We start from the raw sequence: 169,748 nt of genomic DNA on the forward strand, positions 1-169,748 counted from the left end.
GGGACACGAACTGCCCCAGGCGGCCACGCGCCGCCGCCGCCGCGTGGCCGCAACGGGACGGTCGGTCAGCCGGGCAGCAGCACGGCGTCGATTACATGGATCACGCCATTCGACTGGATGACGTCGGCGGGGCCAATCTTTGCCTTGCCGCCCTTGGCGTCGGTGACATACCAGGCGCCGTTCTTTTCCCAGACGGTGATCGTCGTGCCCTGAACGGTGGTCAACACCGCCTTGCCGCCGTTCGCCCTGGCTTGCGCGGCGATGTCGGCGGCGGTCAGCCGACCCGGCACGACATGATAGGTCAGAACGCCGGTCAGCGCCGCCTTGCTTTCGGGTTTCAGCAGCGTCTCGACCGTGCCGGCGGGCAGCTTGGCAAAGGCGTCGTTGGTTGGCGCGAACACGGTGAACGGGCCGGGCGAGGCGAGGGTATCGACCAGCCCCGCGGCCTTCACCGCTGCGACCAGCGTGGTGTGATCCTTTGAATTGGCGGCATTTTCGACGATATTTCTGGTTTCATACATCGCCGCGCCACCGACCATCGGGTTGGTGGCAAGGGCTGCGCCGCCACCGGCCATCATGGTGGCCGCGGCGAGCGCGAGCGCGATACGGGAAATAGCCATTGTACATCCTTCCAAATGTCGCACCCCGGGGGATGGGGCAGGATGGAAGCTAGGCCGTGCGCGCGGATGCCGCGACCTGTCCTTTGGGCGGTATGTCAGCTTCGTGCCGCTTCCCACGCGGCGAGCGCCCGCGCGCGCGCCGTTTCATGGCCGATCAGCGGTTCGGGATAGCCCGGCGCGCCGCTGTCCCGGCCATGGCTCGCCGCGATCTCGGCGTCGGATAAATGCCCAATTTCCGGGACATGGGCGCGGACATAATCGGCCATCGCAAACCGTTCGCATTGCAGCGCCGGCGACATGATCCGCGAAAAGACCGGCGCGTCGACGCCGGTGCCCGCGACATATTGCCAGTTCATCGCATTGGAACCCAGATCGGCATCGAGCAGCGTATCCCAGAACCAGCGTTCGCCGCGCCGCCAGTCGATCAGCAGATGTTTGACGAGGAAGGAGGCGGTGACCATCCGCACCCGATTGTGCATCCACCCCGTCTGCCACAGTTCGCGCATTCCGGCGTCGACCACGGGATAGCCGGTGCGACCACGCGTCCAGGCGGCAAAGTCGCGATCGGCTTCGGCGCCCGTCCGCCAGGCGAACCGGTCGAACAGGTTGCGCCCGTTGCGGTCGGCATAATCGGGCATCTGGTCGATCAGGTTGATTCCATGCTCGCGCCAGCCCAGTTCGGAACGAAAGGATTCCGCCCCGGCATCGTCACGCTCGCCGATCGCATGCCACAGCGCGCGGGGCGAGATTTCGCCGAAATGCAGGTGCGGCGACAGGCGCGAGGTCGCGGGCTGCGCGGGAAAGTCGCGCCGCGCCTTATAGTCGCCGATCGCGGCCAGCCAGTCGCGTGCGGCGCGCCATCCGCCCTTTTCGCCGGGGCACCAAGCGCGGAATCCCGTCGCCCAATCGGGGTGCGTTGGCAGCAAGCCCCAATCAGCGAGATCGTCCGAGCGCGGCCAGCGGTCCGGTGCCGGAACAGCACCCGGCGCGGCCAGAGGGAGCGCGGGCGGCATATGTTCGAGCAGACGGCGATACCATGGGGTGAAGACGCGATAGCGCGCGCCCTGGCCGTTGACGATCTGGTCCGGCGCGGCAAGATAGTTGCCGTTGTGCAGGACCAGTTCGATGCCGACGGGCAGGCGCTCCTCGCTTTCCTTCCACCACGGTTCATAGGCATAGGTGGCGTGAATGCGCCAACTGCCGGTTTCGCGGGCCAGTCGCGCCAGTTCCTCATGCGCTGCGCCGCGCCGCAGGATCAGCCGGCTGCCGCGCTTGGCAAGGCTTGCATCGAGCGCGCGCAGGCTGTGGTGCAGCCACCAGCGCTGCGCCGCGCCCATCTTCCACGATCCCGGCGTGTCATCGTCGAGGATGAAGACCGGAATCACCGCGCCGTTGGCGATCGCCGCGAGCAGGGCGGGGTGATCGTGGACGCGCAGGTCCTGGCGCAGCCAGAGCAACGACGCCGTCACCGCTCGACACCCGCCAGCGCGCGCGCAGTGACAATCGCCGCGCCGAGGTCGTGACCGCTGCGCCACGCATGTTCGACAAAGCCGTGCGTCAACCAGTCGCCGCACGCGCCGAGACCGATCGCATCGTTCCACAGATGGCCAAGCTCGCTCCCGGACGGCTGGCCGAACATCCAGCGCTGCGCCGCAGCGAAACAGGGTTCGGGTGGCGGTTCGCCGATGAGCGCACCGAGTTCGGATAGCAACAGGTCGCAGACGACCGCCGGATCGTCCGCGCGATGCGCTTCGCTCCAGTTCCAGTCGGCCTGCACCACCCAATGTTCGGCGGCCGCGCGCTGCGGGCGTGCGTTGCCTTGCACTGCGCAGACGATCGGCGCGGCGCCGCGGATAAAGGCCGATGTTGTGCCGAGCGGCTGGCCAAAGGCGAACATCGCGCTCCATATCGGGCGCGAATGCGCGGTCATGGCGGCGCGCGCCATGCCGAAATCGTGGAGCGAGAGCAGTGGCGCCGCCTGCTCGCCCGGAATCGCCACCACGGCGATGTCGAACGGGCCGCTGCGCTTGCTTTCGCGGTGCAGGAACCATCCGGCATCGGTTCGCGACAGGGCGGTGACTGCGGCTCCCAGCCTGACATCATGCCCTTGGGCCATATGTTTCAACGGCGCGTTCATTGTCGGGACGCCGATCCACGCATCCTGCCCGGCGTCGAGCCAGGGGCGCGCGCATCCGTCGGCTTGCCACTGCGCGACGCGCGCGCGAAAGCCGGACGAGCGCACCGTGAAATGGGTCGCGCCATGGTCAAAGGCGATCTCGCCGTGCGGCGTTGTCGCGCGCCGCGTCGACATCCGACCGCCGATACCCCGTGCCTTGTCGAACAAGGTCACCTTCGCTCCGGCCGCGCGCAGCGCGTCGGCGCACGCCAGCCCGGCGATTCCGGCGCCCACAATCGCGGCGCGCATTATCGCACGCTCCGGGCGGGCGTCCGCGCGGCGCGAGGCCGTAACCGGGATGGGGGACGCGTGGAACGCTCTGGCGCGCGCGACGTCTTCATCGGGAACATCGGCGCATCTTGCCCGGCGCACGCGCCTTGCAACAAGATGCACCATCGGGCAGGTCGGTTACAGTGGCAGGAGCGAGGTCAGGGCGACATGACGTTAAAGGCGATGATCGCGACCAGCCCCATCGCGGCGGTAATCAGCAATCCCCATCTTCCCGACAATCCCATCGTCGAATGCAACGACGCCTTTGCCGCGCTCACCGGATACCGGCGCGACGAAATCATCGGCCGCAATTGCCGCTTTCTGACCGGCCCCGACACCGAGGCCGAACTCAGTGCCGAACTGCGCCGCGCGATCCGCGACCGCCGCGCGGCGCTGGTTGAGATATTGAACTATAAGAAGGACGGCACGCCCTTTCGCAACGCGGTGCTGGTCGCGCCACTGTTCGGCCCCGATGGCGAGCTTGAATATTTCCTCGGCTCGCAGATGGAGGTCGATGGCGGCGAAGACCGCGGCGACGACCGGCGCAACGCGGCGCGCGCGCGCATTGCCGCGCTGTCGCAGCGCCAGCGCGAAGTGCTGCTGCTGATGGCCGAAGGCTTGCTCAACAAGCAGATCGCGTGGAAACTCGGCCTGTCCGAACGCACGATCAAGATGCATCGCTCGGCGCTGCTCCGCTCGCTCGGACTGGATACGACCGCCGATGCGATCCGGCTCGCGGTCGAGGCGGGTTATTGATGGCGCATTCCACGCGAGCTTGATTACGCGCCAGGTAGTTGAGCCACCGCCCCGGCGCCCGATAAGCAGCCAATGGATGTCCGGCCGGTTCCTCACTCCCTCGTCTCCCCGGTCTGTCCTGGGTCGCACGAACCGGACGGGCATCCATATATCCATCGGACGGGATCGGATGCGACGATGAAGGTGCGCGACCTTTACCCCTTGATCACGACGGCCAGGCTGGCGGCGGTGCGCGATTTCTATGTCTCCCATTTTGGCTTTGCGGTCGCGTTCGAGGCCGACTGGTTTCTCTATCTGGTCGGCGAGGGCGAAGACGGCGCGCGCGGCGCGACGCTGGCCTTCATGACGCCCGACCATCCGTCGAATCCGCCAGGACCGGAGCTTTTCGAGGGCCGCGGCATGATCCTGACGATCGAGGTTGGCGATGTCGCGGCCGTGCACGACCGGCTGACTGCGTCGGGCGCGCCGATCGACTATCCGCTGACGCGCGAGCCGTGGGGACAGCATCGTTTCATGACCCGCGATCCGGCGGGCGTCATGGTCGACGTCGTCGAACAGGTCGATCCAGACCCCGGCTTCTGGCCGCAATATATGCCAGGGTGATGCGCGGCCCGGTGTCCGGCGCGATCAGGATCAGCCGCTCGGACGCACGCGACCGATCGTGGTGATGGCGGGCCAGGCGCCGCCCTTTTCGATGCGCGCGTCGATGCCATAAACTGCGCGCAGCCGCTCCGCCGTCAGCACGTCGCCCGGCGTGCCGTCGGCAATGACCCGCCCGCCGTCGATCAGCAGCAGCCGGTCGCAGTAGCGCGCGGCCATGGTGAGGTCGTGCAGCACCGCGATCACCGTGCCGCCGGCCGCCGCCTCGGCGCGCAGCAGGTCCATGACGTCGATCTGGTGTCCGGGGTCGAGGCTGGCGAGAGGTTCGTCGGCGATCAGCGCCGCCGCTTCGACCGCCAGCGCGCGCGCGAACATCGCCCGCGCGCGCTCGCCCCCCGACAATTCCGTCGCGATCCGGTCGCGCAGGTGCAGCACGTCGGCGCGTGCCATCGCGCGTTCGATCGCCGCAAGGTCGGTCGCGCCGATCCGCGACATCGGGGCAAGGTGCGGCAGGCGGCCGAGTCCGACAAGCCGCTCGACGGTCAGCGGCCAGTGCAGAAGTTGTCCTTGCGGCACATAGGCGATGCGGCGGGCCCGTTCGGCGCGCGGTATCGCGGCGGCTTCGACGCCATCGACCCGCACCGATCCGCTTACGGAAACAAGGCCCAGCAGCGCCCGCACCAGCGTCGACTTGCCCGCGCCGTTCGGGCCGACGATGGCGGTCAGCGTGCCGGGCGCAAAGGCGGCGCTGATGTCGTGCAGCACCGCACGGCGGCCAAGCGCGACGCTGACCCGATCGAGCGCGAGGGTCACCACAGCCGCCGTTCCCGCAACAGGTGGACGAGGAAGACCGGCACGCCGAGAAAAGCGGTGACGACGCCGAGCTTGAGTTCGTTGGTCGCCGGAATGACGCGCACGCCGATGTCGGCGAGCGTCAGCAACGCCGCGCCGCCGATCGCCGAAGGGAGCAGGATCGCCGACGGGCTGCGGTCGGTGAACGGGCGAACGAGGTGCGGGACGATCAGCCCGATAAAGCCGATCGCGCCCGACACCGCGACCGCCCCGCCGACGCCGATCGCGGTGCCGAGCAGCAGCCGCGCGCGCGTGCGCCGAAGGTCGGTCCCCAGCGCCTCTGCCGCATCCTCGCCCAGCGACAGCGCATCGAGCGCGCGGCCGTTCCACAGCAGCATCGCCATGCCGACCGCGATACAGGGAAGCGCGATCCACAGATGGCCGAAGGAGCGGTTCTCAAGGCTGCCGAGCAGCCAGGTCATGATCTCCATCGCGGCAAAGGGATTGGGTGACAGGTTGAGCGCGAGGCTGGTTCCAGCGACCGCGAGCGCGCTCACCGCGATCCCCGCAAGAATGAGCGTCAGCGGACTTTCGGCCTTGCCCGCCAGCAGGACGAGCAGCGCAAGCGACAGGAGCGCGCCGCCCGTCGCGAGCAGCGGCAGCATCGCCGGGTGCAGATCGGCCAGCCCGAAATAGAGCGCGGCGACACCGCCGAGCGCGGCGGCGTTCGACGTGCCCAGCACCGAGGGTTCGGCGAGCGGATTGCGCAAATAACCCTGCAACGCCGCGCCCGCGAGCCCGAGTATCGCGCCGATCGCAAGCGCAAGCAGCGTGCGCGGCAGGCGCAGTTCGAACAGGATGATCGCCGCGATGCGGTCGCCGCCGCCCGTCGCCGCGGCAAACAGGCGGCCGAGCGGCAGCTCGACCGGGCCGAAGAGCAGCGATGCGATGGCCGCTGCGACGGTGAGCGTCGCAAGGCCGGTCATCAGCGACCAGCGGGGAAGGACGAGGCGGCTCATACGCCGTCGGCGCCGTCGTGCCGCGCGATCTGCGCCGCGATGCTGCGTGCGGCGCGCACATAGGCGGGGCCGCCGCACACGGTCCACGCCTGTGGAATGCTGATCCGCGGAATATGGTCGAGCGCGGGATGGTGGAGCATTTCGCTGCCCTGATCGGTCACCGTGTCGGTCGCGCTTTCAACGATCAGGAAATCAGGGTCGGCGGCCACCATCTCCTCCAGACTCACCTGCGCGAGCGGCGGCTTGCCGAGCGTCGCCGCCAGATTGACGAGGCCCGCGCGCGTCATCAGATCATCGACCAGCGTGCCGGTGCCGGTCATATAGCCGCGGCGTTGATAATAGGCCGCGACGCGCCCGCGGCCACGACGCGGCAGCGCGGCGATTTCGCGTTGCATGTCGGCAATCAGCGCGGCGCCGCGTTCGCCATGGCCGACCGCGGCGGCGGTCTGGCGGATCGCGCGGTAAATGTCATCAAGGCTGTTGACGAACGCCACATCGAGCGCCGGATAGCGCGCGTCGGGCAGCGCGGCGAGGGCGGCGCTGCCGCTGGCCGGCATTCCCACGACGAGATCGGGGTTGGCCGCCAGTAGCTGTTCGGCCGAACCCCGGTGCAGCGGCAGGCCGCGCGCGAGCGCGGACGCCGCCGACATGCCGGGGTCGGTCGCATTGTGCGTCAGGCCCGCGATCTGGTCACGGTCGGCGAGCGCGAGCAGCAGCTGGTCGGTGCAAAGATTCAGCGACAGGATGCGTTGCGGCGCGCCGTCCTGGCGCGGGAAGCGCCCATCGGCCGGCGCCGCTGACAGCGCCCCCGCGGCGCCAAGCAGCGCCGCGCCGATCAGCAGCGGCTTCACCGCCTTCATGGCTTTGTCCCGTCCATGCTCGTCTCCCGCCGCAGCGGCGCTGCCGACCGCAACCGGCAGCGCCGCGCCGTCAGAACCGCGCCCGCACCCCGCCATAGGCGGCACGGCCATAGCTGCCATAGTTGAACGCGGTCGCATAATCGGCGTCGAACAGATTATCGACGCGGCCATAGACTTCGATCCGATCGGTTATGGCGAAGGACGCGCGCACCCCGGCGATGGCATAGCCGTCGAGCCGCACCGTGTTCGCCGCATTGTCGAAACTGTCGCCGACCATCGTGATCGTCGCCCCGGCCGACAGGCCGAACGACCAGTCGTAATCGGCCGACAGGCTGACCGCATGGGCGGCGCGGCGCGGCAGCCGCTTGCCGTCGAAGGCGGGCCGCCCCGAACGGTCGCGCGCGTCGATATAGCTGTAGGAGGCGGCGACGTTCAGCGCATCGACGGGGCGCAACGCAAGCGTCGCTTCGATCCCCTTGGCGCGCGTGCGGTCGATATTGCCATAGGTGAAGGTCGAATTGTCAAAGTTGATCTGGTCGGTCGTGTTGCGCAGGAAGGCGGTGAGCGAGACCAGCGCGCGGCCGTCGGCGAGACTCTGGTCGATCCCCACGTCATAGCTTTTCGACCGTTCGGGACGCAGCGCGGCATTGCCGCTGAAGCTGTCGTAGAGCTGAAAGAGCGACGGCGCCTTGAACCCTTCGCCATAGCTCAGGCGGACATTGGTGGCGCCGCCGTTGGGCGAATAGTTGGCGTTGGCGCCAAAGGTCGTCGCGCCGCCGAACTGGCTGTGGTCGTCGTGGCGCACGCCGCCTGACAGCGACAGGCCGGTGATCGGCTGAACGATGCCCAGCGCATAGACGCTGTCGATATTGGCGCGCTGGCTGTCGGTCGAACCAAAGCCGAAAAAGTCATAGTCGGGGCGTTCATGCTCGTAACCGAACACCAGCCTGGCGGTTTCCACCGGCGTCACGACCCCCTGATATTCGAAGCGCAGGTTGGTGCCCTGGTAACCAAAGTCGGGGTCGGTGCCGCGGACGAAGAAATAATCGCGCTCGTTGCGCATCCACGTCACTGCGGCGCGGCTGGTAAAGCGGCCGTCGAAGAGGCCGAGGTTGAGCCCGGCATAGCCGACATATTGGTCGAGCCTGGCGACGTCGGCACTGTCGGCGGGGGTGCCGAAAAAGCTGTCATAATCGAGGTCGGCGTTGATGTAATAGCCGCGCAGATCAAGGCTTAGCGCATCGCTGAACGCAATTTTCAGCCGCGCATTGGCCGCGATATTTTCATATCCGTCGCGTTCGGTGCCGACCGCTGCCGACGAAATGCCGTCGGTGCGGAAGTAAGCCGCGCCGACACCGCCCGACACCCCGCCCGAGGTGCCCGATACATCGGCCTTTGCATTCACCGTGTCGCTATAGCCATATTCGGCCGACGCCCTGGCGGCAAAGCCCCCGGCCGGTGTCGCCGTCATCAGGTTGACCACGCCGCCAATCGCCTGGCTGCCATGCACGACCGAGTTGGAACCCCGCAGCACTTCGATGCGGCGGATATTGCCGGTCAGCAGATGGCCGAAATCATAACCGTCGCCGATGCCGCTGGGATCGTTGACCTTTACCCCGTCGATGAGCACCAGCGTCTGCGTTGTTTCGGCGCCGCGGATCGACACGCCGGTCACCGCGCCGGTGGTGCCGGTGCGGTTGAAGCGAATGCCGGGCGTCGTCGCGAGCAGGTCGACGATGTCGATCGTCTGGCGCGTTTCGATCGTGTCGGCGTCGATCACGGTGATCGCCTGGCCGACCTCGTCGCCTGGCTGTTCGATGCCCGATGCGGTGACGACAATGTTGTCGGCATCGGGGGCGTTGTCCTGTGCCGCAACGGGCGTCGCGACGGCAAGGGCGATCAAGGAAATGGTCGAATATCTGAACATGGGAGACTCCCGCACGCCGGCAACGAAGGCGGAGCCTGTCGAAACGCGGCTGCGATCGACCGATGCCTTTGTCGCAAGCGGCGTAAAATCCCGCGACGCCGGTATCGAAGCGGCTCCAGCCGCTTGGTCGTCGCTCGACGGATGTCTCCGTGCCGCGGCCTTTCCCTGGACCATGGCAGTGAGCGACCCACGCCGGCAGGTCTCCTGGCTCGCGGGTCAGGGCTTGATGCACGCCTTCCCGGGTTGCCCCAGTGGCTGTTCGGACCTTGGGCCCGAACGGTGCATCGCGCTCGCCGCTTACAGTTGCAGGGACAGCCTCGGTTGCGGTGCGCCTTCCGGCGCGCCCACCGCGTTCCCTATTAAGCCCTTTCGGGCACCGGCGCGATCATGCGCGGGGCACGCCCCGCACGCGCCGCCCCATAGCGCAATGCGGCGCAGGCGCAATGGGGATTTGTCGGGAGCGGATCGACCCGCCCCCTTGATGGGCAAAGGACAGGCAGGCTCATCGCGAAGCGATCAGGCGAAGCGGGATGGGGGTGATGGCGCGTCCTTGCACCCTGGCCGCGGGCCGCGGTGGACCAACAGGATCGGAATCTCGACAAATGTTACACCCCGACCCGCTCCACCACCATCGCCGCGCCGACACCCATCGCGCCGGTGAGCACGACCAGCCCGTATGTCCCGCCGCATGCATCGAGCGCATCGAGCAAGGTCGAAGCCAGAATCGCGCCGCTGGCGCCCATCGGGTGCCCCTTGGCCAGATGTCCGCCCGATACATTGACGCGCGCCGGATCGGCGTCGCGGTCGCGCAGGAACTTGGCGATCGTCACCGCGAACGCTTCCATAAACTCGATCCGATCCATGTCGCCGAGTGTCAGCCCGGCGCGCGCCAGCACCTTGTCCATCGCGGCAAAACCCGCGGTGAGCGACGCGGCGGGATCGCCGCCGCTTTCGGCAAAGGCGACGATGCGCGCGCGGGGCGGACAGGCAAGCCCGGCGGCGCCGACGAGCGCCAGCCCCGCGCCGTCGCAGATCGGCGGCGCGTGGGCGATGCTGTGCAGCGGAGCGAAGCTGTTGCCTTCAAGCGCCGCTGTATATTGCTGCTGCAATTCTCCAAACGCTGGCGGCGCGTTGGCCAGCGATTCCGCGGTGGTTTGCGGGCGGATGCACTCTTCGGCGGAAAGCGGACCGGTGGCGATGCGCGACTTCTGGAGCGCGGCATCGATGTCGGTGGCCGCGGCCTTTTGCTGCGAGGCGAGGGCCGCTTCATCGAGATCGGCGCGCGTGATGCCCTCGGCGTTGGCAAGCCGGTCGGCGGCTAGCACGGGGGGGACGAAGCGTGCGCGCGGCGGCAGGCTGTCGTCGGTATAGAAGGCGGCGCGGTCGCTCAGGAACGGCGTCGCGCTCATCGATTCGACCCCGCCCGCCAGCGCCACGTCGAGCTCGCCGCTCGCGACCTTTGCGGCCGCCTGGCCGATCGCCGAGAGCCCCGAAGCGCAATAATTGTTGATGCTGTGCGCCGCGGTGGTGTCGGGCAGGCCGGCGTGGAGCTTTGCGACGAGCGCGATATGCCCGCCCTGCGCCTCCGCCTGTGTGACGCAGCCGAGGATCAGCGCGTCCGGGTTTGCGGCGGCCTCGCCGCATCGCGCCGCGAGCGCCGCCGCCTGCTGGCGCACCAATTCTTGCGGGGTCAGTCCGGCGAGGCCGCCGTCGGGCCGCGCCTTGCCGCGCGGCGTGCGCACGGCGTCATAGAGGAATACGTCGGCCACATCAGATGCCGACAACGAAGCTGACCGCCGTGGTCGCACTGCCGCCCACGTTGAAGGTGGCGAAGTTGCGCGCCCCTTCGACCTGATAATCGCCTGCATTGCCGGTGACTTGCCGCCAGCTGTCGAGCAGCATCCGCACCCCCGTGGCGCCGACCGGATGCCCCAGCCCGATCAGCCCCCCCGACGGGTTGACCGGCAGCTTCCCGCCGAGCGCAATCGTGCCGTCCTCGATGGCGCGCCAGCTTTCACCCGGTTTGGTGATCCCGAAATGGTCGATCGCCATATATTCGGTAATCGAAAAACAATCATGCACCTCGACCCCGTCGCACGCATGGATGTCGGGCATCTTTGCCCGCCGCAACGCATCCATCATCGCCTTGCGCACGCTGGGGAAAACAAAGTCCTGGCCGCGACTATTCTGAACCTTTGTCGAGTAGAGCAAAGGCGCTGTGGCATGGCCCCATCCCTTGATCCGCGGAATGTGGTCGAGCCGTATGCCGCGGCGCCTGGCATAGGCTTCGGCGACCTCGCGCGAGGCGAGGAAGATGGCGGCGGCGCCGTCGGTCACCTGCCCGCAGTCGGATTTGCGAAGCGACCCTTCGATCAACGGATTGAGTTCATCATTTTCGCCAAGATGCTCGTCGGTGATCGCCCAGCCGCGCGTTTGCGAATAGGGGTTCTTCTTGGCATTGGCGAAATTGTTGGCGGAGATGCCGCGCAGGTGCGCGCGGTCGAGTCCGAAACGCTCCTCATATTCCTCGGCAACGCGCGCGAACATATACGGCCAAAGGTAACGCGCCTCCTGCGCTTCGCGACCTGCCCAGGCGGCGGCGCCAAGATATTCGGCGGCGCGCTGGCCGGGGACATTGCGCATCAGCTCGATGCCAAGCACCAGCGCGAGGCCGTAGCGTTCGGCCTCGATCTCGGCCGCGGCGGCGAGGATCGCGATGCTGCCCGATGCGCAGGCGGCTTCGTGGCGCGATGCCGGAATGCCCGCGAGGTCAGGGTGGACGTGGCCGAAGAAACCGCCGAGCTGGCCTTGCCCCGCGAACAGTTCGCCGACGAAATTGCCGACATGGGCGGTGTCGACTTCCCTGGGTTCGATGCCCGTCGCGGCGAACGCCGCCTCGGCAACGTCGCGGAACAATTCGAACAGCCCGCCGCCCTCGCGTTCCATATTGCGCGCAAAGTCGGTCTGCGCCCCGCCAAGGATGAACACGTCCTTCGCCATGTCAGGCTTCCTTTTCAAGAGTGGCGAGCGCCGCTTCGCGCACCTCGCTGCGCATCACCTTGCCCGTGACGTTGCGCGGCAGCGCGTCGAAGCGAAACAGGCGTTCGGGCAGTTTGAACACCGCGAGATCCTTTTCGCGCAGATATTCGGTCACATCCGACAGGCGGACATTTTCGGTGCCGCGCGGGACGTAAGCAAGCCCGATCCGCTCGCCCATGGTCGGATCGGGAAGCGAAAAGACGCAGGCTTCGGCAAGCAACGGATGCCCGCCGAGCAGCTGATCAATCTCTTCTGGCGAGATATTCACCCCGCCGCGGATGATCAGATCCTTGCAGCGTCCGACGAAGCGGTAGAAATCGCCATTTTCGACGATCTCGAACAGGTCGCCGGTGCGGAACCAGCCGTCGTCGGTGAAGGCGGCGGCGGTCTGTTCGGGGGCGTTATGATAGCCTTCGAACAGGCTGGGGCCGCGAATCTGCAATTCGCCCGGCACGCCGTCCGCCTCGATCGGATCAACACCGCCGGGGACGACGAGGCGGCTTTCGATGTTTGCGGCGCGGCCCGTGCCATAGGGCGGCGGATATTGGCCGCGGCGCGGGAACAGGCTGGCGCGCTTGTCGGGATCGGGCATGTCGCCTTCGCCGGTGATGAAGCTCATCCCCTCGTTCGACCCGAAGACGTTGACGATGATGATGCCCAGCTTTTCCTGAAAGCCGCGCACCATTGCGGGCGCCAGCGGCGCCGAGCCCGATGCGATGACGCGCAGGCTGGAGAGGTCGACCGACGCGAGCAGCGCTTCATTCTGGAGCAGCATGTTGAGCACCGCGGGCGGCGCGATCGTCAGGCTGGGCCGCTCGGTCGCGATCTGCTTCAGATACACGCCGGGGTCGAAGGGGTGGTGCAGCACCATCGTCCCCGCGCTGGTCAGCCAGCACATTGTGATGCCGCCGATGCTTGCCATGTTGATGAGCGGAAAGGGGTTGAGCAGCACGTCGCCCGACCCGACCTTCATTGCCTCATATCCGGCGGCGGCGACCGCGACCCAGTGGTTGTGGCTGCGCGGCACGCCCTTGGGCACGCCGGTGGTGCCCGAGGTCCAGCAGATGGTGAAGATGTCGTCGGCATCGACGGGGTGCGCGGCGATATGCGCGGCGAGGGCTTGCGGGTCGCCCCTGGCCGCCGAAAGATCGAGCGCATTTACCGGAGCATCGGGGCCAAAGGTCATCAACCGGACGTCGCCCAGCAACGTCCGTGCAACGCCGACATGGTCGCAGCCCTTGACCTGCGTGGCGCAGACGAAGGCCTTCGGTTCGACGACACCGATCATGCCTTTCAGTTCATGGCTGCGATATTGCACCGCTGCCGGACTGACGATCGCACCAATCTTTGCTGCGGCGAAATAGAGCGCGACAAACTCGCTGATATTCGGGAGCTGGACCAGCAGCACATCGTCCTTGCCGATCCCGGCCGCGACGAGCGCGCCGGCCAGTCGGTCGACCTCTGCGGCCAGTTCGGCGTAGTTCAGCCGCTGCGGCGCGCCAAAGGCGAAATCCGCGCGGTTCGGCGCATCGACCAGCGCGAGCCGCTGTGGATGCGCTGCCGCATTGGCCGCGAACAGGTCGGCAAAGCTCTGATCGCCCCACCAGCCGCTTTGCCGATAGCGTCGTCTTTTGTCCTCGCCCGCGACGATCATCTCAGGCGGCCAGCACGCTGTTTTCGCCCATGCCGATATCGTCGCCGCTTGCCCAGATGCTGTGCGTCCCCGAACAGATGCGTTCGGGCAGGATGATCCGGCACACCGGCCCCGCCGCAATGTTTTTGGCGTCGATCAGCACGCATTCGGACGTGTCGGTTTCAAGATCGGCAATGAAGGAGACGAGATAGCCGTCGTCCTCGTCTTTCGCGTTGACCCGCGGAGCAAAGGGCGCCTCGCTGCCAAAACGGCCGGGACCGAATTGATAGTCCTCGCTCGTGCGGTTCACCAGGTCGTGCTTGACAAGACCGCGGAACAGGAACCAGCCGGGCTCCGGGATCGCGCTATAGGCATAGCGATAGGGCTTGCCCGCATAGCGATGGTTGAACATCCCGAACTCAAGATCGCGATCGTCGAGCCGCTCTTCCTTCGTTGCGCCGGTCCTGAGGTTGAACCGCCAGCGGTGAAGGCGCGGCTTGAGCAGCCCCTGATCGAGATAGGCCATCATCCGTTCCAGCCCTTCGGGCGCATTCGGATAGGACTTTGGCATCGGCTCTTCCTGAAAATAGCCGTCGAGGACGATTTCGTCGCCTTCTTCCCAGGCGTTGAGCCAGTGGAGCGTGTAGGTCGGTTCGGCTTCGAACCAGCGAATATCCTGGGGCTGCCCATGCCGGGGGATGATCGCAAAGCGCGTCTTCTGGTCAGGATGAAACTGCACGACATGCAGATTCTTTTTCAGCAGCTCCTCGTTCCAATAAAGCGGCATGTCGTTGAGGATCGTGTAATGTTCGGTGAAGGCCATGTCGTGTGGCAGGCGCGGCCCGGCGAGCGGCACGGGGATATAATGTTTCAGCCTGTTGTCTGCGCCGACGACGCCATAATGCATATAGGGCGCGTGCTTCGAGTAATTGAAAAACATCAGTTCGCCGGTGGCCAAGTCGACCTTGCAATGCGCCGAAATGCCGTCGAGCGGCACCCAGCTTTCGGTGCCGAACTGTTCGAGCGTGAAGGGGTCGAGCCGATAGGCCTCGCCGCACTGATAGAAGGTCGAGATGATCTTGCCCGCATGGATCGCCACGTCGGTCGACGATGAATCCTTGAGCCACTCCTGCGCCCCCCAGCCGGGTCGCGTCGACTTGTGCGGCGGCTCCATGAGGCCGGCCCACAGCGAGCGGCCGGCTTCTTTCTCGGCCTCGAACCCCTTGGTGCGCACGAAGCGGCTGCGATAGCTGGCGCGCCCATTCTTGAAGCTGATGGCGTGGATAAAGCCATCGCCATCGAAGGGGTGATAACGACCGATCGGTTCGTGGATCTGATTTTCGCCGGTGCGGACATAGACGCCGTCGATATCGGTCGGGATATTGCCGATCACCTCGGCATCGCCATTGGCGAAGATCGCGTTCCATTCATTGTAAGTGGGTCGCCACGCGCCCTGCATATAGGGATGGTCGTTCGGCTGGATCGTCGATGCGATCGTCTCGACAAGCTCGGCGGTCATGCGATGGCTCCTTCAGCGGCGGCAAAGCGTGGCCTTGCGGCGGCGGCATCATATTCGGAAACGAGGCGGTCGACGATTGCGGCGACGGGTTCGACCGCGCGCACCGCGCCGACGCCCTGGCCGGCGGACCAGACATTCTTCCATGCCTTGGCATCGTCCTGCGCGTCGGAAAAGTTCGGGCGTTTGTCCTCGGGCATATTCGCAGGGTCGTATCCGGCAGCGATCAGGCTGGGTTTCAGCCAGTTGGCGGTTACCCCTGTAATGCCCCTCGACGGCACGATGTCTTCGGCGCCCGCCGCAACGACCATATCCTTGTATCCCGGCACCGCCATGCTTTCGGCGGAGGCGATCAGCGCGGTGCCGAGATAGGCCAGGTCGGCGCCGAGAATCTCTGCGGCGCGCACCGCGTGGCCGGTCGAGATCGCTCCGCCCAGCACCAGCGGTCCGTCCCAGAATTGGCGCACCTCGTCGACGAAAGCGAAACCCGCGGTGGCGCCGGTGTGGCCGCCCGCGCCCGCGGCGACGAGGACGAGGCCGTCGACCCCGGCAGCGGCGGCCTTGCGCGCAAAGCCGACCGAATTGACGTCGGCGAAGACCAGTCCGCCGTAGGCGTGGATTTCCTCGACGACCCGCGCGGGGCTGCCCAGCGCCGTGATGACCAGCGGCACCTTGTGACGCACGACGCAGGCCAGGTCTTCGGGCAGGCGGCTGTTCGACGGATGGACGACCAGGTTGATCGCCCATGGCGCGGCGTCGGGATCGTCCGACAGCGCCGCGTCGATCCGGGCCACCCAATCTTCCAGATCGGCCGAGGTGCGCGCATTGGGGGCGGGGAAGCTGCCGATCACCCCGGCGCGCGACGCGGCGATCACCATTTCCGGTCCCGACACCAGAAACATCGGCGCCGCGATCGCGGGCAGCCGCAAATTGCGCGTCAAGGCGGGTGGAAGGCCGTGGTTCGGCACTATCATGCTCTCCCCAATTATCTTACTTGCATAACGATACTTAAATCCAGTATGAGTCGCAAGGTCAGAATATGTCGCGGAGCCAACCCGACGGTCTTGGGAGGGAGAGTGTCTATGAAAACGCATCTGGTGGCGCTGTGTGCCGCATCCGCGCTTGTCAGCCCTGCCGCTGTTTTTGCCCAGCAGGCGCCCGCTGCCGACGATCAGGGCGGGCTAGAGGAAATCATCGTCACCGCGCAAAAGCGGGCGGAAGGTCTGTCGGATGTGCCGATCTCGATCTCGGCGGTCAGCGGCAAGCAGGTCGAAAATTACGGACAGACCAACCTTGAACAAATCTCCTCGTCGGTCCCGAACCTGAAAATCACCCAGACCGCGATCGCCAACCGCATCGCGATCCGCGGTATCGCGTCGGGCGACAACAAGGGGTTTGAACAGTCGGTCGCGATGTTCGTCGACGGCGTCTATTACGGGCGCGACCAGCTGTCGCGCCTGCCGCTCGTCGACATGGAGCGCGTCGAGGTGCTGCGCGGGCCGCAACCGACCTTGTTTGGCAAGAATGCGATCGCGGGGGCGGTCAACATCACGACACGCAGCCCGACCGACGCGCTCGAAGGCTGGGTGAGCGGTCTGTATGAGTTCAACCACAAGGAATTGCAGCTGACCGGCGTGCTTTCGGGGCCGTTGAGTGACGGGGTCGAGGCGCGCGTCGTCGGCTATCACCGTTCGATGGACGGTTATTTCCATAACCAAAAGCTCGACCGCGACGAGCCCAACGTCGATGAATATTATGTCCGCGGCAAGTTAGAGTTTGACAAGGGCGGGCCGTTCGCCGCCGAACTGAAACTCGAATATGCCGATTTCGAGATGAAGGGCCAGCCACGCGATGTGTTCGGCGCGGTCGGCAATTACAACGCCGTGTTCCAGGGTCCCTTCTTTGTCAGCACCGATCCCGATTTTGTCCGCGAGGACAATGGGTATGAAAGCAGGAACAAGGTGTTCGGCGCGACATTGAACGCCGATCTCGAACTGGGCGATCACACGCTGACATCGGTTTCGTCGCTGCTCGATTACAAGACGCGCGAGATTGTCGACGTCGATTTTTCGGGCATCAGCTTCCTCGACGGCACCAATTTGCGCGAGGATTATCGCCAGTTCAGCCAGGAACTGCGGCTGACCTCGCCGGGCGCCGAAGCGTTCAACTATATCGCCGGTGTCTATTACCAGCACGCGAAACTCGACGTGCAGGATTTCACCCTGTTCAATCCGACCTTCCTTGCGCTCGGGGCACCGTTCAACGCGCTGGGCGACACCAGCAACGATCGCGACTACACACAGAAATCGGACCTGATCTCGGCCTTTGCGCAAGGCGAACTGTCGGTAACCGACCAGTTGCGCATCACCGCAGGCGCGCGGTTCAACCATGAAAAGAAGAGCGGCAGCCGCAGGCTGGCGATCGTGCAGGGACCGCTCAGCACCGCGCCCGGGCCGGTTGTTGCGGCGGTGTTCCGCGCGCTCAATATCGAGGCGCACAGCATTTCGGGCAAGATCAGCGAAGACAGCTTCAACCCCATGGTCAACGTCCAATATGACGCGACCGACGATCTGATGCTCTATGCCTCCTATGCCAGGGGCACGAAGGCGGGCGGCTTTGATATCAGGTCGAACTCGCTCCCGACCTCAACGACCGTCGCGCGGCCGGGAGCCTTCATCTTCGAAGACGAAAGCGCCGACAATTTCGAGGCGGGACTGAAATACAAGGGGCGCAGTGTCGCGTTCAACGTCTCTTTCTATCGCACCGATTACAAGGATCTTCAGGTCAATATCTTCGACGGCACGCTGAACTTCAACGTCCGCAACGCCGCCGAAGCGCGCACGCAAGGCGTCGAAGCCGATTTCCGCGCCGCGCTCGCGCCCGGACTGACGATCAGCGGCGCGGTCGCCTATCTCGACTTCAAATTCACCAACTTCACCGACGGCCAATGCTATTATCTCCAGACGCCGGGACCGAACGGTTTTTGCGACTATTCGGGGCAGCGCAACGCATTGAGCCCTGAATGGTCGGGCAATCTGAACGTCGATTATACGACGCCAGTGACGAGCGACATCAAGATTGCACTCAATGTCAACGCCGACTTTTCGTCATCCTATATTGCCGCGGTAAACCTTGACCCGCGCACGCATCAGGACGGTTATGTAAAGCTCGGCGCGCGGCTGGCGCTGGCCGAGGTCGACGATCGCTGGGAGGTCGCGCTGATCGGTCGCAACTTGACCAATCAGCGGATATTGCAGACCGCAAGCTCGATGCCGCTGGCGACGACGATTACCAGGGGCGCGGGCAATGCCTATAATGGCATTGTCGACCGTCCGCGCACGATCGCGGTGCAGCTGACCGGGCGGTTTTGAGCTTATCGTTTCAATTCGGGGCCTCCCTGTCCTAATGAGTCATCCCGGCCTTCGCCGGGGTGACCGATTCAGCGAGGGCAGCCATTGAAACATGACCGCACCATCAGGGCCTGCTCGATCTGGCGTGCGCTCGATGTCGTCGGCGACGTGCCGGTGCTGCTGCTGATGGAACAGGCCTTCCTCGGCACCCATGGCTTTGACGAATTCACCCGTCGCACGGGCCTTGCGCGCTCGGTGGTCAATGGACGATTGAAGAAGCTTGTCGAAGAGGATTGCCTTGCGAAAGTGCCCAAAAAGGGTGGGCGCGGCTTCCACTATGTCCTGACCCAAAAGGGCCGCGACCAGTTTCCCAACGCTTTGATGATGCTGCGCTGGCAGCATAAATGGGAAGCCGACAGCCGGGACTTCCAGGTCCAGCTTCACCATGCCAGCTGCGGCCACGCCACCGAGCCGGTTCCGGTATGCGCGCACTGCCGCGCGGAGATCGATCCGCGTGATGTCGACTGGCGCGAAGGGCCAGGGCTGGCGCAGGTCGTCCCCCATTACGAGCGCCGCCGCTTCAACGGCGCGGTCGTTGCGCGGCGTCCCGGCGGGCGGCCGCTGGTCGATACGATGATCGAGCTGTTCGGCGACCGCTGGGCAACGCTTGTCGTCCGCGCGATGTTCACACGCATCAACCGCTTCGACGATATTCAGCGCGATACGCTGATGGCGACGAACATCCTGACGGGTCGCCTCGATCGCCTGGTGCGACAGGGGATATTGAAAACCGTTCGCTATTCGAGCCACGCCGACCGCGTCGAATACCGGCTGACGGCCAAGGGACGCGATCTTTATCCCGTATTGCTCGCGCTTCTGCAATGGGGCGATCGCTGGTTCGCCGACGAGCGCGGACCACCGTTGCTGCTGACGCATCGCCCGTGCGGCCATGACCTGCATATGGTTGCCGCGTGCAGCCATTGCGGCGATGAACTGCAATTGTCCAACAGCCGCTTCACGATCGACGCGGCGAACTGATCGGCCGGCGCGGACGCGGCCTTCGTCGCGGCCCTGCCTCCGTGCCCCCATGGCGGTCAGCGCATCGCGGGACCGCTGGTGTCGCCATATTCGCGGCGGAGTTCGACGAGCCGCTTTTTCATCGCGGCAATCGGCGCCGCCATCGTCGGGTCGTCGATCCGATTGTTCATCTCGTTCGGGTCGGCCTTCAAATCGTAAAACTCCCACGCATCCAGGTCCTGGCCATAGAAGCGCACGAGCTTGTAGCGTTCGCCGCGCACGCCGTAATGCGCGCGGACCGCGTGAAATCCCGGAAACTCATAATAATGATAATAGACGTCCTTGCGCCAATCGCGCGGCGTGCGCCCGGTCAGCAGCGGCGTCATCGAGCGGCCCTGGATCGTTTCCGCCCCCTTTACCCCGGCAAAGTCGAGGAAAGTTGGTGCATAATCGATATTCTGGATCGGCGCCGCAATACGCGTGCCGGGGCGGATATGCCCCGGATACTGGATCAGGAAAGGCGTGCGCATCGATTCTTCATAGATGAACCGCTTGTCGAACCAGCCATGCTCGCCAAGGAAAAAGCCCTGGTCGGAGGTGTAGACGACCACCGTATTCTGATCGAGGCCGCTTTCCTCCAGATAATCGAGAAGCGCGCCGACGCCTTCGTCGACCGCGGCGATCGTCCCCAGATATTGCTGCATGTAACGCTGATATTTCCAGATGGCGAGGTCGCGGCCGGAAAGGTTGGCGGCGTTCATGCGGTCATTGTCCGCCTGCATCAGCGCGTCCCATTCGGCCTGCTGTGCGTGCGTCATCCGGTCGAAAGCGCCCGGCCAGCGATTGTAGCGAAGCTGCGCAGACCCCTTCGCGACGGTCATCTTGAGGTCGTGCCCTTCATACATGTCGCGGTAGATGTTCATTTCCTGCATCGCCGCGGCCTTGCGGCCCGCATAATCGTCGAAATAATTGGCGGGAAGGGGAAAGGTCACGCCCCGATATTTCTGCACATGGCGCAGCGCGGGCATGAAGTTGCGGTGCGGCGCCTTGTGGTGGATCAGGATCGCAAAGGGTTTCGACTTGTCGCGGCCATTCTTCAGCCAGTCGAGGCTGTATTGCGTGGTGAGGTCGGTCGCATAGCCCTCGACGATGCTGCGCCCCTTGGGGGTGATGATGTCGGGGTTATAATATTCGCCCTGATCGTCGAGCACCTTCCAGTCATCGAAGCCGATGCCTTCGGGCGAATAGTTGAGGTGCCATTTGCCGAACATCGCGGTGGCATAGCCCGCTTGCGACAATGCGCGCGGCCAGACCCAGACCCTGTTGTCGAACTGGTTGCCATTCTGCCGGAATCCGTGCGCATGGCTGTGCCGCCCGGTGAGCAAGGTCGCGCGGCTGGGACCGCAGAGCGAGTTGCCGACGAAGCTTTGGGTAAAGATCGCGCCATTTTTGGCGATCCGGTCGATGTTCGGGGTCGGCGCCAGTTTCGACAATTCCGAGCCATAGGCCGAAATCGCCTGATAGGCGTGATCGTCCGACATGATGAAGACGATGTTCGGCCGGGCAGGGGATTGCGCGCCCGCCGCGGCGACAAAGGCCAGCGGCAGCGCGAGCGCGAGCGATATGCGGATCGTCACCGCGCACGCCCTATTCGGTCAGCTCGAAGCTGGCTTCGGAGCCTTCGGCTGACGAAGGGCCGATCCATAATTTGAACGCGCCGGGCTCGCTGCCCCAACTCATATCCTGGCGCGTGAAGGCAAGGTCGGCGTCGGTCAGTGTGAAACGGACCGTGCGTTTCTCGCCCTTCTTCAGGCTGATCTTCTGAAAACCCTTCAACTCCTTGACGGGGCGCGTCACCGATCCGACGAGGTCGCGGACGTAAAGCTGCACCACTTCCTCGCCATCGCGGGCACCGCTGTTGGTAATGGTGACGCTCGCGGTCAGCGGTTCGCCGGGTCGGATCTTTGCCTTGTCGAGCGTGACGGGCGAGTAAGTGAAGCTGGTGTAGCTGAGACCATAGCCAAAGGGATAAAGCGGCGTGTTGGGCGTGTTGAGGTAACGCGAGACATATTTGGCGCCCGGTGCGCCAAGCTCGATCGGGCGGCCGGTGTTCTTCATGTCGTAATGGATCGGCACCTGCCCGACATTGCGCGGAAAGGTCACCGGCAGCTTTCCCGACGGGTTGTATCGTCCGTAAAGCACATCGGCGACCGCATGCCCGCCCATCGTGCCCGGATACCAGGCCTGGACGATCGCATCGACGTGGCTGTCGGCCCATTCGATGCTGTTCGGCCGCCCGCTCATCAGCACCAGGATGATCGGCTTGCCCGTTTTTTCGAGCTCTTCGAGCAGCGCCTGTTGATTGCCGGGCAGGTCGAGCGAGGTGCGGCTCGCGGCTTCGCCGGTCATATTCCAATGTTCGCCCATTGCCGCGATGATAACGTCGGACCTGGCGGCGAGCGCGAGCGCTTCGGCAAAGCCGTCGGTCTTGCCGGCATCGTCGAAATGATAGCTTGCGCCCCTGGCATAGCCGATCGTCGTTCCGGTGGGCGCCCCGGCCTGTAACCCTTCGAGCAAGGTTACCGGCCGCGTCCGCCGGTCGCCCGCGGCCGACCAGCTGCCGATCATATCTTCCTTGCTGTTGGCGAGCGGCCCGATCACCGCGATGGACTTTGCGGTGGCGGCCAGCGGCAGGACATTATCCCTGTTTTTCAGAAGGACGATCGACTTGCGCGCGACGTCGCGGGCGGCCGCGAGGAACTCGGGCTTGTAGATTGTCGCCTTTTCGCGCGCCTCGTCGGAATAGCGATAGGGGTCATCGAACAGGCCGAGGCGATATTTCATTTCGAGGATCGCCCTGACCGCCGCGTCGATGCGCGCGGTATCGACCTTGCCCTCGGCGACCGAACGGCCAAGATTTTCCATGAAAACCGCGCCCTGCATGTCCATATCGACCCCGGCATGGATCGCCTGTTCGCCCGCCTGTTTCAAATCCCTGGCATAGCCGTGCGGCACCATTTCGTTGATCGACGTGTAATCGGTTACGACAAATCCCTTGAACCCCCATTGCTTGCGCAGCACGTCGGTCAGCAGATAGCGGCTGCCCGATGCGGGGACGCCATCATATTCGTTGAAGGCGGTCATAAAGGTAGCCGCACCCGCCTCGGCGGCGGCCTTGAAGGGCGGCAGATAGACGTCGCGCATCGTGCGCTCTGAAATATCGACGGTGTGATAGTCGCGCCCGGCCTGCGCCGCGCCATAGGCGGCAAAGTGCTTGGCGGTGGCGAGGATCGTGTCGGGACGCGACAGGTCGCTCCCCTGATAACCGCGCACACGCGCTTTTGCGATCTGGCTGCCCAGATAGACATCCTCGCCGGCGCCTTCCGAAATGCGGCCCCAGCGCGGGTCGCGCGCAATGTCCACCATCGGCGAGAACGTCCAGTGAATACCCTCCGCCGATGCCTCGATTGCCGAGATTCGCGCCGCTTTTTCGATCGCGGCCAAATCCCAGCTTGCCGCTTCGCCAAGCGAGATGGGGAAGATGGTGCGGTGGCCGTGGATGACGTCATAGCCGAAGAGCAGCGGGATTTTGAGCCGCGTCCCCTCGACGGCGAGCGCCTGCAGCTCGCGCGTATATCTGGCGGTATAGGCGTTGAAGATCGCCCCGACCCGCCCGGCGCGAATATCCTCCTTGTAACTGTCGCGCATCGTCGGACCGGTCGATTCCCAGTTGCTCGTGAGCAGCGTGAGCTGGCCGATCTTTTCGTCGAGCGTCATCTTCGCCATCAGATCGGCGATGAAGCGGTCCATCACGGGATCGGCGCGCTGCCAGCTCGCCGCATCGACCGGCGCCTTGTCGCTGGCGGTCGCCGCGGGGGCGGCCGCCAGCGGCGCAGGGGCCAGCGAACCGGCCATCAGCAGCGTGGCGAGCGTGGCGCTTGTCAGATTGCGCGAAATCGGCGGCATGATTCGTCCTTCCCAGTCTATCGGCTTTATAGATTCTCACGCGGATTGGCCAAAAACGGCCAAAAACCGGCTGGTCCCCGATTTCGTCATCCTGTGTCGCTTCCCCCTATACAGTGATCGTGAAACCGGTTACAAATCAAAAAAACGACGACAGGAGTTTCCCGCGATTCGTCGCGGTCCGGTGGCAAGGCCGGGCGGCGCACAAGGCGAAGGCGGGAAGGGTCGGGGCAAAAAGGGAGGATGCTGTGACGTTTTCGCATGATGTTCGGAATAAGGTTGCGCGCCGGTCGCGGGCGCGCTCGCTCGCCGCCGCGCTGGCGTGGAGCAGTGCTGCCGCCGCCATGGCGGTCGCGGTCACCGCGCCCGCCCACGCACAGGTGTCGAACGCGTCGCTGCGCGGCACGGTCAAGGCCGAAGGCGGCGTGACGCAAGTGACCGCGATCAATGTGGAAACCGGCCTGACGCGCAGCGTCGCCGTCGGCGAAAACGGCAGCTATAACATCGCCTCGCTTCCCGTCGGCACCTATCGCCTCGAACTCACCACGCCGGGCGGTGTGCGCCGGACCGATGAATTCACGCTGTCGGTCGGGCAGAGCGCGGTGCTCGACTTCGATTTCTCGCAGCCCGACATCGCCTCGGCCGACGATGGCGCGATCATCGTCACCGGCACGCGTCTCCGCTCGATGGAAGGCGGCGAGGTCGGCACCAACATCAGCCAGCGCCAGATCGAGGTGCTGCCGCAGAACAATCGCAACTTCCTGGCCTTTGCCGACCTTGCCCCCGGTGTGCAATTCGTGACCGGCGGCAACGACCAGTCGCGCCTGCAGGGCGGCGCGCAGAACAGCAGCACCGTGAACGTCTTCATCGACGGCGTCGGGCAAAAGGATTTCGTGCTCAAGAACGGCATTTCGGGCCAGGATTCGACGCAGGGCAACCCGTTCCCGCAGCTCGCGGTCGGGGAATATCGCGTTATTTCATCGAACTACAAGGCCGAGTTCGATCAGGTAAGCTCGGTCGCGATCACCGCGGTGACGCGGTCGGGGACCAACGAGTTCCATGGCGAAGCCTTTGTCGACTATACCGATCAGAGCCTGCGTGATCGTCGCCCCAACGAACTCACCGGCATCAAGGTCAAGACCAAGGATTTTCAGTTCGGCGGTGCGCTGGGCGGCCCCATCATCAAGGACATGCTGCATTTCTTCGTGACCTACGAAGGTAAGCGCCAGGAAAATCCGCGCGACATCACGCCCGGCTTCAACCTGCCGGTGTCCTATTTTCCGGCGGAGTATCAGGGCGTTTTCGGCCCGACAAACGCGACCTTCAACGAGGATCTTTATTTCGGCAAGCTGAGCTTTCAGCCGACATCGAGCGATCTGATCGAATTGTCGGGACGACACCGGCGCGAGAGCGGCGAGTTTCTGAGCAGCGGGATCAACGCGCGCGACACGATCAGTGCGCAGAAGGTGATCGAATATCGCGGCACGGCGCGCTGGGAACACACCGCCGACAACTGGATCAACGACCTGAAGCTCACCTATGAAGATGTGCGCTGGGCGCCGACGCCGGTCGTCTTCGGCAATGGCAGCCTGTTCGCCTATGCGGCGCCGAATGCAAGCAATCCCGCGGTCATCGATCGTGCCGACATTCTGCGCATCGGGGGCAGCGCCAACTATCAGGACAAGGGGCAAAAGGGCTGGGCCATCCAGAACGACTTTACCTGGACGGGATTTGAGGGGCACACGATCAAGTTCGGCGTAAAGTCGAAATGGGTCGAGCTGAACACGCTCCAGCTCAACAATTTCAATCCTGTTTATACCTATAATACCGCTTTCAATCCGAACGGTGGCAGCTTCAACGACGATATTCCCTATCGCCTCCAGTTCGGTGCGCAAACCGGCAACGGCAACCCGATCGTCAGCTCGGATAACTGGCAGTTCGGCATTTATCTTCAGGACGATTGGGAGGTGACGGACCGGTTGACGCTCAATCTTGGCGTGCGCTGGGATTATGAACGGACGCCGTCCTATCTCGACTTCGTCCACCCCGCCGATGCGGTGAACGCCGTTTCGCCCGCTAATTATCCCAATCTGATCAACGCCGATTACGACATCAACGATTTCATCTCCACAGGGTCGGAGCGCAAGGCGTTCAAGGGCGCCTGGCAGCCCCGGATCGGTTTCAGCTATGAACTCGACGAAGAGGCGCGTTTCGTGCTTTTCGGCGGGTTCGGCCGCTCTTATGACCGCAACCAGTTCGATTTCCTGCAGCAGGAAATCAGCGTCGGTTCGTTCACGACCCGCACCTTCAACTTCAACACGGGCGATCCCTATAACAGCTGCGCGCCGGGGCCGACCTGCGTTACCTGGGATCCCATCTATCTGACCGAGGCCGGCCGACAGCAATTGCTGGCGCAGGCCGGGCCGGGCGGCGGGCGCGAGCTGCGTTTCATCACCAACAAGCTGAAAGTTCCCTATTCGGACCAGTTCAGCCTGGGACTGCGCGCCCGCGTGACGCCGCTTTTCGAGGCCGAAGTCGGTTACAGCCATGTCGAGAGCAAGGACGGATTTGCCTATCTGCTCGGCAACCGGCGCCCCGACGGCAGCTTCTTTCCGCCGGCGCCCGCCGCGCCCAGTTCGCCCTTCGGCTTTGCGCCGCCGGGTTTCGGGTCGATCATCATCGGCACCAACGGGCTCGAAACGCGCGCCGACACGGGCTATCTCAAGCTGGTGAAAAACTACACGGCGGCATCGCCGTGGAGCCTGGCGGCGACCTATACCTATACCGAAGCCGAGGAAAACCGGAACTTTGGCGAGGTATTCAGCCTCGATTTCCCGTCGGTCGAAGATTATAATTTTGCGCGGTCGGCCGGGGTGCGCAAGCACCGCTTCGTCGCCGCGGGTTCGGTGGATCTGCCGATCGGGGTCACGTTGTCGGGCAAGTTCACCCTTGCGTCGCCGCCCTATCTCAAGGCGTTCGTGAATACCGGGGGGGTCAATCCATCGCGCACCGTCATTTCGAACGAGGCGAAGGGTAATGGCGACCGCTGGGGCCTGCGCCAGTTCGACCTTGCGATCATCAAATATATTCCGTTCCGCTTTATCAGCGACGAATCGCGGCTGCGCCTGCGGCTCGACATCATCAACCTGTTCAATGACCGCAACTATGTGGATTATAACAATAATCCGGCAGACAACACGCGCACGCCGTCCAGCCCCACCATCTATCGCGAGATTTCGGGGATCGGCGTTGGCGGCAATCCGCCGCGTACGGTAAAGGTCTCGGCCGGTTTCTCTTTCTGACCGGCTGACAGCGGCGCCCGGCCTGCACCCCCTCCCGCCGGCCGGGCGTCATCTTTTGTGGAGTATCCCATGTCTTTGCGTATCGGGGCGTCGCTCCTGCCCCTCGTGGCGCTGATCGCCGCTTGCACCGCGACCCCTGCGCCGTCCGCCTTGGGCGCATCCACCCCCCAGGCGCTCGCGCCGATGAGCGAGGCGGCTTTTTCGGAAGATCTGACCCGGCGGACCTTTCGCTATTTCTGGGATACCACCGACACCAGGCGCTGCCTCGCGCCCGATCGCTGGCCGAGCAATCCCTTTTCGTCGATCGCGGCGACCGGCTTTGCGCTCACGGCCTTTGGCATCGGCGCCGAGCGCGGCTATGTCACGCGCGAGGCCGCGGCCGAGCGCACGCGCGACTGCCTGCGCTTCTACTGGACCGCGCCGCAAGGCCCCGCCGTCACCGGCATGACGGGGCACAAGGGGTTTTTCTATCATTTCCTGAACAATGAGGACGGCACGCGGCGCGGAAAGACTGAACTGTCGACGGTCGACACGTCGCTGCTGCTCGGCGGCGTGCTGTTCGCGCAAAGCTATTATGATCGTGATACGCCGGTCGAGGCCGAGATCCGCGACCTTGCGGAAAAGATCTACGGCCGCGTCGACTGGACCTTCGTTCAGCGTGAGCGGAGCCGGATTCCATCGGCCAATGGCGGCGGACAGAAAGCGATCGCGATGGGCTGGTATCCCGAACGCGGCGAAGGCGGCGATTTCGGGACGCACGACTGGGTCGGTTATAATGAGGGGATGCTCGTCTATATCCTTGCATTGGGATCGCCGACGCACCCCGTCGGCAAGGATGCGTGGGACAAGGGCTGGGCCGCCGATCTCGAAAAGGACTGGGGCAGCTATTACGGGCAGGAGCACCTCCAGTTCGAGCCGTTGTTCGGGCATCAGTACAGCCATGTCTGGGTCGATTTCCGCGGCATTCGCGATGCGTTCATGCGCGGCAAGAATATCGACTATTTCGAGAACAGCCGCCGCGCCACGCTGGCGCAGCGCGCCTATGGCGCCGACAATCCGAACAACTGGACGGGCTATAGCGCCGACATCTGGGGGTGGACCGCTTCGGACGGCCCCGGCTATTCAAAGGGGCAATATCGCGTCAACGGCATCCCGCGCGACTTCAACGGCTATATGGCGCGCGGCGTCAGCGCGATCCGCGTCGTCGACGACGGCACGATCGTCCCGACCGCGGCGGGCGGCTCGATCCCCTTCGCGCCCGAAGTGACGATTCCGGCGCTGATGGCGATGCGGACCGAGTTCGGGCCGCGCCTGTACGCGCGCTATGGCTTCAAGGATGCGATCAATCCCAGTTTCACCTTCACCGATTTCGGATCGAGGTCGGGCGAGGTCGACGCGCAAAAGGGCTGGGTCGCGCGTGACTATATCGGGATCGACCAGGGGCCGATCCTTGCGATGATGGAAAATCACCGCAGCGGGCTGGTGTGGAAGGTGATGCGCAGGAATCCGCACATCATTCGCGGCCTGAAACGCATCGGCTTCACCGGCGGCTGGCTCGATCAGGCGCAGGCCGAAAGGGGCGAATAGACCGGTTCAGGGCGGGTTGAGCGTCCAGCGCACCTCGTCCTCCACCATTCCGGATGCGAAAGTCGCGCGCGCGGTGACCACATTGTCGCCGGGGCGCAGCGTGACATTGTCCAGCGTGCAGATGCGATCGGCGCACGCGGCCTCGCCCAGCGGCGCGCCGTTGAGCGTCAAGGTCACGGCGGGGGCGTTGCTGTACACCCTGATCGTCGTGACGGGATCGGTTCGCACCGTCCAGCGGCGGCTGGTGACGTGAACGACGGGCTGCGCCGACCATTGGGCCTTGTAATAGAAAAAGGCATCCTTCCTGACCTTGCGGTCAAAGGTGACGAGGCCTTTGTCATTGATGTCGGTCGCGTCGCCCTCCTGCCGGATTTTCGATGAAAAATCGAACATGTTCCATATCCAGCTGGCCCAGATATAGGGGCGCGCGCGCAGTTGCGGCCAGCTTTGTTCGTGCAACCAGCTCTGAAACTCTTCCGGGTGCGGGCGGCCGCCGGCGTTGATCCGGTGGCTTGCGGCATCCTCGACATGCTGGCTGAGCGCGCCGCCCGCGCCATATTCGCTCACCGAGATCGGAACGGCCGGGTATCGGGCGTGGAGGGCGTCAAGGTGCGGGCCGAGGTCGCCGACCTTGCCGTAATACCAGCCAAAATAGCGGTTGTAGCCCATCAGGTCGGCTTCGCCGGTCAGCGGCGGCTGGTAATCGGGCTTGTTCGCCGGTGTCAGCTCGCAGCAGTCGGCGATCACCGTGGGGCGCGTGGGGTCTTCGGCCTTTGACAGCGCGTGAAGGTCGCGCAGCAGGGGCCGCGCATCGGCCTTTGGTCCCATGCGGCCGAACGCCATGTCCATATCGACTTCGTTGCCGATAGCCCAGGTAACGACCGAGGGATGGTTGTAATTCTGGCGGATCAGCTCGATCATCTGTTGGCGCGCATTGGCGATGAGTTCGGGCGACGCGGGCGCGTTCCCGTGGCTCGGCTTGTTGACAAAGGGCAGCTCGGCCCAAACGATCATGCCATGCCGGTCGGCGAGGTCGAACCAGTCGGCGGCATGCTGATAATGGGCAAAACGCACCGTGTTGGCACCCATTTCCGCGATGATCGCCATGTCGCGGGCATGATCCTCGGCCGACAAGGCCCAGCCCTTGCCCAGATAATCCTGATGCCGCGAAACGCCGTAGAGCGGCAGATGTTGTCCGTTGAGGTGAAAGCCGGTGGCGGGATCGATCCGAAAGGCGCGAAAGCCGACGGGGACGGTCACGCCGTCGAGCGTTCCGCCGGCGTCGACAATTCGCGTTTCGAGGCGATAAAGATAGGGATCGGCGCGACCATTCCAGCGACGTGGCGCCGCGACATCCAGCGTCAGCGCGGCGTCGCGCTGCCCGGCGGAGAGCGAGTGCGCGCGCTTGGCGATCGTTCGCCCCTCGGCATCGCGCAGCGTGGCGACAAGGCTTTGCCCGGCGGCGATATGGCTCAGCCGGATGCGGATCGCCACGCGGCCCGCGTCGTCCTTGATCGTCGGCGTCGCATAGACGCCCGGCCCGCCATGGTCGTCGAGCGCGATATGGCTTGGCGCGACGTGGAGCAGACGCACCGGGCGATAGGGGCCGCCGTGGATGAAGAAATCCCCGTCGAGCGGGATGACATGCTCTGTGCTGCTTCCAGGTTTCGGCGCGCTGTTGTCGGCGCGCAGCAGGATGAGGTTGGGGCCAGCGGGATCCAGAAGATCGGTGAGGTCGAAACGAAAGCGCGAGAAGGCACCGGCGTGGCGGCCGACATGGCGACCGTTGACCCACAGGTCGGCGAGGTTGCCGACCGCGTCGAACTCGATGATGTGGCGCTTGCCCGCGGGGAGTGCCGCGCCGTCGAGCCGCAGCCGGTACCAGCCCTTGCCCTGCCGGTTGTCGGTCGCAGCGGTGCGGCCGATGCGATATTCGCCGAGGCGGTTCCATGTGTGGGGCAGGGTGACGCTTTCCCAGGCATCGTCGGACAGTGCCGCCGCCCCTTCCGCGGTCAGATCATCGTCGAAGCGGAATTGCCAGCCGGTCGACAGCTCGGTCGCGGCGCGTGAAAACGCTTCGACCGGCATCGCCGCTGACGAGGTTGGCCGGGGCGCGAGTGTCGCGCAGCCGGGCAGCATCGCGGCGGCCAGAAGCAGCGGCCAGCGCCGCATCGTCAGCAATCCTCGCCGACGCACAGGTCGGCGAGCACCGGATAATGGTCCGACGGCAGCTTGCCGCCCGTCTGTTGCGTCAGTGTCGCGTGACGCAGCACTGCCGTGCCCTTGTTCACAAAGATATGGTCGATCGGGCTCGGATCATTTCTCTCGATCTTGAAGCCGGTGAAGGTGCCGAGCGGACCGAAATGCGGGGTGCGGCTGATCGCCAGCGTGTCGTGCAATGCGTCGGGGCCGGCGGCCGGATCGGTGATTGCCTTGTGCGGCGGGCTTTCAATCGGACTGTTGAAATCGCCCATGAGCACCACCGTTTCGCCGCGCCGGCGGTTCGCACCAATCCAGCGGCGGAGCTGCCGCGCGCTTTCAAGGCGCGCCTCTGTCCCGACATGATCGAAATGCGTATTCACGGCGAGCAGTGTCAGCCGCGAGCGTTTGTCCTTCAGCCGCGCCCAGCTCGCGATGCGAGGCAAGGCGGCGTCCCAGCCTTTGCTTGGGATGCCGGGCGTGGGCGACAGCCAGAAGGTGCCCGACGCGACGAGCGCAAACCGGTCATGGCGGAAACCGAGCGGCGAAAACTCGCCCTGTTCCCTGCCATCGTCGCGCGCGACGCCGACGAAGCGATAGCCGGGCAGGTCGGCCTCGACAGCCTGTTTCTGATGCAGCAGCACCTCCTGCATCCCGATGAGGTCGGGGGCATGATAGGCGATGAGCGCGGTGACCGCGCTCCGCCGGTGCGGCCAGGCGTTGTCGCCATCCGATGCCAGGTCAAGGCGGATGTTATAGGTCATCGCGCTGAACCGGTCGGCGCGCTCCCTTGCCGCCGCCGGAAGCGCGAGCGCAAAAGCGAGCAGCAGCGCCAGCCCGCGCATCAACCGAGATTCCCGCCGTTCGAGCGGATGACGCCCGAATAATAGCGCGCGCTGCGCTTGGGTGTGCGAACCTGCGTCTCGTAATCGACGTGAACGATGCCGAAGCGCTTGGAAAAGCCCAATGACCATTCGAGATTGTCGAGCAACGACCAGGCCATATAGCCGCGCACGTCGACGCCCTGGCGGATTGCGTCGCCGATCGCCGAAATATGCGTGCGCAGATAGTCGCAGCGCAGCGGATCGTCGATACCGTCGGGACCGGCCTTGGGCGGGTCGTAAAAGGCCGCGCCATTTTCGGTGATATAGACGGGGATGTCGCCATAGGTGTCGCGGAACCAGATGAGCGTATCGGTGAGCGCGGGCGGATGCACTTCCCAGTCGGTCGTCGTGTGCGTTGCATCCTGGCGGACGGGCGAGGCGCCGAGCGGCCATTGGTTCGGGTCGGCGCGGACGACGTTGCGGGTGTAGTAATTGATGCCGATGAAATCGACCGGCTGGCAGATGGCCTGCATATCCTCGGCAGGCCACTGGGGCCAGGCTTCGCCAAAGATTTCGGCGAGTTCGGCCGGGTAGCTGCCCTTCAGCGCAGGATCGAGATACTGGCGGTTCATATAAGCATGCGCGCGCGCTGTCGCCGCCATGTCCTCCGGGCTGTCGCTCGCCGGATATTTGGGTTCGATGTTGACGACGAGGCCGATTTCGTGCGCGCCCTCGCTGCGATAGGCCCGCACCGCCGCGCCGTGCGCCCGCATCAGATTGTGGCTGGCGATCGGCGCCTCGAACATGTTGCGATGGCCGGGCGCGAGCGCACCGTGGAGATAGCCGCCGTCGGTGATCACCCAGGGTTCGTTCAGCGTCACCCATTTCTTCACGCGCCCGTCGAGGCGGCGGTACATGATCGCGGCATAGTCGGCGAACCAGTCGGCGCTGTCGCGGTTGAGCCAGCCGCCGCGGTCATCGAGCGCCGCAGGCAGATCCCAATGGTGGAGCGTCAGCAGCGGTTCGATGTCATGCTTGAGCAGTTCGTCGACCAGCCGCTCGTAGAAATCGAGCCCCGGTTCGTTCACGCGTCCGGTGCCCTGGGGCAATATGCGGCCCCAATTGACGCTGAAGCGATAGGCCTGAAGCCCCAGTTCCTTCATCAGCACAACGTCGGCGGGCATCCGGTTATAATGGTCGCACGCGATGTCACCGGTGTCGCCCTTCGCCGCCATCAGCCGCGGATCGTGGCTGAAACGCTGCCAGATGCTTGGCCCCGCGCCATCGGCGAGCGGCGATCCTTCGATCTGATAGGCGGCGGTGGCGGCGCCCCACAGGAAATCGTCGGGGAAGATGGTCTGCGTCATTCTTTGTCCTTGTTCGTGATCGTCGGAGAGGGGAGCGCATGTTCGAGCAGCCAGGCGTAAAGCGCCGGGTCGTCATAAGCGGGATCCCAGGCATTGTGGCCGAGGTCGGGATAGATGGTCAGCCGCACCTTGCGCCCGCCGCAGGCACGGATCGCGCGCGCCATGGCGAAGCTGCCTTCGGGGGTCACGACATCGTCGCGGTCGCCGTGAAAGGCCCAGACGGGGAGGTCCATCAACCGGCACGCCTCGCCGGGATTGCCGCGCCCCGCAACGGGAGCGACCGCGGCAAAGCGGAGCGGTTCGGCGATCGCCCAGCGCCAGCTCGCATGGCCGCCGCGGCTGAGCCCCGTCAGGTAAATCCGCGCGGGATCGACGCGATAGGTCGCGGCGATATGATCGACCAGGCGGTCGAGCCTGGCAATGTCCCAGTCCTGGCCGGCGCCCAGCAGCGGCGAAACGGTCAGGAAAGGAAAGTCTGCGTCGCGGTCGGCGATCTTTGGCGGACCATGGACCTTGACCTTTGCCACATCGTCGCCGCGCTCGCCCGACCCGTGAAGGAAGATCAGCAGGGGATAACGCTTCGTCCTGTCGGCCAGATAGCCCCGCGGCACGAACAGCTGGTATGGATAATTGTCCGACGCGATCGGCGGCTGGGGTGTCTGGCCCTCGACGACCGGCGGGGCTTTCGTCCTTGCGGCAGCGGGAGAAGCGGCGAGCGCTAGGCCGAGCAAGGCCGCGATCCAGTAAGTCATGCGTCTTTCCTTGGTTGCACGGGTCATCCCTTCACGCTCCCGGTCGTGAGGCCGCTCAGATAGAAGCGCTGAAGGGCAAGAAAGAGGACGAGCACGGGCAGGGTGGTGACGACGGCGCCGGCCATCATCAGCTCATTGTCCTGCACATGCTCGCGGCTCATCGCCGCCAGCGCGACGGGGAGGGTGTAAAGGTCCTGGTCGGCGAGGATGATCAGCGGCCACATGAAATCGTTCCAGCTGCCGAGGAACACGAACAGCGCGAGCGTGACGATGATCGGGGAGAGGAGCGGCAGCACGATGCGCCGCAGGATTTGCGCCTCGCTCGCGCCGTCGATGCGCGCCGCTTCGAGCATTTCGTCGGGGATCGTCAGGCAATATTGGCGGACAAGGAAGATGCCGAAAATGCCCGCGAGCCACGGCACCAGCGCGCCGGCATAGCTGTTGACCAGCCCCATCGCCTTGAGCTCGAGGAAAAGTGGCAGCATCCCGATCTGGCCCGGCACGACAAGCGCGGCGACGAGCAGGCGAAAGGTTGCGTCGCGTCCCCTGAAGCGCAGCTTGGCGAAGGCATAGCCCGCCGGGATGGTGAAGAAGAGCGCGAGCAGCGTCGCGAGCGTCGAGACGAGCAGGCTGTTGATGAGGAAATGCCCAATGCCGAAGGAGCCGAACAAGGCGCGGTAATTGTCGAGCGTCGGATCGCCGGGAAGCAGCGGCGGCGGGAATTGCGCCGCCTCGCCGCGCGCCATGAAGCTGACCGACAACATCCAGAGCAGCGGCGCGATGGTGAACAGCGCGACCAGCGCCGCGAGCAGCGTGACGGTCCAGCGGCGAAGGCTCATATCGCGCCGCTCCGTCGGGCCAGCCGCAATTGCACCAGCGTCACCGCCAGGATGCAGAGGAACAGCAGGAAGGCGACCGCCGCTCCCGATCCCAGGTTCCACCATTTGAACCCTTCCTCATACATGAAATAGAGGATCGTCACCGTCGACTGCGCGGGGCCACCCTGCGTCATCACATAGGGTTCGGCGAAGAGCTGGAACATCGCCGCGACGGTCAGCACCGACACGAGCAGCACCGTCGGCGCGATCGCCGGCAGGGTGACGTGGCGAAGCCGGGTGAACCATCCCGCGCCGTCGATCCGCGCTGCTTCGTCGAGTTCGCGCGGCACCGTCTGAAGCGCGGCGAGGAAGATGATCATGCTATAGCCAAAGGTCTTCCAGCCGACGAAAATCAGGATCGCGGGCAGCGATGCGGTCGGGCTGCCCAGCCAGTCGACCGGCGCGATCCCGACCAGCGAGAGCAGATAGTTGACGAGACCATAGCGCGTGTGGAGCAGATAGCGCCACACAACCGCCGTCGCCACCAGCGTCGTCACATAAGGCGCGAACAAGGCAACCCGCCACACCGGGCGCCATTTGAGCCAGCGCGAATTGATGAGCAGCGCGGCAAAGAGCGACAGCGCGACGATAAAGGGGGTGCCGATCGCAACGAACAGCAAGCTGTTCGTCATCGCTTTCCAGAACAGCGGATTGGCGACCAGTCTTTCGTAATTCTGGAAACCGACGAAGCGCAGATTGTCGAGGTCGGCGAGCGCGTAGATGTCGAAATCGGTGAAGCTGAGGAATAGCGATCCGATCGCCGGGACGACGAAAAAGGCCAGGATCGCGGCGAGCGCCGGCGCGCTCATCGCCCATCCGGCGCGCGCCTCGCCGGGGCGGCCCACGCCGGTCACAGCGCGCGCCCCCTGTCGAGCATCCAGCGCCTCTTTTCGAGGAGGCGGTCGGCGCGGCGGTCGATTTCGCGCGCGGCGGCATCGACGCCAAACTCGCCGCGCACCATGCGTTCGGCGACCACCTGCATTTCGGTGACGATGCGCTCCCATTCGGGCACTTTGGGCAGCGCGGTCGCGCGGTCGAGCTGCGTGGCGAAGGGGGCGACGATGGGGTCGCTTGCAAGCCCCGCCGCGCGCCAAACCGAACGCCGCGCCGGAAGATTGCCGGTCAGCCGGTGAAGTTCAAGCTGGGCGTTCGGCGCAAGCAGGCGCGCGACGATATCCCACGCGGCGGTGCTGTCCGCGTGATTGGCGAAAACGACCAGGCTCGACCCGCCGGGCGCGGCCGAACCAATGCCGCCGGGGCCGGGGTTGGGGGCCGTGCCCCATTTGCCCTGCATATCGGGCGCAAGGCGGCTTTTCATGTCGCCGATCGTCCACGGGCCCGACGTAAAGATGCTGAAATAGCCCTTCGCAAACTCGTTCCAGATGTTCGAAATCTGTGCTGCCGTGGCGAGGGGCGCGAGTTTTTCGTCGAACAGCGATTTGTAGAAGGCGAGCGCAGCCTTGAACTCGGGGTCCGAAAAGGCGCCGCGCGCGTCCTTGTCGCGCAGCAGCCGCGCGCCCGCCGACAGCGCGATGGTCAGCAGCTGCTCGAACTCGTTGAGCGGCAGCAGCACCGCGTAATTGCCGGGACCGGCAAGTGCCTTGACGCGGTGCAGCGCCTGCTTCCATTCGGCCCATGCGAGCGGCGGCGCAGCATAGCCCGCGCGCGCGAACATGTCCTTGCGATAAAATTGCAGTCGCGTGTCGACATACCAGGGCACGGCCCAGGCGGTCCCCGCGATCCGATTGGTTTCGACGACCGCGGCGAACTGATCGTCGAGCAGCGCGGCGGCCGGGGCGGGCAGGGGGACGATCGCGCCGATAGCCGCCATTTCGGCGATCCAGCTGTTGCCGACCTGGCCGATTGCGGGCAGTGATCCGCCCGCGAATCCGGTGAGCAATTTTTCGTGCGCCGCGCTCCACGGCAGCGGCTGCACCTCGACCCGCGGGAGGCTCGCCGGAAGTGCAAGCCTGTCGAGGAGGACAGGCAGAATCGTCCCCTCATTGCCCATCGCCCAGATGGTCAGCGCATCAGCGCGCCGTGCGCCGCAGCCGCCGAGCATCGGCAGCAGCGGCAGCGCGGCGAGCGCGCCCGTCATCTGGCGTCGTGCTAATCGCATGAGGCGCCCGTGCGGATCACGGCTGCCCGCCACCCGCCACGCCGTCGGCGATCGGGCCGCCGGTCGTCCCCCGCACGATCAGTTCCGGCGTCAGGATCGTCGCATTCGCCGCGCCCAGCGTTTCACCGCGCAACATGCGCAGCAGCATCATCATCGCGGTCGATCCCAGCCGGTCGATATGCACCTGCATCGTCGAGAGCGACGGGTTGAGATGGCGCGCGAGCGGAATATCGTCGAATCCCGCGACCATGATGTCGCCCGGCACCGATTTGCCCGCTTCGGCGAGGGCCGCGATCAGCCCGACCGCCATCTGGTCGTTGGCGGCGAACACCGCGTCGGCGGGCAACTGGCCCTGCACCAGCAGCCGCGCCGCCTGGGCGCCGCTTTCCTCGGAAAAATCGCCCGGCAGGATGGCGGGCGTGCGAACACCGCCGATTTTCGCCATGGCATCGGTGAAACCGCGCTGACGGTCGCGCGCGTCGCGATTATGCTTGGGACCGGCGATATGGACGACCTGCTTCGCGCCGCGCGCCAACAGCGCCTCGGTCATCCGATAGGCGCCCTGATAATTGTCGACGGCGACAAAGGGCAGGTCAAGCGGCCCGGCGTCATAGTTGAGCAGCACCGTCGGCAGCGCGGGGTCGAGATAGTCGGCGAGCAATTCGGGCTTGAGGTCGGGGGGCATCACGAGCAGCCCGTCGACGCGCCCGCGCATCGCCGCGATCGCGGCGGCGGTTTCGTGCGTGCTGCCGTGCATGTTGCCGAGCAGCAGGTGCATCCCCGATTCATGCGCGACGAGGTCGATGCCGCGGATGATTTCGGAGAAGAATTCGCCGAACAGGTCGGGCAGGATGACGCCGACGGTGTCGGTTTTGCGCCGCGTGAGGCTGCGCGCGCCGCTGTGCGGAACAAAGTTGAGCTTTTTGACCGCTGCCATCACCGCCGCGCGCGTCGGCGCGGTGACATTGCCGAGCCCGTTGATGGCGCGCGATGCCGTCGCGACCGAGACCCCGGCTTCGCGGGCGACGTCTCTTAAAGTGGCCATGCTGTGACCCCCCATTCGCTTGCCTTGCGCCACGCAGCGCCTGCGACTCGCGGGCGCCGCCCCGCGCGCATGACGGAAAGCTGTAAAGAGTAACCGGTTACAACGTCCAAGATCAAGGCCGTTCCCCCCGCGTTTCGATGGCCGCGCCCGACGGATCGAAAAGGTGGAGATGTTCGGTCGGCAGACGCACCGGAGCGCTCGAACCTTCGCGGAGGCTGCCGTCGTCGCGAAGCTGGCACGCGATGGGACCGCCGCCCGCCGCGCTTTGTAAATGCACCGTCGCAAGGCCGCCGAGACGCTCGATGAAATCGATCGTGAACGCCAGCGCGTCGGGAGCGTCGCCGATCCGGACATGTTCGGGCCGAATGCCGACCGACAGCGACGTCCCCGCTGCCAGCGGCGCCGCAAGCGCGGGAAGGGCGAGGCGGCGTCCGTCGGCGAGCGCGGCGCGCCCGTCGTCCGCCATCGTCGCGGGCAGGATGTTCATCCGCGGCGTCCCCAGAAACTGGGCGACGAAGATATTGGCCGGGCGCTCGTAAAGCATCCGCGGGCTGCCGATTTGTTCGATCCGCCCGTCGCGCAGCACGACGATGCGGTCGGCCAGCGTCATCGCCTCGACCTGGTCGTGGGTGACGTATAGCGTCGTCGTGCCGAGCTGGCGATGCAGCCTGGCGAATTCGTAGCGCATCCGCACGCGCAGGTCGGCGTCAAGGTTCGAAAGCGGCTCGTCGAACAGGAAAATCTGCGGCTGGCGGACGATCGCGCGGCCGATCGCGACGCGCTGCCGCTGCCCGCCCGACAGGGCCGCGGGCTTGCGGTCGAGCAATGCTTCGATATTCAGGATTTGCGCGGCGCGCTGCACCTGCTGTGCGATTTCGGCCTTGTCGACTTTTGCGATCCGCAGCCCGAAAGCCATATTTTCGCGGACGCTGAGGTGCGGATAGAGCGCATAGGATTGAAACACCATCGCGATGCCGCGCTCTGACGGGGCAAGGCGGGTCACGTCGCGATCGCCGATAATGATCCGCCCGCCGTCAAGCTCCTCGAGCCCCGCGACCGCGCGCAACAGCGTCGACTTGCCGCATCCCGACGGGCCAACGATCACCGTGAACTCGCCGTCGGCGACCGCGATCGACACGCCCTTCAGCACCTCGATGGAACCGAAGCACTTGCGTGCGGTTTCGATCGTCAGTCCCGCCATGCCGCCGCCCCTGCCCGCGTCGCCGTTCAGTGGACTGTCGCGCCGGCGCTTGCCTGGCGCGGGGGTGTTCGCGCCGCGGCGAGTGCGAAGACGCAGAGTGCGGCATAGCATATCGCGGGCAGCAGGACTGCCGTGCCATAATCGGTCGCTTCCGACAGATTCCCGACGAGCCAGGGGACGATCGCACCGCCGATGATCGCGGTGCAGAGCAGCCCCGATGTCGCCTCGGCGCGCGCGGTCGATCGTTCCAGCGTCAGCGAGAAGATCACCGGGAACATCACCGAGTTGAACAGGCCGATCCCCAGCGCGACAAAACCCGCGCCGACCCCGCCGACGAGCACGACATAAAGGCACATAAGGAACGCCGCGGCGGTAAAGACAAGCAGCAGCTTTGCCGCCGACACGCGCGCGAGCAACAGCGATCCGATCGCGCGCCCGACCATCGCGCCGCCCCAATAGAAGGCGACCGCCTTGCCAGCTTCCTGCAACGATACGCCGGGCACGCCGTCGCTGCCCATTGCAAAGCCGAGCAGCGGCACGCCAAAGGCCGCGTCGGACTGGCCCCAGATCGCGTCGCTGTTGAGGAACCATGCCATCTGCGTGCCGATCGCGACCTCGGCGCCGACATAGAGGAAGATCGCGAGCGCGCCAAGACAGGCCCAGCGCGACGCGAAGGCCTCGCCGACCAGTTCGCCCATGCCCGCGCGCGCGCCGACGGGGGCAGGCGGGACGGCGGCATCGACGATCCGGCGGCTGACCCAGAAAAATATGAGGAGCGCGAGGATCAGCCCGCAGATCCAGAAATAGGCGCTGTCGATGCCCGCGAGCGCCTGCGTGCGCGCGGCGTCGGTCACGACGCTGCCGTCCTTTACCTCGACGCCTTCGAGGAACAGGTGCGCGCCGACCAGCGGCCCCAGGAAGGTGCCGAAGCTGTTGAAGGTCTGGCTGAAGGTGAGGCGGAAATGGCTGCGCCGCGGATCGCCGAGCGCGGTTGCGAGCGGGTTCGCCGCGACCTGAAGGATCGTGATGCCGGCGGCGAGCATGAACAACCCCGCGAGCACGAGCGGATAGACGGCGAGGTTTGCGGCGGCAAGCATCACGAGGCAGCCCGCAACCATCGTCGCCAGCGCGGTCAGGATCGAGGGCACCGAATGGAAGCGCGCGATCAGCGCGGCCGCTGGAAAGGACATCACGCCATAGGCAATGAAAAAGGCAAAGGCCGACAGTTGCGCTTCGGCATCGCTGAGCGTGAAGATGCCCTTCACCGCCGCGACGAGCGGGTCGATCAGCGAGGTGATGAAGCCCCAGGCAAAGAAGAGGACGGTCACCGCCGCAAAGGCCGCCATCGCGGTCGATCGCCCGCCGGGCCGGGCGGGCGCCTGGTTCGGAACGTCCATGCAGATATCCTCTTCACCCAAACTATGTTATGACATGGGTCTAACGGGGCGCCGGAGCCAATGCAACCGGTTACATCCGCCTTCCCGAAACGCCTGTCACAAAGCACCCCGCCAGCCGCCGACGGCCGCGTGAAATAATCGGTCGCCGCCCACTGGCGCGCGCGGGCGCGACTGGTTACATGGGCCGCCACCAAATGATTCGCGCGTGCCGGCCCCGATCAAGCGGGATTCGGGCACCGCCTTGCAGCAGAAAGTGGCGACCCATGGAAATCATCACCGGCCTGACTTTTGACGATGTGCTGCTGGTGCCCGGCGCCTCGGACATATTGCCGTCGGATGCCAATCTGGCGACGCAGCTGACCGGCGAGATCAGCCTTAACATTCCCATCCTGTCGTCGGCGATGGACACGGTGACCGAGGCCGACATGGCGATCCTGATGGCACAGATCGGCGGCATCGGGGTGCTCCACCGCAATCTGACGATCGAGGAACAGGCGGCTGCCGTGCGGCAGGTCAAGCGGTTCGAGAGCGGCATGATCGTCAACCCGATCACCATCGGACCCGACGCGCCGCTGTCCGAAGCGAAGGCGCTTATGGCACAGCACCGGATTTCGGGCATTCCCGTCGTCGAAACGGGGGGCAAGCTTGTCGGTATCCTGACCCACCGCGATGTGCGTTTCGCCGACAATCCGGGCCAGCCGGTGCGCGAGTTGATGACCGCCGATAATCTGGCGACCGTGCGGCCCGGCGTCGGCCAGGACGAGGCGCGCCGACTGCTTCACCAGCGGCGCATCGAAAAGCTGCTCGTCGTCGACGACGATTATCACTGCATCGGCCTTATCACCGTCAAGGACATGGAAAAGGCGGTCAATTTCCCCGACGCGACAAAGGACGCCAGCGGCCGCCTGCGCGTCGCGGCGGCGACCAACACCGGCGACAGCGGGGTCGAGCGCGCCGAAGCGCTGCTGGAGGCCGAATGCGACCTGATCGTCGTCGATACCGCCCACGGCCACAGCAAGGGCGTCGGCCAGACGGTCGAACGCATCAAGAAATTGTCGAACCGGGTGCAGGTGCTCGCGGGCAATGTCGCGACTGGCGACGCGACCAGGGCGCTGATCGATGCGGGCGCGGACGGGGTGAAGGTCGGCATCGGCCCCGGATCCATCTGCACCACGCGCGTCGTCGCGGGGGTCGGCGTGCCGCAGCTCACCGCGATCCTGGACAGTGTCGAGGCGGCGGCGAAGATCGGCGTGCCGGTGATCGCCGATGGCGGGCTGCGCACCTCGGGCGACATCGCCAAGGCTTTGGCGGCAGGCGCGTCGAGCGTGATGGTCGGCTCGCTGCTCGCCGGGACGGCGGAGGCGCCGGGCGAAACCTTCCTGTTCCAGGGGCGCACCTATAAAAGTTATCGCGGCATGGGCAGCGTCGGCGCGATGGCGCGCGGTTCGGCCGATCGCTATTTCCAGCAGGACATCAAGGACCAGATGAAGCTGGTCCCCGAAGGGATCGAGGGGCAGGTGCCGTTCAAGGGCCCTGCGAAAGACGTGATCCACCAGCTTGTCGGCGGTGTGAAGGCGGCGATGGGCTATACGGGCAGCCGGACGCTCAAGGACCTGCGCGAACGCGCGAAGTTCGTCCGCATCACCAATGCGGGCCTGCGCGAAAGCCATGTCCACGACGTCGCGATCACGCGCGAGGCGCCGAACTATCCGGCGGGGTGAAGCGTTGCGCCGGGCAGTCAGCCTCCGTCGCGCCCTCGCCTTCGGGGGAGGACAGCGAGACGTGCGCACTTGTTCGCCAGCCCCCGCGCCAACCCCGCCCCTGAAGGGGAGGGTTTCCCGGATGGCAACATGACCCCCGCCGCCCGCGTTCAGACCGCCATCGAAATCCTCGATCGTATCGCGGCCGCCGCGCGCGAGGGCGGGGCGCCCGCCGATGCGATTTTTGCCGAAGCGATGCGCGCGCGCCGCTTTGCGGGGTCAAAGGACCGCCGCGCGATCCGCGCGCTGGTCTATGACGCGATCCGCGCCGTGCGCTCGGCGCCTGCATCGGGACGCGCCGCGATGCTCGCGCTTGTCGAGGCGCAGCCCGGTCTTGCTGCGCTGTTCGACGGTTCGACTTATGGTCCCGCTCCCATCGCCGCCGATGAGCCACGCGCCCGGACCGGCGTTGCCGCCGAGGCGCTGATCGACCTGTTCGATCCGCTCGTCAGCGAAGCCGAGCAGGGCGCGATGCTGACCCGCGCCCCGCTTGACCTGCGCGCCAACCGGATCAAGGCATCGCGCGACGATATGGCAAGGCTTTTTCCCGAAGGCGCGTCGATCCCTGGTGCCCCCGACGGCTGGCGCCTGCCGCCCGAAACCGCTGCCGCCCAGCATCCCGCCCATGCCGATGGCGCGTTCGAGGTGCAGGACGCCGCAAGCCAATATGCGGCGGCGGCGCTGGATGTCGCGCCGGGACAGGCGATCGTCGACCTTTGCGCCGGTGGCGGCGGCAAGACGCTCGCCATCGCTTCGCTCACCGGCAACGACGCCGATATTCTGGCCTGCGACATCAATCGCGCGCGTCTGCAACAATTGCCGCCGCGCGCCGAGCGGGCCGGGGCGACGCGGATCGAGACGCGGCTGCTCAATCCGGGGCGGGAAGAAACGATGCTCGCCGACTGGCGCGGACGCGCCGACCGTGTGTTCGTCGACGCGCCCTGTTCGGGCAGCGGCACCTGGCGGCGCAGCCCCGAACTGCGCTGGCGGCTTACCCCGGCGCGGCTCGAACGCCATCTTGCCGATCAGAAGAAGCTGATCGACCTTGGCGCCGACCTGGTGGCGCCCGGCGGTAAACTTCTTTATGCTGTCTGCTCGATCATCGCGCGCGAGGGGCGGGCACAGGTGGATGAGTTTCTGAACCGGCATCGCGGCTGGACGGCCGACGCCGATTATCTTCCCGACGGCATCGGACGCGCCGCGGGCGCGGGTTTCCTGCTGACTCCAGCGCAGGATGGATGCGACGGATTTTTTCTCGCGCGGCTGACATCGCCATGTTAGCATCGCCTGCGTTCAATCGATGGGAGAGAGCGATGCGCATCACTTTGCTGGCCCTTGGCGCCGGTCTTGTCCTGGCCAGCCTGCCGACCGCCTCCGATGCCCAACGCGCCGACAAGGATATTCTCCCGCGCTCGATCGCGCTCCAGCATGAGGGGGAGCAGGCACAGCAAGCCGGCGACCTGAATCTTGCCATCGACTATTATGAATCGGCGCTTGCCGCGGACCCGCGCAACCGTTCGGCGATCATCGCGCTGGCGCAGATCGCGCGCGCGCAGGGCCTGCCGGGAAAAGCGATCGGCCTGTATCGCGAAGCGCTGGTGCTTGAACCCAATGATGTTGTCGCACTGACCGGGCAGGGCGAAGCGCTCGCCGACAAGGGGGCGCTCGAACTGGCGCGCGAAAAGCTCGCCGAGGTCGAGCGGCTGTGCAAGGGTGATTGCCCGCAGGTCGCGCAGCTTGAAAAGACCATCGCGTCCAATGTGTCCAAGCGCGTGGTCGCGGCCGAGGCGCTGGTGCCGAAGCCGGTGGTCGCCACGGTGAAGCCCGCCAGCGGCCAGAATTGATCGTTTCCCCCGCGAAGGACGGCTGGTCCGGCCTGCAATCGGGAACGGCGGCTGTCGACCGGAACCGGCCATAATCCAAAAGAATGCCCATCCCTTCAAGGAAGGGGCCTGAACGCCCGCTGCGTCCGCTTCCCACCCCGCAGCAGACGATCCAGCCGCCCCAAGGCAGCGCGGATTTCGGTCAGCGACCCAGCGTTCGCGCCAGCGCGACCCACTCGCCGACGCCGACCGTTTCGGCGCGGCGCGTGGGATCGATTCCCAGCGCTTCAGCGGCGGCGACAGCACCATCAATGCCTTTCAGACTCTGCCGCAGCATCTTGCGGCGCTGGCCAAAGCCTTTTTCGGTCAGCCGCGACAGGATGCGCGGATCGACCCCCGCGGGTTGTTCGGCCGGAGTCAGCTGGACGATCGCCGACATGACCTTGGGCGGCGGGGTGAAGGCCGAGCGATGCACCTTCATGGCGATCTTTGCATTGGCGCGCCACTGCGCGAGCACCGCGAGGCGGCCATAGGCGCTCGTGCCGACCGGCGCGACGATGCGTTCGGCGACCTCGAGCTGGAACATCAGCGTCAGCGACCGCCAGCGCGGCGGCCACGCCGCGGGTTCCAGCCAGCGCGTGAACAGCGCGGTTCCGACATTATAGGGCAGGTTGGCGACGATATGATAGGGCGCGCCGCCGGTCAGCGCATCGGCATCGACGGTCATCGCATCGTCGGCCATCACGTCGAGCTGCCCCGGAAACGCTGCCGCCAGTTCGCCGAGCAGCGGCAGGCAGCGCGCGTCGCGCTCGACCGCGATCACCTTTGCGCCGGCGCGCAGCAGCGCGCGCGTCAGCCCGCCGGGACCGGGGCCGACCTCGAACACCGTCGCGCCATCAAGGTCGCCGGGGATCGCGGCAATGCGATCGAGCAATTGTTCGTCGAACAGGAAGTTCTGGCCCAGCGCCTTGCTCGCCGACAGGCCGTGGGCGCGCACCGTCTCGCGCAGCGGCGGCAGCGGTGTCTGGGGCCGGACCGTCACTTTGCCGGGGTGCAGCTGCGCTCCCGCGCAGCGGCCATGCGCGCGGCCATCGCGATCGCGGCGATCGTCGGGCCGGGATCGGCGCGCCCGGTGCCCGCGATATTGAACGCCGTGCCATGGTCTGGCGACGTGCGGATGATCGGCAGCCCCAGCGTCAGATTGACGCCGTCGTGGAAATGCAGCGCCTTGAACGGCGCAAGCGCCTGGTCGTGATAGGCGCAGAGCAGCGCGTCATAGCGGTTTCGGATGCCCGGCGCGAAGAGCGCGTCGGCAGCAAGCGGGCCATCGACAATCAGCCCTTCGTCCGCAAGCTGCGCGACGGCGGGCTGCATGATGCGAATCTCCTCTTCGCCCAGCTGGCCGCTCTCCCCTGCATGGGGGTTCATGCCCGCGAGCGCGATCCGTGGCGCCGCGATGCCGAAGTCGCGGCGCAGCCCGCGCGCGACGATCCGCGCCTTGGCGACGATGAGGTCGCTTGTCAGCCGATCGGGCACCTCGGCGAGCGGGATATGCACGGTCAGCGGCACGACGCGCAGCGACGGCCCGGCCAGCATCATCACCGCGTTGGTCGCGGTGACGCCGCAGCGTTCGGCGATGAACTCGGTCTGGCCGGGGTGTGTATAACCGATGCCGTGCAGCGCATGTTTCGACACCGATCCGGTGACAAGCGCGGCGCTCGCCTGATTGCGCGTCAGCCCGATGCCCGTTTCAAGCGCGTGCAGTGCACAGGTCGCCCCCGCCGCCGTCGGCGATCCGGGAGTCAGCGGCCCGCTGTCCTCGAGGTGCCAGACGGGCAGCGCCGTGGCAAAGGTGCGGACGACGTCGGCCATGTCGCCGACGCGTGCGACCGGCCCGTCCCAGACGGCTTCGACCGCAGCGATGTCGCCGATAGCGACGAAGGGCGGCAGATCATGCTCGCGTCGCGCGACCCAGGCGCGGGCGGTGACTTCGGGGCCGACGCCCGCCGGGTCGCCCATGGTGACCGCGATCGGGCGCCGAGTGTCATGGGCCTGCATCAGCTATATTCGATCACCGCGTCGCGGCGCAGGTCGCGCAAATAGCGCTGGGCGCGCTTGTTGACCTTTTCTTCCAGCAGCTTCTGCTCGATCTGCTCGACGTTCGGTGCGGTTGCCGTTTCGGGCATGTCGCGGCCGCACAGCACGAGCACGCTGATGCCCTCGTTCGCGGCGCCGAAGGGCTGCGTCGTCTGGCCGACCTGCAGGTCGATCAGCGTCGCCTGCAACGGCGCGGGAAGCGCGCGCATCGCGATATTGTCGCGCGACACCACTGTGGCTCCCAGCTGCTGCGCCACCGCGTCGGCCGCGCCGCAGCCGGCAATCGTGCGCGTGGCGCTGGCGAACCGGCCAGCGAGTTCGGAAGCCTTTTCGGGCGTCGTTCCTGCCGGAAAATCGAGCGAAATCTGCTTGAGGCTGAGCACGGCGTCGCGCGGGTCGGCGGTCAGCACCTGCCGCCGGTCGATCAGCAGCATGATCGAAATGCCGCCGGGCACCTCGATCGGGCCGACCAGCTGGCCTGGCTGCATCTGTGACGCCGCCTCGGCCATCGAAGCCGGAAGCTGCGCCCCCTTCACCCAGCCAAGATCGCCACCGACCACCGCGGTCGATGCCTCCGAAAACTGGCGAGCATAGGCGGCAAAGCTGCCGCCCGCCTGGAGTGCCTGAATGATCTTGCGCGCATTTTCGGTGACCGCGGCGATATTGTCGGGGGTCGCCGACAGATAGATTTCGCCGAGGTGGAACTCGTCCTGGCCCTTGGCCGCTTCCATCTGCTTGACGATCAGGTCGACTTCTTCGGTCGACACGTTGGTCGTCGACTGGATGTTGCGCGACAGCAGGCGGTCCCATGCAAATTCGCCGCGGATCTGCTGTTTCACGGCGGCCGCCGAAGACCCCTTCGACGCCAGATAGGCCGAGAATTGCTCCGGCGTTTGTTTGAAGCGTGCTGCCAGGCGGGCGAACTGGTCGTTGACGACATTTTCGTCGATCGTGATGTCGGCGGCGCGCGCTTCCTGGATCTGCAGTTTTTCGTCGATCAGGTTGCTGAACACCTGATTGCGCAGGCGCTGTTCCTCTTCGGGCGGCAGCTCGACATTGTTGTTGGCGATGCGGATCAACGCCATCCGCTGTTCGATGTCGGTCGCGGTGATGATCTCGCCATTCACCGTCGCCGAGGGGCGATAGACATTGGGTTTGTTGTCACCGTAAAGCTGAACATTGCCTGGAATGTTCAGGCTCGTCGCGGGCACGTCGTCGTCGGCCACCGTCTGCGCAAACCCAGGGGTCACCGCTGCGGCGGCCAGCGCAATCAGGCCGGTCATGGTCGAAAATCTGGTCATCTTTACCCTATTCGAGAAAGTCCGCACGCTCCGTATCAGCGGACACGCCCGATGGTCCAGCGCAATCCGCCCTTGGGGTCATTTCGGTGCGCGATAGCGGAACGACGCTGAACCTAGGCTGAGCAGGCTTCCGGTCAGAGTTGGTCGAGCGAGGCCGCGATCGCTTCCCACACCTGGCCCAGTTCCGCAGCATCGGTGCAATAGGGTGGCATCACATAGACGCTGTTGCCGAGCGGGCGGAGGAGAACGCCGCGCGTGCGGTAAAAGGCCGCGAGCCGGGGCGCGAGGCTGGAAAGATAGCCCGAATCGGGCGCCGCCACGTCAAGCGCGGCGATCGTGCCGATCCGGCGAGGATTGGCGACGCGCGGATGATGCGAAAGCCGCGCCAGATGCGCGGCCTGTGCCTCGGCCAGAGCGTCGACCCGCTGCAACACCGGCTCGTCCCGCCAGATTGCAAGGTTCGCGTTCGCCGCGGCACAGGCGATCGGGTTCGCGGTATAGCTTGACGAATGATAAAAGGTCTTGCTGCGATCCTGCGAATAATGGGCGTCGAATATCGGTTCGATGCACAGCGTCACCGCGAGCGGGATCGCACCGCCCGTCAGTCCTTTTGACAGGCAAAGAATGTCGGGGATCACCCCCGCCTGGTCGCAGGCGAAGCGCGTGCCGGTGCGGCCCCAGCCGGTCATCACCTCGTCGGCGATGAAAAGGACGCCGTGGCGCGCGCAGATGGCGCGCATCTCGGCGAGCACCCATGCGGGATAGATCAGCATCCCGCCGGCGCCGAGGATCAGGGGTTCGACGATGAAGGCGGCCGGTTTGGCGGCGCAAGCGGCGTCGAGCGCGTCGAGCGTGGCCTGTTCCATGCCTTCGTTCGGAAAGGGGATGGTGTCGACGTCGAAGAGCAGCGGCTGCCAGGCGCGGTTATAGACGCCGCGCTCGCCGACCGACATCGTTCCGATCGTGTCGCCATGATAGCTGTGCTCGAGCACGAGGATGCGACTTCGCGCCACGCCGATGTTGAACCAGTATCCAAGCGCCATCTTGAGCGCGACCTCGACGCTCGTCGAACCGGAATCCGAGAAGAAGACGCGCGTGAGCGGGTCGGGAGTAATTCGCGCCAGTTCGGCGGCGAGCGTTTCGGCGGGTTCGTGCGTCCAGCCCGCAAAGATGATCTGGTCAAGCTTCTCCGACTGGTCGCGGATCGCCGCCATGATGCGCGGGTTCGCATGGCCGTGGGTGGTGACCCACCAGCTGGAGATGGCGTCGATCCAGCTGTTGCCGTCGGCGTCGTAGAGCTTCGCGTCCTTCGCTTTGGAAATCAGCGGGATCGGATCGCCAAGACCGTGCTGGGTGAAGGGGTGCCAGACGGGGGATGGGTTTGTGGTCATGCGTGGCCCTTACTCGATTTCGTCGTCCCGGCGTGCACCGGAATGACGCAAAAGGATCAGCTCGCAAGCCGCTGCCGCGCCGACCGCGCCTCGCCGCAGCGTCGGATCGCATGGTCGAGCGCCGACAGGGTAAAGGGCTTGCGCAACACGTCATGGTCGCCGAACGCCGCAACCTCGCTTGCATCGCCAGCATAGCCGGTGACGAACAGCACAGACAGGCCGGGCCAGCGCTGCTTCAGCCGCGCAACCAGTTCGGGGCCGGTGAGTTCGGGCATCAAAACGTCGGTCAGGATCAGGTCGAACCCGTCCTGCCCCTCGTTTAGCCGCGCCTCGACGAGCGCCTCGGCCTCCAGCGGATTGTCGCACGCGACGGCGCGATGACCCAGTTCGCAGACCGCATCGACCGTCGCGGCGAGCACGCGCGCATCGTCCTCGACCACCAATATGGTCAGCGCATCGGCTGGGATCGCTTCGGCCTCTTTCTCACCCGGCGCCGCGTCGTCGGCGATACCGTGCGCGGCGCTGGCGACGGGCAGCAGCATCGCGACGGTCGTTCCTTCGCCTTCGGTCGACGCGATCTGCACCTCGCCGCCGGACTGGCGGCAGAAGGCAAAAACCTGGCTCATGCCCAGCCCTGTGCCCTGGCCCGCAGGCTTGGTCGTATAGAAGGGGTCGAAGACGCGCTCCAGCACATCGGGGGTCATGCCGCAGCCGGTGTCGATCACTTCGACCGCCAGCATCTGTGTGCCATCCTTGTGCGTGCCGCGCGTGCGGATCGTCAGCGATCCGTGGCCGTTCATCGCGTCGCGCGCATTGACGGCCAGATTGAGCAGTGCATTTTCAAACTGCTGCCGGTCGATCCAGCACGCCAGCGCCGCAGCATCGAGGTCGAGCGCCAGCGCGATGCGATCGCCGATCGTGCGTTCGATCAGCGGGGCAAAGCTGCCGATCGATTCGTCGATTGCGGTCATTTCGGGGCGCGCGGGTTCGGCGCGCGCAAAAGCGAGCAGCCGCCGTGTCAGGTCGGCGGCGCGATTGGCGCCGTCGAGCGCGTTGGAGAGGTGCCGCTGCGCCTTTTCGGGTTCGCCGGGCAGCCAGCGTTCGGCGAGTTCGAGCCCGCCGACGACGACTGCGAGCATATTGTTGAAGTCGTGCGCGATGCCGCCGGTCAGCTGGCCGACCGCCTCCATCTTCTGCGCCTGACGCAGCTGCGCTTCGGCGGCTTCGCGTTCGGCCATTTCGCTGCGCAGCGCGATATTCGCCTGTTCGAGTTCGGCGGTGCGGGCCTCGACAGCGGCTTCGAGCTGCATCGCGCGTTCGCTTTCCGCCGCCTGTTCGCGCCGCGCCAGTCGTCGTTCGCCCTGCACGCGGATGAGCGAGAAGATCGCGCCGATCGCGAGCACCGCCGCCGCGGCGCCAAGCAGCGAAAAGAGCAGCATCGCCTGATCGAGGCTCGCGCGGTCGGCGGCGGCGATACGATTGCGCTCGCGCAGCAGCGCGCGCTCGTTGGTGATGATCTGCGTCAGCAGCTTGTCGATCCTGGCCAGCCCGTCGCCCTGGCCCGCGGCATAATATTTGGAGATGGCGGCGACGGTCTGGTTGTAGTTGGCGCTGAGCGCGGCGTCGCCGAGCTGTGCGCCGCGACTGTCCATTTCCCGCGTCAACTGCGCGACGAGTCGGCTCTGCGCGGGATTGTCGCGGACATTGCGTTCGAGCTGGGCCACGAATTGGCGCGCGCGGCCCCATTGTTGTTCATAGATGCGCCCGTCCGCCTTTTGCAGGCCGACGGCAAAGCGCCCCAGCGCGGCTTCCGCGCGCGCCAGCGCGGCATCGACCGAGCGCGTCTGTGCGATCACCTCGAGGCTCTGCGCCTGCCAGCCCAGCGAGCGGTCATAATCGTTGTTCGCGCGCGCCAGCAGCAGCACGAGCGCGGTCACGACCCCCGCGAGGATCGTCGCCACACCGACCGTCAGCCCAAAGCGTATCCGCTCGCGCCGCCCGTCGGCTTCGCTGTCATGATCCCGCTCGAACACCGGCCTGTCTTACCGGACAAGCGCACGGCCGCAAAGCCGCGAAGGCGCCGCCGCCGGTCCAGGCGCTCGGTTCGCCGCGAAAAGGAATCCGCTGATCGGGGGGTGCGCGCGGTTCAACCGATGATCCCCGTGCGCTTGCCCGCGCGTTCGAAACGCGACAGGATTTCGCCGACCTGTTCGGCCGAATGTTCGGCGCACAGCGAGCAGCGGAGCAGGGTCATGCCCGCCGGGGTCGCGGGCGGGCGCGCCAGATTGACATAAAGCCCTTCCTCCAGCAGCGCCTCCCACATCATCGCGCCGCGCTCCAGATCGGGCATGATGACGGCGATGATCGCCGACTGCGGCGCGTCGGTGCCGAGCGTGAAGCCCAGATCGCGCAGCCCGCGGTGCAGCGCCTTGCTGTTTTCCCACAGATGCGCCCGCTTGTTCGACCCGTGCATCAGCTTGCGGATGCTCGTCGCCGCGGTCGCGACGACGCTCGGCGGCAACGAGGCGGTGAAGACATAAGGGCGGCAGACGAGCCGCAAAATCTCGAACTTCGGGTGGTTCGACACGCAAAAGCCGCCGACGGTGCCGACGCTCTTGCTGAAGGTGCCGATGATGAAATCGACATCGTCGATGACACCCTGCGCCTCGGCCACCCCGCGCCCATGTTCGCCGATGAAGCCCATCGAATGCGCTTCGTCGACCAGCACCATCGCGCCGGCTTCCCTGGCGACGCGGACCATCTCTTTCAGCGGCGCGACGTCGCCGAGCATCGAATAGACGCCTTCGAGCACGACCAGCTTGCCCGCTTCGGGCGGCAGGCGCTTCAGCCTTTTTTCCAGCGCCTCGACATCATTGTGACGGAAGGCGACGATTTCGGCGTCGCCCATCTTGCACCCGTCATAGATCGATGCATGGCTGTCGATGTCGAGGATGACATAGTCCCCCTTGCCCGCAATGGTGCTGATGATGCCGAGGTTCGCCTGGTATCCTGTCGAAAAGACCATGGCATGATCCATGGCGTAAAACTCTTTCAGCGCCTCCTCGCACTCCTTGTGGCCCTGATAGGTGCCGTTGAGCACGCGGCTGCCGGTGGTGCCGCTGCCGAATCTGGCGAGCGCATCCTTGCCCGCCGCGATGACGTCGCCGTCGAACGTCATGCCCATATAATTATAGGTGCCGAGCAGGATCGTCTCGCGCCCGTTGCAGATCGCGACGGTGGGCGACAGCACTTTTTCCATCACCAGGCTGAACGGATCGGTGACGCCGGTGGCGAGCAGCGCCTCGCGCTGCTGGATCAGCGGGTCGAATTTGGAGAAAAGGTCGGTCATATCAATCGTCCAGAAACCGTTCGCATCAGGCGAAGTCGAGATGCCCCTCGACTTTACGCTATCCCGATGGGTGTCTCGACTTCGCTCGACACGAACGGGAAGATGGGGGGGATCAGCCTTGCAGTTTCGCCACTGCCGCGACCAGCTGGCCGACATTTTCGATCTCGGCCTGCTGGTTCATGCTGATGATGATATCGAATGTGTCTTCGACTTCGGCGACGAAATCCATCACCGTCAGGCTGTCCCATTCGAGGTCGCCGGCAAAGGTTGTCGCGTCGGTCAGTTCGACGCCCTTTTTGTTGAAAGGGGCGATCAGGCCGTAAATCTGGTCGGTAAGGGCGGTGCTCATCGGGTGCGTCCCATCAAGGAAAAGAATGCGCGCGGGAATGGCGCGATGATGCGCGCTTGGCAAGCGATTGCGGCGGGAACAGGGCAGCATCTTGCCGACAATCGCGCGCTGTGCCATCGCTGTCACGGATCCGAATGCAAAGGGGCAGGGGGATGCCAGACGATCCGAAGCCCGAACCGGGCGCGGCTTTTCCGCCCAACGCCGTGCATCTGGTGCGCACGACGCAGCAGATCACGATGCAATTGTCGCAGATGGCCGACCAGAAAGCGTCGATCCTGATGGGTGCGACCTTCGTCGTCTTCACGCTCGCGATCGGACAGGCGCGCGTCGGGGCAGGGGCGCTGGCGATGCCGCTTACCATCCTGGCGACATTTTCCTTCCTCTCGGCGCTGCTCGCCGTGTCGGCGGTGCTGCCGCGCGTCGGAAAGGCGCCGCCCGTCGTCTACAAGGACGGCAAGGACCACAGCAACATCCTCTTCTTCGGCCGCTTTTCACAGATGGAAGAGGATGAATATATCGCCGCGGTCAAGGCGCGGCTGCGCAGCGAGGACGATATTTACGAAATGATGCTGCGCGACACCTATCAGAACGGCATGGTGCTCGCGCGGCGCAAATATCGCTATCTTGCCTATGCCTACCGCCTGTTCGTGGTCGGGCTGACGCTGACCTTCGTGGCATTCGGGGTGGAGATGGCCGGGATGGGGTGGGGTAAACCATAAGCCCTTCCCGTGGAGGGGAGGGCCATGGCCGCTGTGGCCTTTCTGCCACCGCAGCCGACAATCGGCGCACGCGCCGACGGCAATCTATTGAATCGTAACAATCGCGCGCTTATCCGGGACGGCTATGCTGGACCAGCCGACATCCCCCGCCACCCGGCCATTGCAGGGGTTTCGCGCCGAATTTCGCGCGACGCTGGCGCTTGCCTGGCCGCTGGTCCTCACCAACCTGACGATGTCGCTGATCGGCGCGACCGACGTGCTGATGGTGGGGTGGCTGGGACCGACCGAACTGGCGGCATCGTCGCTGGGATTCAACCTTGCCATGCTGCTCGGCATTTTCGGCATGGGGCTGGTGATGGGGGCGTCGCCGCTGATGGCGAGCGAGATCGGGCGCCGTGCCAATTCGGTGCGCGACATCCGCCGCACCTTTCGCCAGACCTTGTGGCTTGTCGCCGTCGTCGCGGTGCCGATGCTCGTCATCCTTTGGAACACCGGCACGATCCTGGACCTGCTGGGACAGGACCGGGGGCTGGCCGCGCTCGCGCAGGATTATGTCCGCGCCTATATGTGGTCGATCCCGCTCTACCTGGCGACGCTGGCATTCCGCAACTTCCTCGCCGCGCTCGAACGGCCGATGTGGTCGCTGATCGTCGGCGTCGTCGGGGTGCTCGGCAACATTCTGTTCAACTATGCGCTGATCTTTGGCAAGCTGGGGATGCCCGCGCTCGGCATCGTTGGCGCGGGCGTCGGCAGCGCGCTGACCAACCTGCTGATGCTGTTGCTGATGGTCGGCGTCGTCTATCGCGACCGGCAGTTCCGCCGCTATCACCTCCTCGGCCGCTGGTGGCGCAGCGACTGGCCGCGCTTTGTCCAGATGACACGCATCGGCACGCCGATTGCGATCAGCCACGCGTTCGAGGCCGGGGTCTTTTCGGCGGCGGTGATGCTGATGGGCTGGATCTCGACCGCCGCCGTTGCGGCGCACGCGGTGGCGCTGCAACTCGCCTCGCTGACCTTCATGGTGCCGATGGGGCTGGCGCAGGCGGCAACGGTGCGCGTCGGCATCGGCTATGGCCGCGCCGATGCCGACCATATCCGACGCGCGGGCTGGACCAGCTTTGTCATGGCGACGGGTTTCATGGCGGCAATGGCGGTCATCATGCTGACGATTCCCGGCACGCTCGCGGGCCTGTTCATCGATCGCACGAACCCCGCCAATGCCGAGGTCGCCGAGCTTGCCGTCAGCTTCCTCATCATCGCCGCGCTGTTTCAGGTCGCGGACGGTGCGCAGGTCGTGGGGCAGGGGATGCTGCGCGGGCTGCACGACACTTTTGTCCCGATGCTGTTTGCGCTGTTCGGTTACTGGGTGATCGGCATCGGCGTCGGCGCCTGGCTGGCGTTCGAGCGCGACTGGGGCGGCGTTGGCATCTGGACCGGCCTCGCGACGGGGCTTGGCATCGTCGCGGTGCTGATGCTGACCCGCTGGATGCAACGCGAACGACTGGGACTGGTGGCCGCGGCGGCGCCCTTGCGCAAGGTCGTTCCGGCCCCCATCTGACGTCTGCCTCGCGGCGCTGACAATTTTCGCGTCCCTGACTTGACGCTGTCACACCCCCGGCCCATATGGCCCCCTGTTAGCACTCTCCGCTGGTGAGTGCTAAGCGACATCCATTGCACTATCGGAGGGAAATCCATGCAATTTCGTCCGCTGCACGACCGTGTGCTCGTTCGCCGCATCGAAGCCGAGGAAAAGACGGCCGGCGGCATCATCATCCCCGACACCGCCAAGGAAAAGCCGCAGGAAGGTGAAGTTGTCTCGGTCGGCACCGGCGCCCGCGCCGACGACGGCAAGGTGACGCCGCTCGACGTCAAGGCCGGCGACCGTATCCTGTTCGGCAAATGGTCGGGCACCGAAGTCAAGGTCGACGGCGAAGAGCTGCTGATCATGAAGGAATCGGACATCCTCGGCGTCATCGCCTGATGTTTCCGTCGTCCCGGCGAAAGCCGGGACCGCTACCGGCCTTGAACGCGGTTCGAGGTCCAGAACGATCCCGGTTTTTGCCGGGATGACGATCTTGAGTGAAGTTGCGCAGTTTTCTGCGCCTTTGAAAGGAATGAGCCAATGGCTGCCAAGGACGTTAAATTTTCGCGCGACGCGCGCGAGCGTATCCTGAAGGGTGTCGACATCCTCGCCGACGCCGTCAAGGTCACCCTCGGCCCCAAGGGTCGCAACGTCGTGATCGACAAAAGCTTCGGCGCGCCCCGCATCACCAAGGACGGCGTCAGCGTCGCCAAGGAAATCGAACTGAAGGACAAGTTCGAAAACATGGGCGCACAGATGCTGCGCGAAGTCGCCAGCAAGGCGAACGACAAGGCCGGCGACGGCACCACCACCGCGACCGTGCTCGCGCAGGCGATCGTTCGCGAAGGCATGAAGTCGGTTGCCGCGGGCATGAACCCGATGGACCTGAAGCGCGGCATCGACCTTGCGGTCGCCAAGGTCGTCGACGATCTGAAGGCGCGCTCGACCCCGGTTTCGGGCTCGTCGGAAATCGCGCAGGTCGGCATCATTTCGGCCAATGGCGACACCGAAGTCGGTGAAAAGATCGCCGAAGCGATGGAAAAGGTCGGCAAGGAAGGCGTGATCACCGTCGAGGAAGCCAAGGGCCTGGAGTTCGAACTCGACGTCGTCGAAGGCATGCAGTTCGACCGCGGCTATCTGTCGCCCTATTTCATCACCAATCCGGAAAAGATGATCGTCGAACTGACCGATCCCTATATCCTGATCTTCGAAAAGAAGCTGTCGAACCTCCAGTCGATGCTGCCGATCCTCGAAGCCGTGGTGCAGTCGGGTCGTCCGCTCCTTATCATCGCCGAGGACATCGAAGGCGAAGCGCTTGCGACCCTCGTCGTCAACCGCCTGCGCGGCGGCCTCAAGGTGGCTGCGGTCAAGGCGCCGGGCTTCGGCGATCGCCGCAAGGCGATGCTGCAGGACATCGCGATCCTGACCAAGGGCGAAATGATCAGCGAAGACCTGGGCATCAAGCTCGAAAACGTCACGCTGAACATGCTTGGCCAGGCGAAGCGCGTCACGATCGACAAGGATAACACCACCATCGTCGACGGTGCGGGCGATGCCGATGCGATCAAGGGCCGCGTCGAACAGATCCGCGCGCAGATCGAAACCACGACCAGCGACTATGACCGCGAAAAGCTGCAGGAACGCCTGGCGAAGCTTGCTGGCGGCGTTGCGGTGATCAAGGTCGGCGGCGCAACCGAGGTCGAGGTGAAGGAGCGCAAGGACCGCGTCGACGACGCGCTGCACGCGACCCGCGCCGCGGTCGAGGAAGGCATCGTTCCCGGCGGCGGCACCGCGCTGCTTTACGCGACCAAGGCTCTCGACGGGCTGAAGGGCGCCAACGACGACCAGACCCGCGGTATCGACATCGTCCGCAAGGCGATCGAGACCCCGCTGCGCCAGATCGCGGCCAATGCCGGTCACGACGGTGCGGTTGTCGCCGGCAATCTGCTGCGCGAAAACAACCAGGACCAGGGCTTTAACGCCGCGACCGACACCTATGAAAATCTGAAGGCCGCCGGCGTGATCGACCCGACCAAGGTTGTCCGCACGGCGCTTCAGGACGCCGCGTCGGTGGCGGGCCTGCTCATCACCACCGAAGCGGCGGTGAGCGAGCTGCCCGAAGACAAGCCGGCGATGCCCATGGGCGGCGGCGGCATGGGCGGCATGGGCGGCATGGACTTTTAATCGTCCACGACCGTTTTGGCGCTCAGCCAACAGGAAATGGGGCCGGAGGAGCAATCCTCCGGCCCTTTTCGTCATCATGGGGCCCGTGCCCCGGCAGGGGCGTGGCCGTTCCGTCATTGCCTGTTCAGGCCAAGCCGCATAGCCAGACGGGGATGATGTTCGTTGTCGCCATCGCGCTTGCGCTGTTCGCCGATCCGCCGGCCGAGGCCACCCCGCCGCCGTCGGTCGAACGCTGTGGCTACCGCATCATCCAATCGCTTCCGCACGACCCGTCATCCTTCACCCAGGGCCTGTTCTGGCACGACGGGCATCTGTACGAAGCGACGGGGCAGTATGGCCGGTCGCGCGTCGCTCGGCTCGACCTCCAGACAGGCAGGGCGCTCGCGGAAACGCCGTTGCCGCCCGACCAGTTCGGCGAAGGCATCACCCGCTGGGGCGACCAGATTATCGGCGTGACGTGGAAAAGCGGCATCGGCCACCGCTGGCGGATCAAGGATCTGAAGCCGCTTGGCACCTTCCGCTATGCGGGCGAGGGGTGGGGGGTGACGATGGTCGGCGACGATCTGGTGCTCAGCGACGGAACGCCGCAGCTGCGCTTTCTGGACCCGACGACGATGGCCGAACGGCGCCGCGTCACCGTGCGCTTGGCCGGGCGGCCGGTCGCGATGATCAACGAGCTGGAGACGATCGACAATCAGGTCTGGGCGAATATCTGGATGACCGATTTCATCGTCCGTATCGACCCTGTGAGCGGCGACGTCGCCGCACTCGTCGACCTGTCGGGGCTGAAGGACGACGCCGGGGTGCGGGGCACCGACAGCGTGCTCAACGGCATCGCCTGGGACGCCAGGGCAAAGCGGCTCTTCGTCACCGGCAAATACTGGCCGAAGCTTTACGAAATCGCGCTTGCCGATTGCCGCTAGAACGGCGAGCGTTTTACCGGAGCCATTTTCCGCTCGACACGAACGGAATCGAAGCGTTGCCGATCTGGCGCACGACGCTCTAGCTGCGGAGCGCCGCCTCCATCCGCGCCGCGGCGGCATCATAGGCGCGCGCTTTCAACCCCGCGGTCACTGCGGCAGGAGCCCGGTCGGGATGGCCGCCGACGAAGGGCGGCGCGGGATCATATTCGATGGCAAGCTGAATCGCCTGCGCCACCGCGGCGCCCTTCATCCGGCCAATCAGCGTCAGCGCGAAATCGAGTCCCGACGTAACGCCGCCACTCGTTACGATTTTTCCATCCTCGACGACACGGCCGGGTTGATGCGCGGCGCCGACGAGCGGCAACAAATGGGTATAGGCCCAATGCGTCGTCGCGCGCTTGCCCGCCAGCAGCCCTGCACGCCCAAGCAGGAAAGCGCCGGTGCAGACGCTTGTGACCCAGGCGGCGCCTGCGGCCTGGCGGGCGATGAAATCGATCGTCGCGGCGTCGCCCAGCGCCTCGGCCACGCCATGGCCCCCCGGCACGCACAGGATGTCGGCCTGCGGCGCGGAGGCGAAATCATGCGTCGGCACGATGGCAAAGCCGCTGTCGGTCGCAAGGGGCGCGAGCGTAGCGGCGGCGCCTGCGACCACTGCCCCCGGCATCCGGCTGAGCGCCTGCGCGGGCGCGGTAAAATCGAGTTGGGTGACGCCGGGAAAGAGCAGGAAGATGATGGTGGTGGTGGAATTGCCGGTCATCGGATGGTCCTTTGCCTATCGTGGGTCATCCAGGCGCGCGCCTTGAGGCCAAGCGCGCCTGCTTTGCCGCGCGATGGAACACCATCTGCAAGCGCCCGTTGCGGAGTTTCCAAGCTTGGCGCGGTGACACGGCGGCAAGAAGTCTATTTGACGGCGCCGGTCTGGTCCGCCTGCTCCCCCGCGTCACCGCGGTCGCGGCTTTCGAGCATCGCCGCGGCATCGTCGAGCGCCCTGGCTTCGCTGACGGTCACCCCGCCGGGTCCGGGTTCATTCTCGGTGCGGCTGCAACCGGGGCCGAGGCTGGCCAAGGCCAGGGCCATGACGCTCATCGCTTTTTTCCTCATCGCTCTGCTCCCATGAAAAAGGGCTCCACCCTTGCCGAGTGGAGCCCCATATCAGCCCGAAGGCGAAGCGGCGACTTATTGCTTGTCGTTGGCTTCGGCCTTGGCGGTTTCTTCGGCAATCTTGTCGCCGGCTGCTTCGGCTGCATCGCCGGCGGCGTTCACCGTGCCTTCGATGGCGTTGCCGGCATCGTCGGCGGCTTCGGCGGTCGCGGCAGCGGCGTCGGCGGCGCCTTCGGCCATCGCGTCACCCGCGGCTTCGACATCTTCACCCGCCGAAGCGGCGGTGTCGGCGGCGGCGTCCTGGGTCTGTTCCGAGCAGGCGGCGAGGCTGAAGGCCGCGGCGGCCATCGAAGCGATAATCATCTTGCGCATGGGTTTCCTTTCGAATGCAATGGCCACCGGGGCCATGGGGTGAGACCTAACGACCGTTCCGCAGCTTGGCAACCACGCTGCTTAACGGTGCAACAGCCGCGACATGGCCTGAATGAATAAGGGGGATCGTCGGCAAGCCGACAACCCCCCTTCGTTAACAGGCCGATAAAGCCGGAAAGAAATTACTTCTTGGCTTCTTCCATCGCGCCCTTGGCGGCGTCGGTGGCTTCCTTGGCCGCGTCGGCCGCTTCGGCAGCCTTGTCGGCAGCCGTGGCGGCGTCACCAGCAGCGGCGGCATCGCCGGCGGCATCGGCGGCGGCAGCGGCGTCGCCCGCAGCGGCGGTCGCGTCGGCAGCGCCTTCGGCCGCTTCCATCGCGCCGTCTGCCGCGCCTTCGACGGTCGCGGCGGCGTCATCGGTGGCAGCTGCGTCGTCGGCAGCCTTTTCGGCGCAGGCGGCAAGGCCGAGCGAAGCGGCAAGGACGAGCGACAGCGTGATCGATTTCTTCATGTGGGAATACCCCTCTCAATTGAACTGACCGACCGGCACAGGAACGGATCGATCCCGAATATTGCCAATCGCGCGCAGAATTACCGCCTCGCTGAAATGGGTGCAATGGCCTTTTTGCCTCGTTCCCCGCCTTTCATCCCAATCGGCCGATGGGCTGCGCCCGCACCGCGGAAATCGCGGGATGCGACTTGGTTGACCAGATATAAAGAAAGCTTTATATGACACTCCATGAGCGAGCTGATCGACATTTTCCGTGCCCTGGCCGACCCGACCCGCCTGCGAGTCGTCGCGCTGCTGCGCGAGATGGAACTGGCGATCGGCGAACTGGCGGTCGTGCTCGACCAGAGCCAGCCGCGCGTTTCGCGCCACGTCCGTATCCTCGTCGAAGCCGGGATCGTCGAGCGGCGACGCGAGGGGAGCTGGGTCTTCTTGCGGATCGTCAGCGAAGGGCCCGTTGCCGAAGTGATCGCGCAAGCCGATAACTGGCCTTTTTCGCCGCGCGAGAGGCGCGTGATCGCGCACGATGCGCGGCGTTTGGCGGCGGTCCGCGCCGAGCGCGCGGCGGCGGCCGAACGTTATTTTGCGGAACATGCCGCCGAATGGGATGCGATCCGGTCGCGCCATGTCGCCGAAAGCGAGGTCGAGGCGGCGATGCTGGCGATGATGCACAACCGTCGCCTGGGCCACCTGCTCGACATCGGGACGGGAACCGGGCGGATGGCGGAGATTTTCGCGCCGACCGCGCGCCGCATCACCGCGCTCGATCGCAGTCCCGAAATGCTGCGCATCGCACGCGCCAAGCTCGAACGACAGTCGGTTCCGGTCGACCTGCTTCAGGGCGATTTTCTGGAATTGCCTGTGGCTGACGCGAGTATCGACAGCATCGTCATTCACCAGGCGCTGCATTTTGCGCACGAACCCGATCGCGTGATCGCCGAGGCCAGCCGGGTGCTGCGCGGCGGGGGCCATTTGCTGATCGTCGATTTCGCACCGCATGAGGATGAGGAATTGCGCACCCTTGCCGCGCACGCGCGCCTTGGCTTTTCGGACGCGCAGATCCGCGGCTGGTTTGCTTCGGCGGGCTTGCTGCTCGAAACCACGCAGACGCTCGAAGGCGGGACGCTCGCCGTCAAGCTGTGGCTGGGCCGCCGCCGGAGCGATCAGGATCACCCCCCCGTCAGCGATGGCAAACAAAGTAAAAGGCTCGCCGCATGACCTCGACCCTCGACGCGCTGGCAGAGGCGCGCCGCGCCGCGGCGTCGCCGCTTTTTGCCAATCTGGACGGTGATGTCGGCGTCAGCTTCGAGTTTTTCCCGCCAAAATCGGCGAAGATGGAGGCGCAGCTGTGGGAAACGTTCCGCACGCTCGAACCGCTTGGCCCCAGCTTTGTGTCGGTCACCTATGGCGCCGGCGGATCGACGCGCGAGCGCACCCATGCGACGGTCGCGCGCATCGCGGCGGAAAGCCGCGTTCCGCCCGCGGCGCACCTGACCTGCGTTGACGCGTCGCGCGCCGAGATCAATGCTGTCGCGCGCGCCTATTGGGATGCGGGCGTCCGCCATGTCGTCGCGCTGCGCGGCGACATGCCAGGCGGCGAGCCTTACCGCCCACACCCCGATGGCTATGCCAATGCGGTCGAGCTTGTCGCCGGGTTGAAGGCGATTGCGCCGTTCGACATCTCGGTCGCCGCCTATCCCGAAGTGCATCCCGACGCCGACTGTCCGCAGGCCGACCTCGACAATCTGAAGCGCAAGCTCGACGCGGGCGCTAACCGCGCGATCACGCAATTCTTCTTTTCGCCCGACAGTTATTTGCGTTTTCGCGACAATGCGGCGGCGGCGGGTATCGACGCGCCGATCATCCCCGGCATCCTGCCCGTTTCGAACGTATCGCAAACGCGGCGGATGGCCGACATGTGCGGCACCGCGATCCCGGCGTGGATGGTGTCGCTGTTCGACGGGCTTGACGACCATCCCGCGGCGCGACAGCTTGTCGCGGCGACGATTGCCGCCGAAATGTGCCGCCGCCTCTATGCGGGCGGCGTGCGCGATTTTCATTTCTACACGCTCAACCGCGCCGAGCTCAGCTACGCCATCTGCCACTTGCTGGGGCTGCGGCCGGTATCGACCCGAAAGGATCAGGCAGCATGACCAGCGCAAGAGAAGCTCTCGCCGCCGCGGCAAAGCAACGCATCCTGCTCACCGACGGCGGCTGGGGCACGCAGATCCAGAACCGCAAGCTGGACGAAAGCGATTATGCCGGGTCGCTGGGGCTGAGCCATGACCAGAAGGGTAATAACGACATCCTCGCGCTGACGCGGCAGGATGTGGTCACCGCGATCGGCGAGGCCTATCTCGCGGCGGGGTCCGACATCGTATCGACCAACACCTTCAGCGCCAATCGCATCAGCCAGGCCGACTATGGCGCCGAGGCGCTGGTCGCGGACATCAACCGTGAAAGCGCCCGACTGGCGCGCGAGGCCGCCGACAGATTTGCGGCGCTCGACGGCCGCCGTCGCTTCGTTGCCGGCGCCGTGGGACCGACGAACAAGACGCTGTCGCTGTCGCCCGACGTCAACAATCCCGGCTTTCGCGAGATTGATTTCGACGAACTGAAGGACGTCTATCTGGAACAGGTGGTCGCGCTTGCCCAGGGCGGCGCCGATTTCATCCTGATCGAAACCATCTTTGACACGCTCAATGCCAAGGCCGGGATTGCCGCAACGTTCGAAGCCGAAGCGAAGGTCGGGCGCGAACTGCCATTGATGATTTCGATGACGCTGACCGACCTCAGCGGCCGCAATCTGTCGGGGCATACGGTCGAGGCGTTCTGGTATGCCGTCCGTCATGCAAAGCCGTTGACGATCGGCCTCAACTGTTCGTTCGGCGCGGCGCAACTGCGTCCGCATGTAAAGGTCTTGTCCGATCTGGCCGATGCGCTGGTGATGGTTTATCCGAACGCGGGCCTTCCCAACGAACTCGGCCAATATGACGAGCTGCCCGAAACGACCGCGGGCCTGGTGCGCGAATGGGCCGAACGCGGGCAGGTGAACATCCTTGGCGGCTGTTGCGGTTCGACGCCTGAGCATATTGCGGCGATGGCCAGGGCGATCGAAGGATTGGCGCCGCGACAGCTTCCCGACGTGCCGGTGCGCACACGCCTTGCGGGGCTGGAGCCATTCACGATGGCGGCGTGATTTAGCCCCTCCCTTTAAGGGGAGGGGCGGTGAGACCTGGCCCGCGCCAACCGGGCCTTTGGTCGAGCGGGGCGGGGCCATCGGCCTTGCGCAACCTCGACAGCCCCATCCCAACCCCTCGCCGGAAATCGAGGGGCATCAGAAGAAGACGATGACCGAAACCCTGTCCTCCTCCACCTTCGTCAACATCGGCGAACGCACCAATGTCACCGGTTCGGCCGCGTTCAAGCGGATGATCCTGGCGGGCGATTATGCGGCAGCGGTCGAGGTCGCGCGCCAGCAGGTCGAAAATGGCGCGCAGGTCATCGACGTCAATATGGACGAAGGGCTGCTCGACGCCGAACATGCGATGACGACCTTTCTGAAGCTCATCGCTGCCGAACCCGACATCGCGCGCGTGCCCGTCATGATCGACAGCTCGAAATGGGAGGTGATCGAGGCCGGGCTCAAATGTGTCCCCGGCAAACCGATCGTCAATTCGATCAGCATGAAGGAAGGCGAGGCGCAATTCCTCGATCATGCAAGAAAGTGCATGGCCTATGGCGCCGCGGTCGTCGTCATGGCGTTCGACGAGGTCGGGCAGGCCGACACGAAAGAGCGCAAGGTCGAGATTTGCGAGCGCGCCTACAATCTGCTCATGACCATCGGTTTCCCGCCAGAGGATATCATCTTCGACCCCAATATCTTTGCGGTCGCGACGGGGATCGAGGAGCATGACAATTATGCCGTCGACTTCATCGAAGCGGTAAAGGAAATCCGCGTCCGCTGTCCGCACGCGCATTTTTCGGGCGGCCTGTCCAACCTGTCGTTCAGCTTTCGCGGCAACGAGACGGTGCGCCGCGCGATACACAGCGTCTTTCTCTATCACGCCATCCCGGCGGGACTCGACATGGCCATCGTCAATGCGGGGCAGCTTGACGTTTATGACACGATCGACCCCGAATTGCGGAACGCCTGCGAGGATGTCATCCTCAATCGCAAGGTCGGGGGCGAGGCGGAAAGTCCCACCGAACGGCTGATCGCGCTCGCCGAACGCTATAAGGGCAAGGATGCCGCGCAGGAAAAGGCCGCCGAGGAATGGCGCGGCTGGCCGGTCGCCAAGCGCCTTGAACATGCGCTGGTCAAGGGCATCGACGCCTATATCGTTGACGACACCGAAGAGATGCGCCTCGCGATGGACCGCCCGATCGAGGTGATCGAAGGGCCGCTGATGGACGGCATGAACGTCGTCGGCGACCTGTTCGGGTCGGGCAAGATGTTCCTGCCGCAGGTCGTCAAATCGGCGCGCGTGATGAAAAAGGCGGTCGCGCATCTGCTTCCCTTTATCGAGGCGTCGAAGGAGCCGGGCGCGAAGGGCAAGGGCAAGGTCGTGATGGCGACCGTCAAGGGGGACGTCCACGACATCGGCAAGAATATTGTCGGCGTCGTGCTCCAGTGCAATGGGTTCGAGATCGTCGACCTGGGCGTAATGGTGCCGTGGACCAGGATATTGGAGGCGGCGAACGAAAATGACGCGGACATGATCGGCCTCAGCGGCCTGATCACCCCATCGCTCGACGAGATGGTGACGGTGGCCGAGGAAATGCAGCGCGCGGGGATGACGATGCCGCTGCTGATCGGCGGCGCGACGACGTCAAAGGTGCACACGGCGCTGCGCATCGACCCTGCCTATGAGGGGCCGGTGCTCCACGTCCTCGACGCCAGCCGCGCCGTCGGGGTTGCGACCGCGCTGGTCAGCGACACGGGCCGCGATGCCTATGTGAAGGGGTATAAGGACGATTATGCCCATCTTCGCGACGTGCGCGCGGGCAAGGGGCAGAGCGTGCTGCTCAGCATCGAAGAGGCGCGCGCCAATTTTTACGACGCCTATCTCAGCGACAAGCCCGCGCCGCCATTGCAGCCCGGTCTCCACCGCTTCGACGACTGGCCGCTCGATGATCTGCGCGACTATATCGACTGGACGCCCTTTTTCCGCGCGTGGGAACTGCACGGAACCTGGCCGTCGATCCTCGATGACGACGTGGTCGGCGAAACGGCGCAAGCGCTGAAGGCCGATGCCGACGCGATGCTCGACCGGATCATTGCGGAAAAATGGCTGACCGCGCGCGGCGTCTGCGCCTTTTGGCCGTGCGCGCGGCACGGCGACGATGTCGTCATCCACCTCGCCGAGGAGGAGCGCCATGTGACGCTCCCCTTCCTGCGCCAGCAGATAAAGAAGAGCCGCGACCGCGCCAATATGTGCCTCGCCGATTTCATCGATCCGGCAGGCGACTGGATCGGCGGCTTTGCGGTCGGCATCCACGGGATCGAGCCGCATTCGGAACGCTTCCGCACCGACAAGGATGATTATTCGGACATTTTGCTCAAAGCGCTCGCCGACCGTTTCGCCGAAGCCTTTGCCGAGCGGCTGCACCAGCATGTCCGCACGACGCTGTGGGGCTATGCGCCGGGGGAGCAGCTGACCAACGAGGCGCTGATCAGGGAGGAATATCGCGGCATCCGTCCGGCACCGGGTTATCCGGCCTGTCCCGATCATAGTCTGAAGCCGATCCTGTTCGATCTGCTGGGCGCGGGGGATAATGCCGGGCTGTCGCTGACCGAAAGCTTTGCGATGCTGCCGACCGCGGCGGTCAGCGGCTTTTATTTCGGCCATCCCGAAAGCCAGTATTTCGGCGTTGCGCGCATCGGGAGTGACCAGCTTGAGGATTATGCGCGGCGGCGCGGGGTCGACCTGGAAACCGCGAGGCGCTGGCTGCGGCCCAATCTGGATTGAGGCAGCGACAGCGGCGCGCCCCTGCGAAGGCGGGGGCGATCACCGATCTGTGCCAGTTTGCGCGGGTCAGTGGTGTGTCCCCGCCTTCGCTGGGACACACGGGTGTAATGATTGCGCAACCATCCGTCCGAAAGCGAGACACGCCCACGGTTAACCAGCTTCGCGAACGACCGCCGGGCCAAAACAGGCTATAGGCGTGCCCATGCTCAAGTCGCTTCTTCATCGGCCTTTGCTGCCGCTGCTCGCCCTGCCGCTGCTCGTTGCGCCCGCGCCGCTGCCCGCACAGACCGGCGGCGCGCCCTATCAGATCGACGGCCGCGGCTTTACGCGGTTGCAGGATGCGGTCGATGCGATCGGCGAGGGCGAGGGCGAGGGAATCATCCGCATCGCGCCCGGTTATCACCGCGACTGCGCCGTCCAGACCGCGGGGCGGATCGCCTTCGTCGCCGCCGAACCCGGCCGCGCGATCTTTGACGGGGTGACGTGCGAGGGCAAGGCGGCGCTGGTGCTGCGCGGCGCTGGCGCACGCGTCGACGGCCTGGTGTTCCAGAATATGCGCGTGCCCGATGGCAATGGCGCGGGCATTCGGCTGGAAACGGGCGACCTCGATGTGGTGAACGCCATGTTCCGCAACAGCGAACAGGGCATATTGACGGCGGACGACCCGGATGCCGCGCTGACCATCGACCGTTCGACCTTTTCGCGGCTTGGCCGCTGCGACCGCGGTTTAAGCTGTGCGCACAGCGTCTACACCGGCATCTATGGCCGCGTGACGGTCACGCGCACGCGTTTTGAAAAGGGCAGCGGCGGCCATTATCTGAAAACGCGCGCGATCGCGGTCGATGTAAGCGACAACAGCTTCGACGATACGCAGGGCACAGGCACCAACTATATGATCGACCTGCCGTCGGGGTCGGTGGGGCGGATCGCAAATAATCTGTTCGTGCAGGGGCGCGACAAGGAAAATTATTCGGCCTTCATCGCCGTTGCCGCAGAAGAACGAAAGAATCCCTCACGCGGGCTTGTCATCGAAGCCAATCGGGCGAGCCTGCCCGCGGGAATGGGCCGCCGATCGGTATTTGTCGCCGACTGGAGCGGCGAGGCGCTGGCGATCGGCGCGAACGAGCTGGGCGCGGGGCTGATGCGGTTCGAGAAACGATAGCCGACGCTGCCAACCTGCTCGTGTCGGGCGAAGTCGAGATCCCGATCGTTCGGGCTGGAGGTTGCGGGGCATTCGCCGTCGCTTGATGCGAACGGAAACCGAGGCGGACTATGCCTCGCCGCGCGTTTCGATCAGCGACGCCGCCAGCGCCTCGGCGGGGGTCTTGCCACCCCACAGCACGAACTGGAACACCGGATAAAAGCGCTCGCATTCGTCGATCGCGCTTTCGACGAGCGTTTCGGTGAGGTCGAGCGGCAGCGTGCCGTCGGCGCCGAGCAGCATTCCGTGGCGATAAAGGATCGTGCCGCTGTTCGACCACAGCTCGAAATGGCCGAGCCATAGCTGCTCGTTGATCATCGCCAGCGCCTCGTGGGCGACGGCGCGCTTGTCCTCGACAACGCGGATGTCGGGAAAGGCGAGGAGCTGGACCACGCCATCGTCGGCGCGCCAAACCGCGCGCAGTTCATAGGTCGTCCAGCTGCCCTGCGCGGTCGCGACAATCTCGTCCTCGCTGACCATCTCGTGCGGCCAGTCGTGCGCCGCGAAATAAGAGGCGAGCATGTCCATCGGTGCCGCGTCCTGGCCGTCGTCGTCTTCGTAGATATCGTCACTCATGGGCGCGCTTTAGCGAGAGTTTGGTCCGGTGGCGAGTCATCGACGCAAAACGTCGCCGCCGCAAAGGCGCGGCGGTCAGCAGGCTTGTCCTGCGTCGCCGAGTCAACCGACAGTCGCCCCTCCTTCGCGGGGGGCGACGCCTTACTTTGCCTTGGGCGCGGCCTTGGCCTTGGTCGCTGCCGCTGGCTTTCCCGCCGTCGACTTTGCCGTCGCAGCCGGCTTTGCCGCGGCTTCCAGCTTGTCGAGCCGGGCTTTCAGCGCTTCGGCTTCGGCGCGCGCGGTCGCCGCCATCTGCTTTACCGCCTCGAACTCTTCGCGGCCGACGAAATCCATGCGCCCGACAAACTCCCTGGCGCGCTCGCGCATCGCGGCCTCGGCCTCGCGCCCGGCGCCCGCCACCGTTCCGGCAATGCCGTTCACCATCTTCGCGAGGTCGTCGAAAAAGCGGTTTTCGCTCTGCATGTCTGATATTCCTTCGTCGGGGACAGCCCCTTGCCTTCAACCTATCTGGGTGCTGGCGGCGGCGGGGACAAGGGTTTCGGCGTCAGGATTGCGCTGGTCGATCTGGAAATTGAGGATCGCGGCAAAGCCGAGCCAGACCATATAGGGAACGAGCAGCCACGCTGCGGCCTTGCGGATCGGTGCAAAGGCAAAGGCGGTCGCGATCGTCACCATCAGGATGAAGATGATGAGGTAGAGCGCCTTCGTTACTTCATGCTGACCGAAGAAGAGCGGCGACCAGGCGAAATTGGCGATCAGCTGCACGAAGAAGAGCAACAGCGCGAAACCGCGCCCTTTTGCGCCGCGCGCGTGCAGGATCATCGCGAGCGAAAGGCCGAGCAGGATGTAAAGGATCGGCCAGACGACCGCAAACACCCAGCCCGGCGGCGTGATCGCGGGCAGGTCGAGCGCCGCGAACCAGCGATTGTCATAGCCGCTGTTCGAAAGGACGCCCATCAGGCTGCCGATCAGGACGATGGCGGGCACGGTGACGAGCGCCCAGCGGAGGTAGGACATGCGAAGCTGGCCCGGAGTTGCGATTTCGGTCATGTCGGCATTATCCCCCACCCGCGAATCCGTTGCATTTGTGTCGCGATCGTGCGGGGCATCGTCAAGTCGTTCGCCTGGTCGCCGCGATCAGAAACTCGACATTGCCTTCAGGTCCGGTGATCGGGCTTTCGACAAGGTCGGCGACGGCCCAGCCTTCGCCGGTCAACCAGTCCTGCACTTCGGCGCAGATGCGTGCATGGACGGCCGCGTCGCGCACAACGCCCTTCTTTCCGATCTCGTGGCGCGCGGCCTCGAACTGCGGCTTGATCAGCGCGACGAGACGCGCGCCGGGCCGCGCGAAAGACATCGGCACCGGCAGCACTTTCGCCAGCGCGATGAAGCTCGCGTCACAGACGATCAGGTCAACGGGTTCGGGGATATGGTCGGCGGTCAGGATACGCGCGCTCGTCTGTTCGTGGACGATCACGCGATCATCCTGTCGCAGTTTCCACGCAAGCTGGTTGGTCCCCGAATCGACAGCGTAAACCCGCGCAGCGCCGCGGCTCAGCAGCACGTCGGTGAAGCCGCCGGTCGATGAACCGACGTCGATCGCGACTGTGCCGCCCACGTCCCAACCCAGATGGGTGAGCGCGTGGTCGAGCTTGATCCCGCCGCGCGAAACCCAGGGATGGTCGCGGCCCTTGACGCTGATTTCGGCATCTTCGGCGATCTGCTGACCTGCCTTGTCGATCTTGCGGTCGCCAACAAAGGCGAGGCCCGCGAGGATCAGCGCCTGCGCGCGCGTCCGGCTTTCGGCCAGGCCGCGGTCGACGAGCAGCTGATCGGCGCGCTGCTTGGCCATCAGCGTTTTGCCTGGTCGACGAGCATCCCCGGTGTCAGGATTTGCGGCAAAATCACGGGTTTGTCCGCACCGGGCGCATACCAGAGGTAAAGCGGCACGCTGTTGCGGCCATGTTCGGCAAGCGTGCGCGTGATCACGGGATCGCCGTTCGTCCAGTCACCGACCAGGGTGACGACGCCGGCTTTGTCGAACGCCGCCTGCACCGCTTCGCGATTGATCACGCCCGCCTCGTTCGCCTTGCACGACAGGCACCAGTCGGCGGTGAAATAGACGAAGACGGGCTTGCCCGCGGCGCGCGCCCTGGCGAGCGCATCGGGCGAGAAGGTCGTGCCGGCGCCCGCGGCGGTCCGTTCGGCCTTCGCCACTTCGGCGACGGTCGCGCCAAGGCTGACGGTGAAGAGAAGGCCGGAAACGATCAGGAGCCATGATCGCCGGTCGCCGCGCTGGACCGCGCCATAATGGATGAGCAGCACGAACGCCATGGCGACGGCGATGGCGGGCCACACAAGCTGCGCGCCGCTACCGAGCTGGCGCCACAAAAGCCAGGTCAGCGCGAGTGTCGTCAGCCCCATCGGCAGCGCCATCCAGCGCCGAAACCTGTTCATCCACGGCCCCGGTTTCGGCAACCGGTTGCGGAGCGCGGGGACAAGGCCGATCGCAAGGAACGGCAGGGCAAGCCCCAGCCCCAGGCCGCCGAAGATGGGCAGCGCCGCCCAGGCGGGCAGCGCCAGCGTCGCGCCGAGCGCCGCGCCGAGCAGTGGCCCGCTGCACGGCGTCGCGACGAAGGCGGCGAGCGCGCCGGTCCAGAAGCCGCCCGTCGCGCCGCCGCGATCCGCGAGCGCCTGTCCACCGCCGAACGAGGGTAATTCATAGAATCCCAGCAGGTTGAGCGTAATCGCGAGCGCAAGGATCAGCAGCGCGAGCACGCTCACCGGATGCTGGAGCTGGAACGCCCAGCCGACCTGCTCGCCCGCCGCGCGCAATGCGAGCAAAGCGCCACCAAGCAGCAGGGCGGTGATCACGGCGCCCGCGGTATAGGCCAGCGCCTCGACCCTGGCCGTTTGCACCGCGCCGCCCGACCGCGCGAGGCTCAGCGCCTTCAGGCTCAGGATCGGAAAGACGCAGGGCATCAGGTTGAGGATCAGCCCGCCCACAATCGCGCCGCCAAGCGCGGTCCAGAACAGGCGCATGTCGATGCCCGCCGTCCCCGCCGTCATGGGTTCGCCCGCCGCCGCCACCGTGCCTGGCGCAAGCGTCAGCGAAAGACCGCGCCCGTCGCCGGTCCTCAGCAGCGCCGCCACCGGCCCCTCGCGCGTCCCCTTGGCGCGCGCCTCGACGATGATGCGATCGCCATTGCGGCTGATGCGCTGCGGCGCGGCATAGTCGATCACATCCGGCGTCTCGACGAACAGGTGCGGCTTGTCGATCGCCACGCTGGCGGGAAGGGGGATGGCGAAACGGACATTGTCGCCGCGCCGTTCCCAGCTGCCCTGCCGGTCGAGCGGCTGGGGCAACAGCGCCCGCCACGAATCGAAGCGCGCGCGCGTCCCGGCGGGGATCCTTCCGTCGCCCGCTTTCAGACTGACGGAGATCACCGCCTTTTCGGGGACGCACACCTTGTCGGTGCAGGCGAGCCAGTTGGCGACCCCCGACAGGGTCAGATCGGTTCCCGGCGCGACCGAGCGGTCGACGCTGAGTTCGGCGAGCAAGGCATAGGGATGTTCATAGACATGGTTCATCATGCCAAAGAGGATCAGCGCGTCGGGGACCGGATAACGAAAGGGCGCGACGCGCACGCCATCGGGCAGATTCCAGTCGACCGTCAGCCCGAAGCCCGCGTCGCCGCCATTGACCCAATAGCCGTGCCACGGCTTTTCGGGGGCCATCGTCAGCGCAAGCGTCGTCGTGCCGCCGGGCGCGGGCGCCGCCGATTCGGCGACCAGCCGGGGCGTGATGTGCGTCGCCTGCGCGTGCGCGGGACCGGCGGCCAGCCCCAGCGCGGCAAGCAAGGCGGCCAGCGCCCATCCGATGCGTGTCACAAAAGCCTCACTCGCCAATTTCATGCTCCGTCCGCGGTCGTTCGCTTTCCGAAGGCTTGCCATATAGGCGGCTTTCGTCGAGAGGACAGCCCGCGCTGACACCCACCCGACGGAGATGCCGCCCGTGAAGCTCAAATATCCGATCGCCGCCCTGATGGGCGCGCTGTTCCTCGCCGGCACCGGACCCACGGTTGCGCAGCAGGCTCAGTCGGCCGCGACCACCGCAGCCACCGCGACCGCCGCAACCCCGGCGCCCAAGCTGCTCGTCGTGATCGCGGTCGACCAGTTTTCGGCCGACCTTTTCGCCGAATATCGCGGCCGCTTCCGCGGCGGCCTGGCGCGGCTCGCATCGGGCGTCGTCTTTCCTTCGGCCTATCAGGCGCATGGCGCGACAGAGACCTGCCCCGGCCATTCGACGATCCTGACCGGCAGTCACCCCGCGCGCACCGGCGTGATCGCGAACAATTATTTCGACCTGTCGGTCGCGCGCGCCGACAAGCGCGTCTATTGCGCGGAGGATGAGACGGTGCCGGGCACGAGCTCCGGCGGCGGCCAATATGCGCCGTCGGTCAAGCATCTGCTCGTCCCGACGCTGGGCGACCTGATGAAGGCGCGCGATCCGCAGGCGCAGGTCGTGTCGGTCGCGGGCAAGGACCGCGCCGCGATCATGATGGGCGGGCACCGCGCCGACGAGACGCTGTGGCTCGCGCCCACCGGCCTTGCCAGCTATCGCGGCACCGCGCTGTCGCCGACCGCCCAGCGCGCCGGCACGGCGATCGCCGCGGCGATCAACCAGCCGCGCGGGCCGCTGACGCTGCCCGCCGAATGCGCCGCGCAGGACATCGCCATTCCGCTTGCCAATGGCGCCTCGGTCGGCACCGGGCGCATGGCGCGCGAAGCCGGCGACTTCCGCCGTTTCATGGCGTCGCCCGAAGCCGATGGTGCGGTGCTCGCGGCCGCCGCGGCGCTGCGCCAGGCGCGCCGGATGGGGGAGGGGAGCGGCACCGATCTGCTCATCGTCGGCCTGTCGGCCACCGACTATGTCGGGCATGGCGCGGGGACCGAAGGCAGCGAGATGTGCCTGCAACTCGCGGGGCTCGACCGCGAGCTGGGCGATTTCTTCGCGCGCCTCGACGCGGCGGGAATCGACTATGCCGTTGTGCTGACCGCCGATCATGGCGGCCACGACCTGCCCGAACGCAACCGCCAGAACGCCTGGCCTGACGCGCAGCGCGTCGACAAGGCGCTCGACCCCGAAGCGCTCGGCCGGGACGTCGCCCAAAAGCTCGGCCTGCCGCAGCCTTTGCTTTATGGCGAGGGTGGCGATTATTATCTGTCAAAGGCGCTGACCAGCGCGCAGCGCGACGCGGCGCTTGCCGAAATCCTGCCGCGCCTGCGCGCGCATCCGCAGGTCGAGCTGGTCGCGACGCGCGAGGAACTCGCGGCGCATCCCATTGCGAGGCGCCCCCCCGATATGTGGAGCGTGATGGATCGGCTTCGCGCTTCCTTTCACCCCGATCGTTCGGGCGACTTCATCATCGCGCTGAAGGCCCGTGTCACCCCGATCGCCGAACCGGGTATCGGCTATGTCGCGACGCACGGGTCGGTGTGGGATTACGACCGCCGCGTGCCGATGATCTTCTGGCGCAAGGGGATTGCCGGTTTTGAACAGCCCAATGCCGTGATGACTGTCGACATTCTGCCGACGCTCGCGGCGCTGATCGGCCTGCCGGTCGATACGGGCACCATCGATGGCCGCTGCCTCGACCTGATTTCGGGTCCGGGCAACAGTTGCCAAAAGTGAAGAGAATAAGGGGCGATGACGCGTAATTTGAAGGGGTTTGCCGACCGGATGCTGCTGGTCGGGTGCGGGAACATGGCGGGCGCAATGCTCGATCGCTGGCTGGTGGCCGGGCTGGACACCGCGGGGGTGGCGATTGTCGATCCCGTTGCTGCGCCACGTGAAGGCATCGCCCGATTCGCCTCGCTCGCCGAATGGCGCGCGGCGGGCGGCACCGCCGACTGGATCATGCTCGGCATGAAGCCGCAGCAGCTTGGCGAGGTGGCGGGCGACCTTGCCGATATCGTCACCGGCGGCACGCACCTCCTCTCGATCCTCGCCGGCGTTTCGCTTGCCGACCTGGCCGCGCGCTTTCCGGGCGCGAAGGCACAGGTGCGTATCCTTCCCAACCTTGCCGCGCGCATCGGCGCGGGCGTGTCGGCGGTGGCGAGCAGCGGTGACGCCGACATGGCGACCGTCGCGGCGCTGCTCGACCCGCTCGGCACCGTCGTAGCGCTGGCCGACGATTCGACGATGGACCTCGTCACCGCCTTTACCGGCAGCGGTCCGGCCTTTGTCTTTCGCCTGATCGAATCCTATGCGGCGGCGGGCGAGCGGCTGGGGCTGCCCGCCGAGGACGCGCTCAAACTCGCCACCGCGACCTTTGGCGGGGCCGCCGCGCTCCTTGCCGACAGCGGGGAAAAGCCGGGCGCGCTCATCGCCCAGGTCGCGAGCAAGGGCGGCACGACGCAGGCGGGCCTCGACGTGCTCGACAGCGACGGCCAGCTCGCCGCGCTGCTCACCAATGTGCTGCGCGCGGCGCGCGATCGCGGACGCGAGCTTGCCGACATTGCGCGCGGCGAGGGCTGAGCGCCCTTAAACCCGTTCGTGTCGCGCGATGCGGACGGAATCGGCCTTTGCCTAGCCCGCATCCCTGCCCAGCATCGCGATGCGCCGGCGGTCGCCCGCGGGGACCAGGGCTTCGCTGACTTGCCAGAATCCCGTCACTGCCTGTTGCCCGGCGTGGGTATAGGCGCGGCTCATCGTGTCGCGCAGCGCGCCGAACAGTTCGCGTTCGACGACGCGCCCCGCGTCGGTCAGGCGCAGTTCCTTGGCCCGCCGGTCGCGATTGCCCGGCCGCGTCGTCACCAGGCCGCGCGCATCGAGATCCTTGATCACGCGGCCGAGCGATTGCTTGGTGATGCCGAGCAGCGCCAGCAAATCCGAAATGGTCAGTCCCGGCTGGCGCGCGATGAAGTAAAGCGCGCGATAATGCGCACGCCCCAGATCCTTTTCGGCAAGCCGCGCGTCGATTGCGCGCCATAGCGAGGCATGGGCAAAGAGCAGAAACTCGATGCCGCGACGCACTTCTTCCTCGCGCAAGAAAAGGGCAGAGGCGGCGGGCACTTGTGAAAGAAAATTGTCATCGGCCATGGTCGCTACCGTTGCGCGCCGCGCCCGTCTTTGGCAAGAGGCGCGCTCCATAAACCGCCAGCAACAGGTGTCATCAATGTCCGCTCCCGCCTTCGTCCGTCTGCCCCACCCCAATCCCGTGGCCGACGACATGCGCGCGGCGGCGATCGCCGATCCGGCGTTCGGGCGGGTTTTCACCGATCATATGGTGTCGATCCGCTATACGGAGGGGCAGGGCTGGCACGAGGCGCAAGTGATGCCGCGCGGGCCGCTGACGCTCGATCCGGCGACGGCGGTGCTGCATTATGCCCAGGAAATCTTTGAAGGGCTGAAGGCTTATCGGCTCGACGACGGGTCGATGGCGCTGTTCCGCGTCGAAGCCAATGCCGCGCGCTTCAACGCCAGCGCGCGCCGCATGGCGATGGCCGAACTGCCGGAGGAACTGTTCATCGCGGCGGTGAAGGAAGCCGTCGCTGCCGACGCCCGCTGGTTTCCCCCGGTCGATGGCGGCGCGCTTTATCTGCGGCCCTTCATGTTCGCCAGCGAGGTGTTCCTGGGGGTCAAACCCGCGTCCGAATATCGCTTCCTCGTCATCACATCGCCGGTGGGCAATTATTTCAAGTCGGGCGCGCCGGCGATCTCGCTCTGGGTGTCGGAGGACTATACCCGCGCTGCGCCGGGCGGCACGGGCGCGGCGAAATGCGGCGGCAACTATGCCGCAAGCCTGATCGCGCAGCGCGAGGCGATCGCCAAGGGCCATGATCAGGTCGTCTTTCTCGACGCCGCCGAGCATCGCTGGATCGAGGAACTGGGCGGCATGAACATGTTCTTCGTCTTCCATGACGGCAGCCTCGTGACGCCGCCGCTGACCGGCACGATCCTGCCCGGCATCACCCGCGACGCGATCATCACGCTGGCGAAGGACGCGGGGTTGACGGTGCGCGAGGAACCCTATGCGATCGACCAGTGGCAGGCCGATGCGGAAAGCGGCCGCCTCACCGAAAGCTTTGCCTGCGGCACCGCAGCGGTGGTCACCCCGGTCGGCAAGGTGACGCGCGGCGAAACCAGCTTCACCATCGGTGCGGGCGGCCCCGGACAGGTCACCGAAATGCTCAAGGGCAAGCTCGTCGACATCCAGCGCGGCCGCACCGCCGACCCCCATGGCTGGGTCACGCGGATCTGACGCGCGCCGCCTTGCCATTGATGGCGCGGACGCTATAGACGCGCTCGCACCGGCCGTTGGGGCGTAGCCAAGCGGTAAGGCAGCGGTTTTTGGTACCGCCATGCGCAGGTTCGAATCCTGCCGCCCCAGCCAGCCGGTGTTTCCAGAGGCGCTGATAAGGCCGCAGAATCCCTCACATAAACAGACAAAAAACGATCGGTTATTACGAGGCGGATTCGCGATCTCGCTCAGGTCGCCACGTTCCAGCTCGACCCGTTTTGGTCATTTTTATACAGGTTCCCAGCAGGCGCGTTGCCGACGATAGCGATCGGCACTTCGCGGTGGCGCCGCTGCGTCTGGGTGCCGGGCGAAGGCCAGTCGTGCTGCCCGGCCATTTCCGTCGTCTCGCTCTCTGTCTGCAATCGCGCCAGTCGAATTGCGGCTCTATGCAAAGCCCAACACGTCGTTAAGCATGTTGCTGAAGCATATTCTCACATCGCTCCGGCATCGTCGGCGCGATGTTTGCGCGGTTTCATCTTTCGGCGGTCACCAGCATGGCCGCGCTGGCTTTGACAGCTGCGGCGGCGATAGCGCCGGCGACCGCGCATGCGCGGATTGGCCCGTACGCAATAAAAATGGCGAATGCCAAGGCATTCGCGATCGGGGAAACCTGCCGCGCCAGCGCCGGGATGACGTCGGCGGGTCCCGGTTTCGTTGCGACCCGCCCGGTTGAACCCAAGGTGCTCAGCGCGCTCGACCGCATCCGGATTAGTCAGGAACAACCGGCGGTGTCACGTGACGGCGCCAGCGCACAGGACAGATCGACGGTCATTCGTGCGATGACACGGGGCGCCGACCGCCTGCAGAAAGCCGATTGGCCCGTCGTCGCCTCGCGCCGGGCCGATTGCACCACATCATCGGCGACGATGGCGGCGCCGGCGGCGGACGACGAGCGCGAGCTTGGCACCATTGCCATTCCGGTAGCATCGACGCGCTTTGATGATCGCTGGTCACGCGTGCGTCGTGCGCCTTCCGCCCAAATGATGCAGGCCCAGCTCGATCGTGCGGCGGTGACACAGGGGCTGGACGAGTCTGCGACGCTCGATCGCGTCAATCGTTGGGTCAATCGCCAGATCGTCTATGCCGAAGACGAGCGCAATTACCGACAGCGCGACTTCTGGGCGACGGCTGAAGAAACGATCGCACTGGGCAGCGGCGATTGCGAAGATTTCGCAATCTTGAAGATGCACATGCTGCGCGCGACCGGAATCGACGACGACCGCATGAAGCTTGTCGTCCTGCGCGACATGGCGATCAACGCCGACCATGCGTTCCTGCTCGTGCGATCGACCGCTGGCTGGGTGGTGCTCGATAACCTGACCGACCGCATTTATGATGGACGCCAGGGCAATGCGGTGCGCCCGATCATGTCGTTCAGCGGCGATCGGCGCTGGGTTCATGGCTATGGCGACATGGGCCGGGCGATCGTGATGGCAGCCCGGTCGACAACAAAGGCGTCGGTGGCAGATTCCCACAGCGCCGCGTCTGCTACGCGAGACCGCGGATCCTTCAAAACCGCCGTAGCCAGGGCGCCGGGCATCCGGCTTGCCCTGGCGCATGTGTCGATCGGTAACAATATCCCCCGAATGGTCGGGCGCTGGTCGCCGCGCGGGAGCAAATAAGAACCCCATCGGCCCGCGCCGCAGCGGATAAGCGGATTTACGGCCGTCGATAACAAGGCGGAACTGCCGCCAAATCAGCAGCATCGAATCGGGGCCGACTCGCACCGCATGATAGGTTCGCATCCGATTCTTTATCGACGCAGGGCCGTCTATTAACCAAAATTATTAGGATTTGCAGCCGCGAGCGGTTCCGATCATGCGATCACCGTCATCCGAAAGACTAGCATTGTGGTAGCGTTCCCGTCCAATCTAAACCCTTGCATTCCGTAATGTTATGGTTGCTTCAAGTCATTGAATGGGACGACGGCGGCGGACCCGCGGAATCAATCATACCTCTTTGTAGGTATATCTCAAAATCATCCTAGATTCTGTCATTTAGTTGTATAACGTTTGGGCTAATCAGGGGGTAACGAAACCAGAGTGTTAACTTTTTCAACGGGGGGAGGCTTCCACCGCGATGAAGACCATATAGCAGCGGGGGTTTTGACCGAAATCCAAACAAGTGGGTCGCCTTGACTGATAATTCAGCGGAGGCGAAAATGTCGCAATTGATCAAGATTTCGCTGTTGGCGAAATATGAGATTGCCAGAGAGGGGTTACGCAACATCCTGTCTGGCGAAAGTTTTCAGATCCAGGCATCGGTGCCCGATGCTTCTGGGCTGTTCGACGCCGAGGGGCGGATTACGGATGACGTCGATTGTCACGTGATCGTCGTCGATGGGGGCGATACGGGCTTCGGCCTCGACGCCTGTCGGCGGCTGGCCGCGAAAAGAGACCATGCGCGCCTGGCGTTACTGTTCGACCATTATGTCTTTGAGGATGTGGTTGAGGCATTCCAGATCGGCGTCGATGCCGTCATCATCAAGGAAATCCTCTGCGCGCCGCTGGTCGAATCGATCAAGCTGGCGGCGCTGGGTGAGAAGGTTTTTCCGTCGCAACTGGTCAACAATCTGACCAGCTGGGTTCCGGCAGCGCTTGGCGGCGACTGGAAAAGCAGCGCGGCGTCGGTGGGGCTGTCCGACCGCGAGATAGATATTCTCGAAAGCATCATGGCCGGCATGGCCAACAAGGTGATCGCGCGGCAATTCGGCATCTGTGAGGCCACCGTCAAGGTCCATGTCAAGGCGATCTTGCGCAAACTGGGGGTCGAGAACCGAACCCAAGCGGCAACCTGGGGGGTCAAGAATGGCCTGGGGGAGCCGGTGCAGCTAAACCTTCGCGAAGTAAGGCCCGTCCGCGCTCCCGGTAGGCCGCCGCCACTGTCCGGACGTGCCGCCTGACGCGATCGATCTCGGCATCGATATCAAAAGGGGGCGTTGCGACGGCCACCGCGGCGTCCCGTTCCACAACGGCCTTCATCACTCTCAGCGTTCGGTAAACGCTTCCGAGCGCGCGCGCAGGAAGGGTTTGAACAAGTAGCTCAGGACGCTTTTCTTGCCTGTCAACACCTCGACGTCGCAGACCATCCCCGGCGTGATCGGCAACCGGCGGCGGCCGTTTTTCAGATAGGCAACGTCAGTTTCGACGACGACGGTGAAATAGGCCTCCTTGGTGGTTTCGTCGTACAGGCTGTCGGGCGAAATCTGCACCACACGCCCCGACAGGCCACCATAGACTGCAAAATCATAGGCCGTGACTTTGACATTGGCGCGGTCGTTGACCTTGATGAAGGCAATATCACGCGGTGCCACTCGCGCCTCGACCAGCAACTTATCGCCGACCGGGACGATCTGCATGATCTTTTGCCCCGCCTGCACGAAACCGCCCACCGTGGTCACCTGGACGTCGTTGACGATGCCGTTGGCAGGCGAACGGATCTCGCTGCGCTGCTGGCGTCCCGCGGCGCCGCGCAGCGATTCCGAATTGACCGCCATCTTGGCGACGATCTGGTTACGTTCGTCAAGCGCTTCCTGGCGAAACTCCAATCCGGCGGCGGAAAGCTGCGCCTGCGCTTCGCTGATCGCCGCGGCGGCGCGCGATGCGGCCTGTTCGGCGGCGGCGAGCTTGCCGCGCACTTCGGCCACCTCGCGCTGGGCGTTGAGCAATTCGGTTTGCGGAACGATGGATTTGGCGGCGAGCGGCGCGAGCAGGTCGACCTGGTTCTGCGCCAGCGACAGGCTGGACCGCAGCGAGGCAACCGTCGCCTGTGCTTCGCCATAGTCGCGGCGACGCTGCTCGACTGCGGCGTTCAACGCCATCCGGCGGCTGCGCTGGGTTGCGGCGCGCACTGATTGCAGAACGGCTTCCTGGCTGCATTCGGCCGGCCTTATGCCGTTCGCGTCCGGGGCGCATTCTGCCACTACCCCGCCATTGCCCTCGCGCGCCAGCCGCGCGGCGCGCGCCGCCAGCGAGCGGTTCTCGGCTTCGAGCTGGCCGAGCTGTGATGAGGATTCGGTATCATCAAGACGAACCAGCAATTGGCCCTTGCGAACCGCCTGGCCCGATCGCACGACGATGTCCAAAATCGTTGCGGGTTCGGCCGACTGGACAATCTGCGCCTTGCTGGACGGGATAACGCGCCCCTGACCGCGGGTGACTTCATCGACCTGCGCAAAGCTGGCCCAGCTTACGAAAACGAACATTCCCACCCCGGACGCCAGGATGATCCGGCGCGTGCCGACATAGGGCCGCGATCTGATCATTCTCCGCTCTCCTTTATGGCGACGTCAAATTCACCGCCTTGCTGGCGCGCCATCATGCGCGAGGCGCGGCTGGTTTCTTCGGGTTCGGGGATCGCCAGTTCCCAGCCCAGCGACGGGTCGAGCCGGCCGCCGATGTCGTTGTCGGCGCGGCGATCCTGCACGGCTTCGAGCGGATTGGCTGACGACGCCTGGATCAGGCCTTGCCGGTCGTTCCCCTCGTGCTGCCGCATCACCGCGCTGCGCGCCAGGATCGTCGGGATCGCCTCGACCCCGCTGTAGCGACCCGAAAATGCACCCGGCATGCCCCATTTGCCGGGCCAGCGATAAAAGATATGTGCGCCCAGTTGTGCGATCTTGACCAGCTTCGGCGCCCAATAGGGCGACACATAATTGGCGTGATAGTGGGTCGCATGACCAACCGACGGTTCGACATAGCCCGCGAGCGCGGCGCGCGCGATCTCTTCGGCCTCTCGCCATTTTGCCGGGTTGGGGCGCCGATTGAGCGACCCGTCGCAGGTGAAGCTGAACTGGCAAACCGGGCGATTGACGCCCTGATAGACGACGCCGCAGATTGATTTGGGAAAAGCAGGGTGCAGGGTGCGGTTGATGACGACCTGCGCCACCGCGCGCCGCCCGGCAATCGGTTCGTAAGCCGCCTCGAAATAGACCGCCTGTGTCAGGCAGCGCAGCGCCGTCAGCGCCGCCCTTTGATCGACCGCCACCGGGTGGAATGGCCGCGCCGAAACCACCGGGCCGGTGGAGAAGGGGATTGCCTGATTGCGCGTCATCGCCGTTTCGGGTGCCTGGACCGGCATCGCCGCAGGATCTTCGGTCAGCTTGATAAGCCGCACCATTTCGGGATCGGTGATCATCGGTGCGTCGTCGCCGCTGCCGTAGGTGGCAATTGGCGCGTCGCCGTCCAGAAAGTCGGCCACATGCGCCCACATCGTCCGTGACGTCAGCAGCGTCACGACCACTGCCATGATGACCAGCCACATGATAGTGCGGCGGTTGTCGTCCTGAGCGACCGTGCCATATCGCCTCGCGGTTGCGGCGGTCATGATGCGGCTCGCTGGGCAAGGATTTCGTCGCGCGGCCCGTCGGCAACGATCCGCCCGTTATCCATGACGATCAGCCGGTCGACCAGGCCGAGCACTGTCATCCGGTGCGTCGCGATCACCAGCGTCTGCGTCGACGGGATCGCAGCCTGCAGCCGATCGACGAAATGCTTTTCGGTCTGGCTGTCCATCGCACCGGTCGGTTCGTCGAGGAACAGCAGATGCGCCGGGCTCATCAACGCGCGGGCGAGCACCAGAAAGCTGCGCTGCCCGCCCGACAGGCGCGCTCCGCGTTCGCCGATATGAAAATCGAACCCCGCCGTGTCGCGGCCCAGGAATTCGTCGGCACCCGACCGGTGAACCGCGTCGATGATGGTCGCGTCGTCGGCGTCGCTGGCACCGATCATCAGATTTTCGCGCACCGTCCCGCTGAACAGTTCGGCATCCTGCCCGACAAAGCGCAGCGTCGAGCGCAGGTCGTGCGGATCATATTGGCGGCTCTCCAGGCCGTCGATCCGGTAGCTGCCGCTGGTGGGATCATAAAGGCCGCACAGCAGGCGACCGAGCGTCGATTTACCTGACGCGACACGACCGATCAGGCCGACGCGTTCGCCGGGTTCGATGACCAAGCTGATATCGGCGAGCGATTCCCGTTCGGTATCGGGATAACGAAAGCTGACATGGTCGAGCTGTAGCCGCCCGTTGCGGACTTCGGGGGTGATCGACCGGCTGCCCTTGTCGCGCTCGTCATCCTGATCCATCAGCTGTTGCAGGCTGCTCAGCGTGACGAACGCCTGTCGTCCGCGCGTCATCAAAAAGGCGAGCTGGCCGACCGGGGCGAGCGAGCGGCTCGCAAGCATGACGATCGCGATGATCGCCCCCATTGAAATGCTGCCGGCATTGAAAAGGTAGAAACCGCCGATGATCAGCGCGATACCGGTCGCCTGCTGGCACAGCGTCGCCAGGTTGACAGCGGTCGCGGTCAGCTTGCGCATTTCCTCCTGCGTATAGGCATTGGATGCCGACAGCCGTCGCCATTTGCCGAGCATCCGGCCTTCGGCGCGGCAGGCCTTGACGGTTTCCAGGCTGCCGATCGTTTCGACCAGCGTCGTCTGCAACATGCTGGCGTCGACCTGCGCGTCGGCAACGGCGGCGCTCATGCGTCGCTGCAACGCCCAGCCTATCGCCAGCATGACGGCCATCGCGACGATCGGAATGACCGCAAGCCAGCCGCCGAGCACCGCGATCAGCGCTACGAACACCGCCAAGAACAGGATGTCGGTGATCAGCACCACGGTGGTCGAGGCAAAGAAATCGCGAACCTGTTCGTAGTCGGTCACGCGCCGGGCTAGGGCGCCGGTGCTGCCGCGCTGGGTCGCCAGCGGCAGGTTCAGCACCTTGTCGAGCAAGCGCTGCGACAGGCGCGCGTCGATCCCGCGTCCGACCTCGTCGATCAACCCGGTCCGTGCCAGCCGCAGCCCATATTCGACCGCGATCGCGAACAGCGCACCCAGCGCCAGCATCCACAGGCTGGCCGCCGCCTTGTTGGGAATAATGCGGTCGTACACATTCATCGTGAACAACGGCATTGCAAAGGCGAGCAGATTGATCAGCAGCGATGCGAACATCACATAGCCATATTGGCTGCGCTCCTTCCATACCTCGCTCCAGAACCAATGCTGTTTTGTCGCCTGATCCCACGGGCGTTCGCGGGCCGTTTCGCTGGCGGGGTCAAGGCGGACGATGACGCCCTGTCCCGAATAGGCGGCGTCGAGCAGGCGGCGGTCGATTTGCAGGTCGCTGCGCGCACGCGGCAAGCGGACCCAGCAGCTGTCATTGTCCATCGCGGTCAGCACGATGGGTCGTTCGTCGGCGAGCAGCAGGATGGCGGGAACGTCGTGTTCATTCCACGCCGACAGCGGTCGCCGCACGAGATGGCATCGCAGCCCTATGGCGTCGAGCGCGTGGTCGAGCTGGTCCAGCGGCACCAGGCCATCTTCGTCGAGCGCGAGCCCCTTTTTGACGCGAAGGTCAGAGAAGGGACGTTCGAACAGCGTGGCGATCGCCGCCACGGCATCGAGCAATTCGTCCCCCTGCGCCGGGGTGCTGCGCCATGCTTCAAAACCCGTGGCGGGCGAGGGCCGGCGCGACCGCCGCGCCCCGCGGGCGTCGGCCGGATAGTTCATGTGGGATCCCGCATTGCTTCGGGGTTCATTTCCGGGGTCGGCCTGACCTTGAAGCGTTCGCGCGCGGTCGCCGCGGCCGCGGCAGGTGGCTGGACATCCATCGCCGCGAGCAGGTCGTTGAGCGCCGCGAGCAGTTTGAATTCCGCATAGAATTGCGCGAATTTCGCGGTTTCGGTGCGAACCTGGACGTTGTAGCGCGTGTTTTGTGCGTCAAGCACGTCGAGCAGCGAGCGGCGCCCAACATTGAACTGGGCGCGGTATGAGCGCAGCAATTCGTCCGAAACCCGGCTTTGCTCTTCCAGCTCCTTTACCAGCTTGCCTTGCGCGTCCCAAGTGTTCCACGCGACGCGCACATCCTCTTCGGCTTCACGGATCATTTGATCCATCCGATGACGTGCTTCCTTTTCGCGCCGATGCATCTCCTGCACCTTCGACCGTTTTAGGCCGCCGTTAAACACGTCCCACCGCAGCACCAGTCCGGCGCGCAGATCATTGGTCTCGCCGCGAAATCCGTCGATGTCGTCGCCAATTCGCGCGTTGCCTTCGATCGCCAGCGTCGGCGACATTTCGGCTTTGGCCTTGCGCACCAGCGAATGAGCCGCATCAAGGTCGGCTCGCGCTTCGAGCACGCGCGGGTTGCGCTCGCGGGCGCGGGCCAGCGCATCCTCGAGCGTCGCCGGTATGCTGCCGGCAAGGGACGGCGGCAATACGGCGCCATCGACGAGGTCAAGCCCGGTCAGGGTGCGGAACGAGGCCAAGGTGTTGACGAGGTCGAGATTGGCTTCGGTTACCCGCGCCCGGGCTGCCTGCTGGCGTTCCTCGGCTTGCTGCTGGTCGGCGATGCTCAGCGATCCCTTGGCGACCCCTTCGCGCAGGTCTGCGACCAGCTTGCTGTGGAAATCGATATTGTCCTCGGATGCCGCGACGATCCGCTGCTGCAACAGATAGTCGAGATACTGGCGCGTGACCTGGAGTGCGATGAACTGCGAGCGCTCCTCGACACGGAAGGCGGCGCCGTCCGTACGCGCCGCCTGACGCCGGACCTCGTTGCGCCGAACGCCGCCGTCGAACAGCGTTTGTTCGACGTTCAGCGAGGCCTCCATCGGGTATAGCTCGTTGTCGGCGATGCCGAGCGCGCGGCGGGTGCTGTTTTCGAGGCGGCGAATGCCGACCGACCCTTCAACCGAGATACGCGGGGCGAACAGTCGCTGGGCCTGTTCGCGTTCAAACTCGATCGCGGTCTTGTTCTCGACCGCCTGATTGATTTCGGGGTTGGTCTGGATCGCGGTTTCCACGGCGGTTTTCAGTTCGATCCGCTGGGTCCGGCCGGCATCGTGCGTCGCGACTAGCACGGCGGCGGTGAGCAACAAGGCTGCGGTACGAAGTTTCGGCATTGTCAGTCCCCTGCATTTGTCCGGTCGAAGTCGAAGATCCTTCTGCGTGACCCTTCACCTGCGCCGGTGTTTCGTAATGTTCTGCCTTTCCGCCCGTGGTTCAGGCGTGTCCGGCCGACGCCATTTGTTCGAGCTGCACCACGACATGCTGCTGCGCGAGATCGGCGATGAATGAATGGCCCGATACGCCGTCGCCGATCCCGCTGATCGTTCCGCCGTCGCCCAGCATGATGCGGGCCAGCACCGGTTCGGCTGGCGTCGCCGGACCGAGCAGCGCGTCGAGTTCGACTTGCGGTCCCTCCAGCGCGGCGGCGACGATAGTGTCGAGCGGCGCGGCGGCCGTGTCGGCGACTGCCTGCGGCGGTAGCGCCATCTGCATCTGATCGCTCACGGCGGCTGCCGTTGCTGGCTCAGGCGGCAGGTCGACCTCGGTCCCGGCGAGCAGATCCGAATATGTCGGGTCCACTGCCGCGCTATCGGTCGGGTCGCTCTGTGCTTCGCGGCGATTATCGCCGTCCGTCTGCCGCTGGGTGTTTTCGGGCTCGATGCGAGCGGTCGCCGGGCCGGAGAAATATTCGTGGACCGACACGTCGGCCTTGGCAGCGGGCAAGGGTTCCGATTGCGGGGCTGCTTCGCTCGATACCTCGACCTGCTGGTTCGCAATGGCGGTGTCGCCGTCGCGCGTCGCGGGGAGGCGGGCAGCCAGCGGTGTCGCTGCGGCAAGCCCCGCCGCCAGCATCGCGGTCGCAACGCCTGCCGTGCCATTGGTCGCGGCAATCCGTTGCTGGTCGGCAAAATTGGTGGCGAAAGCCGCGTCGGCGAGCTTGCCCGTGCTGCCATCGGCGCGGACGTAGAGCGCCTCACCCTTCACCTGCACCTGTCCGTTGGCCGCGGTATAGGCCTGCCCGTCGGAAATCAGCGAAACGCTGATGATGCCTTCGCTAATCAGCGAGCGGAACTCCCCCGCGTCGGCGACACCGTTGCTGTTGGCGTCCTGCCAGATCCCGAATTTCGCGAAATCGGTATCGGCGGCGTCGAGTTTGCCATCGCCATTGCTGTCATAGGTGGCCGCGAGCCCTTGCAGATCGGATAGGCCGGCGCCGCCGAACACCAACTCGGCGCCGTTGTTCACCTTGCCATCGCCATTTTTGTCGATCGCCAACAGGCCATCGTCGGCACCGACCCAGGCGGTGGTTTCGGCAATGCCGTCGCCGTTATAATCAAAGCTTACCCCAGCGGCGTTCGAAACAAACTCGACCCCATCGCCGTCCAGATCGACTGCGATCGGTGGCGCGAGCGCGGTGATGGTCACCGACAGGCTCGCGGTCGCGGTGTCGCCATCGCGGTCCGTGATGACATAGTTGAACACCTCGGTCGCGGTGACCGTGATCGGGCTCGGCGGCTGGTAATTATATTGGCCCGTCGCAAAGTTCAGCGTGAGCGTTCCGCCCATCGGCGTGGCGATCGCATTCAGCGTCGTTCCGGCAATGCTGCCACCGCTCGATACTGCGATGCTTGACGCGCCATCCCAGCTATAGGTGGTCGAACCGATGGTGATCGACAACAGGCGTCCGCCATCGGCACCAAAGAAATCATTCGCGTCGAGATCGCCCGACACCGCCGACGGGACGATCACCGACAACAATGTCGCCACCAGATCGTCGAAATCATCGACAAGGATCGGTTCGTTGTTTGGCGCTGCGTTCAGGTCGACGTCACGCAGGCGCTGGATGTTGAGCGGTTGCAACGGATTGTTGTCGATGCCGATCGCGGTGACGTTGACATTGTTGTTGTCGATAAAATTGTTCCACGCCGTCGCCGTCGCGGCGGTCAGCGAATTGGTGACCATCGGCGGGATACCGCCGAATTGCGTCTGCTGGTTCGGGTTCCCGTCGCTCAGGAAAAACACCTGGTTGCTTGCGCCGGGGATCGCGCTGAAATTGGCCAGCGCGGTCTGGATCGCGCCGGTGTAGTTGGTGTTGAACCCGATGTCGTCCTGTGACGGGCGCACGCCGCCTGCGGCGGGATTGAGCGAGTCGAGGTAGGCGTTCGCTTCGGCCGCCGTGGAGAATGCTTCCGAGGCGAACGAGCCTGACGAGAAGATCACGAATTTGATGGTGAGCGCGCCCGACGCCGCGCTATCCAGCTGCACAAGAGCGCCCTGAACGGCCTCCAGCATGATGTTCAGTTCGCCATCGTCGATGCTGTCGCTGAAATCGAGGATGAACAGGGTGTTCACGTCCTGCATCGGCTGCGACGACGATCCGGTTTCGCCGGTGGCGGATGGCGCATCATCCTCGATCACGATCTGGATCGCCGATGCGTTGGTGGTCGTTGTCGTGCCGTCAGATACCGATACGGGGACGAAGAAATCCTTGAGGTCTTCCAGCGCGACAGTCGGGTGATCGACGGCGCGCGACAGCGTGACGGTGTAAGCTCCGTTCGATGCGAGCGTGACGCGGATGACTTCCGATCCGCCGACCGAACCGATCAGCGTGCCGGTGCCGACCCCGGCCCAGGTGACAGGGATCCCTCCTGCGGTCAGCACCGCGCCGGGGTTGCCCAGCGTTGCGGTCAGCGTCTCGCCCGCGTCGGCGTCGCCGATTGCCAGCGTGCCGCTGAAGGTCGTGCTGTTTGTCGTATCGAGCGTGGCGTTCGGCGCCGTATCGGGCAGTCCGTTCGGCAGGCCTTCTTCGGACACACGGGCGATCGCGGTACCGATCGTCGGTGCGTCGTTGGTCCCGAACACCGTGATCGTCAGCGTCGATCCGACCGACAGCGATCCGTCGCTGATCGTATAGGCAAAACTTTCTGTCAGCGTCTGGCCACTGTCGAGCGCGTTGACGACCGGTTTGTCCTCGTCGAGCGTATAGGTGTAGCTGCCATTGGCGTTGATCACGAGCGTGCCGTAAAGGCCGACATAGGTGCCCGCCGAGGTGACGGTGATCGCCTCCAGATCGGGGTCGTTGTCGGCTACGTCGGCAAAGGTGCCAAACGGCGCGCCGGGATGCGCGATGTCCTGCAGGACATTGCCCGACGCGCTCGGGTCCGAACCGCTGACGCCGTCGAGCACCCAATTGGTATCGGCACGCGCGATCGGGAAATCATTGGCTCCGGTGATCGAAATGGTGATCGTCGCTATCGACGTATCGCCGTCTGCATCGCGCACCGTATATTGGAACGTGTCGGTCAGCGTCTCGTTGGAGTTCAATGCAATGACCGCCGGGTCATTGGGGTCGAGATCGTAGCGATAGCTGCCGTCGGCGGCGATCACGATCGAACCATAGTCCCCCGCAAGCGCAGCGCCGATTGTTCCGGTCGTCGACCCGAACGCGACGCCGATCACGGTCAGTCCGCCATCGGCACCCGCATTGTCGGGCGAACCGTCCATACCGTTGACATCGCTGCCGCCGATGCCGGTCAGCACATTGCCGTCGGCAAAAATCTCGCCGTCGCGCGACACATTGTCCTCGTCGTGCACCGCCTGCGGCGCATCGTCGCGGATCGCGAACTGCCCGGTAATGTCGGCCGTCGCGCGCGCGGTGTCGCCGTCGCCGTCGGTTGCGATGGCAGTCAGCGTGATCAGATTGCTGCCCGACAGAAATTTCGTTTGATCGGGGCCGCTGTCGGGTGCGTGCACGATCGCGCGCGACTGGTCGAATGTGACCAGGCCGCCCGGCGCCACCGAAATGCGGAACACTTCGTGCGTCGATGTGCGGCCAAAGATCACGCCGCCCTCGATCGACAAGATAACCGGTTCGCCGGTGAGTGAGTCGATCAGGCCGCTCGCCCCGGCGGTGACGCCCAGTTCATAGGTGACAAAGCCGGGGCCGTCGGCGCCGAAATCGGTCGTCCCGCTAAACAGCCCCGACAGATCGACCGTCGCATCGGCTGAAAAATTGCTTTCATCGACAGTCAGCGTCGCCGCCGCGCCACCGGCGGTGATCGAGGGGCCGTCGTCGGCAAAGCGGATGTTCCCGCCCAGATCGACTGCGACGGTATCCGAAATGCTGTCGCCGTCACGATCGACGATCGTCGCGGTACCGCGCAGTTCGACCAGATTGGCCGCCAGCTCGACGAGCTGGGCGGCATAGTTGCTGGACGATCCCGGCAACGGATGGTCGATCTCGGCAAATTGGGTCAGCGTGACGACGCCGGTGGCGGCATTTACGGCGATGGAGAAAATGGGCGTGCCGGCCGCGCTGCCGACGATCTCGCCGGAGACAAGGGCCAGCGTGACCGGCACGCCGTTGCTGGTCAGAGCGGAGGTCGCGGCCGCCGAGCCCAGCGCAAGGGAATAGGTCCAGGTGACCGCGCCCGCATCCGCGGGACCATCGGCACCGAAATTGACCAGTGAAGTCGTAAAGGCCGCCGAAAAATTGGCGGTTGCGACGTCGAACGCGCTGCCGCGCGTATCGGCGTCCTGCGTCGTCAGGATGATGCTGTTGGTGTCGGCGTTGGTCGCGTCGATCGACGGGCCGTCATCGCGGAACACCAGCGTGCTGCCGATCGCGACCAGCGCCGACGCCTGGTCGCCATCGCCGTCGGTCACCGTCGCAGTCAGCCGAATGATCGTCGGCGACAAGGTCGCCGGATCGTCGGGGTTGGTGGCATCGGGGTGACGGATGGCGCGGATCTGGTCGAGCGTGGCCTGTCCGTTGGAGGCGATGGTCAGCCGGAAAGCAACCGTCGACGGCGAATCCTGCAACCGTCCCTCGACGACATTGCCGATCGCCTGCAGGATGATCTTCGACCCGGTGGCGACGTCGACCAGCCCGGTGGCCGTTGTCACCTCGAAGGCATAGCTGACGCTGCTGCCTTCCTGATCGGCGCCGGTTACGATGTTGAACAGGCTGGCGAAATTGGCGGTCGCATTCAGCGTCAGATTCGTTTCGTCGACCGTCAGCAGTCCCGCGGTCGGCGACAAGGCCGTAATCGACGGCACGTCGTCCGACACCGAAATATTGACCGTGCCCGCGACCTGATCGCCGTCGGCATCGGTCGCCACCACCTCGATCGAACCCAGATCGACCAGATCATCGATCGTCGTATCGGGATGCAGATCATAGTTATGTTGCAGCGTGACGGTTACCGTCGCGACGTTGCCCGACAGGCTGAGATCGATCACGACCACCGGATTTTCGTCGGCGTCCCGGCCGATGATCTGGTTGTCCGATTCCAGCGTCCAGTTGAGCCCGCCGTCGAGTGTCGAAATGTCGCCAAAGCCGATCGATGCGATGACATCGGATCCCGGTGTGAACACGATGTTACCGCTCGACGTGACCGGCTGCATTGGCGACGGCGTCGAACCGCTTTCGAGATGCTGGTCGTCGACGGTCAACTGGATCGGGCCGCTTGCCGTCGGCAGGCTGCCGTCGGCAAGACGGATTTGTTGCACCGCCGACGACTGGTCGCCGTCGCCGTCGGTGATCGTGTAAGTGAAATCGGCGTGGATCGGAAACACGCTGACCTGCGGCACCGGATCAAAGCTCCAGGCGCCGTTGGCCTGGAATGTGTAGGTGCCGTTGGCGTTGCTGAAACTTGTGATGCCGGTTGCGGCGATTGGCACCACGGCGCTGCCGATGGCTACCGAGGTCACCGTCGCTCCGTCGGCGCCCTGCGTGTCGTTCGTCAGCAGATTGCCCGTGATTGCGGGCGCGTCTTCGGCGACGGTAATCGACGGGGCGGACCGTGCGACCGGGACATCGTCGATCACATCGATGACGATGATATTCTGGGTCACGTTCCCGAATGCGTCGGTGACATTGTAGGTGAAGGTTTCGACTGCGGCGACAAGGTTGGTGCCATTGTTCGCAGTCACCCCGTCCACCGTGCTGGTCAGCGTATAGGAATAGGTGCCATCGGGATTGAGCGTGAAGGTGCCATGCGTGCCGATGCCGTTGCCGACCAGGCTGAATTGCAGCGGGCCTGTGCCCCCCGCGACATTGTCGTTGAGATCGCCCGACACCGTTTCCGCATCGCTGTCCGGATTGCTGCCCGTGGCAAGCGCAGCTTCGTTGACCTGCAGCTGCACTGCCTCGGCCGACAGTCCGGCGTCGCTCAGGCGAATGGTCAGCGTGGTTGTCGACCGGTCACCGTCGCCATCCGCCAGCGTGTAGACAAAGACATCCTCGGCGCCGTCGGGCGGAACGATGTTCGCGTTGGCGACGTAGATATAGCTGCCGTCGGCGGCGACGGTCAGCTGGCCGTACAGGCCGACGATGACCGCGCCGACGCCGCCGATCGCCGGTGCCGCGCTATTGTCGCCCGCCGCACGCACGCCCAGGATTTCGCCGCCATCGGCGCCCGCAATGTCGTTGGCAAGCAGCCCGCTTGCCGCATCGACTTCCAGGGTCTGGCCTTCGCCGACGTCCCCCTCGTCAGCTTCGGCTGCCGGATTGTCGTCCTGGATCAGGACGTCGAGCGTTGCCGCCGCGACGGTGCCATCGCTGTCGGTGATCTCGATTGCGAAGCTTTCTGTCAGCGCGGCGTCGGCTGGGCCGCTGTGCAACAGGCTATTGTCGATGAGTTCGTAGCTGTAGCTGATCGTCCCGCCGACGACGTCACCCGCCGCATCGAATACCGGTTCGAAATCAGTGACGGTCAGGATGCCAAGGTCAGTCGCGATCACCAGCCCTGCAACGATCGTTTCGCCCGCCAGTGTGATCGAAGCGATGCCGTCGGCGGCGCTGAATGTAAAGCTGCCGATCTGGAGCAGCGCGTCGCTGTCGGGCGCCGACCCGTCGGCCAGATTCGCTTCCGACACCGTGGCTTCGGCGCCATCGGGGTTCAATCCGTTGATCGTCACGATGTCGTCGCGGCCGCGGATGATCACGGTCAGCGTCGCGGTCGCTTCGTCGCCGTCGGCGTCGGTGATCACATATTCGAACGTTTCGGTCAGCTCGTCGTCACCATCGAGCCCGGCCACGTCCGGGTTCTCCGGGTCGAGCGTATAGAGATAGCTGCCGTCTGCCGCGATCTGCAGCGTGCCATAGGCGCCAGAAGTAACCCCGTTGATGTCGCCGCTTTCGCCGCCGAAAGAGATGGCGGTGACGCTGGCGCCGTCGGCGCCCTTGACATCGGCTTCACCGTCGCTGTCGTTGGCATCGACACCGCCAATGCCCGTCAGGACATTCCCGTCCGCGGTGTTGGCGATTCCCGATTGCAGCGAGTCCAGATCGTCGAACGCGGTCGGGACGTCATCCTCGACCACGATGCTCAGCGTGCCGCTCGCAGCGTCGCCGTCAAGGTCGGTGACCACGACGCCGAAGTTCTCCACGACATTGTCGCCGCTGGTCGCCTCGGTCAATGTGTAGCTATATTCGACGGACGTCGCCGTGATGCCGGTAATGGTGAGTGTGCCGAATTCGCCCGCGATCGTCTGGCCGACGGCGGTAATCGTCTCGCCATTGATCCGGACTGTGCCGACGCCGTCGGTCGCGGCGAAGGTGATCGAACCTGCGGTGGTGTCGGCACCGCTGTCCGGTGCCGATCCGGTCGGCAGGCCCGCTTCGGACACCTGCTGGCCGTCGTCATTCCCAGTCGGAAGCGACAGGGTGACGCCGCCATCGCCGATGGCGATCCGCAGCGTCGCGGTGGACGTATCGCCGTCGCCGTCGGTCAGTTGATAGGTAAAGGTATCGAAAACGCCGCCCGGGGTGCCGGGATTGCGGACATAGCTGTAGCTGCCATCGCTGTTCAGCGTCAGGACACCGTACAGGCCGGCGACGGGAGTTCCCGCTGCGACGGGTTCGCCGTTGCCCGAAACCGACGACACGGTTGCGCCGTCGGCACCGGGAAAATCGCGTCCGCCGTCATTTTCGGCGTCGGTGATGACATTGCCGGTGGCGGGGCCAAAGGTGCCCGCGGCGATGCTGTCGAAATCGGCGACGGCTTCGGGAACATCGTCAATGATGTCGATCTCGAAACTTGCGGATACGCTATCGCCGTCGAGGTCGGTGATGCCGACCGTGATCGTTTGCGACACATCGTCGCCCAGCGTGTTGTCGGTCAGCTGAAAGAAATATTCGATCGAATCGGGATTGATCGCAATGATGTAAAAGATGCCGGTCGCGAGCTCGATCGCCTGGCCTTCTTCGGTCACCGCGACGCCATTGATCGTCAGCGCGGCGGGGCCGTCCCCCGCAGCGAACTGGATCACGCCGGAGGTAAAGTCGGAACCGTCGCCTTCGCGCGAACCTGGGCTTTCACCGTTGCGCCCGGGCAGTCCGGCTTCGGCGACGAAGCTGCCGTCATCGCCCGCGCCGGGCAGGATCAGACCGGGGGTGCTGTCGCCGATCCGGATGGTCAGCGTCGCGGTCGACACATCGCCGTCGCCATCGGTCAGCCGATAGGTGAACACATCCACCACGCCGCCCGGCGTTCCCGCCGAACGGACATAGGCATAGGTGCCGTCCGGCGCGATGACCAGACGCCCATATTGGCCTTGCACGGGGGTTCCGGTCGGACTGAAATCGGTGGCGGATGCGCCGCGCACGCCGGTAACCAGCGCCCCGTCGGCGCCCGGCGTATCGGCGCCATCCGCGCCCGTGGCGGTCCCCGAACCGGTGATGACGTTGCCGCCCTGCGGTGCGTTGCTGCCGGGAAGGGTGTCGTCGATGTCGGCGCGCGCCGTCGGCGCATCGTCCTCGATCGTCAGCGTCAGCGTCGCGGTCCCGACGTCGCCGTCCCGATCGGTGACGGTGACTGTCACCTTGTCGGTGGCGTCGGGGTTGGTGCTGTTGTCGGTCAAAGTATAGCTGTAACCGATCAGTCCCGGGGTGATGCTGGTGATCGTCACCTGCCCAAACGGGGTCGTAATGACCTGCCCGACGGCAGTGACCGGCGTGCCGTTGACGGCAACGACGACGGGCTGGTCGAGCGCGGTAATCTGGATCGTGCCGCTGGTCGATTCACGGGGCGAATCGGGGTCGCTCCCCGCGGGCTTGGCGCCGCGCGCGGCCAGCGCCGCTTCCGACACCACCGCGGTTGCCGCGGTAACGCCAACCGTTTGGTCCGGCGTGGTAATCAGGACACTGGGTTTGTTGTCGACCGCATCGGGAATGATCTCAATGTCGAGAATCTTCGGCAAACCGAATTCGGTCGGTGGCAGCAGGTCGCCCAGCGCAAACGGGTCGCCAATGTCGCCCGGCGTCTGGGCGAAATTGCCGCCCGAACTTTGCGGGCGTCCAGCGGCGGGTTCAGGTTCCTGATCGGCGATCAGCGCCGCGATGGTGGGCGCGGGAATATTGATCGGGCCGACCCTGATCTGCGGGATGCGCAGCGCGCCGTCGACGATCACCAGCACCTGCCCATCGGGCAGGGTGACGAGCAAGTCATTGCCGGACAGCTTGATCGCGTCGAGCCGCGTTCCGGGTGGCAGCTGGATGACGCCATCGACAGGCAGGACGGGGGTCGCACCGGGCGGAATGGCGCGAGCTATGGTCGCGATTTCGCCGACCTGGTCATTCCGCTTTAACTCCATCGTCTAATGCCCCCTGCACTTCGATGTTCGCGGATCATGTCGCAGCGACCTGTACGGGACCGCTGCGGCCACGGGCGAACGGCACTGCGTTTCCTACGCGCCGGAGGTCGCGCAGAGCAGCAATGCAAGCTCTTGTGATCGTGCTGGGTTCTCTTTGGCGACCTGTGCCCGTGCCTTGTCACTGACCCCGGAAATACAAACCTCAGGGGGTGATTCTGCAATGGCAATTTTCGGTATGGGCACCTATACTTTTGTATAATAATAATATCTTACGAGTTAATTTTTCGTTAACATTCGTATTTGTTGTAAATATGTCAATCATGACTGTCACATATTGAATATGGTGCCGTTGGTATGTGCCAAAAATACGATATGTTATTTAATAAATATTAACATTTTAATCATGTAATCGCATACAAGTTTGCATTTTATTCAGTCAAAGTTAATACTGGATTGTGGTTGATGTGATTTCATTTTATCGTTTCTGACGTTTCGATCGCCGCGACGTTCGTGCCGCCGCGTTTTAGCAGATATCGTCCGGTATAGCGGCCTTTGGGCCATCCCGTCGCCGGGGCACGTTTTCCGCTATAGGCAAACCAGCTAAGGCCGCCGCCCTCGACAAGCAATTCCTGTTCATGAACGACTTGCCCGTCGGGTCCAGTGATCGAAAAGTGCTGACGGTCGCCGGCGCGCGCGCCGATCGTATCGACCCACAGGATCAGCGGCGCCTGCTGCCCGGCCAGCCCCGGCGGCGGATCGCGTTCGGCAACGGCCCTGGGCGGGACGGTGGAGGCAAGTCCGCCGGTGATCACCACCGAGGGCTGGTAGCGGAGCAAACGCGCTGCCGCTGGCGTCCAAAGGCCCGTCGCTTGCGCTTTGTCGTTGCAAGGCGACGGGGCGACGTTGCCGATGAACGGATCGACCGCCTCGCCGCGATGGCGGACGGTGAAATGCAGATGCGGAAACTCGGTATTGCCCGACAGGCCGATCAGCCCGATCCGCTCGCCGCTGCCGACGCGCTGCCCCGGACGAACGCCGATGCTGCCCTGGCGCAGGTGGCTATACTGGGTCTGCCAGCCGCCGCCATGGTCGATCACGACGGCATTGCCCGCATCCTTGCCATCCAGGACGGCATGATCATCGACGCTGCGGTCGGGTTCACCGTCGCGCGTCCGCAGCACCGTTCCCGGCGCCGCAGCGATCACCGCGAAACCTGTGCGCATGTCGGCCATGGTGCGTAAACGAATATCCACTCCATCATGACCGTTCGTCGTCAACAGCCCGCAGCGATAGTCGTGGCGACCCGGTCCCGGGTCGTGGTCGAACAGTTTCTGGATCAGGCAGGATTCGCCGACGACGCACTCGACTGGAAAATCAAGGGCAGGGGCGTCACCCGGCAGCGCGGGCTGCAACGCAGCCATGGCCAGCGCAAAGGAAAGTTGGAACGCGTGCATCATGGTCGGGCTCTTGTTGCGGACAGCGGCTCGCGGGCAAAAGTGACAATCGATGGAGTTTCGACGCCGGCCGCCGCCAGGGGGCGTGGCGGCGGACACGGCTAGCCAGCGGAGCTGGCCGAACTATAAAATCTGCCAATTGTCGGGAGCCATATTGCCCCCGGGTCGTCGGCAGTATTCTTGCTTTGCTTACACCCAATCTCTGCTGACCCGCTTGGCTAAGGCAGGCATCGTCCGGATGATTCTTGCCTTGTCATCCTTGCGTCAAAATTGGCGGAAAGGACGGTTTCCTGCCATTCCCTGATGGGGACATTGTGAAAATTGGTCAGCGAAGAGCTGCTATCGGGTTGCGGCGCCGGGGAAAATTTCCTGGCGCCAGAACATAAAAAGGAGGGCAGGCCGCGGCCTGCCCTCCAGTTAGCAGAGGTCCGTCGAGGAGTGGCTCCCCGTACGAAGCCTTGTCCTCAGACGAACGTGATCATGTCGTAGGAGGCGTTGCCCTGGCTGTATGCGTTGAGCGCCGCAACCGAGTCGTACGCACCCGCTGCCGCGAGCGCTGCGATCGGGGCGGAAGCGCCTTCCCAGAAGTCTTCGAGCAACACCGAACCGGCCGCGGTAAAGATGAACACGTCGAGCGCGTCACCTTGGCCGTCCCAGTCGCCGGTGATGACAAACATGTCGGTCGCCGGATCAAATCCGCCATCGACATCGAACACAAGCGTGTCGCGATTGGCAAGGTTGAAGTCGCGACCCGATCCCAGGCTGAACGGCGCCCCGATGACGTCATTGCCAAAGCCGGGCGACGAGTCGGTCGAGTCGAAGCGGAACAAATCCTTGCCCGCGCCGCCAGACATGTGATCGTCGCCTTCGCCACCGGTGATGATGTCGTTACCCGATTCGCCTTCCAGGTTGTCATCGCCAGTGCCACCGTTGATGGTGTCATTGCCGGTGTCGCCCCGGATGGTGTCGTCGCCTTCATCGCCGTTCATCACGTCGTTGCCGAAACCGCCCGACATATAATCACTGCCGTCGCCGCCCGACATGGTGTCGTTGCCGCCACCCGGCAGACCCAGGTTTTCGTACAGCGTGTCACCATACATGATGTCGTCGCCGTCACCACCGAACATGGTGTCGTTGCCGGCGTCACCAGCAAGCTGGTCATCGCCGTCATTGCCGTTGACGGTATCGTTGCCGGCACCGCCGAAAATCAGGTCATCTCCGTTGTTGCCCGACAGATTGTCGGCGCCGTTGTTGCCCTGAATGACATCGTTGCCTTCCCCACCAGCAACGACATCATTGCCGTCGTTACCGGTGATGCTGTCGTTGCCGTCGCCACCGTCGATCGTGTCATTGCCGGCATCGCCTGCAAGCAGGTCATTACCGTCATTGCCTTCGATAACGTCGTCGCCTTCGTCACCGTTGATGGTGTCGTTGCCGTTGCCGCCCGAGATGAAGTCGGCATCGGTGTTCGACGGATCGAGCGGATCGAAGAAAGGATCCCCGTTACCGCGGATCACGTCGTCGCCATCATCGCCATACAGTGCGTCGTCGCCGCTTTGGCCCCAGATCAGATCGTTGCCCGCGTCGCCGTGGACTAGATCGTTTCCGTCGTTGCCGTTCAGCGTGTCGTCGTCAGCGCCGCCGCCGATGTCATCGTCGTCGGCCCCGCCCTGAACAAAGTCCAAGCCGACACCGCCACGAATGACATCGTTCCCCGCATCGCCGTTGAGTTCGTCGTCGCCGTCTTCGCCGAACAGGGTGTCGTTGCCTTCGCCGCCGTCGACTTGGTCGAAACCGTTGCCGCCGAGGATGGTGTCGTTGCCATCATCGCCCCACAACAGGTCATCGCCATTATCGCCGAAGATCAGATCGTCGCCGCCTTGGCCGAAGACCTGGTCGTCGCCGCTCCCGCCAAGGATGACGTCGGCATGGCCCAAGCCCGGGTTGTAGCCGCTCTGGTTGTACGCATAGTCACCATCGGCATTGCGGTTCGGGCCGCCGTCGCCAAAGATCACATCGTTGCCGTCACCCCCGTTCAGGAAGTCAACCCCGTTCGCGTTGGTGCCGCCGTTGATGTAATCGTCGCCGGCGCCGCCGGTCACGGAGTCTGTTTCGGTGCCGCCGTACAGGTTGTCGTTGCCGCTGCCGCCGTCGACGACGTCATCGCCAGCGCCGCCTTCGATGCGGTCGTCGCCCGATTGACCATAGAGCGTATCATTGCCGGCGTCGCCACGGATGAAGTCGTTTCCGCCGCCACCCCAGGCCGTGTCGTTGCCGGCACCGCCCAGCAGCGTGTCGTTGCCGTCAGCGCCGCCATTGTCATCGCCGGTATAGACGACGTTGCCGGGGCCGAGGACGACGAACGACGCCTGGTCGCCGATCAGCGTGTCGTTGCCGACACCGCCGTCAATGCGGTCATTGCCGCTGCGGCCGATGACATTGTCATTTCCGCCATCACCATAAAGGTCGTTGTCGAAATTATTGCCATAGACCGTGTCGTCACCGCCGTTACCGCGTGCGTTATATGGCAGTGCGGCGGTCGAGGTGATCGCATTCAGATCGATGAAATCGACCGAATTGGTCCCCAGAACCTGACCCCGCGAGGTCGGGTTCTTGGGATTATTCGGTGCGCTAGAAGGTCCTACTGTAGGCATTTTCGCTATCCTCTTCTTTCACGGGTCGCAAGGGATGCGTGATCGCCGAATCGGCTTGCTCATCCCCCCAATGGCCCCGAAAACTCAGAGCCATGACAATGGGATATGGCGGGTCCGGGGGACCGGATATTCCTGCTTGGGGACATGGCCGATAATTTTGTGAAATGGTTCATTTTGGGGCAGGTTATCAGATGCCGGAACGCACGAATTGCCCGGAAGCCACGGTTTTTCGTGATTTCCGGGCACACTCAAACCGAAAGGCCCGGAAAGTAAACTTGCTGGCTAGTTAAGTTTGCGGCCCAGCGCCGAACTTGCCGGACGTGCCGAATTGCCGGTCGCCGCCGCCATGTCGGCAACATCGCGGTCTTTGATCTGACCCAGCGACGATATCTGCGGGCGCGGCGCTCCGCCAGGATCGGCAGGCGCCTTTCCGGTGCCGGACATGGCGGTGCGGCCAAGGGGCGACATTGCCGGGCGGCCCTCGGGGTCGGTCCCGCAGCATCGCCCGTCGAGAATTGCCTTCGTGTCAAGCTGACCGGTTGCGGCCAGCAGACTGGCCCGCGCGACAAATTCGTTGCGAAGGGCACGCTCCAGCGTAACGCGCGCATTCAGCAATTCATTCTGCGCGTTCAGGACATCGGTAAGGGTCCGGTTACCGCCAACGGCTTCCTTCTTGATGCCTTCGGCTGCTTCCTGGGTCGCCGCTACCGCCGCTTGAGCGGCGTTGATCGTGCTCTTTGCCGACTGCCACCGGGTCCAGGCACCTGCGACGTCCTCCACAACCGTCTGCAATGCGATATCGGTTTGGGACAGGCGTTGGTCGCGGACAGCGCGCGCACGGCGGACTTCTGCATGATCGCGCGGCAGGAAGATCGGGACGCGCAGTTCCAAGCCGTAATAAAGCGACGAACGGTCATCCGGATACCTGCCAGTGAACGTGTTGGCCGCGCCGCCGGTCAGATAATCATATCCGCTGACCGCATCGAGCTGAGGCAGGAGGGCGCCGGTGGCGAACTTCACACCAGACTTGCCGGCCTGGGCGTTAAGCCGCGCGGCGCGCAGTCGGGGCGCCGCGTCAAGCGCCAGCTTCTGAGCCGCGGCAAGCGAGGAGGGCACGGCCGCAAGCGGTGGGAGCGAGGGAACGATTGTGCCTGACTGCCCACTGACATTGCGAAACCGAAGCCCGTCGATGCTAAGTTGTTCTGTCGCGGCAAGCACTCCGGCCTGGGCGGTCGCCAGCCGCGCCCGCGCCAGCTCCTCGTCGGTGCGCGTCGCTTCGCCGAATTCAAGCCGGCGCGACGTTGCGCGAAGCTGTTCGGCGATCGCCTCGCTCTGCGCTTCGGAATATTGCAGGATCTTTCGGTTCAGATGAACGTCGGCGGCGCTGGTCAGCAGTTCGAGCAGAATATCCGACGTCGTTGCATCCAACCCTGCAGAAGCCGCCTCCAACTCGGCCTTCGCGATGCGCACCGCGTTATACGTCCGGTCGCCGTCATAGAAACGGAGTCGCGCTTCGATCCCTGCCTGTCCCGCCGTGTAGCGCGCGTCATTGGTGGTGCTGCCGTTCTTGATGTCGATCTCGCGCCGCTGGACCGTCCCGTTCGCCTCGATCGTCGGCAGATAGCCGGCTTCGGCCGCCTGCAAGCGCGCTGCGGCAATCCGCACCTGATGGCGCTGCGCCGCAATTTCCGGGTTGGATATGACGACTTGTCGGGCGAGTGCGGCCATGGTGCTCGACGGAGCGATCGCGGGCGACGCCGATTGCGCCAACAGCGGAGTCGCGCCGACGGCGAACATCGCTGCGGCGGCGGTTACGCTCAACGCGCTCGCCAGTAAAGTCCATGTTTTCCGCACGTCACTCCTCCTGAATCATCGCAGATTCGAGTGCCGACCCTTCGTTTTCGCTGTTGTTGAAGAGTAATGCGCGGCGGCTGAACGGGATACTACCCTAACGGATATGTCCGAGGGGATAATAGACTCGTTCCGCCGAATCGAAATAGACAAAGGGTGTCGCCAGCATCCGTCACGGCGGGCGACGCTATCGAGAGATTCGCGTCAATCGACAGCCAGTTCCGGGGGACAAAAGCTTCAGGCAACCCCGGTCGGCGCGAGCGTTCTGGCCCGTAACCAGACCATCGCGCCAGACATTATGGTCGCGCGTGAAACGCCTGTGGCGAGCTTCGGCATCGCTTCGGGATCGGTGTTTTTTTGGGGGCCAAAAATGTCTGCGACCGTGGATTTTTCGACGCAATATATCGATGCGGACCGTGACGATCCGCACCTGTCAGAAGATGTTGCGGGCGGCGAAGGTTTGTACGACAAGGCGGAACAGCCGCTGTCGGTCGACGTCGCAGCGAACACCCGCCGACTTTGGCGCGATTATCTCGCACAATTCGACGTCGCTTCGGCGATTTTAACCGTCACGCTTCCTGGCACCGGACAGCAGCGCCATGCCTTTCTGATCGGATTCGACCAGGTGCGGGACGATGAGGCGGCGACCCGGCGCCTGCTGACGATGACGGGCGACGTCTGGGGCCGGATCGGCGAACAGCCGATACATCATTTTCAGTTCTTCGGTGCCCTGTTCGGCGCCGGAGCGGGGCCGGATAATGCCGAGGCCGATGGCCCGCATCACCATGGGATCGCGATCCAGATGAAGCGCGACGGCAAAAGCATTCGCGCGCTGTTTTTCCGGCACGGCGGTGCGGCCCATTTCAGCGACGCCGATGCAGCTTCGCTGCAGTCGATCGCACCGTTGCTCGCCGCGTCGGCGACCGGGGTGGCACAACTGGCCAAGCAATCGCAGCGCTCCGCCATGCTGGAAGGAATGTTCGATCGGGTGTCGATGGCGATGGCGCTGTTGGCGGCCGATGCGCAGCCCTTGTTCCTGAACAGCGCAGCAACAAGACTGATCGAACAACGAAAATGGCTGATCCGTGCCGCCGACGGCGCGATCATCGCTGCCAATCCGGACCAGGCAAAAAGGCTTCGCGAAAGTATCCGACGCGCGGCCACCGCGTCGCCCGATGAGCCGGTCGAGGATGTATTCCGCCTCGATTGCCGCGATGGCGAGTGGCGGTTGGCTTATGTCATCTCGGCCGGGTCGCGCCGCGGCGACAGCATGACACGCTGCGCGATGGTGATCATCATGGGGCCGGGCAAGGTAGATGCGCCCGCGTCGTTGCTAGAGGCGCTCGGTTTGCTTCCGTCCGAACAGCGATTTCTGGTTCATTTCCTGAAATCGAACAGCCTTGGAAACGCGGCGGAGGGTTGCGGCCTGTCGGAAGAGACAGCGCGAACCTATCTCAAGCGCGTCCGCGCAAAGCTGGGGGTCCGCCGGCAGATGGAGCTGGCCGGCCTGATCTCGGGGCTGGTGCTGCCGCAAAATGCTGCGGATAGCCCCGCCCATCCGGGGCGATAGCGATGGGCTGGAATCTCCTCGCCGCCAGGCAGGCGTCCGGCAATCCGGACAATTTGCTCAAACGACTGCTGATTCCGCAGAAACCGATCGCCGTGCGGCTGATCCTGTTCTCGGCCATCACAAACATGGCGGCGCTCGCCATGTCGCTTTACATGATGCAGGTCTTTGACCGCGTTCTGACCAGTCAGAGCAAAGACACGCTGTTCTTCCTCGCTCTCGCAATCACGCTGGTCGTTGCGCTGGGCGCGATGCTCGAAGGTATCCGGCAACAGGTTGCCAACCGGGTCGGCACCTGGATGGCGCAGCAAATGGGCCCGGACCTGCTCCTGCGCTCGCTCGAGCAACGGCTGATTGCGCCCAACGTCCGACTCGAGGCGCTGCGCGAATTGACGCAGGTAAAGAATTTCATCTCGACCCCGACGGTGTTCAGCGTCGTCGACATGCTGTGGGTGCCGCTTTACCTGCTGGTCGTCTTTCTGCTCCACCCGGTTTTCGGGCTGCTGTCGGCCGTCGGCGCGGCGATGCTTTTCGGCCTGACCTGGTACAATGAACGGATCACCCGTACGGCTATCCGCAATACTCAGGCGCTTGCCACCAACAACATGCAATATGCCGACGCGCTGGTCCGCAACAGCGAGGTCATCGACGCGATGGGGATGGGCAAGGACACAATAGCCCACTGGCGCGAACGCTATATCGAAGAAACCGAAGCGGTCGACGCAACGCAGTTCCAGTCGAGCAAGATACTGGCGTGGATGAAGTTCGTCCGTAATCTGGTGCAGATTGCCGTTCTGGGCATCGGTGCCTTGCTGGTGCTCGACCAGCAATTGACCGGCGGCGCGATGATCGCGGGATCGATCCTGATCGCACGGTTGCTCGCGCCGATCGAGGCGGCGATGAGTTTCTGGAAACAGTTCGTCCTCGCGCGTGAAAGTCTGCAGCGCCTGTCGCGCTTTTGTGACCTGCCGACACCGCGGCCATCCCAGATGGTGCTGCCGAAACCGTCGGGAGCGGTTACGGTCGAGAATCTGACCTATGCGGCACCCGGCATGAAGGGGGCGATTCTGAAAAATGTCAGCTTCGCGATTGCGCCGGGCACGTCGCTGGCGATCGTCGGGCCGTCGGCGTCGGGCAAGACGACCCTTTCGCGGCTCCTGGTCGGAGTATTGAAGCCCTTGTCAGGGCATGTGCGGCTCGACGGCGCCGATACCTTTGACTGGATGCGCAGCGATTTCGGGCCAAATGTCGGCTATCTGCCCCAGGACGTCGAATTGCTCCCCGGAACGATCCGCGAGAATATTGCGCGATTCCGGCCCGACGCGCGCGACGCGGACGTGATCGCGGCGGCGAAACTGGCCGATTGTCACGAAATGATCCTGCATCTCGACGGCGGTTATGACTGTGTGCTCACCGATGGCGGGCATCAGCTGTCGGGTGGCCAGCGCCAACGGATAGGGCTGGCGCGCGCGTTGTTCGGATTGCCGCCGCTGATCGTGCTCGACGAACCCAATGCCAGCCTTGACGCGCGCGGCGACGCCGCATTGCTGGGCACCATCAAGAAGCTGAAGGCGCTCAACATGACGACGATCATCGTTTCGCACCGCGCCAATCTGCTCGAACTGGCCGACAAGATATTGTTGATGATGGACGGTCAGGTGGCGAAATTCGGAGACGCACGCGCGGTGGTCGAGGAAATGGCGGGCAAGCGGCGCGCGATTGCGCCGGGCGAAGCGCCGCCGCCCGGCCCGCCGGGCAAGTCCCATCCCGCGATGTTCAAGCAGGGGGGGATGGAAGCATGAACATTCCCTTTCGCCTTGGCGAAGACGGCGAGCCGGTGCGCCTGGCGCTGCCGCCCCCCGATCAGGCCGCCGCCGGGCCGCGGGTAAAGGGATCGATGCGGCTGGCGTTGGCGTCGATCGGTCTGTTCATGCTCGCATTTGCGGTCTGGAGCTGGGCCGCGCCGCTTAATAGCGCCGCCATTGCCAGCGGTTTCCTCGAAGCCGAAGGGGGAGGTCGCCGCACAGTCCAGCATCTGGAGGGCGGCATCGTGCGCCAGTTTCTGGTGAAGGAAGGACAGGAGGTACGGGCGGGTCAGCCGCTTGTGCTATTCGATGAAACACAGAGCGAGGCATCCGATGCTGCGCTGCGGACAAATTTTTACGGTCTGCTGGCGCAGGACGCGCGGCTCACGGCCGAGCGGTTGGGGCTGCCCGCGGTCCGCTACCCGGCCGAATTGCTGGCCGCAGCCAGCGACCCTGAGGTCAAGGAGATCATTTCGGCGTCCAACGCCGAATTTGCCTCGCGGCGGCGCGGTCTTGCCGAGCAGACGCAGATATTGTCGCAGCGGATCGGGCAATCAAACGCCGACATTCGCAGCCTGGGTGCGCAGATCGCGGCGCTGACCGATCAGTCAAAGCTGCTCGACGACGAACAGATGAGCGTCGACATGCTCGTCGACGAGGGGCTGGAACGCAAATCCCGGCTCCTCGCGTTGCAGCGGCAAAAGGCGCTGGTCGACGGCGAACGCGGCAAGCTCGTCAACAGCCTCGACCGACTCCGCGACACAATTGGCGAAACGCGCGCCCAGATGGTGTCGCTACGTGGGCAAGCCGTGCTCGAGGCAACCGGATTGCAGCGCCAGGTGCAATTGCAGATCGCCGAAGCGCGGGAGAAGCTGACGGTCAGCAGCGATATTCGCGCACGCCAACAGGTCGTCGCGCCGATCGCCGGGCGCGTGGCGAACCTGCGATTGATTACGCCCGGCGGCGTGATCGGCGCCGGCCAGCCGATCCTCGATATCGTGCCCACGTCTGAGAAGATCGTTGTATCGGCGCGACTGCGTCCGATCGACATCGACGTGGTGTACAAGGGGCTTAAGGCGGAAGTCAAGCTGACGCCGTACAAGGCGCGGGTGATCCCGAATCTGATCGGGACGGTCAAGGAAGTAAGTCCTGATGCGATTTACGACAGGGACGCGCAGCAAATCTATTACAAGGTGATTGTCGAGATATCGGAGGCGCAGCTCAGGAAATATCCCGACGTCCGGTTGATGTCGGGAATGCCGGCCGAAGTTTATATCGACCTTGGGGCCAGCTCGTTGCTGCAATATCTGCTTCAGCCGATGATCGACAGTTTCAACCGGTCGTTCCGCGAGGGGTGACCCCGACGCGGCTGAGGCAAAGGTGAAAGCTGGAACCGGTCGGAAAAACAGGGGAAAGATGTTGGCGGCAAACGGAATATCGTTCCGACGCGTTCGCCAGGCGGTGCAAGGCACCGCGCTGGGCGTCGCGGCGACATTCTGCGTCGGCGAAACCGCGCCGCTCTATGCGCGCGAGCGCGAGATCGTTCAGACTCCGCCTTATGCTCCGCTTTTCCACTCGACGGCGATGGTCCGCGTGCTGGCGCTCCAGGAAGGCCGACCTTACGAGCCTGGGGAGGTCAATACTGCCATCACGGCGGAGCCGGACGTTTCGGGGCGCATCGTGCTGAAGGCGTCGCCCGCATCGGACGTGGCCGAAACCAGAGCGTCCCCCGGACTACCGAATGAAAATCGGGCTTTTGCGCAACATACACCGGTGGTGATCGATTGGGACGCGCCGATCGCCGCTGTGGCGGACCTGTCCCCGGCCGGTGCGCGCGACGGCGATGAATCGGCCGACGGCGCGCCGACTAAGGCGTTCGGCGAAGCCTTGGCAAGCGTCGATGTCGATCTCGCGGGTGCGGCTTGGCTCGGCGATGCCGGGAACCGCCGTCAAGCCCTGCTGGCGCACACGGCAGCCGAGTCGCCCGAGGGGCGGGCCGATTGCGGCGGTTGCCTTGACGCCCGGAAGGATAAGCTCGCAGGCATGCGAGCGGTGCCGTCGCCGCAGGCGACCGCTATTGCACGCGGTACGAAGGTGGCGAAACGCAGTCGTGCATCGCGCGGCGCAGCAAATGGCTTTCCTGTGGGGTTGGCACCGGGCATTGCACTCCGCTTCGATCCTTCTGCCAGCATTACCGCGTTCGATTCACCCGCGCTGCCTGCAGACATGGTGAATCTTGCGTGCGTGGTGGCCGCGCAAAACCGGATGGGGCCGCCATGCTTCGCCATCGGCGGCACCAAGCGCGTCGGCCGCAAGGCAGCGGCCAGCATGCGCCGCTTCCCCGCGTTCGAGGCCGATGTCTCTGCCGCCCCCTGGCTCGGCGATGCGGATGCCCGCCGCGTCGCACTGCGCGGCAGGCCCGAAGCTTCGAAGCTGGGCACGGCGTCGGCACCGAGCGATGATGTAGAGGAGGATGGTGTAGCGCCGCCGTCCGAAGCCGTGACCGGCATTGACGGCGCCGACGGCCAGGCCGGGGAGGCCGACCTTCTGTCGATCGAGACGCTGCCGCGCGGCGGAATTGCCTTTTCGGGCGGCTATTCGTCGCTCGAAGGACCGGTGGGCACGGTCAAGATTGCACGCACCAACATCGGCGCGCCGGGCCGCGATATCCGTGCGTCGGCGCGCTACTCGAAAATCCAGCGCCTGTTTGAACTTGGCTTCGCCGATGCCAATTTCATGGGCAGCAGATTGTCGCTGGCACCGACCTTTTTCTATTCGCGGTCGACCGCCGTCGGTTTCGATGCCCAACGCAAGTCGTCGGTGTTTCGGCAGACGGCGCGCGGCGTCAATTTCTATGCCGCAAAACCGCTGGGCCGCGGGCTGCGGGTTGCCGTAAACTACCGCTATTCGGATGAGGATTTCCTGATCCGCCTGAAAAATGCGCGATGCGACGTCGGACTGCATGGCAGTCCCTTTTGCAACGCTTTGGGTCGATCGACCAGTTCGATCGTTAGCATTGGATTCGTGCTCGACCGGCGCGACAGCGCCGTCGATCCGACGCGCGGCTTTCAACTCCGGCTAACGCCTGAAATTGCCGGTCCGGGAGGCACGTCGCGTTTTGCCCGCTTTCGCGCGGCCGGTAGTTTCCATCACCGCATCGGCGATATGCTGGACGTTTCGCTGGGGCTGGAGGGAGGAATAATCGAACCGATCGGGGGGCGGACGGTCCCGCTGTTCGACCGCTTTTACATCGGCGGCAACAGCATGCGCGGTTTCGATCTGCGCGGGATCGGACCCAAGGTTGTTCCGCTTAAGGCGCCTGTTGCGCCGCCGACGGCGATCGGCGGCCGCGCCTATTATGCCGGGCGGTTGGAAGTCGCATTCCGGGGGGAACCCGCTCTGCAAAAAATCGGCATTACGCCCAGCGTTTTCGTCGATGCAGGATCGGTGTTCGGCGCGTCCACAGACGAGCTGATTGCCGGCGAGCGGTTGATCGGAAACTCGGCAAAGCCCCGTGTTGCGGTCGGCTTCGGGGTGTCGTTGAATGCCGGACCGGGGAAATTGCGGTTCAATATTGCCCAGCCTCTCGTGCGCCAGGAAGGCGATCGTTCAAAAAAATTCTCCATTTCGTTGGGCACGGCTTTCTAGCGGGCGTCCGCGGGCGCAAAGCTTCCAGTTTGTACGATCGCGGGACAGGGCGATTTTCGGATGTCCCCATCTGGGAATGACCGAAAACCGGCGCATCTGCCAAGTGACGTCGATCGTGGCGCGGGATTCCGGGGCTTCAATGGATAGCAACGTCATCGGTAATAACGACCATCTGTCGATCCGGGTCAAACCGTGGGGTGGTCGCGCTTTGCCGCTGTGCACTACCGGCCGCACCAGGCGGAAATCCCGCAGTTCATGAGCGCCTCGGCCCGCCCCGTCGATTTTGATGGTACCGAGCCCCTGCCGACCCGGCTTCGCCGTTTTCGCGAGCAATGCGGCATCAGCCGTTCGGAACTGGCGATGCGGACGGGCCTCAGTCGGCCGACGATCTGGGCGTGGGAATCGGGCAAGACGCAGCCGCGGCTCAGCAATTTGCGCGTCTTGGCGAACGTCCTCGGCATCTCGCAGTTCGAACTGGTCGGCGGACTCGATGTGGCGGTTCCCGACGACGAAGTCGAAGCGATGCTAGCGACTGGATTGGAGCAAGGGGATTTGCCCGCGGGCATCGCCAATCCGCAGCGACTCAGCATCATGATCTATGCCGCCAAGCTGAGCATTGCGGCGCTTGCCGGGATCAAAGCGCAAAATGTGAAAATTTCGATCGAACTCTAACGCGCGCCGCTGGGTCATTGCCGGTAGGCACCAACTCCTTCACCCAGATACTGATTGTTCGCCTCGCGTTGCGCCGCCGCTTCGTCGTCGTACAAAAAGGGCAGGAACGCGTAGCGCCGCCCGCGTGTGACCGGGGTCGCTTCATGGAGCAGCCCGCAGCCAAAGACGATCGCACCGCCGGGGGCAGGGCGGTAGGTGCGCGCGCCGAATTCGGGAAAGCGAAGCTCACCGCCGTCAAAATCATCGTTGAGGTTGATTGTCACCGCAAAGCGGCGGTGCGCAGTGCCCATTGTCGTATTGTCGCGGTGGGCACGAAAGTGACCGGCGACGGATGCGTCATAACACGCGACGATGTAGCGCTCCATCCGGGTCGCGTTGAAGTTGAATGCGCGCTTGATGACCGGACGAAGGCAATGGTGCACCCGGGCGCTGAGTGCACGGCAAAAGTCCTGATCCTTGATCGTGATGTCCGACCGGCGTTTGTGAGCATGATCTATGACCGATACCGTTTTGCCGTCCACGTCGCGCATGAAGCCAGAATCCTGACCGCCTTCGGTATCGTACAGATCGATCAGTCGCTGACAGGTCGCGCGGTCGAAAACGCGCGGCACCGACAGCACCGGCGCCCAGTCATCGGGTTTACCCTCTTGAGCGAGATGATCGATCAGTGCGAGTGCCTTGTCCGTGTCGGGCAGGTGATAGCGTCCGGCGACGCGCAACTGGCGGTCCAGCACGATGATATAGGGTTCATAATGGTCGCTGTCGGCCGCACATGCGCCATAGGCGTTGCTGACCGCGCGGTCGCTGTCGAGGATGTAGCGGATACCGGGTATCCGCGTCGTGATCCGCCCGGACCTATGGTCCGCAACATCCAGAGTCACCCCGAAGAACGAGCAGCGGACGTCGTCGAAGCGATCGGGATCGGCCATCAGCTTGGCATGGGCGGCGCGGACGGCTTCGTCGGTCGCGGTCCCCATGAAAAACAGCACAATCGCGCGTCCGGCAACGGTGTGAAAAGTATATTGCGGGTTGATGTCCAGAACATTCGCTTTGAACCAGGGCGCTGCCGATCCGACGATCGGTTTCGGAATGGCGTCCCCCCGCGTCGCAGACTGTATCATAACGCTGCCTCCCGCCCCCGCGTGATGCCCAAATCTTCTAGCATCGGGGAGAATGGGGCACAAGCGCCCCGACCTCAATGCTGGCGAGCGCCGCTCTAAGCCTCCACCAATGCGTGATATTCGGCTTCGGCGAGGAAGCGTTCGGCGTCGAGCGCGGCCATGCAGCCCATGCCCGCGGCGGTGACAGCCTGGCGATAGATTTTGTCGGTGACGTCGCCCGCGGCAAAGACGCCGGGGATTGCAGTCAGCGAGGTGCCGGGGGTCACCTGAAGATAGCCGTCGTCGTCGAGCGGCAGCTTGCCCTTGAACAATTCGGTCGCGGGGCTGTGGCCGATCGCGACGAAGCCGCCGTCGGTCGGCTCGTGGCTTGCCGCGCCGGTGACGGTGTCGATCAGGTCGACGCCGACGAGCCCCGACACGCCCTCGCCAGCGACGAAGCGTTCGACCTGCTTGTTCCACAGGACCTTGATCTTCGGATTGGCAAAGAGGCGGTCCTGCAGGATCTTTTCCGCGCGCAGCGAATCGCGGCGATGGATCAGCGTCACATCGTCGCTGTGGTTGGTGAGGTAGAGCGCCTCCTCGACAGCGGTGTTGCCGCCGCCGATCACGACCACCTTCTTGCCCCGATAGAAAAAACCGTCGCACGTCGCGCAGGCCGACACGCCCTTGCCGCCCAGTTCCTGTTCACCGGGAACGCCCAGCCATTTCGCCTGCGCACCGGTCGCGATGACAAGCGTTTCGGCGAGATAGACGTCGCCGCCGTCACCGGTAAGCCGGAATGGACGCTGCGACAGGTCGACGTCGACGATCGTGTCCCAGATCATCGTCGTGCCGACGTGCGTTGCCTGCGCCGTCATCTGTTCCATCAGCCACGGGCCCTGGATCACTTCGGCGAAACCGGGATAATTTTCGACGTCGGTGGTGATGGTCAGTTGCCCGCCGGGTTGCAGCCCCTGCACGACGATCGGCTGCATCCCCGCGCGCGCGGCATAGATGGCGGCCGACAGGCCGGCGGGGCCAGAGCCGAGGATGAGCATTTTCGTATGATGGGTGCTGGGCATGACGATCCTGTTTCTGTGTGGATGACGGCGATTGCGATACCCCCATATCCGTTCGCATCGAGCAGAGTCGAGATGTCCCCGCAGGGTTCGACACGAACGGGAAGACGGGATTCGTGACAGGCTCAAATGGGTGTTGCCAAGCGCGCTGGCAAGGGACAGGTTTCGAGCCGAGGGGAGAGCGAGGCAATGGCAAGCTGGTGGGACAGGCACGGCGTTCCGCGCCTGATCAAATGCGCCTGTTCGCAGGGGCAGATCATGAAGCTGAGGAGCGAGGTCGTGCCGCAAGCGTGTGGCCATGTGCTCGAACTCGGCTGCGGCGGCGGGATCAACATGGACTTTTACCGTCCTGACCGGATTGCGAGTTTCACCGGGCTCGACCCCTCGCCCGAACTGCTGGCGATGAGCCGCGCGGCGGCGGCGCGATGCGGCATCGCGGCCGACATCCGCGGCGGCGCGGGCGAGGCGATGCCGTTCGACAATGCGCGTTTCGATACGGTCGTCACCACCTTCACCCTTTGCTCGGTTACAGATCAGGCCGCCGTGCTCGCCGAAATCCGCCGCGTGCTGAAACCCGGCGGGACCGCATTGTTCCTCGAACATGGCGCGGCACCCGACAGCGGGGTCGCGAAATGGCAGCGGCGGATCGAACCGGTGTGGAAGCGCATCGGCGGCAATTGCCACCTGACGCGCCCGATCGGTGACGCCTATGCGGCGGCAGGATTTGCGGTCGAACGGCGGGGCGCCGCCTATATGCCCAGGACGCCACGTCCGTTCGGCTGGGTCGAATATGGCGCGGCGCGGGTTGCCAGCCCGGTCTAGTACTTTTCGCCCACCTCCACCAGCCCGTGCCCGACGCTGACGCGCTCGTCAAAGACGAAGCAGCTGCCGTGCCAGCGGCTTTCGGACGCGGGCACCTGGTCGAGATAGGCAAGGATACCGCCTTTCAGGTGGACGACGTCCTCAATGCCTTCGCGGCGCAGGAAGGCGGTCGATTTTTCACATCGGATGCCGCCGGTGCAGAACATCGCGATTCGCTTGCCCGCAAAGCGCCCGGCATTGGCGCGCCACCAGTCGGGGAAGTCGCCGAAACTTCGCGTGCCGGGATCGACGGCGCCCGCAAAGCTGCCATAGCCGACCTCGAACGCATTGCGCGTGTCGATAAGCACGGTGTCCGGGTCATCGACAAGCGCATTCCAGTCGGCGGGATCGACCGTGGGCGCGGCGTGGCGCGCGGGGTCGAGCCCCGGCACCTTCATCGTCACGATTTCCTTCTTCAGCCGCACTTTGAGCCGCCCGAAAGGCATGGCCGCGGCGATCGAATATTTGACGTCGAGCGCCGCGCAGCCGGGGAGCGCGCGGATATGGGCGATCACCGCGGCGATGCCGGCGTCGGGGCCGGCGATCGTGCCATTGATCCCTTCGCGCGCGAGGAGCAGCGTGCCCCTGATGGCTTCGGCGGCGCACAGGTCGAGCAGCGGCTGGCGCAACGCGGCGGGATCGTCGAAGGAGGCGAAGCGATAGAGAGCGGCGACAGTGACGGTCATGGCCCTGTCCCTAGACAAAAGCCGTGTCGAAGGAAATGTCGCCGCCCTTGTGAGCCGCCGCGGCGACGATGCCGCTTTTTTGGGCAGCGAATTCGCTCCAATGCCCACCGCGTGGGCAGTGCCGCAATATCCTGTCGCAAAACTTGCGGAAAGCGCGCGATTCGCCAATTGGCACGGCTCTTGATTGGTGCAAGATGACGGGGCCTCGCAGCGACTCAGGGCTTGAGAACCGGACCAGGCTGGCCTGATCCGGCTTTGACTGCGAGCGACGAGACAGACCCAGTGGGGGGACGAGACGCGTGAAGAAGATTGAGGCGATCATCAAGCCGTTCAAGCTCGACGAGGTGAAGGAAGCGCTGCACGAAGTCGGCGTCAGCGGAATCACCGTCACCGAAGCCAAGGGCTTCGGGCGGCAAAAGGGCCATACCGAACTGTATCGCGGCGCCGAATATGTCGTCGATTTCCTGCCCAAGGTGAAGCTGGAGGTGATCGTCGAGGATTCGATGGCCGAGCGCGTCGTCGAGGCGATCGCCGCCGCCGCACAGACCGGCCGCATCGGCGATGGCAAGATTTTCGTCATCCCGGTCGAAACCGCGCTGCGCATCCGCACCGGCGAACGCAACGAGGACGCGCTCTGACCGGCCCGCACCGATTTCATCCCAGCAATCCCCGGCACGCCGGACCATTATGCAAGAAGGAAATATAGACCATGGCTACGAAGCCCAAGGACATCATCGCGCGGATCAAGGAAAATGACATCGAGTGGGTCGACCTGCGCTTCACCGACCCCAAGGGCAAGTGGCAGCATCTGACGATGTGCGCCGGGGTGATCGACGAGGACGCGCTTGAGGACGGGTTGATGTTCGACGGCTCGTCGATCGAGGGCTGGAAGGCGATCAACGAGAGCGACATGATCCTGAAGCCCGATCTCGATGCGGTCTATGACGATCCCTTTTCGGCGACGCCGATGCTGGTGATCTTCTGCGACATCGTCGAGCCGTCGACGGGCGAAGGCTATAGCCGCGACCCGCGCACGACGGCGAAGCGCGCCGAAGCCTATCTCGCGTCGAGCGGCATCGGCGACACGGCCTACGTCGGCCCCGAAGCGGAATTCTTCATGTTCGACGATGTCCGGTTCGAAAGCGGATACAACAAGTCGGGGTTCGAGATTGACGATATCGAACTGCCGACCAATTCGGGTCGCAGCTATGAAGGCGGCAACCTTGCGCACCGCCCGCGCGCCAAGGGCGGCTATTTCCCCGTCGCGCCGGTCGACAGCGCGGTCGATATCCGCGCCGAGATGGTCTCGACGATGCTTGAAATGGGCCTGCCGTGCGACAAGCATCACCATGAGGTCGCCGCGGCGCAGCACGAACTGGGCCTGACCTTCGGCACGCTGACTCAGACCGCCGACCGCATGCAGATCTACAAATATGTCGTGCAGCAGGTCGCGCACGCCTATGGAAAGACCGCGACCTTCATGCCCAAGCCGATCAAGGACGACAATGGCAGCGGCATGCACACCCACATTTCGATCTGGGAAAAGGGCAAGCCGCTCTTTGCGGGCAACGGCTATGCCGGCCTCAGCGACATGTGCCTCTATTTCATCGGCGGCGTCATCAAGCATGCCAAGGCGCTGAACGCCTTCACCAACCCGACGACGAACAGCTACAAGCGGCTCGTTCCGGGGTTCGAGGCGCCGGTGCTTCTCGCCTATTCGAGCCGCAACCGTTCGGCGTCGTGCCGCATTCCCTATGGCGCGGGCGCCAAGGCGAAGCGCGTCGAGTTCCGCTTTCCCGACGCGATGGCGAACCCCTATCTCTGCTATTCGGCGCTGCTGATGGCGGGCATCGACGGCATCCAGAACAAGATCCACCCCGGCGAGGCGATGGACAAGAATCTGTATGACCTGCCGCCCGAAGAGCTGCGCGAAGTGCCGACCGTGTGCGGCTCGCTTCGCGAAGCGCTCGACAGCCTGATGGCCGACCACGACTTCCTCCTGAAGGGCGACGTGTTTTCGAAGGACCAGATCGAGGCCTATGTCGAACTGAAGTGGAACGAAGTCTATCGCTTTGAGCAGACGCCGAGCCCGGTCGAGTTCGACATGTATTACAGCGCCTGATCCGCACGCGGGTCGGCCAAATCGGCAAGGGGCGTCCGGTTCGGGGGAACCGGGCGCCCTTTTTGCCGGGCGTTGACGTGGCAGGTAGTTGCGCGCGGCCCGCCGTCCGCGCCACGATGAATCTGCCGAGGCGATAGGTGAAGGATATGGCGACGATGATGCGATTGGCGGCTCCGCTGCTGCTGTTCCTGCTCGCGGCGTGCGATTCATCGGCCGATCCCGCCGCGACCATGGCAACGCCCGCAGGCTATCGCGAGGCGGCGGCGGCGTTCGACGCGGCGATCGCGGCGAAGGACGAGGCGGCGTTGCGGCGGCTGATCGCCGACGATTTTCTGTGGGTGCGCGGCAGCGGCGCGACGGGCGACAAGGCAGCGTTCATCGCCGCGCTCGCCGCACCGTCGATCCGTATCGAACCCTTTGAACCCGCCGAGCCGCGCTGGATCACGAGCAGCGACAGCGCGCTGCTTGCCGCGACCAACACGCTGCGCGGCGTCGCCGACGGCGAGCCGTTCGTCGACCGGCACCGTTTCGCCGATCACTGGCGCTGGCGCGACGGCAAGTGGCAGCTTGTCTATGCACAGGTCACGCCAGCGCCCGCCGCGGATGTTGGCGGGGCCGATTAAGCAAGCGCGGTGCCGAACAGCAGCGGCGGACCGTCGCGATCGCACATCGGTTCGCCATGCCCGGCAACGGCGGCAAAGGCGTTTACGCCGTTTTCAAACAGTGCGGTATAGGCCGTCCGGGCTTTGCAAGGGGGCCTGGCCATGATTCGACGTCTGATCCTGCTGGCCTCGCTGCTGGCTTCTGCCGGATGCGGCAAGGTCATCGAACTTGCCAACCAGAGCCGAACGGTGGCGGCGCCGCGCGAGGAGGTCTTTGCCAGGATGTTCGGCGACGGGAGCGCTTTCAGCGGCCTGCCGCTGGTGACCAATGGCGGTTCGACGCGGCTGTACGAACTTGTCGTGCACAAGGGCGAGCCGGGTTTCGAGCTGATGGCGCCGAAGCAGCGGCCCGACGCCTATAAGGTGAAAATTGCCGTCGCGATGGAAATCCCGCGCGAGGCGCACCTTATCTACAATGTCGACGATGGCGCGCTCCAGACGGGGCTCAGATTCACCTTCGACGCGCTGGCGCCCGACCGCACCCGCGTGACCTTTGCCGTTGACGATCTGACGGGCGAGGGATCGGGCGGGCTGACCGTCAACCGTTCGGCGCTGCACCGCGTCGCGCACGATGCGCTGCGCCGTCTCGACGAGTTCGACGAGGCCGAGGAACCCGCCTGACGCGGCAAGCCAACCCCGGCTATGGTAAATGGGCAAGGTTGCGCACGCGCCCCGGTGATGGCAGTTTTACGCGCGGGTGGCTCCGATCGCGAAAGGCTGGTCGCCAATGCCGAAGCATGTAATCGCCGTCCTTGTGCCGCTGTTGGCGCTGGCTTCGTGCGGGGGCGGAGGTGGCGGCGATACGCCCGCGGCCAACGCCCCGCCGACCTTCACGTCGCTCCAGACCGCCAGCGTTGCCGAGAATATGACCAGTGCCTATCAGGCGGCCGCCAGCGATCCCGACGGCGACGCGCTGACGTTCAGCATTGATGGCGGCGCCGATGCGGCGCGCTTTGCGATCACCGGCGCGGGAGCGCTGCGGTTCAACGCAGCGCCCGATTTCGACCTGCCTGGCGATGCCGATACCGACAATGTCTATGCGGTGGTGTTGCGCGTCAGCGACGGCCGGGCGAGCGTGACGCAGGCGGTCAACATCACCGTCACCAACAGCCGCGAAGGCATAGCGGTCGCGCGCGTCGGCACCGGGTTCAATCAGCCGCTTTACGTGGCGGCGATTCCCGGCGACACCCGTGTCTATGTCGTCGAAAAGGGCGGCGACGTCTATCGCTTCGATCCTGCCGACGGCAGCCGGACGCGCGTGCTCGACATCACCGACATTTCGACGAGCGGCGAACGCGGACTGCTCGGCCTCGCTCCCTATCCCGATCATGCGGCATCGCAGCGGCTGTTCGCGGTCGCGACCGGCACGAACGGCAATGTTCAGGTGCGGCGCTATACGCTGGGTCGGCCTGACAGTTCGACCAGCTATGACCTGGTGCTGGACATTCCGCATCCCGGCTTCGACAATCACAACGGCGGCTGGATCGGCTTCGGCCCGGACGGCCATGTCTATGTCGCCGTCGGCGACGGCGGCGGCGCGGGCGACCCCGGCAACAATGCGCAAAACCGCAACGTGCAGCTGGGCAAGATCCTGCGCTTTGCCGTCGGGGCGGGGGGCGACAGCTATGCCCCCGCGCCGGGCAACCCGTTCATCGCGGGCGGCGGCGACCCCTATGTCTTTGCGTTCGGCCTGCGCAACCCGTTCCGTGCCTCCTTTTCGGGATCGACGCTGTTGATCGGCGATGTCGGGCAGAATGCGGTCGAAGAGATCGACATGGTGACGACCACGCAGCCGGGGCGCAATTTCGGCTGGCGCTTTCTGGAGGGGACGCAACCCTTTTCGGGAACGGCGCCCGCCGGGCTGACGCCGCCCGTCGCCGAATATGGCCATGGCAGCGGGGCGCGACAGGGGCGTTCGGTCACCGGCGGCTATGTCTATCGCGGGCCGGTCGCGTCGCTCGCGGGCCAATATGTTTTCGGCGATTTCGTGTCGGGCAATATCTGGACGGTGCCCTTTGCCGACCTGGTCGTCGGCCAGACCTTGCCCGCGTCGCGCTTTGCCGTCCGCAACGAGGATTTCGCCCCCGACGCGGGGACGATCAGAAACATCGCCTCCTTTGGCGAGGACAGCGCGGGCAATCTGTTCATCGTCAGCATCGGCGGCGACATTTTCATGGTGCGTCCGGGCTGACGCCTTGCGCCGGCCGTCGGTCCCCGACCGCCGCTTTGCCGCGCCTTCCGGCGGGAAAGCGGCGGCCCGGCATTTTTCGCGGTTGGCCGCGCTTGATTCATCGGCCACAGTGGTTAGGTAGCAATCCGAGACCGATTCACCGCCGATGGGAGACAGGAAATGAGCACCGAAACGCACCTCAAGCAACATTATATCGGCGGCCGGTGGGTCGATTCGAAGGGCGGCAGGCTCCACCACGTCATCAATCCCGCGACCGAGGAAGCGGCATCGACCGTCGTGCTCGGCACCGCCGCCGACGTCGACGACGCGGTGGCCGCGGCGCGCGAGGCCTTCAAAAGCTTTTCGCAGACGACGCGCGAGGAACGGCTGGAGCTTTTGAACCGCATCGTCGAGGAATATAAGAAGCGTGGGCCGGATCTTGCCAAATCGATGGCGGCCGAAATGGGCGCGCCGGTCAGCTTTGCGGGCACCGCACAGGTCGGCGCCGGCATCGGCGGCTTCCTTGGCACGATCGCCGCGCTCAAGGATTTCAGCTTCAGCGAACAGCATGGCGCGAACAAGGTCGTATATGAACCGATCGGCGTCGTCGGCATGATTACCCCATGGAACTGGCCGCTCAACCAGATTGCGTTGAAGGTCGCTCCGGCGCTCGCTGCGGGCAACACGATGATCCTGAAACCGTCGGAGGAATGCCCCGGCAATGCGGTGATCTTTGCCGAGATTCTCGACGCCGCGGGCGTGCCGCCGGGCGTGTTCAATCTGGTTCAGGGCGACGGCCCGACCGTCGGCCACGCGATCAGCGCGCATCCGGGGATCGAGATGGTGAGCTTCACCGGATCGACGCGCGCGGGCATCCTCGTCGCCAAGGCCGCCGCCGATACGGTGAAGCGCGTGCATCAGGAACTGGGCGGCAAGTCGCCGAACATCGTCCTGCCCGACGCCGACCTGGAAACGGTGCTGCCGCCGACGGTGCAGGGCGTGCTCGTCAACACCGGGCAAAGCTGCATCGCGCCGACGCGCATCCTTGTCCACAAGGAGCGCGAGGCCGAAGCGGTGGGGGTCATCAAGGCGATGTTCGATGGCACGCAAGTGGGCGATCCGATGAGCGAGGGCGGCCACATCGGCCCCGTCGTCAACAAGGCGCAGTTCGACAAGATCCAGGGGCTGATCCAGTCGGCGATCGACGAAGGCGCGCGCCTCGAAACGGGCGGCACCGGCCTGCCGTCGAACGTCAATCGCGGCTATTATGTCAAGCCGACGGTCTTTTCGGGCGTCACGCCCGACATGCGGATCGCGAGGGAAGAGATTTTCGGGCCCGTCGCGACGGTCATGGCCTATGACACGCTCGACGAAGCGGTCGAGATCGCCAACGACACCGAATATGGCCTGTCGGCGGTCGTGTCGGGCGACCCCGTCAAGGCCGCCGAAATCGCGCCGAAGCTGCGCGCCGGCATGGTCGCGGTGAACAGCTGGGGTCCGGGGCCGGGTGCGCCCTTCGGCGGCTACAAGGCATCGGGCAACGGCCGCGAAGGCGGGCTGTTCGGGCTGAAGGACTTTATGGAAGTGAAGGCGATCAGCGGGATTCCGGCCTGACCCTGATCGGCAATAGCCAGTTGCTCGCGCGAAGGCGGGAGCCGATCACCTGCCGGTTCCATCTTGCACCGACCGGGTGATGGCTTCGCGCCTTCGCGGGGACATGGATCATTTTAACGTCAGAGGATCGACCCCCTTCCGCTTGCGGAAGGGGTTTTGCTTTGAAGCATTAACGATTATGCGCCCCGGCATGACCACCCGTTCCCCGCTCGCCCCGGCGACTTTCCCCGACCTTCCCGAGATTGCCGGGGTGACGCGCCGCGTCGCGCGGGCGCGCTACAAGGACTGGGACCGCTGCGACCTGACTTTCATCGAGCTGGCGCCCGGCACCGCGGTTGCGGGGGTGTTCACGCGCAATGTCTGCTGCTCGTCCGAAGTCGAGCTGGGGCGCGAACAGGTGAAGCGCGGCGCCGCGCGCGCGCTGGTCGTCAATGCGGGCAACAGCAATGCTTTCACCGGCTATCGCGGGCGCGAGGCGGTCGAGGCGATCATGGCGCAGGTCGCGGGGCATCTCGGCTGCGATGCCAGCGAGGTCTTCGTCAGCTCGACCGGCGTGATCGGTGTGCCGTTGCCGAAAGACAAGGCGCGCGCGGGCGTCGCGGCGGCGCTGACCGCCGAACCCTGTTCGTGGGAAGTCGCGGCCGAAACGATCGGCACCACCGACACCTTTGCCAAGGGATCGACCGCCAGCGCCATCGTTGGCGACCGCACCGTCCATGTGGCGGGTATCGTCAAGGGATCGGGGATGATCGCGCCCGACATGGCGACGATGCTCGGCTATATCTTTACCGACGCCGCGGTGGCGCCCGCGCTGTTGCAGGCGATGCTGAACGAAGCGACCGGCGGGACGTTCAATTCGATTACCGTCGACAGCGACACCTCGACCAGCGACACGGTGCTGCTGTTCGCGACGGGGCAGGCGGGCAATGCGATGCTCGCCTCTCGCGACGACCCCGGCGCCGATGCGCTTTATGCGGCGATCCGGGAGGTCGCGCTTGACCTTGCGCATCAGGTCGTGCGCGACGGCGAAGGCGCGTCAAAGTTCATCGAGGTGCAGGTGACGGGGGCGGTGAGCGACGCCAGCGCCAGGCGCGTCGCGCTGTCCATCGCCAATTCGCCGCTGGTCAAAACCGCGATCGCGGGCGAGGACGCGAACTGGGGCCGCGTCGTGATGGCGGTGGGCAAGGCGGGCGAGCCCGCCGACCGCGACCGCCTGGCGATCCGCTTTGGCGATCATTGGGTCGCCAAAGACGGGCTGCCGGTCGAAGGTTATGACGAGGCGCCGGTGGCAGCGCACCTCAAAGGGCAGGCGATCCGCGTCGGCGCCGACCTGGGCCTCGGCGAAGGCCGCGCGACGGTGTGGACGTGCGACCTGACGCACGGCTATATCAGCATCAACGCCGACTATCGGAGCTGAGGCAAAAAAAGCCCGTTCGCATCTCGACTTCGCTCGACACGAACGGGATTGCAGATGTCGTTTACAGCGCCGCTTCGAGCCAGCCCTTGAGCGCGCTTTTCGGCGCCGCGCCGACCTTGGTGTCGGCGATCTCGCCATTTTTGAACAGGATCATCGTCGGGATGCCGCGCACGCCATATTTGCTCGGCGCGTCGGGATGATCGTCGATGTTGAGCTTGGCGATGACGACCTTGCCCGCGAGCTCGTCCGAAATCTCTTCGAGCGCGGGGCCGATCATCTTGCAGGGACCGCACCATTCGGCCCAGAAATCGACAAGCACGGGGGTGTCGCTGTCGAGCACATCCGCCTGGAAGCTCGCGTCGGTGATGGCTTTGGTACCCATGGTCTGAACTCCTGAAACTCGGTCGAGGCCAAGCTAAGGCGTCGGCGCGTCCGGCTCAAGGGCCGAACCGGGCAAATTCGCCTTGCTTGTCGGCAAGCCGGGCTTGTGCCCGTCGAGCAGCGCATCGTCGAGGCCGATCAACCGCGGCGCCGCAGTATAGAGCAGCGCCGCCGCGACGCGCCGACCGGGAAAAATCACCCGCAGCGCGTCGCGATACGCCGCCATCTGGCGCAGATAGGCGGGCTGGACCTGGGCGGCGCTTTCGGGGACGTGGCGCCCGGTCTTGTAATCGATCACCGTTACGGCGTCGTCGGTGACCAGCAGCCGGTCGACGATCCCGGCGACCACGACCCCGTCGACGACGGCCGACAGCGGCACTTCGGCAAGCGATCCCGGCCCGAACAGCGGCGCGTGCGCGGGATCGTCCAGCACCGCCAGCACTTTGTCCACCATCGCCGCGCGCGCGCGCTCGTCCAGCGACGACGCCTGTGCCGCCAGCCAGCGCAGCGCCGCGGCGCGGCGGCGATCGGCGGCGACGGGCGGCAACCGCTCGAACAGCGCGTGGAGCAGCAGGCCGCGCGTCACTGCGGCGGCGCGCTCGCCTCCCTGCGGCGGCGCGGCGACATCGTCCTCGCCGAGCGCCGACGGGGCGAGCGGGCGCGGCGGGCGCGCCTCATCGGGGGCCATGCGGTGCAGCCAATCGGGCAGGGGCGCCGCCCCGCGCGCAGCTGTTTTCCCCTTTTTCGCCTGCGGCGCCCAGCGCCCGGCGTTGACGCGGTGCACGCGGCGACGGCTCCAGATGGCGCCGCCGTCCTCCCAGTCGCGCCCCAGCCGGTCGAGCGCGCCCGATACCGCGCTATGCCAGCTCGACTCGGGAACGCTGCGCTCGGCGGTCCTGGTGACGCCGGCGACCACCAGAATCTCCTCGGCGCGGGTCATCGCGACATAGAAGAGCCGCCAATGCTCCTCGCTCGCCGCCGCCCTGGCCTTCGCATGGGCATCGGCCAGCGCGCCGTGCCGCTCGTCGGCGCCGACCGGATAGACGGGCAGTTTTTCCCACGCCGCGACATCGACGGTGAAGGGGCGACGGTCAAAGCTGTCGTCGTCGGTTGCATCGGCGAGGATCACGATCGGCGCCTGCAATCCTTTCGAGCCGTGGACGGTCATCACGCGCACAACATCGCTGCGCGCCTCGGTCTGGCGCTTGATGTCGGCGGCGCTGCCCTCGATCTCGGCCAGGAAACCGAGCAGCGAGACGGTCTTGCGCGATTCGAACGCCAGCGCCTGATTCAGCAGCTCGTCGATCGGGTCGCGCGCCTCGCGCCCCAGCCGCGCGTAAAGCTTGCGCCGCCCGTCGATCGGGCCGGACAGGATGGTTTCGAGGAAGCGGAACGGCGTCATATAGTCGGCCATCGCAAGCAATCCGCCCAGCGCCTCCATCGTCGCGGGCGGCATGGCGTCGCGATGCGCGCGCAGATGCGCCCACAGCGAGGCGCGGCCACGATCCTGCGTGCGATCGTATAGTTCATCCTGCGTCCAGCCGATCAGCGGCGACACGAGCAGCGCGGCGAGGTTCAGGTCGTCGTGCGGCTGCACGGCAAAGCGCATCGCCGCCATCAGATCCTGCACGCCGAGCGGCTGCGTCAAGGCGAAGCGGTCGACCCCCGCGACGGGGACGTGCAGCGCCTGCAACCGCGCGACGATCCGCGCCGCCAGATCGCGACGGCGGCGCACGAGGATCATCACGTCGCCCGGCGCGACGGGGCGGCCGTCCTTGCCGTTCGCGATCCAGTCCTGCACTTCGGCGGCGATCGCCTTTGCGAGCCGCATGCTCGCGGGATCGCGCGCGGGTGCGGTGGCATGGCCGCCGTCCATGGCCGCGTCATCGGCCGCTTCGTCGGCCTCCTCGGCTGCCCTCAGCGCCTTGCCGACCGGCAGCGGCTCCCACAGTTCGACCTGCCCGGCGTGCGCGTCGCGGTAGGGACGGTGCGGCGGCTCCTTTCCGTCAAGCCCCATCAGCGCGGCGCCGCCCGCCGCGAGCCAGGCGTCGGCGACCTCCAGCACTGCGGGGGTCGAACGATAGTTGGATATCAGGTCGACCGCCTCGAAATCCTGCCCCGCGCGTTCGCCAAGCGCATGAAAAAGGTCGCGCGCGCTGGCAAAGGCCCTGGGATCGGTGCCCTGAAAGCCAAAGATCGCCTGTTTGCGATCGCCGACGGTGAACAAGGTGCGCGCGCGTTCGACGTCGTTGCCATGCACGGCGAAAAACTCTTCGGCGAGCGACAGGACGATCCCCCATTGGCGCATGTTCGTGTCCTGCGCCTCGTCGACCAATATATGATCGGTGCGCTGGTCGAGCTTGAAGCGCACCCATTCGCCAAAACCGCTGACGCGCAGCAACGAACCCGCAAGGGTGATGAGGTCATCGAAATCGGCAAGCCCCTGGTCACGCTTGGCGAGCGCATAGGCTTCGGCGAAGCGGCTGCCCAGCTTCCACGCCGCCGCCAGTTCGTCGGCGACGCGCATCGCCGTCGCGGTCGCGCGCAGCGCCGACGCCGCCTCGACAATCCGCACCGCGCTGTCGACGCAGTCGTTCATCTGGCCTTTGTCGCCCGCATATTCGGCCCGCAGATTGCCATCGCCTTTATGGAAACGGCTGATAAGTTTGTCCAGCATTGCGGCGCGCGCCGCCGCATCGCCCATCATCCAGCCGACCATGACGTCCGAATGGGCGAGCCCGGTCTTCGTCCCCCACGCGGCGCCGCTCGCCGCCACCGCCTTGATATCCGCGTCGGCGATCGCGCCACCGGCAAGCTGGTCGGTCATCCACCCATCGGGATCGCCGACGGGCAGGTCGAAAGCGGCGCGCAGATCGTGCGCCGCAGGCGGCAGCAGCGCGTTCGGCCCGCCGAACACCGACGCGCAGCGCGACAGAAAGCCGATCGCGGCGTCGGTGCCGAGCCGACGCGCCAGCGCCGCGGCCGCCGCGCGCAGCGCCGCCTGTTCCTCGCCCGGCAAGTCGAGCAAGTCGCCGAGCACCTGCCGCTGAAGCGCGCCCGCCTCATCCTCCTCGATCGCGCGAAATCCGGGAAGCAGCTTTGCCTCCAGGGGAAAGCTCGCAAGCAGCGTCTGACAGAAACTGTGGATCGTCTGGACGCGGATCGCGCCGCCGGGGCTGTCGATCACGGTCGCGAATAGTGCGCGCGCGCGGGCGACCAGCGCGGGCACGCCCCGGTCATAGCCGAGCAGGTCGAGGTCGATACCCAGCGCCTGAAGGTCGAGCCGCAATTCGCGTTCGTCCATCCGCACCCACATCGCCAGCCGTTCGTGGATGCGATGCGCCATTTCGGCGGCGCCCGCCTTGGTGAAGGTGATGCACAGGATCGCATCCGGCGATACGCCATCGAGCAGCAGGCGCAGCACGCGCGCCGACAGCACCTGCGTCTTGCCCGTTCCCGCCGACGCGCCGAGCCAGACGTGGCGCGCGGGATCGGCGGCGGCGCGCTGATGCGGATCGAGCGTTGCGAGCGGCGCGGGGCGGGTCATATATCCTCCTCGCCGCGCCCGAACCATTCGTCGCGGCGCATCAGCTGGTCGTAATCGCCGTAAGTCGCGTTATCCCCCGGCGCAAAGGGCGCGTCGCCGAACAGAAATCGCCGGGCCAGATCGGCAAGCGCGTCGGCGGCATGATCGACCGCCTCCGCAGCGCTTTTGAGGCCGCTGCGCGGGCCATAGGTCGATGAAATCTTGCCCGCGCCGCCCGCCTTGCGGTCGGGCTGCAGGCTCCAATACTCGAGGGCGGCGACGTCGGCCGCATCGATGCCCTTCATCCCGCCTCGCTGCGCGATCAGGCCCAGCAGCCCGAGTTGATTGTCGAGCCTGTCGAACGCCGCCTTGGCGCTCGGCGCCTTGCCTGTCTTGTAATCGACGATCGCGAGGCGTCCGTCGGGCATCCGGTCGATGCGGTCGGCCGTGCCGCTGAGCGTGACGCCATCGAGCGCGATCTCGCCCCACGCCTCGGCCTTCAGCGCCGAGCGGCCCTCCGCCTCGATCAGCTGCCGCGCTGCCCAGCGCAGCGCGGGTTCGATGCGCGGCAGCCAGAAGGCGCGTGCGATTGCGTCGAGCGCGGGATCGTCGCGCAGCGCCGCCAGTTCGGCCTCGAACGCCGCTGCGCCCGCCCCGGCGCGCACCCATCGTTCAAACAACGCATGGACCCGCGTGCCGCGCCAGCGTGGATCCGGCGCGGCGCTGAGCGGCGCGAGCGGCGACAGGCCGAGAATCTGGTTGGCATAATAGGCAAAGGGATCGCGGGCCAGCCGGTCGACCGCGGTGACGCTGATCCGCCGTGGGCGCCGGTCGGCGGGCGGGGCGGGGCGGGGCCTTGCGGCCGGCTGCACCGCACCCGCGGGCAGGTCGATGCGCGCGGCGAGTTCGGTCAACGGCGCGCCGTCCGGCGCGGGCTGCGGAAGTTCGCCCGCCAGCGCCGCCAGCCGCAGCCAGAAGCGCGAGGCGACCGCCGGGTCGCCGCCGCTGCGCAATGCGCGCGTCATGACGATTTCGCTCGCCCCCAGCGCCCCCGCGAAATCGTGCGCCGCCATCCCCTGCTGCCGTTCGGCGGCGGGCAGGCCGATCAGGCGGCGAATGCCGGGCGCAAGCCAGGGGTCGGGCTGTGTCGCGGGCGGCCATCGCCCTTCGTCAAGACCGCCGAGGATCATCAGGTCGGCGCGCTGGAGCCGCGCTTCGAGCAGCCCCCAGATGAACAGCCGGGGGTGCCCGCCATAGGGAGGCCGGACGCTCGTCTCGCCAAGCAACTGGCCAAGCATCGCGGGAAAATCGGCAGGGTCGATGTGCGCCGGACCCGCGCCGCGCGCGAGCGTCCAGCGGTCGAACAGCGCGGCGAGCATCCGCCCGGCGGACCCCGTCCACACCGCCTCGCCGGTCAGCCATTCGAGCGCATCCCGCAACGCCGAAAGCAGGCAGTCGGGCGCCACCGGCGGCCCGGCGAAGGGCGCGAGCATGGGGGCGAACGCCCCGCTTACGTCCTGCCACCACGGCGTCAGTCCGACGGCGAGCGCATGACCGCGCGCGTCGCGATCGGCGGCGAGTGTTGCGATCCGCGCCGACACGCCCGCCCAGCCAGGCGCGAGGCCCGGTTCGCGCAGCAGCAGATCGAGCCGCCGCACCGCATCGAGCCAGTCGGTCCGCCCTTCACCCTTGCGGACAAGCGGGTGCCCGAACAGCGCGATCAGCGCAACCGGATCGAAACCCGCCGCCAGTTCGGCGAGCAGCAGCGCAAGCGCACCGGGCGGCGTGCGCGCCAGCGGCTGGCCCGCGCTGTCGTCGACGGTGATCCCCCAGCGCGCGAGCGCGGCGGCGACGCGCTCGGCCAGCGCGCGGTCCGGCGTGACCAGCGCCGCGGTGCGCCCCGGCGTTTCGATCGCGTGGCGCATCAGCAGCGCTATTCCCTGCGCCTCCTGTCCATCGTCGGCAAAGGTCGCGCCCGCGATCCCGGCGGTCGCGGGTTTGACGTCGCCCGCCGTCTGCCACTGCGCGGTATAGTCGGCGGGCGCGAACAGCAGCGAAATGAAGGGCGTGCGCGCCTCCGGGCCGTCGAAGGGCGAGGACGACGCCCATTCGGCAACCTCTTCGCGCGCAACACCCATGCGGTCGAGCAGCAGCTTCAGATGATATTGCGGATGGGTTTCCAGCGGGCGCGCCGCATGGTCGGCATCGCGTCGGGTTGGACCCAGCGCATCCCATTCCGCCTTCGCCATGGCGGTGTCGAGGCCGGGGAGCACGACCATGCCCCGCGCCATGTCGGCGACGGCGCGCAACAATCGCACGACCGCGGGCGCGGCGGTTGTGACACCCGCCGCGACGACGAAACGCGCGGGCGGCGCCGTTCGCCATGCGGCCGCCACACGGTCGAGCATCGCGTTGCGACGCGCGGCGCGGTCGATATGTCCCGTCGCCGCGAGCACTTCGGGCCAATGATCGACGAGCAGCCGCAGCCGCGCGAGCGATGCGCGCCAATGGTCGGCAAAGGCGCCGAGGTCGAGGTCGACGAGCGCCGACGCCGGAATCTCTTCATAATGAAGCTGGTCGATCACGCGCGCCAGGCCGCCCGCGAGATGAAAGGCGGCGGCCCCCGTCACTGGTGGTTCGCCGTCGGGCGTGTGTCGCTCGATCAGTTCGGCGAGCAGCAGGCGCCGCCGCAGCGGCTCGATGGCGGGCGGCAGCGGCGCTTCGATGTCGATCGCATCGAGCGCGACCGCCACCGATTCATCCAGGTCGGCGTCGCCGATCACGACGAGCCGCGGCATCAGCAGCCCCGCGCCGCCTGCGCGGACAAAGGCGGCCTGCACCGCGCTGCGTGCGCGATTGCTCGGCAGCAGTATGATACCTTCGGCCAGCCCCAGCGCGCTGCCCGCAAAGCGGTCGATCAGTCCGGCGGCGAGCGCGTCCGCGAAGGCCCGGTGGACGGGAATGGAAAAGAGGGTAGGGCGGCTTGACGCAGCCATTTTATCCCCTTGCCTTCATGGCGACGGCCGGGATCTCGCCCTCTCGCCTCGACGAAGCGGCGCGTTTCCGGCCTTCGCCGGGCTGAAGGATGGGATCAAACCTCACTCAACGCCGCTTCGGTCGGCGCGATCGCCGCCGGGGTGCCGACGTCGAACCATTGCCCCATGTGCGACAGGCCATAAAGCCGTCCTGCCGCGATCGCGCGGTCCCACAATATATTGGCCGAAAAGGGGCCTTCGGGTGCATCGTCCAGCAAGCGCCGCGAAATGAGCTGGATGCCGGTATAGACGAAGGGCGCGATCCGCCCCGGCTTGCGCCGCGACAACCGCCCTGCCGGGTCCATGTGGAAATCGCCGCGTCCGCGATGTCCCGTCGCACTCGCCTGCCGGATGACGAGCAACAGCGCGTCCATCCGCTTGCCGTCCCAGTGGCGCGCGAGGTGGCGGATGCTGTCCTGCGGCCCGTCGGTCCAGATATTGTCGCTGTTGACGATCAGGATCGGATCGCCGGTGAGCAGCGGCAGCGCCTTGAGCATCCCGCCGCCGGTTTCCAGCAGCTGTGCGCGCTCGTCCGACACGGCGATGGTGAAACGGCGCTTCTGCTTGGCCAGATGCGCTTCCAACGCGTCGGCAAGATAATGGACGTTGACGACGACATGGCCGATTCCCGCCGCCTCGATCCGGTCGAGGCTGTGGTCGATCAGCGGCTTGCCGGCGACGCGGACCAGCGGCTTGGGCCGCGTCGCGGTCAGCGGACGCATTCGTTTGCCAAGTCCCGCCGCCAGCACCATCGCGCTTTCGATCGTCGCCGTCACGTCCATGCCTCCGCCCGCTTCGCCGCGGGGATATGGGCGTCGAACCATTGCCGGACTGCGGCCAGCGCCGGATGCGCGAAGTCGCGTTCGAGCAGCCCCCACATGCGCGGCTGGAACTGGCGGTAATGCGGCTTGCCGTCGCGTTTCCACAGGCGGACAAAGACGCCGAGTATGCGTGTGTTGCGCTGCGCCGCGAGTGCCCAATAGGCCTGCTCGATGTCGCGCCCCGTCGCCGCCTGATAGCGCGCGAGCATCGCCGCCTCGACCGCGGGGTCGACGTCGCGCCGCGCATCTTCGAGCACCGAGGCGAGGTCATAGGCGGGGTGGCCGACAAGCGCGTCCTGAAAATCGAGCAGGCCGTAACGGGCCAGCCCGTCCTGGCCGGCGACGAGCATGATATTTTCGGCGTGGAAATCACGCAGCACGGTGACGCGCGGCAGGCCGTCCGTTTCGACCGGCATCAGCGCCGTCTGCCACGCGGCGCGAAAGCCGTCGCGATCAACCTCGATGTCCAGCGCCGGGCAATACCAGTCGGCGAACAGCATCACCTCGTCCAGCCATTGCTCCAGCCCGTGCACCGGCAACCCCGGCATCGGCGGCCGCGTGTGGAGATGGATCAGCAGGTCGGTGACGCCGGCGTAATAGGCGGTTTCGCGATCGAGCGCGGCATCGACCGTCTCGCGCAGCCGCACGTCGCCGAAATCCTCGATCAGCAGCAGGCCGGCGTCCAGGTCGCGCGCGAGGATCGTCGGCGCGTTCAGCCCCGCGGCGCACAGATATTCGGCGACCGCGATGAAGGGCCGCGGGTCCTCGTGCGGCGGCGGCGCGTCCATCAGCACGGCGCGCCGTTCGCCATCGACGACCCGGAAATAGCGGCGGAAGGATGCATCGCCCGCCAGCGGCAGAATGCGGGCATTGCCCCAGCCATGCGCCGCGAGGAAGGCGGGCGCATGGGCGGGCGGAATCATCGAAGCGGCCATCGCGCTTCCCAAGCGGGCGGCACTGTCGCTGTCAAGACACGCGCGTCGCCAGCGCCCGAAATCGTCAGCGCGAGCGCATCCACCCAGCCGTCGCCGCCCAGCCGGTCGGGCCATTCGATCAGCAGCGCGCCGTCGTACAGATAATCGTCGAGGCCGAGTTCGATCAGTTCGTCCGGTGCCTCGATCCGATAGAGATCGACATGCGCGATCGGCAGGTCGACCTCGGGCGGTGCATAGGGCTGGACGATCGCAAAGGTCGGGCTCGGCGCTTCGCCCGCCAGCCCGCGCGCCTTCAGCATCGCGCGCGCGAGCGTGGTCTTGCCCGCGCCGAGATCGCCCGACAGCAGCACGACGTCACCCGGCGCGAGCGCGGCGCCGATCGCCGCGCCGATGGCGTCGGCTTCGTGGCGATTATAGGGGCGACGGAACTGCATGGCCGTGTCGGGATCGATTCGCGCAGAGGCACAGAGATCGCAGCGATTTTCGATTCACGCGAAGGCGCTCGACAGTTCGGCGTTCGAGATATGCGGGGGCCTGTCGATCGGGCTTTTCTCCGCGTTTCGACGTGAATCTCCCTTTCTCCGCGCACGCTGCGCCTCTGCGCGAATCCTTCGTCGTTCCGCCAAAGGGCAAGGTGCAAAACACGATCAAGCGCCCCGCGGCAGGCTGATGCGCACCAGCGTGCCCTGTCCCGCCTCGCTTACCACTTCCATCGTCCCGCCGTGCGCCGCGACAAGCTGGCGCGCGAGGGCGAGGCCGATGCCGCCGGTGTCGGTGCCCGCCTGCTGTCCCCTGGCGACCGCGGCAGCGGCTTCGGGCATTCCGGGGCCGTTGTCGGAGACGATGATGTCGATCCCGCGCTTGTCGCCGTCGGCGTGAAGCAGCACGCGGCCGCCCGATCTGCGCACCGGCGCGGTGAAGCGCACCGCATTGTCGAGCAGCCCCGCGACGAGGCGCGCGAGTCGCGGCGCATCGCCATCGATGACGCCAATGTCGGCGGCGATGTTGCCCACCAGCTCGACCTTCTCGGCGTCGGCGAAGGGGCGCGTGGCCAGCAGCGCCTTGTCGAGCAGCGCGTGGACGTCGACCGGCGCGCGTTCGATCGCCAGCGTCCCCGCCTCGCCCTGCGCGAGGTCGAGCACATTGTCGATCTGGCGGCCGAGCACCGCGACCGAATCCATGATCGCATCGACATAGGCGCGCTGTTGGTCGCCCAGCTTGCCCGCATAGCCCGCCTGCAACATCTCGCCGAACCCCCCGATCGAGGTCAGCGGCGTGCGCAGTTCGTAACTCATCCGCGACAGGAACGCGGTCTTGGCCTTGTCGGCCGCTTCCAGCGCCTCGTTGCGTTCGCGCAGCGCGCCTTCCATCTTTCGGCTCGCGGTGATGTCCAGCATGATAAGCAGTGCATTGCCGTCGGGCAGCGGGATTGACGCAAAGTCGAAATGGCGCCCGTCGGCAAAGCGGATCTCGCCGGCGCGCTGCTGGCGTTCGAGCGTCGCGGCGCGGATCACTTCCTGGATAATGCTGATCTGGTTCGGCTTGGCGAGCCGGTCGGCGAGGCCGCCCATGAGCACGTCGACGCGGGGGTGCGCCGCAAGCGTCGGTTCATCGACGCCCCACAGGCGGCGGAAACGCTGGTTCCAGAGGTGGAGGCGGCCGTCGGGGGCAAAGACCGCGACCGCTTCGAACAGATTGTCGAAGGTGGCGGTGCGCACGCGCAGCAGCGTATCGCGCGCCCCCGCAAGCTGGACCTGTTCGGTCTTGTCCTCGGCGATCAGCAGCAACCCGCCGTCGGGGGTCGGCTGCGCGACGACGTGCAGGTGGGTGCCGTCGCGCAGGCGCCAATCCTCTTCGCTTGCCTCGGCCCGCGCAAACCAGTCGACATGGGCCTGTCGCCATTCGGGATAGTCGCGCACCTCGGGCGTCCGGCCGCGCTCGCGCCATGCGTCGAGCAGTCGCGCGAACGGCCGCGCTTCCGCCACATCGTCCGTTTCGAGTCCGAACAGGCGGCGAAAGGGCAGGTTGGCAAAGGCCAGGCCCTGATCGGGGGCGAATTGCGCGACCGCGGCCGACAGCCGGTCGAGCAGGTCGCGCTGCGTATCGACGAAGCGGCGGTGCGCGCCGCGCTCGCTTTCCAGTTCCTGAATGTCGATCGCATAGCCTGCAATCCCGATCATGCGTCCACCCTCGGGCGCCAGCGGCACATCGACGACGCGCATGATCCGCCGCTCGCCCTCGATCGTCACCGGGATGGTGCGCATCTGCGCGGCACCCGCTGCGCGCGCGGCGTCGGCGGCGTCGGTCGCGCTCACCCCCGCGACCGTTTCGCACAGCTCGATGCCGCCGTCGATCACCGCGGCGGCGCTCTTCGCCTCGACCGCGCGGACATAGGCGGCGTTGACAAGGGCGAGCCGCAAGTCGGTGTCCCGGAACCACATGGGGAAGGGCGCCGCCTCGATCAGCCCCGACAAGGCCTCGAACGCCGCCAGCGCCTCGTCGCGTTCGGCGCGGGCATGGGCGAGCGCCTGCTGTCCTTCGGTCGCGTCGCTGAGCCAGAGGAGCACGCTGCCCGTTCCACCAACCGCCTGCGGCGCGGCGGCGCCCTGGACGATGATCGTGCGATCGCTGCCTTCGGGTTTCAGGCTGATCTGAAAAGGCTTTGCGCCGCGCTGCGCGCCAAGGATCGCCTGGCGCAGCATGTCGTGACTTGCCGCGTCGAGTCCCTTGCCGATCCCGCACAGTTCGTCGAAATTGCGGGGACCGCGTTCGAGCCCCAGCCAGCGACCCAGCCGTTCGCTCGCCTCGATCCGCCAGTCGGCGCGAACGATCACCGGAAGCTGTGGCGATGCTTCGACCAGGCTCGCAAGCCGTTCGGCCTGTCCGGCGACGAACGCCGAACGCCGCTGCATCGCAATCCCGCGCAAAGTCGCCCACAATCCGGCGAGCAACCACAGCGCCGCGAACAGGCCAAGGGCAAACAGCAGGGTCGGGGAAAGCGTGCTGTTCATCCCGTCTTATGTCCTCGTTTGTCCGGATGTCCTGCGCGCATGATCGCCTGCCCTAAAGGCGATGGAGTCATGTTTCAATCGGATGTCGGCGCGGAACGGCGCGCCGCATCATCCGATGGGCGCGCCGTCCACGGTTTTTCTGATCGAAACGGCCGGGTCTTCGCCCACCATCGTCATCCCCGCCGTCGCCGGGATGACGCAGCAGGATGGGCTATTGCGCCACTTCGACCGTTTCGTCGATTTCGGTCGTGATGCTGGTGGGCGTCAGATAGACGATCGCCAGCGCGCCGAACGCGAGGCCGAGCTGGGTCAGCATGGTGATGATCGTGCCGACCATGCGGCCCCACATCATCCCGTCCATGCCGATCGCGTGCAGGATGCGGCCGACGAGATAGAGCGCGCCCACGCCCCACAGCCACATCGACGAGCCGAGGCCGAGTTCGACAAGCACGAGCAGGATCAGCACGAACGCCGTATTCTCGACAAAATTGCTGTGCGCGCGCATCCGCCGCGTCAGCGGCTCGTTGCCGCCATCGCCGATAAAGACCTTCTCCCTCGTCCGCACACGGCCGACGCGAACGGCAAGCCACAGGTTGAGCAGCGCCGCCCCCGCGGCAATCGTCAGGCTGATTGGCAGGATCATCATTCTGGCTTCCCCCTTATGCGCCGGTGGGTCCGGCGATGGAGCAGGATGTGGCATTGCCGGCAAGACAGGGCAAGCATTTGCGATATCCTTGACGCCACCCCCCGACCCGGTCCGGGTCCATGACGTCATCGCCACGGTGCCACGGTGGATGCCGGATCAGGTCCGGCATGACGACGGGAATGACGCCGCCGCTCTCCGCAGGCGCAATGGGCTTGCCTTTGCGGGCGAAAACGCTATAGCCGCGCCCGATCCGGCACCCGACACCTTCTGGCGTTGAGGCACCCTCCGGCAGAAGATTTGTCCCGTTCCACCAGGGCGGGATCGGGCTTCGGCTTGGCGGGCGGGCCAGTCATTCCCGGCGACGGGCGCGACAAATCCGGGCAGCCGATTCGTGACACACTATTTGAGAATGCAGGAAAAATCATGGCCGTTCCCAAGCGAAAAACCTCGCCCTCGAAGCGCGGCATGCGTCGCAGCCACGACAGCCTGAAGGTCGAAGCCTTTCAGGAATGCCCCAACTGCGGCGAACTGAAGCGTCCGCACAATCTTTGCAACGCCTGCGGCCACTATAACGGTCGCGAAGTGGTGTCGGTCGGCGCGTAATCATTCGGCCGGAGGGGTTTAGATGGCACTGACACCGCGAATCGCAATCGATGCGATGGGCGGTGACGTCGGCGTGCGCGTGATGCTCGCCGGCGCCGCGATGGCGCGCCACAAGCATGACGGCCTTCGTTTCATCCTCGTCGGCGACGAGGAGCGGATCAAGGCGGCGCTCGACAACCATCCCAACCTGCGCGCGGCGTCGGACATCATCCACACTGACGGCGTGGTGTCGGGCGAAGACAAGCCGAGCCAGGCGCTGCGCAAGGCGAAGAGCACCTCGATGGGGCTGGCGATCGACGCGGTGAAGCGCGGCGACGCCGGGGGCGCCGTGTCGGCCGGTAATACCGGCGCGCTGATGGCGATGGCGAAGCTCGCGCTGCGCACCATGCCGGGGATCGACCGGCCCGCGCTTGCGGCGCTGTTGCCGTCGCTTGGCGACAATGACGTCGTGATGCTCGACCTTGGCGCCAATACCGAATGCGATGCGACCAACCTGACCCAGTTTGCCGTCATGGGCGCGGCCTATGCGCGCACCGCGATGGGGCTGGAACGCCCGCGCGTGGCCCTGCTGAACATCGGCACCGAGGAATTGAAAGGCACCGACGAAATCCGCGAGGCCGCGGCGCTGCTGCGCGGCGCCGAAGGGCTGCCGATGCAGTTCACCGGCTTTATCGAGGGCGACAAATTGTCGCGCGGCGATGTCGATGTGATCGTCCACGACGGCTTTTCGGGCAATATCGCATTAAAGACGATCGAGGGGACGGCGCGCTTTGTGACGGATCTCCTCCGCCGCGCCTTTACCTCGTCGACGCGCTCGAAGATCGGTTTCCTCATCTCGCGCCCCGCGACCGAGTTGCTGCGCCACCATCTCGACCCCAATAATCACAACGGCGCGGTGTTCCTCGGCCTTAACGGCGTCGTTCTCAAAAGCCATGGCAGCGCCGATGCCAAGGGGGTGGCGAACTGCGTCCACCTGTGTGCCGAACTGATCGAAAAGGATATTACCCGCCAGGTGACCGAGGATCTCGCGAATTTCCGCCGCGGCGACGCCGCATGACGCGCCGCGCGATCCTGAAGGGCACCGGCTCGGCCCTGCCGCGCACGCGCGTCTCCAACGCCGAACTCGCCGAGCGCGTCGATACAAGCGACGAATGGATCGTCGAACGCACCGGCATTCGCTTTCGCCATATCGCCGAACCCGACGAGACGACAGCAACGCTTGGCGCCGACGCCGCGCGGCAGGCGCTTGAAGCCGCGGGACTTCAGCCTGCCGACGTCGGGCTGATTATCGTCGCGACCGCGACGCCCGACAACACTTTCCCGGCGAGCGCGACCAAGGTGCAGGCGCTGCTCGGCGCGCCCGATTGCATTGCCTTTGACGTTGCGGCGGTCTGTTCGGGATTCCTCTATGCCGTGTCGGTTGCCGACGCGATGCTCCGCACCGGCGCGGCAAAGCACGCGCTGGTGATCGGCAGCGAGACGTTCAGCCGCATCCTCGACTGGGAGGACCGCACGACCTGCGTTCTGTTCGGCGATGGCGCGGGCGCGGTGGTGCTGTCGGCCGAGGATGTCGCGGACGACCGCGGTATCCTCGCGACACGGCTCCATGCCGAGGGGCAATATAGCGACATGCTCTATGTCGACGGTGGCCCCTCGACCACGGGCACGGTGGGTCATGTGCGGATGCAGGGGCGCGAGGTGTTCCGTCACGCCGTTACCAACCTCGCGGCGGTGCTGGGCGAAGTGATGGCCGAGGTCGGGCTTTCGGCCGACGACATCGACTGGGTGGTGCCGCACCAGGCGAACAAGCGCATCATCGACGCGACCGCGAAAAAACTGGGCCTGCCCGCCGATCGCGTCGTGCTCACGGTCGATCGGCACGCGAACACATCGGCGGCGTCGGTGCCGCTTGCGCTCGACCTTGCCGTCCGTGACGGACGCATCCAGCGCGGTGACCTCGTGGTGCTCGAAGCGATGGGCGGCGGTTTCACCTGGGGCGCAGCCGTCCTGCGCATCTGATCGCCCAGGCGGCTCGCGTTCGCGCAGCGGCGCTCGTCGCGTCAACTTCTCCGTCCATCCGTTTCAGTTTGGCGGATTTATTCGGATTTGTTACATATAGGTTGCGAGACTCGCGACGGTGGGGGCTGTCGGGGGGATTGATCGCACCAATCACTTCAGGAGGGGGAAGGGATCAACATGTCCGCAGGAACGCTCACGCGCGCCGATATTGCGAGCCGGATCAATCAGCAGGTCGGGCTGTCGCGCAACGAATCAGCCGCCATCGTCGAATCGATTCTGGATCATATGTCCGATGCGCTTGCCGCGGGGCAGAATGTGAAGATTTCGGGCTTTGGCACTTTTGTCCTGCGCGACAAGGCGCAGCGAATAGGCCGCAATCCAAAGACGGGCGTTGAGGTGCCGATCCTGCCGCGGCGCGTGATGACCTTTCGCGCCAGCCAGTCGATGCGCGCCCGCGTCGCGGGCAAATAGGCCGGTCCTGACGCATGGCGGCATTGGACGGTTCCCACGATGGCGGCAAGGCATCGGGCGCCATGCTGTCGATCGGCGAACTGGCGGAGCGCATCGGGGTGCCGACGCACGTCCTGCGTTATTGGGAAACGCGCTTTCCGCAACTGAAGCCGCTCCAGCGCTCGGGCCGCCGCCGCTATTACCGCGCCGAGGACGTCGCGCTGGCGGAACGCATCCATCATTTGCTGCATGTGCAGGGGTTCACTGTCGACGGCGCGCGAAAGGCATTGTCGGACACGAGCGTAGAGGTCGCCGCGCCCGCGACCGGCAATGGTGTGGCGCGCGAAGCCATGGGTGTTCCGGTGGAAGCACTTGTTGCGCTTCGGGCGCGACTGGCGGCAGCGCTGGGCTGAATCGACGCGCTCGCCGGGCAGCGATGGCGGTTTCGGGGTGGATTCGAGACGTTCCCTGCCATCCGTTCGCGTCTCGACTTCGCGCGGTGCGAACGGATGGAAGGAATGGCGATGGCCGCGTCCGGTCGAAACCGACCGCGTGACAGGCTCTTAATCCTCGTCCATCGCGGGCGCCAGCGCGGGGTCGAGGTCGCGCGGGCGGATGAAATCGGCAAATCGCGCCATGTTGACGTCGAGGTCGTGCCAGTCGGCAATGTCGATCTCAAGACGCGCGAGCGCCGATGTAGGCAGTTTTTCTTCGACCTTTGCGCGCATCGCGTCGCTGTCCGATACCGGAACGAGCATCAGGATCAGATCCTCCAGACCCGGATTATGACCCGAAATCAGAAGATTGTCGGCGTTGCGGCCGGTGTCGCGGATGACGTCGATCAAGGTCGCCGCCGAGGCGAGATAGATGCGGCGGTCCCAATGCGGCTCGATCGCGTCCAGTCCGGCGGCGGGCTGGAAGATGTCGAGCGTTTCGGTGACGCGCACTGCGGGCGACGCAATGATGCGGTCGACGGGCAGCTTCTGCCGCTTCAGCCATTGACCGACGATTTCGGCGCCGCGCGCGCCGCGCTTGTTGATCGGACGATCGAAATCGCGCTCGACGGCCACGTCCCAACCCGATTTGGCGTGGCGCAAGATGGTCAGAGTTTTCAAAACCGCTCCCCGAACTGCCTTCGATCCTCTCAGTCGAACGCTCTGTGCCGCAATCTCGTTATGGTGAAAAGGCGGGATATGCCCTTTTTCGCTGTTCCCCGTTTGCCGCGGCGACATGGCTCACCGCTTCATCGAGCGACAGGCGGCGGATCGGCGTGCCTTCCGGAAAAGCGCTGAGCAGCCGTGAGGGGACGCTGGGCGACAGCATCACGAACTGGCCGAAATCGTCGGCGCGGCGGATCAGGCGGCCGAACGCCTGCGCGATGCGGCCGCGGATCACCATATCGTCATAGGCGCTGCCCCCCTGTGCGGCGCGCCGCGCCGCGTGCAGGATCGTCGGGCGCGGCCAGGGCACGCCTTCCATCACCACGAGCCGCAGCGAATCGCCCGGCACATCGACCCCGTCGCGCAGCGCATCGGTGCCGAGCAGCGAGGTGTGCGGATCGGCGCGAAAGATGTCGATCAGCGTGCCGGTGTCGAGCGGATCGACATGCTGTGCGAAGAGTGGAAGCCCCGCCCGCGCGAGCCGGTCGGCGATGCGCGCGTGGACGATGCGCAGCCGGCGGATAGCACTGAACAGCCCCAGCGCACCGCCGCCTGCCGCCTCGATAAGTCGGCTGTAGGCGCCGGCCAGCGCCGCCAGGTCGCCGCGCGCGATGTCGGTGACGATCAGCACCTCGGCCTGCCGCGCATAGTCGAAGGGGCTGGGCACCGCGAAATGGCGGACGCCGCCGTCCATATGGCGCGCGCCGGTGCGGATGTCGGCCTCGATCCAGCCGCCATCGCCGTGGCCGCCGCTGCGCAAGGTCGCCGAGGTGACGAGCACGCCGTGCGCCTGGCGGTAAACGATGTCGGCAATCGGCCGCGCCGGGTCGAGCCAGCGGCGATGCAGCCCGCAATCATATTCGCGTCCGTCGAAGCGGTCGACGCCCAGCCAATCGACGAAATCGGGATCGGCGGGTCCGCCGACGCGGCCGAGCAGCGACAGCCAGCCGCCCAACGTCTCAATGCGCGCGCTCAGACTGTGCCGCGCGCCGTCGACGCGCGCGCGCGCCTGTCCGTCGAGCCAGTCGGGCGGGTCTTCGATGAGCGATTCGAGCCGTTTGCCGAGCGCCATCAGCGGGCGGAGCAGCGATTCGATCGCGTCGCTCGCGCTCGCCGCCGCAGCGACCAGTTCGGGGTCGGGATCGGCGAGTTCGGTTTCGAGGCCATAGCCGCTGTCGGCGGTGCGCATATCGACCGCGCGCGCATAGACCATGGCGCGCGCGGCGACGAGCAGCCGCTCGATCGCGCCCCAGGGGGCATTCTCGGCGAGTCGGCCAAGCCAGCCGTCGCCGGGAAGCTCGGCGGCGGCGGCGATCGCCGCCTGGATCGCGCGGTCGCCCGCTTCGTCATAGCTGGCGACATCGGCAAGTCGCGCCGCCAGCCCGCGCCGCCGTCCGCGCGATTTTCCTTCGGGTCCCAGCACCCAGCGGCGGATCTCGACCGCTTCCTGCCCCGTCAGCGCCGCGGCGAACATCGAATCGGCGGCGTCCCACAAGTGATGGCCTTCGTCGAAGATCAGGCGGCTTGGCGCCGCGCCGGCGCTTTCGCGCGGTCGCGCCGCCTGCACCATCGTCAGCGCATGGTTGGCGATGACGATGTCGGCCTGCGTCGCGGCGCGCGCCGAGCGTTCGATGAAGCATTTGCGGAAATGCGGACAGGCTGCATAGATGCACTCGCCGCGCCGGTCGGTGAGCGCAGTCGTGCCGTTACGGCGGAAGAGGGCGGGGAGCCAGCCGGGCAGGTCGCCGCCGATCATGTCGCCGTCGCGCGTATAGGCGGCCCAGCGCGCGACAAGTTGCGCCAGGATCGCCGCACGCCCCGAAAAGCCGCCCTGAAGCGCGTCTTCCAGGTTCAGCAGGCAGAGATAATTTTCGCGCCCCTTGCGCACGACGACCTTTTCGCGGTGCGTGGCTGGGTCGGGATAGAGCTTCTCGGTCTCGCGCGCCAATTGGCGTTGCAGTGCCTTGGTATAGGTCGAAATGCAGATCGCGCCCGCCGACTGGTCGATCCACTGTTTCGCCGGAGCCAGATACCCAAGCGTCTTTCCGATCCCGGTTCCGGCCTCGGCGATCAGCATCCGCGGCGCTTCCTTGCGCTCGCGCGGCGCAAAGATCGTGGCGGCGGCGCGGGCATAATCCTGTTGGCCAGGCCGCCGTTCGGCGCCGTCGCCCGTCAGCCGGTCGAGCCGTGCGGCGACATCGTCGGCGTTGATCGTCACCTGACGCGGGGCGGCGCGCGGCGGCGCGTCTTCCCACTCGGGCAGGCGCGCGAACAGCCAGCGTTCGTTGCCGCCCGGATTCGCCAGCAGCGGCTGGATCAGCGGCGTCCATGGCCAACGCTGACGCGCCAGCGCCTGAATGCCGTGCCAGGCGCCCTCGCGCTCGGGCCAGTCGGGATCGCCCAGGCTCGCGAGCATCGCGGCGCTCGCCCTCGGCAGGAATGCCGCGATCGCATCCTCGGTCCCCGGCGGCGTCAGGCCCAGCGCGGCGCCGATCCCCGCAGGCGTCGGCACCGCGAAGCGCGCCGGATAGAGGAATGCGAACAGTTCGAGCAGGTCGAGCCCGGAGAGTTCGGGATAGCCGAGCCGGTCGCCGGTCAGCGTCGCGTTCAGCAGCAGGTGCGGCGTCGCCGCGACCGCCGCGATCGCTTCGCCGCGCCCGACACGCTGCACGCGGCCCTTCGCATCGGCGATCCAGATGCCGACATGGCTCGCATGGATCGCGGGCAGGGAGAGCGGATCGGGCGCCATGGCCCCACGCTAGGGACAAAAGGCGAACACGGCAAGGCGCCGCGCGCCCGACCGCGTCAACCGGCGATCCGCCCGCGCACCATCACCCAGTCGACCGTTTCGAGCGCGCGCACGTCGCTGAGCGGGTCGCCGGCCACCGCGATCATGTCGGCGGACATGCCCGGTGCGATGCGGCCGATCTCATTTTCCATCGCAAGCAGCTTTGCGGCCACGGTGGTTGCGCTCGCCAGCGCCTCGGCAGGGGTCAGCCCATATTTTACGAGCAGCGCGAACTCCTGGCCGTTGCGGCCATGCTCGAACACGCCGGCGTCGGTGCCGAAGGCGACGGGCACGCCCAGCGCCCTGGCGCGGCTCACCGCCTTGCCGACGTCGTTCAGCGTCATGCGCACCTTGTCCTCGACCGTCGGCGTGTAAATACCCTTGCCCAGCCGCTCGCGAATCCCCTCGAACGCCATCAGCGTCGGGACCAGATAGGTGCCCTTGGCCTTCATCACCTTGAGCGCGGCGTCGTCGGCAAAGGTGCCATGCTCGATGCTGTCGATCCCCGCGGCGGCCGACGCGGCGATGCCGCCCGCGCCATGCGCATGCGCCATGACCTTCAGCCCCAGCGAATGCGCCGTGTCGGCGATGCTTTGCAATTCGGCGCTGGTGAAATGCCCCTCCAGCCCGCGCGCTTGCTGTGACAGCACGCCGCCGGTCGCGGTGATCTTGATGACGTCGGCCCCCGCGCGCGACGCCTTGCGCACCTTTTCGGCGCATTCGAGCGCGCCGGTGCAGGTATAGCCCTGGTCGAGCACATCGTGGACATCTTCGCGAAATCCGGTGACGTCCCCGTGCCCGCCGATGATCGACAGCGACGGGCCCGCGGCAATGATCCGCGGCCCCTCGATAAATCCTTCCGTGGTGCCGCGGCGCAGCGCATAGGCGGTGTATTGCGCCGATCCGGCCTCGCGCACGGTCGTAAAACCCGCCCGCAGCGTCAGCGCGGCGTTCTTGGCGCCGACGACAACGCCCCATTCGTCGGGATCGACCGCTTCGTTACGGAAATCGCCGCCGGGATCGCCGGTCAGATGGACGTGAAGGTCGATAAGGCCGGGGAGCAGCGTCTTGTCGCCCAGGTCGACGATCTCGGCGCCGGGTGGTGCCTCGACGCGGCCCGGCGCGATGGCGGTGATCCGGTCGTCGGTGACGGTGATCGTCGATGGTCCCTGCGCGGGCTTTGCGGCGTCGGTGATGACGCGGCCTGCGTAGATGACCATGGTTTTGGCGTTCGCCGTCGTGCCGAGCAGCGCCAGTGTGACAGCCGCGACCCATCCGAGTTTGCGCATTCAATCCCCCTCTATGATCGCGCCATGGTGGCGCGCCGCATGGGGGAGGGCAAGGGGGAATGATGGCCGCTTCCCGCATTTGCCTCTGGACCGCGTGACGCCGCTCCGCCTATAGGCCTCGCCGACAGTTTGCGCCGACGGCGCTTGCGGAAGGATCAGCTGAGATGAGCGTGACGACGGTTCCATTGCGCCCGGTGAACAAGGGCGGGCTGTGGCTGATGTGGCTGGGCGTGATCGCGCTGATCGTTGCAGCGGCGGCGTTCGCGTGGCACATGACCCCGCGCATCGGCTTCGAGGTTGTCAAGGAAGGCAGCGGCCCCAGCCCGACCAGGGCTGACGTCGTGCTCGTCAAATATGAAGGCAAGCTTGCCGACGGCACCGTCTTCGACGCCAATGAACAGGCACCGATGCAGGTCGCCGGGGTCGTGCCCGGCTTTTCCGAAGCGTTGACGCGGATGCGCAAGGGCGGCGAATACAAGGTCACCATTCCGCCGCAACTCGGCTATGGCGACCGCGCGGTCGGACCGATCCCGGCGAACAGCACGCTGCACTTCACCGTCACCTTGCTCGACTTCCGGTCGGAGGCCGAGGTTCGCGCGATGCAACAGCAGATGCAGCAAATGCAACAGATGCAGCAGCAACAGATGCAGGGCGGCGCCGGTGACGCACCTGCGCCCGCAGCGCCGCAACGCTGAGGTCAAAACGCCGTCATCCCGGCCGTCGCCGGGACGATGATCCGCCAAGGTGGTCGGCATCAGCTGGAAGTCGCCGCTTTCCCGTCCGCCGTCCCCGCGTTGCGCTCGGCCTCGCGCTCCAGCGCGACCTTTATCATTGCGACGATCGGATCGGCGAGCAAGAGGCCCATCAGACCGAGCAGCGCGCCAAGCAGGATCTGCGCGCCAAGCACCAGCGCGGGGGCAAGGTCCACGGTCTTTTTCGCGACCATCGGCACGATCAGATAGCCGTCGACCGTCTGGACGATCAGATAGATTGCGATCGCCCAAAGCCCCGTATCGGTTCCCGCCGAAAAGCCGACGAGGACGAGCAGCACGCCCGACAGGATCGCGCCGATGTTGGGAATGAAGGCGAGCAGTCCGGTGAGCAGCCCCATCAGCGCCGCCATCGGAATGCCGACGGCAAGGCAGGCGAGCCACGTCACCACTCCCTCGACGAACATGCCGAGCAGCCGCCCCGCCATCAGGCGGCGGAGCGTGAAGCCCATGCGCGCGGTGGTGATATAGAAATTTTCCCTGGACTTCATCGGCAGCATCCACGCGACGCCGCGCTCATAGAGACGGGGTTCGATCGCGATGAAGATGCCGAGGACGACGATCATCACCAGGCTGGTGAGCGCGCCGAGCACGGTGCCGACCGCGGCGGTGATGCGGCCGACGGTGCCCGCGATATTGTCGGCGATCGTCTTGGTATCGAGCTGGAAGCTGCCCATGCCGTGATCGCTCGCCCAGGCGGCGATGCGTTCGACCTGACCCATGACCACGCTTTGCAGCGTCGCCGCCTGATCGGCGATCTGCGAGCCCGCGAACAGGATCGTCCACGCGAGAAAGGCCATTAGCGTGAGGCAGACGATCAGCAGCCGCCAGCCGCGCGCGATCGGCAGCAGGCGGCCGAGCAGGCGGGTGCCGCCATCGAGCATCGACGCGAGCACGATGCCGGCGAAGATCAGCAGGATCGGCTGGATCAGGATGATGCAGACGCCGATCAGCAGCGCGAGGCCCAGCCACACGCCCGCTTTCAGCAATTCGGCACGGACGAGCTGGCTGCGGATTTCAGTAGGGCCGGGCGCTTCGCGGGTCGCGTCATAGGCGGTGGAGGAGCGTATCCGACTTGCTTTCCTCGTCTCCGCCATCGCCGATCCCCATTTGCTATTCGCTTGGACGCACGGGCCGAAGGTCGGTTCCCGCGCGCCCCGAACGCAGCGCGGTGAACCAGCTCAACGGATTATACCATTCGGCCGTCCCGTCGGTCGAAAAGCTGATGATTTCGGCACGACCGGCGATCGCGTCGAACGGCACCGCACCGCCGAGGCCCTTCATCTCGGCGGCGACGCGGCTGTCGGCGCTGCCGTCGCGATTGTCGCCCATCAGGAACAGATGGTTTGCCGGCACCACATAGGGTCCATAATCGTCGGTCGCATAGCCCGGCCCCATGTCGATCGTGTCGAAACTGGCGCCGCCGGGCAGGGTTTCGCGGACGATCGGGATTTCCAGCGTCTGCTTGCCGTCGGCGCCGCGGGAGACGAAGCGCGACAGGCTGGAGTCGGGGCCGGGGGTGTTGAGATCGACGGGGATCGCCAGCATCGGCTGCACCTCGCGCTTCACCGGCTTGCCGTTGATGCTGAGTTCGCCGTCCTTGAGCTGAATCGTGTCGCCGGGCAGGCCGATCACGCGCTTGATATAGTCAACGCGCGTGATCGGATGTTCGAGGACGACGATGTCCCCGCGTTCGGGCAGTTTTCCAAACAGGCGACCCTCCATCCTGGGCGCGAGATGAAAGCTGACCGAAGCATAGGACCAGCCATAGGGATATTTGCTGACGATCAGCCGGTCGCCGTTGCGCAGGATGGGCATCATCGAATCGGATGGGATATAGAAGGGCTTGGCGACACAGCTGTGGATGACGAGCACGAGCAGCAGGATGACCGCAACGTCGCGGATCAGCTTGCCCCAGCTGCCGTCATCCTGTGATTTTCTTTTCGCCATGGTAACCGGTCAGTCCTTGATTGCTTCGATGATGACGAACGCCTGCGCCCAGGGATGGTCGTCGGTCAATGTCAGATGAATATGCGCTGTGTGGCCGGGCGGGATCATCGCGGCCAGCCGCTCCGCCGCACCGCCGGTCAGTGCCAGCGTCGGCGCTCCCGATGGCGTGTTGACGACGCCGATGTCCTTCATGAACACGCCGCGCTTGAAACCGGTGCCGACGGCTTTCGAGAAAGCTTCCTTCGCGGCGAAGCGCTTGGCATAGGTTCCCGCGCGCGTGAACGGCCGTCGCGCCGCCTTGGCGCGCTCGATGTCGGTAAACACGCGCTTTTCGAACCGCTCGCCGAAGCGGTCGAGCGATGCCTGGATGCGCTCGATGTTGCAGAGGTCGGAACCGAGGCCGATAATCACCTCAATTCCTCCCCGAAACGGCGAGGGGGACCATGCGCGGCATGACCGAGGATCCGTGACGGTGCGTCATCGCAGAAGGTTTCGACTCTTCCGCCAGCCCTGCGGGCCGCCGTCTTCCCGTTTCGGGGAGGAATTGGACCGGCATGCTCACCCGCGCGCCTCGTCCATCAGCGCGCGCATCCGCCGCACCGCATCTTCCAGCCCGGTGAAAATCGCCTCGCCGATCAGATAATGGCCGATGTTGAGCTCGGCGAGCTGCGGGATCGCGGCGACGGGGACGACATTTTCATAAGTCAGGCCATGCCCCGCATGGGGTTCGATGCCATTCTTCCATGCCAGTGCGGCGGCGTCGGCGATGCGGCGCAGTTCGGCAGCGCGTTCTTCGCCATCCGAATGCGCATAGCGGCCGGTGTGAAACTCGACGACGGGCGCGCGCAGCCGCATCGCCGCCTCGATCTGTCGCGCGTCGGGTTCGATGAACAGGCTGACGCGGATGCCCGCGTCGGCCAGCCGCGCGACGATGGGCGCCAGGTGATTATGCTGCCCCGCCGCGTCCAGTCCGCCTTCGGTCGTGCGCTCCTCGCGCTTTTCCGGGACGATGCACGCCGCATGCGGTTTGTGGCGCAGTGCGATTTCGACCATCTCGTCGGTGGCCGCCATTTCGAGATTGAGCGGCAGGTCGGTCGCCGCCTGGATGCGCGCCAGGTCGGCGTCGCGGATATGCCGCCGGTCCTCGCGCAGATGCGCGGTGATGCCGTCGCCGCCGACGGAGGCGACGATTGCCGCTGCGCGCACCGGATCGGGATGCTCGCCGCCGCGCGCGTTGCGGATCGTCGCGACATGGTCGATGTTGACGCCGAGACGCAGGCGGCGCGGGGCGGGAGAGGCGTTCAAGCCGCCACGCTCCGGCTGCCGGGCTTGACCGCCTCGGTGCCTGCAAGTTCGGGCGGCAGATCGTCGGCGGCATAGGTCGGGAAGTTGATCGCAACGAGCGGATAGAAAGGCACCCCCAGGTCGACGCCGCCCGCCGAGCGATCGACAAGCGCGGCTTCGGCAATCACCTCGCCCCCCGCGGCGCGCACCGCCTCCATCGCTTCGCGCGAGGAAAGGCCGGTGGTCACGACATCTTCGACCATCAGCACCCTGGCGCCGGGGTCGATGGAAAAGCCGCGGCGCAGCTCGAACGTGCCGGTCGGACGTTCGACGAAGATCGCGGGCTTGCCAAGCGCGCGGCCCATTTCATGCCCGATGATGACGCCGCCCATCGCGGGCGAGACGACAAGGTCGATCGCCTGCCGCAGATCGCGCGGCAGCTTGGCGGCAAGCGCCACGGCGAGCCGTCCGGCGCGCGCGGTATCCATCAGAACGCGCGCGCATTGCAGATAATATTCGCTGTGGCGGCCGGAGGAGAGCAGAAAATGCCCCTGGAGCAGGGCGTCGGCGGCGCGGAACTCGGCCAGGATTTCATCGTCGGTCATGCAGGATTGGTCTTTTGTCCATAACAGCGCCCACGGCGGGCGACCGGGTTTTGGCGGCGCAGATTTGCCAGCCGCAAAATAGTGTTAGAGATGCTTGAGGCAAGCGGCAAGCGGGTCTATAGCGCCCGCGAGATTCAGCCTGTCCGATAGGCTGCGCGGGCGCTTGTCCGGCAGCGGGGAAGGGCGGGCTGGGGGATCATAAGAACAACAGGCAACGGGCGGCACTATCCTTATGAAGAGCTTGAAAACCCCTGTAATCAAGGTGTTAATCGCGGCAGCCTTGTCGCTCGGCGCGGTCGGCGCCGGTCAGGCGCAGACGGCGGCGACGGCTCCGGCCGAAGCGCCGGCGGCCACGGTCGCGGCGAATCCGGCTCCGGTGGCCGCGCCGGTCGAAGCTCCGGCCGCGACGCCTGCCACCGCTCCGGCCGCTGGCGACGCCGCCGCGCCCGCAGCCGACGCTACCTATGTGCCGATGAAGCCCACGCCGGGCGTGGGCCAGCCGATCGACCGCGGGATCGACTTTCAGCCGCAGGTCAGCCCGATCGGCGAACAGGCTTATTGGTTCAACCATGTGATGCTGCTGCCGATCATCACGATCATCTCGCTCTTCGTTCTCGGCCTGCTGCTCTGGGTGATCGTGCGCTACCGCGCCAAGGCGAATCCGGTGCCGTCGAAGACGACGCACAACACCTTCATCGAGATCATCTGGACAGCGATCCCGGTGCTGATCCTCGCGGTGATCGCGGTGCCGTCGATCCGCCTGCTGGCGGCGCAATATGAGCCGCCCAAGAAGGATGCGCTGACGATCAAGGTCACCGGATATCAATGGTATTGGGGCTATGCCTATCCCGACCAGGGCATCGGCGAATATGTGTCGAAGATGCTGCCCGAAGATCAGGCGAAGGCAGCGGGCGAGCCCTATCAGCTGGCGGTGGACAACCGCATGGTCGTGCCCGTCGGGCGACAGGTGAAGCTGATCGTCACCGGCGCCGACGTCATTCACAGCTTCGCCGTTCCGGCCTTCTGGACCAAGATGGACGCGGTTCCCGGTCGCGCGAACGAAACGACCTTCACCGCGAACAAGGTCGGCGTCTATTACGGTCAGTGTTCGGAACTGTGCGGCGTCGATCACGGCTATATGCCGATTGCGGTCGAGGTGCTGCCGGTCGACAAGTGGGAAGCCTGGGTCCGCTCGAAGGGAGGCAACCCGGCGGGTCCGGTGGTCGAGACCGCCGCGGCGCCGACCGAAATCGCGCCGGCCGCGGCTTCCGCCGCCCTCCCCGCCGCCAAGAATTAACAAGGGGTCCGACAGATGACCGATATCGCAGTGACTGCACCCGCGCACGGCCACGCCGATCACGCGCACGACCATGATCACGACACGCCGGGCTTCTTTGTCCGTTGGTTCATGTCGACGAACCACAAGGACATCGGCACCCTTTATCTGATTTTCGCGATCGTCGCGGGGATCGTCGGCGGCGTGCTGTCGGGCATGATGCGCCTCGAACTCGCCGAACCCGGCGTGCAATATCTGGGCGGCTGGGCCGAAATGCTTGGCGGCGCGGGCGACGAGGTCGCGGGCAAGCATTTCTGGAACGTGATGATCACCGCGCACGGGCTGATCATGGTGTTCTTCATGGTCATGCCCGCGATGATCGGCGGTTTCGGCAACTGGTTCGTGCCGCTGATGATCGGCGCGCCCGACATGGCCTTCCCGCGCATGAACAATATTTCCTTCTGGCTGACCTTCGTGGCGTTCATCATGCTGGTCGGGTCGATGTTCGTGCCTGGCGGCAGCGGCCTCGGCGCCGGCACCGGCTGGACGGTCTATGCGCCGCTGTCGACCAGCGGCTCGGCCGGGCCCGCGGTCGACATGGCGATCTTCTCGCTCCACCTTGCGGGCGCGGCGTCGATTCTGGGCGCGATCAACTTCATCACCACCATCTTCAACATGCGCGCGCCGGGCATGACGCTGCACAAGATGCCGCTGTTCGTGTGGTCGGTGCTCGTCACCGCCTTCCTGCTGCTGCTCGCGCTGCCGGTGCTCGCCGCGGCGATCACGATGCTGCTGACCGACCGCAATTTCGGCACCACCTTCTATGACGCGGCCGGCGGCGGCGATCCCGTGCTCTACCAGCATCTCTTCTGGTTCTTCGGCCACCCCGAAGTGTACATCATGATCCTGCCGGGCTTCGGCATCGTCAGCCAGATCATCTCGACCTTCAGCCGCAAGCCGGTGTTCGGCTATCTCGGCATGGCCTATGCGATGGTCGCGATCGGCGTCGTCGGTTTCATCGTGTGGGCGCACCACATGTTCACCGTCGGCATGAGCGTGAACCTGAAGATGTATTTCACCGCCGCGACGATGGTGATCGCGGTCCCGACGGGGATCAAGATCTTCAGCTGGATCGCGACGATGTGGGGCGGGTCGATGAGCTTCAAGACCCCCATGGTCTGGTCGCTGGGCTTTATCTTCATGTTCACCGTCGGCGGGGTGACCGGCGTCGTGCTTGCCAACGGCGGCGTCGATACGGCGCTTCACGACACCTATTATGTCGTCGCGCACTTCCACTATGTGCTCTCGCTCGGCGCGGTCTTCTCGCTCTTTGCCGGTTTCTATTACTGGTTCCCGAAGATGTCGGGCCGGATGTACAACGAGTTTCTGGGACAACTGCACTTCTGGATCTTCTTCATCGGCGTGAACGTCCTGTTCTTCCCCCAGCATTTCCTGGGTCAGCAGGGAATGCCGCGCCGTTACCCCGACTATCCCGACGCCTATGCCTTCTGGCACCTCATCTCGTCCTATGGCTATGTCATCATGGGCGTGGGCGTGCTGATCTTCTTTGCGAACATTCTCTGGTCGCTGGTTGCGGGCAAGAAGGCGGCGGACAATCCGTGGGGCGAGGGTGCGACGACGCTCGAATGGACGCTGTCGAGCCCGCCGCCGTTCCACCAGTTCAACGAACTGCCGCGTATCGCCTGATCGCGCTCGCCCCCTGCTGACATCGGCAGGGGGCGTCGCTCGTCGGGCCGGAGGAAGCCTTGGCGCAGAGCCTGACCCATGCTGAGACGGCGCTTCCCGCCGATTGGCGCGACCTGTTCGCGCTGACGAAGCCGCGCGTCATGTCGCTGGTGGTGTTCACGGCGCTGTGCGGCCTGCTCGCGGCGCCGGGCGATGTGCATCCGGTTCTCGGCTTTTCGTCGATCCTTGCCATCGCGCTGGGGGCCGGGGCGTCGGGGGCGCTCAACCAATGGTATGAGGCCGGGCTCGACGCCAAGATGAAGCGGACCGCGGGGCGCCCGCTGCCCGCCGGGCGGCTCGATCCGCAAACGGCGTTGCAGTTCGGCATCGGCCTTGCGGCCTTTTCGCTGTTCCTGATGCTGTTCGCATCGAACTGGCAGGCGACCTTGTTGCTGCTCGCCTCGATCCTGTTCTACGTCTTCGTCTATACCATGTGGCTCAAGCCGCGGACGCCGCAGAATATCGTCATCGGCGGCGCGGCGGGCGCCTTTCCGCCGCTGATCGGCTGGGTCGCCGCGACGGGCAGCATCGCGCCGCTGCCGGTGCTGCTCTTCCTGCTCATCTTCCTCTGGACGCCGCCGCATTTCTGGGCGCTCGCGCTGTTCGTGCGGTCGGACTATGCCGCCGCGGGGATTCCCATGATGCCGGTGGTCGCGGGCGAGAAATCGACGCGGCGCCAGATCCTTCTTTATGCGCTGGTCATGGCGGCGGCGGCGATTGCGCCCTGGCCGCTGGGCTATACCGGTGCGCTTTATGGCTGGACGGCGATTCTGCTCTCGGCAATCTTTGTCCTGCTGTCGGTGCAGGTCGGCACAAGGACGACGGGCGAGGGCGACCGGATGCAGCCCGAAAAGCGTCTTTTCGCCTTTTCGATCGCCTATCTTTTCATCCTGTTCGGCGCCGTCGTGGCCGACCGTTGGTGGCCGCTATGACCGATGAACCCGACAAGCCGCCGTTCGACGAGGCCGAATATCGGCGCCGCCAGCGCAGCCGCGCGAACATGATGGCGTGGCTGCTCGGCGCGCTTGCGATCCTCTTTTTCTTCATCACCATCGCCAAGATGCAGATATTCGCATGATCCAGAGCCTGTCCCCCAAAGCAAAAACGGCCGGTCTCGCCGGCATCCTCGCTCTCGCGATGACCGGCCTCGGCTTTGCTGCGGTGCCGCTCTACGACCTTTTTTGCCGCGTGACCGGCTTTGGGGGCACGACGCAGCGTTACGATGCGGCGGCGGCCGCGGCCGAACCCGAAATCCTCAGCCAGACGATGTCGGTGCGCTTCGATGCCAATGTGTCGCCCGAACTGCCGTGGCGATTCTATCCCGAACACCCGCGCGACACGGTCAGCATCGGCGCGCGCGACATGGCGATCTTCATCGCCGAAAATAATTCGGCGGCGCCGGTCGTCGGCACCGCCAGCTTCAACGTCACGCCGACGCAGGCGGGCAAATATTTCACCAAGATCCAGTGCTTCTGTTTTACCGAGCAACGGCTGGAACCGGGGCAGCAGATGCGGATGCCGGTGCTCTTCTTCGTCGACCCCGCGATCCTGGACGATCCTGACGCGCGCGACGTACAGGAAATCACGCTGAGCTATACCTTCCACCCTGTAGACGGGGGCAAAAAGGCGAGCTAAGGCCGCATCCAAGAGTCTAACAAGGACCGGCAGGCGGTGGGGAATCGCGATGCTGGGGCAGCAAAAACGGGAATTGCGACATGGCCGGTGCCAAACATCATGACTATCACCTCGTAAACCCCAGCGTCTGGCCGCTGATCGGCTCGTTCGCGGCGCTCGTGATGTTCTTCGGCCTCGTCATGTTCATGCACGAGGATTATTTCGGGGCTGCGGGCAAATGGGTGCTCGGCCTTGGCTTCATGGGCGTGATCGCGACCTTTTTCAGCTGGTGGGCCGACGTCATCAACGAAGCCCATGCGGGCGATCATACGCCGGTCGTGCAGCTGCACCTGCGCTATGGCATGATCCTGTTCATCGCATCCGAAGTGATGTTTTTCGTCGGCTGGTTCTGGGCCTGGTTCGATTTCGCGCTCTTCCCGGTGCCGATCGAATATGCCGATGGCGCGGTCACGTCGCTGTTCGGGCAGGATGGCGCCGAGGCGATTACCATGTGGCCGCCGAAGGGCATCGAGGTCATCGATCCCTTCTCGCTGCCGCTGCTCAACACGCTGATTCTGCTCTGCTCGGGTACGACGATCACCTGGGCGCACCACGCGCTGATCCACGGCGACCGCGAGGGGCTGAAAAAAGGGCTGTGGGCGACAATCATCCTTGGCGTCGTCTTTTCGGCGATCCAGGCCTATGAATATGCGCACGCGCCATGGGGTTTCGGCGGCAGCAATTACAGCTCGGCCTTTTTCATGGCGACCGGTTTTCACGGTTTCCACGTCCTTGTCGGCACGATCTTCCTGATCGTCTGCCTCGTGCGCGCCTATAAGGGGCATTTCACCCCGCAGCAGCATTTCGGTTTCGAGGCGGCCGCCTGGTACTGGCACTTCGTCGACGTAGTGTGGTTGTTCCTGTTCATCATCGTCTATGTCTGGGGCGGCTGGGGCGCGCCGGTCGCTGCGCACTAAATTGCCGGTGGGCAATATGGATCAAAAGGGGCAGCCGCCGGTCGCGCGCGCTGCCCTTTTTGGGCTCTGCCCGCGCTGCGGCGCGCAGACGCTGTTCGACGGCCCGGTGAAGTTCGCGCCGCGTTGCCGTGTCTGCGCGCTCGATTTTACCGCTTATAATGTCGGCGACGGACCAGCGGCGTTCCTGACGCTCCTGATCGGTGCGCTGCTGGTGGTGGCCGCGCTCGCGCTCGACGCCATGGTGCGGCCGCCCCTGTGGGTGCATGTGCTGCTGTGGGTGCCGCTCACCGCCGCGGCCGTGGTCTATGGCCTGCGCGTCGGCAAGGCGGCGCTGCTCGCGATCGAACATCAGCGGCAGGCGGCCGAGGGGCGCAAGCTGGACGATCCGGATGACTGAACCCGCCGAACCGACCGCGCCCGCTGTGTCGCCGACGCCGCGCTGGCCGCTGATCCCGACTTTGCTCGTCCTCGGCGCCGTCGCGGTGATGATCGCGCTCGGCATCTGGCAACTCCAGCGCAAGGCCGACAAGGAGGCGCTGATCGCGCTTTACCAGCGCAATATGGCAATGTCGTCGCGCGTCGCCTATCCCGAACTGCCGCCCGTTCCCGACGCGATGCTCTATCGCAAGAGCAGCGTCGTCTGCCTTGAACCCGTGCGCTGGGACCCGCGCAGCGGCACCGACCGCAAGGGCCGCACCGGCTTTCGCATGATTGCCGACTGCCGCACGGGGGCCGAAGGGCCGGGCGTGCTCGTCGATGTCGGGATCGGCGACGATTTCACGCCGCCGAAATGGCGGGGCGGGATTGTGCGGGGGACGATCGTGCCCGGTCCCGAACAGCCGGGCATGATCGCGCGCGCGTCGGGCAAGGCGCCGCCCGCGCGCGCGATGCTGGTCGCCGATACGCCGGTCGCCGGGCTGCGGCCGAGCGCGGTGCCGTCGGCTGATGACACGCCGAACAATCATCTGGCCTATGCGGTGCAATGGTTCCTTTTCGCCGCCGCGGCGCTGGTCATCTATATCCTGGCCGTGCGTCGCCGCTTGCGAGCGTAAGCCGTCGCCGCTAGGCGCATCTGCGTCATGGACTATATCAGCACCCGCGGCGCTGCGCCGACCCTCGACTTTCGTGCCGTCACGCTCGCGGGCCTTGCCAGCGACGGCGGACTTTATGTGCCGACCAAATGGCCGCAGATGTCCAAAGACGAGATCAGGGCACTGGCGGGACTCGACTACACCGAAACCGCGGTGCGCATCATGCTGCCCTTTGTCGCGGGCGTGCTGGCGGAGGACGATCTGCGCAGGCTGTGCAAGGCTGCCTATGGCCGGTTCAGCCACGACGCGGTGACGCCGCTGGTCCAGCTCGACCAGCGCCACTGGCTGCTCGAGCTGTTCCACGGGCCGACACTGGCGTTCAAGGATGTCGCGCTGCAATTGCTTGGCGAATTGTTCGAGACGTTTCTCGCGGGCGGCGACACCGACATCACCATCGTCGGCGCAACGTCGGGTGACACGGGATCGGCGGCGATCGAGGCGGTCGCCGGGCGCGAGCATATCCGCATCTTCATGCTGCACCCCGAAGGCCGCGTCAGCGACGTTCAGCGGCGCCAGATGACGACCGTGCTGGCGCCCAACGTCCACAATATCGCGATCGACGGCAGTTTCGATGATGCGCAGGCGATGGTGAAGCGGCTGTTCGGCGACGACGAGGCGCGGGGCAAGGTCAAACTGTCGGCGGTCAACAGCATCAACTGGGCGCGGCTGATGGCGCAGATCGTCTATTATTTCTATGCCGCGGTGCGCCTTGGCGGTCCCGACCGCCCGGTCGCGTTCAGCGTGCCGACGGGCAATTTCGGTGACGTGTTCGCAGGCTATGTCGCGGCGCAGATGGGCTTGCCGGTCGCAAGGCTGGTCGTCGCAACCAACGTCAACGACATCCTGCATCGGGCGCTGACCAGCGGAGACTATAGCGCGGGCAAGGTAACCCCGACCGCGACGCCGAGCATGGACATCCAGGTCAGCAGCAATTTCGAGCGATTGCTGTTCGACCTCGCGGGCCGCGACGGCGCGACGATCGCCGGCATGATGGGCGAATTCGATCGCAACCGCGCGATGACCATCCCCGCCGACATGCTCGGCGGCGCGCGCGACCTGTTTTCGAGCGCGCGTATCGACGGCGACGCTATGGCGCTTGCGCTACGCTGGGCGCAGGAACGCGGCGGGCAGGTGATCGACCCGCACAGCGCGGTCGGGCTTGCCGCGGCGCGCTCACTCGACGTCGATGCCGACATTCCGGTCGTCACGCTCGCGACAGCGCATCCGGCGAAGTTCCGCGAGGCCGTCGAGCGCGCCACCGGCGTGCGCCCGCCGCTGCCCGCGCGGCTGGGCAATCTGTTCGAGCGCGAAGAACGCTATGCGCGGCTTCCCGGCGATTATGACGCGGTGAAGGCTTTTATCCTCGCGGAAGCGGCGCGTGGCTGATCTTTTGCCCCTCGTCACGCTCGTCGGCGAGGCCTGGGACGATTATGGGCTGGTCGACAGCGGTAACGGCCGCAAGCTCGAACGCTATGGCCGCTTCCGCTTCATCCGCCCTGAGCCGCAGGCGATGTGGTCGCCGGCGCTGCCGGCAAGCGAATGGGCCGCCGCCGATGGCGAGTTTATCCCGGCATCGGACGAAGATGGCGGCGGTCGCTGGTATTTTGACAAACCCGTGCCGGCCGAGGGATGGCCGCTTGCGTGGCGCGAGGCGCGCTTCACCGCTTCCTGCACCCCGTTTCGCCACCTGGGGTTTTTCCCCGACATGGCGCCGGTGTGGGACTGGCTGCGCGAGCGCATCGCCGACAAGCCCGACCCGGCCTTTCTCAACCTTTTCGGCTATACCGGGGTCGGCAGCCAGGCGCTTGCCGCCGCGGGAGCGTCGGTCACCCATGTCGATGCGTCGAAAAAGTCGGTCGGGCAGGCGCGCGAAAATGCGGCGCTGGGCGACATGGCCGACAAGCCGATACGCTGGATCGTCGACGATGCGGGCAAGTTCACCGCGCGCGAGGTGCGGCGCGGGCGGCGCTATGACGCGATCCTGCTCGACCCGCCCAAGTTCGGCCGCGGCCCCGGCGGGGAGCGCTGGCAGATCGAGGAAGGCCTCGCTCCGCTGCTCGCCGATTGCCGCCGTTTGCTCGACGCCGACAGCCGCGCGCTGTTCCTGACCGTCTATGCCGTCCGCATGTCGGCGCTTGCGATCGGCGAACTGCTGTCCCAGCTTTTTGCCGACCTGCCGGGCAAGGTCGAATGCGGCGAGCTGGCGGTGCGCGAGGAGGCGCGCGGGCTGCTGTTGCCGACCGCGATTTTTGCGCGCTGGAGCCGCTGAATACGAATGCCTCGACCGCGCGCGGGCTTGCCCGCTGCCCGCAAAGCGACAAGACCCGCACCAGGTTCGCCAGGACCATATTGGGGAGAGTGACATGGCATTAGCGCCGGATATTTCATCGAGCACCGACCCGGTCGCGATCGAAGCGGAGGGCACCCATGTCGACGCGCCCGAACTGCGGCTGTTCGTGATGGGGCTGTTCTTCATTTTTGGGGGCATCACCTCGCTGAACGATGTGTTGATCCCGAAGCTGAAGGAGCTGTTCACGCTCAACTATACGCAGGCGATGCTGATCCAGTTCTGCTTCTTCACCGCCTATCTGGTGATCGGTATTCCGGGCGCCAGGCTGGTCAAGAGGATCGGATATATGCGCGGTGCGGTTGCGGGGCTGTTGACGATGCTGGCCGGCTGCCTGCTCTTCATCCCCGCGTCGCAGCAGGCGGTGTATGGCCTTTTCCTGCTCGCGCTGTTCGTTCTCGCGAGCGGCGTCGTGATCGTGCAGGTCGTCGCCAATCCGCTCATTTCGCTGCTCGGCAAGCCCGAAACGGCGCACAGCCGCCTGACCTTTGCACAGGCGTTCAATTCGCTGGGGACGACCGTTTTTCCGATCGTCGGATCCATATTGATCCTCGGCAGCCTCGCGACGATCAGCGCCGACCAGTTGTCGGGCGCCGAACTCGACGCCTATCGCACAGCCGAAAGTCAGGCGATCGTCCACGGTTATCTGGGGATCGCCGCCGCGCTCGCTGTTGTTGCGGGCGCCGTGTGGCTGTTCCGCAACCGCCTGCAAGGCGAAAGGCATGAGGAGAGTACGGGCCTTGCGGGCATGGATCTGCTGCGGCGGCCGCGCTTCGGTTTCGGCGCGCTCTGCATCTTTCTTTATGTCGGCGCCGAGGTGTCGATCGGCTCGCTCGTCGTCAATTATCTGATGCAGCCGGGCGTGATGGCGCTGGAGGAACAGGCCGCGGGCAAGCTGATCGGGCTTTACTGGGGCGGCGCGATGGTTGGCCGTTTCATCGGATCCTATCTGATGCGCTTCGTCAGCCCCGGCAGGCTGCTTGCAGGCGTTGCGGTCGGCGCGATCAGTTTGATCCTGATTTCGACCAGCACCACCGGTGTCGTCTCTGGCTACAGCCTGCTGGCGATCGGCCTGATGAACGCGATCATGTTCCCGACGATCTTCAGCCTCGCGTGCGAAAAACTCGGTAGCCGCGCAGCCGACGGGTCGGGGATCATCAATGTCGCGATCTTTGGTGGCGCCGTCGTCCCGCTCGCCACCGGGGCGATCGCCGACATGACCGGCAGCCTCGCGACCGCGCTGCTGCTTCCTGCTCTGTGTTACGCCGTGATCGCCGGCTTCGGCTATTACGCGCGGCGTCCGGCCGCCTGACGGCAAGGCCGCGGGCAACGGGCGGTCACGCGCGTTGCCCGCGGCTCCCGCCCCCTCGCGGAAGGTCGGCCATCAGGCCGGATCGGCGATGCGGATGCAGTTGCGGCCGCCCGCTTTCGCCCGGTAAAGCGCCTCATCGGCTGCTTTCAGCGCGGCGCGCGCGTCGCCATAGCCGAAGACATCGGCCACGCCGCCCGAAAAGGTGATCTGCCCGAACGGCTCGTCGGTCTTGCGGTTGATAAGGCGCCGGTCGGCGAGCGCCTCGCGCGCATCGTCGAGCTTTTCGGCCGCCTCGGTCGGCGTCAGTCCGCGGAACAGCATGACAAACTCCTCGCCGCCGTGCCGCGCGACGTGGCATTTGTCGTTTGAGATGCGGGCCAGCGTGTCGGCGATCGCCTTGATGACGCGATCGCCCGCTTCATGCCCGTGCGTGTCGTTGACCTTCTTGAACTCGTCGATGTCGCAAAAGGCGACGCTCAGCGGTTCGAGCGCGGCGCGCGCTTCCTTGTAATGGCGGTCGAGCAGGTTTTCGAACGCACGGCGATTGGGCAGGCCGGTCAGATAGTCGAGTTCGGCGTCGCGTTTGGCCCGGTCGAGACTGCGGCGCAGCGCCTTGGCCTCATCCTCGCTCTTGCGCATATCCTCTTCGGCCTTGCGCGTTCGTTCGAGCATGACCTTGGCGAGATCGGCAAGGCTGGAAACGATGCGGCCGGTCTTTTGCAATTGCTCGAGGTCGGAGACATGTTGTTCGAGTTCGACCCCGTAATCGCTCGTGGCGGTGCGCGCTTGCTTGGTATTGGTGTGAAAGGCGTCGAGATTCGCCTCGAGCCGCGCCATCAGCTTGTCGAGTTCGACGCGGTCGGGCTGATTGCTTTCCTGTTCGCCGAGTTCGTCCAGCCATTTCTGGGTGATGCCCTCTGGACTTTGTGCCTGCGCCACGACGCGCCGCGCCAGCCGGGGATTGCTGCCCGAAAAGGCGCCATGCGCGATCAGCAGGTTCGCGGGCGAAACTTCGAGGTCATTGTCGACGAGAAAGGAGGTGATCGATGCGGCAAGCTCGTAACGCGCCTCGCGCGCCAGGTCGCGCGGCCCGCCGGGGTCGGGGGGGCGATGCCCGCCATCGGAGGCGTCGCCGCCTGCGCGGCGAAGCCCCAGCCAACCCAGGAGCCGCCCAACCGGCTCGTTCGATGATGTCGTTCTGCTGGTCATGCGAGCTTTAACGAGCGCATGATGCCGGATTTAAGGGGGAATTGCGCCGTTTCGGTGCGATTTTTTTGCGCGGTTCGGGCGTCTGTCGATGGTTGCAACAATCCGATTGGCAAAACAGCGATTTAGCGTGCTCTGCCCTGATCTTCGGCGATGCGCGCCCATTCGGCCAGATCGCCGTGGCGCTTGATCGTCTTGAGGCATACGACCGTTTTGAGCCGCTGCACGCCGGGCAGTTTCGACAGATTGTGCCGCAGCAGCTCGTCGAGATGGTCGGCCGAGCGCGCGAAGACCTTGAGCAGATAGTCGCTTTCGCCCGCGGTGGTGTGGCATTCGACGACCGCGGGGTGCGCCAGCACGGCCGCCTCGAACTCGCCGTGCGCGTCGAAGCGGATCTGCACCTCGACAAAGCTCTGGACCGCGAGGCCGATCGTCGCGGGGTCGATCCGCGCGGCATAGCCCGCGATTACGCCGTCCGCCTCCAGCGCCTTGACCCGTGACCAGCAGGGCGATTTAGACAGGCCGACTTGCTCGCCAAGCTCGGCATAAGAGAGCCGCCCGTCACGTTCGAGGTTGGCGATGATCCTCCAGTCGAGCCTGTCCATGCGTTCCGTCCCGAATCGTCGTGCAGTCGAATGGCGCAGTCATCGCGCCGCTTCTTGGAACTATGTTCTGTTTAACGTCGAATTGAAAGGATGTTTGTTCGGCTGTGGCGACCCGACGGCCGATAATCCGAACAATGTTCGCCTGGGTCCGCGCTACGCTGCGACGCGAGAGCTTGGGAGGAAGGCTTGGCCGCGACGCACATTTTCGACACCCCGCCCGAAGGCGTCGCGGCCGACTGGACGATGCCGCAGGACTGGCGCGCCTTTACCGCCGAGCAGCATCGGACCTGGCGGACCTTGTTCGACCGGCAATCGGTGGCGCTGGGCGGCTATGCCTGCCGCGCCTTCCTTGACGGGCTGGACCTGCTGCGCGGGCTGAAACCCGGTGTCCCCGACTTTGCCGAGCTTAACGCGCGGCTGAAACCCGCATCGGGCTGGGAAGTCGTCGCGGTCCCCGGCTGGATTCCCAACGCCCCCTTTTTCCAACATCTGGCGAATCGGCGCTTTCCCGCCGCCAATTTCCTGCGCCCGCCCGAACAGATCGCCTACAGCGAAGAGCCCGACATGTTTCACGACATTTTCGGGCATGTGCCGATGCTGGCCGATCCGGCCTTCGGCGATTTTCTGGTCGCTTATGGCGAGGCCGGGTTGCGCGCCGAAAAGCTGGGGGCGTCGGATTATCTCGGGCGGCTCTGGCTCTATACGGTCGAGTTCGGGCTGGTGGTAGAGGAAGGCGAATTGCGCGCATTCGGCGGCGGGCTGCTGTCGAGCCTTGCCGAAACGGCCTTTGCGCTGACCGCGCCCGAACCGCGGCGCGTCTGGCTCGACGTCGAGCGCGTGATGCGGACGCATTATCATTTCGACGCCTTTCAGCAGACCTATTTCGTCGTCGCGGGCTTCGAGCAATTGCTACGCGCGACCGAGGAAGCCGATTTCGCCGGCCTCTATCGCAAGATCGCGAACGAACCGGCCATCGCGCCGGGTGATGCGTGGCGCGGCGATGTCGCCTATGAAGGACGCCTGCCGGCCGCGGCGCCGCGGTCGGGCGACGGAGAGGCGGGCATATGATCAGGCAGACGCTCGACGGCGACACCGAGGTTTTTGAAACCGAGATCGACGGCGAGACGATCCAGTGGGACAATGGCCTGACCTATGCGCGGCACATCCAGACGGCGCAATTGCTGTCGGCGCAGGTGCCGGTGTCGGACAAACCCGACGAGATGCTGTTCATCATCATGCACCAGACGATGGAACTGTGGCTGAAACTCGTCCTGCACGAAGGGCGGATCGTCTATGACGCGGTCAAGGCCGACCGGCTGGCGGTCGCGGGCAAGGGGCTCGACCGCATCGCGACGATCCAGCGCCACATGATCCACAGCTGGGAAGTGCTCGCGACGCTGACTCCGCATGATTTCCTGACCTTCCGCGGCTTTCTGCGCCGCGCGTCCGGGTTCCAGTCGCAGCAATATCGCGAGCTTGAATATCTGCTCGGCAACAAGCGTGGCGACATGATGATCGTCCACAAGGACGATGCCGCAGCCATGGCGCGGCTGCGCGCCGCGTTCGAGGCGCCGTCGCTTTATGACGAACTGCTGCGGCTGCTGGCGCGGCGCGGCTTTGCCATACCCGCCGATCATCTGGATCGCGACTGGACGCAGCCCTATGAAACATCGGAAGCGGTCGAGCGGGCGTGGCTCGCCATCTATACCGACCCCGATCATCATTGGGACCTCTATATGCTCGCCGAAAAGATCACCGCGCTCGAATATTATTTCCAGGAATGGCGCTTCAAGCACATGAAGACCGTCGCGCGCGTCATCGGGCACAAACCCGGCACCGGCGGTTCGTCGGGGGTCAATTATCTCGTCAAGGCGCTGGGGCTCAGTTTCTTTCCCGAACTCTGGTCGATGCGCACCGAGATGGTCGCGCCGCGCGAGGGCGGCGACTATGCGGCAGGGGAGCGCAAATGAGCCGCATCTGGGACATTTCACAGCCGCTGCACGCCGCGGTGCCGGTATGGCCGGGCGAACCCGCCTTCGCGCTGCACAGCCATGCGGTGATCGGCGATGGCTGCCCGGTCAATGTCGGCGGCATGTTCACTCCGCTCCACGCGGGAACGCATGCCGACGCGCCGCTGCACTATGCCAATGACGGCGCTTCGTCGGCCGACTGCGAACTTGATCCCTATATCGGTCCGTGCGTGCTGATCGACGTGCGCCACACGCGTGGGCGGGTCGAGGTCGGCGATGTCGATTGGAATGCGGTCGAGGGCGCGGAGCGCGTGCTGCTGCGCACCTATGCGCATTTCCCGCACGCCGAATGGGACAGCGATTTCACCGCGATCGCCGCCGAAGTGGTCGGAAAAATGGGTCGCATGGGCGTGCGCCTGATCGGCACCGACGCCGCTTCGCTCGACCCCGAACAGTCGAAAACGCTCGACGCGCATCAGGCGGTGAAGGCGGCCGATATGCGGATACTGGAAGGGCTGGTGCTCGATGACGTGCCGCCGGGACGATATGAACTGGTGGCGCTGCCGCTGCGCATCGTTGGCGCCGACGCCAGCCCGGTGCGCGCGATCTTGAGGGAGATGGCATGACCGACGCGATGACTGCTCCCGATGTGTCGGCGCTCGACGCGGCCGATCCGCTCGCACATTTTCGCGCACGCTTCCAGCTGCGCGAAGGCTTGATCTATCTCGACGGCAATTCGCTCGGCGCGCTGCCCATGGCGACGGGCGAGCGGCTGGCGGGGGTTGTCGGCGAAGAATGGGGCGAGGGACTTATCACCTCGTGGCTCGGCGCCGAATGGTCGACCGCGCCGCGGCGCATCGGCGACAAGATCGCCCGGCTGATCGGCGCCAACGCTGGCGAGATCGTCGCAACCGACTCCACTTCGGTCAATATCTTCAAGGCTTTGACTGCCGCACTTTCCTTGCGACGCGAACGCACGGTGATCCTGTCGGAAGCGACCAATTTTCCCACCGACGTCTATATGATGCAAGGTATCGAGGCCTTTTCGGGCGGGCGCGTCAAGGCGCGGACCGTCGCGCCCGACGACATTGTCGATGCGTTGGGCGACGATGTCGCGGTGCTGCTGCTCACACAGGTGCACTACAAGTCGGGCCGCGTGCGCGACATGGTGGCGATCACGCGCTCGGCGCACGACGCCGGTGCGCTCGTCGTCTGGGATCTCAGCCACAGCGCGGGCGCGATCCCGGTCGACCTCAATGGCGCGAATGCCGATTTTGCGGTTGGTTGCGGGTATAAGTTCCTGAACGGCGGTCCGGGCGCGCCCGCCTATCTCTTTGCCGCCGCGCGGCATCATGCCGCCACGCCGATATTGTCGGGCTGGTTCGGCCACGCGCGGCCGTTCGATTTCGAGGAAGATTACGACCCCGCCGCGGGGATCGCGCGCTTTCAATGCGGCACGCCGCCGGTGCTCGGCCTCGCGGCGCTTGAAGTCGGCGTCGACCTGATGCTCGAAGCCGATATGGCAGAGGTGCGCCGCAAATCGCTCGCGCTCGGCGACCTGTTTATCGAGCTTATGCAGCCGCTCTGCGACACCTATGGCTTTGTGTTGGCGAGCCCGCGCGACCATGCGGAGCGCGGCAGCCAGGTCGCCTATGCCCACCCGCAGGGATACCAGATCGTCCAGGCGCTCAAGGAATATGATGTCATCGCCGATTTCCGCACCCCGGACATTATACGTTTCGGGTTGACCCCGCTTTACCTGCGCTATCGCGACATGGTTGAGACGGTGGAGCGGCTCGAAAGGGTGTGCGCGACGCGGGCGTGGGACAAGCCGCACTATTATCAGCGGGCGGCGGTGACATGAGCGAGATTTCGGCGCCCGTCCTGCCCAGATCGCGCGTTGCGGCGGTGCAGGCCGCGCCCGTTTTCCTCGACACCGCGCGCACCGTCGACAAGGCGTGCGCGCTGATCGCCGAAGCGGCGGGCAATGGGGCAAAGCTCGTCGCCTTCCCCGAAGTGTTCGTTTCCGCCTATCCCTATTGGAACTGGCTGATGACGCCGATCGAGGGCGCCGACTGGCACGAACGGCTTTATCGCGCGTCGGTGCGTGTCGACGGTCCCGAAGTCGCGGCGCTGTGCGACGCCGCGCGTGACCATGACTGTACGGTCGTCATCGGCATCAACGAGCGCGATCCGGTCAGCGTCGGCACGCTTTATAACAGCAACCTGATCATCGGCGCCGACGGCCGCCTGCTGGGGCGGCACCGCAAGCTGGTGCCGACCTGGGCCGAAAAGCTGACCTGGGCGGGCGGCGACGGCAGTTCGATCCGCGTCCATGACACGCCGGTCGGGCCGCTCGGCACGCTGGCGTGCGGGGAGAATACCAACACGCTCGCACGCTTCGCGCTGCTGTCGCAAGGCGAGCTCGTCCACGTTGCCAATTATATCGCGCTGCCCGTCGCGCCCGCATCCTATAATATGGCCGAAGCGATCAGGATTCGCGCGACCGCGCATAGTTTCGAAGGCAAGCTGTTCACCATCGTCGCCTGTTCGGCGATAAGCGAGGAGATCGTCGCGGCGATGACCGCCGACCGCCCGCTGAACCGCGACCTGCTCTTGCGCCCGAACAGCGCCTGGTCGGGCGTCATCGACCCGCACGGTCATCCGGTCGGCGATCCGCTGATCGACGAGGAAGGCATCGTCTATGCCGACATCGACCTTGGCGAGTGCATCAGGCCCAAGCTGATGCACGACATCATCGGCGGCTATAACCGTTTCGACATCTTCAACCTGACGGTCGACCGCACGCCGCGCGCGTCGGCCCTGTTCGTCGACGAGGTGCCGCCCGTCGATCCCGGTGAGGAGACGCCATGATGGCAGGCGATGGCACGATCATCGACCCGCGCGACGCCGTGCTCGGGCGCGCGCGGGTCACCGACACGCCCGAACTGGAGGCCTTTTATCAGGATCTTGCGGCGCACAATGCCGGCGCCTTCTGGAAACGCGCCAATGCGATCGAGCCGTGGGAGCCCGAAACGCGCTATCGCCCGACGCTCTGGCGCTATGCCGACATGCGCGCCATGTGCATGCGCGCGCTCGACCTTGTAAAGCCCGAAGAGGCGGGGCGCCGTGTCGTCACCCTGCTCAACGACAGCGACGCGGGGCGCGAGAATGTCGCGGTCTGCGGCTGGCTGTTCAGCGGGATGCAGGCGATGCGGCCCGGCGAGATTACACCCGCGCACAAGCACACCGCGTCGGCGCACCGCTTCATCATGGAGGGGAAGGGAGCCTATACCGTCGTGGACGGCCACCACATCACGCTGGGCGCCAATGATTATGTCCTGACGCCGGGCGGCTGCTGGCACGATCATGGGGTTGTGGCGGACGGGGATGTGTCGATCTGGCAGGACGGGCTCGACATTCCGCTGATGAACAGCCTCGAAACCAATTTCTACGCGGTCTATGACCAGCCGACGCAGACCGCGGCCTTTCCGACAGACGACCTGCCGCGGACCTTTGGTGGCGCCGCGCTGCGGCCCGAAGGCATCGCGGCGTGGGAGAAGCCCTATTCGCCGGTGATGGTCTATCGCTGGGACGCGACGCGCGACGCACTATGGAACCTCGCCAAAGTGTCCGACGGATCGCCCTTCGACGGGCATATGCTGCGCTACTCGAATCCGCTTACGGGCGGCTGGGCGCTTCAGACGATGGGCGCGCATATGCAGATGCTGAAAGGCGGTTTTCGCGGGAAAGCGCACCGCCACACGGGCAATGTCGTCTATAATGTCGCGGGCGGGCGCGGCTATTCGATCATCGGCGGCGCGCGCTTCGACTGGGAAACGCACGATATTTTCTGTGTGCCCGCTTGGGTTTGGCACGAGCATGTCAATCTCGACCCGGACGACGAAGCCTTTCTTTTCTCGTTCAACGATTTCCCGGTGATGGAAGCGCTCGGCGTCCGCATCGAGGAAGCCTATTCCGACCATGGCGGCCACCAGCCCGCCTGACCAGACAGGACAGATTATGCGCTTTGTCACCTATCGCACGGTCGAAACCGAACCGCGGCTCGGCCTTCTTCACGACGGGCTGATAATCGACGTTGCCGCTTTCGGCGACGCGATCGGGCATGATCTGCCATCGACAATGCTTGATTTCATCGACCTGGGGCCGATTGGCGTGCGCTTCCTTCGCGAAGCGGTCGAAAGCGCGACGACCGCCGATCTGCTGGGCACGTCGCTTCCCAACGGAAATGCCACCCTGCTTGCGCCGATCCCCCGCCCGCGCAAGAATATCTTCGGTATCGGTCTTAACTATACCGAACATGTCGCTGAATCGGCACGTAGTCTCGACACGGCGAAGGAATTGCCGCAACAACCGGTGATCTTCTCCAAACCCCCCACGGCCGTGATCGCGTGGAACGACCCGATCCGCCATAACGCCAAGGTGACGCAGCAGCTCGACTGGGAAACCGAGCTTGCCGTCATCATCGGCAGCACTGCGCGTGGCGTGGACGAAGCCGACGCGTTGAATCATGTGTTCGGCTATAGCGTCATCAACGACGTGTCGGCACGCGACTGTCGGCGCGCGGGGCAATGGATCGTGTCGAAGGGGCAGGACAGTTTCGCGCCGATGGGGCCGTGCATCGTCACCGCCGACGAAATCGGCGATCCGCACAACCTCAATATCCTGACGCATGTGAACGGGGTCGAGAAGCAGAACGGCAACACGCGCTTCATGCTGTTCAACGTGCCGCAGCTGATCGCCGACATATCCGGCGTGATGACGCTCGAACCCGGCGACATCATCGCGACGGGCACCCCCGCGGGGGTCGGGGCCGGGCGCGATCCGCAGGAGTTTCTGTGGCCCGGCGACGTCGTTGAATCTACGGTCGAAGGCATCGGCACGCTTCGCAACCCGATCGTCGCGGTCTGAGCGCGCCATGACGAGACCCATCCGCATCGGGCAGATCGTGCCCAGTTCGAACATCACGATGGAAACGGAAATCCCGGCGTTGCTGCGCGCGCGCGAGGGCGTCGCGCCCGAACGCTTCACCTTCCACTCGTCGCGAATGCGGATGAAAAAGGTGACCAGGGAAGAATTGGCGGCGATGGACGCCGATTCCGATCGCTGTGCGCTCGAACTTTCCGACGCCGCGGTCGATGTGCTCGGCTATGCTTGTCTCGTTGCGATCATGAGCATGGGCGCGGGCTATCATCGCGTGTCGGAAGCGCGGCTGCACCAACGCACGGTCGACAACGGCCATGCCGCCCCGGTCGTGACCAGCGCGGGTGCGCTCATCGAGGGGCTGAACGCGCTGGGAGCCCGGCGCATCGCGCTCGTTGCGCCCTATATGAAACCGCTCACCGAAATGGTCGTCGGCTATATCGAGGGCGAAGGGATCGCGGTCGCCGACTGGCTGGCGCTCGAAATCCCCGACAATCTGGAGGTCGCAGCCCAGGACCCGGCCAGGCTGCTCGACCATTATACGCGTCTGGATCTGTCGGGCGTCGACGCGCTCGTCCTGTCGGCGTGCGTGCAGATGCCGTCGCTTCCCGCGGTGCAGCAGATCGAGGACAGGGTTGGCCTGCCCGTTGTTTCAGCGGCGATTTGCACTGCATATCAAATGCTCGTTCGGCTTGGCTTGCGCACGGAAGTGCCCGGCGCCGGCGTCCTGCTGTCGGGGCGATACTGATCGCACGGCAACGATTGTCGAATGACAAAAAAAGCCGAATAATCCGCTTAATGGGCGATGCGCCGGGCCGTAAAACATAAAATACGAAGGATTGCCACCGGTGACCCGGCCGACAGTCGTGCGGAGCGCGAAAGAAGCTATGTTAACTATAACCAGCAACATCATTCAATTTTAACGAAAATTGGGATAATGAGAACGAGCGTCCGCGATTACTTTACAGCATCCACAGTGCGTTACGCGCGGTTCGGTGCTGATCCGGCAGGGTGGAAGACATGAACCCACGTCGCTTTACGGATCCGGCAGGGGGGCCGGAGCATGGCGCAGCGGGCGATCGCCGGGCAGGCGACCGCTATCGCACCGTCTGGCGCATCGCCAAGGTGATGCGCAACGGTGACGCGGGTTTGTGGCGCGTACGCAATATGTCGAACCGTGGCATGATGCTTGCCGCCGACGTGCCGATCGCGGTCGGTGAAACGCTGGATATCGCCTTGTCGGACACGGTGATGTTGCGCGGAAAGGTCGTCTGGGCCAATGACGGCCGGTGCGGCGTGGCATTCGATACTGAAGTCGATGTTGCCGACCTGCTCAAGCAACTGGCAGCGGAGCAGCGCGCATTGGGCTATCGCCAGCCGCGCCTGCCGGTTCACAGCGAGGCGCAGATTGTCGCCAAGGATGGCAGCGTCAGCCGCATCGAACTGGTCGACCTGTCGCAGCATGGTGCCGGCTTCGTCCACGACGGGCATTTCGACGCGGGCCGCGAACTGGACCTGATCCTTGCCAACGGGGTCCGCCGCCGTGCGATCGTGCGCTGGTCGCGCGAGGGGCGCGGCGGGCTGTGGCTGACGCAGCCGCTCGACCGCGCCGACCTGGAAAGCATCCGCCGCTTCGAGGCTTAGGATCAGGGCCCTAGATGTCTTGGGCGAGCCGCGCGTAAAGCTGGGGCCGCCGGTCGCGGAAAAAACCCATGCCGGCGCGGTGCCTGGCCGCGCGGTCGAGGTCGATCGTTTCGACAAGCACGCCGGTTTCGTCGGTGCCGAACGCCTGCGTCAGGTCGCCCCATTCGTCGGTGATGAAGCTGTGGCCATAGAAATTGGCGTCGCCTTCGGTCCCGATGCGATTTGCGGCGATCACCGGCATACAGTTCGACACGGCATGGCCCTGCATCGCGCGGCGCCACATGCGGCTGGTGTCGAGGTCGGCGTCATAGGGCTCGCTGCCGATCGCGGTCGGGTAAAAGAGCAGCTCGGCGCCCATCAGCGCCATCGCGCGCGCGCATTCGGGATACCATTGGTCCCAGCAGACGCCGACGCCGACACGGGTGCCGAAAACCTCCCAGACCTTGAAACCGCTGTTGCCGGGGCGAAAATAATATTTTTCTTCATAACCCGGCCCGTCGGGGATGTGGCTCTTGCGATAGGTGCCCATGACGGCGCCATCGGGACCGATCATCGCGAGCGTGTTGTAATAGTGCGGGCCGTCCTTCTCGAAGAAACTCGTCGGGATCGCGACTTTCAGTTTCGCGGCGAGCGCCTGCATCGCGGTGACGCTGGGGTGCTCCGCGGTTGGACGCGCATTGGCGAACAGCGCTTCCTCCTCGACCTGGCAGAAATAGGGGCCCTCGAAGAGTTCGGGGGGCAGGATGATCTGCGCGCCCTTCGCTGCCGCTTGCTCGACGAGCGCGGAAACGGCCTCGACATTGGGCTGAAAGGGGCCGGGCAGGGGAAGCTGCAATGCGGCGACGGTGATGGTGCGGGTCATGGTGCGGATATAGGGAAGGCTGCGCATCTTGCCACCGCAAAAGCGGAATCCCCTTTCGTCACCGCGGCCAGGGCCGCTGGCGGCAGCGGGCTAGGCCGGAAGCTGCTGGCTCGAACAGTGAAAACTGCCCCCGCCGATTATGATCCCCCGCGCGGGCACGCCGACCGCGTGGCGGCCGGGGAACAGCGCCGCGAGCGTATCGACGGCGACCGGGTCATTGGCGACGCCATAGGTCGGCACCACAACCACGCTGTTTCCAATGTAGAAGTTCATATAGCTCGCCGCCGCGATCTCGCCGCCCACTTCGACGCGGCCGGGCGAGGGCAGGTCGACGATCTCGATGCCGCCGAACGCTGCCGTCCGCGCGCGCGCATCGGCATAGATATGCGCGTTGGGATCGTCGGCGCCCTCGGCGACGGGCAGCGCGAGCCGTCCTTCGCCGACGAAGCGCGCAAGATTGTCGACATGGCCGTCGGTGTGATCGCCGACCAGCCCCCTGCCCAGCCAGAGCAGGCGGTCGATGCCCAGCGACTGGCGCAGCCGCACCGCAATATCCTCGCGCGTCAGCGTCGGATTGCGGTTCCTGTTCAGCAGGCATTCCTCGGTCGTGACGCACAGGCCGGTGCCGTCGACGTCGATGCCGCCGCCTTCGAGCACCCAGTCCTGATCGTCGACCGGAAGGCTGCTTGACGCTGCCAGCGCCGCGCCGACTTCCTGATCACCCGGCATGACGAACTTGTCGCCCCACCAGTTGAACCGGAAATTGCGCGCGCGTCGCGCCGCGCCCGTGCCGACGATGATCGGCCCGGTGTCGCGCAGCCAGATGTCGCCGAGCGGCTGGACGAGGATTTTCACCCCTGGATCGACGAGCGCGGCGGCGATATCCGCCTGCCGTTCGTCGTTAACGACCAGCCGCACCTCCTCGCCGCGGCCGCCATCGTGGACGGCGTTGGCGAAGGCGGCGACGTCGCGCCGCCCTTCATCGATGGCGCCCGCCCATTCCTCGGCAAGGTGGGGGAAGCCGATCCAGACGGCGTCGTGCGGCGCCCATTCGGCGGGCATTTTGAGCGTCATGCGACTTCTCGTTTCCATGCGGTCCCAAACTCCGTTCGCCCCGATCGTGCCGAAGGGCCGTCCCATCTTTTGACGCCGCAAGACAGGAACGGGGCTTCGACAAGCTCGGCACAAACGGGAAGGAAAGGCCTCTTACTTCGCCGCGGCGCGCGACTTGTCGCGGGCGGCGCGGAACTCGTCGCCCTCGACCCAGTTCGGCCACGCATCGGTCATCGCGAGCATCCGCCCAGCGGCGTAATAGAGGCGCAGGTCCGACATCATGCCGTCCCAGTTGGTGATCGCCTCATATTCGTCGCCGGGGGCGTGATAGCGGTTCTGCTCATAATCCTGGGCGGCTTTCTGGCCCGCTTCGACACCGCCTTCGACCAGATCGTCGCCGCTGCCGAAATTGAACATCGGCACGCCGAGCTTGGCAAAGCTGAAGTGATCCGAACGGTAATAGAAGCCCTTTTCGGGGGTCGGCTCGGCCTTGACCGTGCGCCCTTCCATCCTGGCGAGTTTTTCGACATAGGCGTCGAGCTCGGACTTGCCGCCGCCGACAACGACGATGTCCTTCGCCGGGCCGACCGAGTTCAGCGCGTCCATATTCACGCCTCCGACCGTCTGCGCCAGCGGGAAGACGGGGTTTTCGGCGTAATATTTCGATCCGAGCAGTCCCGATTCCTCGGCGGTCACGGCCAGGAAGACGATGCTGCGATCGGGTGCGCCGGCCTGTTTGAACGCCTGCGCCAGCGTCACCAGACCCGCGATTCCGCTCGCATTGTCGACCGCGCCGTTGCAGATGTCGTCGCCATCGACCGGCGTGCATCGGCCGAGATGATCCCAGTGACCCGTGTAAAGCACATATTCGTCGGGCCGCTTGGCGCCCGGCAGCACGCCGATGACGTTGCGCGACATCTTCTTCGCAATCTCGTTGTCGAACGCGAAGCTCGCCTTCACCCCCGCCAGTGGCACGGGCTTGAAGCCCTTTCGCTTCGCTGCTTCGCGCAGCGTGTCGAAATCCTGTCCGGCGCTTGCGAAAAGCTCCCTGGCCTTGGCAAGCTGGATCCAGCCGTTGGCGACGGTCTGGCTCGCCCCGCCATCCTTGCTGTCGGCCAGATATTGCGTGCCGGTGTTGCTCGATTCGACGACATTCCAGCCATAGCCGGCCGGCTCGGTATCGTGGACGACGAGCACCGCCGCGGCGCCCTGCCGCGCGGCTTCCTCATATTTATACGACCAGCGGCCATAATAGGTCATCGCGCGGCCGTTGAACGTGCCTTCGGTTTCCCTGGTTTCCCAGTCGGGATCGTTGACAAGGACGACCACCGTCTTGCCCTTGACGTCAAGCCCGGCGTAATCGTTCCAGCCCTTTTCGGGGGCATTGATGCCATAGCCCACGAACACGACGTCGCTGTCCTTCACCTCGGTTCGCGGCTGGACGCGATAGCTGAATGCGACATAGTCGCTGGCATATCGTGCGGTGACCGGCGTCTTGCCGCCGGTGAAGGTCAGCGGGGTGGCGTTCTTCGCGGTGATCTCGACCAGCGGCACATCCTGCGTCCAGCTGCCGTTGTTGCCGGGCTGCAGGCCTGCTTCCTTGTACTTCTCGATGATATAGGCGACGGTCTTTTCCTCGCCCGCTGTGCCGGGCGCGCGCCCTTCATAAGCGTCGGACGACAGTTCTTTCGTCACCGCCTGCAAGGTGGCAAGCGACAAATCAGGAATCTCGACATCTGGGATCGAAGCAGCCGTGATTTTCTGCGCTTCGGCATTGCCGTTGCACGCAGCGAGCAGCGCCAGTGCGGCAAGCCCGGCGACCTTGAGCGGGGGAGGGATAGGCATAGGACTCCTCTTTGTAATAATCTTGCGATCCTGCCAGAGCGCGAGCAGAGGTGCAACCGTGGCGGGCGGCGCGATCGGGATGATCGATTCCACCTGCGTCCGCGTCCACCAGCACGGTGCGACGGGTAAATAGGGGACGCCGATGATCGCGGCACGGGACGTTCCAGAGGCCGCCTCACGAGCAAGATCCATGCCCTCGTTGACGCTGACGGTCGTCCCGTTGCCCTGCGCCTGACAGGCGGACAGGTCCACGACAGTCAGCAAGCCGAGGCTCTGCTGGCGGCCACGCCAGAGGCGGCTACCCTGCTCGGCGACAAAGGGTGCGACAGCAACGCCATCCGTGACGCTGCCGCCGCCAGGAACGCCTGGGCCAACATTCCATCGCGATCCAACCGCAAGCAGCGCTTTGCCCTTTTAAGGATGGCTCTATCGGCAGCGCAACTTCGTCGAGCGCTTCTTCAACCTGTCCGTCGTCAGAACATTTGGCGCAACTTGCGGCGTAAATTAGCGGAGT

At 65.4% G+C, this 169,748-nt stretch carries 140 protein-coding genes, 1 tRNA gene and 1 riboswitch; of the genes, 66 read left to right on the top strand and 75 right to left on the bottom strand.

The window, feature by feature from the left end; all coding sequences use genetic code 11:
• Positions 1-65: 65 nt before the first annotated feature.
• The 3 genes from HUW43_RS06640 to HUW43_RS06650 form a co-directional block, all read right to left on the bottom strand.
• Entirely contained in the window at positions 66-620 is a 555-nt protein-coding gene (locus HUW43_RS06640) for a fasciclin domain-containing protein (protein ID WP_188236650.1), read from the bottom strand.
• A gap of 95 nt (positions 621-715) precedes the next feature.
• The gene (locus HUW43_RS06645; RefSeq protein ID WP_188236651.1) at positions 716-2,089 is read right to left on the bottom strand and encodes a cryptochrome/photolyase family protein; all 1,374 of its coding nucleotides are present in this window, start codon (positions 2,087-2,089) and stop codon (positions 716-718) included.
• The gene (locus tag HUW43_RS06650; protein WP_223181345.1) at positions 2,086-3,045 is read right to left on the bottom strand and encodes an NAD(P)/FAD-dependent oxidoreductase; all 960 of its coding nucleotides are present in this window, start codon (positions 3,043-3,045) and stop codon (positions 2,086-2,088) included. The genes HUW43_RS06645 and HUW43_RS06650 overlap by 4 nt, the downstream gene beginning before the upstream one ends.
• A gap of 189 nt (positions 3,046-3,234) precedes the next feature.
• Between HUW43_RS06650 and HUW43_RS06655 the strand changes: the two genes are divergently transcribed.
• A complete protein-coding gene (locus HUW43_RS06655) occupies positions 3,235-3,822 on the top strand; it encodes a PAS domain-containing protein (RefSeq protein WP_188236652.1) in 588 nt (195 codons plus the stop codon).
• Positions 3,823-3,999: 177 nt separating this feature from the next.
• Positions 4,000-4,425 (top strand): VOC family protein, encoded by a 426-nt coding sequence (locus HUW43_RS06660; RefSeq protein ID WP_188236653.1) that lies wholly within the window; start codon positions 4,000-4,002, stop codon positions 4,423-4,425.
• Positions 4,426-4,455: 30 nt separating this feature from the next.
• Here the strand turns inward: HUW43_RS06660 and HUW43_RS06665 are convergent, their stop codons facing one another.
• The 9 genes from HUW43_RS06665 to HUW43_RS06705 all read right to left on the bottom strand — a co-directional run bounded on the left by HUW43_RS06665 (position 4,456) and on the right by HUW43_RS06705 (position 16,182).
• Positions 4,456-5,238, bottom strand: coding sequence for an ABC transporter ATP-binding protein (locus HUW43_RS06665; protein ID WP_188236654.1), 783 nt, complete (start codon positions 5,236-5,238; stop codon positions 4,456-4,458).
• Complete coding sequence (locus HUW43_RS06670) at positions 5,232-6,233, bottom strand: FecCD family ABC transporter permease (protein ID WP_188236655.1); 1,002 nt, start codon at positions 6,231-6,233, stop codon at positions 5,232-5,234. Before HUW43_RS06670 ends, HUW43_RS06665 begins: the two co-directional genes overlap by 7 nt.
• Entirely contained in the window at positions 6,230-7,093 is an 864-nt protein-coding gene (locus tag HUW43_RS06675; protein WP_188236769.1) for an ABC transporter substrate-binding protein, read from the bottom strand. Before HUW43_RS06675 ends, HUW43_RS06670 begins: the two co-directional genes overlap by 4 nt.
• 70 nt (positions 7,094-7,163) lie before the next feature.
• Positions 7,164-9,020 (bottom strand): TonB-dependent receptor plug domain-containing protein, encoded by a 1,857-nt coding sequence (locus HUW43_RS06680; protein WP_188236656.1) that lies wholly within the window; start codon positions 9,018-9,020, stop codon positions 7,164-7,166.
• 176 nt (positions 9,021-9,196) lie between these two features.
• Positions 9,197-9,416: riboswitch (cobalamin riboswitch) on the bottom strand.
• Positions 9,417-9,625: 209 nt separating this feature from the next.
• Positions 9,626-10,789: an acetyl-CoA C-acyltransferase gene (locus tag HUW43_RS06685; protein WP_188236657.1), complete on the bottom strand. Its 1,164-nt coding sequence runs from the start codon at positions 10,787-10,789 to the stop codon at positions 9,626-9,628.
• 1 nt (position 10,790) lies between these two features.
• A complete protein-coding gene (locus HUW43_RS06690) occupies positions 10,791-12,020 on the bottom strand; it encodes an acetyl-CoA acetyltransferase (RefSeq protein ID WP_188236658.1) in 1,230 nt (409 codons plus the stop codon).
• 1 nt (position 12,021) lies between these two features.
• Positions 12,022-13,713, bottom strand: coding sequence for a class I adenylate-forming enzyme family protein (locus tag HUW43_RS06695; protein WP_188236659.1), 1,692 nt, complete (start codon positions 13,711-13,713; stop codon positions 12,022-12,024).
• A 1-nt stretch (position 13,714) separates the two neighbouring features.
• Positions 13,715-15,211 (bottom strand): carotenoid oxygenase family protein, encoded by a 1,497-nt coding sequence (locus HUW43_RS06700; RefSeq protein ID WP_188236660.1) that lies wholly within the window; start codon positions 15,209-15,211, stop codon positions 13,715-13,717.
• Entirely contained in the window at positions 15,208-16,182 is a 975-nt protein-coding gene (locus HUW43_RS06705) for an NAD(P)H-dependent flavin oxidoreductase (protein ID WP_188236661.1), read from the bottom strand. Before HUW43_RS06705 ends, HUW43_RS06700 begins: the two co-directional genes overlap by 4 nt.
• Before the next feature lie 108 nt (positions 16,183-16,290).
• Between HUW43_RS06705 and HUW43_RS06710 the strand changes: the two genes are divergently transcribed.
• Together HUW43_RS06710 and HUW43_RS06715 are read left to right on the top strand one after the other, a co-directional pair.
• Positions 16,291-18,579 (top strand): TonB-dependent receptor, encoded by a 2,289-nt coding sequence (locus tag HUW43_RS06710; protein WP_188236662.1) that lies wholly within the window; start codon positions 16,291-16,293, stop codon positions 18,577-18,579.
• Positions 18,580-18,663: 84 nt separating this feature from the next.
• Positions 18,664-19,596 (top strand): winged helix-turn-helix transcriptional regulator, encoded by a 933-nt coding sequence (locus HUW43_RS06715; RefSeq protein WP_188236663.1) that lies wholly within the window; start codon positions 18,664-18,666, stop codon positions 19,594-19,596.
• A 56-nt stretch (positions 19,597-19,652) separates the two neighbouring features.
• Here the strand turns inward: HUW43_RS06715 and HUW43_RS06720 are convergent, their stop codons facing one another.
• On the bottom strand, positions 19,653-21,212 hold the full coding sequence (locus HUW43_RS06720; protein WP_317450835.1) for a sulfatase: 1,560 nt from the start codon (positions 21,210-21,212) through the stop codon (positions 19,653-19,655).
• A gap of 10 nt (positions 21,213-21,222) precedes the next feature.
• Positions 21,223-23,541 (bottom strand): beta-glucosidase BglX, encoded by a 2,319-nt coding sequence (gene bglX / locus HUW43_RS06725; protein ID WP_188236664.1) that lies wholly within the window; start codon positions 23,539-23,541, stop codon positions 21,223-21,225.
• Between the two features lie 245 nt (positions 23,542-23,786).
• On the opposite strand from bglX, the gene HUW43_RS06730 reads away from it, so the two are divergent.
• Positions 23,787-26,840, top strand: a complete 3,054-nt coding sequence (locus tag HUW43_RS06730; RefSeq protein ID WP_188236665.1) for a TonB-dependent receptor domain-containing protein — start codon at positions 23,787-23,789, stop codon at positions 26,838-26,840.
• Between the two features lie 69 nt (positions 26,841-26,909).
• On the top strand, positions 26,910-28,427 hold the full coding sequence (locus HUW43_RS06735) for a glucoamylase family protein (protein ID WP_188236666.1): 1,518 nt from the start codon (positions 26,910-26,912) through the stop codon (positions 28,425-28,427).
• 6 nt (positions 28,428-28,433) lie between these two features.
• Here the strand turns inward: HUW43_RS06735 and HUW43_RS06740 are convergent, their stop codons facing one another.
• The 10 genes from HUW43_RS06740 to HUW43_RS06785 form a co-directional block, all read right to left on the bottom strand.
• Positions 28,434-30,599: a glycoside hydrolase family 2 protein gene (locus HUW43_RS06740; protein WP_188236667.1), complete on the bottom strand. Its 2,166-nt coding sequence runs from the start codon at positions 30,597-30,599 to the stop codon at positions 28,434-28,436.
• Positions 30,600-30,601: 2 nt separating this feature from the next.
• The gene (locus HUW43_RS06745; protein ID WP_188236668.1) at positions 30,602-31,471 is read right to left on the bottom strand and encodes an endonuclease/exonuclease/phosphatase family protein; all 870 of its coding nucleotides are present in this window, start codon (positions 31,469-31,471) and stop codon (positions 30,602-30,604) included.
• The gene (locus tag HUW43_RS06750; RefSeq protein WP_188236669.1) at positions 31,471-32,817 is read right to left on the bottom strand and encodes a GH1 family beta-glucosidase; all 1,347 of its coding nucleotides are present in this window, start codon (positions 32,815-32,817) and stop codon (positions 31,471-31,473) included. Before HUW43_RS06750 ends, HUW43_RS06745 begins: the two co-directional genes overlap by 1 nt.
• Positions 32,814-33,569, bottom strand: coding sequence for a PHB depolymerase family esterase (locus HUW43_RS06755; RefSeq protein WP_188236670.1), 756 nt, complete (start codon positions 33,567-33,569; stop codon positions 32,814-32,816). The genes HUW43_RS06750 and HUW43_RS06755 overlap by 4 nt, the downstream gene beginning before the upstream one ends.
• Before the next feature lie 23 nt (positions 33,570-33,592).
• Positions 33,593-34,408: a carbohydrate ABC transporter permease gene (locus tag HUW43_RS06760; protein WP_188236671.1), complete on the bottom strand. Its 816-nt coding sequence runs from the start codon at positions 34,406-34,408 to the stop codon at positions 33,593-33,595.
• Positions 34,405-35,301, bottom strand: coding sequence for a sugar ABC transporter permease (locus HUW43_RS06765; RefSeq protein ID WP_317450836.1), 897 nt, complete (start codon positions 35,299-35,301; stop codon positions 34,405-34,407). The genes HUW43_RS06760 and HUW43_RS06765 overlap by 4 nt, the downstream gene beginning before the upstream one ends.
• The gene (locus HUW43_RS06770) at positions 35,298-36,545 is read right to left on the bottom strand and encodes an extracellular solute-binding protein (RefSeq protein WP_223181348.1); all 1,248 of its coding nucleotides are present in this window, start codon (positions 36,543-36,545) and stop codon (positions 35,298-35,300) included. The genes HUW43_RS06765 and HUW43_RS06770 overlap by 4 nt, the downstream gene beginning before the upstream one ends.
• A gap of 37 nt (positions 36,546-36,582) precedes the next feature.
• Complete coding sequence (locus tag HUW43_RS06775) at positions 36,583-37,611, bottom strand: LacI family DNA-binding transcriptional regulator (protein ID WP_223181349.1); 1,029 nt, start codon at positions 37,609-37,611, stop codon at positions 36,583-36,585.
• A gap of 112 nt (positions 37,612-37,723) precedes the next feature.
• Positions 37,724-38,812, bottom strand: coding sequence for an ABC transporter ATP-binding protein (locus tag HUW43_RS06780; RefSeq protein WP_188236674.1), 1,089 nt, complete (start codon positions 38,810-38,812; stop codon positions 37,724-37,726).
• 26 nt (positions 38,813-38,838) lie between these two features.
• Positions 38,839-40,209, bottom strand: a complete 1,371-nt coding sequence (locus HUW43_RS06785) for an MFS transporter (RefSeq protein WP_223181350.1) — start codon at positions 40,207-40,209, stop codon at positions 38,839-38,841.
• Positions 40,210-40,472: 263 nt separating this feature from the next.
• Here HUW43_RS06785 and guaB point away from each other — a divergent pair, with 263 nt between their 5' ends.
• The 3 genes from guaB (at position 40,473) to HUW43_RS06800 (ending at position 43,813) form a co-directional block, all read left to right on the top strand.
• A complete protein-coding gene (gene guaB / locus HUW43_RS06790) occupies positions 40,473-41,930 on the top strand; it encodes an IMP dehydrogenase (protein WP_188236675.1) in 1,458 nt (485 codons plus the stop codon).
• Between the two features lie 129 nt (positions 41,931-42,059).
• The gene (locus HUW43_RS06795; protein ID WP_188236676.1) at positions 42,060-43,250 is read left to right on the top strand and encodes an RsmB/NOP family class I SAM-dependent RNA methyltransferase; all 1,191 of its coding nucleotides are present in this window, start codon (positions 42,060-42,062) and stop codon (positions 43,248-43,250) included.
• A 32-nt stretch (positions 43,251-43,282) separates the two neighbouring features.
• Positions 43,283-43,813, top strand: a complete 531-nt coding sequence (locus tag HUW43_RS06800; RefSeq protein WP_188236677.1) for a tetratricopeptide repeat protein — start codon at positions 43,283-43,285, stop codon at positions 43,811-43,813.
• 181 nt (positions 43,814-43,994) lie between these two features.
• On the opposite strand, the gene rsmA is transcribed toward HUW43_RS06800, so the two are convergent.
• The 7 genes from rsmA to HUW43_RS06835 form a co-directional block, all read right to left on the bottom strand.
• Positions 43,995-44,810, bottom strand: coding sequence for a 16S rRNA (adenine(1518)-N(6)/adenine(1519)-N(6))-dimethyltransferase RsmA (gene rsmA, locus HUW43_RS06805; protein ID WP_188236773.1), 816 nt, complete (start codon positions 44,808-44,810; stop codon positions 43,995-43,997).
• Positions 44,811-44,830: 20 nt separating this feature from the next.
• The gene (gene pdxA / locus HUW43_RS06810; RefSeq protein ID WP_188236678.1) at positions 44,831-45,850 is read right to left on the bottom strand and encodes a 4-hydroxythreonine-4-phosphate dehydrogenase PdxA; all 1,020 of its coding nucleotides are present in this window, start codon (positions 45,848-45,850) and stop codon (positions 44,831-44,833) included.
• A complete protein-coding gene (locus HUW43_RS06815; RefSeq protein WP_188236679.1) occupies positions 45,850-47,190 on the bottom strand; it encodes a peptidylprolyl isomerase in 1,341 nt (446 codons plus the stop codon). Before HUW43_RS06815 ends, pdxA begins: the two co-directional genes overlap by 1 nt.
• A gap of 134 nt (positions 47,191-47,324) precedes the next feature.
• On the bottom strand, positions 47,325-48,581 hold the full coding sequence (locus HUW43_RS06820) for an adenosylmethionine--8-amino-7-oxononanoate transaminase (RefSeq protein ID WP_188236680.1): 1,257 nt from the start codon (positions 48,579-48,581) through the stop codon (positions 47,325-47,327).
• A gap of 56 nt (positions 48,582-48,637) precedes the next feature.
• Entirely contained in the window at positions 48,638-50,614 is a 1,977-nt protein-coding gene (locus HUW43_RS06825) for an ATP-binding protein (protein ID WP_188236681.1), read from the bottom strand.
• Positions 50,615-50,727: 113 nt separating this feature from the next.
• Complete coding sequence (spt, locus tag HUW43_RS06830; RefSeq protein WP_188236682.1) at positions 50,728-51,930, bottom strand: serine palmitoyltransferase; 1,203 nt, start codon at positions 51,928-51,930, stop codon at positions 50,728-50,730.
• Positions 51,931-52,042: 112 nt separating this feature from the next.
• Complete coding sequence (locus HUW43_RS06835) at positions 52,043-52,279, bottom strand: acyl carrier protein (protein WP_120222077.1); 237 nt, start codon at positions 52,277-52,279, stop codon at positions 52,043-52,045.
• Positions 52,280-52,431: 152 nt separating this feature from the next.
• Between HUW43_RS06835 and HUW43_RS06840 the strand changes: the two genes are divergently transcribed.
• The 5 genes from HUW43_RS06840 (at position 52,432) to HUW43_RS06860 (ending at position 57,687) form a co-directional block, all read left to right on the top strand.
• The gene (locus HUW43_RS06840; protein WP_188236683.1) at positions 52,432-52,998 is read left to right on the top strand and encodes a Pycsar system effector family protein; all 567 of its coding nucleotides are present in this window, start codon (positions 52,432-52,434) and stop codon (positions 52,996-52,998) included.
• A 124-nt stretch (positions 52,999-53,122) separates the two neighbouring features.
• Positions 53,123-54,556 (top strand): MATE family efflux transporter, encoded by a 1,434-nt coding sequence (locus HUW43_RS06845; protein WP_188236684.1) that lies wholly within the window; start codon positions 53,123-53,125, stop codon positions 54,554-54,556.
• Between the two features lie 135 nt (positions 54,557-54,691).
• Positions 54,692-54,979 (top strand): co-chaperone GroES, encoded by a 288-nt coding sequence (gene groES, locus HUW43_RS06850; RefSeq protein ID WP_011540765.1) that lies wholly within the window; start codon positions 54,692-54,694, stop codon positions 54,977-54,979.
• A gap of 141 nt (positions 54,980-55,120) precedes the next feature.
• Positions 55,121-56,764 carry a chaperonin GroEL gene (gene groL, locus HUW43_RS06855; protein WP_188236685.1) on the top strand — a complete coding sequence of 548 codons (1,644 nt, stop codon included), beginning with the start codon at positions 55,121-55,123 and terminating at the stop codon, positions 56,762-56,764.
• A gap of 152 nt (positions 56,765-56,916) precedes the next feature.
• On the top strand, positions 56,917-57,687 hold the full coding sequence (locus tag HUW43_RS06860; RefSeq protein WP_188236686.1) for a glutaminyl-peptide cyclotransferase: 771 nt from the start codon (positions 56,917-56,919) through the stop codon (positions 57,685-57,687).
• Positions 57,688-57,766: 79 nt separating this feature from the next.
• Here HUW43_RS06860 and HUW43_RS06865 read toward each other — a convergent pair whose 3' ends face one another.
• The 4 genes from HUW43_RS06865 to HUW43_RS06880 all read right to left on the bottom strand — a co-directional run bounded on the left by HUW43_RS06865 (position 57,767) and on the right by HUW43_RS06880 (position 59,669).
• The gene (locus HUW43_RS06865; RefSeq protein WP_188236687.1) at positions 57,767-58,444 is read right to left on the bottom strand and encodes a DJ-1/PfpI family protein; all 678 of its coding nucleotides are present in this window, start codon (positions 58,442-58,444) and stop codon (positions 57,767-57,769) included.
• A gap of 143 nt (positions 58,445-58,587) precedes the next feature.
• Positions 58,588-58,773 (bottom strand): hypothetical protein, encoded by a 186-nt coding sequence (locus HUW43_RS06870; protein ID WP_223181352.1) that lies wholly within the window; start codon positions 58,771-58,773, stop codon positions 58,588-58,590.
• A 90-nt stretch (positions 58,774-58,863) separates the two neighbouring features.
• Complete coding sequence (locus tag HUW43_RS06875) at positions 58,864-59,160, bottom strand: entericidin EcnAB (protein ID WP_120218601.1); 297 nt, start codon at positions 59,158-59,160, stop codon at positions 58,864-58,866.
• Between the two features lie 182 nt (positions 59,161-59,342).
• Positions 59,343-59,669 carry a hypothetical protein gene (locus HUW43_RS06880; protein ID WP_120218602.1) on the bottom strand — a complete coding sequence of 109 codons (327 nt, stop codon included), beginning with the start codon at positions 59,667-59,669 and terminating at the stop codon, positions 59,343-59,345.
• A gap of 228 nt (positions 59,670-59,897) precedes the next feature.
• Between HUW43_RS06880 and HUW43_RS06885 the strand changes: the two genes are divergently transcribed.
• The 5 genes from HUW43_RS06885 (at position 59,898) to HUW43_RS06905 (ending at position 66,800) form a co-directional block, all read left to right on the top strand.
• The gene (locus HUW43_RS06885) at positions 59,898-60,884 is read left to right on the top strand and encodes an ArsR/SmtB family transcription factor (RefSeq protein ID WP_188236689.1); all 987 of its coding nucleotides are present in this window, start codon (positions 59,898-59,900) and stop codon (positions 60,882-60,884) included.
• Positions 60,881-61,819 carry a methylenetetrahydrofolate reductase gene (metF, locus tag HUW43_RS06890; RefSeq protein WP_188236690.1) on the top strand — a complete coding sequence of 313 codons (939 nt, stop codon included), beginning with the start codon at positions 60,881-60,883 and terminating at the stop codon, positions 61,817-61,819. The genes HUW43_RS06885 and metF overlap by 4 nt, the downstream gene beginning before the upstream one ends.
• Positions 61,816-62,865: a homocysteine S-methyltransferase family protein gene (locus HUW43_RS06895; RefSeq protein WP_188236691.1), complete on the top strand. Its 1,050-nt coding sequence runs from the start codon at positions 61,816-61,818 to the stop codon at positions 62,863-62,865. Before metF ends, HUW43_RS06895 begins: the two co-directional genes overlap by 4 nt.
• A gap of 151 nt (positions 62,866-63,016) precedes the next feature.
• Complete coding sequence (gene metH / locus HUW43_RS06900; protein ID WP_188236692.1) at positions 63,017-65,638, top strand: methionine synthase; 2,622 nt, start codon at positions 63,017-63,019, stop codon at positions 65,636-65,638.
• 202 nt (positions 65,639-65,840) lie between these two features.
• Positions 65,841-66,800, top strand: a complete 960-nt coding sequence (locus tag HUW43_RS06905; protein ID WP_188236693.1) for a right-handed parallel beta-helix repeat-containing protein — start codon at positions 65,841-65,843, stop codon at positions 66,798-66,800.
• Between the two features lie 108 nt (positions 66,801-66,908).
• Here HUW43_RS06905 and HUW43_RS06910 read toward each other — a convergent pair whose 3' ends face one another.
• The 5 genes from HUW43_RS06910 to HUW43_RS06930 all read right to left on the bottom strand — a co-directional run bounded on the left by HUW43_RS06910 (position 66,909) and on the right by HUW43_RS06930 (position 71,330).
• Positions 66,909-67,415, bottom strand: coding sequence for a YbjN domain-containing protein (locus HUW43_RS06910; protein WP_188236694.1), 507 nt, complete (start codon positions 67,413-67,415; stop codon positions 66,909-66,911).
• Between the two features lie 141 nt (positions 67,416-67,556).
• Positions 67,557-67,877: an accessory factor UbiK family protein gene (locus HUW43_RS06915; protein ID WP_188236695.1), complete on the bottom strand. Its 321-nt coding sequence runs from the start codon at positions 67,875-67,877 to the stop codon at positions 67,557-67,559.
• Positions 67,878-67,913: 36 nt separating this feature from the next.
• A complete protein-coding gene (locus HUW43_RS06920) occupies positions 67,914-68,465 on the bottom strand; it encodes a TspO/MBR family protein (protein ID WP_188236696.1) in 552 nt (183 codons plus the stop codon).
• Between the two features lie 61 nt (positions 68,466-68,526).
• Positions 68,527-69,267: a TlyA family RNA methyltransferase gene (locus tag HUW43_RS06925; protein WP_188236697.1), complete on the bottom strand. Its 741-nt coding sequence runs from the start codon at positions 69,265-69,267 to the stop codon at positions 68,527-68,529.
• Positions 69,267-71,330 (bottom strand): protein-disulfide reductase DsbD family protein, encoded by a 2,064-nt coding sequence (locus HUW43_RS06930; protein WP_188236698.1) that lies wholly within the window; start codon positions 71,328-71,330, stop codon positions 69,267-69,269. The genes HUW43_RS06925 and HUW43_RS06930 overlap by 1 nt, the downstream gene beginning before the upstream one ends.
• 91 nt (positions 71,331-71,421) lie before the next feature.
• Between HUW43_RS06930 and HUW43_RS06935 the strand changes: the two genes are divergently transcribed.
• A complete protein-coding gene (locus HUW43_RS06935; protein ID WP_223181353.1) occupies positions 71,422-73,110 on the top strand; it encodes an alkaline phosphatase family protein in 1,689 nt (562 codons plus the stop codon).
• A 15-nt stretch (positions 73,111-73,125) separates the two neighbouring features.
• On the top strand, positions 73,126-73,956 hold the full coding sequence (gene proC / locus HUW43_RS06940; protein WP_188236699.1) for a pyrroline-5-carboxylate reductase: 831 nt from the start codon (positions 73,126-73,128) through the stop codon (positions 73,954-73,956).
• 51 nt (positions 73,957-74,007) lie between these two features.
• Here proC and HUW43_RS06945 read toward each other — a convergent pair whose 3' ends face one another.
• Positions 74,008-74,520 carry a MarR family winged helix-turn-helix transcriptional regulator gene (locus HUW43_RS06945; protein ID WP_188236700.1) on the bottom strand — a complete coding sequence of 171 codons (513 nt, stop codon included), beginning with the start codon at positions 74,518-74,520 and terminating at the stop codon, positions 74,008-74,010.
• A 76-nt stretch (positions 74,521-74,596) separates the two neighbouring features.
• On the opposite strand from HUW43_RS06945, the gene HUW43_RS06950 reads away from it, so the two are divergent.
• Both HUW43_RS06950 and HUW43_RS06955 read left to right on the top strand, forming a co-directional pair.
• On the top strand, positions 74,597-75,682 hold the full coding sequence (locus HUW43_RS06950) for a branched-chain amino acid aminotransferase (protein WP_188236701.1): 1,086 nt from the start codon (positions 74,597-74,599) through the stop codon (positions 75,680-75,682).
• A gap of 57 nt (positions 75,683-75,739) precedes the next feature.
• Positions 75,740-75,814, top strand: a tRNA-Gln gene (locus HUW43_RS06955).
• A gap of 95 nt (positions 75,815-75,909) precedes the next feature.
• On the opposite strand, the gene HUW43_RS06960 is transcribed toward HUW43_RS06955, so the two are convergent.
• Positions 75,910-76,056: a hypothetical protein gene (locus HUW43_RS06960; RefSeq protein WP_188236702.1), complete on the bottom strand. Its 147-nt coding sequence runs from the start codon at positions 76,054-76,056 to the stop codon at positions 75,910-75,912.
• Between the two features lie 240 nt (positions 76,057-76,296).
• Between HUW43_RS06960 and HUW43_RS06965 the strand changes: the two genes are divergently transcribed.
• Entirely contained in the window at positions 76,297-77,343 is a 1,047-nt protein-coding gene (locus HUW43_RS06965; protein ID WP_188236703.1) for a transglutaminase-like cysteine peptidase, read from the top strand.
• Between the two features lie 548 nt (positions 77,344-77,891).
• A complete protein-coding gene (locus HUW43_RS06970) occupies positions 77,892-78,623 on the top strand; it encodes a response regulator transcription factor (protein ID WP_188236704.1) in 732 nt (243 codons plus the stop codon).
• An 84-nt stretch (positions 78,624-78,707) separates the two neighbouring features.
• On the opposite strand, the gene HUW43_RS06975 is transcribed toward HUW43_RS06970, so the two are convergent.
• The 8 genes from HUW43_RS06975 to HUW43_RS07010 all read right to left on the bottom strand — a co-directional run bounded on the left by HUW43_RS06975 (position 78,708) and on the right by HUW43_RS07010 (position 100,012).
• Positions 78,708-79,985, bottom strand: coding sequence for an HlyD family type I secretion periplasmic adaptor subunit (locus HUW43_RS06975; RefSeq protein ID WP_188236705.1), 1,278 nt, complete (start codon positions 79,983-79,985; stop codon positions 78,708-78,710).
• The gene (locus HUW43_RS06980; protein WP_188236706.1) at positions 79,982-81,046 is read right to left on the bottom strand and encodes a cell wall hydrolase; all 1,065 of its coding nucleotides are present in this window, start codon (positions 81,044-81,046) and stop codon (positions 79,982-79,984) included. Before HUW43_RS06980 ends, HUW43_RS06975 begins: the two co-directional genes overlap by 4 nt.
• Positions 81,043-83,229: a type I secretion system permease/ATPase gene (locus HUW43_RS06985; RefSeq protein WP_188236707.1), complete on the bottom strand. Its 2,187-nt coding sequence runs from the start codon at positions 83,227-83,229 to the stop codon at positions 81,043-81,045. Before HUW43_RS06985 ends, HUW43_RS06980 begins: the two co-directional genes overlap by 4 nt.
• Positions 83,226-84,623 (bottom strand): TolC family outer membrane protein, encoded by a 1,398-nt coding sequence (locus tag HUW43_RS06990; protein WP_188236708.1) that lies wholly within the window; start codon positions 84,621-84,623, stop codon positions 83,226-83,228. Before HUW43_RS06990 ends, HUW43_RS06985 begins: the two co-directional genes overlap by 4 nt.
• Positions 84,624-84,723: 100 nt before the next feature.
• Complete coding sequence (locus tag HUW43_RS06995; protein WP_188236709.1) at positions 84,724-94,107, bottom strand: DUF5801 repeats-in-toxin domain-containing protein; 9,384 nt, start codon at positions 94,105-94,107, stop codon at positions 84,724-84,726.
• Between the two features lie 470 nt (positions 94,108-94,577).
• On the bottom strand, positions 94,578-95,564 hold the full coding sequence (locus HUW43_RS07000) for a M23 family metallopeptidase (protein WP_188236710.1): 987 nt from the start codon (positions 95,562-95,564) through the stop codon (positions 94,578-94,580).
• 461 nt (positions 95,565-96,025) lie between these two features.
• Positions 96,026-98,215, bottom strand: a complete 2,190-nt coding sequence (locus HUW43_RS07005) for a calcium-binding protein (protein ID WP_188236711.1) — start codon at positions 98,213-98,215, stop codon at positions 96,026-96,028.
• 282 nt (positions 98,216-98,497) lie between these two features.
• A complete protein-coding gene (locus HUW43_RS07010) occupies positions 98,498-100,012 on the bottom strand; it encodes a TolC family protein (protein ID WP_317450839.1) in 1,515 nt (504 codons plus the stop codon).
• Here HUW43_RS07010 and HUW43_RS15670 point away from each other — a divergent pair.
• The 6 genes from HUW43_RS15670 (at position 99,942) to HUW43_RS07035 (ending at position 107,758) form a co-directional block, all read left to right on the top strand.
• Complete coding sequence (locus HUW43_RS15670; protein WP_223181366.1) at positions 99,942-100,136, top strand: hypothetical protein; 195 nt, start codon at positions 99,942-99,944, stop codon at positions 100,134-100,136. The genes HUW43_RS07010 and HUW43_RS15670 overlap by 71 nt on opposite strands.
• A gap of 36 nt (positions 100,137-100,172) precedes the next feature.
• Positions 100,173-101,636, top strand: a complete 1,464-nt coding sequence (locus HUW43_RS07015) for a helix-turn-helix transcriptional regulator (protein ID WP_188236713.1) — start codon at positions 100,173-100,175, stop codon at positions 101,634-101,636.
• A 2-nt stretch (positions 101,637-101,638) separates the two neighbouring features.
• Entirely contained in the window at positions 101,639-103,435 is a 1,797-nt protein-coding gene (locus HUW43_RS07020) for a type I secretion system permease/ATPase (protein WP_188236714.1), read from the top strand.
• The gene (locus HUW43_RS07025; protein ID WP_188236715.1) at positions 103,432-104,796 is read left to right on the top strand and encodes an HlyD family type I secretion periplasmic adaptor subunit; all 1,365 of its coding nucleotides are present in this window, start codon (positions 103,432-103,434) and stop codon (positions 104,794-104,796) included. The genes HUW43_RS07020 and HUW43_RS07025 overlap by 4 nt, the downstream gene beginning before the upstream one ends.
• A gap of 226 nt (positions 104,797-105,022) precedes the next feature.
• Positions 105,023-107,086 carry an outer membrane protein assembly factor gene (locus HUW43_RS07030; protein ID WP_223181354.1) on the top strand — a complete coding sequence of 688 codons (2,064 nt, stop codon included), beginning with the start codon at positions 105,023-105,025 and terminating at the stop codon, positions 107,084-107,086.
• 255 nt (positions 107,087-107,341) lie between these two features.
• Positions 107,342-107,758 carry a helix-turn-helix domain-containing protein gene (locus HUW43_RS07035; protein ID WP_188236717.1) on the top strand — a complete coding sequence of 139 codons (417 nt, stop codon included), beginning with the start codon at positions 107,342-107,344 and terminating at the stop codon, positions 107,756-107,758.
• 14 nt (positions 107,759-107,772) lie between these two features.
• Here HUW43_RS07035 and HUW43_RS07040 read toward each other — a convergent pair whose 3' ends face one another.
• A complete protein-coding gene (locus HUW43_RS07040) occupies positions 107,773-108,879 on the bottom strand; it encodes a 2OG-Fe(II) oxygenase (protein WP_188236718.1) in 1,107 nt (368 codons plus the stop codon).
• 95 nt (positions 108,880-108,974) lie between these two features.
• Complete coding sequence (gene trxB / locus HUW43_RS07045) at positions 108,975-109,940, bottom strand: thioredoxin-disulfide reductase (RefSeq protein ID WP_188236719.1); 966 nt, start codon at positions 109,938-109,940, stop codon at positions 108,975-108,977.
• A 186-nt stretch (positions 109,941-110,126) separates the two neighbouring features.
• On the opposite strand from trxB, the gene HUW43_RS07050 reads away from it, so the two are divergent.
• On the top strand, positions 110,127-110,759 hold the full coding sequence (locus HUW43_RS07050) for a class I SAM-dependent methyltransferase (RefSeq protein WP_188236720.1): 633 nt from the start codon (positions 110,127-110,129) through the stop codon (positions 110,757-110,759).
• On the opposite strand, the gene HUW43_RS07055 is transcribed toward HUW43_RS07050, so the two are convergent.
• Positions 110,756-111,484 carry a rhodanese-related sulfurtransferase gene (locus HUW43_RS07055; RefSeq protein ID WP_188236721.1) on the bottom strand — a complete coding sequence of 243 codons (729 nt, stop codon included), beginning with the start codon at positions 111,482-111,484 and terminating at the stop codon, positions 110,756-110,758. The genes HUW43_RS07050 and HUW43_RS07055 overlap by 4 nt on opposite strands.
• Positions 111,485-111,783: 299 nt before the next feature.
• Here HUW43_RS07055 and HUW43_RS07060 point away from each other — a divergent pair, with 299 nt between their 5' ends.
• The 3 genes from HUW43_RS07060 (at position 111,784) to HUW43_RS07070 (ending at position 114,229) form a co-directional block, all read left to right on the top strand.
• Positions 111,784-112,122 carry a P-II family nitrogen regulator gene (locus HUW43_RS07060; protein ID WP_037518110.1) on the top strand — a complete coding sequence of 113 codons (339 nt, stop codon included), beginning with the start codon at positions 111,784-111,786 and terminating at the stop codon, positions 112,120-112,122.
• Positions 112,123-112,193: 71 nt separating this feature from the next.
• Positions 112,194-113,606, top strand: a complete 1,413-nt coding sequence (gene glnA, locus HUW43_RS07065) for a type I glutamate--ammonia ligase (RefSeq protein WP_188236722.1) — start codon at positions 112,194-112,196, stop codon at positions 113,604-113,606.
• Positions 113,607-113,761: 155 nt separating this feature from the next.
• Positions 113,762-114,229, top strand: coding sequence for a nuclear transport factor 2 family protein (locus HUW43_RS07070; RefSeq protein ID WP_188236723.1), 468 nt, complete (start codon positions 113,762-113,764; stop codon positions 114,227-114,229).
• Here the strand turns inward: HUW43_RS07070 and HUW43_RS07075 are convergent.
• Positions 114,226-114,372 (bottom strand): hypothetical protein, encoded by a 147-nt coding sequence (locus tag HUW43_RS07075; RefSeq protein WP_188236724.1) that lies wholly within the window; start codon positions 114,370-114,372, stop codon positions 114,226-114,228. The two genes, HUW43_RS07070 and HUW43_RS07075, sit on opposite strands and share 4 nt — an antisense overlap.
• Here HUW43_RS07075 and HUW43_RS07080 point away from each other — a divergent pair.
• The 4 genes from HUW43_RS07080 (at position 114,371) to argJ (ending at position 119,469) form a co-directional block, all read left to right on the top strand.
• On the top strand, positions 114,371-114,889 hold the full coding sequence (locus tag HUW43_RS07080; RefSeq protein WP_188236725.1) for a hypothetical protein: 519 nt from the start codon (positions 114,371-114,373) through the stop codon (positions 114,887-114,889). The two genes, HUW43_RS07075 and HUW43_RS07080, sit on opposite strands and share 2 nt — an antisense overlap.
• Positions 114,890-114,995: 106 nt before the next feature.
• Complete coding sequence (locus HUW43_RS07085) at positions 114,996-116,459, top strand: PQQ-dependent sugar dehydrogenase (protein WP_188236726.1); 1,464 nt, start codon at positions 114,996-114,998, stop codon at positions 116,457-116,459.
• Between the two features lie 159 nt (positions 116,460-116,618).
• A complete protein-coding gene (locus HUW43_RS07090; RefSeq protein ID WP_188236727.1) occupies positions 116,619-118,052 on the top strand; it encodes an aldehyde dehydrogenase family protein in 1,434 nt (477 codons plus the stop codon).
• 190 nt (positions 118,053-118,242) lie between these two features.
• On the top strand, positions 118,243-119,469 hold the full coding sequence (gene argJ, locus HUW43_RS07095) for a bifunctional glutamate N-acetyltransferase/amino-acid acetyltransferase ArgJ (protein ID WP_188236728.1): 1,227 nt from the start codon (positions 118,243-118,245) through the stop codon (positions 119,467-119,469).
• Between the two features lie 61 nt (positions 119,470-119,530).
• Here the strand turns inward: argJ and trxA are convergent, their stop codons facing one another.
• From trxA to HUW43_RS07135, 8 genes are all read right to left on the bottom strand, one after another.
• Positions 119,531-119,851 carry a thioredoxin TrxA gene (gene trxA, locus HUW43_RS07100; RefSeq protein ID WP_188236729.1) on the bottom strand — a complete coding sequence of 107 codons (321 nt, stop codon included), beginning with the start codon at positions 119,849-119,851 and terminating at the stop codon, positions 119,531-119,533.
• A gap of 33 nt (positions 119,852-119,884) precedes the next feature.
• Positions 119,885-123,397 (bottom strand): double-strand break repair helicase AddA, encoded by a 3,513-nt coding sequence (gene addA, locus HUW43_RS07105; RefSeq protein ID WP_188236730.1) that lies wholly within the window; start codon positions 123,395-123,397, stop codon positions 119,885-119,887.
• The gene (locus tag HUW43_RS07110) at positions 123,394-126,372 is read right to left on the bottom strand and encodes a PD-(D/E)XK nuclease family protein (RefSeq protein WP_188236731.1); all 2,979 of its coding nucleotides are present in this window, start codon (positions 126,370-126,372) and stop codon (positions 123,394-123,396) included. Before HUW43_RS07110 ends, addA begins: the two co-directional genes overlap by 4 nt.
• Positions 126,373-126,467: 95 nt before the next feature.
• On the bottom strand, positions 126,468-127,193 hold the full coding sequence (locus tag HUW43_RS07115) for a nucleotidyltransferase family protein (protein WP_188236732.1): 726 nt from the start codon (positions 127,191-127,193) through the stop codon (positions 126,468-126,470).
• The gene (locus HUW43_RS07120; RefSeq protein ID WP_223181355.1) at positions 127,184-128,167 is read right to left on the bottom strand and encodes an aminoglycoside phosphotransferase family protein; all 984 of its coding nucleotides are present in this window, start codon (positions 128,165-128,167) and stop codon (positions 127,184-127,186) included. The genes HUW43_RS07115 and HUW43_RS07120 overlap by 10 nt, the downstream gene beginning before the upstream one ends.
• A complete protein-coding gene (tsaE, locus tag HUW43_RS07125) occupies positions 128,152-128,601 on the bottom strand; it encodes a tRNA (adenosine(37)-N6)-threonylcarbamoyltransferase complex ATPase subunit type 1 TsaE (protein ID WP_188236733.1) in 450 nt (149 codons plus the stop codon). The genes HUW43_RS07120 and tsaE overlap by 16 nt, the downstream gene beginning before the upstream one ends.
• A gap of 213 nt (positions 128,602-128,814) precedes the next feature.
• Entirely contained in the window at positions 128,815-131,178 is a 2,364-nt protein-coding gene (locus tag HUW43_RS07130) for a sensor histidine kinase (RefSeq protein ID WP_188236734.1), read from the bottom strand.
• A gap of 211 nt (positions 131,179-131,389) precedes the next feature.
• Entirely contained in the window at positions 131,390-131,824 is a 435-nt protein-coding gene (locus HUW43_RS07135) for an MAPEG family protein (protein ID WP_188236735.1), read from the bottom strand.
• A 423-nt stretch (positions 131,825-132,247) separates the two neighbouring features.
• On the opposite strand from HUW43_RS07135, the gene rpmF reads away from it, so the two are divergent.
• From rpmF to HUW43_RS07160, 5 genes are all read left to right on the top strand, one after another.
• A complete protein-coding gene (gene rpmF / locus HUW43_RS07140) occupies positions 132,248-132,427 on the top strand; it encodes a 50S ribosomal protein L32 (RefSeq protein WP_011541714.1) in 180 nt (59 codons plus the stop codon).
• 22 nt (positions 132,428-132,449) lie between these two features.
• The gene (gene plsX, locus HUW43_RS07145) at positions 132,450-133,484 is read left to right on the top strand and encodes a phosphate acyltransferase PlsX (protein ID WP_188236736.1); all 1,035 of its coding nucleotides are present in this window, start codon (positions 132,450-132,452) and stop codon (positions 133,482-133,484) included.
• Positions 133,481-134,446: a beta-ketoacyl-ACP synthase III gene (locus HUW43_RS07150; RefSeq protein ID WP_188236737.1), complete on the top strand. Its 966-nt coding sequence runs from the start codon at positions 133,481-133,483 to the stop codon at positions 134,444-134,446. The genes plsX and HUW43_RS07150 overlap by 4 nt, the downstream gene beginning before the upstream one ends.
• A 177-nt stretch (positions 134,447-134,623) precedes the next feature.
• Positions 134,624-134,917, top strand: coding sequence for an integration host factor subunit alpha (locus tag HUW43_RS07155; RefSeq protein ID WP_188236738.1), 294 nt, complete (start codon positions 134,624-134,626; stop codon positions 134,915-134,917).
• A gap of 14 nt (positions 134,918-134,931) precedes the next feature.
• Positions 134,932-135,309, top strand: coding sequence for a MerR family transcriptional regulator (locus HUW43_RS07160; protein WP_188236739.1), 378 nt, complete (start codon positions 134,932-134,934; stop codon positions 135,307-135,309).
• A gap of 150 nt (positions 135,310-135,459) precedes the next feature.
• On the opposite strand, the gene HUW43_RS07165 is transcribed toward HUW43_RS07160, so the two are convergent.
• Genes HUW43_RS07165 through HUW43_RS07175 form a run of 3 tightly spaced genes read right to left on the bottom strand, consistent with a single transcriptional unit; the run spans position 135,460 to position 140,133 of the window.
• Positions 135,460-136,011 carry a SixA phosphatase family protein gene (locus HUW43_RS07165; protein ID WP_188236740.1) on the bottom strand — a complete coding sequence of 184 codons (552 nt, stop codon included), beginning with the start codon at positions 136,009-136,011 and terminating at the stop codon, positions 135,460-135,462.
• Positions 136,012-136,069: 58 nt separating this feature from the next.
• Positions 136,070-138,805, bottom strand: a complete 2,736-nt coding sequence (locus HUW43_RS07170; RefSeq protein ID WP_188236741.1) for an ATP-dependent DNA helicase — start codon at positions 138,803-138,805, stop codon at positions 136,070-136,072.
• A 56-nt stretch (positions 138,806-138,861) separates the two neighbouring features.
• Positions 138,862-140,133 carry a metal-dependent hydrolase family protein gene (locus tag HUW43_RS07175; protein WP_188236742.1) on the bottom strand — a complete coding sequence of 424 codons (1,272 nt, stop codon included), beginning with the start codon at positions 140,131-140,133 and terminating at the stop codon, positions 138,862-138,864.
• Between the two features lie 164 nt (positions 140,134-140,297).
• Between HUW43_RS07175 and HUW43_RS07180 the strand changes: the two genes are divergently transcribed.
• Entirely contained in the window at positions 140,298-140,828 is a 531-nt protein-coding gene (locus tag HUW43_RS07180) for an FKBP-type peptidyl-prolyl cis-trans isomerase (RefSeq protein ID WP_188236743.1), read from the top strand.
• Positions 140,829-140,887: 59 nt separating this feature from the next.
• On the opposite strand, the gene HUW43_RS07185 is transcribed toward HUW43_RS07180, so the two are convergent.
• From HUW43_RS07185 to pyrE, 5 genes are all read right to left on the bottom strand, one after another.
• Positions 140,888-142,000 (bottom strand): AI-2E family transporter, encoded by a 1,113-nt coding sequence (locus HUW43_RS07185; RefSeq protein ID WP_188236744.1) that lies wholly within the window; start codon positions 141,998-142,000, stop codon positions 140,888-140,890.
• Between the two features lie 16 nt (positions 142,001-142,016).
• Positions 142,017-142,853: a signal peptidase I gene (gene lepB / locus HUW43_RS07190; protein ID WP_188236745.1), complete on the bottom strand. Its 837-nt coding sequence runs from the start codon at positions 142,851-142,853 to the stop codon at positions 142,017-142,019.
• Between the two features lie 9 nt (positions 142,854-142,862).
• Positions 142,863-143,264, bottom strand: a complete 402-nt coding sequence (gene acpS, locus HUW43_RS07195; RefSeq protein WP_188236746.1) for a holo-ACP synthase — start codon at positions 143,262-143,264, stop codon at positions 142,863-142,865.
• A 147-nt stretch (positions 143,265-143,411) separates the two neighbouring features.
• Positions 143,412-144,158: a pyridoxine 5'-phosphate synthase gene (locus tag HUW43_RS07200; RefSeq protein ID WP_188236747.1), complete on the bottom strand. Its 747-nt coding sequence runs from the start codon at positions 144,156-144,158 to the stop codon at positions 143,412-143,414.
• Complete coding sequence (gene pyrE, locus HUW43_RS07205; RefSeq protein ID WP_188236748.1) at positions 144,155-144,742, bottom strand: orotate phosphoribosyltransferase; 588 nt, start codon at positions 144,740-144,742, stop codon at positions 144,155-144,157. Before pyrE ends, HUW43_RS07200 begins: the two co-directional genes overlap by 4 nt.
• Before the next feature lie 232 nt (positions 144,743-144,974).
• Between pyrE and coxB the strand changes: the two genes are divergently transcribed.
• The 11 genes from coxB (at position 144,975) to HUW43_RS07260 (ending at position 155,105) form a co-directional block, all read left to right on the top strand.
• Positions 144,975-146,039 (top strand): cytochrome c oxidase subunit II, encoded by a 1,065-nt coding sequence (gene coxB, locus HUW43_RS07210; RefSeq protein WP_188236749.1) that lies wholly within the window; start codon positions 144,975-144,977, stop codon positions 146,037-146,039.
• A gap of 15 nt (positions 146,040-146,054) precedes the next feature.
• Positions 146,055-147,725, top strand: coding sequence for a cytochrome c oxidase subunit I (gene ctaD, locus HUW43_RS07215; protein WP_188236750.1), 1,671 nt, complete (start codon positions 146,055-146,057; stop codon positions 147,723-147,725).
• 59 nt (positions 147,726-147,784) lie between these two features.
• A complete protein-coding gene (locus tag HUW43_RS07220) occupies positions 147,785-148,696 on the top strand; it encodes a heme o synthase (RefSeq protein ID WP_188236751.1) in 912 nt (303 codons plus the stop codon).
• Positions 148,693-148,842 carry a hypothetical protein gene (locus tag HUW43_RS07225; protein WP_188236752.1) on the top strand — a complete coding sequence of 50 codons (150 nt, stop codon included), beginning with the start codon at positions 148,693-148,695 and terminating at the stop codon, positions 148,840-148,842. The genes HUW43_RS07220 and HUW43_RS07225 overlap by 4 nt, the downstream gene beginning before the upstream one ends.
• Complete coding sequence (locus tag HUW43_RS07230) at positions 148,839-149,399, top strand: cytochrome c oxidase assembly protein (RefSeq protein WP_188236753.1); 561 nt, start codon at positions 148,839-148,841, stop codon at positions 149,397-149,399. Before HUW43_RS07225 ends, HUW43_RS07230 begins: the two co-directional genes overlap by 4 nt.
• An 80-nt stretch (positions 149,400-149,479) precedes the next feature.
• On the top strand, positions 149,480-150,355 hold the full coding sequence (locus HUW43_RS07235) for a cytochrome c oxidase subunit 3 (protein WP_188236754.1): 876 nt from the start codon (positions 149,480-149,482) through the stop codon (positions 150,353-150,355).
• Positions 150,356-150,371: 16 nt separating this feature from the next.
• Positions 150,372-150,752: a DUF983 domain-containing protein gene (locus tag HUW43_RS07240; RefSeq protein WP_188236755.1), complete on the top strand. Its 381-nt coding sequence runs from the start codon at positions 150,372-150,374 to the stop codon at positions 150,750-150,752.
• Complete coding sequence (locus tag HUW43_RS07245) at positions 150,745-151,407, top strand: SURF1 family protein (protein WP_223181356.1); 663 nt, start codon at positions 150,745-150,747, stop codon at positions 151,405-151,407. Before HUW43_RS07240 ends, HUW43_RS07245 begins: the two co-directional genes overlap by 8 nt.
• Before the next feature lie 27 nt (positions 151,408-151,434).
• The gene (thrC, locus tag HUW43_RS07250) at positions 151,435-152,832 is read left to right on the top strand and encodes a threonine synthase (RefSeq protein ID WP_188236756.1); all 1,398 of its coding nucleotides are present in this window, start codon (positions 151,435-151,437) and stop codon (positions 152,830-152,832) included.
• A gap of 4 nt (positions 152,833-152,836) precedes the next feature.
• Entirely contained in the window at positions 152,837-153,715 is an 879-nt protein-coding gene (locus tag HUW43_RS07255) for a class I SAM-dependent methyltransferase (RefSeq protein ID WP_188236777.1), read from the top strand.
• Positions 153,716-153,809: 94 nt separating this feature from the next.
• Entirely contained in the window at positions 153,810-155,105 is a 1,296-nt protein-coding gene (locus HUW43_RS07260) for a sugar MFS transporter (protein ID WP_188236757.1), read from the top strand.
• 72 nt (positions 155,106-155,177) lie between these two features.
• Here HUW43_RS07260 and HUW43_RS07265 read toward each other — a convergent pair whose 3' ends face one another.
• Both HUW43_RS07265 and HUW43_RS07270 read right to left on the bottom strand, forming a co-directional pair.
• Positions 155,178-156,314: a sensor domain-containing diguanylate cyclase gene (locus tag HUW43_RS07265; protein WP_223181357.1), complete on the bottom strand. Its 1,137-nt coding sequence runs from the start codon at positions 156,312-156,314 to the stop codon at positions 155,178-155,180.
• 122 nt (positions 156,315-156,436) lie between these two features.
• Positions 156,437-156,916 carry an Lrp/AsnC family transcriptional regulator gene (locus tag HUW43_RS07270; protein WP_188236758.1) on the bottom strand — a complete coding sequence of 160 codons (480 nt, stop codon included), beginning with the start codon at positions 156,914-156,916 and terminating at the stop codon, positions 156,437-156,439.
• A 186-nt stretch (positions 156,917-157,102) separates the two neighbouring features.
• On the opposite strand from HUW43_RS07270, the gene phhA reads away from it, so the two are divergent.
• The 9 genes from phhA to HUW43_RS07315 all read left to right on the top strand — a co-directional run bounded on the left by phhA (position 157,103) and on the right by HUW43_RS07315 (position 165,474).
• Positions 157,103-157,984 carry a phenylalanine 4-monooxygenase gene (gene phhA, locus HUW43_RS07275; protein WP_188236759.1) on the top strand — a complete coding sequence of 294 codons (882 nt, stop codon included), beginning with the start codon at positions 157,103-157,105 and terminating at the stop codon, positions 157,982-157,984.
• Positions 157,981-158,886 carry a tryptophan 2,3-dioxygenase gene (locus HUW43_RS07280; RefSeq protein ID WP_188236760.1) on the top strand — a complete coding sequence of 302 codons (906 nt, stop codon included), beginning with the start codon at positions 157,981-157,983 and terminating at the stop codon, positions 158,884-158,886. The genes phhA and HUW43_RS07280 overlap by 4 nt, the downstream gene beginning before the upstream one ends.
• Positions 158,883-159,512, top strand: coding sequence for an arylformamidase (gene kynB, locus HUW43_RS07285; RefSeq protein WP_188236761.1), 630 nt, complete (start codon positions 158,883-158,885; stop codon positions 159,510-159,512). Before HUW43_RS07280 ends, kynB begins: the two co-directional genes overlap by 4 nt.
• A complete protein-coding gene (kynU, locus tag HUW43_RS07290) occupies positions 159,509-160,750 on the top strand; it encodes a kynureninase (protein WP_188236762.1) in 1,242 nt (413 codons plus the stop codon). Before kynB ends, kynU begins: the two co-directional genes overlap by 4 nt.
• A complete protein-coding gene (locus HUW43_RS07295) occupies positions 160,747-161,760 on the top strand; it encodes a carbon-nitrogen hydrolase family protein (RefSeq protein WP_188236763.1) in 1,014 nt (337 codons plus the stop codon). The genes kynU and HUW43_RS07295 overlap by 4 nt, the downstream gene beginning before the upstream one ends.
• Complete coding sequence (locus HUW43_RS07300; RefSeq protein ID WP_223181358.1) at positions 161,757-162,893, top strand: cupin domain-containing protein; 1,137 nt, start codon at positions 161,757-161,759, stop codon at positions 162,891-162,893. Before HUW43_RS07295 ends, HUW43_RS07300 begins: the two co-directional genes overlap by 4 nt.
• A 16-nt stretch (positions 162,894-162,909) precedes the next feature.
• Positions 162,910-163,818: a fumarylacetoacetate hydrolase family protein gene (locus HUW43_RS07305; protein ID WP_188236764.1), complete on the top strand. Its 909-nt coding sequence runs from the start codon at positions 162,910-162,912 to the stop codon at positions 163,816-163,818.
• A 7-nt stretch (positions 163,819-163,825) separates the two neighbouring features.
• Positions 163,826-164,578, top strand: a complete 753-nt coding sequence (locus HUW43_RS07310; RefSeq protein ID WP_317450838.1) for an Asp/Glu racemase — start codon at positions 163,826-163,828, stop codon at positions 164,576-164,578.
• A gap of 272 nt (positions 164,579-164,850) precedes the next feature.
• Complete coding sequence (locus HUW43_RS07315; RefSeq protein ID WP_188236765.1) at positions 164,851-165,474, top strand: PilZ domain-containing protein; 624 nt, start codon at positions 164,851-164,853, stop codon at positions 165,472-165,474.
• Between the two features lie 10 nt (positions 165,475-165,484).
• Here HUW43_RS07315 and aguB read toward each other — a convergent pair whose 3' ends face one another.
• From aguB to HUW43_RS07330, 3 genes are all read right to left on the bottom strand, one after another.
• Positions 165,485-166,336, bottom strand: coding sequence for an N-carbamoylputrescine amidase (gene aguB / locus HUW43_RS07320; RefSeq protein WP_188236781.1), 852 nt, complete (start codon positions 166,334-166,336; stop codon positions 165,485-165,487).
• Between the two features lie 90 nt (positions 166,337-166,426).
• Positions 166,427-167,410 (bottom strand): agmatine deiminase family protein, encoded by a 984-nt coding sequence (locus HUW43_RS07325; protein ID WP_188236766.1) that lies wholly within the window; start codon positions 167,408-167,410, stop codon positions 166,427-166,429.
• A 132-nt stretch (positions 167,411-167,542) separates the two neighbouring features.
• On the bottom strand, positions 167,543-169,234 hold the full coding sequence (locus tag HUW43_RS07330) for a M28 family metallopeptidase (protein WP_188236767.1): 1,692 nt from the start codon (positions 169,232-169,234) through the stop codon (positions 167,543-167,545).
• 186 nt (positions 169,235-169,420) lie between these two features.
• Between HUW43_RS07330 and HUW43_RS07335 the strand changes: the two genes are divergently transcribed.
• Positions 169,421-169,748: transposase (locus tag HUW43_RS07335; RefSeq protein WP_411157936.1), on the top strand; the 328-nt coding region annotated here is incomplete at its 3' end.

The sequence above is a fragment of the Sphingopyxis sp. LK2115 genome (assembly GCF_014595975.1).
Taxonomy (GTDB): domain Bacteria; phylum Pseudomonadota; class Alphaproteobacteria; order Sphingomonadales; family Sphingomonadaceae; genus Sphingopyxis.

What these genes read in the sequence shown, in the direction of transcription:
- HUW43_RS06640 (WP_188236650.1), bottom strand. Translation starts at nt 620, where the DNA reads ATGGCTATTTCCCGTATCGCGCTCGCGCTCGCCGCGGCCACCATGATG.
- HUW43_RS06650 (WP_223181345.1), bottom strand. Translation starts at nt 3,045, where the DNA reads ATGCGCGCCGCGATTGTGGGCGCCGGAATCGCCGGGCTGGCGTGCGCC.
- HUW43_RS06655 (WP_188236652.1), top strand. Translation starts at nt 3,235, where the DNA reads ATGACGTTAAAGGCGATGATCGCGACCAGCCCCATCGCGGCGGTAATC.
- HUW43_RS06660 (WP_188236653.1), top strand. Translation starts at nt 4,000, where the DNA reads ATGAAGGTGCGCGACCTTTACCCCTTGATCACGACGGCCAGGCTGGCG.
- HUW43_RS06670 (WP_188236655.1), bottom strand. Translation starts at nt 6,233, where the DNA reads ATGAGCCGCCTCGTCCTTCCCCGCTGGTCGCTGATGACCGGCCTTGCG.
- HUW43_RS06675 (WP_188236769.1), bottom strand. Translation starts at nt 7,093, where the DNA reads ATGAAGGCGGTGAAGCCGCTGCTGATCGGCGCGGCGCTGCTTGGCGCC.
- HUW43_RS06680 (WP_188236656.1), bottom strand. Translation starts at nt 9,020, where the DNA reads ATGTTCAGATATTCGACCATTTCCTTGATCGCCCTTGCCGTCGCGACG.
- HUW43_RS06690 (WP_188236658.1), bottom strand. Translation starts at nt 12,020, where the DNA reads ATGGCGAAGGACGTGTTCATCCTTGGCGGGGCGCAGACCGACTTTGCG.
- HUW43_RS06695 (WP_188236659.1), bottom strand. Translation starts at nt 13,713, where the DNA reads ATGATCGTCGCGGGCGAGGACAAAAGACGACGCTATCGGCAAAGCGGC.
- HUW43_RS06700 (WP_188236660.1), bottom strand. Translation starts at nt 15,211, where the DNA reads ATGACCGCCGAGCTTGTCGAGACGATCGCATCGACGATCCAGCCGAAC.
- HUW43_RS06705 (WP_188236661.1), bottom strand. Translation starts at nt 16,182, where the DNA reads ATGATAGTGCCGAACCACGGCCTTCCACCCGCCTTGACGCGCAATTTG.
- HUW43_RS06710 (WP_188236662.1), top strand. Translation starts at nt 16,291, where the DNA reads ATGAAAACGCATCTGGTGGCGCTGTGTGCCGCATCCGCGCTTGTCAGC.
- bglX (WP_188236664.1), bottom strand. Translation starts at nt 23,541, where the DNA reads ATGCCGCCGATTTCGCGCAATCTGACAAGCGCCACGCTCGCCACGCTG.
- HUW43_RS06735 (WP_188236666.1), top strand. Translation starts at nt 26,910, where the DNA reads ATGTCTTTGCGTATCGGGGCGTCGCTCCTGCCCCTCGTGGCGCTGATC.
- HUW43_RS06740 (WP_188236667.1), bottom strand. Translation starts at nt 30,599, where the DNA reads ATGCGGCGCTGGCCGCTGCTTCTGGCCGCCGCGATGCTGCCCGGCTGC.
- HUW43_RS06745 (WP_188236668.1), bottom strand. Translation starts at nt 31,471, where the DNA reads ATGCGCGGGCTGGCGCTGCTGCTCGCTTTTGCGCTCGCGCTTCCGGCG.
- HUW43_RS06750 (WP_188236669.1), bottom strand. Translation starts at nt 32,817, where the DNA reads ATGACGCAGACCATCTTCCCCGACGATTTCCTGTGGGGCGCCGCCACC.
- HUW43_RS06755 (WP_188236670.1), bottom strand. Translation starts at nt 33,569, where the DNA reads ATGACTTACTGGATCGCGGCCTTGCTCGGCCTAGCGCTCGCCGCTTCT.
- HUW43_RS06760 (WP_188236671.1), bottom strand. Translation starts at nt 34,408, where the DNA reads ATGAGCCTTCGCCGCTGGACCGTCACGCTGCTCGCGGCGCTGGTCGCG.
- HUW43_RS06770 (WP_223181348.1), bottom strand. Translation starts at nt 36,545, where the DNA reads ATGACGGGCGCGCTCGCCGCGCTGCCGCTGCTGCCGATGCTCGGCGGC.
- HUW43_RS06775 (WP_223181349.1), bottom strand. Translation starts at nt 37,611, where the DNA reads ATGGCCACTTTAAGAGACGTCGCCCGCGAAGCCGGGGTCTCGGTCGCG.
- HUW43_RS06780 (WP_188236674.1), bottom strand. Translation starts at nt 38,812, where the DNA reads ATGGCGGGACTGACGATCGAAACCGCACGCAAGTGCTTCGGTTCCATC.
- HUW43_RS06785 (WP_223181350.1), bottom strand. Translation starts at nt 40,209, where the DNA reads ATGGACGTTCCGAACCAGGCGCCCGCCCGGCCCGGCGGGCGATCGACC.
- guaB (WP_188236675.1), top strand. Translation starts at nt 40,473, where the DNA reads ATGGAAATCATCACCGGCCTGACTTTTGACGATGTGCTGCTGGTGCCC.
- HUW43_RS06795 (WP_188236676.1), top strand. Translation starts at nt 42,060, where the DNA reads ATGACCCCCGCCGCCCGCGTTCAGACCGCCATCGAAATCCTCGATCGT.
- HUW43_RS06800 (WP_188236677.1), top strand. Translation starts at nt 43,283, where the DNA reads ATGCGCATCACTTTGCTGGCCCTTGGCGCCGGTCTTGTCCTGGCCAGC.
- pdxA (WP_188236678.1), bottom strand. Translation starts at nt 45,850, where the DNA reads ATGCAGGCCCATGACACTCGGCGCCCGATCGCGGTCACCATGGGCGAC.
- HUW43_RS06815 (WP_188236679.1), bottom strand. Translation starts at nt 47,190, where the DNA reads ATGACCAGATTTTCGACCATGACCGGCCTGATTGCGCTGGCCGCCGCA.
- HUW43_RS06820 (WP_188236680.1), bottom strand. Translation starts at nt 48,581, where the DNA reads ATGACCACAAACCCATCCCCCGTCTGGCACCCCTTCACCCAGCACGGT.
- spt (WP_188236682.1), bottom strand. Translation starts at nt 51,930, where the DNA reads ATGACCGACCTTTTCTCCAAATTCGACCCGCTGATCCAGCAGCGCGAG.
- HUW43_RS06835 (WP_120222077.1), bottom strand. Translation starts at nt 52,279, where the DNA reads ATGAGCACCGCCCTTACCGACCAGATTTACGGCCTGATCGCCCCTTTC.
- HUW43_RS06840 (WP_188236683.1), top strand. Translation starts at nt 52,432, where the DNA reads ATGCCAGACGATCCGAAGCCCGAACCGGGCGCGGCTTTTCCGCCCAAC.
- HUW43_RS06845 (WP_188236684.1), top strand. Translation starts at nt 53,123, where the DNA reads ATGCTGGACCAGCCGACATCCCCCGCCACCCGGCCATTGCAGGGGTTT.
- groES (WP_011540765.1), top strand. Translation starts at nt 54,692, where the DNA reads ATGCAATTTCGTCCGCTGCACGACCGTGTGCTCGTTCGCCGCATCGAA.
- groL (WP_188236685.1), top strand. Translation starts at nt 55,121, where the DNA reads ATGGCTGCCAAGGACGTTAAATTTTCGCGCGACGCGCGCGAGCGTATC.
- HUW43_RS06860 (WP_188236686.1), top strand. Translation starts at nt 56,917, where the DNA reads ATGATGTTCGTTGTCGCCATCGCGCTTGCGCTGTTCGCCGATCCGCCG.
- HUW43_RS06865 (WP_188236687.1), bottom strand. Translation starts at nt 58,444, where the DNA reads ATGACCGGCAATTCCACCACCACCATCATCTTCCTGCTCTTTCCCGGC.
- HUW43_RS06870 (WP_223181352.1), bottom strand. Translation starts at nt 58,773, where the DNA reads ATGAGCGTCATGGCCCTGGCCTTGGCCAGCCTCGGCCCCGGTTGCAGC.
- HUW43_RS06875 (WP_120218601.1), bottom strand. Translation starts at nt 59,160, where the DNA reads ATGCGCAAGATGATTATCGCTTCGATGGCCGCCGCGGCCTTCAGCCTC.
- HUW43_RS06880 (WP_120218602.1), bottom strand. Translation starts at nt 59,669, where the DNA reads ATGAAGAAATCGATCACGCTGTCGCTCGTCCTTGCCGCTTCGCTCGGC.
- HUW43_RS06885 (WP_188236689.1), top strand. Translation starts at nt 59,898, where the DNA reads ATGAGCGAGCTGATCGACATTTTCCGTGCCCTGGCCGACCCGACCCGC.
- metF (WP_188236690.1), top strand. Translation starts at nt 60,881, where the DNA reads ATGACCTCGACCCTCGACGCGCTGGCAGAGGCGCGCCGCGCCGCGGCG.
- HUW43_RS06895 (WP_188236691.1), top strand. Translation starts at nt 61,816, where the DNA reads ATGACCAGCGCAAGAGAAGCTCTCGCCGCCGCGGCAAAGCAACGCATC.
- metH (WP_188236692.1), top strand. Translation starts at nt 63,017, where the DNA reads ATGACCGAAACCCTGTCCTCCTCCACCTTCGTCAACATCGGCGAACGC.
- HUW43_RS06905 (WP_188236693.1), top strand. Translation starts at nt 65,841, where the DNA reads ATGCTCAAGTCGCTTCTTCATCGGCCTTTGCTGCCGCTGCTCGCCCTG.
- HUW43_RS06910 (WP_188236694.1), bottom strand. Translation starts at nt 67,415, where the DNA reads ATGAGTGACGATATCTACGAAGACGACGACGGCCAGGACGCGGCACCG.
- HUW43_RS06915 (WP_188236695.1), bottom strand. Translation starts at nt 67,877, where the DNA reads ATGCAGAGCGAAAACCGCTTTTTCGACGACCTCGCGAAGATGGTGAAC.
- HUW43_RS06920 (WP_188236696.1), bottom strand. Translation starts at nt 68,465, where the DNA reads ATGACCGAAATCGCAACTCCGGGCCAGCTTCGCATGTCCTACCTCCGC.
- HUW43_RS06925 (WP_188236697.1), bottom strand. Translation starts at nt 69,267, where the DNA reads ATGGCCAAGCAGCGCGCCGATCAGCTGCTCGTCGACCGCGGCCTGGCC.
- HUW43_RS06930 (WP_188236698.1), bottom strand. Translation starts at nt 71,330, where the DNA reads ATGAAATTGGCGAGTGAGGCTTTTGTGACACGCATCGGATGGGCGCTG.
- HUW43_RS06935 (WP_223181353.1), top strand. Translation starts at nt 71,422, where the DNA reads ATGCCGCCCGTGAAGCTCAAATATCCGATCGCCGCCCTGATGGGCGCG.
- proC (WP_188236699.1), top strand. Translation starts at nt 73,126, where the DNA reads ATGACGCGTAATTTGAAGGGGTTTGCCGACCGGATGCTGCTGGTCGGG.
- HUW43_RS06945 (WP_188236700.1), bottom strand. Translation starts at nt 74,520, where the DNA reads ATGGCCGATGACAATTTTCTTTCACAAGTGCCCGCCGCCTCTGCCCTT.
- HUW43_RS06950 (WP_188236701.1), top strand. Translation starts at nt 74,597, where the DNA reads ATGTCCGCTCCCGCCTTCGTCCGTCTGCCCCACCCCAATCCCGTGGCC.
- HUW43_RS06960 (WP_188236702.1), bottom strand. Translation starts at nt 76,056, where the DNA reads ATGGCCGGGCAGCACGACTGGCCTTCGCCCGGCACCCAGACGCAGCGG.
- HUW43_RS06965 (WP_188236703.1), top strand. Translation starts at nt 76,297, where the DNA reads ATGGCGAATGCCAAGGCATTCGCGATCGGGGAAACCTGCCGCGCCAGC.
- HUW43_RS06975 (WP_188236705.1), bottom strand. Translation starts at nt 79,985, where the DNA reads ATGATCAGATCGCGGCCCTATGTCGGCACGCGCCGGATCATCCTGGCG.
- HUW43_RS06980 (WP_188236706.1), bottom strand. Translation starts at nt 81,046, where the DNA reads ATGACCGCCGCAACCGCGAGGCGATATGGCACGGTCGCTCAGGACGAC.
- HUW43_RS06985 (WP_188236707.1), bottom strand. Translation starts at nt 83,229, where the DNA reads ATGAACTATCCGGCCGACGCCCGCGGGGCGCGGCGGTCGCGCCGGCCC.
- HUW43_RS06990 (WP_188236708.1), bottom strand. Translation starts at nt 84,623, where the DNA reads ATGCCGAAACTTCGTACCGCAGCCTTGTTGCTCACCGCCGCCGTGCTA.
- HUW43_RS06995 (WP_188236709.1), bottom strand. Translation starts at nt 94,107, where the DNA reads ATGGAGTTAAAGCGGAATGACCAGGTCGGCGAAATCGCGACCATAGCT.
- HUW43_RS07000 (WP_188236710.1), bottom strand. Translation starts at nt 95,564, where the DNA reads ATGATGCACGCGTTCCAACTTTCCTTTGCGCTGGCCATGGCTGCGTTG.
- HUW43_RS07005 (WP_188236711.1), bottom strand. Translation starts at nt 98,215, where the DNA reads ATGCCTACAGTAGGACCTTCTAGCGCACCGAATAATCCCAAGAACCCG.
- HUW43_RS15670 (WP_223181366.1), top strand. Translation starts at nt 99,942, where the DNA reads ATGGTGCTCGACGGAGCGATCGCGGGCGACGCCGATTGCGCCAACAGC.
- HUW43_RS07010 (WP_317450839.1), bottom strand. Translation starts at nt 100,012, where the DNA reads ATGTTCGCCGTCGGCGCGACTCCGCTGTTGGCGCAATCGGCGTCGCCC.
- HUW43_RS07015 (WP_188236713.1), top strand. Translation starts at nt 100,173, where the DNA reads ATGTCCGAGGGGATAATAGACTCGTTCCGCCGAATCGAAATAGACAAA.
- HUW43_RS07020 (WP_188236714.1), top strand. Translation starts at nt 101,639, where the DNA reads ATGGGCTGGAATCTCCTCGCCGCCAGGCAGGCGTCCGGCAATCCGGAC.
- HUW43_RS07025 (WP_188236715.1), top strand. Translation starts at nt 103,432, where the DNA reads ATGAACATTCCCTTTCGCCTTGGCGAAGACGGCGAGCCGGTGCGCCTG.
- HUW43_RS07030 (WP_223181354.1), top strand. Translation starts at nt 105,023, where the DNA reads ATGGTCCGCGTGCTGGCGCTCCAGGAAGGCCGACCTTACGAGCCTGGG.
- HUW43_RS07035 (WP_188236717.1), top strand. Translation starts at nt 107,342, where the DNA reads ATGAGCGCCTCGGCCCGCCCCGTCGATTTTGATGGTACCGAGCCCCTG.
- HUW43_RS07040 (WP_188236718.1), bottom strand. Translation starts at nt 108,879, where the DNA reads ATGATACAGTCTGCGACGCGGGGGGACGCCATTCCGAAACCGATCGTC.
- trxB (WP_188236719.1), bottom strand. Translation starts at nt 109,940, where the DNA reads ATGCCCAGCACCCATCATACGAAAATGCTCATCCTCGGCTCTGGCCCC.
- HUW43_RS07050 (WP_188236720.1), top strand. Translation starts at nt 110,127, where the DNA reads ATGGCAAGCTGGTGGGACAGGCACGGCGTTCCGCGCCTGATCAAATGC.
- HUW43_RS07055 (WP_188236721.1), bottom strand. Translation starts at nt 111,484, where the DNA reads ATGACCGTCACTGTCGCCGCTCTCTATCGCTTCGCCTCCTTCGACGAT.
- glnA (WP_188236722.1), top strand. Translation starts at nt 112,194, where the DNA reads ATGGCTACGAAGCCCAAGGACATCATCGCGCGGATCAAGGAAAATGAC.
- HUW43_RS07070 (WP_188236723.1), top strand. Translation starts at nt 113,762, where the DNA reads ATGATGCGATTGGCGGCTCCGCTGCTGCTGTTCCTGCTCGCGGCGTGC.
- HUW43_RS07080 (WP_188236725.1), top strand. Translation starts at nt 114,371, where the DNA reads ATGATTCGACGTCTGATCCTGCTGGCCTCGCTGCTGGCTTCTGCCGGA.
- HUW43_RS07075 (WP_188236724.1), bottom strand. Translation starts at nt 114,372, where the DNA reads ATGGCCAGGCCCCCTTGCAAAGCCCGGACGGCCTATACCGCACTGTTT.
- HUW43_RS07085 (WP_188236726.1), top strand. Translation starts at nt 114,996, where the DNA reads ATGCCGAAGCATGTAATCGCCGTCCTTGTGCCGCTGTTGGCGCTGGCT.
- HUW43_RS07090 (WP_188236727.1), top strand. Translation starts at nt 116,619, where the DNA reads ATGAGCACCGAAACGCACCTCAAGCAACATTATATCGGCGGCCGGTGG.
- argJ (WP_188236728.1), top strand. Translation starts at nt 118,243, where the DNA reads ATGACCACCCGTTCCCCGCTCGCCCCGGCGACTTTCCCCGACCTTCCC.
- trxA (WP_188236729.1), bottom strand. Translation starts at nt 119,851, where the DNA reads ATGGGTACCAAAGCCATCACCGACGCGAGCTTCCAGGCGGATGTGCTC.
- addA (WP_188236730.1), bottom strand. Translation starts at nt 123,397, where the DNA reads ATGACCCGCCCCGCGCCGCTCGCAACGCTCGATCCGCATCAGCGCGCC.
- HUW43_RS07110 (WP_188236731.1), bottom strand. Translation starts at nt 126,372, where the DNA reads ATGGCTGCGTCAAGCCGCCCTACCCTCTTTTCCATTCCCGTCCACCGG.
- HUW43_RS07115 (WP_188236732.1), bottom strand. Translation starts at nt 127,193, where the DNA reads ATGGACGTGACGGCGACGATCGAAAGCGCGATGGTGCTGGCGGCGGGA.
- HUW43_RS07120 (WP_223181355.1), bottom strand. Translation starts at nt 128,167, where the DNA reads ATGGCCGCTTCGATGATTCCGCCCGCCCATGCGCCCGCCTTCCTCGCG.
- tsaE (WP_188236733.1), bottom strand. Translation starts at nt 128,601, where the DNA reads ATGCAGTTCCGTCGCCCCTATAATCGCCACGAAGCCGACGCCATCGGC.
- HUW43_RS07130 (WP_188236734.1), bottom strand. Translation starts at nt 131,178, where the DNA reads ATGAACAGCACGCTTTCCCCGACCCTGCTGTTTGCCCTTGGCCTGTTC.
- HUW43_RS07135 (WP_188236735.1), bottom strand. Translation starts at nt 131,824, where the DNA reads ATGATGATCCTGCCAATCAGCCTGACGATTGCCGCGGGGGCGGCGCTG.
- rpmF (WP_011541714.1), top strand. Translation starts at nt 132,248, where the DNA reads ATGGCCGTTCCCAAGCGAAAAACCTCGCCCTCGAAGCGCGGCATGCGT.
- plsX (WP_188236736.1), top strand. Translation starts at nt 132,450, where the DNA reads ATGGCACTGACACCGCGAATCGCAATCGATGCGATGGGCGGTGACGTC.
- HUW43_RS07150 (WP_188236737.1), top strand. Translation starts at nt 133,481, where the DNA reads ATGACGCGCCGCGCGATCCTGAAGGGCACCGGCTCGGCCCTGCCGCGC.
- HUW43_RS07155 (WP_188236738.1), top strand. Translation starts at nt 134,624, where the DNA reads ATGTCCGCAGGAACGCTCACGCGCGCCGATATTGCGAGCCGGATCAAT.
- HUW43_RS07160 (WP_188236739.1), top strand. Translation starts at nt 134,932, where the DNA reads ATGGCGGCATTGGACGGTTCCCACGATGGCGGCAAGGCATCGGGCGCC.
- HUW43_RS07170 (WP_188236741.1), bottom strand. Translation starts at nt 138,805, where the DNA reads ATGGCGCCCGATCCGCTCTCCCTGCCCGCGATCCATGCGAGCCATGTC.
- HUW43_RS07175 (WP_188236742.1), bottom strand. Translation starts at nt 140,133, where the DNA reads ATGCGCAAACTCGGATGGGTCGCGGCTGTCACACTGGCGCTGCTCGGC.
- HUW43_RS07180 (WP_188236743.1), top strand. Translation starts at nt 140,298, where the DNA reads ATGAGCGTGACGACGGTTCCATTGCGCCCGGTGAACAAGGGCGGGCTG.
- HUW43_RS07185 (WP_188236744.1), bottom strand. Translation starts at nt 142,000, where the DNA reads ATGGCGGAGACGAGGAAAGCAAGTCGGATACGCTCCTCCACCGCCTAT.
- lepB (WP_188236745.1), bottom strand. Translation starts at nt 142,853, where the DNA reads ATGGCGAAAAGAAAATCACAGGATGACGGCAGCTGGGGCAAGCTGATC.
- pyrE (WP_188236748.1), bottom strand. Translation starts at nt 144,742, where the DNA reads ATGACCGACGATGAAATCCTGGCCGAGTTCCGCGCCGCCGACGCCCTG.
- coxB (WP_188236749.1), top strand. Translation starts at nt 144,975, where the DNA reads ATGAAGAGCTTGAAAACCCCTGTAATCAAGGTGTTAATCGCGGCAGCC.
- ctaD (WP_188236750.1), top strand. Translation starts at nt 146,055, where the DNA reads ATGACCGATATCGCAGTGACTGCACCCGCGCACGGCCACGCCGATCAC.
- HUW43_RS07225 (WP_188236752.1), top strand. Translation starts at nt 148,693, where the DNA reads ATGACCGATGAACCCGACAAGCCGCCGTTCGACGAGGCCGAATATCGG.
- HUW43_RS07230 (WP_188236753.1), top strand. Translation starts at nt 148,839, where the DNA reads ATGATCCAGAGCCTGTCCCCCAAAGCAAAAACGGCCGGTCTCGCCGGC.
- HUW43_RS07235 (WP_188236754.1), top strand. Translation starts at nt 149,480, where the DNA reads ATGGCCGGTGCCAAACATCATGACTATCACCTCGTAAACCCCAGCGTC.
- HUW43_RS07240 (WP_188236755.1), top strand. Translation starts at nt 150,372, where the DNA reads ATGGATCAAAAGGGGCAGCCGCCGGTCGCGCGCGCTGCCCTTTTTGGG.
- HUW43_RS07245 (WP_223181356.1), top strand. Translation starts at nt 150,745, where the DNA reads ATGACTGAACCCGCCGAACCGACCGCGCCCGCTGTGTCGCCGACGCCG.
- thrC (WP_188236756.1), top strand. Translation starts at nt 151,435, where the DNA reads ATGGACTATATCAGCACCCGCGGCGCTGCGCCGACCCTCGACTTTCGT.
- HUW43_RS07260 (WP_188236757.1), top strand. Translation starts at nt 153,810, where the DNA reads ATGGCATTAGCGCCGGATATTTCATCGAGCACCGACCCGGTCGCGATC.
- HUW43_RS07265 (WP_223181357.1), bottom strand. Translation starts at nt 156,314, where the DNA reads ATGACCAGCAGAACGACATCATCGAACGAGCCGGTTGGGCGGCTCCTG.
- HUW43_RS07270 (WP_188236758.1), bottom strand. Translation starts at nt 156,916, where the DNA reads ATGGACAGGCTCGACTGGAGGATCATCGCCAACCTCGAACGTGACGGG.
- HUW43_RS07280 (WP_188236760.1), top strand. Translation starts at nt 157,981, where the DNA reads ATGATCAGGCAGACGCTCGACGGCGACACCGAGGTTTTTGAAACCGAG.
- kynB (WP_188236761.1), top strand. Translation starts at nt 158,883, where the DNA reads ATGAGCCGCATCTGGGACATTTCACAGCCGCTGCACGCCGCGGTGCCG.
- kynU (WP_188236762.1), top strand. Translation starts at nt 159,509, where the DNA reads ATGACCGACGCGATGACTGCTCCCGATGTGTCGGCGCTCGACGCGGCC.
- HUW43_RS07295 (WP_188236763.1), top strand. Translation starts at nt 160,747, where the DNA reads ATGAGCGAGATTTCGGCGCCCGTCCTGCCCAGATCGCGCGTTGCGGCG.
- HUW43_RS07300 (WP_223181358.1), top strand. Translation starts at nt 161,757, where the DNA reads ATGATGGCAGGCGATGGCACGATCATCGACCCGCGCGACGCCGTGCTC.
- HUW43_RS07305 (WP_188236764.1), top strand. Translation starts at nt 162,910, where the DNA reads ATGCGCTTTGTCACCTATCGCACGGTCGAAACCGAACCGCGGCTCGGC.
- HUW43_RS07310 (WP_317450838.1), top strand. Translation starts at nt 163,826, where the DNA reads ATGACGAGACCCATCCGCATCGGGCAGATCGTGCCCAGTTCGAACATC.
- HUW43_RS07315 (WP_188236765.1), top strand. Translation starts at nt 164,851, where the DNA reads ATGAACCCACGTCGCTTTACGGATCCGGCAGGGGGGCCGGAGCATGGC.
- aguB (WP_188236781.1), bottom strand. Translation starts at nt 166,336, where the DNA reads ATGACCCGCACCATCACCGTCGCCGCATTGCAGCTTCCCCTGCCCGGC.
- HUW43_RS07325 (WP_188236766.1), bottom strand. Translation starts at nt 167,410, where the DNA reads ATGACGCTCAAAATGCCCGCCGAATGGGCGCCGCACGACGCCGTCTGG.
- HUW43_RS07330 (WP_188236767.1), bottom strand. Translation starts at nt 169,234, where the DNA reads ATGCCTATCCCTCCCCCGCTCAAGGTCGCCGGGCTTGCCGCACTGGCG.